This is a genomic window from Bordetella sp. H567, assembly GCF_001704295.1.
Lineage (GTDB): Bacteria > Pseudomonadota > Gammaproteobacteria > Burkholderiales > Burkholderiaceae_B > Bordetella_C.
Genome location: NZ_CP012334.1, coordinates 112,416 through 341,763 on the forward strand (window position 1 = coordinate 112,416; position 229,348 = coordinate 341,763).

General features: G+C 67.4%; 200 protein-coding genes, 1 tRNA gene, 4 pseudogenes and 1 riboswitch (2 of these 206 only partly in view). Of the genes and pseudogenes, 119 read left to right on the forward strand and 86 right to left on the reverse strand.

What is annotated here, in order from left to right; genetic code table 11:
• From mlaE to AKI39_RS00630, 22 genes are all read left to right on the forward strand, one after another.
• Positions 1-186, forward strand: partial view of a lipid asymmetry maintenance ABC transporter permease subunit MlaE gene (gene mlaE, locus AKI39_RS00525; RefSeq protein ID WP_066631437.1) — the 3' end only. It extends 615 nt beyond the left edge of the window; 186 of the gene's 801 nt are visible here — the last part of the coding sequence; its start codon lies off the left edge, out of view; it ends in the stop codon at positions 184-186.
• Between the two features lie 234 nt (positions 187-420).
• On the forward strand, positions 421-939 hold the full coding sequence (gene mlaD / locus AKI39_RS00530; RefSeq protein ID WP_066631439.1) for an outer membrane lipid asymmetry maintenance protein MlaD: 519 nt from the start codon (positions 421-423) through the stop codon (positions 937-939).
• A gap of 114 nt (positions 940-1,053) precedes the next feature.
• Entirely contained in the window at positions 1,054-1,917 is an 864-nt protein-coding gene (locus AKI39_RS00535; RefSeq protein ID WP_083228551.1) for an MlaA family lipoprotein, read from the forward strand.
• An 81-nt stretch (positions 1,918-1,998) separates the two neighbouring features.
• Positions 1,999-2,622: an MlaC/ttg2D family ABC transporter substrate-binding protein gene (locus AKI39_RS00540; RefSeq protein WP_066631441.1), complete on the forward strand. Its 624-nt coding sequence runs from the start codon at positions 1,999-2,001 to the stop codon at positions 2,620-2,622.
• A gap of 113 nt (positions 2,623-2,735) precedes the next feature.
• Positions 2,736-3,533 carry an ABC transporter ATP-binding protein gene (locus AKI39_RS00545; protein WP_066631443.1) on the forward strand — a complete coding sequence of 266 codons (798 nt, stop codon included), beginning with the start codon at positions 2,736-2,738 and terminating at the stop codon, positions 3,531-3,533.
• 59 nt (positions 3,534-3,592) lie between these two features.
• Positions 3,593-4,381 carry an ABC transporter permease gene (locus tag AKI39_RS00550; protein WP_066631445.1) on the forward strand — a complete coding sequence of 263 codons (789 nt, stop codon included), beginning with the start codon at positions 3,593-3,595 and terminating at the stop codon, positions 4,379-4,381.
• A 239-nt stretch (positions 4,382-4,620) separates the two neighbouring features.
• On the forward strand, positions 4,621-4,863 hold the full coding sequence (locus AKI39_RS00555) for a BolA family protein (protein WP_066631448.1): 243 nt from the start codon (positions 4,621-4,623) through the stop codon (positions 4,861-4,863).
• Positions 4,863-6,116 carry a UDP-N-acetylglucosamine 1-carboxyvinyltransferase gene (murA, locus tag AKI39_RS00560; RefSeq protein WP_066631451.1) on the forward strand — a complete coding sequence of 418 codons (1,254 nt, stop codon included), beginning with the start codon at positions 4,863-4,865 and terminating at the stop codon, positions 6,114-6,116. Before AKI39_RS00555 ends, murA begins: the two co-directional genes overlap by 1 nt.
• A gap of 202 nt (positions 6,117-6,318) precedes the next feature.
• A complete protein-coding gene (hisG, locus tag AKI39_RS00565; protein WP_066631453.1) occupies positions 6,319-7,014 on the forward strand; it encodes an ATP phosphoribosyltransferase in 696 nt (231 codons plus the stop codon).
• Positions 7,015-7,104: 90 nt separating this feature from the next.
• Positions 7,105-8,409 (forward strand): histidinol dehydrogenase, encoded by a 1,305-nt coding sequence (gene hisD, locus AKI39_RS00570; protein ID WP_066631454.1) that lies wholly within the window; start codon positions 7,105-7,107, stop codon positions 8,407-8,409.
• Entirely contained in the window at positions 8,406-9,539 is a 1,134-nt protein-coding gene (gene hisC, locus AKI39_RS00575; protein WP_066631456.1) for a histidinol-phosphate transaminase, read from the forward strand. The genes hisD and hisC overlap by 4 nt, the downstream gene beginning before the upstream one ends.
• A gap of 84 nt (positions 9,540-9,623) precedes the next feature.
• Complete coding sequence (gene hisB, locus AKI39_RS00580) at positions 9,624-10,211, forward strand: imidazoleglycerol-phosphate dehydratase HisB (RefSeq protein ID WP_066631458.1); 588 nt, start codon at positions 9,624-9,626, stop codon at positions 10,209-10,211.
• A gap of 34 nt (positions 10,212-10,245) precedes the next feature.
• Positions 10,246-10,920, forward strand: a complete 675-nt coding sequence (gene hisH / locus AKI39_RS00585; protein ID WP_066631460.1) for an imidazole glycerol phosphate synthase subunit HisH — start codon at positions 10,246-10,248, stop codon at positions 10,918-10,920.
• An 84-nt stretch (positions 10,921-11,004) separates the two neighbouring features.
• A complete protein-coding gene (hisA, locus tag AKI39_RS00590; protein WP_066631470.1) occupies positions 11,005-11,748 on the forward strand; it encodes a 1-(5-phosphoribosyl)-5-[(5-phosphoribosylamino)methylideneamino]imidazole-4-carboxamide isomerase in 744 nt (247 codons plus the stop codon).
• Entirely contained in the window at positions 11,745-12,557 is an 813-nt protein-coding gene (hisF, locus tag AKI39_RS00595; RefSeq protein WP_066631472.1) for an imidazole glycerol phosphate synthase subunit HisF, read from the forward strand. Before hisA ends, hisF begins: the two co-directional genes overlap by 4 nt.
• A 491-nt stretch (positions 12,558-13,048) precedes the next feature.
• On the forward strand, positions 13,049-13,453 hold the full coding sequence (gene hisI / locus AKI39_RS00600) for a phosphoribosyl-AMP cyclohydrolase (protein ID WP_066631474.1): 405 nt from the start codon (positions 13,049-13,051) through the stop codon (positions 13,451-13,453).
• On the forward strand, positions 13,450-13,800 hold the full coding sequence (locus AKI39_RS00605; RefSeq protein WP_066631476.1) for a phosphoribosyl-ATP diphosphatase: 351 nt from the start codon (positions 13,450-13,452) through the stop codon (positions 13,798-13,800). Before hisI ends, AKI39_RS00605 begins: the two co-directional genes overlap by 4 nt.
• A 32-nt stretch (positions 13,801-13,832) precedes the next feature.
• Positions 13,833-14,201 (forward strand): histidine triad nucleotide-binding protein, encoded by a 369-nt coding sequence (locus AKI39_RS00610; RefSeq protein WP_066631478.1) that lies wholly within the window; start codon positions 13,833-13,835, stop codon positions 14,199-14,201.
• 15 nt (positions 14,202-14,216) lie between these two features.
• Positions 14,217-14,441, forward strand: a complete 225-nt coding sequence (tatA, locus tag AKI39_RS00615) for a Sec-independent protein translocase subunit TatA (RefSeq protein ID WP_066631480.1) — start codon at positions 14,217-14,219, stop codon at positions 14,439-14,441.
• Between the two features lie 119 nt (positions 14,442-14,560).
• Complete coding sequence (gene tatB / locus AKI39_RS26245) at positions 14,561-15,301, forward strand: Sec-independent protein translocase protein TatB (RefSeq protein WP_066631482.1); 741 nt, start codon at positions 14,561-14,563, stop codon at positions 15,299-15,301.
• A gap of 44 nt (positions 15,302-15,345) precedes the next feature.
• Entirely contained in the window at positions 15,346-16,089 is a 744-nt protein-coding gene (tatC, locus tag AKI39_RS00625) for a twin-arginine translocase subunit TatC (RefSeq protein ID WP_443103689.1), read from the forward strand.
• A 66-nt stretch (positions 16,090-16,155) separates the two neighbouring features.
• On the forward strand, positions 16,156-16,575 hold the full coding sequence (locus AKI39_RS00630; protein ID WP_338012414.1) for a helix-turn-helix domain-containing protein: 420 nt from the start codon (positions 16,156-16,158) through the stop codon (positions 16,573-16,575).
• On the opposite strand, the gene AKI39_RS00635 is transcribed toward AKI39_RS00630, so the two are convergent.
• Positions 16,535-17,701: a S1C family serine protease gene (locus AKI39_RS00635; protein ID WP_066631490.1), complete on the reverse strand. Its 1,167-nt coding sequence runs from the start codon at positions 17,699-17,701 to the stop codon at positions 16,535-16,537. The two genes, AKI39_RS00630 and AKI39_RS00635, sit on opposite strands and share 41 nt — an antisense overlap.
• 18 nt (positions 17,702-17,719) lie before the next feature.
• Here AKI39_RS00635 and AKI39_RS00640 point away from each other — a divergent pair, with 18 nt between their 5' ends.
• Positions 17,720-18,496 (forward strand): Nif3-like dinuclear metal center hexameric protein, encoded by a 777-nt coding sequence (locus AKI39_RS00640; RefSeq protein WP_066631492.1) that lies wholly within the window; start codon positions 17,720-17,722, stop codon positions 18,494-18,496.
• 143 nt (positions 18,497-18,639) lie between these two features.
• Here the strand turns inward: AKI39_RS00640 and mscL are convergent, their stop codons facing one another.
• Positions 18,640-19,089 (reverse strand): large conductance mechanosensitive channel protein MscL, encoded by a 450-nt coding sequence (mscL, locus tag AKI39_RS00645; protein WP_066631494.1) that lies wholly within the window; start codon positions 19,087-19,089, stop codon positions 18,640-18,642.
• A gap of 235 nt (positions 19,090-19,324) precedes the next feature.
• Here mscL and petA point away from each other — a divergent pair, with 235 nt between their 5' ends.
• The 6 genes from petA to AKI39_RS00675 all read left to right on the forward strand — a co-directional run bounded on the left by petA (position 19,325) and on the right by AKI39_RS00675 (position 23,672).
• Positions 19,325-19,945: a ubiquinol-cytochrome c reductase iron-sulfur subunit gene (gene petA / locus AKI39_RS00650; protein WP_066631496.1), complete on the forward strand. Its 621-nt coding sequence runs from the start codon at positions 19,325-19,327 to the stop codon at positions 19,943-19,945.
• Between the two features lie 61 nt (positions 19,946-20,006).
• Complete coding sequence (locus AKI39_RS00655) at positions 20,007-21,395, forward strand: cytochrome b (protein WP_066631498.1); 1,389 nt, start codon at positions 20,007-20,009, stop codon at positions 21,393-21,395.
• Positions 21,396-21,414: 19 nt separating this feature from the next.
• On the forward strand, positions 21,415-22,269 hold the full coding sequence (locus tag AKI39_RS00660) for a cytochrome c1 (RefSeq protein WP_201258537.1): 855 nt from the start codon (positions 21,415-21,417) through the stop codon (positions 22,267-22,269).
• A gap of 125 nt (positions 22,270-22,394) precedes the next feature.
• Positions 22,395-23,006: a glutathione S-transferase N-terminal domain-containing protein gene (locus AKI39_RS00665; RefSeq protein ID WP_066342981.1), complete on the forward strand. Its 612-nt coding sequence runs from the start codon at positions 22,395-22,397 to the stop codon at positions 23,004-23,006.
• Positions 23,007-23,016: 10 nt separating this feature from the next.
• Positions 23,017-23,481, forward strand: coding sequence for a ClpXP protease specificity-enhancing factor (locus tag AKI39_RS00670; RefSeq protein ID WP_066641901.1), 465 nt, complete (start codon positions 23,017-23,019; stop codon positions 23,479-23,481).
• 115 nt (positions 23,482-23,596) lie between these two features.
• Positions 23,597-23,672: transfer RNA gene (locus AKI39_RS00675), tRNA-Thr, on the forward strand.
• Between the two features lie 36 nt (positions 23,673-23,708).
• Here AKI39_RS00675 and AKI39_RS00680 read toward each other — a convergent pair.
• Together AKI39_RS00680 and AKI39_RS00685 are read right to left on the reverse strand one after the other, a co-directional pair.
• Entirely contained in the window at positions 23,709-24,950 is a 1,242-nt protein-coding gene (locus tag AKI39_RS00680) for a hypothetical protein (protein WP_066631502.1), read from the reverse strand.
• 191 nt (positions 24,951-25,141) lie between these two features.
• A complete protein-coding gene (locus AKI39_RS00685) occupies positions 25,142-25,456 on the reverse strand; it encodes a hypothetical protein (RefSeq protein WP_235610718.1) in 315 nt (104 codons plus the stop codon).
• Between the two features lie 704 nt (positions 25,457-26,160).
• On the opposite strand from AKI39_RS00685, the gene AKI39_RS00690 reads away from it, so the two are divergent.
• Genes AKI39_RS00690 through AKI39_RS00700 form a run of 3 tightly spaced genes read left to right on the forward strand, consistent with a single transcriptional unit; the run spans position 26,161 to position 29,417 of the window.
• On the forward strand, positions 26,161-26,538 hold the full coding sequence (locus AKI39_RS00690; RefSeq protein WP_066631514.1) for a YkvA family protein: 378 nt from the start codon (positions 26,161-26,163) through the stop codon (positions 26,536-26,538).
• A 1-nt stretch (position 26,539) separates the two neighbouring features.
• Entirely contained in the window at positions 26,540-28,063 is a 1,524-nt protein-coding gene (locus AKI39_RS00695; protein ID WP_066631516.1) for a DUF2868 domain-containing protein, read from the forward strand.
• A complete protein-coding gene (locus AKI39_RS00700) occupies positions 28,056-29,417 on the forward strand; it encodes a GTPase/DUF3482 domain-containing protein (RefSeq protein ID WP_066631518.1) in 1,362 nt (453 codons plus the stop codon). Before AKI39_RS00695 ends, AKI39_RS00700 begins: the two co-directional genes overlap by 8 nt.
• Positions 29,418-29,459: 42 nt before the next feature.
• Here the strand turns inward: AKI39_RS00700 and AKI39_RS00705 are convergent, their stop codons facing one another.
• A complete protein-coding gene (locus AKI39_RS00705) occupies positions 29,460-31,058 on the reverse strand; it encodes a YdgA family protein (protein WP_083228552.1) in 1,599 nt (532 codons plus the stop codon).
• A 294-nt stretch (positions 31,059-31,352) separates the two neighbouring features.
• Between AKI39_RS00705 and AKI39_RS00710 the strand changes: the two genes are divergently transcribed.
• From AKI39_RS00710 to AKI39_RS00725, 4 genes are all read left to right on the forward strand, one after another.
• The gene (locus AKI39_RS00710; protein WP_076879748.1) at positions 31,353-32,972 is read left to right on the forward strand and encodes a DEAD/DEAH box helicase; all 1,620 of its coding nucleotides are present in this window, start codon (positions 31,353-31,355) and stop codon (positions 32,970-32,972) included.
• A gap of 180 nt (positions 32,973-33,152) precedes the next feature.
• The gene (locus tag AKI39_RS00715; protein WP_066631522.1) at positions 33,153-33,782 is read left to right on the forward strand and encodes a LysE family transporter; all 630 of its coding nucleotides are present in this window, start codon (positions 33,153-33,155) and stop codon (positions 33,780-33,782) included.
• Between the two features lie 38 nt (positions 33,783-33,820).
• On the forward strand, positions 33,821-35,434 hold the full coding sequence (locus AKI39_RS00720; RefSeq protein ID WP_066631524.1) for a peptide chain release factor 3: 1,614 nt from the start codon (positions 33,821-33,823) through the stop codon (positions 35,432-35,434).
• Positions 35,435-35,445: 11 nt separating this feature from the next.
• Entirely contained in the window at positions 35,446-36,135 is a 690-nt protein-coding gene (locus AKI39_RS00725; RefSeq protein WP_066631526.1) for a hypothetical protein, read from the forward strand.
• Between the two features lie 4 nt (positions 36,136-36,139).
• Here AKI39_RS00725 and bfr read toward each other — a convergent pair whose 3' ends face one another.
• On the reverse strand, positions 36,140-36,616 hold the full coding sequence (gene bfr, locus AKI39_RS00730; RefSeq protein ID WP_066631528.1) for a bacterioferritin: 477 nt from the start codon (positions 36,614-36,616) through the stop codon (positions 36,140-36,142).
• A 168-nt stretch (positions 36,617-36,784) separates the two neighbouring features.
• On the reverse strand, positions 36,785-37,702 hold the full coding sequence (locus AKI39_RS00735) for a DMT family transporter (protein ID WP_066631530.1): 918 nt from the start codon (positions 37,700-37,702) through the stop codon (positions 36,785-36,787).
• A 124-nt stretch (positions 37,703-37,826) separates the two neighbouring features.
• Here AKI39_RS00735 and AKI39_RS00740 point away from each other — a divergent pair, with 124 nt between their 5' ends.
• Positions 37,827-38,738 (forward strand): LysR family transcriptional regulator, encoded by a 912-nt coding sequence (locus AKI39_RS00740; protein WP_066631532.1) that lies wholly within the window; start codon positions 37,827-37,829, stop codon positions 38,736-38,738.
• On the opposite strand, the gene AKI39_RS24785 is transcribed toward AKI39_RS00740, so the two are convergent.
• Positions 38,684-38,956, reverse strand: coding sequence for a (2Fe-2S)-binding protein (locus AKI39_RS24785; RefSeq protein ID WP_076879645.1), 273 nt, complete (start codon positions 38,954-38,956; stop codon positions 38,684-38,686). The two genes, AKI39_RS00740 and AKI39_RS24785, sit on opposite strands and share 55 nt — an antisense overlap.
• Positions 38,957-39,040: 84 nt before the next feature.
• Entirely contained in the window at positions 39,041-40,462 is a 1,422-nt protein-coding gene (rpoN, locus tag AKI39_RS00745) for an RNA polymerase factor sigma-54 (protein ID WP_443103691.1), read from the reverse strand.
• 16 nt (positions 40,463-40,478) lie between these two features.
• Here rpoN and AKI39_RS00750 point away from each other — a divergent pair, with 16 nt between their 5' ends.
• The 3 genes from AKI39_RS00750 to leuA all read left to right on the forward strand — a co-directional run bounded on the left by AKI39_RS00750 (position 40,479) and on the right by leuA (position 43,407).
• Positions 40,479-41,183, forward strand: a complete 705-nt coding sequence (locus tag AKI39_RS00750) for a hypothetical protein (protein WP_066631536.1) — start codon at positions 40,479-40,481, stop codon at positions 41,181-41,183.
• An 87-nt stretch (positions 41,184-41,270) separates the two neighbouring features.
• Complete coding sequence (locus AKI39_RS00755; RefSeq protein ID WP_145925163.1) at positions 41,271-41,489, forward strand: hypothetical protein; 219 nt, start codon at positions 41,271-41,273, stop codon at positions 41,487-41,489.
• A 202-nt stretch (positions 41,490-41,691) separates the two neighbouring features.
• The gene (gene leuA, locus AKI39_RS00760; RefSeq protein ID WP_066631540.1) at positions 41,692-43,407 is read left to right on the forward strand and encodes a 2-isopropylmalate synthase; all 1,716 of its coding nucleotides are present in this window, start codon (positions 41,692-41,694) and stop codon (positions 43,405-43,407) included.
• 98 nt (positions 43,408-43,505) lie between these two features.
• Here the strand turns inward: leuA and AKI39_RS00765 are convergent, their stop codons facing one another.
• The 5 genes from AKI39_RS00765 to AKI39_RS00785 form a co-directional block, all read right to left on the reverse strand.
• Positions 43,506-44,306, reverse strand: coding sequence for a carbohydrate ABC transporter permease (locus AKI39_RS00765; RefSeq protein ID WP_145925378.1), 801 nt, complete (start codon positions 44,304-44,306; stop codon positions 43,506-43,508).
• 86 nt (positions 44,307-44,392) lie between these two features.
• Positions 44,393-45,256 carry a carbohydrate ABC transporter permease gene (locus AKI39_RS00770; protein ID WP_066631542.1) on the reverse strand — a complete coding sequence of 288 codons (864 nt, stop codon included), beginning with the start codon at positions 45,254-45,256 and terminating at the stop codon, positions 44,393-44,395.
• A gap of 20 nt (positions 45,257-45,276) precedes the next feature.
• Complete coding sequence (locus AKI39_RS00775; protein WP_066631544.1) at positions 45,277-46,569, reverse strand: ABC transporter substrate-binding protein; 1,293 nt, start codon at positions 46,567-46,569, stop codon at positions 45,277-45,279.
• A 58-nt stretch (positions 46,570-46,627) separates the two neighbouring features.
• Positions 46,628-47,677, reverse strand: coding sequence for an ABC transporter ATP-binding protein (locus tag AKI39_RS00780; protein ID WP_066631545.1), 1,050 nt, complete (start codon positions 47,675-47,677; stop codon positions 46,628-46,630).
• Positions 47,678-47,790: 113 nt separating this feature from the next.
• On the reverse strand, positions 47,791-48,810 hold the full coding sequence (locus AKI39_RS00785; protein WP_066631547.1) for a LacI family DNA-binding transcriptional regulator: 1,020 nt from the start codon (positions 48,808-48,810) through the stop codon (positions 47,791-47,793).
• A 232-nt stretch (positions 48,811-49,042) separates the two neighbouring features.
• Here AKI39_RS00785 and AKI39_RS00790 point away from each other — a divergent pair, with 232 nt between their 5' ends.
• Positions 49,043-50,326, forward strand: a complete 1,284-nt coding sequence (locus AKI39_RS00790; protein ID WP_145925379.1) for an amidase — start codon at positions 49,043-49,045, stop codon at positions 50,324-50,326.
• 45 nt (positions 50,327-50,371) lie between these two features.
• Here the strand turns inward: AKI39_RS00790 and AKI39_RS00795 are convergent, their stop codons facing one another.
• Together AKI39_RS00795 and AKI39_RS00800 are read right to left on the reverse strand one after the other, a co-directional pair.
• The gene (locus AKI39_RS00795; protein ID WP_066631551.1) at positions 50,372-50,689 is read right to left on the reverse strand and encodes a hypothetical protein; all 318 of its coding nucleotides are present in this window, start codon (positions 50,687-50,689) and stop codon (positions 50,372-50,374) included.
• A 101-nt stretch (positions 50,690-50,790) separates the two neighbouring features.
• Positions 50,791-51,135, reverse strand: coding sequence for a DUF1840 domain-containing protein (locus tag AKI39_RS00800; protein WP_066631553.1), 345 nt, complete (start codon positions 51,133-51,135; stop codon positions 50,791-50,793).
• 138 nt (positions 51,136-51,273) lie between these two features.
• Between AKI39_RS00800 and AKI39_RS00805 the strand changes: the two genes are divergently transcribed.
• The 4 genes from AKI39_RS00805 (at position 51,274) to AKI39_RS00820 (ending at position 58,783) form a co-directional block, all read left to right on the forward strand.
• Positions 51,274-55,422 (forward strand): DUF6531 domain-containing protein, encoded by a 4,149-nt coding sequence (locus tag AKI39_RS00805; protein ID WP_158515138.1) that lies wholly within the window; start codon positions 51,274-51,276, stop codon positions 55,420-55,422.
• 217 nt (positions 55,423-55,639) lie between these two features.
• Positions 55,640-57,325 (forward strand): arginine--tRNA ligase, encoded by a 1,686-nt coding sequence (gene argS, locus AKI39_RS00810; protein ID WP_066631557.1) that lies wholly within the window; start codon positions 55,640-55,642, stop codon positions 57,323-57,325.
• 6 nt (positions 57,326-57,331) lie between these two features.
• Positions 57,332-58,060 carry an SPOR domain-containing protein gene (locus AKI39_RS00815; protein ID WP_066631559.1) on the forward strand — a complete coding sequence of 243 codons (729 nt, stop codon included), beginning with the start codon at positions 57,332-57,334 and terminating at the stop codon, positions 58,058-58,060.
• A gap of 78 nt (positions 58,061-58,138) precedes the next feature.
• On the forward strand, positions 58,139-58,783 hold the full coding sequence (locus AKI39_RS00820) for a thiol:disulfide interchange protein DsbA/DsbL (protein ID WP_066631561.1): 645 nt from the start codon (positions 58,139-58,141) through the stop codon (positions 58,781-58,783).
• A gap of 75 nt (positions 58,784-58,858) precedes the next feature.
• Here the strand turns inward: AKI39_RS00820 and metC are convergent, their stop codons facing one another.
• Positions 58,859-60,052, reverse strand: a complete 1,194-nt coding sequence (metC, locus tag AKI39_RS00825; protein ID WP_066631562.1) for a cystathionine beta-lyase — start codon at positions 60,050-60,052, stop codon at positions 58,859-58,861.
• Positions 60,053-60,127: 75 nt separating this feature from the next.
• Here metC and AKI39_RS00830 point away from each other — a divergent pair, with 75 nt between their 5' ends.
• Positions 60,128-60,754 carry a LysE family translocator gene (locus AKI39_RS00830; protein ID WP_066631564.1) on the forward strand — a complete coding sequence of 209 codons (627 nt, stop codon included), beginning with the start codon at positions 60,128-60,130 and terminating at the stop codon, positions 60,752-60,754.
• Positions 60,755-60,779: 25 nt separating this feature from the next.
• Here AKI39_RS00830 and AKI39_RS00835 read toward each other — a convergent pair whose 3' ends face one another.
• The gene (locus tag AKI39_RS00835) at positions 60,780-61,850 is read right to left on the reverse strand and encodes an MBL fold metallo-hydrolase (RefSeq protein WP_066641905.1); all 1,071 of its coding nucleotides are present in this window, start codon (positions 61,848-61,850) and stop codon (positions 60,780-60,782) included.
• A 70-nt stretch (positions 61,851-61,920) separates the two neighbouring features.
• Here AKI39_RS00835 and AKI39_RS00840 point away from each other — a divergent pair, with 70 nt between their 5' ends.
• From AKI39_RS00840 to AKI39_RS00860, 5 genes are all read left to right on the forward strand, one after another.
• Positions 61,921-62,304: a MerR family transcriptional regulator gene (locus tag AKI39_RS00840; protein WP_066631565.1), complete on the forward strand. Its 384-nt coding sequence runs from the start codon at positions 61,921-61,923 to the stop codon at positions 62,302-62,304.
• 240 nt (positions 62,305-62,544) lie between these two features.
• Positions 62,545-63,723 (forward strand): isovaleryl-CoA dehydrogenase, encoded by a 1,179-nt coding sequence (locus AKI39_RS00845; protein ID WP_066631566.1) that lies wholly within the window; start codon positions 62,545-62,547, stop codon positions 63,721-63,723.
• Between the two features lie 14 nt (positions 63,724-63,737).
• The gene (locus AKI39_RS00850) at positions 63,738-64,919 is read left to right on the forward strand and encodes an acetyl-CoA C-acyltransferase (protein WP_066641906.1); all 1,182 of its coding nucleotides are present in this window, start codon (positions 63,738-63,740) and stop codon (positions 64,917-64,919) included.
• A 14-nt stretch (positions 64,920-64,933) separates the two neighbouring features.
• On the forward strand, positions 64,934-66,541 hold the full coding sequence (locus tag AKI39_RS00855) for a carboxyl transferase domain-containing protein (protein WP_066631567.1): 1,608 nt from the start codon (positions 64,934-64,936) through the stop codon (positions 66,539-66,541).
• Between the two features lie 129 nt (positions 66,542-66,670).
• Positions 66,671-68,797: an acetyl/propionyl/methylcrotonyl-CoA carboxylase subunit alpha gene (locus AKI39_RS00860; protein WP_076879646.1), complete on the forward strand. Its 2,127-nt coding sequence runs from the start codon at positions 66,671-66,673 to the stop codon at positions 68,795-68,797.
• A gap of 184 nt (positions 68,798-68,981) precedes the next feature.
• Here the strand turns inward: AKI39_RS00860 and AKI39_RS00870 are convergent, their stop codons facing one another.
• Positions 68,982-70,172: an acetylornithine transaminase gene (locus AKI39_RS00870; RefSeq protein WP_066631570.1), complete on the reverse strand. Its 1,191-nt coding sequence runs from the start codon at positions 70,170-70,172 to the stop codon at positions 68,982-68,984.
• 205 nt (positions 70,173-70,377) lie between these two features.
• A complete protein-coding gene (locus AKI39_RS00875) occupies positions 70,378-71,391 on the reverse strand; it encodes a DSD1 family PLP-dependent enzyme (protein WP_338012434.1) in 1,014 nt (337 codons plus the stop codon).
• 368 nt (positions 71,392-71,759) lie between these two features.
• Here AKI39_RS00875 and AKI39_RS00880 point away from each other — a divergent pair, with 368 nt between their 5' ends.
• On the forward strand, positions 71,760-72,221 hold the full coding sequence (locus AKI39_RS00880; RefSeq protein ID WP_066631572.1) for a DUF494 family protein: 462 nt from the start codon (positions 71,760-71,762) through the stop codon (positions 72,219-72,221).
• Between the two features lie 121 nt (positions 72,222-72,342).
• A complete protein-coding gene (gene gluQRS / locus AKI39_RS00885; RefSeq protein ID WP_066631574.1) occupies positions 72,343-73,236 on the forward strand; it encodes a tRNA glutamyl-Q(34) synthetase GluQRS in 894 nt (297 codons plus the stop codon).
• Here gluQRS and AKI39_RS00890 read toward each other — a convergent pair.
• On the reverse strand, positions 73,224-75,926 hold the full coding sequence (locus AKI39_RS00890) for a GDYXXLXY domain-containing protein (RefSeq protein WP_066631576.1): 2,703 nt from the start codon (positions 75,924-75,926) through the stop codon (positions 73,224-73,226). The genes gluQRS and AKI39_RS00890 overlap by 13 nt on opposite strands.
• A gap of 61 nt (positions 75,927-75,987) precedes the next feature.
• On the opposite strand from AKI39_RS00890, the gene AKI39_RS00895 reads away from it, so the two are divergent.
• Together AKI39_RS00895 and AKI39_RS00900 are read left to right on the forward strand one after the other, a co-directional pair.
• Positions 75,988-78,699 (forward strand): DNA topoisomerase III, encoded by a 2,712-nt coding sequence (locus AKI39_RS00895; protein ID WP_066631578.1) that lies wholly within the window; start codon positions 75,988-75,990, stop codon positions 78,697-78,699.
• A gap of 36 nt (positions 78,700-78,735) precedes the next feature.
• Positions 78,736-80,169 (forward strand): aldehyde dehydrogenase family protein, encoded by a 1,434-nt coding sequence (locus AKI39_RS00900; protein WP_066631580.1) that lies wholly within the window; start codon positions 78,736-78,738, stop codon positions 80,167-80,169.
• 89 nt (positions 80,170-80,258) lie between these two features.
• On the opposite strand, the gene ilvB is transcribed toward AKI39_RS00900, so the two are convergent.
• Positions 80,259-82,082 (reverse strand): biosynthetic-type acetolactate synthase large subunit, encoded by a 1,824-nt coding sequence (gene ilvB, locus AKI39_RS00905; RefSeq protein ID WP_145925165.1) that lies wholly within the window; start codon positions 82,080-82,082, stop codon positions 80,259-80,261.
• 94 nt (positions 82,083-82,176) lie between these two features.
• Between ilvB and AKI39_RS00910 the strand changes: the two genes are divergently transcribed.
• The 3 genes from AKI39_RS00910 (at position 82,177) to ribB (ending at position 84,428) form a co-directional block, all read left to right on the forward strand.
• On the forward strand, positions 82,177-82,650 hold the full coding sequence (locus AKI39_RS00910) for an Lrp/AsnC family transcriptional regulator (RefSeq protein ID WP_066631583.1): 474 nt from the start codon (positions 82,177-82,179) through the stop codon (positions 82,648-82,650).
• A gap of 111 nt (positions 82,651-82,761) precedes the next feature.
• The gene (locus tag AKI39_RS00915) at positions 82,762-83,253 is read left to right on the forward strand and encodes an SET domain-containing protein (RefSeq protein WP_066641909.1); all 492 of its coding nucleotides are present in this window, start codon (positions 82,762-82,764) and stop codon (positions 83,251-83,253) included.
• 193 nt (positions 83,254-83,446) lie between these two features.
• Positions 83,447-83,602, forward strand: a riboswitch (FMN riboswitch).
• Between the two features lie 106 nt (positions 83,603-83,708).
• Positions 83,709-84,428, forward strand: coding sequence for a 3,4-dihydroxy-2-butanone-4-phosphate synthase (gene ribB / locus AKI39_RS00920; protein ID WP_066631585.1), 720 nt, complete (start codon positions 83,709-83,711; stop codon positions 84,426-84,428).
• An 8-nt stretch (positions 84,429-84,436) separates the two neighbouring features.
• Here the strand turns inward: ribB and AKI39_RS00925 are convergent, their stop codons facing one another.
• From AKI39_RS00925 to AKI39_RS00950, 6 genes are all read right to left on the reverse strand, one after another.
• Positions 84,437-84,976 (reverse strand): nucleoside 2-deoxyribosyltransferase, encoded by a 540-nt coding sequence (locus tag AKI39_RS00925; RefSeq protein ID WP_066631587.1) that lies wholly within the window; start codon positions 84,974-84,976, stop codon positions 84,437-84,439.
• 24 nt (positions 84,977-85,000) lie between these two features.
• Positions 85,001-85,450, reverse strand: a complete 450-nt coding sequence (locus AKI39_RS00930) for a nuclear transport factor 2 family protein (protein WP_066631588.1) — start codon at positions 85,448-85,450, stop codon at positions 85,001-85,003.
• 74 nt (positions 85,451-85,524) lie between these two features.
• The gene (gene panE, locus AKI39_RS00935; RefSeq protein WP_066631590.1) at positions 85,525-86,457 is read right to left on the reverse strand and encodes a 2-dehydropantoate 2-reductase; all 933 of its coding nucleotides are present in this window, start codon (positions 86,455-86,457) and stop codon (positions 85,525-85,527) included.
• Between the two features lie 252 nt (positions 86,458-86,709).
• A complete protein-coding gene (locus tag AKI39_RS00940) occupies positions 86,710-87,039 on the reverse strand; it encodes a TFIIB-type zinc ribbon-containing protein (RefSeq protein ID WP_066631592.1) in 330 nt (109 codons plus the stop codon).
• Between the two features lie 91 nt (positions 87,040-87,130).
• Positions 87,131-88,033 carry a phytanoyl-CoA dioxygenase family protein gene (locus tag AKI39_RS00945; RefSeq protein WP_066631594.1) on the reverse strand — a complete coding sequence of 301 codons (903 nt, stop codon included), beginning with the start codon at positions 88,031-88,033 and terminating at the stop codon, positions 87,131-87,133.
• Positions 88,034-88,223: 190 nt separating this feature from the next.
• Complete coding sequence (locus tag AKI39_RS00950; protein WP_066631595.1) at positions 88,224-89,093, reverse strand: alpha/beta hydrolase; 870 nt, start codon at positions 89,091-89,093, stop codon at positions 88,224-88,226.
• Positions 89,094-89,284: 191 nt separating this feature from the next.
• On the opposite strand from AKI39_RS00950, the gene AKI39_RS00955 reads away from it, so the two are divergent.
• Positions 89,285-89,569, forward strand: coding sequence for an acylphosphatase (locus AKI39_RS00955; protein ID WP_066631597.1), 285 nt, complete (start codon positions 89,285-89,287; stop codon positions 89,567-89,569).
• A 27-nt stretch (positions 89,570-89,596) separates the two neighbouring features.
• On the opposite strand, the gene AKI39_RS00960 is transcribed toward AKI39_RS00955, so the two are convergent.
• A complete protein-coding gene (locus AKI39_RS00960) occupies positions 89,597-90,517 on the reverse strand; it encodes a LysR family transcriptional regulator (protein ID WP_066631599.1) in 921 nt (306 codons plus the stop codon).
• A 227-nt stretch (positions 90,518-90,744) separates the two neighbouring features.
• On the opposite strand from AKI39_RS00960, the gene AKI39_RS00965 reads away from it, so the two are divergent.
• Genes AKI39_RS00965 through AKI39_RS00995 form a run of 7 tightly spaced genes read left to right on the forward strand, consistent with a single transcriptional unit; the run spans position 90,745 to position 98,714 of the window.
• On the forward strand, positions 90,745-91,866 hold the full coding sequence (locus AKI39_RS00965; protein ID WP_066631601.1) for a mandelate racemase/muconate lactonizing enzyme family protein: 1,122 nt from the start codon (positions 90,745-90,747) through the stop codon (positions 91,864-91,866).
• The gene (locus AKI39_RS00970) at positions 91,863-92,954 is read left to right on the forward strand and encodes a mandelate racemase/muconate lactonizing enzyme family protein (RefSeq protein ID WP_066631603.1); all 1,092 of its coding nucleotides are present in this window, start codon (positions 91,863-91,865) and stop codon (positions 92,952-92,954) included. Before AKI39_RS00965 ends, AKI39_RS00970 begins: the two co-directional genes overlap by 4 nt.
• A gap of 51 nt (positions 92,955-93,005) precedes the next feature.
• The gene (locus AKI39_RS00975) at positions 93,006-94,196 is read left to right on the forward strand and encodes an ABC transporter substrate-binding protein (RefSeq protein WP_201258538.1); all 1,191 of its coding nucleotides are present in this window, start codon (positions 93,006-93,008) and stop codon (positions 94,194-94,196) included.
• Positions 94,197-94,213: 17 nt separating this feature from the next.
• Positions 94,214-95,071 carry a branched-chain amino acid ABC transporter permease gene (locus AKI39_RS00980; RefSeq protein ID WP_066631605.1) on the forward strand — a complete coding sequence of 286 codons (858 nt, stop codon included), beginning with the start codon at positions 94,214-94,216 and terminating at the stop codon, positions 95,069-95,071.
• Positions 95,071-96,960: a branched-chain amino acid ABC transporter ATP-binding protein/permease gene (locus AKI39_RS00985; protein WP_083228553.1), complete on the forward strand. Its 1,890-nt coding sequence runs from the start codon at positions 95,071-95,073 to the stop codon at positions 96,958-96,960. Before AKI39_RS00980 ends, AKI39_RS00985 begins: the two co-directional genes overlap by 1 nt.
• Positions 96,941-97,783, forward strand: a complete 843-nt coding sequence (locus AKI39_RS00990) for an ABC transporter ATP-binding protein (protein WP_235610719.1) — start codon at positions 96,941-96,943, stop codon at positions 97,781-97,783. Before AKI39_RS00985 ends, AKI39_RS00990 begins: the two co-directional genes overlap by 20 nt.
• Entirely contained in the window at positions 97,761-98,714 is a 954-nt protein-coding gene (locus tag AKI39_RS00995; RefSeq protein WP_066631607.1) for an SMP-30/gluconolactonase/LRE family protein, read from the forward strand. Before AKI39_RS00990 ends, AKI39_RS00995 begins: the two co-directional genes overlap by 23 nt.
• A 691-nt stretch (positions 98,715-99,405) precedes the next feature.
• Here the strand turns inward: AKI39_RS00995 and AKI39_RS01000 are convergent.
• A pseudogene (locus AKI39_RS01000) lies at positions 99,406-99,936 on the reverse strand (IS256 family transposase); the annotation flags it as partial.
• A gap of 54 nt (positions 99,937-99,990) precedes the next feature.
• Here AKI39_RS01000 and AKI39_RS01005 point away from each other — a divergent pair.
• Complete coding sequence (locus tag AKI39_RS01005) at positions 99,991-101,241, forward strand: IS256 family transposase (protein ID WP_066631610.1); 1,251 nt, start codon at positions 99,991-99,993, stop codon at positions 101,239-101,241.
• A 70-nt stretch (positions 101,242-101,311) separates the two neighbouring features.
• Here AKI39_RS01005 and AKI39_RS01010 read toward each other — a convergent pair.
• A pseudogene (locus AKI39_RS01010) lies at positions 101,312-102,046 on the reverse strand (IS256 family transposase); the annotation flags it as partial.
• A 751-nt stretch (positions 102,047-102,797) separates the two neighbouring features.
• Here AKI39_RS01010 and AKI39_RS01015 point away from each other — a divergent pair.
• The gene (locus tag AKI39_RS01015; RefSeq protein WP_083228554.1) at positions 102,798-103,868 is read left to right on the forward strand and encodes a Bug family tripartite tricarboxylate transporter substrate binding protein; all 1,071 of its coding nucleotides are present in this window, start codon (positions 102,798-102,800) and stop codon (positions 103,866-103,868) included.
• 56 nt (positions 103,869-103,924) lie between these two features.
• Here AKI39_RS01015 and AKI39_RS01020 read toward each other — a convergent pair whose 3' ends face one another.
• Positions 103,925-104,815, reverse strand: coding sequence for a polysaccharide deacetylase family protein (locus AKI39_RS01020; RefSeq protein WP_066631612.1), 891 nt, complete (start codon positions 104,813-104,815; stop codon positions 103,925-103,927).
• A 200-nt stretch (positions 104,816-105,015) separates the two neighbouring features.
• Between AKI39_RS01020 and AKI39_RS01025 the strand changes: the two genes are divergently transcribed.
• From AKI39_RS01025 to AKI39_RS01055, 7 genes are all read left to right on the forward strand, one after another.
• On the forward strand, positions 105,016-105,888 hold the full coding sequence (locus tag AKI39_RS01025; protein WP_066631616.1) for an FAD binding domain-containing protein: 873 nt from the start codon (positions 105,016-105,018) through the stop codon (positions 105,886-105,888).
• A 16-nt stretch (positions 105,889-105,904) separates the two neighbouring features.
• Complete coding sequence (locus AKI39_RS01030; protein WP_066631622.1) at positions 105,905-106,480, forward strand: (2Fe-2S)-binding protein; 576 nt, start codon at positions 105,905-105,907, stop codon at positions 106,478-106,480.
• Positions 106,477-108,906: a xanthine dehydrogenase family protein molybdopterin-binding subunit gene (locus AKI39_RS01035; RefSeq protein WP_066631624.1), complete on the forward strand. Its 2,430-nt coding sequence runs from the start codon at positions 106,477-106,479 to the stop codon at positions 108,904-108,906. The genes AKI39_RS01030 and AKI39_RS01035 overlap by 4 nt, the downstream gene beginning before the upstream one ends.
• A 149-nt stretch (positions 108,907-109,055) precedes the next feature.
• Positions 109,056-109,712 (forward strand): SRPBCC family protein, encoded by a 657-nt coding sequence (locus tag AKI39_RS01040; RefSeq protein WP_066631626.1) that lies wholly within the window; start codon positions 109,056-109,058, stop codon positions 109,710-109,712.
• A gap of 177 nt (positions 109,713-109,889) precedes the next feature.
• Positions 109,890-111,587, forward strand: coding sequence for a class I adenylate-forming enzyme family protein (locus AKI39_RS01045; protein WP_235610721.1), 1,698 nt, complete (start codon positions 109,890-109,892; stop codon positions 111,585-111,587).
• Positions 111,584-112,072, forward strand: a complete 489-nt coding sequence (locus tag AKI39_RS01050) for a PaaI family thioesterase (RefSeq protein ID WP_083228555.1) — start codon at positions 111,584-111,586, stop codon at positions 112,070-112,072. Before AKI39_RS01045 ends, AKI39_RS01050 begins: the two co-directional genes overlap by 4 nt.
• Positions 112,073-112,105: 33 nt before the next feature.
• Complete coding sequence (locus AKI39_RS01055) at positions 112,106-113,107, forward strand: NADPH:quinone oxidoreductase family protein (protein WP_066631630.1); 1,002 nt, start codon at positions 112,106-112,108, stop codon at positions 113,105-113,107.
• An 84-nt stretch (positions 113,108-113,191) separates the two neighbouring features.
• On the opposite strand, the gene AKI39_RS01060 is transcribed toward AKI39_RS01055, so the two are convergent.
• From AKI39_RS01060 to AKI39_RS01075, 4 genes are all read right to left on the reverse strand, one after another.
• Positions 113,192-115,639: a xanthine dehydrogenase family protein molybdopterin-binding subunit gene (locus AKI39_RS01060; RefSeq protein WP_083228556.1), complete on the reverse strand. Its 2,448-nt coding sequence runs from the start codon at positions 115,637-115,639 to the stop codon at positions 113,192-113,194.
• The gene (locus AKI39_RS01065) at positions 115,636-116,142 is read right to left on the reverse strand and encodes a (2Fe-2S)-binding protein (RefSeq protein WP_066631632.1); all 507 of its coding nucleotides are present in this window, start codon (positions 116,140-116,142) and stop codon (positions 115,636-115,638) included. Before AKI39_RS01065 ends, AKI39_RS01060 begins: the two co-directional genes overlap by 4 nt.
• Before the next feature lie 67 nt (positions 116,143-116,209).
• Complete coding sequence (locus tag AKI39_RS01070; protein WP_066631634.1) at positions 116,210-117,100, reverse strand: FAD binding domain-containing protein; 891 nt, start codon at positions 117,098-117,100, stop codon at positions 116,210-116,212.
• A gap of 163 nt (positions 117,101-117,263) precedes the next feature.
• Positions 117,264-118,265 (reverse strand): tripartite tricarboxylate transporter substrate binding protein, encoded by a 1,002-nt coding sequence (locus AKI39_RS01075; protein ID WP_066631636.1) that lies wholly within the window; start codon positions 118,263-118,265, stop codon positions 117,264-117,266.
• Positions 118,266-118,445: 180 nt separating this feature from the next.
• On the opposite strand from AKI39_RS01075, the gene AKI39_RS01080 reads away from it, so the two are divergent.
• Positions 118,446-119,129, forward strand: coding sequence for a UdgX family uracil-DNA binding protein (locus tag AKI39_RS01080; RefSeq protein WP_066631638.1), 684 nt, complete (start codon positions 118,446-118,448; stop codon positions 119,127-119,129).
• 188 nt (positions 119,130-119,317) lie between these two features.
• Here AKI39_RS01080 and AKI39_RS01085 read toward each other — a convergent pair whose 3' ends face one another.
• From AKI39_RS01085 to AKI39_RS01095, 3 genes are all read right to left on the reverse strand, one after another.
• The gene (locus AKI39_RS01085; RefSeq protein WP_083228558.1) at positions 119,318-119,647 is read right to left on the reverse strand and encodes a DUF4148 domain-containing protein; all 330 of its coding nucleotides are present in this window, start codon (positions 119,645-119,647) and stop codon (positions 119,318-119,320) included.
• Between the two features lie 205 nt (positions 119,648-119,852).
• Positions 119,853-121,331 carry a heavy metal sensor histidine kinase gene (locus tag AKI39_RS01090; protein WP_066631640.1) on the reverse strand — a complete coding sequence of 493 codons (1,479 nt, stop codon included), beginning with the start codon at positions 121,329-121,331 and terminating at the stop codon, positions 119,853-119,855.
• Positions 121,304-121,999 (reverse strand): heavy metal response regulator transcription factor, encoded by a 696-nt coding sequence (locus tag AKI39_RS01095; protein WP_066631642.1) that lies wholly within the window; start codon positions 121,997-121,999, stop codon positions 121,304-121,306. Before AKI39_RS01095 ends, AKI39_RS01090 begins: the two co-directional genes overlap by 28 nt.
• A 179-nt stretch (positions 122,000-122,178) precedes the next feature.
• Here AKI39_RS01095 and AKI39_RS01100 point away from each other — a divergent pair, with 179 nt between their 5' ends.
• From AKI39_RS01100 to AKI39_RS01130, 7 genes are all read left to right on the forward strand, one after another.
• Positions 122,179-122,826 (forward strand): hypothetical protein, encoded by a 648-nt coding sequence (locus tag AKI39_RS01100; protein ID WP_066631644.1) that lies wholly within the window; start codon positions 122,179-122,181, stop codon positions 122,824-122,826.
• Positions 122,827-122,978: 152 nt separating this feature from the next.
• Entirely contained in the window at positions 122,979-123,524 is a 546-nt protein-coding gene (locus AKI39_RS01105; protein WP_083229048.1) for a cytochrome b/b6 domain-containing protein, read from the forward strand.
• Positions 123,517-124,278: a molybdopterin-dependent oxidoreductase gene (locus AKI39_RS01110; protein ID WP_066631646.1), complete on the forward strand. Its 762-nt coding sequence runs from the start codon at positions 123,517-123,519 to the stop codon at positions 124,276-124,278. The genes AKI39_RS01105 and AKI39_RS01110 overlap by 8 nt, the downstream gene beginning before the upstream one ends.
• Positions 124,279-124,740: 462 nt before the next feature.
• The gene (locus tag AKI39_RS01115; protein ID WP_066631244.1) at positions 124,741-125,046 is read left to right on the forward strand and encodes a DUF4148 domain-containing protein; all 306 of its coding nucleotides are present in this window, start codon (positions 124,741-124,743) and stop codon (positions 125,044-125,046) included.
• A gap of 424 nt (positions 125,047-125,470) precedes the next feature.
• Entirely contained in the window at positions 125,471-125,776 is a 306-nt protein-coding gene (locus tag AKI39_RS01120; protein WP_066631325.1) for a DUF4148 domain-containing protein, read from the forward strand.
• Positions 125,777-126,189: 413 nt separating this feature from the next.
• On the forward strand, positions 126,190-126,495 hold the full coding sequence (locus tag AKI39_RS01125; protein ID WP_066631322.1) for a DUF4148 domain-containing protein: 306 nt from the start codon (positions 126,190-126,192) through the stop codon (positions 126,493-126,495).
• A gap of 573 nt (positions 126,496-127,068) precedes the next feature.
• Positions 127,069-127,374, forward strand: a complete 306-nt coding sequence (locus AKI39_RS01130; protein WP_066631647.1) for a DUF4148 domain-containing protein — start codon at positions 127,069-127,071, stop codon at positions 127,372-127,374.
• Positions 127,375-127,900: 526 nt separating this feature from the next.
• Here AKI39_RS01130 and AKI39_RS01135 read toward each other — a convergent pair.
• On the reverse strand, positions 127,901-129,082 hold the full coding sequence (locus tag AKI39_RS01135; protein WP_066631659.1) for a GGDEF domain-containing protein: 1,182 nt from the start codon (positions 129,080-129,082) through the stop codon (positions 127,901-127,903).
• A 460-nt stretch (positions 129,083-129,542) separates the two neighbouring features.
• Between AKI39_RS01135 and AKI39_RS01140 the strand changes: the two genes are divergently transcribed.
• Positions 129,543-130,553: a DUF2242 domain-containing protein gene (locus AKI39_RS01140; RefSeq protein WP_235610722.1), complete on the forward strand. Its 1,011-nt coding sequence runs from the start codon at positions 129,543-129,545 to the stop codon at positions 130,551-130,553.
• Between the two features lie 105 nt (positions 130,554-130,658).
• Here the strand turns inward: AKI39_RS01140 and AKI39_RS01145 are convergent, their stop codons facing one another.
• Positions 130,659-131,879: a hypothetical protein gene (locus tag AKI39_RS01145; RefSeq protein WP_145925166.1), complete on the reverse strand. Its 1,221-nt coding sequence runs from the start codon at positions 131,877-131,879 to the stop codon at positions 130,659-130,661.
• Positions 131,880-132,412: 533 nt separating this feature from the next.
• Between AKI39_RS01145 and AKI39_RS01150 the strand changes: the two genes are divergently transcribed.
• Positions 132,413-132,814, forward strand: a complete 402-nt coding sequence (locus AKI39_RS01150; RefSeq protein WP_066631661.1) for a VOC family protein — start codon at positions 132,413-132,415, stop codon at positions 132,812-132,814.
• Positions 132,815-132,816: 2 nt separating this feature from the next.
• On the opposite strand, the gene AKI39_RS01155 is transcribed toward AKI39_RS01150, so the two are convergent.
• On the reverse strand, positions 132,817-134,193 hold the full coding sequence (locus AKI39_RS01155) for an MFS transporter (RefSeq protein WP_066631665.1): 1,377 nt from the start codon (positions 134,191-134,193) through the stop codon (positions 132,817-132,819).
• A 347-nt stretch (positions 134,194-134,540) separates the two neighbouring features.
• Here AKI39_RS01155 and AKI39_RS01160 point away from each other — a divergent pair, with 347 nt between their 5' ends.
• On the forward strand, positions 134,541-134,912 hold the full coding sequence (locus tag AKI39_RS01160) for a DUF427 domain-containing protein (RefSeq protein ID WP_066631667.1): 372 nt from the start codon (positions 134,541-134,543) through the stop codon (positions 134,910-134,912).
• Positions 134,913-134,924: 12 nt separating this feature from the next.
• Here the strand turns inward: AKI39_RS01160 and AKI39_RS01165 are convergent, their stop codons facing one another.
• The 6 genes from AKI39_RS01165 to AKI39_RS01190 form a co-directional block, all read right to left on the reverse strand.
• Positions 134,925-135,788 (reverse strand): isocitrate lyase/PEP mutase family protein, encoded by an 864-nt coding sequence (locus AKI39_RS01165; RefSeq protein WP_066631669.1) that lies wholly within the window; start codon positions 135,786-135,788, stop codon positions 134,925-134,927.
• Complete coding sequence (locus AKI39_RS01170; protein WP_066631671.1) at positions 135,785-136,297, reverse strand: LeuD/DmdB family oxidoreductase small subunit; 513 nt, start codon at positions 136,295-136,297, stop codon at positions 135,785-135,787. Before AKI39_RS01170 ends, AKI39_RS01165 begins: the two co-directional genes overlap by 4 nt.
• Positions 136,294-137,559 (reverse strand): 3-isopropylmalate dehydratase large subunit, encoded by a 1,266-nt coding sequence (locus tag AKI39_RS01175; protein WP_066631673.1) that lies wholly within the window; start codon positions 137,557-137,559, stop codon positions 136,294-136,296. The genes AKI39_RS01170 and AKI39_RS01175 overlap by 4 nt, the downstream gene beginning before the upstream one ends.
• A gap of 78 nt (positions 137,560-137,637) precedes the next feature.
• Entirely contained in the window at positions 137,638-138,411 is a 774-nt protein-coding gene (locus tag AKI39_RS01180) for a GntR family transcriptional regulator (protein ID WP_066631675.1), read from the reverse strand.
• Positions 138,412-138,453: 42 nt separating this feature from the next.
• Complete coding sequence (locus AKI39_RS01185; RefSeq protein WP_066631677.1) at positions 138,454-139,422, reverse strand: tripartite tricarboxylate transporter substrate binding protein; 969 nt, start codon at positions 139,420-139,422, stop codon at positions 138,454-138,456.
• A gap of 206 nt (positions 139,423-139,628) precedes the next feature.
• A complete protein-coding gene (locus AKI39_RS01190) occupies positions 139,629-140,351 on the reverse strand; it encodes an ArsR/SmtB family transcription factor (RefSeq protein ID WP_066631679.1) in 723 nt (240 codons plus the stop codon).
• A gap of 191 nt (positions 140,352-140,542) precedes the next feature.
• Between AKI39_RS01190 and AKI39_RS01195 the strand changes: the two genes are divergently transcribed.
• The 3 genes from AKI39_RS01195 (at position 140,543) to AKI39_RS01205 (ending at position 144,298) form a co-directional block, all read left to right on the forward strand.
• Complete coding sequence (locus AKI39_RS01195) at positions 140,543-141,772, forward strand: MFS transporter (protein WP_066631681.1); 1,230 nt, start codon at positions 140,543-140,545, stop codon at positions 141,770-141,772.
• 121 nt (positions 141,773-141,893) lie between these two features.
• A complete protein-coding gene (locus AKI39_RS01200; RefSeq protein WP_066631689.1) occupies positions 141,894-142,934 on the forward strand; it encodes a GlxA family transcriptional regulator in 1,041 nt (346 codons plus the stop codon).
• 212 nt (positions 142,935-143,146) lie between these two features.
• Positions 143,147-144,298, forward strand: a complete 1,152-nt coding sequence (locus AKI39_RS01205) for an HPP family protein (RefSeq protein WP_145925167.1) — start codon at positions 143,147-143,149, stop codon at positions 144,296-144,298.
• 130 nt (positions 144,299-144,428) lie between these two features.
• Here the strand turns inward: AKI39_RS01205 and AKI39_RS01210 are convergent, their stop codons facing one another.
• The gene (locus AKI39_RS01210; RefSeq protein ID WP_066631696.1) at positions 144,429-144,860 is read right to left on the reverse strand and encodes a VOC family protein; all 432 of its coding nucleotides are present in this window, start codon (positions 144,858-144,860) and stop codon (positions 144,429-144,431) included.
• 184 nt (positions 144,861-145,044) lie between these two features.
• On the opposite strand from AKI39_RS01210, the gene AKI39_RS01215 reads away from it, so the two are divergent.
• Positions 145,045-145,785: a GntR family transcriptional regulator gene (locus AKI39_RS01215; RefSeq protein ID WP_066631698.1), complete on the forward strand. Its 741-nt coding sequence runs from the start codon at positions 145,045-145,047 to the stop codon at positions 145,783-145,785.
• A 110-nt stretch (positions 145,786-145,895) separates the two neighbouring features.
• Here AKI39_RS01215 and AKI39_RS01220 read toward each other — a convergent pair whose 3' ends face one another.
• Both AKI39_RS01220 and AKI39_RS01225 read right to left on the reverse strand, forming a co-directional pair.
• Entirely contained in the window at positions 145,896-146,630 is a 735-nt protein-coding gene (locus tag AKI39_RS01220) for a ribonuclease activity regulator RraA (RefSeq protein ID WP_066631700.1), read from the reverse strand.
• Positions 146,631-146,918: 288 nt separating this feature from the next.
• Positions 146,919-147,239 (reverse strand): PsiF family protein, encoded by a 321-nt coding sequence (locus AKI39_RS01225; RefSeq protein WP_066641923.1) that lies wholly within the window; start codon positions 147,237-147,239, stop codon positions 146,919-146,921.
• 217 nt (positions 147,240-147,456) lie between these two features.
• Between AKI39_RS01225 and AKI39_RS01230 the strand changes: the two genes are divergently transcribed.
• The 12 genes from AKI39_RS01230 to AKI39_RS01285 all read left to right on the forward strand — a co-directional run bounded on the left by AKI39_RS01230 (position 147,457) and on the right by AKI39_RS01285 (position 160,222).
• Positions 147,457-148,176: a helix-turn-helix domain-containing protein gene (locus tag AKI39_RS01230; RefSeq protein ID WP_066631702.1), complete on the forward strand. Its 720-nt coding sequence runs from the start codon at positions 147,457-147,459 to the stop codon at positions 148,174-148,176.
• Between the two features lie 68 nt (positions 148,177-148,244).
• Positions 148,245-149,009, forward strand: a complete 765-nt coding sequence (locus AKI39_RS01235) for an ABC transporter substrate-binding protein (protein WP_066631704.1) — start codon at positions 148,245-148,247, stop codon at positions 149,007-149,009.
• Between the two features lie 34 nt (positions 149,010-149,043).
• A complete protein-coding gene (locus AKI39_RS01240) occupies positions 149,044-149,697 on the forward strand; it encodes an amino acid ABC transporter permease (protein WP_066631706.1) in 654 nt (217 codons plus the stop codon).
• On the forward strand, positions 149,694-150,425 hold the full coding sequence (locus AKI39_RS01245; protein WP_066631708.1) for an amino acid ABC transporter ATP-binding protein: 732 nt from the start codon (positions 149,694-149,696) through the stop codon (positions 150,423-150,425). Before AKI39_RS01240 ends, AKI39_RS01245 begins: the two co-directional genes overlap by 4 nt.
• A gap of 10 nt (positions 150,426-150,435) precedes the next feature.
• Positions 150,436-151,770, forward strand: a complete 1,335-nt coding sequence (locus tag AKI39_RS01250; RefSeq protein WP_066631710.1) for an NAD(P)/FAD-dependent oxidoreductase — start codon at positions 150,436-150,438, stop codon at positions 151,768-151,770.
• A 684-nt stretch (positions 151,771-152,454) separates the two neighbouring features.
• Positions 152,455-153,213 (forward strand): ABC transporter permease, encoded by a 759-nt coding sequence (locus AKI39_RS01255; RefSeq protein ID WP_145925381.1) that lies wholly within the window; start codon positions 152,455-152,457, stop codon positions 153,211-153,213.
• Between the two features lie 4 nt (positions 153,214-153,217).
• Entirely contained in the window at positions 153,218-154,294 is a 1,077-nt protein-coding gene (locus AKI39_RS01260) for an ABC transporter ATP-binding protein (RefSeq protein ID WP_066631714.1), read from the forward strand.
• Positions 154,295-154,304: 10 nt separating this feature from the next.
• On the forward strand, positions 154,305-155,207 hold the full coding sequence (locus AKI39_RS01265; protein WP_083228563.1) for an ABC transporter permease: 903 nt from the start codon (positions 154,305-154,307) through the stop codon (positions 155,205-155,207).
• A 30-nt stretch (positions 155,208-155,237) separates the two neighbouring features.
• A complete protein-coding gene (locus tag AKI39_RS01270) occupies positions 155,238-156,485 on the forward strand; it encodes a metal-dependent hydrolase family protein (protein ID WP_066631716.1) in 1,248 nt (415 codons plus the stop codon).
• A gap of 3 nt (positions 156,486-156,488) precedes the next feature.
• Positions 156,489-158,102 (forward strand): amidohydrolase family protein, encoded by a 1,614-nt coding sequence (locus tag AKI39_RS01275; RefSeq protein ID WP_083228564.1) that lies wholly within the window; start codon positions 156,489-156,491, stop codon positions 158,100-158,102.
• Positions 158,080-159,102, forward strand: coding sequence for a CobW family GTP-binding protein (locus AKI39_RS01280; protein WP_066631720.1), 1,023 nt, complete (start codon positions 158,080-158,082; stop codon positions 159,100-159,102). Before AKI39_RS01275 ends, AKI39_RS01280 begins: the two co-directional genes overlap by 23 nt.
• A gap of 55 nt (positions 159,103-159,157) precedes the next feature.
• Complete coding sequence (locus AKI39_RS01285; RefSeq protein ID WP_066631724.1) at positions 159,158-160,222, forward strand: extracellular solute-binding protein; 1,065 nt, start codon at positions 159,158-159,160, stop codon at positions 160,220-160,222.
• 96 nt (positions 160,223-160,318) lie between these two features.
• On the opposite strand, the gene AKI39_RS01290 is transcribed toward AKI39_RS01285, so the two are convergent.
• Positions 160,319-163,297: an autotransporter outer membrane beta-barrel domain-containing protein gene (locus tag AKI39_RS01290; RefSeq protein ID WP_083228565.1), complete on the reverse strand. Its 2,979-nt coding sequence runs from the start codon at positions 163,295-163,297 to the stop codon at positions 160,319-160,321.
• 141 nt (positions 163,298-163,438) lie between these two features.
• On the reverse strand, positions 163,439-165,667 hold the full coding sequence (locus AKI39_RS01295; RefSeq protein ID WP_066631728.1) for an NADP-dependent isocitrate dehydrogenase: 2,229 nt from the start codon (positions 165,665-165,667) through the stop codon (positions 163,439-163,441).
• Positions 165,668-166,000: 333 nt separating this feature from the next.
• Here AKI39_RS01295 and AKI39_RS01300 point away from each other — a divergent pair, with 333 nt between their 5' ends.
• Positions 166,001-167,203 carry a cytochrome P450 gene (locus AKI39_RS01300; protein WP_066631730.1) on the forward strand — a complete coding sequence of 401 codons (1,203 nt, stop codon included), beginning with the start codon at positions 166,001-166,003 and terminating at the stop codon, positions 167,201-167,203.
• 653 nt (positions 167,204-167,856) lie between these two features.
• Here the strand turns inward: AKI39_RS01300 and AKI39_RS01305 are convergent.
• Complete coding sequence (locus AKI39_RS01305; RefSeq protein WP_066631731.1) at positions 167,857-169,923, reverse strand: TRAP transporter permease; 2,067 nt, start codon at positions 169,921-169,923, stop codon at positions 167,857-167,859.
• A 173-nt stretch (positions 169,924-170,096) separates the two neighbouring features.
• Positions 170,097-171,068 carry a TAXI family TRAP transporter solute-binding subunit gene (locus AKI39_RS01310; protein ID WP_066631732.1) on the reverse strand — a complete coding sequence of 324 codons (972 nt, stop codon included), beginning with the start codon at positions 171,066-171,068 and terminating at the stop codon, positions 170,097-170,099.
• 391 nt (positions 171,069-171,459) lie between these two features.
• On the opposite strand from AKI39_RS01310, the gene AKI39_RS01315 reads away from it, so the two are divergent.
• Positions 171,460-172,206 (forward strand): hypothetical protein, encoded by a 747-nt coding sequence (locus AKI39_RS01315; RefSeq protein WP_066631733.1) that lies wholly within the window; start codon positions 171,460-171,462, stop codon positions 172,204-172,206.
• A 123-nt stretch (positions 172,207-172,329) separates the two neighbouring features.
• On the opposite strand, the gene AKI39_RS01320 is transcribed toward AKI39_RS01315, so the two are convergent.
• Genes AKI39_RS01320 through AKI39_RS01330 form a run of 3 tightly spaced genes read right to left on the reverse strand, consistent with a single transcriptional unit; the run spans position 172,330 to position 176,010 of the window.
• Entirely contained in the window at positions 172,330-173,175 is an 846-nt protein-coding gene (locus tag AKI39_RS01320) for a copper resistance protein B (RefSeq protein ID WP_066631735.1), read from the reverse strand.
• A complete protein-coding gene (locus tag AKI39_RS01325; RefSeq protein ID WP_066631737.1) occupies positions 173,172-175,034 on the reverse strand; it encodes a copper resistance system multicopper oxidase in 1,863 nt (620 codons plus the stop codon). The genes AKI39_RS01320 and AKI39_RS01325 overlap by 4 nt, the downstream gene beginning before the upstream one ends.
• A gap of 52 nt (positions 175,035-175,086) precedes the next feature.
• Complete coding sequence (locus tag AKI39_RS01330; RefSeq protein ID WP_066631739.1) at positions 175,087-176,010, reverse strand: LysR family transcriptional regulator; 924 nt, start codon at positions 176,008-176,010, stop codon at positions 175,087-175,089.
• Between the two features lie 114 nt (positions 176,011-176,124).
• On the opposite strand from AKI39_RS01330, the gene recC reads away from it, so the two are divergent.
• The 3 genes from recC to recD are packed head-to-tail and all read left to right on the forward strand — an operon-like array spanning position 176,125 to position 186,123.
• Complete coding sequence (recC, locus tag AKI39_RS01335) at positions 176,125-179,847, forward strand: exodeoxyribonuclease V subunit gamma (protein WP_066631744.1); 3,723 nt, start codon at positions 176,125-176,127, stop codon at positions 179,845-179,847.
• Positions 179,840-183,853, forward strand: a complete 4,014-nt coding sequence (recB, locus tag AKI39_RS01340; RefSeq protein ID WP_083228566.1) for an exodeoxyribonuclease V subunit beta — start codon at positions 179,840-179,842, stop codon at positions 183,851-183,853. The genes recC and recB overlap by 8 nt, the downstream gene beginning before the upstream one ends.
• On the forward strand, positions 183,853-186,123 hold the full coding sequence (gene recD / locus AKI39_RS01345) for an exodeoxyribonuclease V subunit alpha (protein WP_083228567.1): 2,271 nt from the start codon (positions 183,853-183,855) through the stop codon (positions 186,121-186,123). Before recB ends, recD begins: the two co-directional genes overlap by 1 nt.
• Before the next feature lie 3 nt (positions 186,124-186,126).
• Here recD and AKI39_RS01350 read toward each other — a convergent pair whose 3' ends face one another.
• Positions 186,127-188,118: a hybrid sensor histidine kinase/response regulator gene (locus AKI39_RS01350; RefSeq protein WP_083229050.1), complete on the reverse strand. Its 1,992-nt coding sequence runs from the start codon at positions 188,116-188,118 to the stop codon at positions 186,127-186,129.
• A gap of 199 nt (positions 188,119-188,317) precedes the next feature.
• Complete coding sequence (locus AKI39_RS01355; protein ID WP_201258540.1) at positions 188,318-189,220, reverse strand: LysR family transcriptional regulator; 903 nt, start codon at positions 189,218-189,220, stop codon at positions 188,318-188,320.
• Between the two features lie 208 nt (positions 189,221-189,428).
• Between AKI39_RS01355 and AKI39_RS01360 the strand changes: the two genes are divergently transcribed.
• The 4 genes from AKI39_RS01360 (at position 189,429) to AKI39_RS01375 (ending at position 195,229) form a co-directional block, all read left to right on the forward strand.
• Positions 189,429-190,415: a Bug family tripartite tricarboxylate transporter substrate binding protein gene (locus AKI39_RS01360; protein WP_066631746.1), complete on the forward strand. Its 987-nt coding sequence runs from the start codon at positions 189,429-189,431 to the stop codon at positions 190,413-190,415.
• Positions 190,416-190,526: 111 nt separating this feature from the next.
• Complete coding sequence (locus AKI39_RS01365) at positions 190,527-192,584, forward strand: hydantoinase/oxoprolinase family protein (RefSeq protein ID WP_066631748.1); 2,058 nt, start codon at positions 190,527-190,529, stop codon at positions 192,582-192,584.
• Positions 192,577-194,298 (forward strand): hydantoinase B/oxoprolinase family protein, encoded by a 1,722-nt coding sequence (locus tag AKI39_RS01370; protein WP_066631750.1) that lies wholly within the window; start codon positions 192,577-192,579, stop codon positions 194,296-194,298. The genes AKI39_RS01365 and AKI39_RS01370 overlap by 8 nt, the downstream gene beginning before the upstream one ends.
• Positions 194,299-194,377: 79 nt before the next feature.
• The gene (locus tag AKI39_RS01375; protein ID WP_066631752.1) at positions 194,378-195,229 is read left to right on the forward strand and encodes an oxidoreductase; all 852 of its coding nucleotides are present in this window, start codon (positions 194,378-194,380) and stop codon (positions 195,227-195,229) included.
• 73 nt (positions 195,230-195,302) lie between these two features.
• Here AKI39_RS01375 and AKI39_RS01380 read toward each other — a convergent pair whose 3' ends face one another.
• The 6 genes from AKI39_RS01380 to AKI39_RS01405 form a co-directional block, all read right to left on the reverse strand.
• Positions 195,303-195,632, reverse strand: coding sequence for a DHCW motif cupin fold protein (locus AKI39_RS01380; RefSeq protein WP_066631754.1), 330 nt, complete (start codon positions 195,630-195,632; stop codon positions 195,303-195,305).
• A gap of 53 nt (positions 195,633-195,685) precedes the next feature.
• On the reverse strand, positions 195,686-198,571 hold the full coding sequence (locus AKI39_RS01385; RefSeq protein WP_066631756.1) for a hypothetical protein: 2,886 nt from the start codon (positions 198,569-198,571) through the stop codon (positions 195,686-195,688).
• Between the two features lie 200 nt (positions 198,572-198,771).
• Complete coding sequence (locus tag AKI39_RS01390; protein ID WP_066641937.1) at positions 198,772-200,307, reverse strand: DHA2 family efflux MFS transporter permease subunit; 1,536 nt, start codon at positions 200,305-200,307, stop codon at positions 198,772-198,774.
• Positions 200,308-200,426: 119 nt separating this feature from the next.
• Positions 200,427-201,530, reverse strand: a complete 1,104-nt coding sequence (locus tag AKI39_RS01395) for an HlyD family secretion protein (RefSeq protein WP_066631758.1) — start codon at positions 201,528-201,530, stop codon at positions 200,427-200,429.
• A gap of 48 nt (positions 201,531-201,578) precedes the next feature.
• Positions 201,579-202,148 (reverse strand): winged helix-turn-helix transcriptional regulator, encoded by a 570-nt coding sequence (locus AKI39_RS01400; RefSeq protein ID WP_066631760.1) that lies wholly within the window; start codon positions 202,146-202,148, stop codon positions 201,579-201,581.
• 234 nt (positions 202,149-202,382) lie between these two features.
• Positions 202,383-202,865: a YajQ family cyclic di-GMP-binding protein gene (locus AKI39_RS01405; RefSeq protein ID WP_066631762.1), complete on the reverse strand. Its 483-nt coding sequence runs from the start codon at positions 202,863-202,865 to the stop codon at positions 202,383-202,385.
• Between the two features lie 72 nt (positions 202,866-202,937).
• Here AKI39_RS01405 and AKI39_RS01410 point away from each other — a divergent pair, with 72 nt between their 5' ends.
• Complete coding sequence (locus AKI39_RS01410; protein ID WP_235610724.1) at positions 202,938-203,531, forward strand: DUF2127 domain-containing protein; 594 nt, start codon at positions 202,938-202,940, stop codon at positions 203,529-203,531.
• Between the two features lie 5 nt (positions 203,532-203,536).
• Here the strand turns inward: AKI39_RS01410 and cysW are convergent, their stop codons facing one another.
• The 8 genes from cysW to AKI39_RS01450 form a co-directional block, all read right to left on the reverse strand.
• On the reverse strand, positions 203,537-204,367 hold the full coding sequence (cysW, locus tag AKI39_RS01415) for a sulfate ABC transporter permease subunit CysW (protein ID WP_066631763.1): 831 nt from the start codon (positions 204,365-204,367) through the stop codon (positions 203,537-203,539).
• Between the two features lie 52 nt (positions 204,368-204,419).
• Complete coding sequence (cysT, locus tag AKI39_RS01420) at positions 204,420-205,259, reverse strand: sulfate ABC transporter permease subunit CysT (protein WP_066631765.1); 840 nt, start codon at positions 205,257-205,259, stop codon at positions 204,420-204,422.
• 139 nt (positions 205,260-205,398) lie between these two features.
• Positions 205,399-206,406 (reverse strand): thiosulfate ABC transporter substrate-binding protein CysP, encoded by a 1,008-nt coding sequence (cysP, locus tag AKI39_RS01425; RefSeq protein ID WP_066631766.1) that lies wholly within the window; start codon positions 206,404-206,406, stop codon positions 205,399-205,401.
• A 104-nt stretch (positions 206,407-206,510) separates the two neighbouring features.
• Positions 206,511-207,347 carry an NAD(+) diphosphatase gene (gene nudC / locus AKI39_RS01430; protein ID WP_066631767.1) on the reverse strand — a complete coding sequence of 279 codons (837 nt, stop codon included), beginning with the start codon at positions 207,345-207,347 and terminating at the stop codon, positions 206,511-206,513.
• A gap of 59 nt (positions 207,348-207,406) precedes the next feature.
• On the reverse strand, positions 207,407-207,901 hold the full coding sequence (locus AKI39_RS01435; protein WP_066641942.1) for a peroxiredoxin family protein: 495 nt from the start codon (positions 207,899-207,901) through the stop codon (positions 207,407-207,409).
• Positions 207,902-208,072: 171 nt separating this feature from the next.
• The gene (locus AKI39_RS01440) at positions 208,073-208,822 is read right to left on the reverse strand and encodes a BON domain-containing protein (RefSeq protein WP_066631769.1); all 750 of its coding nucleotides are present in this window, start codon (positions 208,820-208,822) and stop codon (positions 208,073-208,075) included.
• Positions 208,819-209,412, reverse strand: a complete 594-nt coding sequence (locus tag AKI39_RS01445) for a phosphoheptose isomerase (RefSeq protein ID WP_066641943.1) — start codon at positions 209,410-209,412, stop codon at positions 208,819-208,821. The genes AKI39_RS01440 and AKI39_RS01445 overlap by 4 nt, the downstream gene beginning before the upstream one ends.
• Before the next feature lie 11 nt (positions 209,413-209,423).
• Complete coding sequence (locus AKI39_RS01450) at positions 209,424-209,912, reverse strand: YraN family protein (RefSeq protein WP_066631771.1); 489 nt, start codon at positions 209,910-209,912, stop codon at positions 209,424-209,426.
• 137 nt (positions 209,913-210,049) lie between these two features.
• Here AKI39_RS01450 and rsmI point away from each other — a divergent pair, with 137 nt between their 5' ends.
• Entirely contained in the window at positions 210,050-210,982 is a 933-nt protein-coding gene (rsmI, locus tag AKI39_RS01455; RefSeq protein ID WP_066631773.1) for a 16S rRNA (cytidine(1402)-2'-O)-methyltransferase, read from the forward strand.
• Positions 210,983-211,049: 67 nt separating this feature from the next.
• Positions 211,050-211,607, forward strand: a complete 558-nt coding sequence (locus AKI39_RS01460; RefSeq protein WP_066631775.1) for a methylated-DNA--[protein]-cysteine S-methyltransferase — start codon at positions 211,050-211,052, stop codon at positions 211,605-211,607.
• 192 nt (positions 211,608-211,799) lie between these two features.
• On the opposite strand, the gene AKI39_RS01465 is transcribed toward AKI39_RS01460, so the two are convergent.
• Entirely contained in the window at positions 211,800-212,900 is a 1,101-nt protein-coding gene (locus tag AKI39_RS01465; protein WP_066631777.1) for a septal ring lytic transglycosylase RlpA family protein, read from the reverse strand.
• The gene (gene rapZ / locus AKI39_RS01470; protein WP_066641945.1) at positions 212,897-213,769 is read right to left on the reverse strand and encodes an RNase adapter RapZ; all 873 of its coding nucleotides are present in this window, start codon (positions 213,767-213,769) and stop codon (positions 212,897-212,899) included. The genes AKI39_RS01465 and rapZ overlap by 4 nt, the downstream gene beginning before the upstream one ends.
• 241 nt (positions 213,770-214,010) lie before the next feature.
• Here rapZ and AKI39_RS01475 point away from each other — a divergent pair, with 241 nt between their 5' ends.
• Together AKI39_RS01475 and AKI39_RS01480 are read left to right on the forward strand one after the other, a co-directional pair.
• A complete protein-coding gene (locus tag AKI39_RS01475) occupies positions 214,011-214,754 on the forward strand; it encodes a c-type cytochrome (RefSeq protein WP_066631779.1) in 744 nt (247 codons plus the stop codon).
• A 37-nt stretch (positions 214,755-214,791) separates the two neighbouring features.
• Positions 214,792-216,087, forward strand: a complete 1,296-nt coding sequence (locus AKI39_RS01480) for a c-type cytochrome (RefSeq protein ID WP_066641946.1) — start codon at positions 214,792-214,794, stop codon at positions 216,085-216,087.
• 80 nt (positions 216,088-216,167) lie between these two features.
• Here AKI39_RS01480 and hprK read toward each other — a convergent pair whose 3' ends face one another.
• The 8 genes and pseudogenes from hprK to AKI39_RS01520 form a co-directional block, all read right to left on the reverse strand.
• On the reverse strand, positions 216,168-217,094 hold the full coding sequence (gene hprK / locus AKI39_RS01485; protein ID WP_066631781.1) for an HPr(Ser) kinase/phosphatase: 927 nt from the start codon (positions 217,092-217,094) through the stop codon (positions 216,168-216,170).
• A 13-nt stretch (positions 217,095-217,107) separates the two neighbouring features.
• Entirely contained in the window at positions 217,108-217,563 is a 456-nt protein-coding gene (locus AKI39_RS01490) for a PTS sugar transporter subunit IIA (RefSeq protein ID WP_066631783.1), read from the reverse strand.
• Positions 217,564-218,036: 473 nt separating this feature from the next.
• Positions 218,037-218,360, reverse strand: a complete 324-nt coding sequence (gene hpf, locus AKI39_RS01495; protein WP_066631785.1) for a ribosome hibernation-promoting factor, HPF/YfiA family — start codon at positions 218,358-218,360, stop codon at positions 218,037-218,039.
• A 243-nt stretch (positions 218,361-218,603) separates the two neighbouring features.
• Positions 218,604-219,392: an LPS export ABC transporter ATP-binding protein gene (gene lptB, locus AKI39_RS01500; RefSeq protein ID WP_066631787.1), complete on the reverse strand. Its 789-nt coding sequence runs from the start codon at positions 219,390-219,392 to the stop codon at positions 218,604-218,606.
• A gap of 270 nt (positions 219,393-219,662) precedes the next feature.
• Positions 219,663-220,373 (reverse strand): annotated as a pseudogene (lptA, locus tag AKI39_RS25060) (lipopolysaccharide transport periplasmic protein LptA); the annotation flags it as partial.
• 107 nt (positions 220,374-220,480) lie between these two features.
• A pseudogene (gene lptC / locus AKI39_RS01510) lies at positions 220,481-221,119 on the reverse strand (LPS export ABC transporter periplasmic protein LptC); the annotation flags it as partial.
• Positions 221,120-221,186: 67 nt separating this feature from the next.
• Positions 221,187-221,792, reverse strand: a complete 606-nt coding sequence (locus AKI39_RS01515; protein WP_443103563.1) for a KdsC family phosphatase — start codon at positions 221,790-221,792, stop codon at positions 221,187-221,189.
• Positions 221,793-221,794: 2 nt separating this feature from the next.
• On the reverse strand, positions 221,795-222,784 hold the full coding sequence (locus tag AKI39_RS01520; RefSeq protein WP_066631791.1) for a KpsF/GutQ family sugar-phosphate isomerase: 990 nt from the start codon (positions 222,782-222,784) through the stop codon (positions 221,795-221,797).
• Between the two features lie 204 nt (positions 222,785-222,988).
• Here AKI39_RS01520 and purT point away from each other — a divergent pair, with 204 nt between their 5' ends.
• Entirely contained in the window at positions 222,989-224,215 is a 1,227-nt protein-coding gene (gene purT, locus AKI39_RS01525; protein WP_066631793.1) for a formate-dependent phosphoribosylglycinamide formyltransferase, read from the forward strand.
• Positions 224,216-224,263: 48 nt separating this feature from the next.
• On the opposite strand, the gene AKI39_RS01530 is transcribed toward purT, so the two are convergent.
• Positions 224,264-225,889, reverse strand: a complete 1,626-nt coding sequence (locus tag AKI39_RS01530; protein WP_066631795.1) for an ABC transporter substrate-binding protein — start codon at positions 225,887-225,889, stop codon at positions 224,264-224,266.
• A gap of 1,144 nt (positions 225,890-227,033) precedes the next feature.
• Entirely contained in the window at positions 227,034-227,267 is a 234-nt protein-coding gene (locus AKI39_RS01535; protein WP_066631796.1) for a hypothetical protein, read from the reverse strand.
• 239 nt (positions 227,268-227,506) lie between these two features.
• Between AKI39_RS01535 and AKI39_RS01540 the strand changes: the two genes are divergently transcribed.
• Together AKI39_RS01540 and AKI39_RS01545 are read left to right on the forward strand one after the other, a co-directional pair.
• The gene (locus AKI39_RS01540; protein ID WP_066631798.1) at positions 227,507-228,736 is read left to right on the forward strand and encodes a CaiB/BaiF CoA transferase family protein; all 1,230 of its coding nucleotides are present in this window, start codon (positions 227,507-227,509) and stop codon (positions 228,734-228,736) included.
• 221 nt (positions 228,737-228,957) lie between these two features.
• A protein-coding gene (locus AKI39_RS01545) for a 3-hydroxyacyl-CoA dehydrogenase (RefSeq protein WP_066641947.1) crosses the window boundary here: on the forward strand, positions 228,958-229,348 show its start. 1,082 nt of this gene lie beyond the right edge of the window; only the first 391 of its 1,473 coding nucleotides appear in the window; it begins with the start codon at positions 228,958-228,960; the stop codon falls past the right edge of the window.

The window sequence follows — 229,348 nt, forward strand, 5'->3', positions numbered from 1 at the left end:
GCCAACGGGGTGCTAAAAAGCATCGTGTTCGGCGTCGGCGTCACGCTGGTTGCCCTGTACGAAGGCTGGCAGGCCCGCGCCACGCCGGAGGGCGTCGCCCGCGCGACGACGCGCACCGTGGTCGTCGGCTCGCTGGCCGTGCTGGCCCTGGACTTCCTGCTCACCGCACTGATGTTTGGCAACTAGATGGACCCACCCCCGAAGCGCTGTGCGCTTCCCCCTCAAGGGGGCGACGCTGGCGGACCGGAAGGAAGGCCCACCCCGGGGCGCTGCGCGCCTCCCCCTCAAAGGGGGCGACGCCGGCGGACCGGCGGAGCCGGATCCGCGGCGTCCCGGATCTGCTGGGTCCCGGGTCCGCGGCTTCCGCGATCGCGCGATACGTTTATGCACGGCACAATGGATAACTGATACGGATTCTTCATGTCACGTCAAAAAACCGATTTCTGGGTAGGCCTGTTCGTGCTTCTCGGCGCCGCCGCCCTGGTATTCCTGGCCTTGCGTGCCGGCAACCTCAGCGCCTTCTCGTTCGCGCCCACCTATGACCTGACCGCGCAATTCGACAACATCGGCGGTCTGAAGGAGCGCGCGGCCGTCAAGAGCGCCGGCGTGGTGGTCGGCCGCGTCAGCCGCATTCGCTTCGACGACAAGAACTTCCAGGCCGTCGTCACGCTCAGCATCGATGCCGACTTCAAGTTTCCGAAGGATTCCTCGGCCGCCATCCTGACCGCGGGCCTGCTGGGCGAGCAGTACGTCGGCCTGACGGCGGGCGGGGACGATGGCGATTTTGCGGACGGCGACAAAATCCGTTATACCCAGAGCGCCGTCGTTCTGGAAAACCTGATCAGCCAGTTCCTGTACGGAACGGCGGAAAAGCAGGGCTCGGCGCCGGCCGGCAACGCGCCCGCACCGGCGCCCGCGCCGGCACCGCAAACGCATTAATCGGGATTATTCTTACTCCGACGCAATCGCATGGCATGCGCCCTGGGGAAGAGGAAGGCGCGATTCAGGCGGCAGCGATCGGCCTACAGGCTGTCACTCCAAGAACATGACCAGATGAACAAGAACACCCTGACTCGCATTTTCGCCATGGCGGCAGCCGGCGCCGGGCTGGCCGGCTGCGCCACCGTACAGAACCCCGATCCGCGCGATCCATGGGAAGGCTTCAACCGTGGCGTCTACACGTTCAACGACAAGGTGGACCGCGCCGTGCTCAGGCCCATCGCCGTGGGCTATACCAAGATCACGCCGCAGCCGGTGCAGAGCTGCATCCACAATATGTTCAACAACGTCGCCGATATCTGGGCGGCGGCCAACAGCATGCTGCAGGGCCGCGGGATCGACGCCATCAACACCTTCGGCCGCTTCCTGTTCAATACCACCATGGGCGTGGGCGGCTGCTTCGACGTCGCCACCGCCAACGGCGCCAACCGCATCCCGAACGACTTCGGCACCACGCTGGGGGTATGGGGCGCGGGCCAGGGTCCGTACGTGGTGCTGCCGTTCTGGGGCTCCAGCACGGTACGGGACACCGCCGGCCTGGCGGGAGACTTCGTCGGCAACCAGTGGACCAGCGTGGGCGCCATCGACAACGTGCCCGTGCGCAACTCCCTGTACGGATTGTGGGTGGTCGATCGCCGGGCCAGCCTGCTGGACGCCACCGATACCGTGGACCGCGTGGCGTTGGATCCCTACAGCTTCGTCCGTGACGCCTACCTGCAGCGGCGCGCGGCGATGGTCCTCGGCCGCAAGGCGGGCGATGCCAACAACCTGCCCAACTATGACGAGGACAGCGAGGGCACCGGCGACGGCGGCAAGCCGGCCGGCACGGGCGCCGGCAGCGGCGCGCCGGTACCGGCGGCGCCGGGCATAGGCGGTGCGGGCGCGGGCAGTACGACCCCGGCGCCCAAGCACCAATAAACGAAGGCGGCGGACTTTTTGCCAGGCGGGCCCGCGGGGTCCGCCACAGCCTTCCTTTCCTGGAATCTAGAAGGAGCAAGCATGCGGTTTCATCCCCTTTCCCTATTGCAACGCCTGGGCATCGCCGGCCTGCTGGGCCTGGCCTTGGCCGGGTCCGTCCACGCCGCGCCCAGCGCCAAAGACGCTGAAACCCTGGTGCAGAATACCGCCGACAAGGCTTTGCAGGTCCTGAAGACCGACGGCGGCGTGCGCAGCGGCGAACTGCGCCGTGTCAACGAAGTGGTCAACCAGTACATCCTGCCCGCCGTGGACTTCGAAAAGACGACCCGTCTGGCGGCCGGCCGCTATTGGCGCCAGGCCACGCCCGAGCAGCGCACCCAGCTGGCCGAAGCCTTCAAGGGCACGCTGGTGCGTACCTACAGCGGCGCGCTGAGCCGGGTGGACAACGGCACCAACATCAAGGTGACCGGATCCGCCATCGACGGCAACGACGCTGTCGTGCGCAGCACGGTCAATCAGTCGAACGGGCAGTCGGTGGGCGTGGACTACCGGCTGGAGCAAACCCCCGCCGGCTGGAAGATCTACGACCTGAACGTCGAAGGCATCTGGCTGATCCAGAACTACCGCAACCAGTTCGCCAACGAGATCAACCAGAACGGCATCGACGGCCTGATCAAGGCCCTGAACCAGCGCAACGCGCAGTAAGCGCCCGCCCGGCCGCGCGGGGCAACCCTGCGCGGCCCGGGGCCATGCCCGGGAAAACCCGGGCAGCGCTTTATAATCGCGGATTGGCTCTTTTCCGGGCTGTTCCCCGCATCATGTCCGCCGTCCGTCTCGAGAACGTCTCCAAAATTTACGCCGCTCGCCAGCCTGCCTGGAAGAAGTGGCTGGGCCGACCCTCCGCGCCGGGATTCCAGGCGCTGCGGAACGTCAACCTGGACATCCAGCCGGGCGAATTCTTCGGCCTGCTGGGCCCGAACGGCGCGGGCAAGACCACGCTGATTTCCGTGCTGGCCGGCCTGGCCAGGCCCAATTCGGGCAGCGCCAGCGTTTGCGGCCACGACGTGCAGGCGGATTTCCGCCAGGCCCGGCGCGCGCTAGGCGTGGTGCCGCAGGAACTGGTCTACGACCCCTTCTTCACGGTACGCGAAACCCTGCGCATCCAGTCCGGCTATTTCGGCCTGCGCAAGAACGACGACTGGATCGACGAAATCCTGTTCAACCTGGGACTGTCCGACAAGGCGGACGCCAACATGCGCGCGCTTTCCGGCGGCATGAAGCGCCGCGTCCTGGTGGCGCAGGCGCTGGTGCATCGGCCACCGGTCATCGTGCTAGACGAGCCGACGGCGGGCGTGGACGTGGATCTGCGCCGCACCCTGTGGGAATTCATTTCCCGCCTGAACAAGGCCGGCCATACCATCATGCTGACCACCCACTACCTGGAAGAAGCCGAAGCCCTGTGCGGCCGCATCGCCATGCTCAAGGCCGGCCGCATCGTGGCGCTGGACACCACGCCGGCACTGCTCGCGGGAGTGGGCGGGGTCGACCTGGAAGACGCCTTCGTGCGTATCATGCGCCGCGAGGACGACACGCAACTTACCGAGGTGGTGTCGTGAGCGCGCCCTCCCTTGGTGAGGCAGTCGCGCAGCGACAGGAGGGCACACCAGTGAGCGCCATGCAACCCATGCTGGACGCCGCCGGCGAGGCCGGTTCCGGCTTTCCCACGCTGCTGCGCAAGGAGCTGATGCGCTTCTGGAAAGTCAGCTTCCAGACCATCGCGGCGCCGGTCATCACCGCCTTGCTCTACCTGCTGGTCTTCGCCCAGGTACTGCAGGACCGCGTCCACGTCTACGGCACCGTGCCCTACACATCGTTCCTGATCCCGGGGCTGATGATGATGAGCATGCTGCAGAACGCTTTCGCCAACCCCTCGTCCTCGCTGATCCAGAGCCGCATCACGGGCAACCTGGTTTTCATCCTGCTGCCGCCTCTGTCGCACCGGGATATCTACTTCGCCTACGTGATCGCGGCGATCGCGCGCGGCATCGCGGTGGGCCTGTGCGTGTGGATCGTGGCGCTGTTCTTCATCCCGCTGGCGCCAGCGCATCCGCTGTGGGTCTTCGCGTTCGCCGTCCTGGCCTGCGGCATCATGGGCAGCCTGGGTGTCATCGCCGGCCTGTTCTCGGAAAAATTCGACCAGCTGGCCGCCTTCCAGAACTTCCTGATCATGCCCGCCACCTTCCTGTCGGGCGTGTTCTATTCCATCCACACGCTGCCGCCGTTCTGGCAGGGCGTGTCCCACTGGAATCCCATCTTCTACACCATCGACGGCTTCCGCTACGGCTTCTTTTCGGTTTCCGATGTGTCGCCCTGGCGCAGCCTGGCGGTGGTCAGCTGTGTTTTCCTGGCGCTGGGCACCTATGCCGCGCGGCTGCTGGCCACCGGCTACAAACTGAGGAACTGAATGATGAAGCCCACCCCCGAAGCGCTGCGCGCTTCCCCCTCAAGGGGGCGACGCCTGCGGACCGGCGGAGCCGGATCCGCGGCGTCCCTGGTCCGGAGCGGCGGCTTCGTGCGGGGATGGCATGCGGGACGGTGGACCACTACGATGAAATTCAACCTCGACGCGCTTCGCGCTTCGTCGATCGCGCCATATCCGCTTCATATGCGGCTGGTGGCGCATAGCGCAAGGGACTATTGAACATGTTGCCGACGCCCGAACAGGTCCGCCAATACATCGCCGACGGACTGCCCTGTGAACATATCGACGTGCAGGGCGACGGATCGCATTTCGATGCGGTCATTGTCAGCGCGGCCTTCGAAGGCAAGCGCCCGATCGCCCGCCACCAGCTGGTCTATGCCGCCCTCGGCGACCGCATGAAGGCCGAGATCCACGCCCTGTCCATGCGCACGCTGACGCCCGCCGAATACAAGGCGGGACGCTGATGGACAAGCTGCGCATCACGGGCGGCACGCGTTTGCGCGGCGAGATCGCCGTCTCCGGCGCCAAGAACGCGGCGCTGCCCATCCTCTGCGCGGGGCTGCTCACCGCGGATACCCTGTCGCTGGACAACGTTCCGCAGCTGAACGACATCGCCACCATGCTGCGCCTGCTGGACCATGTGGGCGCGCGGGCCGAACGCCAGGCCGACGGCGGCGTGGCCATCCGCGCCGACCAGGTCGACAAGCTGGAAGCGCCGTACGAACTGGTCAAGACCATGCGTGCGTCCATCCTGGTGCTCGGGCCGCTGGTCGCGCGCTTCGGCGAAGCGCGCGTCAGCCTGCCGGGCGGCTGCTCCATCGGGCAGCGCCCCGTCGACCAGCACATCAAGGGCCTGGCCGCGCTGGGCGCAGACATCAAGCTGGAACACGGCTTCGTGGTCGCGCGGGCCAAGCGGCTGAAGGGCGCGTCCATCCGCACCGACATGGTCACGGTGACCGGCACGGAGAACCTGATGATGGCCGCCACGCTGGCCGAGGGCCGCACGGTGCTGGAAAACGCCGCGCGCGAACCGGAAGTCGTGGACCTGGCCGAACTGCTGATCAAGATGGGCGCGCGCATCCAGGGCCACGGTACCGACCGCATCGTCATCGACGGCGTGCAGCGCCTGCACGGCGCCACCCACCGCGTCATTCCCGACCGCATCGAAGCCGGCACCTTCCTGTGCGCCGTGGCCGCCGCCGGCGGCGAAATCACGCTGCGCAATACCGAGGCGGCCCATATGGGCGCCACGCTGGACAAGCTGACCGAAGCCGGCGTTGCGCTGGAGACCGGCGCGGACTGGATCCGCGCCTCGATGCGCGCGCGGCCCCGGGCCGTCAGCGTGCGCACCCACGAATACCCGGGCTTCGCCACCGACATGCAGGCCCAGTTCATGGCGCTGGACGCCGTTGCCGAAGGCACCGGCGTCATCGTCGAAAACATTTTCGAAAACCGCTACATGCACGTGCAGGAATTGATCCGCATGGGCGCGGACATCGATATCGACGGCCACACCGCCGTGGTGCGCGGCGTGGGGGGCCTGTCCGGCGCCACCGTCATGGCCACGGACCTGCGCGCCTCCGCCAGCCTGGTCATCGGCGGCCTGGTGGCGGATGGCGAAACCCTGGTCGACCGCATCTACCACCTGGACCGCGGCTACGAGCAGATGGAAGGCAAGCTGCGCGAATTGGGCGCTCGCATCGAAAGAGAAAGATGACCCACCCCCGAAGCGCTGCGCGCTTCCCCCTCAAGGGGGCGACGCCGGCGGACCGGAAGAACGGATCCACCCCCGAAGCGCTGCGCGCTCCCCCCTCAAGGGGGCGACGCCGGCGGACCGGCGGAGCCGGATCCGCGGCGTCCCCGATCGGCTACACCTGTTTTACGCGCGCGGATAGTGCGCGGCTTCATGGACTACTGATATGAAGAACCAGCCAAATACCCCTGCCGCCGATCCGGCGCCGCTCACGCTGGCGCTGTCCAAGGGCCGCATTTTCGAGGAAACCCTGCCGCTGCTGGCCGAGGCCGGCATCGAGGTCGCGGAAAACCCCGAGCGCTCCCGCAAGCTGATCATCCCGACCAGCGACCCCGGCCTGCGCCTGATCATCGTGCGCGCCTCCGACGTGCCCACTTATGTGCAGTACGGCGCGGCGGACCTGGGCATCGCCGGCAAGGACGTGCTGATCGAACACGCCGCGGCGCACCCGGGCGGGCTGTACCAGCCCATCGACCTGAACATCGCCAAATGCCGGCTGTGCGTCGCCGTGCCCGCGGGCTTCGATTACCAGAACGCCGTGCGCCAGGGCGCTCGCCTGCGGGTCGCCACCAAATATGTCCAGGCGGCCCGCGAGCACTTCGCCGCCAAGGGCGTCTACGTGGACCTGATCAAGCTTTACGGCTCGATGGAGCTCGCGCCGCTGGTGGGCCTGGCCGACGCCATCGTGGACCTGGTGTCCTCCGGCGGCACGCTGCGCGCCAACAATCTCGTCGCCGTGGAGGACATCATGCCGATTTCCTCGCGGCTGGTCGTCAACCAGGCGGCGTTGAAAACCCGCGGCGCGCGCCTGCAACCGCTGCTGGACGCCTTCGAGCGAGCCAGCGCCGCGCCTGTGGCATGATAGGCGCTTGAATCCGCGCTCCGGCGCCTGTCCGTTTCGCTGCCTCCGCCGCCCGATCCGCGGCCTTATACGCCCCGAAGGGGGTATTTCATGACCACCATCAATCGCCTCGATTCCCGCGATCCCGGTTTCGCGTCCGCCCTGTCCTCCCTGCTGGCCTTCGAGGCCTCGCAGGATGAATCCATCGACCGCGCCGCGGCCGACATCCTGGCGGACGTGCGACATCGGGGCGATGCCGCGCTGCTGGAATACACCCGGCGTTTCGATCGCGTCGAGGTCGACGGCGTGCAGGGCCTGGAAATCCCGCGCGACAGCTGGCACGCCGCCTTGGAATCGCTGCCTGCCGCGCAGCGCCAGGGCCTGGAAGCCGCCGCGCAGCGCGTGCGTGCCTACCACGAAAGGCAGCGCGGCCAGACCTGGACGTATACCGAAGCCGACGGCACGATGCTAGGCCAGAAGATCACGCCGCTGGACCGCGTCGGGCTGTACGTGCCGGGCGGGAAGGCCGCCTACCCGTCATCGGTGCTGATGAACGCCATTCCGGCGAAGGTGGCCGGCGTGCCGGAACTGATCATGGTCACGCCCACGCCGGACGGCATGCGCAACCCCATGGTGCTGGCCGCGGCCGCCATCGCCGGCGTGGACCGCGCCTTCGCCATCGGCGGCGCGCAGGCGGTCGGGGCGCTGGCCTACGGCACCGCCACCATCCCGGCCGTGGACAAGATCGTCGGTCCCGGCAACGCCTATGTCGCGGCCGCGAAGCGGCGCGTGTTCGGCACCGTCGGCATCGACATGATCGCCGGTCCCAGCGAAATCCTGGTCATCTGCGACGGGCAGACGCCGGCCGACTGGATCGCCATGGACCTGTTCTCGCAGGCCGAACACGACGAATTGGCGCAAGCCATCCTGCTGTGCCCGGACGCCGCCTACCTGGACGCCGTCGCCGCCTCCATCGAACGCCAGCTGCCGGGCATGCCCCGCGCCGCCATCCTGCGCGAAAGCCTGGGCAAGCGCGGCGCGCTCATCCAGGTGCGCAGCCTGGAGGAAGCCTGCGACATCGCCAACGACATCGCGCCCGAACACCTGGAAATCTCCACCGACAACCCTGAAAAATGGGTGGAGCGCATCCGCCACGCCGGCGCCATCTTCATGGGCCGCTATGCCTCCGAATCGCTGGGCGATTACTGCGCCGGTCCCAACCACGTGCTGCCGACCTCGCGTACCGCGCGCTTTTCCTCGCCGCTGGGCGTCTACGACTTCCAGAAGCGCTCCAGCCTGATCCAGGTTTCGCGGCAGGGCGCCCAGACGCTGGGGCGCATCGCGGCGGACCTGGCCTATGGCGAAGGCCTGCAGGCGCACGCCGCCAGCGCCGAATACCGGCTCGACAAGGCATGACTGCCGCCGCGCCCGGGCGCGGGCCGGCCGACGGTGGGCCGCCTGCCTCGGCGGCCGAACGCGCCGCCGCCACCATCCGCCCCGATATCCAGGCCCTGTCCGCCTATGCCGTCGGCCATGCGGACGACGGCATCAAGCTGGACGCGATGGAAAACCCCTACGGGTTACCGGACGAGGTGCGCGACGCCATCGCGGCCGCCGCCCGCGCCACGGCACTGAACCGCTATCCGGCCGCCCACCACGACGCCCTGCAAGCCGCCGTGCGGGCCGCCTTCGGCGTACCGGACGCGGCCGCGCTGCTGTTCGGCAACGGCTCGGACGAGCTGATCAGCCTGATCGTGCAGGCCTGCTGCGATGCCGGTGACACCGTGCTGTCGCCCGTGCCGTCCTTCGTCATGTTCGAGATGTCGGCGCGCTTTCACCACGCGCGCTTCGTCGGCGTGCCCCTGACGCCGAACTTCGAGCTGGACCTGCCGGCCATGCTGGCCGCCATCCGCGCGCACCGGCCCAAGGTGGTCTTCCTGGCCGTGCCCAACAACCCCACGGGCGGACGCTGGACCGACGCCGCCATCGACGCCATCCTGGCGGCCGCGCCCGGCCTGGTGGTAATTGACGAGGCCTACCAGCCCTTCGCCGACGGCACCTGGATGCCGCGCGCGGCCACGCTGCCCAATGCCGTGGTGCTGCGCACGGTCTCCAAGATCGGGCTGGCGGGCCTGCGCTTCGGCTACCTGGCCGGCCCCGCGCCGTGGATCACAGAAATCGACAAGCTGCGGCCGCCCTACAATGTGGACGTGCTGACCGAAGCCGTCATGCTGGCCGTGCTGCGCCACAAGGCGGTGCTGGATGAGCAGGCCGCCCGGCTGCGCGATTCGCGCGACGGCCTGGCCCGCGCGCTGGCTGCCTTGCCGGGCGTCATCGTGTATCCCTCGTCCGCCAACTTTCTTCTGGCGCGCTTTTCCGGCAAGATGAGCGGCAACGCCGTGCATCAGGCCCTGAAAACGCGCAAAATACGGGTTCGCAATTTCCCCGGCGGCGAGCCGGCGCTGGCTGACTGCCTGCGCATTTCCCTGGGGACGCCGGACGAACATGCCGCGCTGCTGACCGCGCTGCATGACATCCTGGCCTGACGCCCATCCTTTTCCCAGCTACACACAACCGCGCCGGCCCTACCGCCTTTCCCGCACGCCAGCCGACGCCACAGACCGACCACCATGCGCACCGCAGACATTACCCGCAACACCAATGAAACCCGCATCCGCGTGGCGGTGAACCTGGACGGCACCGGACGCCAGTCCATCGATACCGGCGTGCCGTTCCTGGACCACATGCTGGACCAGATCGCGCGCCACGGGCTGATCGACCTGGACATCAAGGCCGAAGGCGACCTGCACATCGATGCCCACCACACGGTGGAAGACGTCGGCATCACGCTGGGGCAGGCCATCGCCGCCGCCATCGGCGACAAAAAAGGCATCCTGCGCTACGGCCACGCCTACGTGCCGCTGGACGAAGCGCTGTCGCGGGTCGTGGTGGATTTCTCCGGCCGTCCGGGGCTGGAATTCAATGTGCCGTTCACGCGCGCCCGCATCGGCGAGTTCGACGTCGACCTCACGCGCGAGTTTTTCCAGGGCCTGGTGAATCACGCCCTCATCACCATGCATATCGACAATCTGCGCGGCCGGAACGCCCATCACCAGTGCGAAACCGTGTTCAAGGCCTGTGGCCGCGCGCTGCGCATGGCCATGGAGCGCGATCCGCGCAGCCAGGGCGTCGTTCCTTCCACCAAGGGCGTGCTGTAATCGACGATTCCACGAATACGCAGGCAGACATCTCGTGACTTCCATCGCTATCGTCGACTACGGCATGGGCAACTTCCACTCCGTGGCGCGCGCGCTGGCCGCCGCCGCCCCGGACGCCGACATCCGGATCTCCAACACCGCGGCCGATATCGACGCGGCCGACCGCGTCGTCTTCCCGGGCCAGGGCGCCATGGCGGATTGCATGCGCACGCTGAACGAATCCGGCCTGCGCGAAGCAGTGGTGCGCGCGGCGCGCAGCAAGCCGCTGCTGGGCGTCTGCGTGGGCGAGCAAATGCTGTTCGACACCAGCGAGGAAGGCCCCACCATCTGCCTGGGCATCTTCCCCGGGGTGGTGCATCGGTTCAGCGGCGCGCAGTATGCGCCGCCCATCGGCGCCTATGAAGACCCGGCGACCACGGCGGCCGCCGGCGAACGCCTGAAAGTTCCGCACATGGGCTGGAACAAAGTCCGTCAAACGCACTCTCATCCCATTTGGGCAGGCATTCCGGACGGCACCCATTTCTACTTCGTTCATAGTTACTACGCCGTGCCGGCAGACCCCGCCCTGACCGTTGGGGAAAGCGATTACGGCGGTTCCTTTACCTGCGCGGTGGCGGCGGCTAACATTTTCGCGGTGCAGTTCCACCCCGAAAAAAGCGCCGAGCACGGCCTGCGCCTGTACAGGAATTTTGTCGATTGGCGCCCCTGATTCCCGCCGCCCGGTGTGACCACGACGATCGCGCCGGTTAGCCACACCCGTTCAACAACCGACTTACCAACGCGCGTAATCACTATGCTGCTGATCCCCGCCATCGACCTTAAAGACGGGCGTTGCGTCCGCCTGCGCCAGGGTGACCTGGACGATGCCACGGTGTTCTCCGAAGACCCGGCCGCCATGGCCACGCACTGGCTCGAACAAGGCGCGCGCCGCCTGCACCTGGTGGACCTGAACGGTGCCGTCGCCGGCAAGCCGCGCAACGAAGCCAGCATCAAGGCCATCGTGGACGCCGTGGGCGACGAGATCCCGGTCCAGATCGGCGGAGGCATCCGCGACCTGGACACCATCGAACGCTACCTCGACAACGGCATTTCCTATGTCATCATCGGCACCGCCGCGGTCAAGAACCCGGGGTTCCTGCATGATGCCTGCGGCGCCTTCCCCGGCAGCATCATCGTCGGCCTGGACGCCCGCGACGGCAAGGTGGCCACCGACGGCTGGAGCAAGCTCACCCGCCACGACGTACTGGACCTGGCCAGCAAGTTCGAGGACTACGGCTGCGAAGCCATCATCTACACGGACATCGGCCGCGACGGCATGCTGTCCGGCGTGAACGTCGATGCCACGGTGCGCCTGGCGCAGCACGTGCGCATCCCGATCTTCGCGTCCGGCGGCATCGCCGGCATCCAGGACATCGAAGCCCTGTGCGCCGTGGAAGAGGAAGGCGTCGAAGGCGCCATCCTGGGGCGCAGCATCTACGAAGGCGCGCTGGATTTCCAGGCCGCGCAAACCCGCGCGGACGAATTGGCGAAGCCATGAACGGTATCACCCCCTCCGGCGCCGGCGCCGGGGCCAACACGCTGACGCGACGCATCATTCCCTGCCTGGACGTCACGGCCGGACGCGTCGTCAAAGGCGTGAACTTCGTCAACTTGGTCGATGCCGGCGACCCCGTCGAAATCGCCCGCCGCTACAACGAACAAGGCGCGGACGAGCTGACCTTCCTGGACATCACGGCCACCAGCGACGGCCGCGACCTGATCCTGCCCATCATCGAGCAGGTGGCCTCCCAGGTGTTCATTCCCCTGACGGTAGGCGGCGGCGTGCGGCAGGTTTCGGACATCCAGCGCCTGCTGAACGCGGGCGCGGACAAGGTCAGCATCAACAGCGCGGCGGTGGCCAACCCCGAACTGGTGCGGGCCGCGGCGGACTATCACGGCTCGCAATGCATCGTGGTCGCCATCGACGCCCGCCGCGCCAAGACGGAAGACGGCGGCGAACGCTGGGAAGTCTTCACGCACGGGGGCCGCAAGGCCACGGGGCTGGACGCCATCGAATGGGCGCGCCGCATGGCCGAATACGGCGCCGGCGAAATCCTGCTGACCAGCATGGACAAGGACGGCACCAAATCAGGCTTCGACCTGGCGCTCACCCGCGCGGTGTCCGATGCCGTGCCGGTGCCGGTCATCGCCTCCGGCGGCGTCGGCTCGCTGCAGCACCTGGCCGACGGCGTGACGGTGGGACGCGCCAACGCCGTGCTCGCCGCCAGCATCTTCCACTACGGCCAGCACACCGTCCAGGAATGCAAGCGCTTCATGTCCGATCTGGGCATTGAAGTAAGGGTATGACCCACCCCGGGGTAAGGCCCACCCCCGAACGCTGCGCGCTTCCCCCTCAAGGGGGCGACGCCGGCGGACCGGAAGGAAGACCCACCCCCGAAGCGCTGCGCGCTTCCCCCTCAAAGGGGGCAACGCCGGCGGACCGGCGAAGCCGGATCCGCGGCGTTCCGGATCGGGCCAGACCTGTTTCTTGCGGCGTGTGTTGGGATGGAAGTCGCTCGCGAAGCGCCGTGCACTTCCTCCTCGAGAGCGCGGGGTTGGCGAGGCGGAGGGAAGGTCCACCGCCGAAGCGTTGCGCGCTTCTCCTACAGGGGGCGATGCCGGCGGACCGGCGGAGCTGGCGCGGCGTCCCGGATCGGGCCAGACTTGTTTCATGCGTGTAGACTCGCTTACGAAGCGCTGCGCGCCTCCCCGTCAAGGAGCCGGATCCACGGCGTCCCTGGTCGGGGCCTCGCCCAATTCATCGATATCGGGCGCGCGCGGCGCCATGGATGACTGATATGAGCAACGATCCCGCCTGGCTGGGCGACGTCGTCTTCGACGCGCAGGGCCTGATACCCGCCATCGCCCAGGATGCCCAGACCGGGCAGATCCTGATGGTGGCCTGGATGAATCGCGAATCCCTGGCCGAAACGGCGGCCACGGGCCGCGCGGTGTACTGGTCGCGTTCGCGCCAGCGCCTGTGGCGCAAGGGCGAGGAATCCGGGCATGCGCAGCAGGTGAAGGAACTGCGCCTGGACTGCGACGGCGACGTGGTGCTGCTGAAGGTCGACCAGCAGGGCGGCATCGCCTGCCACACCGGCCGCGCCAGCTGCTTCTTCCGCCGGCTGGACGGCCAGGATGGCGAACGCCATTGGGAAACCACCGACCCGGTCCTCAAAGACCCGGAGCTGATCTACAAATGAGCAACATCGACCCGCGCGGCGAGGCCGTCCTGGCGCGCATCGCCGATACCCTGGAGACCCGCCGCCCCGATCGTGGCGGCGACCCCGCCAGCTCCTACGCGGCCCGCCTGCTGGCCAAGGCGCCCGACGCCTTCCTGAAGAAAATCGGCGAGGAAGCGACCGAACTGGTCATGGCGGCCAAGGATGGCCTGCCCGAGCGCATCGTCAGCGAAACGGCCGATCTCTGGTTTCATTGCCTTGTCGCACTGACTCATTACAATCTGCGGCCGGAGGATGTCCTGGCGGAACTCGCACGACGCGAAGGCCTGTCGGGACTGGCCGAAAAAGCCGCGCGGCCAGCCGACTGACCGCAAGGCCATGGATACACGGAGCGAGATACATGAGCGACAACTGCATCTTCTGCAAGATCAGCCGGGGGGAAATCCCCGCGAAGAAAGTGTACGAAGACGATGAATTCGTCGCCTTTCACGACATCAATCCCGCCGCGCCGGTCCACCTGCTGCTCATCACTCGCCGCCATATCGCGTCCTTGCAGGACGTGACAGCGGACGACGGGGGCTGGTTGGGTAGAATGGTGACATTGGCCCCGCGTCTGGCGCTGGAAAACGGCTGCAACCCCGGGGAACAAGGCGGCTTCCGTCTCCTCGCCAATTCCGGCGCGGAAGGCGGACAGGAAGTTCCGCACCTGCATTTCCACATCATTGGCGGTTCGCGTCCTTGGAAAGGCCGCGTAGCCCCGAACGCATGAACACGGAGAACCGTCATGGGCAGTTTTAGCATCTGGCATTGGCTGATCGTTCTGGTCATCGTGGCACTGATCTTCGGCACCAAGAAGCTGCGCAACTTCGGCAGCGACCTCGGCGGCGCGGTCAAGGGCTTCAAGGAAGGCATGCGGGACGCCAACGGCGACCCGGTCGACCCGGCGCAGCAGCAACGCGTTTCCGGCGACACCATCGACGTGCAGGCCAAGGAAAAAACGCATTCCTGATCCCGGCCCGCGGCGTGGCGGCGGCTTAGGCGGCCGCACCGCCAGCGCCCGACGCCCGCCTTCCGCCGCCGGGCCATCCCGCGGCGAAAGAGGCATCCCCTCTACTTCATGGCCGTCGTATGTTTGATGTCAGTTTCACAGAGCTGATGGTGATCGGCGTCATCGCGCTGATCGTCATCGGACCGGAACGCCTTCCCAAGGTCGCACGCACGGTAGGACATCTGCTGGGCCGCGCGCAGCGCTACGTCAACGACGTAAAAAGCGATATCCGGCGCGAAATCGAGCTGGACGAACTGCGCAAGTTCAAGACCGACATGGAAACCGCCGCGCAGTCGGTGCAGACCTCGCTGCGCGACGCCGAAACCTCGTTGCGCGAGCCCGCGCAGGCCTTGCGGCAAGAGCTGGACGAAGCCGCCAAGGCGGCCACCAGCGCCGTCTCCATGCAGTCGCCCGCGACGGCCGCACTGAGCGAATCGCCCGCGGCCGACGCGGCGCACACCTTGCCGCAAGTTGCCGCGACGCCGGCATCCGCCGGCGCGAGCGTGGCCACTGCGGCCGAGGCGGTGCCGGCCGCCACGCCGGCCGGTTCGGCGCCCGCCGTGCCGGAACCGGCCGTATCGACACCGGCCCCGCCGGCACAGGCACCGGCATCAGCACAGGCGTCGCCAACGCCGACGCCATCGCCAACGCCAACGCCAACGCCATCATCGGCCCCAACCGCGACGGCGACGGCGACGTCACCGTCATCCCCGCCAGCGGTAAGCGCATCGGCGCCAGCGCCCACACCCGCCACGCCCGCGGCTTCCGCTGCCGTCGACGCAGCGCCCACATCCCCAACGCCTACCGGTAGCGCAACGTGAGCCAGGAACTGCCACAAGAAGAAGAGCTGCAGGAAGACAGCTTCATGTCCCACCTGGTGGAGCTGCGCACGCGCCTGCTGCGCGCGGTGGCCGTCATCGGTGTCTTTTTCGTCATCCTGTTCTTTTACCCGGGCGCCGCCAAGATCTACGATCTGCTGGCGCGTCCCATGCTGGCCTCGCTGCCGGAAGGCACCCGCATGATCGCCACGGGGGTCATCACGCCCTTCATGGTGCCCGTCAAAGTCACACTGATGGCGGCCTTCGTCCTGTCCCTGCCCGTGGTGCTGTGGCAGGCCTGGGCCTTCGTCGCGCCGGGCCTGTACCGCCACGAAAAACGTCTGGCGCTGCCGCTCATCGTGTCCAGCACCTTCCTGTTCCTGGCCGGCATGGCATTCTGCTATTTCGTGGTGTTCAGGACGGTCTTTCACTTCATCGCGACCTTCGCGCCGCAGTCCATTACGCCGGCGCCGGACATCGAAGCCTATCTCAGCTTCGTGATGACCATGTTCCTGGCCTTCGGCATCACCTTCGAGGTTCCCGTCGCCGTGGTCCTGTTGGTCAAGGCCGGGATCGTCGACGTCAAGAAACTCAGCAGCGCGCGCGGCTACGTCGTCGTCGGTGCCTTCATCATTGCCGCCGTCGTCACGCCGCCCGACGTGGTCAGCCAGTTCATGCTGGCCGTGCCCCTGTGCCTGCTGTTCGAAGTGGGCCTTATCTGCGCGCGCATGGTGTCCAAGAACAGTCCCAAGGACCAAGAGAGCGAAAACGCGCTCACCGAGCGGCAGTAAGCCGACGAAACGAGACTGATTCACCTTGAGTCATCAGACCTGCAATCGTACATTGCAGGGATGACCATGGCGGACCGCTTGCGAACCCTCATGCGTTGGCGCGGCATCCGCAGCCAGCGGCAATTGGCACGCTTGTCCGGCGTGCCGCAAACCTCCATCCATCGCATCCTCACGCGCGATCCCGGCTACATGCCGGCGCTGGGCACGCTCACGCGCCTGGCGCGCACGCTGGACACCACCGTCCTCTGGTTAAGCGAAGGCGATGCCGCGCTGCGACCGGCGGCGCACGCCGCCGCGCCGCCGCAAGTGCGCGAACCCGACGCGGCGCATCACTACCATCCGGAATGCGGCGGCGATGCCGCGGAACTGCATATGCTGATGGCCAGGCTATCCGATGCCGAACGGCGCCACGTGGTGGCCCTGGTCCGCATGCTGGCGGACAGGCCTACCTGGGCCGCTGGGGACGCACGCCGATCTTCACCTTGAGTTCCATCGGGCGTCCGCCCCGCAGCACGGACAACGCGACTTCCTGGCCCGGCGGCAACAGGGCGATCATGGCCAGCATCGAGGACGTGTTGCGCACATCGTTGCCATCGATACTCAGCACGATATCGCCCACGCGCAGGCCGCCGCGCCCGGCCGGGCCATCACGCATCACGCCGGCGATGATCACGCCGCGCTGGTTGCCCAGCTTGAACGCCCGGGCCAGGTCCGGCGTCAGGTCCTGCGGCTCCACGCCCAGCCAGCCGCGCCGCACGTAGCCGGTGCGTATGATCTCGTCCATCACCGACCGCGCGGTATCGATGGGGACGGCGAAACCGATGCCCAGCGAGCCGCCGGACTGCGAATAGATGGCGGTGTTGATGCCGACGACATTGCCACGCTGGTCGATCAGCGCGCCGCCGGAGTTACCCGGGTTGATGGCCGCGTCGGTCTGGATGAAGTTTTCGTAGGTGTTCAAGCCCAGGCTGCTGCGCCCCAGGGCGGACACGATGCCCTGCGTCGTCGTCTGGCCGACGCCGAACGGGTTGCCGATCGCGAGCACGATATCGCCTACCTTCAGCGCACCGTCGCTGCCCAGAGTGGCCACCGGCACGGCGCCGATGTGTTCCGGCAGTTTCAGGACGGCCAGGTCCGTTTCGGGATCGGCGCCCACCACCTCGGCACGGGTTTCGCGGCCGTCCGCCAGCGCGACCTCGATGGCATCGGCCGCCTCGACCACGTGGTAGTTGGTCAGGACGTAGCGATCCTGGACGATCACGCCGGAGCCCAGGCTGGTCGACTCATGGCGGCGGCTGACGCTGGGCAATTGCCCCAGCAGTTCGCGTATGACGGGATCGTCCGGCAACGGGATCAAGGGCACGTCCACGTGCTTGGCGGTGTACACGTTCACCACGGCGGGCGCGGCGCGCGCGACCGCGGGGGCAAAGCTTAAACCGCCGCCGCGCGCAGCGGCCGGAAGGGCGGCCGCGTCGGGCCGGGACGGCGCGGGCGCAGGGGGCGCCGCCGGCCCCCCTAGGCGCAGCCAGTCCGGGCGCAAGGTGCTGACCACGAATAGAATGGCAAGACTGACCGTGACGGCCTGGGCGAATATCAGCCAGAGTCGACGCATGATTTCTTAGGTAAGGCGATGAATAGTATCGATACGCGCGAACTGGCCGCCTGGCTGGACCAGACCCTGCAGCCGGGCCGGTTCCGCGACTACGCCCCGAATGGGCTGCAAGTGGAAGGCAAGGCGTCGATCGGCCATATTATCGCCGGGGTGACGGCATCCGAGGCCCTGCTGCGCACGGCCATCGACCGCGGCGCGGACGCCGTGCTGGTACACCACGGCTGGTTCTGGAAGAACGAAGACCCTCGCGTGCGCGGCCCGCGGCGCACCCGGCTGGCACTGGCGCTGGGACACGACTTGAACCTGTTCGCCTACCATCTGCCGCTGGACGCGCACCCCCAATTGGGCAACAACGCGCAGCTTGCGCGCGTCCTGGGGCTGGTGCCGGACCTGGACGCGGCGGGCCAGCCGCGTACCTGCGGGCCGGACAGCCTGGTGTGGCTGGGTAGCGCGCCGGGCATCGACGACTTCGGCCAGCTGGCCGCCCGCGCGGCGCAACGCCTGGGACGTCAGCCGCAAGCCATCGGCGACCCGCAACGTCCCATCCGCCGCGTCGCCTGGTGCACGGGCGGCGCCCAGGGCATGCTGGCCGACGCCGTGGACGCGGGCGTGGATGCCTACATCACCGGCGAGATCTCCGAACCGACCGTCCATCTGTCGCGTGAAACCGGCGTGGCCTTCCTGGCCGCCGGGCACCATGCCACCGAGCGCTATGGCGTGCAGGCCCTGGGCCAAGCCATCGCCGATCGCTTCGGTATCCGCGTGGATTTCGTCGACATCGACAATCCGGTCTGACCTCGGCCGCGGGCAAGCGCACCCGCCGATCCGTACGGGCTGCCACTGATGGCGAGGCCCGGCCTGGACAAGGCACCGCGCGCCACGCGCTGGCCCGGCGGGCCGCCGTGCGGGCGGCGGGTGCCGGCGCAAGCGGCGGCCGTTCAGGCGACCGGACCGCGAGCCTGCTGCTGTTTGAGCAGGTCGCGGATTTCTTGCAGCAGCTGCACATCCGCCGGCGTGGCGGCGGGCGAGGCATCCAGGTGGGTGCGGGCGCGAGCGACGGCCTTCACCATCCAGAAAATAATGAAAGCCAGCAGAACGAAGTTGATCACGATCGTGATGAAGTTGCCCCAGGCGAACACGTTCGCGCCCGCCTTGGTCAAGTCCGCGTAGGTCATGGGGCCGCTATAGTTGGGCGGCATCGAGAGCACGATGAATTTATTCGAGAAATCCACCGCCCCGCCGAGGATGAGATTGAGGAGCGGCATGACGATGTCTTTCACGAGAGAATCCACGATTCTCCCGAACGCCGCGCCGATGATCACGCCCACGGCGAGGTCCACGGCGTTGCCCTTGACGGCGAAGTTGCGGAAATCCTTCAGAAAACTCATAGCTGCTCCTCTATGATGCGCCCGTCATTGGGCTAAGGCTATAATACGCGGTTGCGAAGACGTTACGTATCATCAAGCATTTACCGCCCCGGCATGCCGGGGAGTAAGACACCTCCGGCATGCCGGGGGGCAAAAAGGCCAGGTACAGGGCCCGGTGCTTAATCCACATCCCCTGGAGGGGGGACGCTACACGGCCCAGGCATGACCCGCAGTAGCCGCATAACAAGGATGGATGATGAGTCAGACTACGATGTATCACGATGACGAAGGCGCAGCACCTGTTGACCTGCCTCCTGACCCATCGCGACGTTTCTGGGTAACAACCGCCTGTGCCCTTGGGGGCGTGGCCGGTGTAGCAACCGCCGTACCGTTCGTCGGCACGTTCGCGCCTTCCGCGAAGGCACGCGCCGCTGGCGCTCCGGTGGAAGCGGACATCAGCCAGCTGCAGCCTGGCCAGATGATGACGGTGGAATGGCGCGGCAAGCCCGTATGGATCCTGCGCCGCACGCCGGAGCAGCTCGAAGAGCTGAAGAAAGACACCTCCCTGCTCGCCGATCCCGATTCCAAGCGCACGGGCTTCACGCCCGAATACGCCGAGAACGGCTATCGGTCGCGCAAGCCCGACCTGTTTGTCTGCGTCGGCATCTGCACCCATCTGGGTTGCTCACCGAATCGCCAGGATGAAGTCGGCCCCGGCGTCGATGGCTTTCTGTGCCCCTGCCATGGTTCGCGCTTCGACTTGGCCGGCCGCGTGTTCAAGAACGTACCCGCGCCCGACAACCTTGAAGTGCCGCCATACCAATACGCGTCGGACACCCGCATCATCGTCGGGGTCGACGAAAAGAACAAGGCCTGACAGGGCGTCGCCACGCGCACGCATTAGACAGATCCGCCACGACTAGCAAAGGAGCTGCTTCATGGATGGCGACAAGACCGTCGAATCGACTGGTTTCATGGGATGGCTGGACAAGCGCTTTCCAGCCACCTCGACATGGAAAACCCATGTCTCCGAGTATTACGCGCCCAAGAATTTCAACTTCTGGTACTTCTTCGGATCCCTGGCCCTGCTGGTGCTGGTCCTGCAGATCGTCACCGGAATCTTCCTGGTGATGCACTACAAGCCGGACGCCGAACGCGCGTTCCAGTCGGTGGAATACATCATGCGGGAAGTGCCCGGCGGCTGGCTGATCCGCTACATGCACTCCACCGGCGCCTCGATGTTCTTCGTCGTGGTGTACTTGCACATGCTGCGCGGGCTGCTCTATGGCTCCTACCGCAAGCCGCGCGAACTGGTGTGGGTGTTCGGTGTCGCGATCTTCCTCTGTCTGATGGGCGAAGCCTTCTTCGGCTACCTGCTGCCCTGGGGCCAGATGTCGTACTGGGGCGCCCAGGTCATCGTGAACCTGTTCTCGGCCATCCCGTTCATCGGGCCGGACCTGGCGATCTGGATCCGCGGCGACTACGTGGTGTCCGACGCCACGCTGAACCGCTTCTTCTCCTTCCATGTGATCGCCATCCCCCTGGTCCTGATCGGCCTGGTGGCGGCGCACCTGGTCGCGCTGCATGAAGTCGGCTCCAACAACCCGGATGGCGTGGAAATCAAGCAAGGTCCCAAGGACCGCTACGGCCGTCCGCTGGACGGCGTGCCCTTCCACCCCTACTACACCGTGCACGACATCGTGGGCGTGGCGGGCTTCCTGATCGTCTTCGCGGCCATCGTCTTCTTCGGCCCGGAAATGGGCGGGTTCTTCCTGGAATACAACAACTTCATCCCGGCCGATTCCCTGAAGACGCCGCCGCACATCGCGCCGGTCTGGTACTTCACCCCGTTCTACTCCATGCTGCGCGCGACCACCGACGACTTCACCTGGGTGCTGTCCGGCGCCGCCGTGCTGGGCGCGCTGGCGCTGTTCTTCAAGGGCCGGGGCCAGGGCATCGCCCGCATCGTCCTGCCGGTCATCCTGCTGGTGGTTGCCGTGTTGCTGCGCGTGCTGGACGCCAAGTTCTGGGGCGTGGTCGCGATGGGCGGCACCGTGGTGATCCTGTTCTTCCTGCCGTGGCTGGACCAGTCGCCGGTCAAGTCGATCCGCTACCGTCCGGGCTGGCACAAGGCCGTCTACGGGCTCTTCATCATCAACTTCCTGGTGCTGGGCTATATCGGCACGCAGCCGCCCAACCCGGCGTTGAATCTGACCTCGCAGATCGGAACCCTGTACTACCTGGCGTTCTTCTTCCTGATGCCCGTGTGGAGCCGGCTGGGCAGCTTCAAGCCCGTGCCCGAACGTGTCGTCTATCACGCCCACTGAGCCCTGCACACATAACGGAATGACCATGATCAAGAAGCTGATGGGTGCCGTGACGTTGATGCTCACGTGCGCCGCCGCCTTGGCCTCTGAAGGCGGATACCCCCTGGAAGCCGCGCCGAACCGGGTCAACGACGTGGCGGCGCTGCAAAACGGCGCCAAATTGTTCGTCAATTACTGCCTGAACTGCCACGCCGCCGGGTCGATGCGCTACAACAAGCTGACCGAAATCGGCCTGACGGATGAGCAGATCAGGAAGAACCTGCTGTTCACCGGCCAGAAAGTGGGCGACCTGATGACGGTCGCGATGCCGCCCAAGGACGCCAAGAAATGGTTCGGCGTGACGCCGCCTGACCTTTCCGTGATCGCCCGGGCCAAGTCCCAAACTGCAGGCGCTCCCGGAATCGACTACATTTACACCTACCTGCGTTCGTTCTACCGCGACACCAGCCGGCCCACGGGCTGGAACAACCTGGTATTTCCCAATGTGGGCATGCCCCATGTGCTGTGGGAACGCCAGGGTCCGCGCGAGCTGACCACCGTCGCCATGCATCATGCCGAAGGCAAGGGCGAAGAGGGCGGCTGGGAACGCGTCACCACCGTGTACGACCCCCAGGGCTACGCGACGGTCAAGAAGGATGACGTGGCCGATTTTCACGGCAACGAAAGTTTCACGGCGACCTTCAAGGCCGCGAACACGGCGCAATCGGCCCAGTTCGACAATGACGTCGCCGACCTCACCGCCTTCCTGGGCTGGATGTCGGAACCGGTGGCCCAGTTCCGCAAGGAGCTCGGCGTCTGGGTACTGCTCTTCCTGGGCTTGTTCCTGGTCGTCGCGCTGCGGTTGAACGCTTCCTACTGGAAACACGTGAGGTAATCGGCATAACCCAACAGGGGCCGGGGTGCATGCCCTCGGCATAACCGCCCCCCCTGGCAATTGGGGCCAGCGCCTGCTAGATTGGCGGCGCTGGCCTTTCGCTTTTCATACAAGGACTTACCGCCATGATGGTGCTTTATTCCGGAACCACGTGCCCGTTTTCGCAGCGCTGCCGTTTTGTATTGTTCGAAAAGGGCATGGACTTTGAAATCCGGGACATCGACCTGTACAACAAGCCGGAAGATATTTCCGTCATGAACCCGTACGGCCAGGTGCCTATCCTGGTCGAACGCGACCTGGTGCTGTACGAGTCCAACATCATCAACGAGTACATCGACGAGCGCTTCCCGCATCCGCAGCTGATGCCGGCGGACCCCGTCATGCGCGCGCGCACCCGCCTGTTCCTGTACAACTTCGAAAAGGAACTGTTCGTGCACGTGTCGGTCCTGGAAGACCGCAACGCCAAGCCCGACGAAAAGCGCCTGGACCGCGCACGCCAGAACATCCGCGACCGCTTGGCCCAGCTGGCGCCCATGCTGTTGAAGAACAAATACATGCTGGGCGACGAATTCTCCATGCTGGACGTGGCGGTGGCCCCCTTGCTGTGGCGCCTGGATCATTACGGCATCGAACTGCCGAAGAACGCCGCGCCCCTGCAGAAATACGCCGAGCGCATTTTTTCGCGTCCGGCCTATATCGAAGCACTCACGCCTTCTGAAAAGGTGATGCGTCGCTAGGATGGCATCCATGGGTGAATCATCGACCAAACCGTATCTGATCCGTGCGCTGCACGAGTGGTGCACGGATAACGGCTACACCCCGTACGTCGTGGTGCAGGTCAACGACCGCACCATGGTGCCGCCCGCGCACGTGCGCGACGGCCAGATCACGCTCAATATCGGCAACCTGGCGACGAACAAGCTGTTGCTCGGCAACGAGTACATCGAGTTCCAGGCCCGCTTCAACGGCGTGATCGAGATGGTCTCCGTGCCGGTCGGCGCGGTCAGCGCCATCTACGCGCGCGAAACAGGCGCGGGCATGGGCTTCGAGGTGCAGGACGAAGAAGACGCCACGACACCCCGGCATGGGCGCGAAGGTATCGCGGCGGCCGCCGACGACGCATCCGCCCAAGGCCCCCAGAACGACAAGCCCAATGGCGGCAAGGACGACGATCCACCGCCGCCACGACCACACCTGACCATCGTGAAATAGCACGCGGCCGTCGGCGTCTCGGCCGGCCCGCGGCTTTCTGACGCGGCGCAATGCCGCGTATACAATGCACGTCTTCGCGACATCCACGCGCCCTGCGGCGGTGGCATGACGCCTTGCCGGCTTAGCTCAGTTGGTAGAGCAGCGCACTTGTAATGCGAAGGTCGGGGGTTCGATTCCTCTAGCCGGCACCAGCTACCGTCCACGCCCATGCGGGACAGCGTTTTTTATCAATCGGCACCGCCCAGAGGGGCATCCGCCGACGAAGCGCGCGGCCGAAGGCCGACCTTCGCTTCGACGATGCGCAGCAATTCCTGCATGAAGGTCTGGTACGCGCCGCCACACGCCAAGCCGGCGGACAGTACCCCGTGCAAGCGCACCAGCGTGCGATAGGGCAGCCGGGCGACCGCGCAGTCCCTGGGCTGCATGCCCTCCGCGGCGGCTTCGCGCGCGAACAAAGGTTCCAGGATCTGGTCGATGGCCTCGCAGATGGCGTCTTGCGCGACGTCGGCGGCGGCCAGGCAGCGCAATGCGTCGCCGTACAGGGCGATACCGGCGACCATGCGGGACTCCACGACCAGCAGGACGGCGTCGGCACGATGGAATTCGTCGGCGCCGACCACGTCGTACAGCAATTCTTCGCGATGAAACGCCAGTATCCTGTCCCTGACCTGGCGCCGCGCGCTCGCCGTGCGGTCTGCCGCTTCCAGCAGCACACGCGCGCTTTCATCGCTGATACCGGAAACCACGCCCGCGCGACGGTCCAGGCGCCGCACCTGCCGGCGCAAATCCACGAAATGCCGCAGCAGCGGCTCATCGGACTGGATGGCGTTCAGGAATACATACGCCGAGCCCATGACCTTTTCGCGCATGTACGCCATGCGTAGCGCCTTGCGGTGTTCGCCCGGAGCGGCCAGGTAGCGAAGCCGATAGGCCACGGCCGACAGCATGCGTCGCGGCCAGGAGGGCGCACGGGGGCCCGGCCACGGCGCATCACGCGCCGGCGCGGTGTGTATGGCGTTGCCGGCAGACGGAGCATGGGACAGGACCACGGGCGGGAGCGCCAGGTCGTTCATCAGCGGGAGGAAACGCGGAGGCACCGGCATCCTGTCCGTGGCACAGCCAGCGCCGCCGGACGTTCCGGCACCGCGAAGCAGCCCACTGCCGGATAGCGCCTGCGAGGTGCCGCCGCCGCTGCCCGAGCGACGAACCGTGGACTCTGCCGTACGGTGCCCGCGCAGACTCCAGCCGAAACGAAACAGGCCGAAGGTGCCCCGGCGCGCCTGCGTGGCACGGCGCGCATGGGACAACTCGGCGTATATGTCCACTGGGATGGCGGGCTGCGGCTTGAAGGCGTATCCGCTGGGCGTAACACCGACACTGGGGGTACCACCGAAGGCGGAGGCCGTGGAAGGGGCCGCGGGAACGAGATAGGGGGTGTCGTCGGTTCGGTCGGTATTGCCGGCGAACATAGTCGCGTCTCCTGGTCTGGATGGGACCCGCGTCATGGTGCGATGGCGGTCCCGGGCGTGACGCCACGAAGAATCGGGCGATCCAGAGCGCCGCGGCTTCCAGGGCCACGTGCGCAAGTCCCTTCGGTCTCGGGTGCTGGAGCCAGGTTCCGGACGAGGGGGGGAGAAACGGACGAACTAACCTGCGCGTATTATCGGGCGGACGCTCGCGCCGATGCGGTCTGCGCGGGAGCGCGCAGGCGGCCGCACACGGGCTCGATGCCGTGCACGTGCTCATGGCGGAACCGGAAACGCAGCTTGTGCATGCGGCCGTTGTCCGCCGGACGGGTGACCAGATCGGTGGTGTACGTGGTGGCGCCGTTCAATGGCGCGTTGTAGATCACGCGCGCCTTGATGACCGGGCCATCCGCCGGACGCAGATGCACGATATCGCCGACATGGATGGGGGTGCCGTCCAGCGCATGATCAGCGCGAGGCACGAGATGAGGTTGGGTAGTAATCGTCATTGTCATTATTTTCCAAAGCAAATAAAGCATGTCCTCTAGGACGGAGCCACGGGCTTGCGGCCTGGGACGGACATGCACTGCACAGCGGGATCGGCCTGGCGCGCGATATTGGCATCGTGGCCTAAAGTGATGACCGAATCATTGCTGCATATGATTCAGGCGCCCATCCGCCAGATGGACGAGGGGGCGCCGGGGCCGTGGCCGGGAGCAAGAAGCGGGCCTGGACCGGACCGGTATTCAGGCCTGGCGCAGGACTGAATTGGGACGCGGATCGGGGCCCCGCCACGGGGACTGTTCGCCAAGCCGCACCGGGTTGTGATTGGATGGGTTTGGGCCGGTGACCGGCGAAGCTGCCCAGGGAACGATCAAGGATCGCGGATCGACCGATTACCGTTTACGGTACGGCGGCCGACAGGGGCCAAGCTTGGCAGGGGACTTGATGCAGAAGAACAGGGAAGAACGACGGATGAAGAACCTGGAGGGTGCTTCGGGCTAGGCTCGAAAGGCCTGCCGCCGGACTTGCTACGGAACTTGCCGCGCGAACAACTCTGAGATTATGCGCGATCTTCAGCCAAAAATCAACATTTTCATCGACTTGCCCATGCAGCCGTCGGGCCCGCCCCCGCGAACGGGAGTCGCGCCGGCTACAATGCAGGGTCTGCCGGCGGCCCGCCAGGGGTGCCGCGGCCTCTCGCAAGGACATCATGGTGGACATGCATTCCGCTTATGAAGCCGCCTACAGCCCGCCTCGGTTCTGGCGCAAGCTGGCACATCACGCCAGAGGCGCCGGACGCCAAGCCGTGGAAAAAGCCCTCTGGCTTTTCTATGCGCTGCAAGCTCCCGGCACGCCCAAATGGGCCAAGCGCGTGATCTATGGCGCGCTGGGCTATTTCGTTTTCCCGCTGGACGTCATCCCCGATCTGGCGCCGCTGGCCGGCTATACGGACGACCTGACGGTCATGGCCGCGGCGCTCGCCACCGTGGCGGTCTACATCACCGATGACGTCAAGCGGCAGGCCGAAGACAAGCTGCGGCTATGGTTCGGCGACCGGGACACGTCGACGGGCGCCCTGCAGGAGTGACATGGCGGCACCCGTCTGCGCCGCGCCTCCAGGAGCCACGGCGACCCATGCGCGCCCCGCGTTCGGTGACCTGTGGCTGGCGGAAACCGTGCGCCTGCGTGAAGAACATTGGGGGCCCCTGGAAGACCAGGACGCGGTGCGCCAGGCGCGCCACGCCGATGGCCCCGTCGAACAGCGCATCCTGCTGCGCGCCCGCCTGATCGCGCGCCGCGAACATCTGGACGAACGCGTCTCGGCATGGCGCCGGGGCGCCGGCCTCGCCGCCATCCTGCTGCTGGTGCTGGCCCTGGCGGCCGGCGCGGGCACGGCATTGAGCGCGCTGGGCGACGGCACGCGGGTGGTCAATATCGTATGGGCGGCCGTGGCCATGCTGGGCCTGCATGCTCTCACCTTTCTATTCTGGCTGTGCAGCTTCGCGGTGCGCGCCGGTCCGGCCGGGGGCGGCCTGGGCGGCGCGTGGCTGTGGCTGACCCGCAAGCTGGCGCGCGGACCGGATGCGGCGCTGCCGCCGCAGGCCCTGATGGCCCTGCTGGCGCGGGCCGGGGCCGCGCGCTGGCTGTTCGGGGCCGTCAGCCACCTGCTCTGGCTGGCGGCGCTGGGGGCCGCGCTGGGCACCGCCTTGGCCGTGCTGGCCACCGCCCGCTACCGCTTCGCCTGGGCCACCACGCTCCTGTCGCCTGACGCCTTCGTCGGCCTGACGCACGCGCTAGGATGGCTGCCTGCCCGCCTGGGTTTCGCATTGCCCGCCGCCGATATCGTGCGCCAGAGCGACGGCACGCAGGTGCTGCCCGCCGCGGCACAGGCGCAATGGGCCTGGTGGCTCGTCGGCCTGCTGGTCGTCTATGGCATCCTGCCCCGCCTGGCCGCCTGGCTAGTCAGCGTGGCGCGGCTGCGCGCCGCGCTGCGCGGACTGCGCATCGATATGGCACTGCCCGGATACGCCGCCTTGCGTTCACGCTTGCAGCCGCCCGCCGAGTCCCTCGGGCAGGAGGGCCCGGCGCCCTTGCCGCATGCGGCGCGTATCGGCGCCACAGCCTTGCCATCCACCGGCGGGCAGGCCGTGCTGGCGGGACTTGAACTGCCCGACGACATCGCATGGCCCCCGCCGGACATGCCCCCGGCGATACGCGCGGCCGGCAACCTGGACAGCCGGGAGCAGCGCCACGCCCTGCTGGACGCCCTGGCGCTGGCACCCGCGCGGCGCCTGCTGCTGGCCTGCGACGCACGCCAGACGCCGGATCGCGGCACCCTGGCGCTGATCGCCGACCTGGCCGGGAAGGCGGCGGAAACCCGCATATGGCTGATGGCCGGCATCCCTGCCAACGACGCGCCCGGTACGCCGCGAGCCAATGAAGCACGGTCCGGCGACCCCGACGCCGCCGGGATGCCTCCCCACGAAACAGGGGCGCCGGCCGACCGGACGGCCGCCTGGCGGGCGCGCTTGCGGGAAGCCGGCATGCCGGCCGAGGCCATCATGCGCGCCGCGGACCAGCCGCTGCGCTGGCTGGGTGGCGAACATGGCTGACCTGCTGCAGATCGCCGTGGTCGGCCACACGAACACGGGCAAGACATCGCTGTTGCGCACCTTGACGCGGGATCCCGGTTTCGGCGACGTCGCCGACAGCGCGGGCACGACGCGGCAGGTCCAGGGCGCGCGCCTGCGGCTGGAAGGGCGGCCGGTCCTGGCCTGGTTCGATACGCCGGGCATGGAGGACAGCATCGCGCTGCTGGAATACATGGAGCACCTGTGCGGGGACCGCCGCCTGGATGGCCCGGACCGCATACGGCTGTTCCTGGATTCGCCCGAGGCGCGTCGCCGCTTCGAACAGGAAGCCCGCGTGCTGGAAAAGTTGCTGGAGTGCGATGCCGCGCTGTACGTCATCGATGCGCGCGATCCGGTGCTGGGCAAGCATCGCGACGAACTCGCGCTGCTGGCGGCGTGTGGCAAGCCGCTGCTGCCGGTGTTGAATTTCGTGCATGCGCCGTCGCATCGGGCGATGCAATGGCGCGATGCGATGGCGCGCCTGGGTCTGCATGCGCTGCTGGAATTCGATACGGTCGCACCACCGCTGGACGGCGAAAAGCAGCTCTACGACCGTCTTTCCATCCTGCTCGATCGCCACGCGGAGGTCCTGGTTCGCCTATCCGACGCGCTGGGGCGCGAGCGCCGGGAACGCCACGAAGCAGCGCTGCGCCTGATCGCCGAATTGCTGGTGGACGTGGCGGCGCTGCGGCTGTCCTGCGATGCCGACGAGGCGGCCTTGCGCGAGGCCACGCAGCGCCTGCGCGAACTGGCGCGGCGGCGCGAACAGGCCTGCGTCGATGCGCTGCTGGCCCTCTACAACTTCCGCCAGGACGACTATGCGCGCGAGCCCCTGCCACTGGAGGGCGAACGCTGGGGCATGGATCTTTTCCATCCGCGCGCGCTCAGGGACGCCGGCGTGGAGGTCGGCATCGGCATGGCGACGGGCGCGATGGCGGGCGCCGCGGTGGATCTGATGCTGGCCGGCATCAGCCTGGGCACGGCGGCCCTGATCGGCGCCGCGGCCGGCGGCATGTGGCAAGGCATCGAACGTTTCGGCAAGCGGCTGGGCGGCAAACTGCGCGGTCGCCGGGAGCTGACGGTGGACGATCCTGTGCTGCGCCTGCTGGCCGTGCGGCAGCGCGCCTTGGTGCAGGCGCTCGAACGGCGCGGCCATGCGGCGCGCGAGCCCGTGCGGCTGGGCAGCGCGGACAAGGACCCTTGGCGCGATGCGGGCCTGCCCGACGAGATCAAGGAAGCGCGCGGGCGGCCGGAGTGGTGCGGAATGACCGAGGGCTACCAGGACAGTGCGCGGCGCAGCGCGGCCGTGGCCGCACTGACGCGCCGTATTGCCTGACGCGCGCCGCCGGCGCGGGCCCCGGACCGGGGCGTGTCAACTTCAGCGCGGCACGGCCGAACCCGGGGCCGGCGCCTGGTCCGGCGCGTCAGGTTCATTTTCGTCCGGCTGGTCCGCGTCGGGCTCGTCCTGGTCCGGTTCATCCGCGCCCGGCTGCGCCATCATGCCCATCACGCCTTGCAGCACCATGCCGGCGAACTGGTCCAGGGGCATCTTGGTGCCGTTCAGGTCCACGGTGCGCTCGGCGTAATGCAGGGTGGACACGATATCGGTGCCTTGCACGGTGGCGTAGCCGGACGATGCCGCGGCCTTGCCCATCATGGCCGCGAGCACCTGCGCCTGGGCGTTCGCCGCCGCGGCGTCCATGCCGTCGCGCTGCATGTTGTCCGCCAGCAGGTCGGCGACCATGGGCTGGGCAAGCGAGAGCTTTGCATCCAGCTTGCGCAGCGTCTGGGCGATGCGTTCGTCGATGGGCAGGTCGGCCTTTTCGGGCTTGGCCAGGTCCAGGTTCAGCGTAAAGCGCGCTTCCCCATGCGGCGTCTTGAACAGGATGGGATCGATATAGATATTGGGATTGGCCGCCAGCAGCGCATCACGCGCCGACAGGGCCAGGGCGCGTTCCTCGGGGCTCAGGTCGGGTTGAGGCGGCACGGCCTGCGCGCCGCCGCTGGCCTGGGCCTGCTCCATCGCGCGCGACCACAGGCGGCCGTACAGGGAGGCCAGCGATTTGACGGCCTCGGGCGCCAGGTTCTTCGCCCCCAGCGCCACCTGCGCCGTACCGATGTCCTTGCCGCCCACGTTCACCATGGCGATGTCGTAGGCCGCGTGCATGCCCAGCAGGCCCTTGTCCTCGGTGACGTCGGTGCGCTGGTTGTAGCCGGTCAGGATCACCGGCGCGGAGCCAGCCACGGACAGCGCGATGCGCTTGACGCCCAGCGTGGTCTTGCCGACCTGCAGGTCGGCGGGGCCGGGACGCATGTCGGAGTTCAGGGTCACGCCGCTGATTTCGACCTGGCCCGGCGCTTCGCCCTTCAGCATCTTGAACGCCAGGCTGTCGATCGCGCCGTGGGCCTGGACGTGCTTGCCGGCATCCTGGCTGTAGTTCATGACCAGGCCGGAAAAATCGAAGGAGGCGTCATCGCGCGCGACCTTGACCGGCTCGGCCCGGACGGTGCCGGAAACGGCCTGGGTATACGAGATCACGGTGTCGCCGGAAACGGGCGGTACGCCATGGGTCAACGTGAACCAGGGATGGACGGTATCGTTGTCCTTCAGGCGGAAGTCGCCGGCCGCCATGACGGGCAGCAACCGCAGGTGCTTGAGCCGTTCCAGCGGGAAGGGACCATGTCCCACATGGGACGCGATGTCGATGACGTCCTCTCGGGCCGGGGGCTGGCCCGTGGCACCCTGCACGCGGACGCGCACCACCAGGTCGGTGGAAAACACGTGCCGGTCCAGGGACTCCAGCGCCAGCGTGACCTTGCCGCCGGGGAACAGCGTCTGCAGGCGCGCGTTGCCGTCGGCGACCTGCTGCCGGGTGATCTCTTCCACGCGCTTGCCGGTGTACCAAGCGCCCGCGGTCCAGGCCACGCCGACCACCACCACGACGCCCACGACCACGCCAGTTGCTCTTCTTTTCATGATGCCGGTTCTTCCCGCTGACAAAGGCGGGATTATAGGGAGGCCCCTTTGGGATCCCCATGACGCGGTCCCCCCTTTCCTCGAAAAAACGTTACAGGACTATACCGACGGGCTTTCCCGAGTGCGCTACAATGCCTTTCGGTGTGCAGTGCCAATCCGCACACCGCGCCATGCGGCATTCGCCGACGTGCTGCGCCCCTGGGACCGTCCCACGGGCCGCTTCCTTTTCCTCCCTATCGTCCGCCTGGATTGGAGTCACTCAACTTGAGCGACAGGCTGCCGCTGGAGTTGTACTTGACTGTCAAAACATCCTTTGCCGACCTCGGGTTGGCCGATTCCCTGTTGCGTGCGATCGCCGAAACCGGCTACACCGCACCCACGCCCATCCAGGCCCAGGCCATTCCGCTCGTGCTGCAAGGCGGAGACCTGCTGGCTGCCGCCCAGACGGGCACCGGCAAGACCGCCGGCTTCACTCTGCCCATCCTGCACCGCCTGATGCACACCAAGCCGGCGCTGCGCAAGCCCGGCCGGCCGCGGTGCCTGATCCTGACGCCCACGCGCGAGCTGACCGCGCAGGTCGAGGAATCCGTACAGACCTACGGCAAGCACGCCTCCCTGACGTCCATGGTGATGTTCGGCGGCGTGAACATCAACCCGCAGATCAGCGCCCTGAAGAAGCCGCTGGACATCCTGGTGGCAACGCCTGGGCGGCTGCTCGATCACGCCGGCCAGCGCACCGTCGACTTGTCCGGCGTCGAAATCCTGGTCCTGGACGAAGCCGACCGCATGCTGGACATGGGCTTCATCCGCGACATCCGCAAGGTGCTGGCGCTCTTGCCGAAACAGCGCCAGAACCTGCTGTTTTCCGCGACGTTCTCCGACGAGATCCGCACGCTGGCGCGCGGCGTCCTGAACGATCCGGGTGAAGTTTCCGTGACGCCGCGCAATACGGCCACCGAGCTGGTAAGCCAGACCATGCACCTGGTCGAACAGCACCATAAGCGCGACCTGATCAGCCATATCATCCGCGAAAGCGGCTGGCACCAGGTTCTGGTGTTCACGCGCACCAAGCACGGCGCGAACCGGCTGGCCGAGAAGCTCGTCAAGGACGGGCTGAGCGCGGCCGCCATCCACGGCAACAAGAGCCAGGCGGCGCGCACGCGGGCGCTGGCGGGCTTCAAATCGGGCAACGTCAGCGTGCTGGTCGCCACCGACATCGCCGCGCGCGGGCTGGATATCGACCAGTTGCCGCAGGTGGTGAACTTCGAATTGCCCAACGTGCCCGAGGACTACGTACACCGCATCGGCCGCACCGGCCGGGCGGGCGCCACGGGCGCCGCGATTTCGCTGGTGGATCCCAGCGAAATCAAACTGTTGAAAGCCATCGAAAAGCTGATCCGCAAGCCCATCGACCGCATCGAGGTGCAAGGCTGGACGCCATCGCCCAATGCCGTGCGCGAACGCGACGATGAAGACGACGAGCGCGAATCGCGCGGGCCTCGCGGCGGCGGCCGTGGCCGTACGCAGGCGCGGTCCGGCAACGGCGGCGATCGCCCCGGCGCGGCCAATGGTGGCGCACGCCGCAATGGCGCGGCGGCCCCGGCCCACGCAGGCGGCAGGGACGGCGGCGATCGTGCCGGCAATGGCGGCAATCGCCACGCGGGGGCCGGCAACGGCGCCGGCGCAGGCGCCCGCAACGGCAATGGCAGCAGCGGCAATGGCGGCCAGCGTGCCGCGAATGGCAGCCGCACGACCGGCGGCGGCTACGGCGCCAACGGCGACCGCCATGCCGCCGGCAACGGCCATCGCGCCGCGCCAGGCGACCGCCCCGCCCGTGCGCAAGGGACGCCCACGGCGTCTCGCGCCGCGGGCAACCAGGGTGCCGCACGCCGTCCGGCCCTGCTGTCGAAGTAAAACGCACGCGGGGCCTCGTCCCGCGCGGCCAGTGAAGTAAAGCCCGCGCCGGATGCGGCCCGGCGCGCCCCTGTCGAAGCACGGTCGCGTCGGGTGCCGTCCGTGCCGCCGTCGAAGTAAAGTTGCGCCAGGGCGCCATCGCGCGCCGCGCCCCCGACAAGGACTACACAAGGAATACCCGTGCTGCTTTCCACCTGGTTGACCTTCATGCTGGCGTCGTGGGCGATCTCGTTTTCGCCGGGGGCAGGTGCGCTTTCGGCCATGACCTCGGGGCTGCGCCATGGCTTCGCGCGAGGGTACTGGAACACCGCCGGCCTGATCCTGGGCATCATGTTTCAGCTGGCCGTGGTGGGCATCGGCCTGGGGACGCTGCTGGCGACCTCCGAAACGGCGTTCACCCTGGTCAAGTACCTGGGCGTGGCCTACCTGATCTACCTGGGCTGGCGCCAGTTCCGCGCGCAGGCCGCCCCGGTCAAGCTGGAAGGCGGCGAGACCTCGCTGGAATCGCGGCGCACCTTGATCCTGCGCGGCTTCCTGATCAACGCCAGTAATCCGAAGGGCACGGTTTTCCTGTTGGCCGTGGTCCCGCAGTTCATCGACGCCGGCCAGCCGCTGGCCCCGCAATACCTCGCGATCGCCGGCACCCTGGCATTGACGGATACGGTGGCCATGGCCTTCTATACGCTGCTGGCCGCGAAGGTGCTGCGGCTGCTGCGCAGCCCTGTTCACATCAAGTGGATGAACCGCGCCTTCGGCTCGCTCTTCATGGCGGCCGGTGTGCTGCTGGCGTGCTTTCGCCGCGCGCAGTAGGAACGCGGCTTGGCGTCCGCCTGTAAAATTTCCCGTCTATGAATATCGCTCAAGAAGTCGCGCGGCGACGTACGTTCGCCATCATCTCGCACCCGGACGCCGGCAAGACCACGCTGACGGAAAAGCTGCTGCTGTTTGCCGGCGCCATCCAGATCGCCGGCAGCGTCAAGGCCCGCAAGGCCAGCCGGCATGCGTCCTCGGACTGGATGGAAATCGAGAAACAGCGCGGCATTTCGGTGGCCTCGTCCGTCATGCAGATGGAGTACCGCGACAGCGTCATCAACCTGCTCGACACCCCCGGACACCAGGACTTCTCCGAAGACACCTACCGCGTGCTGACGGCCGTCGATGCCGCCCTGATGGTGATCGACGCCGCCAACGGCGTGGAACCGCAGACCAAGCGCCTGCTGCAGGTCTGCCGCGCCCGCAACACGCCCATCATCACGTTCATCAACAAGATGGATCGCGAAGTCCGCGAACCCCTGGACCTGCTCGCCGAAATCGAATCGCATCTGGGCATGGACGCGGTGCCGTTCTCCTGGCCCGTGGGCATGGGCAAGAGCTTCGGCGGCGTCTTCGACATCCGCCAGGACCGCATGCGCATCTTCCGCGCGGGGCAGGAACGGCGCGGTGACGACAACGAATTCATCCAGGGCCTGGACAACCCGGAAATCGCCGGACGTTTCGGCAGCGCCTTCGACCAGGCGCATGGGGAAATCGGCCTGATCAACGAGGCGGCCCCCGCCTTCGACGAACAGGCATTCCTGGACGGCAAGCAGACGCCCGTGTTCTTCGGCTCGGCGATCAACAATTTCGGCGTGCAGGAAGTCCTGGATGCGCTGGTGGAACTCGCGCCCCGGCCCGGTCCGCGTCCGGCCCTGCAGCGCGTCGTGCAGCCGGACGAGCCGCGCTTCACCGGCGTGGTCTTCAAGGTGCAGGCCAACATGGACCCGGCGCACCGCGACCGCGTGGCCTTCGTGCGCGTCAGCTCGGGCCGCTTCGAACGCGGCATGCGGCTGAAGGTATGCCGCACCAACAAGGAAATGCGGCCCAACAACGTCGTATCGTTCTTGTCCCAGCGGCGCGAGCTGCTGGACGAAGCCTATGCCGGCGACGTGATCGGCATCCCGAACCACGGTGTGCTGCAGTTGGGCGACGTGCTGACCGAAGGCGAAATCCTGCAATTCACCGGCTTGCCTTTCTTCGCGCCCGAACTGTTCCAGGCCGTTGAGGTCAAGGACCCGCTGCGCACCAAACAGCTGCGTACCGGCCTGGCGCAACTGGGCGAGGAAGGCGCCATCCAGGTCTTCCGCCCGGTGGCCGCGGGCGGTGCCATGCTGCTTGGGGCGATAGGCCAGCTGCAGTTCGAAGTCGTGCAGCACCGTTTAAAAACCGAGTATGGCGCGGACGCCCGGCTGATGCCTTCGCGTTACACCATGGCACGATGGATTACGTCGGAAGACCCCCGCGCTCTGCGAAAGTTCATGGATGCCAATGCCGCCCATATCGCCTATGATGTCGTAGACGCGGCCGCGTTTTTGATCGGCTCGCCCGCGCAGCTACGTGTCGCGGAAGAACTGTATCCGGATGTGAAGTTCCACGCGATGCGCGAACATGGCGGACGGGTGTTCGGCGACAAGGCCCAGGCTTAAGAGGTTCAGGAATGTCTTGGCGAGTATTGTTCGCAACGCTGCTGGTGGTGCTGGCCGCCTCCGCGTGGGGCGGCATCCAGTTTGGAGATTGGCTGGTGGCGCATGCGCCCGCCGCTACGCGCACGCCCAACGAAACCGATGCGAACCAGGAACCGATACTGGATGCGGACGGCCGGCCCTACACGGCCCAGCCCCCGCAACCACGCATCGACGGCACGCTGGGCGTGCCGGACCGCCCTACCGGGACCAACTGGACAGTGGGCACGGTGTCGCTGTTCGACACGGTAAAAGATCCTTCCGTGATTATCTCGCGCGACAGTATCTCGATGGACCAGGCGCGGCAGATCGCCGCCGCCACGCAATCGGCCCTGCCGTCCGGCACCAACGATGTATCGACGCTGGACCTGGCCACCCAGCAGGCGCAGACCGCGCAATCCGCGCAGCAGTATGCGCAGATCCAGGCGTCGCGCAACGTCAGCCAGCAGCCCATCATCCAATCCGTGGACATGCCGCCGCCGCAGCAACAGGCCTCGAACACCGCGGGCCAGAAAGGCTGGCAGGATGCCCTGCGGCGTGAACTCGCACAATGCGCGGACGCCGGTTTCTTCCAGCGTCCCACGTGCGCGTGGAATGCGCGCAATAAATATTGCGCGCCCAATCAGGCATGGGGCACGATCGCCGAGTGCCCGCACCGCCCCTGACGGTTTACTCCGACACTTCCATCTGGCTCTGCAGATAGTTCTGCAAGCCCACCTGGTCCACCAGGCCGATCTGCGTTTCCAGATAGTCGATGTGTTCCTCCGTGTCGTCCAGGATGTCCTGGAACAGATCGCGGGACACATAGTCGCGTACGGATTCGCAATGCGCGATGGCGTCCTTCAATGTGACCTGGGCGGCCTGTTCGAGCTTCAGGTCGCAGGAGAGGATCTCCGGTACATCTTCGCCGATCAGCAGCTTGTGCAGGTCCTGCAAATTCGGCAGACCATCCAGCATGAATATGCGCTCGATGAGGCGATCGGCGTGCTTCATTTCGCCGATGGACTCTTCGTATTCATGTTTGCCCAGCTTGTTCAGCCCCCAGTGGCGCAGCATGCGCGCATGAAGGAAGTACTGGTTGATGGCCGTCAACTCATTGGTCAATTGCTGGTTCAAAAATTGGATGACGGTTTTGTCGCCTTGCATGATGGACTCCTTGCTGAATCCCGGCAGACTACCATCCACGGGCGCGCCAGCATACCCCTGGCACGCATGTGGTAAACCGCGCTGCGAGCGTGATCTGAAAGCGTACCCAGCAACGCAATGAGAATGAGTCGGCGTACCGGCACGTGATCGGAGACCCCGCCAGGCACGTCATCGCGCCGGCCGCGGCGGCCGCGTCGCCATCCAGATACCCACGGCGATGGGTCCGATGCCTACCAGGTCCATGACGGCCACCGGCTCGGCCAATACCAGCCAACCGAACAGCAGGCCCAGCGGCGGCATCATGAAATGCAGCGCGCTGGCCGCGGTGGCGCTGGACCGCGCCAGAATCAAAAACCACAGGCCGAACCCGCCGATGGAAACGGCGACGATCATGTACGCCATGCTCCAGAACAGCGACGCGGTGTAGGCCACCGGCAGGTGCGCTTCGTAGACCCACGCGAAAGGCAGAAGGGCGATCCCGCCGAACAGCGACTGCAGGCCGGTGGCCAGCCAGATATTGCTGGCGGGCGTGTGGCGCTTGTACAAAAGCGTACCCGCCACCAGCGCGACCAGCGCCGCCACGACCAGCAGCGTGCCCTGCAGGTCCTCGTGCCCCGCGGTCAACCGCGAGCGCAGCACCAGCGCCACGCCGACCAGCCCCAGGCACAGGCCGGCGACCTTGCGCCACCCCACGCGTTCGCCCAGCAGCGGACCGGCCAGCGCGCCGATCACCAAGGGATTCGTACTGACGATCACGGCGGCGAAGGCAGACGAGACCGTCATCATGCCGGTCCAGCTCAGGCCCAGGTACACCGCGTTGTTGAGCACGCCCAGCGCGGCCAGCATGCCCCACTGACGCCAGCGCAGCGGGCGCAATCCGCCCGTCATCCAGGCCAGCCCGATCATCAGCGCCGCGGCGATGAAGAAGCGCGCCGTCAACAAGGTGAGCGGCGGACAGTCGCGCAGCGCGATCTTCGCGGCGGCGAACGCGGAGCTCCACAACAGGCAAAACAAGGCGATCGGGGCCCAGGCCACAGGGGCGGGCGAAGCGGCAGGAACGGCGGAGGCCGCTTGGAGGGTTTTCATCATGGATCCGTGGCAATCAGACACCGACTTCGGAACGGTTGGCGCGATTGTGTTGCTCCCCAGACACATTGACAAATTCTTTATTCCCATCGAAAGTATTTGAAAATTCGATGGAACAATTCGCATGCCGGACCTCGACCTGTTGCGCAGCTTCGTATCCGTGGTGGACGCGGGTGGCTTCACACGCGCCGGGGAACGCGTGCACCGCACGCAGTCGACCGTCAGCCAGCAGATCCGCAAACTCGAAGACAAGCTGGGGTGCACGCTGTTTCGCCGGGAGAGCCGCAAGGCGCTGCTGACGGAAGACGGCGAACGCCTGCTGGGCTATGCCCGCCGCATGCTGGCACTGTCCAACGAGCTGCACGACACGGTCGGCAAGGCCGCCCACGTGGAGGTGGTGCGGCTGGGCCTGCCGGACGATTTCGCGGTGCCCGCGCTGACCGAAATCGTCAGTGCCTTCGCACGGTCGCGACCGGATGTCAGGCTATCGGTGTGCTGCGACCTGAGTTGCCGCTTGAGCGTGGCCCTGGCCCAGAGGGACCTGGATGTCGTGCTGCTGAAGCGAGAGCCCGGGGCGGGACCTTGCATCGCGGCCTGGGCGGAACGGCTGCATTGGACGGGCGCCCGCTGCGCCTTGCCGGCCGGCGACGAAACCGTACGGCTGGTGGTTCGACCCCCGGGCTGCCTGTACCGCGAGCGAGCGATACATGCCCTGGAGCGCGCGGGCAGGCGCTGGCGCATCGTCTACGAAAGCCCGAACCTGCCCGGGATACAGGCGGCCCTGCGCGGGGGCTTGGGGATTTCGCTGCTGGACGAACAAGCGTTGGAAGCAACGTCGACGCTATTGGACGACGCCTTGCCGGCGATCGTCCCTACCGAGCTGGCCCTGATCACGCGGCCGGGCGCGCCCGACGGCGCGCGCGAAATGGCCGGCATGCTGCGCCAGTTCTGCGACGGGCAGCGCATGGCGGCGCCGGCGCGTCAGGCCGCGGCGACGATGGGAATGGGAAAGCCGTTGGCGGCCGAACCGCTTTGATCCGCGATCGGTACCGCCGCGGCGTGCGTCATGGAACGCACGTTGCAGACGCTGGAACAGCGTCCGCCGGGCAGATATTCGACCGCGGTCGCGGCACATGTCCCGCAGCAGGTGGCGACACCCAGCTCGAACTGAAGATCGTCCAGCGTGGTGGCGCCCCCGTCCACGGCGGCGCGGACCTGGCGTTCAGTGATGGCGTTGCAGACACAAACGTACATGAGAATAATTATCGAAAATTATTCGCATTCACGCAAATAGAAAAAGCGGGGACGAGGCAAGGACGTCGCGCGCTTTCAACGGCCCTAGCGCAGCGCCGCCTGCGCCTTGCGAACCGAGGCCGGCGCGATGCGCATCGATTCCCGGTATTTGGCCACCGTGCGCCGCGCGATGACGATCCCCTGTTCGGCCAATTTGAGCATGAGCTGGTTATCCGACAAGGGCTTGGCGCGGTTCTCTTCCGACACCAGCCGCTTGATGTGGGCCTGGACCGCGGTCGCCGATGCGGCGTCGCCGCTATCGGTGGCCACGCCGGCGCCGAAGAAATCCTTCAGCTCCATCGTGCCGAACGGAGTGAGCAGGTACTTCTGGGTCGTGGCCCGTGAAATCGTGGACTCGTGCAGGCCCAATTCCCCGGCGATGTCCTTCAGGATCAGGGGCCGCATGGCCGAGGGCCCCTGGCTGAAGAAGGCGGATTGGTGGTTCACGATGGCCTGCGCCACCCGCAGGATGGTATCGAAGCGCTGTTCCACATTGCGGATCATCCAGCGGGCCTGCTGCAGCTGCGCGTGCAAGGCGGAATGGCTGGCCTCGCGCTGGTTGCCCAGCATCTGCGCGTACACCCCGTTGATGCGCAGGCGCGGCATGGCGGCGCTGTTCAGCACAACGCGCCAGCCCTGGCGCGCCTTGCGCACGATGACGTCCGGGATGGCGTAATCGGCCACCGGCACCGTCCAGCGGCGGCCGGGACGGGGGTCCAGCTTCAGGATCAGGGCACGGGCGCCGCGCACCGTGGCGTCGTCGCACTGCAGGGCTTCGCGCAGGCGTGCCGCATTGGCGCCGGCCAATAGCGGCAGATGTTCGGCGCAGACGCGCCGCGCGCAGGCCAGCACCGCGGGGGCGGCCGCTTCCGGCAAGGCGGCGAGATCCGGTTCCCGCAGTTGCAGCACCAGGCATTCCGCCATATCGCGCGCGCCGATGCCGGGCGGATCGAAGGACTGCAACAGCCGCAGCGCGGCCCGCAGCTCGTCGAGATCGGTCTCGATTTCGGCGGGCAGCCAGCCCAGGATTTCCTCCAGCGGCGATCCCAGGTAGCCGTTGTCGTCCAGTTCGTCGATCAGCAGGGCGACCAGGGCCGCATCGCGGTGGCCGGCGCGCGTCAGCGCCAGCTGGCCCAGGAGATGTTCGCGCAGGGTTTCGCCCCGGGCGGCCTCCGGCATGTCGCTGTCGTCGTCCGCATGGACGCCCTTGGCGCCAGGCATCTCGTCCACCGCCGGCTCGCGTTCCGGCGTAGGATCGTCTTCATGCGCCGATTCCTCGCGATTGGAGTCGATGTCTTCCGCGGCGGGGTCCTCGTCACGCTCCAGCAGCGGGTTCTCGTCCAGCGCCTGGGAGATTTCCGCCTCCAGCGCAAGCGTCGAAAGCTGCAGCATCCGGATGGACTGCTGCAGCTGCGGGGTCAGGGCAAGGTGTTGCCCGGGCCGGAGTTCTAAGGCGTGACGCGTCATAGGTACAATATTTTGCATGATGAATCCGACTTCGCCCGAACGCGTGCGCCAGGATAGCCGGCTGATCCGTCAGACCCTGCTGAAACTGTCGTCCCCCCGTCTAGTCGTCCGGGCGATCGTCATCGCCGTGGCCGTGGTGATCTGGCTCTGGGTCGCGCAGCGCATCCTGGCCTTCGGCGCCACCCTGGACTACCAATTCCTGCACCCCCTGGGCGCATCCACGATCGAACTGCTGAACCGCATCAATCCCTACCTGTGGTGGGCGGTGGTGGCCATCTGGTCGCTGATCGTGTTCTTCGCCGTGCGCGGCTGGCTGCGCGGCAATATGGACGCGGCGCGGTTGCGCACGGTACCGGCGGACACCTTTGCCGACCTGGCCGGAGCGCTCAGCGAGGAAGTCATCGCGGTGATGCGCTGGAGCTGGGGCAGCCGCGACGAACCGTTCACCGTGGGCGATCTGCAACGCACCTTGTGGGAAATCCGCCACGGACGCATCGCCAAGATCGCCATGGTACGCGAGCAGGAAGCCTTGCTGGGCATCCCACAGACGGTGCCCGGCCGGCTGGACCGGGGTGATCGCGTTGCCCGCCTGGACCGCGCTGATCGCCCGGAACGCCCTCTGCCCGCGGGGCGGGAGCTGCCCGGCGAGCGCCGCCGCCCGGTACGAACCGGGATGGACAGCGACGGCCCAATCGAACCGCGCATCGGGCCGATCAAATAAAAGCCGTGTCGCGGCGTACCGCGACACATCCGGCCAGTTCAGCACAACACATTTGCATCCTCGGCCGAAATGTGGTTGACTTATGGCTTGCTCATCATCATTCCCATGGCCGCTAACCGCACCTTTCTCGCGATGACCACCGGACGCCACGGCGCGCCGATGGGCGGCCTGCGTTCCGCGCAAGGCGGGTGTGCAGGGGTGTCGACCGCGGCGGCCGCTGGCCTCGCCATCGAGCTTGCCACCATCACCACCAGCGGCGGCTCGCTGGCGCTATCGCTACAACTACCGATCGGTTGCCGGGCCTAGCGTCCAGTGGTAGTTCGGCAGCCGTTGCGCCACAACGTCTTTCCCTTTCAAAACACGAATCCCCGCTGGCCCGGCCAGGCAAGACCCGCCCGTGTTCATCGCCGCCGATAATCGCGGCGCTGCCGGCAGGACAGGTGAATCAGCGGCATCGCCCTACAGGCGCCGCACACCGGGATTCATGCACATGCCTTGAGGTAACCCGATGATGCTCGCCAACCCCGCACAGAAATACCGTCCCTTCGCGCCCTTCGCGCAGGACTATGCAGAACGCACCTGGCCCAGCCGGCGCATTACCCAGCCGCCGATCTGGATGAGCACGGATCTGCGCGACGGCAATCAATCGCTGATCGAGCCCATGAGCATCGAGCGCAAGCTGCGTTTCTTCGAACAGCTGGTGAAGATCGGCTTCAAGGAGATCGAGGTCGGCTTTCCCTCCGCCTCGCAGACCGACTTCGATTTCGTGCGCAAGCTGATCGACGAAAAGCACATCCCGGACGACGTGGTCATCATCGTGCTGACCCAGTCGCGCGAAGACCTGATCGCGCGCACGGTCGAGGCGGCGGCAGGCGCCCGCCGTGCGATCGTGCACCTGTACAACGCCGTCGCCCCGGCTTTCCGCAAGATCGTCTTCAATATGAGCAAGGACGAGATCCGGAAGATCGCGACCACCGGTACGGAATTGGTGAAAGCCGCCGTGGCGCGCCACCCGGAAACCCGATGGGGCTACGAATATTCGCCCGAGGTCTTCAGCACCACCGAACCGGAATTCGCGCTGGAAGTCGTCGACGCGGTATCCGCCGTCTGGCAGCCGACGCCCAGCGACAAGATGATCGTCAACCTGCCGGCCACGATCGAAGCGACCACCCCCAATCTGTACGCCGACCAGATCGAATGGATGCACCGCAACCTGGCGCGCCGCGACAGCATCGTGCTGAGCGTGCACCCGCACAACGACCGCGGCACGGCCGTGGCGGCCGCCGAATTCGCCGTCATGGCGGGCGCGGACCGCATCGAGGGCTGCCTGTTCGGCAGCGGGGAACGCACCGGCAACGTGGACCTGGTGACGCTGGCGCTGAACCTGTACACGCAGGGCGTGCATCCCGGCCTGGATTTTTCGGACATCGACGAAGTGCGCCGCTGCGCGGAATACTGCAACCAGCTGCCCGTGCACCCGCGCCATCCCTATGCGGGCGATCTGGTGTTCACGGCCTTCTCCGGTTCGCACCAGGATGCCATCAAGAAGGGCTTCGCGCGGCAGCAGCCCGACGCCTTGTGGGAAGTGCCCTACCTGCCCATCGATCCCGCCGACCTGGGTCGCAGCTACGACGCCGTGATCCGCGTCAATAGCCAATCCGGCAAGGGCGGCGTGTCGTATCTGCTGGAACAGGAACACGGGCTGGTACTGCCGCGCCGCCTGCAGATCGAATTCAGCCGCGCCATCCAGCGCGTCACCGATGAAACCGGCCGCGAGGTGACCGCGACCGATGTCTACGATATCTTCAAGCAGGAATACCTGGAACAGCAGGCGCCCTGGAAACTCATCCGCCATCGCATCATCGGCGATCCGGCCGCGGCGGAATCCAAGCACTTCCGCGTGGAAGCGGACGTCGAGGTCGACGGCGAACGCCGCACCGTTACGGGCGAGGGCAACGGTGCGATCTCGGCTTTCGTCGCGGCGCTGGGCATGCCGGCGCGCGTCATGGATTACCACGAACACGCCATCGGCGCCGGCTCGGATACGCGGGCAGCCAGCTATATCGAAGTGCGCGTGGGCGATTCCTCGACGGGCTTCGGCGTCGGCGTGGACCGCGATATCGTCACCGCCTCGTTCCAGGCCGTGCTGTGCGCCATCAACCGGCACTTGAAGGCCAATGCCGCGGCGTCGTCCACCGAGCCGGCGGAAGCCGTCACGGCTTGATGCCTGGGCTGGCCGCCGGCCTAGCGGCCGCGGCCAGCCGGCCTTGCCATCCGCGCATCCCATACGAAACCGCCAGCACGACATGCTGGCGGTTTTTTTTATCGGATGCCGGCGCGCAGGAAGGACTGGACGAACTGCCGCTGGAACAACAGGAAGGCAATCAGCAAGGGCGCGGCGGACAGCAGCGTCGCCGCGGTGATGACGGACCAGTCTATGCCCTGGTCGGAAGAAGAAAACACCTGCAGTCCCACCGTCAGCGGACGCGTGTTGACGGAATTCGTGATGATCAACGGCCACAGGAAATTGTTCCAGTGGTAGCTGACCGAGACCAGGCCATAGGCGATGTAGGTGGGCCGGGCCAGCGGCACATAGACCTTCATCAGTATCTGCCAGCCGTTGGCGCCTTCCATGCGGGCGGCTTCCTCCAGCTCGCGCGGGATGGTCTTGAAGGTCTGGCGCAGCAGGAAGATGCCGAAGGCCGACGCGAAATACGGCAGCCCGATGGCAAACACCGTATCGCGTATGCCCAGCCAGCTCATGGTGCGGTAGTTTTCGACGATCAGCACGTCGGGCATGACCATCAGCTGCAGCAGCACGAGCATGAACACCAGGTCGCGCCCACGGAAGTCGACGCGGGCGAAGGCATAGCCCGCCATGGTGGACAGCACCAGCTGTGCGGCCAACACCATGGTGACCAGGAAGAAGGTGTTCAGGAAATAGCGCGGAAACGGCGCAGCGTCCCAGGCGCGCACGAAGTTCTCCAGCGTCAGCGGCGCGAAGAGATCGAAGCGCGTGGCGTACGCGGGCGGATGGATCGCGGCCCAGACCGCATAGAGCAGCGGCAGGATCCACAGGATGCCCAACAGCCACGCGCCGGCCGTATCCAGAAGCGTGTCCAGGCGGGGCTGCATCAGGCCCGGCCGCCGGGTGCCGGCGTGCGCCGCCTCGGCCGGCATCGGCTTGATCGAGGAGGTCGAGGCGAGCTTCATTGATAGTGCGTCCTCTTGTCCAGCCAGCGGAACTTCAGCAGCGCCGCCAGGCCCAGCACGGCCAGCAGCACCACGGTAAGGGTCGCCGCATAGGCGGTATCCCAGAAGCTGAAGCCCACCTGGAAGATGTAGAACAGCAGCAGCGTGCTTGCATTGTCGGGACCGCCGCGCGTCATCACCACCACATGATCGACCAGCCGGAATGCGTTGATCAGCGCGTTGATCAGGACGAACAGCGTGGTCGGCATCAGCAAGGGCCAGAGCACGCGCCGGAAGTACTGCCAGCGCGATGCACCCTCCAGCATGGCGGCCTCGCGCAGCGAAGGCGATACGCCTTGCAGCGCGGCCAGGTAGAAGATCATGAAGAAACCCGCCTCTTTCCATACCGACACCAGCATCAGGGCGGGCAAGGCAGTTTCGCGCGACCCCAGCCAGTTCACGCCCGGCAGGCCGAAGGCCTGCAGGACCTGCGCGATCAGGCCGTACTGCGGGGTATAGAAGAACAGCCAGATATTGGCCACGGCCACCATGGGCAGCACCGTGGGCGTGAAATACGACAGGCGCAGGAAGCCGCGGCCGGCGAGGTTGCGATTGACCCACAGCGCCATCAGCAGCGCCAGCGCCACCGCCGTCGGAATGGTGCCCAGCGCGAACCATAGGTTGTTCCAGAGGGCCCGCCAGAATACCGGGTCGTCGCGCATCGCCTGGTAGTTGTCCAGGCCGACGAACACCGCGGGACGGCGGCCCTTGGGCGTGGAGAAGAAGCTGTGCCACAGCGTCGCGATGGCGGGATAGTGGGTGAAGGCGGCCAGCAGCACCAGGGCAGGCAGCAGAAGCAGCCAGCCGTATACCGCCTTCATCCCGGGCGCGACGCGAGGGCTCATCGGTAGGGTCGCAGGATGCGGTCTGCTTCGCGCTGCGCGTCGGCCAGCGCCTGCTGCGCGGGCTTCGCGCCGGTCAGGATGGCCTGCAGCGCATCGTTAAGCACTTTGGTAACGCGCTGGTTCTCGTGCGTGGAGAACTCGGCCACGCTGACTGCCAGCTGGTCGCGCGCCACCGCGGCGGCGGGCACTTGCTGCGCGTACTGCTTCATCTTGGGTGTCTCCCAGGCCGCCGGGGTCACCGCGACGTAGCCGGTGGCGATGCTCCAGTCCGCGGCGCGTTCGGGCGAGGTCGCCCACTGCGCGAACTTCAGCGCGGCCTTTTGCTGGGCTGGCGTGCCGCTCTTGAAGATGTAGAAGTTGCCCCCGCCGGTGGGGCTGCCTCCCCGGACCTTCTTGGGCATCATTGCCACGCCGAAGGGGAAGGTGGCATTGGCGCGGATGTTGGTCAGGTTGCCCGTCGTGGTCCACACGATGGCGGCTTTCTTTTCCAGGAAGTCCTTGGGCGTGGTGCCCCAGTCGATCGTGCCCGACGGCATCGCGCCATGCTTGGCCGACAAGTCGCGCCAGAACTGCGCGGCCTCGACCACGGCGGGCTTGTCCAACATGACCTGGTTGCCGGCCTCGTTCATCAGGATGGCGTTATTGGGCGTGGTCAGCGCCTGGAACAGCCAATACGCGAAGGCACCGCCCGAAGGGATCTCCAGGCCCCATTGCGTCACGTGGCCGGACGCATCCTTCCTGGTCAGCTTGACGGACGCATCTACCAGTTCCTGCCAGGTCGCGGGCGGATGTTCCGGGTCCAGGCCCGCCGCCTTGAACAGGTCCTTGTTGTAGTACATGACGATGGTGGAGCGCTGGAACGGCACCCCCCATACGTGGCCGCCGGAGCGGCTGTTCTGCATGAAGGCGTCATAGAAGCCGCCCAGCCACGCCTTGCCGGCGGTATCACCGGCGAGCCCGTCGATGGGCACGATGGCGTCCTCGTCGATCAGGGTGAACATATCGGTGGACAGCAGCACCGCCAGCTGCGGCGGCTGGCCGCCCTTCATCGCCGTCAGCACCTTGGCGATGGAGTCCTGGTAGGTGCCGGCATAGATCGGCTTGACGTTGATGTCGGGGTTTTCCTTGTGGAAGTCCGCCACCATGGTGTCGATGATCTTGGTGATGGGGCCGCCCACCGCCACCGGATAGTAGAACTCCACGTCCACCGGCTGCTGGGCGTGGACGGGCAGGGAGAACAGCGCGCCGGCCATGACGGCGGCAAGGCTTTTCAATACGGTGCGTCGCATAGTGGCTTCCTGGATGGAAAGGAAAACGAATAAAAACGGAAAACATGCTGCCGCGCGTTCATGACGGCCATAGGGCCGCCCCCTTCGCGTCGAAGAAATGCTGGTGCTGCGGCGCCCAATCCAGGCGGACGGATTCGCCGGCGACGACCGCGGCATGTCCGGTCAGGCGCACGGCAATGCCGGCGTTGGCGCCGACCGCGCAGGTAACGATGGAATCCGCGCCGAAGTATTCGACACCCTGGACGACGGCGGGACGGCCCTGCGCAGCCAGGCGTATGTGTTCGGGCCGCACGCCCAGGCGGACGGCGGTGGCCGGCGCGCCCGCGACCGCGGGTTCACCGGTGCCGGCCACGACCTGTGCGCCGCCCACGCTGTCCAGCATCAACAGGTTCATCGGCGGCGTGCCGATAAAGCGCGCGGCGAATTCCGTGCCGGGACGCGCGTACAGGCCGTCGGGCGTATCGCGTTGTTCCACCGTGCCGTTGCGCAACAGCACGATCTGGTCGGCCATGCTCATGGCTTCGGTCTGGTCGTGCGTGACGTAGACCATGGTGATGCCCAGCTGGCGCTGCAGAGACCGGATCTCGCGGCGCATATCGTGGCGCAGCTGGGCGTCCAGGTTGGACAAGGGTTCGTCCATCAGGCAGACCGGCGCCTCGGAAATCACCGCGCGGCCCAAGGCGACGCGCTGCTGCTGGCCGCCGGACAGCTGCGCGGGCTTGCGGTCCAGCAGTGCTTCCAGTCCCAGCAATTCGGCCACGCGCGCCAGGCGGCGGTCGTAGTCCGTACGCGGTTCCTTGCGCACCCTCAGGCCGAACAGGATGTTTTCCCGTACGGTCAGGTGCGGGAACAATGCATACGACTGGAAGACCATGGCGATGCGGCGCTGCGCCGGCGGCAGATGCGTCACGTCGCGCCCGCCGATCAGGATGCGGCCGGAGCTGGGCGTATCCAGGCCCGCGATCATGCGCAGCGTGGTCGACTTGCCGCACCCCGACGGCCCGAGCAAGACCGTGAAGCTGCCCGCCGGCACGACGATATCGATCTCGCGGATCGCGGCGGTATCGGCGTACCGCTTCGTCAACTGCTCCAGAACGATGGCTGCCATGTCCCCTCGGTCTCAGGCTGCGGCCGGACTATTGTGACTGCAAATGAAATCCTTTTCATTGTGCAGTGCGAACATGACCGGACGATGGCATGCAAGCGCGCGGACGTCGACGGTCACGGCGAGGGCGCAGCGGCCGCGACGGTGCCGCCCGCCATCAATCGATGCGGCAGGCGCAGCGACACGGCGGATTCGCCGCGCAGGCGGGCCAGCAATTGCGCGCACGCCGTGGCGCCGATATCGCGGCTGGGTTGTTCCACGGTGGTCAGCGGGGGCACCATCAGCGCCGCGAGGTGCATGCCGTCGAAACCGCATACCGACAACGCTTGCGGCACGTGCAGGCCCAGGGCGCGCAGTTGCGCAATGACCGACACCGCCAGCAGGTCGTTGGAACAGAACAAGGCGGTGGGCGCGGGACGCTCCCGCAAGGCCTGGCGCAATATGCCGACATCGGCGGCGGTGTGCGAGGGCATGGGCAGATGCGCGGGCGGCGGCAGGCCGAGTTTCCGGGCGCAGGCGCGCGCGCCTTGCAGGCGGCGGCGCGCGCGATCGGAAGCCGCCAGGGGACCGGTCACGAGGGCAATGCGCGTATGGCCCTGGCCGGCCAACCAACAGAGCATATCGCCGGCCGCCGCCATGTTGTCCACCGACACGCAGGGATGGGACGGCGATTCGTTGTAGACCAGAACATAAGGCAGCCCGTCCTCGGCCAGCTCGCGCAAGGTGGCACTGCGCGCGGCGTTGGCGACGGCCAGCAGCACGCCCTCCACCTGGTGATCGATCAGGCTGTGCACGGCAGCGGCTTCGCGCGTCACGTCGTAGCCCGTCGTCGTCACCATGATGCTGTAGCCATTGTCGTGCGCCCAGGCCTCGGCGCCTTCGAAGCATTCCGCGAACACCGGATTGCGCAGCGTGGGCAGCGCCATGCCGATGGTGCGGGTGCTGCCCGAACGCAGGCCGCTGCCCAGGCGGTTGGGCCGGAAGCGCGATTTGCGCGCCACGCGTTCGATGCGCTGCAAAGTGTCCGGCTTCAGCAGTTGCGGCCGGTTGAAAGCGCGCGACACGGTGGCCGGGGACACACCCGCGTCACGAGCGATGTCCAGAATCGAGGGCCGGTGCAGAGGTTTGCTGGGCACGGGCAGGGGTCTCTGTGGATTGAAATCGTTTTCACCTTAAAAGCCGTGCATGACACCGTTATTGCAGTGCAGCGCGCGGCGCTTTGGGGGAATACACGAATGGTCATGGGCCGGGGGGCTGGCACAATTGCTGCTGGAACACGCCGGCGCCGCGCGCGAGCGGGACGCGGGAAGGTCTCGATGCCGCATGCACGGGCACGGACCGCATGCGCTGGGAAGTTATTGAATGGCTATGGTTTTGAATCAGTTGACGGTGCTGGACGCCGTCCGCATGCTGCAACGGCGCGAACTGTCCGCGGTGCAGCTGATGCGCGCGTGCTTCGCGCGCATCGAGCAGCGCGAGGACAGCGTGCACGCCTGGGCCGCGCTGGACAAGGACGCGGCGCTCGCGCGTGCCCTGTTGCTGGATAAGGGCCCCATCACCGGTCCTCTGCATGGGCTGCCATTCGGCGTCAAGGATGTGTTCGACACGCAGGATCTGCCCACGGCCTACGGCTCGCCCATCTACCAGGACCACCGTCCTGAAGCGGACGCGGCCGCCGTGACGCGTTGCCGCCAGGCCGGCGCGCTGGTGGCCGGCAAGACCGTCACCACGGAATTCGCCACCTTCAAGGCGCCGCTGACGCGCAACCCGCACAACACCGCCTATACACCGGGCGGCTCGTCCAGCGGTTCGGCGGCCGCCGTCGCCGACTTCATGGTGCCGTTCGCACTGGGCACCCAGACCGCCGCGTCGGTGATCCGGCCGGCCGCCTATTGCGGCGTGGTGGGCTTCAAGCCCAGCTTCGGCACGATTCCGCGCGACGGCATCAAGACCCTGGCCTCTTCGCTGGATACCGTGGGCTGTTTCACCCGGACGGTCGACGATGCCGGGCTGATCGCCTCGGTGCTGATGGACCAGCCGGCACTACGCCGGCTGAACTACGACGGCCCGCCGCGCGTGGGCATCTACCGCACCCCGCAATGGCGCCACACGCTGCCGGAAACGCGCGAGGCCTTGGCGCAAGCAGCGGAAACACTGGGGCGCGCCCGCGCGGTGGTCCAGGAAGTCGACCTTCCGCCGGAATACTGCGCCCTCGTGCAATTGCAGTCGGACATCATGGCCCATGAAGCGACGCGTTCGCTCGCCGTGGAACGGGAACGGCATGCCAGCCAGATCAGTCCGGGACTTCAGGCGCTGCTGCAGGGTGGCGACAAGATCGACGCGGCCAAACACCAGGCCAACCTGCAGCGGGCGGCCGAGATGTACGCCCGCGTGGGCGGGTGGTTCGAACGCTTCGACGTCCTGCTCACGCCCAGCGCGCAGGGCGAGGCGCCTTTCGCCGACCAGGGAACGGGCGACCCGCTGTTCGGGCGCGTGTGGACGCTGTTCGGCCTGCCATGCGTGCATCTGCCCTTTGCGACCGGGCCGCACGGGCTGCCGGTGGGCCTGCAGGCCGTGGGACCGAAAGGCGACGACTACCGGCTGCTGTGCATCGCCAAGTGGATGCACGACAAGCTGCGTCCGCAAGGCTGAGCCGGCGCGGGCGATGGCGCGCCGCACGCGCACGATCTCAGGGGTTCAATAGCCCACGGTCAGCGCCGGCAGGTCGACGGTGATCCGCGACCTGGCCAGCGCCAGCGCGGCGTGGTGCGCGAATTCCTGGGCGCGGCGCGTGTCCAGCGCCAGCAGGTCATAGCCCAGCGCATCGGCCACGCCCAGTATCTTGTCCAGCAGCAGCACCTTGCCACTGGGGCGCAAGGGCTCGCATCCGAAGAACTCCCAGTTCCGGTCGAACCATTCCCGCGCCCGCGCCGTGCCTTCGGGCGTCAGTTCCACCTGGGTGACCAGGTGGATGGCCCGTCGGGCATCGTAAAGGATGGAGACGTCTGCGCGCATTGGTCTACCCTCCTGTCGCTGCGCGACTGCCTGCCGCGTCGCGCGGCGGTGGGCCGGGGGTACGAACCTCCGGCATAAGGGTCATGCGCTGCCGTGGCGCGTCACCACGACGAGGCCAATTCCCACGTCACGTTCACGCCCTTGGCGAGCGCTTTCTTCATCAAGTCCAGCAGCGGATAGGCGCGCTGCTGCAGCCCCACGGGCCTTGCCATGGGGTGCACCGCCGGCGCGTCCGGATCGTTTTCGTGGTCCTCGGGATGGTGGGGGGCCAGCGCTACCGCCTTTTCGATACCGGCGATTGCCTGTGGCAATTGCTCGGGCGTGAACACGCCGCGTTCCGGGAATGCATCGGGCACGGTCTTTCCCGCCGCCCGCAGCAAGGGGGCGGCGTGGTGCGAGAGCATCAGGACTTCCGCGCCGGCTTTGGAGCGAAACGAGATCAGCATGGTGTGATTCCAGGGTCTTTCATCAGAGACGAATTCATACACTACCCCAACGCGGCAAGGCTGCCAATCGCACGCTAGGCGCAGGACGTCGACAGGCCGCGCACCGGGCGCCGGCGCGTGCGTCCGGAGGGCATGAAGATGGGGATGGGCGCTGGGCGCATCGGTCGCGTGGGCAAGGTCGTCGCAGCGGCCGCGGTGGCGGCGGTCTGCGCAGGCATGGCGGCGTGGGCATACGGCGCGGCGGCCGCCGGTTCGGCGGGCCGGGCCGCCGCGGCCGCGGCGTATGCACCGCAAGCGTCCGCGGCGCCACACGGCCCGGCCGCGGCGCCGACGCATGAAGGGACCTGCGCGGTGTCCCGCTTGGGACAGCCTTGCCCGGCCGGCGATACGGCCGCGCAGGGCGCGCCGGCGCCGATGCTGAACCTGGGCGCCGGCAATCCCATCCATCTGGTCACGGGCAACAAATACCAGCGCGAGGTCGACCTGCCCGGCCCGGGTGGCGGCGTGGGCCTGGAGCTCGTCCGGCACTACAACGCGATGGACACGCGCGCCGGGCCGCTGGGACGCGGATGGAGGTTCTCCTACGACACGCGCCTGCACTGGCGCATGGCCGATGGCCGCGCGCAGATCGCCCAGGCCGACGGCAGCCGCATGGACTTTCGCTGCCATGCGACGTGCCTGCCGCTGGGCCATGCGGCGGGCCGGCTGGAACGGCGGCAAGGCAGCGACATCCGATGGCGCTGGCAATGGCGCGACGGCCGCACGCTGCATTTCGACGCCGCCGGGCGGTTGGCGCGTATCGACGGCGCGGATGGGCATCATGTCCGCATCCTACGCGATACTACGCCCGGCGCGACGGCGGGCGCGATCGCCGAGGTGGTGGACGAAGCGGGCAAGGCGCTGCGCTTCACCTACGAAGCCGGCCTGGCCGGCGTCCGGCTGGCGCGCATCGACACGCCCCACGGCCGCTACCTCTATCGCCACGATATGCCGTCCAGGCGTATGGACGAGCAGCAGCCCCGCGCCAGGAACGCCACGCCGGGCGGTCCTGCCGTCCCATCCGCAGGCTCGGTGCAGGCAGCTGGACAGCAGGCGCGAGAGGAGGCCGACGGGGATCCCACGGACACGCGTACTCGGGCCGGCAAGGGCCCACGCCGCGCATTCCGGCTGAGCACGGTCGTGCACCCGGCGGGATGGCAGCGCGAATACGCCTACGAACCCGCGCTGCAAAGCGGCAACCCCTATCTACTGACCGGCATCGCGTGGCGCGTCGGCGATGGCGCCGCCCCGCTGCGCACGCATAGCTGGGCCTACGACGGACAGGGCCGTGCCGTGCTGTCGATGCATGGTGCCCTGGACGCCGCGCGCGACCGCGTCGAAATCGGCTACATCGCAACGCCACAGTCCGACGGCACGGCAGGCTTGACGCGCGTGCGCGGCCCGGCGGGCACGACGGATTTCCATACCGTCATCCGCGGCGGACGCCCGCTATTGCTGCGCGTGGACGGCGCGGGATGTCCGGGCTGCGCGGCGCCCGGGCTGCAAGCGGACTACGACGCAGGCGGCCGGCTGACGCGCTTGAACGGCCTGCATCTGGCGCGGCGCGCGGCTTCGCGCGCCGGTAGCGATGCGCGCCCCGACGATGGCGCCTTGCTGGCGCTGCGCGCTACGGATTCCGGATGGCCGGGCCTGGCCATGTCCTTCAATACGTCGGACGCGCGCGGCCGCCTGGCTGGCTGGTCTTCCGATGCTACGGGCGAGGAAACGCGGCGGGAAGACGACGACGCGCGAGTGATGGAACGGCGTTATGCCAACGGCGATGTCTGGCGGCATGCCTACGACGATGCCGGCCGCCCCGTGGAGATCATCATGCGTTCGGCGACACACGCGCTGCGGACCACGATCGCGTGGCGTGGCGGTTCGCCGGCACGCGTGGATCATCCGCACGAACGCGAGACGCGCCGCCACGACAGCGGGGGGCGGCTCGTGGCGCGCACCGTGCATCGTCCCGCGCTGGCGCCCGGCGATACGGCCTATGGCTATCGCGAACGCTACACCTGGGATGAACACGGCCGCCTGCTCCGGCACGAACTGCCGGAAGGCGGCCGGCTGACCTATGCCTACGATGCGGCCGGCCGCGTGGCCCGCATCGCGTGGGAGGACCGCGGCAAAATCCAGGAGCTGCTGCGCGCCTTGCCCCAAGGCGGTTACGTGCATGGCAACGGCCTGCGCACGCAAGGCCTGCTGCGCCACGGCGACCTGGATGCCCTGATGGTGGACGACCCCGCGATGCCGGGCCGCGCGCCCATACTGCTGCAGCGCCTGCGCTATGACGCCGCCGGCCACATCGCGGGAGAGCGCTTGCACGTCGCCGGCTGGCACGGCGCGTACGCCTACGGCCATGACGGCGAGGGCCGCCTGGCCAGCGCCGCTGCCACGCTGGCATGGCATGGCGAAGGCGCGCCGCATCCGCATGTACCGGCTTTCCGCGGCGATGCGCCAGCGGCTTCCCTCACGCATGCCCCGCACGCCGCGGCGCACCCACCCGCCATCGATCGCACCGCGACACGCATCTGGCGCCATGCGTGGCGAGCCGGGGGCGACGCACTGGCCACGCAGGACGGTGCCACGACGCAGATCCATCGGGCGCGGCGCGACGCCAGCGGCCTGCCCATCGCGCATGGCGAGCTGCGGCTGCACTACGGCCCGGACAGAAGGCTGGCCAGCGTGGCGCGGGGACACGTCGAACTGGCGCGCTATACGCACAACGCCTACGGCGAACGCATCCGCCGCCGTTCCCAGGACCGCACGGAGGATTATCTCTATGCATCCAACCGGCTGGCCGCGATCGCACGCCCGCTTCCCGCAGGCGAAATGGGCGTGGTTCAACGCTTCGTGTATGCGGGCTGGGTGCCGGTGGCGATGATCCTCTATCCCCGGCCGCGCCCGTTGGGCCGCGCCGACGGCCCAACGCACCCGCCGGTCTTCCATGCGGTGCATGCGGACGCCATCGGGCTGCCCCACGCCATTACCGATGCCGGCCGCCAGGTGCGCTGGCGCGCATTGTGGTCGCCCACGGGCGCCGCCATCGCGATCGGCGGCGACCTGTCCATGCCGCTGCGCCAGCCCGGCCATGTCCACGACCCCGCAACGGGCCTGCACGACAACTACCTGCGCACCTACGATCCCCGGGCCGGCCATTACCTGGAACCGGATCCCGCCGGCCCCATGCCCGATACACAGGCCTACGGCTACGCGGACCAGCAGCCGCGCCGCCATATCGATCCGCACGGCCTGCTGCTGTTCGCCTTCGACGGTACGAGCCGCGATCGCGGCGCGCGCACCAACGTGGCCCTGATGAGCGGATGGTACGCGGACGGCACCGTGTTCTACCATCGCGGGCCCGGCTTCGCGCGGCCGCGCATGGTGGACGCCGCCACGGGCGCCTCATCGCCCGACATCCTGGAGACGCAATGGAATGCGCTGCTGCGCGAGATCGCGGCCAGGGGCCATGCGGGTACGCTCGCGATCGACCTGCTGGGCTACTCGCGCGGGGCGGCGCTGGCCATGCACTTCGGCAACATGATCGCCGAGCGCCATCGAGCCGGCCGGTTCTGGACGCGCGATCCCGTGCTGGGCACGGTCAGCGCCTGCGCGGACCTGCGCTTTGTCGGGCTGTTCGACGCGGTCGCGCAGTTCGGCGTACTGGGCTCGCGCAACGAGGACTACAACCTGGCGGTATCCGCGGAATGGCGCTGGGTGGCGCACGCCGTGGCGCTGCATGAACGCCGCAGGCTGTTTCCGCTAAGCGTGCCTCCGGAAGCCAGTCCCAACGTGGTCAGCGCGCCGTTCATCGGCGCGCATGGCGACATCGGCGGCGGCTATCTTCCCCAGCCGGCAGACCTCGAAAGCGCACGGCCGGGCGGCGACCTGTCGGACGTCGCGCTCGCATGGATGCTCAAGCAGGCCGCGGACGCCGGTGCGGCCTTCCTGCCCCCGCCCGCGGCGTTTCAACGCATCGACAACCCCGTGCTGCATGACGAACGCGGCCGCCGGGGCCGGCGCGCCGGCGAAGACCGCGCCGTGCTGCAAGGCGGCGGCGACACGCTGGCGGCGACCCAGGGCGAGCACCCGCGATACGGCGACGCGCCGCGCGCCGAGGTCGAGGCCTTCATCCACCGCGTGCGGGGGTGGACCGACACCGACGAATCCGCCGTGGGCACGGTAGACATGGCGGGCTATCGCGACTGGCTGCGGCGGACGCTGGATCTGCAGCTTCCATCGTGAACACCCCCCAATGGGCCCCGCCAGCCGCGGATCGCGCCGTCCCGATCGCTACGCCTGCCGCGGCAAGCGCGGCGTCCCGGGCACCGGTGCCTATCGGCGCCGTATCGCCGTATGCCGGCCCCGGCGGGCAGGGCGGCGGCGGGATAAATCACGGTATCATCCCGTAATTCGCGGCATTGCGTCCCGCCGCCTGTTCTCCCGTCTTTTCCGAGTCCCCATGCTCCCTGAGCAACAGCACCTTCTTGTCTCTCTACTGCAAAACGCCGTCGGCACCCTGATGCCGGAAGCGCGGCCCGTCATCCTGCTGGAACGCCCCAAGGTCGCGGCCCATGGCGACGTGGCCACCAATGTCGCCATGCAGGTGGCCAAGGCCGCCAAGCGCAATCCGCGCGAACTGGCGCAGGCCATCGTCGACGCCTTGAGGGCCGACGTCCGCGCGCGCGACATCGTCGACGCGGCCGAAGTGGCGGGACCCGGCTTCATCAATATCCGCGTTACCGCGGCGGCGCGGCAAGCCGTGCTGGCCGCCATCGCGGCGCAAGGCGACGCCTACGGCCGCGCGGCGCGCCATGGCGAAAAAGTGCTGGTCGAATTCGTCTCGGCCAATCCCACCGGCCCGCTGCACGTGGGCCATGCGCGCCAGGCGGCGCTAGGCGATGCGATCTGCCGCCTTTACGACGCCGTGGGCCATGACGTCACGCGCGAGTTCTATTACAACGACGCGGGCAACCAGATCCAAAACCTGGCCATCAGCGTGCAGGCGCGCGCGAAGGGCCTCGGGCCGGACGCGGCCGGCTGGCCGGAAGACGGCTACAAGGGCGAATACATCGTCGACATCGCCAAGGAATTCATGGCCGGCGCCGCCGTGCGCGCGGCCGATGGCGAGGAAACCGTCGCCACCGGCGATGTCGAAAACCTGGAGGACATCCGGCGCTTCGCCGTGGCCTACCTGCGCTGCGAACAGGACCGCGACCTGCAGGCCTTCGACCTCACCTTCGACAACTTCTTCCTGGAAAGCTCGCTGTACAGCACCGGCCGCGTCGAACAGACCGTCGCGCAGCTGATCGCCAGCGGCCATACCTACGAAGACGAAGGCGCGCTGTGGCTGCGCACCACCGAACTGGGCACCGGCGACGACAAGGACCGCGTGATGCGCAAGCGCGAAGGGGGCTACACCTACTTCGTGCCGGACGTCGCCTACCACGTGAACAAATGGGAACGCGGCTACCGCTGCGCCGTCAACGTCCAGGGCAGCGACCATCACGGCACCGTGGCGCGCGTGCGCGCCGGCCTGCAAGCCTTGGACCTCGGCATTCCCAAGGACTATCCCGCCTACGTGCTACACAAGATGGTCAAGGTGATGCGCGGCGGCGAAGAGGTCAAGATCTCCAAGCGCGCCGGCAGCTACGTCACCATGCGCGACCTGATCGACTGGGTGGGACGCGATGCCGTGCGCTACTTCCTGATCCAGCGCCGCGCCGATACCGAATTCGTGTTCGACGTCGACCTGGCGCTGTCGCAAAGCGATGAAAACCCGGTCTACTACATCCAGTACGCCCACGCGCGGATCTGCTCCATGGTGGGCCAGTCCGGCGAAAGCGAACCGGACATCGCCGCCGCCGACATCACGCGATTGACGGCCCCGTCGGAATTCGCGCTGATGCAGCGCCTGGCCGAATTCCCCGGCGTCATCCAGCTCGCCGCCCAGGAACTGGCACCGCACCACGTGGCCTTCTGGCTGCGCGACTGCGCGGCTGACTTCCACGCCTGGTACAACGCCGAACGCGTGCTGGTCGACGATGTCGCCCTGAAGCGTGCCCGGCTGCGGCTGGCGGCGGCCACCCGGCAGGTGGTGGCCAACGGGCTGGCGCTGCTGGGCGTTTCCGCGCCCCAGCGCATGTAGGTCGCCATGGCCAAACGCAAACCCGCCAAGCGATCGTCCGAACGCGGCAGCACGCTCTACGGCGTGCTGACCGGCCTGCTCATCGGCCTGGTCGTGGCCGCCGCGGTGGCCTTCTACGTCACGCGCGCGCCGGTGCCCTTTGTCGACCGGGCCTCGCGCCACGCCGACCAGTCCCCCCTGCCCGATGTGCACAACGCCCCGGATCCCAACGCAGGCCTGTACGGCCGCGACGGCGCCGCCGGCACCGCGCCGACCGGTCCGACGGCAACCCCGTCCCCGCCCGTGCCGGGCGCCCAACCCGCGCCTTCCGGGCCGGCGCCGGGCTCCTCGGGCCAGGACGACCTGGGCGCGCTGATCGCCACGCTGCCCAGCACCCCGGAGCCCGCGCCCCGCGCCACGGACAAGCCCGCGGACAAACCCGCCGAAAAAGCGGCGCCCAAGCCGCCGGCCCCGGCGGCGACGGCCAGCGCCAGCCCGGCGGCCCGCGACACCGCCAAGGACGGCGGCGGCAAGTACTTCCTGCAGGCCGGCGCCTATCGGGCCGCCGACGATGCCGAAGCCCTCAGGGCTCGCATCCTGCTGCTGGGCCTGCCGGTGGCCGTGCAACGCGCGGAAGTCAACGGCAAGCCGATCAATCGCGTGCGGGTGGGCCCGTTCGCCCGCCTGGACGACATGAATCGCGCCCGCACCCGGCTGGGAGAAAACAAAATCGAAGTGGCGGTGGTCCGCCAGTAGCGCCGCCGGGTGGAACTCGCTCCCGCCGCGCCTGTCTACCGCACACGTCTTAGACTTCAACCTCGGATCCAGACCGACATGTCCACACTGTTTCGCCGCCTGCTGGCGGTTTCCGCCCTTGCCGCCACGGCGTTGTTCGCGCCCCTCAGCCACGCCCAAGCCCCACAGTCCACCGGCCCGGCCTACCAGGTGATCAATCCGACGATCCCCAGCGACCACCAGGGCAAGATCGAGGTCATGGAGTTCTTCGCCTACACCTGCCCCCACTGCGCCGCGATGGAGCCCATGGTGGAAAGCTGGGCCAAGACCGCCCCGGCCGACGTGGTGCTGGTGCAGGTGCCGATCGCATTCAACGCGGCCATGAAGCCCTTGCAGCAGCTGTATTACACCCTGCAGGCCTTGAACCGCCCGGACCTGCACACCAAGGTGTTCGCCGCCATCCATCAGGAACACAAGCAGTTGTTCACCAAGGCCGCGATGGCGGATTGGGCCGCCTCGCAAGGCGTGGACCGCAAGAAGTTCGACGAGACCTTCGATTCGTTTTCCGTCGTCACCCAGGCCGAGCGCGCCACGCAGTGGGCCAAGCAGGCCAATATCGACGGCACGCCGTCCTACCTGGTGGGCGGCAAGTACCTGACGTCGCCGGTCATGGCCGGCAACAGCTACCAGGGCGCGATCGATGAAGTGAACAAGCTGATCCCGATGGCGCGCGACGGCAAGTAACCGACGCAGGCGGACGCGATCCGCCCCAACGGCCCCAAGCGGCTTTCGGCCATCACCGAAAGCCGTTTTTGTTTTTTACCGGCCCGCCATGTCGAGCGCCTGCCGCAGATCATCGATCAGGTCCTGCGGCGATTCCAAGCCGATATGCAGCCGTACCACCGCCTGGGCGTCGCCCTGCCAATAACGGTGGCCCGCCAGCATCTGCAGCGACACCAGCTGCACCAGGCTTTCGAAGCCGCCCCATGAATAACCGATGCTGAACAGCCGCAGGCTGTCGACGAACACCCTCGCCTGCGCCGGCGCGAGCCGCAGCGCCACGGACATCATGCCGTTGGACCCGGTACAGTCGCGCTGCCACAGCGCGTGCCCGGGATCGGACGGCAGGGCGGGATGATAGATGCGCGCCACCTCCGGCCGCGCCGCCAGGAACTCGCAGACCTGCAAGGCATTGCGCGCGTGCTGCGGCATGCGCAGCGGCAGGGTGCGCACGCCACGCAGCGCCAGCCAGGCATCGTCCGCGCTGATCGAGTACCCCATGGCGTACTGCGTTTTGTTGATGCGCCGCGCCAGTTCCTCGTCGTTGGTCACCACCGCGCCCAGCATCAGGTCCGAATGCCCGCCGACGTACTTGGTGCCCGCCACCACGGATACCTGCGCGCCCAGCGCCAGGGGCTGGTAGATATAGCCCGAGCCCCAGGTGTTGTCGCTGGCCAGCACCAGCCCATGCTGCCGCGCCTTTTCCGCCAGGGCCGGGATATCGAGCATTTCGAACAGCAGCGAGCCGGGCGATTCCACGTATATCAGTTTGGTGTTCGGGCGCACCAGCGCATCGATGTCATCGTGATTCGGCGCGAAATACGTGATCTCGATACCCAGCCGGCCCAGTACGGCCTGGTCCAGGGCATGCACGGGACCATAGACGTTGTCCGCCACCAGCGCGTGTTCGCCGGCCGACAGCAGCGACATGAAGGCCAGCGTGATGGCCGACAAACCGGAGGGCGCCAGGTAGCAGTGGGTGCCCTGTTCCAGATGCTTGAAGACATCTTCCAGCGCCACGTGGGTGTCCAGGCCCATGCGGCCATACGCCACCACGCGTTCGCCCGCGGCCTTGCGGCGTTCCGCGTTGTCCAGCGCGTCCAGGTTCTGGAAGCGCACGGTACTGGTGCGCACCGGCGGCAGCCCCACGGGCGCCGCGCCGGTGGCGGGATCGAAGTCGGCGATGCCGGTATGCTGCAGCAACGTATCTAGATGCTTGGATGGAGAGGCCATGAGGACAGGGAAAGGAAGATGGCAAGCGGATTGCCGATTCCCCTATCATGCCACTTTCGATGGCGGCCTTCTTCCATGCCGGATCTCCATACCCTGACCACCTTCTTCGGCATCGCTGTGCTGCTGGCGCTGTCGCCGGGGCCTGACAACCTCTTCGTGCTGATGCAATCGGCGCTGTGGGGCCGGTCCGCGGGCCTGATGGTGGTGCTGGGCCTGTGCACGGGACTGCTGGGCCATACGGCGGCGGTCGCGGTGGGCCTGGCCGCGGTCTTCGCCGCATCCCCCTTGGCCTTCACGGTGCTGAAATGGGCGGGCGCGGCGTACCTGGCCTACCTGGCATGGCAGGCATTCCGCGCACCGGCCGGTGCGGCCGGACGCGCGACGCCGCCGCGCATGAAGCCCGCCGCGCTGTACGCGCGCGGCATCGTCATGAACCTGACGAATCCCAAGGTGCTGCTGTTCTTCCTGGCTTTCCTGCCGCAGTTCGCGACGCCGGCGGCGGGCCCGGTCGGTCCGCAGATCGTGGTCCTGGGCGGGGTCTTCATGCTCGCGACCTTGCTGGTGTTCGGCGCCATCGCGTTCTTCTCTGGCGCGGCGGGCGCACTGCTGCAGCGCTCGGCGCGCGCACGGCGCATCTTGTATACCTGCGCCGGCCTGGTCTTCGCGGGATTGGCGCTGCGATTGGCAACGTCGGTGCGCTAGGGCCCGCTAACGCCAGGCGGACCGCTCAGGCCGCCACGAAGCGCACCACGCCATCGTCGCCGGTACGGCGCGTCAAGCGCCCTTCGAAGTACAAGGCATGCAGATGCGCCAGCGCCTCGCCCATGGCGAAGGTCAGCTGGTGCAGGTCCAGCTTGCGCTTGAACAGCACCGGCACCACATCCGAGGCGCTGCAAGGCTGCGCGCAAGCCTCCATCACTTCGGCCAGACGGTCCGCATGGTGGGCATGCTGCTGCGCGATGCGCTCGTGCAGCCCCTTGAACGGCCGTCCATGCGAAGGCAGCACCAGCGCATCGGCCGGCAGATCGCCATAGGCGTCCAGGGAACGCAGGTACAAGGGCAGCGGGTTGGCTTCGGGTTCGTAATTGAAGACGCTGACGTTGGTGGATATGCGCGGCAACACCATGTCGCCGGAAATCAATACATTCAGCGCGGCACAGTACAGCGACGCGTGTTCGGGCGCATGGCCGTGGCCGACGATGACCCGCCATTCATGCGCGCCCACGCGAATGCGGTCGCCGTCCAGGATGCGCGTGAAGCGCGCGGGCATCGCCGGCACCAGGTTGGGGTAGTAGCCCGCGCGCTCGCGGATCTGCTGCTGCGCTTGCGGGTCCGCCAGGCCATGGCGGGCGAAGTGCGCCACGGCGTCATCGCCGCCGGCACCGGCGCCACCATTGGACGTTGCGCTGCCGCGCGAGAACAGGCAGGCGACGGCATAGTCCGTCATCGTCATCCACAGCGGCGCATCCCAGCGCCGGCATATCCATTCCGCCAGGCCGACGTGGTCCGGATGCATGTGGGTGACCAGCACGCGCAGCACGGGCAAGCCGTCCAGCTGCTCCTCGAAGATGCGCTCCCACAGCGTCCTGACCTCGTCGCGGCTGATGCCGGTATCGACCACCGTCCATCCCTGGCGGCCATCGATTTCATCGCGCAGCAACCACAGGTTGATGTGGTCCAGGGCAAAAGGCAGCGGCATGCGTATCCACCGCACGCCGGGGGCGACCTCGTCGGCGACGCCCGGCTCGGGCTGGCTGTCGCCCCACGGGTACTCCAGCTTGTGCTCATTTGGATTCATGACGGCATCTCCCAGCTTGACGGTGGCGTTCAGGCCATCATAATTGACGTTTACGTAAGGTGCCAATGCCATGACGTCCGCCACCTGGACCATTTCCGAACTCGCCCGTGAATTCGACATCACGCCGCGCACGATCCGGTTCTACGAGGACCAGGGCATCGTCAGCCCGTCGCGCGACGGGCGCAACCGCGTCTACCATGCCCGCGACCGCACCCGTCTGAAGCTGGCACTGCGGGGCAAGCGGCTGGGCCTTCAGCTGTCGGAGATTCGGACGCTGATCGATATGTACGACGGGCCCGGGGACACCGAAGCGCAGCAGCTGCGGGAGTACCTGGCGGTGCTGGAGCGGCACCGCGTGACGCTGGAACGGCAGCGTCAGGACATCGCGGACACCCTGGCGGAGATCGCCGGACAGGAAGCCGAGTGCCGGCGGCTGCTGGACGAGCGCGCATAGCCTTGCCGACCCCGTCCCCCACCCGCATGGCGTATTGATATAACGTTTACGTAAACGTAATATGAGCACCGCAGCATTGCATCCCGCAGCGCGCAAAGCGAAGATGGCCGTGGCGCTGCCCCAGGCGGCGCCGGGCCCCTGTCCCCGCGGCGCCCGGCGTGCGGCCGGGACGTGGCCAAGGCGCGGCCCTGGCCGCCCGGCGGCCCCCCAATGCGAGCGCCCACTCTCTTGGAGACACGCATGGACATTCCCGGCTTGAGTTTCGATCTGGGCGAAGACCTGGACCTGCTGCGCGATAGCGTGCGACGCTTCGCCCGGGCCGAAATCGCCCCCCGCGCGGCGGAGATCGACCGCAGCGACCAGTTCCCCATGGACCTCTGGAAGAAGCTGGGCGAACTCGGCGTGCTGGGTATGACGGCGGACGAGGCCTATGGCGGCGCGCAGATGGGCTATCTGGCGCACATGATCGCCATGGAGGAAATCTCCCGCGCGAGCGCTTCCGTGGGCCTGTCCTATGGCGCCCACTCCAACCTGTGCGTCAACCAGATCCACCGCAACGGCACCGAGGCGCAAAAACAGCGCTACCTGCCCAAACTGATTACCGGCGAACACGTCGGCGCCCTGGCCATGAGCGAACCCGGCGCCGGCTCCGACGTCGTCGGCATGACGCTGCGCGCGGATAAAAAAGGCGACCGCTACGTGTTGAACGGCAGCAAGATGTGGATCACCAACGGCCCGGACGCGGACACCCTGGTGGTCTACGCCAAGACGGATCCGCAGGCGCGGCAGCGCGGCATCACCGCCTTCCTGGTGGAAAAAGGCTTTGCCGGTTTTTCCGTGGCGCAGAAACTGGACAAGCTGGGCATGCGCGGCAGCCATACCGGCGAACTCGTCTTCCAGGACTGCGAAGTGCCGGAGGAAAACGTGCTGGGCCAGGTCAACGGCGGCGTCAACGTCCTGATGAGCGGGCTGGACTACGAGCGCGCGGTACTGGCCGGCGGGCCGCTGGGCATCATGCAGGCCGTCATGGACGTCGTCGTCCCCTATATCCACGACCGCAAGCAGTTCGGCCAGGCCATCGGCGAATTCCAGCTGATCCAGGGCAAGGTCGCCGATATGTATGCAGGCCTGCAGGCCTGCCGTGCCTTTTGCTACGCTGTCGGCCGCAACCTGGACAACCTGGGCGCCGGCCATGTGCGCCAGGTGCGCAAGGATTGCGCCGCGCTGATCCTGTACACCGCCGAAAAAGCCACCTGGATGGCCGGCGAAGGCGTGCAGATACTGGGCGGCAACGGCTATATCAACGAATTCCCCACCGGCCGGCTCTGGCGCGACGCCAAGCTGTACGAAATCGGCGCCGGCACCAGCGAGATCCGCCGTATGCTGATTGGCCGCGAGCTCTTCAACGAAACCGCTTGAACCAGGAGTCCATCATGTCCGATCCCATCGTCATCGTTTCCGTCGCCCGCACTCCCATGGGCGGCATGCTGGGCAGCCTGTCCGGCCTGGCCGCGCACGAACTGGGTTCCACCGTCATCAAGGCCGCGGTCGAACGTGCCGGCCTGAAGCCCGAGCAGGTGGACGAAGTCCTGATGGGCAACGTGCTGCAGGCCGGCCAGGGCCAGGCGCCGGCGCGCCAGGCCGCCTTGGGCGCCGGGCTGCCGCTGGGTGTCTCTTGCACCACCGTGCACAAGGTCTGCGGCTCGGGCCTGAAGGCGGCGATGCTGGGCCATGACATGTTGACGGCCGGTTCGGCGCAGGTGGTGGTGGCCGGCGGGCAGGAAAGCATGAGCAACGCGCCCTATCTGATGCTCAAGGGCCGCCAGGGCTATCGCTACGGCCATTCCACCGTGTACGACCACATGGCGCTGGACGGTCTGGAAGACGCCTACCAGCGCGGGACCGCCATGGGCGTGTTCGCGGAAGACTGCGCGGCGCGCTTCGAATTCACGCGAGAACAGCAGGATGCCTTTTCCACCGAATCGCTGCGCCGCGCCCGCGCCGCCACCGAGGACGGGAGTTTCAAGTGGGAGATCACCCCGGTCACGGTGGCGGGCCGCAAGGGCGACACCGTGATCGACACGGACGAAGCGCCCACCAAGGCCATGCCGGAAAAAATCCCCACCCTGAAGCCCGCCTTCAAGAAGGACGGGACGGTGACCGCGGCGACCTCGGCGTCGATCTCCGATGGCGCCGCGGCCATGGTGCTGATGCGCCAGTCCACCGCGGAAAAACTCGGCGTGCGGCCCCTGGCGCGCATCGTCGGACACGCCCAGCATTCGCAGGAACCGCAGTGGTTCACCACCGCGCCCATCGGCGCGCTGAAGAACCTGTTCCAGAAAACCGGCTGGGGGGTGGAGGACGTGGACCTTTATGAAGTCAACGAAGCCTTTGCCGTGGTCGCGATGGGCGTGATGAAGGAATTCAACATCCCGCACAGCAAGATCAACGTGCATGGCGGCGCCACCGCGCTGGGCCATCCCATCGGCGCCTCCGGCGCGCGGCTGGTGGCGACATTGATCGGCGCGCTGCGCAAGAACGACCGCAAGCGCGGCGTGGCCACCCTGTGCATCGGCGGGGGCGAAGCCGTGGCCATGGCCATCGAGATGCTGTAAGGCGCGCGCCGGCCATGGCCATCATCGAATCGCGCATCAATCCGCGCGCGCAGGACTTCCAGGACAATGCGCGCGCCATGCAGGCCCAGCTGGACGATCTGCGCGCGCAGATGGCCATCGCCGCGCAGGGCGGCGGCGAAACGGCCCGCGCGCGGCATGTGGCGCGCGGCAAGCTGCTGCCGCGCGAGCGCGTCGAACGGCTGCTGGACCCGGGCACGCCGTTCCTGGAACTGTCGCCGCTGGCGGCGCACGGCATGTACGACGGCGACGCGCCGGCGGCCGGCCTGATCACCGGCATCGGCCGCGTGTCGGGTACCGAGTGCGTCATCGTCTGCAACGACGCCACCGTGAAAGGCGGCACCTACTACCCGATGACGGTCAAGAAACACCTGCGCGCACAGGAAATCGCCGCGCAGAACCGCCTGCCGTGCATTTACCTGGTGGACTCCGGCGGCGCCAACCTGCCGCGCCAGGAAGAAGTCTTTCCCGACCGCGACCACTTTGGGCGTATCTTCTACAACCAGGCCGTCATGTCCGCCGACGGCATCGCGCAGATCGCCGTGGTGATGGGCTCCTGCACGGCGGGTGGCGCCTACGTGCCCGCCATGAGCGACGAGTCCATCATCGTGCGCAACCAGGGCACGATCTTCCTGGGCGGCCCGCCGCTGGTGAAGGCCGCCACCGGCGAAGAGGTCAGCGCGGAGGACCTGGGCGGCGGCGACGTGCATACGCGGCTCTCCGGCGTGGCCGATCACCTGGCGGCCGACGATCATCATGCCCTGCGCCTGGCGCGCGGCGCGGTGGCACGGCTGAACCGCGTGAAGCCGCAACCGCTGGCGCTGCAGCCCGCGCGCCCGCCGCGCTACGACCCGCAGGAGCTGAACGGCATCATTCCGGCCGATACGCGCAAGCCCTACGACGTGCGCGAGGTCATTGCCCGCATCGTCGACGATTCCGCCTTCGACGAATTCAAGGCCCGCTATGGGCAGACGCTGGTGACGGGGTTCGCGCACGTGCACGGCATGCCCGTCGGCATCGTGGCCAACAACGGCATCCTGTTTTCCGAATCGGCGCAGAAGGGCGCGCATTTCATCGAACTGTGCGCGCAGCGCCGCATCCCGCTGGTGTTCCTGCAGAACATCACCGGATTCATGGTGGGGCGCAAGTACGAAAACGAAGGCATCGCGCGGCACGGCGCCAAGATGGTCACGGCGGTTGCCACCGCCGCGGTACCGAAGTTCACCATCCTGATCGGCGGCTCCTTCGGCGCGGGCAACTACGGGATGTGCGGACGCGCGTATTCGCCGCGGCTGCTGTTCATGTGGCCCAATGCCCGCATTTCCGTGATGGGCGGCGAACAGGCGGCCAGCGTGCTGGCCACGGTGCGGCGCGATGGCATCCAGGCCAAGGGCGGCACGTGGTCGGCGCAGGAAGAAGAAGCCTTCAAGGCGCCCATCCGCGATCAGTACGAGCGCGAAGGCCATCCCTACCACGCCACCGCACGGCTGTGGGACGACGGCATCATCGCGCCGGCCGACACGCGGCGCGTACTGGCCCTGGGCTTGTCCGCCGCCTTGAACGCGCCCATTCCGGAAACCCGCTTCGGCGTGTTCCGGATGTAGTCGGGCGCTGGTATTACGTACTCGTTGCGCTTGCGGTATCGCCGATGTTGTCAGGGCATGCCGTTTCCTGCATCGACGCAATGCCAGTATTTCGTGTATCCGTTTCGCGTATGCCTTCAGGAGTCCCGCGTGTTTTCTACCCTGCTTATCGCCAATCGCGGTGAAATCGCCTGTCGCGTCGCGGCCACCGCCCGACGTCTGGGCATCCGCACGGTCGCCGTGTACTCGGACGCGGACGCGCGGGCGCCGCACGTTGCCGCCTGCGATACGGCCGTGCGCCTGGGGCCGGCCGAGCCGCGCGCCAGCTACCTGCGCGGCGAGCTGATCCTGGCCGCCGCCCGCGCCACCGGCGCGCAAGCGATTCATCCCGGCTATGGTTTCTTGTCGGAAAACGCCGCCTTCGCGGAAAGCGTGGCGGCAGCCGGCATGGTCTTCGTCGGCCCACCCGCGGCGGCCATCGCCGCCATGGGCAGCAAATCGGCCGCCAAGCAGCTGATGGAAAAGGCCGGCGTGCCCTTGGTGCCGGGCTATCACGGTGACAACCAGGATGCGAACTTCCTGCGCCGCCAGGCCGATGCCATCGGCTACCCCGTGCTGATCAAGGCGAGCGCGGGCGGCGGCGGCAAGGGCATGCGCATCGTGCAGGACGGCGCGGATTTCGCAGATGCGCTGGCATCCTGCCGGCGCGAGGCGGCGTCCAGCTTCGGCGACGACCGCGTGCTGATCGAACGCTATCTGCAAAAGCCTCGGCACATCGAAATCCAGGTCTTCGCCGATACCCACGGACATTGCATCTATCTGTTCGAGCGCGATTGCTCCGTGCAGCGGCGCCACCAGAAAGTCATCGAGGAAGCCCCGGCGCCCGGCATGACGGAAGACCGCCGCCAGGCCATGGGCGAAGCCGCGGTCGCCGCCGCGCGCGCGGTGGGCTACGTGGGCGCGGGGACCGTCGAGTTCATCGCCGAGCCCGACGGCCGCTTTTATTTCATGGAAATGAATACGCGGTTGCAGGTGGAGCACCCGGTGACGGAAATGATCACCGGCGTGGACCTCGTCGAATGGCAGCTGCGCGTGGCGGCCGGGGAAGCGCTGCCGGCGCGGCAACAGGATCTGCGGCTGCGCGGACATGCCATCGAAGCGCGTATCTACGCCGAAAACCCGGACACCGGATTCCTGCCGTCCATCGGAACCCTGCGCTACCTGACGCTGCCGCCGCATACCGCCTTCACCAACGGCGCGGTGCGCGTGGATGGCGGCGTGCGCGCCAGCGATGCCATTACGCCGCACTACGACCCGATGATCGCCAAGCTCATCGTGCACGGTGAGGACCGCGACGCCGCTCGCACGCGCATGGCCCAGGCGCTGGCGCAGGTGCGCGTGGTGGGCCTGCACACCAACACGGCTTTCCTGGGCCGCCTGATGCGCGATGAAGCTTTTGCCGCCGCTGACCTGGACACCGGCCTTATCGAACGCCGGCGCGACACCTTGCTGCCATCGCCCGCCGCCGCATCGCCGTCCATGCTGGCGCTGGCGACCGCCGCCCTGCTGGCGCGCGAAAGCGCGGCGGGCGCACAGCCCGCCCATGGCGAGCCGATGGCGGGTCGCCAGGCCATGGGCAGCGGGGACGCCGGCGCCGCGCCGTCCGCGCCCGCAGCCATATCGCCAGCAGCCCCGGCTACGGCCCCGGCGCCGTTATCAGGGGGACCCTGGGACGCGCGCGACGGCTGGCGCGTGGACGGCCGTTATGAACGGCTCGTGCGCTGGCTGGATCGGGACGTTCGGCGCGACGTCGTGCTGAGGCGCGATGGCCAGGCGTGGACGCTATCGCTGGACGGCGACACCGCGCGGCCCTTGCAATGGGACGCGGCGCCGCAGGGGCAAGCGGGACAGTCCTGGGAAATCCGCGTCGTCATGGGCAACGAAGACATCCGCGGCACGGCGGTGTGGACGGACGAGGGCTTCCACGTCTTCCAGGACGGCGACGCACGCCAGCTGGTGCTGGACGATCCGCTGGCCCATGCGGGCGAGCATCACAGCGAGCACGCCGGCGATATGACGGCGCCCATGCCGGGCAAGATCATTTCCATCGGCGTGCGCGCCGGCGATGCGGTGCGCAAGGGCCAGGCCCTGCTGGTCATGGAAGCCATGAAGATGGAGCACACCATCGCGGCGGCCGACGACGGCGAGGTGGCGGAAGTCTTCTATGCCGTGGGCGACCAAGTGCCCGAGGGCGCGACGCTGATCGCATTGAAATAAAGGAATCCGCCGAGCCCACGGCCATCGCGTCGGCGCGCGCCGCCGGCGGCCGTCGCGGCGGGCATCCGCGCCCATCGCACGCGCAACGCATTCGAATGAAAAAGGGCCCGCACTGGACACACGCACGGCTGGACGCAAGTCCAACGCGCGCGCCGTCCGCGGGCCCCGGTTGGCGCCGGCCGGCTTAACCGCGCATCGCCGCGATCACGCCATCCAGCGTTTTCAGCATCAGGTCGATTTCCTGTTCGGTCACGTTCAGGGCCGGCATGAAGCGCAGCAGGTTGCCGCGCGGCGCGTTCAGCAGCATGCCTTGCGGTTCCAGCTTGCGCGCCGCATCGACGATGGCCGGGCCGTCGTCGCGGTCCATCACCAGCGCGCGCAGCAGGCCCGCGCCGCGTTCGCCGTGCATGCCCCATTTGGCCGAGAGCTTGAACAGGCCTTCGGACAGCTGGCGGCCGCGCGCCTGCACCGAGTCCAGGAAGCCCGGCGCGTTCAGCACGTCGAACACGGCCACGCCGACGGCGGTCATCAAGGGGTTGCCGTTGTAGGTTCCACCCTGTTCCCCGTGCGAGAACACGCTGACGTCCTGGCGCGCCAGCAGGGCCGCCAGCGGCACGCCGCCGCCGATGCCCTTGCCCAGCGTCATGATATCGGGCGTGATGCCGAACTGCTGGTAGGCGAACATGGTGCCGGTACGGCCCATGCCGGTCTGCACTTCATCAACGATGAGCAGGATGCCGTGCTGGTCGGCCAGCTTGCGCAGGCCCTGCATGAACTCCGTGGTGGCGGGGATGACGCCGCCTTCGCCTTGCACGGGCTCCAGCATGACGGCGACGGTCTGCGCATCGATCAGCTTGTGCACCGAATCCAGGTCGTTCAGGTTGGCCTTGGGAAAACCGTCCACCTGCGGCGCGAACATCGTGCCCCAGCCGGGCTTGCCCGACGCCGACATGGTCGCCAGCGTACGGCCATGGAAGCTGTGATCCATGGTGATGATCTTGTACGCGCCATTGCGATTGACCTTGCCCCACTTGCGCGCCAGCTTGATGGCGCCTTCGTTGGCTTCGGCGCCGCTGTTGGCGAAGAAGACGCGATCGAACACCGATCCCTGCGTCAGGCGCTGGGCCAGCTGCAGCGACGGCTCGTTGTAGTAGGCCGGCGACGGATTCATCAGCTTGGCCGCCTGCTCGTTCAGCGCCCGCAGCATTTCAGGCGCGGTGTGGCCCAGGCAGTTCACCGCCCAGCCCTGGATGAAGTCCAGGTATCGCTTGCCCGTGTTGTCCTCCAGCCAGGATCCCTGTCCTCGCACGAACACGAGGTCCGGGCGGGAAGTGATCTCCATGAGGGTGTTGACGTTGTACTGGCTGAATTCCATGGTTGTTCCTGGTTGAAGGAAGGTAAGGTTTGCACCGCCGCGGGTATTGGCGGGCAAGGGAGTAAATTTATCACCCGTTGGCCACCGCATTGCCTGTGGCGGCCATTATTTTCGATGCGCGGGCGCGTGGTGAGGCGAGCAGCCCCACGCCCGCGGCCCCGCGACCCGTTCCACGGGGGGCGCCTGCCACGCCGGCCGGACCCGATCAACGGCTGAGGCCGCGCGCCGCGATGGGCCAGAGGCCTTCGACGACGCCGCCGCGCAACACCACCAGCGTATCGTGCAGATTGAAGGTCGGATCGCAGTGCGAGGGCACCAGCTTGAGCTTCGTCCCCAGTGCCGGCGTCGCGGCGCCGGCCGCCACGCGCACCACGCCATGTTCATCGTTGGCGGCGACATAGGTCAGCCCGGGTTGTTCATGCAACCGCGGCAAACCGCATTCGATCGTGGTGGATTTCAGGCCGGCGTCCAGCACGATGCGGTCGGCGGACGGCGTGCTCATCACGCTGCTCAACACGAACAGGCTATTGCGCAGGCGCAGTTCGCCTGCCCATTCGTTATCGCCGTAATCCCCGTCCATGAAGGCATACGTGCCCGCCTGCAGTTCCGTATAGACGTCACCGGGGCCGTCGAACTCGGCAGTGCCCGTGCCGGAGCCGGTGATGATGGGGCAGGCGTAATCATGCTCGGCCAGGACGCGCGCGCATTCCTTGGCGCGGGCCGCGCTTTCCCGGCAGGCAGCCGCGCGTTCCGCATGGCCGCGCCGGTGCTGCAGCGAGCCGTGATACGCCTGCAGGCCGGCGAAGCGCAGGCCCGGCAGGCTTTCGATGCGCCGCGCCAGTTCCAGCGCGGCGGTGGGCGAGGACACGCCACAGCGGCCCTGCCCCACGTCCAGTTCGATCAGCACGTCGATGCGCGCGCCGTGCCGGGCAGCCGCGCGCGACAGGTCGGCGACGTTGTCCACGTGGTCCACGCACACGCTCACCCTGGCCTGGCGGGCAAGCGCGGCCAGCAGATCCAGCTTCGCCGCGCCGACGACCTCGTTGCTGATATGGATGTCCTGTATGCCGGCCGCGACGAAGGGCAGCGCTTCGCTGACCTTCTGCACGCACACCCCGCGCGCGCCCAGTGCTGCCTGGCGCAACGCGACCTCCGGACACTTGTGCGCCTTGGCATGCGGCCGCAGCGCGACGCCGCAGCGGTCGGCCCAGTCCTGCATGGCGCGCAGGTTGTGCTCGAACGCGTCCAGGTCCAGCACCAGGCACGGCGTGTCCACCTGATCCCAAGCGTCGCCGATACGCGCCGGCGGCGGCAGTTGCGGCAATGGGGCGGCCTCGCCGGTCACGTCCAGTTCGGTGTTGTCCAAGCAGTTCTCCTGATGTGTAGGATGACGTAGCCAGGCGGGCGCCTGACGGGTCACTGAAATTATGCTCAACTACGGCGTTCTGCGCGCTACGCCGTCGCATCCATATAACACCGGCCCCGGGGCGGTTGCCCCGAACCTTGAATAAGCGTAAAGTCAATTCATGTTTGCTGGTTTGCCGATAAGCGGGCCGACTGGGCAGACTGGCACAAACGCTGCGCCCTATGTTCGATATCCTGGTCTATCTTTTTGAAAATTACTACACGCCGCAAGCCTGTCCTGCGGCGGATGTACTGGCGAAACGTCTGGCCGCGGCGGGCTTCGAACACGAAGACATCGACGATGCGCTCGGCTGGCTGTACGGCCTGGCCGAGACCACCGAGCGCTGCGTGGATCTTGCCCAGCAGCCGGCGACCGGCACGCGCATCTACACCGATAGCGAATATCGCCAGCTAGGCAGCGAAGCCATCGGCTTCATCACCTTCCTCGAATCCGCGGGCGTCTTGCCCGCGCCGCTGCGCGAGATCGTCATCGACCGCGCCCTGGCCGCGCCGGAATCGCCTGTCCCCCTGTCCAAGCTAAAGATCACCGCCCTGATGGTGCTCTGGAGCCAGGAAGCGGACATCGATAACCTGGTGCTCGAAGAACTGCTCGACGACGACGGCGACGTCCGCCGCCTGCACTGACACCGCGCCGCTCCCCGATCCAGCCGGCCTTCGGGCCGGTTTTGCTTTGGACCCGGCTTGCGCTCGGGCCTTCGGCTAGTCCCTTCGGTTTTGCATCGGCGCATCGCCTACCCGCTCGTTCATGCCCTACATCGGCCGTTTCGCTCCCAGCCCCAGCGGCCCGCTGCACGCGGGATCGCTGGTCGCCGCCTTGGCGAGCTACCTGGATGCGCGCGCCCACGGCGGCACCTGGCTGCTGCGTATCGAGGACATCGATGCGCCGCGCACGGTGCCGGGTGCCGACCGCGTCATCATGCGGCAATTGCAGACGCTGGGGCTGCGCTGGGACGGCGAGGTGCTGTGGCAGTCGCAGCGCGATGCGGCGTATCGCCAGGCGATGGACGCGCTGGCGGCGCGCGGCCTGGTCTACGGCTGCGCCTGCACGCGGCGCGAAATCGTCGAAAACCACGCGGCGCTCGAAAAGGCCCGCGGCGCGCGGCAAGCCCTCCTGGACGGTGAACGGCCTTATGTCGGCACGTGCCGTAACGGCTTGCCGCCCGGCAGGCAGGCGCGCGCGTGGCGGCTGCGGGTACCGCCGGGCGAAGAGAGCTTCATCGATCGCTGGCTGGGCGCGCAACGCCAGGACGTCGCGCATGCCGTGGGCGATTTCGTGCTGCGGCGCGCGGACGGCTTGTGGGCCTATCAACTGGCGGTGGTCGTGGACGACGCGGCGCAGGGCGTAACGGATGTCGTGCGCGGCGCCGATCTGCTGAGTTCGACGGCGCGCCAGCGGGTGCTGGCGCGCCTGCTCGGGGCGCGGCCGCCACGCGTGATGCACGTCCCGCTGATCCTGGACCCGGCCACGGGCTTGAAGCTGTCCAAGCAGAACCATGCCCCGGCGCTGGACCTGGCGCGGCCGGTGGAACAGCTGGGGCTAGCGTGGCGCGCGCTGGGTTTCGGGCCTATCGCGGCCGACACCCCGGCCCGTTTCCTGGCCGAGGCCATCCCGCAATGGGCGCGTCGCTACAAAGGCTGAAGATCCGCATTCAACAGCCGCACCAGCAAACCGGTGCCGTCGTCGCCGACCCGCAATTCGCCGTAGCGCGCCTGCGCATAGCGCGCGGCTTCGCCTTCGGGGAAGAAGAACGCATTGGTCACCAGGCGCACGCCGTCGGCCCGCAGGCGGTAGCGCAGCACGACTTCACGCGCATCGTGCGGCTCGGGCTTCGGCTGCACGCGCACGGGCTGGGCCACGCCCTGGGCATCGGGCAACAGCACCAGATAGCCGTCGGTGGCGGGGCCGCCCCACAAGCTGGCCAGGGCGGCGGGGCGGCCGTCCTGCAGGCCCGGGATGTCGCGCGCCGCCGCGAACCGTAGCGCCATATAGTCGCCCTGCATGAAGGCGCGCGGGTCGATGGGGGCCAACGCCAGGCGGACGACGTGGCCGTCCGCCAGCACATGTTCGCGCTGCCAGATCCCGGTGTTGACGACCGCGAGCACCGCCACCAGGCCAGCCACGATGACCGCCGCCCATAGCGGCCGCCGCGGCGTCGCGGGCACGGCGAGCGATGCCGGCGCGACCCCTTCCAGCCAGCGCGGCAGGCGCCAGGCGACGACGCGCATGAGCAGCAGCAGAACGCCCGCCCCAACCAGCCATACCGACTTTTGCAGCAAAGGCACGTTCAATTGGTAGTAATACAGAACCAGGTAGATCAGCAGCACCACCTGTCCCCAGCGCAGCAGGCGCGGCCGGCCGAGCCCGAAGCCCAGCAGGATCCACGACAGGGCGAAGGCGATGCCGGGGGCGGGCAGCCAGCACACCGCCAGCAGCAGCAGGCCCAGCGGCACCCCCAGGCGGACGCTGCGCGGCAGCACGGCGCGGCGGCGGCGGACCAGCACCCACGCCACGGCGACGGGCAGCAGGGCGGCCAGGATCAGATACGCCACGGCGGGCGGGTGCAGCGCCCACAGGGCGGGCAGCTCCCACACCGGCACGCCGGTAGCCTGCAGGGCGGCCAACTGGGAGGCCAGCGCGAAGGCCCAGGCCAGGGGCTGCAGCGCGTCGCGGCGCGCCGCGGACATGCGTTCGCGCACCAGGAAGGCGGCCGCGGCAAGCCAGGCCGCGCCCACGCAGGCCGGCAGCCAGACCGCCAGGCCGCGTACCATGTCGGCATCCATCCAGGTCAGGACGTGTTCGTAGAGGTGCTGGGTGCCGGCGGAAAAGGACGTCAATATGAAAAGGGACAGGGCGATCATGACGCCGCTGAGGAAACGCAGGATGGCGTCCGGGGCCAGGACATAGACCGCCGCCGCCAACACCAGGATGAGCAGCGCCGAGCCGGCGGGCGAATTGGAGACGGACAATCCGGCCGTCACCAGGATCTGTCCCGAAAAAGCCAGCGCCGTGGCGCACTGGCGCCAGAACAGCTGCTGGGCGCCACGCGCCACGGCCACCCCGGCCGCGCACAGGACCAGACCCAGCACCAGGGCGGCCGACGTGGTCTGGACGATGCCGGAAACCACCAGGAACAACAGCAGCAGCAGGGTGGCGATCCACGCGCTCAGCCCCAGCAGGCCTTGGACGTACCATGGCGTGGCGGCTCGCCGTACAGCCTGGGGCCCCAGCTGCGCAACGGCCGGCGCGACGGTGTCGGGCTCGACCGCCCCGCCGGCCGATGCCGCCGCTTCGGGGGCGGCCGGCATGGCGGGGGCCCGCGCCGCATCCAGTTCGTGCGCCGCCCGCCCGTCGCCGGCCTGGGCGCCGTCCGGCTGGCCGGCCGCCGCGACCCCTGCCGGCGTGGCGACGGCTTGGCCGGCGGCCAGCCGGCGCAGCCAGCGCGCCGCCACGACGGCCTCACCCATCAGCAGCGCGGCCAGGGGCAGCGCAACCCACACGCCGGGGTCGATCCGCAGCAACCATTCGCCCACCACGCGCAGGGACACGCAGATCACGCCCGCCGCGAGGAGCGCGAGCACGACCAGGTCCAGGCGGACGCGCGTATAGAAGTAGCCCAGCACCAGCGTAACGCCCACCCAGGCCAGGCCGGTATAGGTTCCCAGCCCGTCGACCACGGATTCGCCGAACATAAGCGCGAGCGCCAGGACGCCCACGGCCAGCAGCGCCAGCACCCGCGGGCCCACGCCCGTGCGCGCATGCCCGCGCCAGGCGCAGAATTCCCAGATGGCCAGCATGATCAGGTTGGCGGCGCTCACGATCAGGCTGGGAAAGCCCGGCCCGTCGAAAACCACCCACCAGGACAGCACGCGTTCGCCCAGCAGGAGCGCCAGCGCCATATTGGCCAGTACGATCCAGAACAGCCAGACGCCCTGGCTGCGGGCGGCCCATGCCCAGGGCAGCATCAGGCCGGCCCACAAGGCGAACAGTTCCCAGGTATCGGCGCCCGTCTGGTAGGTCTGGCCCACCAGCGCCAACAGGGCGCCCAGCAGTACCCCAGCCAGTCCGACCACGCAGGCGCGGCCGTGCGCGGCAATGGCGGTGCGCGCCGGGCGCGCGTACAGGAAAGCGGCAAGCAAGGCGCTTGCTGCCAGCAAGCCCTGCGCACCCGCCAGGCGCTGCGTTTTGCTCATCGCGCCCCAGTTGGCCGCGACCCAGCAAACCGCCGCGCTGGCCAGCAGCAAAAGCCCCAGCGCCAGCGTGGCGCGCGCCAGAAACGCGCGCCAAGCGTGCAATTCCGATCCTGCCGGCGTGTGGGTATCGACTTGCATGTGGCGATTCTCCCCTCTTATCATCCGCGCTATTGCGGCGGGCCGCCGCCATTGGAAACACATGAGCAAAACGCTGATTATTGCCGAGAAGCCCTCGGTCGCCCTGGATATATCACGCGCCCTGGGAGGCTTCGCGCGTGAGGGGGAATACTTTGAAAGCGAACGTTACGTCCTGAGTTCCAGCGTCGGCCATCTGCTGAGCCTGGTGGCGCCGAACGATCCCGTGAAGGGCAAGTGGAGCTTCGCCCACCTGCCGGTGATTCCCCCGAAGTTCGAATTGGATCCGACCGACAAGCGGTCCAGCGAGCGCCTGAAACTGCTGGTCCGCCTGGCCAAGCGCAAGGACGTCGACAGCATCATCAACGCCTGTGACGCCGGGCGCGAAGGCGAGCTGATCTTTCGTTACATCATTCAATACGCGGGGGTGAACAAGCCGATCCGCCGCTTGTGGCTGCAATCCATGACGCAGGCCGCCATCCGCGAGGCCTTCGCCAACCTGCGCGACGACACCGTCATGAAACCGCTGGAAGCCGCCGCGCGCTCGCGCGCCGAAGCCGACTGGCTGGTGGGCATCAACGGCACGCGCGCCATGACCGCCTTCAACAGCAAGGACGGCGGTTTTTTCAAGACCCCGGTAGGCCGGGTGCAGACGCCGACCCTGGCCATCGTGAACGAACGCGAGAACCGCATCCGGGCCTTCGTGTCGCGCGACTACTGGGAGGTGCGCGCCACCTTCGTCGCCGCCGCCGGCCTCTACGAAGGCCGCTGGATCGACCCGGACTTCAAACGGGACGAGCGCGATCCTGAAAAACGCGAATCGCGTCTGTGGTCGCAGGCCGCGGCGCAGAGCGTGGTCGCGGCCTGCCGCGAGCAGCCCGGCACCGTCACGGAAGAATCCAAGCCCTCGACGCAACTGTCGCCCGCGCTGTACGACCTGACGTCGCTGCAGCGCGAGGCCAACGGCCGTTTCGGCTTTTCGGCCAAGACGACGCTGGCGCTGGCGCAAACCCTTTATGAACGGCACAAGGCGCTGACCTACCCGCGTACCGATTCGCGCTACCTGCCCGAGGACTACATCAACACCGTGCGCGACACCATGCGCACGCTGGCCGACGCGCAGGGTGGGCCAGCCGCCGCCACGGCGCGCCATGCGGCCCACATCGTGGCGCAGAGCTGGGTCAAGCCCAACCGCCGCATCTTCGACAACAAGAAGGTGTCCGATCACTTCGCGATCATTCCCACCCTGCAAGTGCCGCGCGACCTCAGCGAAGCGGAAGCCAAGCTTTACGACCTGGTGCTCAAGCGCTTCCTGGCGGTGTTCTTCCCGGCGGCGGAATATCGCGTGACGACCCGCATGACCGATGTGCAGGGCCATCGTTTCCGCACCGACGGCAAGGTCCTGGTGGCGCCGGGATGGCTGGCCGTCTACGGCAAGGAAGCGCAAGGCGAGGACGCCAACCTGGTGCCGGTCGCCGATGGCGAAAAGGTGCGCACGGAAGAGGTCGAAGCCGTGGGCATGGCCACCAAGCCGCCTCCCCGCTACAACGAAGCCACGCTGCTGTCCGCCATGGAAGGCGCGGGCAAGCTGGTGGAAGACGAGGAATTGCGCGAAGCCATGTCCGAGCGCGGCCTGGGCACGCCGGCCACGCGGGCGGCCATTATCGAAGGCCTGCTGAACGAAGGCTACCTGCGCCGTGACGGGCGCGACCTGGTGCCCACCGCCAAGGCACGCCAGCTGATGACGCTGCTGTCCGGCCTGGATGTGACCGAACTGACCTCGCCGGAATTGACGGGCGAGTGGGAACACAAGCTCAAGCAGATCGAACAGGGTGGCCTGCAGCGCGACGCCTTCATGCGCGAAATCGCGCAGATGACGCAGATCATCGTCAAGCGCGCGAAGGAATACGAGCGCGACACCGTGCCGGGCGACTACGCCACGCTGCAGACGCCGTGTCCCAAGTGCGGCGGCGTGGTCAAGGAAAACTATCGCCGCTACGCGTGCACCAACTGCGACTTCTCCATCGGCAAGCACCCGGGCGGCCGCACCTTCGAGCTGCCGGAAGTCGAGGAACTCCTGGCCAAGCGCGAGATCGGCCCGCTGCAGGGATTCATCAGCAAAATGGGGCGGCCCTTCGCGGCCATCCTGCGCATCACCGACGAGTACAAGCTGGAATTCGATTTCGGCCAGAGCAACGACGAGGACAGCGAACCGGTCGATTTCTCCGGCCAGACGCCGGTCGGCCCGTGCCCGAAATGCCAGTCGCGCGTTTTCGAGCACGGCATGAGCTATGTCTGCGAGAAGTCGGTCGGTCCTGAAAAGACCTGCACCTTCCGTTCCGGCAAGGTCATCCTGCAGCAGGAAATCTCACGCGCGCAGATGGAAAAACTGTTGACCGAAGGCCGCACGGACTTGCTCGACGGCTTCGTCTCCAGCCGCACGAACCGCAAGTTCAAGGCGTATCTGGTGCGCCAGCCCGACGGCAAGATCGGCTTCGAATTCGAACCGCGCGCCGAAAAGCCGGGCGGCAAGACGGCCGGCAGGGGGGCTCCGGCGAAGACCGGGGCCAAGACCGCCGCCAGAGGCGCGACGAAGACCGCCGCGAGCGGGGCCGAGGCATCCGGCGACGACTCTGCAGGGACCGCCGCCAAAACGGCGCGCGCGCCGGCCGCGAAGAAGGCGGTGAAGAAGGCCGCGCCCCGGAAGACCGCGGCCAAGAAGGCGCCGGCCAAGAAAACCGCGGTAAAGAAAGCCGCGGCCAAAACAGCGGCCTGAGCGGATCGCAGCCCATAACGAGAGGAGACCTCCACCATGCAGCAGCATTTCATCGACAACCGCCCCGTGCCGTCATCGACCGGTGAGTTCATCCCTGTCATCGACCCGTCCACGGGCCAGGAATTCGACGCCATTCCGCGCGGCAATGCCGCGGATATCGACCGCGCCGTGACCGCGGCGCGCAAGGCCTACGAAGGTCCGTGGGGCGCCTTGACGGCGGCCGAACGCGGCCGCCTGCTGCTCAAGCTATCGCTGCTGGTCATGGACCACTTCGATGAACTGGCCGCCATCGAATCGCGCGATTGCGGCAAGCCGACGAAGCAGGCGCGCGCCGACGTCACCGCCATCGCACGCTACTTCGAGTTCTACGGCGGCGCGGCGGACAAACTGCACGGCGAAACCCTGCCCTACCAGAATGGCTATACGGTACTGACCCTGCGCGAACCGCACGGCGTGACCGGGCACATCGTGCCTTGGAACTACCCGCTGCAGATCTTCGGCCGCAGTGTCGGCGGCGCCCTGGCAGCCGGCAATGCCTGCGTCGTCAAGCCGGCGGAAGACGCGTGCCTCTCGGTGTTGCGCATCGCCGAGCTGGCCGCCGAAGCGGGCTTCCCGCCCGGCGCCATCAACGTGGTCACCGGCTATGGCCATGAAGCCGGCGATGCGCTGGCGCGCCATCCCGGCATCGACCATATTTCCTTTACCGGCTCGCCGGCCATCGGCATCCTGGTCACGCAGACCGCGGCGGCCAACCATACGCCGGTCACGACCGAGCTGGGCGGCAAGTCGCCGCAGATCGTTTTCGCCGACGCGGATTTCGACGCCATGCTGCCCGTGGTGATCAACGCCATCGTGCAGAACGCCGGGCAGACCTGCTCCGCGGGCAGCCGCCTGCTGGTGCAGCGCAGTGCCTACGAAGAAGTCCTGGAGAAAGTCGGCGCCGCCTTCGCCGCCCTGCGCACCGGCCCGGCCGGGCAGGACCTGGACTGCGGGCCGCTGATCCGCAAGACCCAGCAGGCGCGCGTGGCCGATTTCCTGGCCCAGGCGCGCGGCGACGGCATCGCCACGGTGGCCCAGGGCAAGCTGAGCGACGGCGCGCCGGCCGGGGGCTATTACCAGGTGCCCACGCTCTTGCGCGACGTGCCGCTGGCCCACCGGCTGGCGCGCGACGAAGTCTTCGGGCCGGTGCTGGCGGCCATTCCCTTCGACGACGAAGCCGACGCCGTACGCATCGCCAATTCCACCGATTACGGGCTGGTGGCCAGCGTGTGGACCCGCGACGGCGGACGCCAGCTGCGCATGGCGCGCAAAGTGCGCGCCGGCCAGGTGTTCATCAACAACTACGGCGCGGGCGGCGGCATCGAGCTGCCCTTCGGCGGCGTCAAGGCCAGCGGCCATGGCCGCGAAAAGGGCTTCGAAGCGCTGTATGGCTTTACCGTGCTGAAGACCATCTCGATCAAGCACGACTGAACGGGCCGGCCTTCATGCGCGGCGAAGGCCGGCCCGCCATTCGCATAGGTTGATGCAGGACGGCAACCGCCTGCAGCGTCGCCTGGCGATCAGGCCTCGTCTTCATACCAGACGCCGCCGGCCAGCATCATGCGATGATGCCCCTGTCCGGCCGGCATCATGGGATAGCAGTTTTCCTGTTCCGCCACGCAGACGTCCAGGAAATACGGCCCGCGGCTGTCCAGGCATTGCGCCAGCGCCGCGTCCAGGCCGGCGGGGTCGGAGACCCGCGCGGCATTCCAGCCGAAGGCCTTGGCCACGGCCACGAAATCCGGCAGCGAGGCGTTATAGCTGTGGCTGTAGCGCCCGCCATGGATCAGCTCCTGCCACTGCCGCACCATGCCCATATAGCCGTTGTTGCACAACACCACCTTCACGGGCGCATCGTGCTGGATCGCCGTTGACAGTTCCTGGATATTCATCAGTACCGATGCATCGCCGCTGACGCACACCACCGTGCGCGCCGGGTGGGCGATCTGCGCGCCGATCGCCGCCGGCAGGCCATAGCCCATCGTGCCGGCGCCGCCCGACGTCAACCAACGGTTCGGTCGATCGAACTTCAGGTACTGCGCCGCCCACATCTGATGCTGGCCGACGTCCGTCGACACGATGGCGTCGCGGCCCGCCAGCGCCGCGTCCAGGCGGCGCATCAGGTGCTGGGGCAGGATGGCATCGTCGCGCGGCGCCACGCGCAGGCAATCCTTGGCGCGCCAGCGTTCGATGCGGTGCCACCATGTCCGCAGCTGCGGGGCCGGCGGCGCGCGCTCCGCCAGCGCCTGGCGCAGGGCATCGACCAGCGGCAGGCAATCGCCCACCATCGCCACGTCCACGCGCACGACCTTGTTGATGGACGCCGGGTCGATATCGATATGGATCTTGCGCGCGTGCGGGCAGAAATCCGCCAGCCGGCCGGTGATGCGGTCATCGAAGCGCGCGCCCACGCAGACGATCAGGTCCGCATGATGCATGGCCAGGTTGGCTTCCACCGTGCCGTGCATGCCGAGCATGCCCAGGAAGCACGGATCGGAAGCGGGAAAGGCGCCCAGGCCCATCAAGGTCAAGGTGCAGGGCGCGCCCACATGGCGCACCAGATCGCTGAAGGCCGCGCATGCCTGGGGGCCGGCATTGATCAAGCCGCCGCCACCGTAGAACACCGGCCGCCTGGCCTGCGCGATCAGGTCGGCGGCACGGCGCGCCGCGCTGTGCGGCACCTTGAACGCGGTCTTGACGGCCTGGCGCCGCGCGCGCAGCGCCGCCACCCCGCGGCGCTCGTCGGCCGGCAGGGTGTCGTCCGGATCGGCCGGCAGGGCCTGCTGCACATCCTTGGGGAAATCCACCAGCACCGGGCCGGGGCGCCCTTGCCGCGTCAGGGCGAGCGCCCGCGAGACGGTATCCGCGACGGCCTCGACCCGCATGATCTGCGTATTCCACTTGGTGACCGGACGCGAGATGCCGATGGCGTCGCACTCCTGGAAGGCGTCGGTGCCGATCGCCGCCGTCGCCACCTGGCCGCTGATGCACAGCACCGGTATCGAGTCGCACATAGCGTCCAGCAGGCCGGAGGTCGTATTGGCCATCCCGGGACCGGAGGTGACCACCACCACGCCCGTGCGCCCCGTCGTCCGCGCATAGCCTTCGGCGGCATGCACGGCCGCCTGCTCGTGTCGCACCAGCACGTGGCGCAATCGAGGCTCCGCGTACAGGGCGTCGTAGAGCGGCAGCACCGCGCCGCCCGGATAGCCGAAGATGGTATCGACGCCGTGCGCGATCAGCGTCTCGAGCAGGATGCGTGCTCCGTTCGCGTGGGGGGGCGCGCCGCCGGCGTCGGCGCCATTCAATGCCTGGGAGGGAAGACGATCGTTCATGGCTGTCATCTTAGGGTGGAATGACCGGAATATTTATCCTGTTTTTCTCCGATTCCCGGGCAGATTAGGTAAATTAGTCCGAGAAAACCCGGAATTGAAGAAAATGCATCTGGACAAATTCGACCTCGCGATCCTGCGCGTGCTGCAGGACAACGCGCGGGCCAGCCTGAACGAGATCGGCGCCGCCGTGGGACTGTCGTCCACGCCTTGCTGGAACCGCATCAAGCGCATGGAAACCGCGGGCGTCATCCGTGGCTATACGGTCAACATCGATCCCGCCGCCCTGGGTTTCATGGACACCGTCATCGTCCACGTGACCCTGGAAAGCCACAGCGAGGAAACGCTGTACGAATTCGGCCGGGCGCTGGCCCAGATCCCCGAAGTGCTGGAAGCCTTCCTGGTTTCCGGCGACTACGACTACTACATCCGCATCGCGGTGCGCGATACGCGGGACTACGAGCGGCTGCTGCGCGAACAGCTCTATCGCATCCCCGGCATCCGGCACAGCAAATCCAGCTTCGTGCTGCGCCGGCTGAAGGAATCCATGCTGCCGCTGGCGGCCCCTGCGCCGATATAATCGCTAGGGCCTGTCAACGGTAGAAGCGTTGACAGGCCGTAGTCACTTCGCCCGATCGCGCGCGATCGGCTACTTACGTTGCCGCGACATGCGCGCGGCTCCTGGCTGGACATGACCGAAGCAACCTCCAAACCCTGGCACGTCGTGCGGCGTTCCAAGCTGCACGGCAACGGCGTTTTCGCCGCCCGCAAAATCCCGGCCGGCACGCGCATCATCGAATACGCCGGCGCACGAATCAGCGCCAAGGAAGCGGACCGGCGCCATCCCACCAACCCGGACGATCCCTTCCATACGTTTTTCTTCTCGCTCTCGTCCGGCAAGGTCATCGACGGCGGCGACAACGGCAACGACGCCCGCTGGATCAACCACAGCTGCGCGCCCAACTGCGAATCGCAGGAAGGCAGTTCCGGCAAGCGCGTGTACATCCATGCGGTGCGCGACATCAAGCGCGGCGAGGAACTGTTCTACGACTATGGCCTGGTGCTGGACGGCAAGATCACCAAGGCGATGAAAGAAGGCTACAAGTGCCTGTGCGGCGCGCCCGAGTGCCGCGGCACCATGCTGGCCTTGCCCGAAAAGAAAAAGAAGAAAAAGAAGGGCTAGGCGGCCGCAGCCCCGGGCCCCGTGCGTGGGAACGGCCGCCGCACGGGTTTGCCCCGGCCCGTTCGGCGGCGCCCCTTCCGCCGGCCATCCCGCCGTACTACGGGCTTTGTCCCTGCCGCGGACGCGGCCTTGGCGGCCGCCCCGGTCACGGCTGGCATACAATGCGTTCCATGCTGCCTAGCGGCGGCATGCAGTACGTCTTCAGGGCGGGGTGCAATTCCCCACCGGCGGTAGGCCACGCAACGTGGCAAGCCCGCGAGCGCCCGCGGTCCGGCAACGGTCGGCGGGGTCAGCAGATCTGGTCAGATGCCAGAGCCGACGGTCATAGTCCGGATGAGAGAAGATGTGCCGGCACACTTCCGTACCCCGCGCGCCTGTCGGCGCGCATGCGGTCTTGCGTTTGGCTGTCCGAGCCCTGGAACGTTTTTCGCCCAACTTTTCGCGAGAGCGTTTCAATGTCCGAACCTACTTCCACCCCCGCCATCGCGCCGGATCCCCGCACGCCGTCGATCTTCGCGCAACCCTTTCCCATGCGCCTGGCGCGCGCCCTGCATCACATGCGCCTGGGCCGCCCCGTCATCCTGCTGGATGACGACGACCGCGAAAACGAGGCCGACCTGATCGTCGCCGCCGACAAAATCACCGTTCCCGTCATGGCGCAGTTGATCCGCGACTGCAGCGGCATCGTCTGCCTGTGCCTGAACGACGAAACCCTGGAGACACTGGCCCTGCCGCCCATGACCGCGCGCAACGAAAGCCGCCATGGCACGGCGTTCACGGTCTCGATCGAGGCCCGCGAAGCCGTGAGCACCGGGGTCTCAGCCAAGGATCGCGTCACCACCATCCGCGCCGCCATCGCGCCGCACGCGCGCGCGGGCGACGTCGTGAGCCCCGGCCACGTCTTTCCGCTGCGCGCTCAAGCGGGCGGCGTCCTGGCGCGGCGCGGGCACACGGAAGGCTCCGTCGACCTGGCCATCCTGGCCGGCCTGCGCCCGGCGGCGGTCCTGTGCGAACTGATGAACGACGACGGCACGATGGCGCGCGGCGAGGCCATCGATCGCTACGCGGCCAAGCACGGCCTGGTCGCGCTCACCATCGCGGAGCTGGCCGACCATCGCCGCGCCCTGACGGCGCAACCGGGTGCCACGATGGAGCGCGAGCCGCAGGCCGCTTGAACCGCGCCTTACGTCCGCGACCCCAGGTCGCGGACGATGCGCGCCAGGCAGGCTTGCACATCCCCGGCCACGATGGTCGCGCTGCAGGCCAGCATCAGGTTCAGGTTCATTCCGAAGTCTTCGACCGTATAGCCTTCGGCATCGAGATGCATGCCGCCATCGGCCGACGTAGCGACCGCCACCTGCTCCACGATGGACGCCGCGACGGACGTATAGGCCCATACCGGTTTACCCAGCGCCACCGCATAGCCGACCTCGAAGGCCGTGCCGGAATCGGGCTCCGCGCCGCGAAAGGGATTCAGGTTGGCGATGACGCCATCCGCCTGCCGGATCAGCGCCACATTGGCGCGATAGATCCACGCCGCCAATTCGGGCCCGTCCAGGCCGGCGGGCCCCGCCTTGTCCAAGGGATACAGGCCCTGCAGCCCATACCGGGCACACAGGCGCTTCAGGTGCTCGCCATGCGCGACCGCATCCGGCCGGAACACGTCGTAGCCCGCCAGATAAAGCGTAAACGGCTTGGGTGCGGGCGAGGATGCAGGGTTCACTTCAACGCGGATGAAGGAAGGCGCCTAGAACATCGTGTTGCGGTTCGCCGGGTTTTCCGGAATATCCTGGCTGACATCCCAGTGTTCCACGATCTTGCCGTCCCGCAGCCGGAAGATATCCACGACGGCCTGCCCCGTATCCTCCGGCGACTCCTTCCACAGGTAGTGCACCACCACGAGATCGTCTTCGGCGATCATGCGCTTGATCTGCGCACTGGCCATGGGATGCTGTTCCAGGTAAGGCTGGTAGAAATCGGCCATGGTCGTCCCGCCATCGCCCAGATACGGATCGTGCTGGACCAGGTTCTTGTCGACGTACGTCTGCATGGCCTTGTCCACGTTCTTGTCCTGGAACAGCATGCGGAAGAATGCCGTCACCACCGCCTTGTTGTCGGCCGGCGCCGATTGCGCGGTGCCGCACAGGCATGCGGCCGCACAGAATAGAACGGTGGCGGCGAGGGGTTTGAGCTTCATGCGGATTCCGGACCCATCAATGGAAAGCAGGACGGCCGCCAGCGGGCGGGCGACGTGCCAGTGTAAACAAAACTTCAGCTCGCCTTCTCGCTCTGGCGGTTCTGGTAAACCTGTAGATGCGAATAGGCGACACGTAAATAGGGGGTGGCGATGCCGGTGGCGGCGCCCCGCGTGATCATATCGCCGACGATGTGGTCCGCCTCCACGCGCAGGCCCTGCCGCAGATCGCGGAACATCGATGCGGTAACCGGCGACTCCGTATCGGCGAACAGCTTGCGCGCCGCCGCGTCGGCCTGCGGCCGTACCCGGTAGCCCGAGGCCGCGGATACCGCCTGGGCTTCCTCCAGCAGTCCCAGCATGACGGCCTGGCCGTCCGCCGTCGATGCGATCTCGCCCACGGTGCCGCGCAACAGGCAGGTTCCCGCTGCCAGCGTGCACAGGAAAACGTATTTTTCCCAGCAGTCCTGGTGGATGGTATCGCTCAGGCGGCAAGAGAAATCGACCTGGGCCAGCGCCCGCTCCAGCGCCACGCAGCGCTCGCTGCGCGGTTCCCCGGCGCGCTCGCCAAACACGAAGCCCGCGTACGAACCCATGTGGACGATTTCGCCTTCCGGCCCCAGCGTCGCGTTGATCTGGCACAGGCCGCCCAGCACCCGATGTGCCCCGAAGCTGTAGTCCAGCACGTCGTAATGCGCCATGCCGTTCATGATGGGCAGCACCACGGATCCCGGCCCCACAGCCGGGGTGATGGCCGTCACGGCGCTGGCCAGGTCGTAGGCCTTGCAGCTGAGGACAATGACGTCGTAGTGCCCGCCCAGGTCGTTGGCAGTCACGATCCGGGGCCGCACGGTGGCGTCGCCGCGCGGGCTGCGCAGGCGCAATCCCTGTTCGCGCAGGGCCGCCGCGCGCGGTCCGCGCACCAGGAAGGTGACGTCGACGCCGGCCTGTGCCGCGCGTCCGCCGAAATAACCACCCGTGCCGCCGGCACCAAGGAACAACATGCGCATCTTTTTCTCCGTCCAGGGGCGCGCGGCGCGGGCCCGACACCGCCAGGGCCGCATTATGCCGAAGATGGCCACCGCGCAGCGGCGGCGTGGCCGCGCCCCCGCGCTTACGATGCATCGGCGTGCTTGACGTACCGCTGAACGCCCGTGCGGGCCAGGCTTGCCGTGACCTTCCCGGCGCGGGGGCCGGCGTGTTGGCCGTCCTGAAGACGGCGCGCGGCATGGCGGCCCGCCGGCCAAGCGCGGGGCCGCCCGTCAGTCGAAAATCTCGTGCCAGAAGGACTTCTTGCGATAGCCTCGGCCATGGCCACCTTCGTAGCGCCGATCGTGGCCCTCGTAGCGTCGGTCGTGGCCCTCGTAGCGTCGATCGTGGCCCTCGTCGCGATAGGGTCGGCCGGGGCCTTGTGGCTGCGGCGCCGGCGGCGCGGCCTGGGGGGTGGCGGACTCCTGGACGCTGCGCTCGATCAGCTTGTCGAGCTCGCCACGGTCCAGCCAGACGCCACGGCATTGGGGGCAATAGTCGATCTCGATGTTCTGGCGTGAGGACATCACCAGATCGGGTTCTCGGCAAGTGGGACATTTCATGGCGGTCTCCTGACGTTTTGCTGAACGAAAGTAGACCGGTGTCCGGCGCGATGGTTCCCGCAACGATGGTGGCGGCCTCAGGAAGCTGGCATCAGCGCGCCCGATGCCAGACCTTGCTCACGGCGCGGATCGCCGCCCAGGCAACCCATCGGCCGCTGGTCAGGCGCGCGCGCGGCAACCGCCGCATCACTTCGATGGCGATCCCGCCGCGCCGGTGCCATTCACGCTTGCGCACCTGGCTGTCCGTGCGGCGGCCTTCCAGCCAATCGAACTTGCGCAGGCCCGGCTTGTACACCGGGGGCACGTTGAAGATGAGGATATACGCCAGGCGCGGGCTGTCGGAGGTATTCGGTCCGGTGTAGTGCAGCGTGCGCATGTCGTGCACGGTGCACCCGCCGGCCGGCAGCGGCACCGGTACCGCGCTCGCCCGAGGGAATTCGTCGCAGCATTCCAGGGGATGCAGGCTCTTGTCGTTGCCCGGCGAACGGTGCTTGAGCACGTCATAGCGGTTCGAACCGGGAATGAACTGCATGCAGCCGTTGATTTCGCCCACGGGCTGCAGCGGCAGCCACACGCTCAGCTCGCGGTACTCGAAATCCGGGGAACGAAAGGCCTCGTCCTGGTGCCATGGCGTTTCGGGACCGACGCGCGCGGGCTTGAGCAGCGCGTGCTCGCCGTACAGCGCGGCGTCCGGTCCCAGCAGCTGGCGTGCGATGGCCAGGGCGCGCCGGTGAAATGCGGTCTTCAGCAGCTCGGGTGCGTAATGCGATGGATCGTGCAGGCTGGGAAAGGTCTGCGGCTTGTTGGGATCGTCGCGGCTGGCGAAGTCGTACTGCGCGCCCTCCTCGTATCCCACTTTGTTCTCGAACATCCGCATCAGGATCTGGCGTATCCGCGCCACCTCGTCTGGTGGACATATCTCCTCCAGGGAGATGTATCCCCGTGCTTTGTATTGGGCCGTCGTTTCTTCCGGAAGAAGGTAGTCCTGTTTCACAATCACGCTCCACGCTGGTCAGACACCCCCGCCAGCCTTGCGGTTAGCGGCTATGTATGGATAAGGTATCTTTTGCAAGGCGGAGCAACTATCGCTCGTGATTCCTAGGACGTACGCCCCTCGGTGCTCATGCATAGTGGGGAGAAGCGCGGCGCCGCCGCGCCGCACTGTGCCGCTTTCGGGCGAGACGCTATAGCGGAGTGGGACGCGCGCCGCCGCCCGGATGGGTGACCAGGAAGCTGAACAGGCGGGCGCGCACCGCCTCGAGTTCGGCGGCGGCTTCCGGCGCCGCAGCGCCGTGCGGCCCCGTCCAGGCGAGCGCGCGATCGCGGGACTCCCGGATGACGGGCACACCCGCCGCGCGCAGGCGGCTGGCATAGGCGCGGCCCTCGTCGCGCAAGGGGTCGTCCGGGCCGCTCAGCAAGAGCAGGGGCGGCAAGCCGGCCAGCCGTGTTCCCGCCAAGGGCGTCGCATAGGGGTGGCTGGCATCGCAGGGACAGGACAGGTAGCCGCGCCAGCCGCCGGCCCATTCCGTGCCCGCCGGGGTTCCTTGCGCGCAGCGCACGGAGGCCGTGCCCATGCTGGCATCCAGCATGGGCGAGAACAGGATCTGGCCGTCCACCGGCGGGCCCAGCCGGTCGCGCGCCATGAGCGCCACCGCCGCCGCGATGCAGCCGCCGGCTTCCTCGCCCGCGACGAACAGGGCCGCGCCCTTGCCGCCCAGCCGTTGGCGATGCTGATGCACCCATCCCAGCGTGGCGTAGGCGGCCTCCACCGCCGATGGAAAGGGATGGTGAGGCGCAAGCGGATAATCCACCGACAGCACCACCGCGCCGGCATCCGCCAGCAGTTGGGGCACCAGGGACGGACTATCGACGGAGCCCGACACGAAGGCCCCGCCGTGGAAATGCACCACGAGCGGAGTGGCCCCGGCCTGCGCGCGCCGTCCGTAGAAACGCACGCGGTGCGGCGGAACAGCCCCGGTGGACGAGGCGGAGGAGGGGGAGGCGCCGCCGTGGCGGGTCGTGCGCCGCGCGGCGATATCGGGATGACAGGACATGACGATCAGCCGGTGCCCCCGGGAAGTCCGGCGGGGCGTATCAAGGATGGTGCAAGCATAAGAAATGCCCGCGTGCGGATAAACCGCCCCGCCATGACTTAATAAGTTACCCGCGACGACTAATGCACGCGCATGGACGCCCGCGTGGTATGGAAAAATAGCGCGTTTCACGTCGACTCGCGTCATGCATCATGCCTGATCCCCACATCGAGACCGTCTTCGTCCAGATCCGCGGCAAAGTCCAGGGCGTAGGCTTTCGCATGGCGACCGTACGCCGCGCGCACATGATCGGCGCCACCGGCTGGGTGCAGAACCTGGGCGACGGCTCGGTCGAAGCCATGGTGCAGGGCACGCCGGACCAGGTCGACCAGATGCTGGAATGGCTGGGCCGCGGCCCGCCGGGCGCCGTGGTCAGGGACGTGACGTCGCGCCGCGAATACACCGAGAAGCGCTACCGCCATTTCCAGCAGCTATAGGCCAGGGCCTGTTAACGCTAGAAGGCGCTAGGGCACGGCGGCGCCGCGTTCGCGCACGATGCGGCGCAGGGCAGACACGAACAGCTGCGCGGAGCGCGACAGCGGCGTATTGTTGGGCAGCAGCATCTGCGCCTTCACTTCGGTGCTGGGCCGATAGCGCAGCGTCACCACGCCGTGGTCGCGCGGCGCCCACAGGTGAAAGGGGTCGATAATGGCCGCGCCGGCGCCGGAGCGCGCCAGCGAACACGCCACCGATGTCAAGGTAACTTCCATGGCGATGCGGCGCACCACCCCTGCGCGCCGGAAACTGTCTTCGATCAGCGCGCCCAGCGGCTGGGTCTTGCCGAAGGAGATCAGCGGATAGGGGGCCAGGTCCGCCGGCGTCACGGACTGACGTTCGGCAAGGGGACTGTCGGGATGCACTACGCAGACCAGCTCCGCGGCGCAGACGTCGCTGATGCGCCCCTTCACCATGCGGCCGTCGCGATGATGCAGTGGAGACAGCCCCAACCCGAAATCCACGCGTTCCTGCACGACGTTTTCGAACACACCCAGGTTGTCCACGGTGAATACCGATATCTGGATATGCGGCCAGGATTTCTGGAATTCCGCGATGGTAGGCGACAGCAGATTGTCCGCCAGCGTGGGCACCGATGCGACTTGCACGGTGCCCACCGTCATCTCGCGCATATCGTCCATCAGCCGGTTGACGCGCTCGATGCTGTCGAAAATGCGGTTCAGCTCGGCCAGGATGACCTGCGTTTCGCGCGTGGCCTGCAGCCGGCCGTGCTTGCGCACGAAGAAGGGGAAGCCCGCCTGCGTGGCGCAGTCGCGCAGCATGAGGCTGATGGCCGGCTGCGAAATGCCGAGGGCGGCTGCGGCCTCGGTCACGGACCCGTGCACGCTGACGGCACGGATGACCTCCAACTGGCGGACGGTAAGCGACATCCTGTCTCCTCCGGCATAAGGCGGGCTTATGTGGAAATTAGTTCGCCCCAATTGATTTTATCTACCCCGCTCCCTATTCTGGTCCGCAAAACCAGGCGCCGGTGAAAAAACTGTCCGGCCGCGGTCCCGGCAAACGTCCCAGCAAGGGCGCATGGCCAGGGACGGCCGGGCCACCGAATGGCGCGCCAAGAGGAGACAAGCATGGCGAACCCCATGAGGTGCGGCGCATGAAGATCGTGTCCGTCGCCTCCGAAGTCGTGTCGCTGCCCTTCGACATGGGCGGGCCGTACCAGCGCTTTGCCGGCGCCTTGTGGGACCGGCTGGACATCCTGCTGGTGCGCGTGGAAACCGAAGACGGCCTGGTCGGATGGGGAGAGGCCTTCGGCCACGCCGCCATCCCCTCCACGCGCGCCGCGCTGGATACCATCGTGGCGCCGCTGGTCATCGGCCGGGACGCCGGCGACATCGCGGGACTGACGCGTTCGGTCCTGCATGCCACCCATCTGCTGGGCCGCAACGGCGCCTACGTCTTCGCCTGGTCGGGCATCGAAATCGCCTTGTGGGATTTGCTGGGCAAGCGCAGCGGCCTGCCCGTGCACCGCCTGCTGAGCGCGGCCCCCTGCGCGGACCTGCCCGCCTATGCCAGCCTGTTGAACTACAGCGACGACGCGCTGGTGGCGCGCAATACCGCGGCGGCGGTGGAGCGGGGCTACCGCCACGTCAAGCTGCACGAGGTCACGCGCAGCGCCGTGCGCGCCGCGCAGGCCGCGGGCGGCAGCGACACCGCGATCATGCTGGACACCAATTGCGCCTGGGACGTCCCCACCGCGCTGGCCATGGCCGACAGCCTGCGCGGCGACAACATGTACTGGCTGGAAGAACCGGTATGGCCGCCGGAGGACACGCATGGCCTGGCCCGCGTGCGGCAACGCGGCATTCCGATCGCGGCCGGCGAAAACGTCGCCGGGCCGCAGGGCTTCCTGCGGCTGCTGGAAGCGGACGCCCTGGACATCGCCCAGCCCAGCGTCATCAAGATCGGCGGTATCGGCGAATGCATGCGCGTGGCCACGCTGTGCCAGATGCATGGCGTGCAGACCGTGCCGCATTCGCCGTACTTCGGCCCGGGCTTCATCGCCACGCTGCATATCGCCGCCGCGCTGCCCAACAAGCCGCTGATCGAAGTCCTGTGGCTGGACATGGAAGCCAATCCCTTCGATCCCTGGGTGCGCCCGCGCGACGGCCGCGTTGCCGTACCGCAGGGGCCGGGCCTGGGCTGCGACCCGGATCCCGAGGTGCTGGCGCGCTACCGCGTCGGCGAACGCCACATCATCCGGGAGAAGCACGCATGAAAATAGAACGCCTGGAAACCCGCGCGCTGTCGCTGCCGCTGGAGCGCCCCATCGAAAGCGCGCTGGGCTCGATACGCGGCTGCGGCGTGGTGCTCGTGTACGCCTATACCGACAGCGGCATCGTGGGCGAGAACATCGTCTTCACGCTGAACGACCGGCGCACCGGCGTGCTGCGCCACATGGTGGACGAACTGGCCGACCTCGTGGTCGGGCGCGACGCCGGGCATATCGCAGGCTTCTGGGCGCGCGCCTGGAAGGACATCAATTTCTTCGGCCACAAGGGCGTGCCCGTGATGGGCATATCCGCCATCGACGGCGCGCTATGGGACATCGCCGGCAAGGCCTCGAACATGCCGCTGTACCGCCTGCTGGGCGGCGCGCGCGACCGCATGCCCGCGTATCACAGCGGCGGCCTGTGGCTGGACCGCGATATCGACGCGCTGGCGCGCGAAGCGCAGGACATGGTGGCCCAGGGCTTCAAGGCCGTGAAGCTGCGGCTGGGCATGCCGGACCCGCGCCAGGACGCCGAGCGCGTGCGTGCGGTGCGCCAGGCCATCGGCCCCGGCATCCGCCTGATGGCCGACGCCAACCAGGGCCTGAACGAGGCGCAGGCGATCCGCCTGGGACGCATGCTGGAGGAATACGACCTGACCTGGTTCGAGGAACCGCTGCCCGCCTGGGACCTGGAAGGCGTGGCGCGCGTGGCGGCGGCGCTGGACACGCCCATCGCCAGCGGCGAAACCGAATACACGCGCTATGGCTTTCGCGGCATGCTGACGCTGCGCAGCGCCGACATCCTGATGCCGGACCTGCAGCGCGTGGGTGGCGTCAGCGAATTCATGCGCGTCGGACACATGGCGGAAAGCCACGACGTACCGGTCTCCAGCCACCTGTTTCCCGAAACCAGCATCCAGGTGCTGGGCGCGCTGGCCAATGCCATCTACCTGGAATACATGCCCTGGTTCTCTTCGCTGTACCGCGAACGGCTGGAATTCGTCGACGGCGAGGCGGTGGTGCCCGAACGGCCGGGCTGGGGCTTCACGCTGGACCCGGCGCGCATCGCCGAACTGGAAAACGCGCGGCGCTGACACGGCGCCTCGCACCCACGCATTTTCTCCTGGCCTCTTCAAGGAAAGACCATGCCTCTATCGCGTCGCAATTTCGTCCTGGGAACCACCGGGATACTGGGTGCGTCGGCCATCGGCGCGCCGCGCTTCGCCAGGGCGGCCAGCGAGCCGCTGCGCATCGGCTGGCTCGCCGCGCTGACCGGCCCCAGTTCGGCGCCGGGGGTGGGCTTTGACCGTGGCGTCAAATTCGCCGCGGATACCCTGAACGCCGCGGGCGGCGTCAAGGGCCGCAAGATCGAGATCGTCACTCGCGATACGCAAGGCGATCCGACCAAGGCGGTGAACGCCACGCAGGAGATGATCAACTCCATCAAGGTGGACGCCATCTGGGGCCCGACCAATTCCGGCGAGTCCCTGGCGGTGACGCCCATCATGGCGCGCGCACGCATGCCGAACATCCATCCCTGCGTGATCGACAGCCTGATCGACCCGAAGAAGTTTCCCAACGCCTTTCGCATCGCGCCCTCCAACGAGCAATGGGACGACGCGACGCGCAACTACTGCCTGAAAGTGCTGAAGGCGAACAAGATCGCGGTGATCGGCGACACCACCGGCTACGGTGTCAGCGCGCTGAAGGCCAGCGTGGCCAACTTCAAGCGCGACGGCGCCGAGGTGGTCTACAGCAACAACATCGACGCCACGCAGCCCGATATGACGCCGGACATGACGCGGGCGCGCAATGCCGGCGCCGAAGTCATCGTCATCTGGAGCGTGTCCACCGGCATGGAAGCGCGACTGTTCAATGCGCGCGGCGAAATGGGCTGGGACGTGATCTTCGCCGGCCACCCTTCCATGGCATCCGGCGAAATCCGCGGCCTGCTGGCCAAGCCGCAGAACTGGGACAAGGTCTACGCCGTGGGCTATCGCAGCTGCAGCTACGACGCGGGCGGCAAGCTGCCCGCGCGCTCGCAGGAATTCGTCGACAAGGTGCAGGGCAAGGTGAACCTGGACGACACGCTGTTCTGGTGGGTCACCGCCGGCTACGACGCCGTGCAGATGGTGGCGAAGGCAGTCCAGGAAAGCGGCGCGTCGTCCAAGGACATCATCGCCTACTGGAACAGCCTGAATCCCTATCCCGGCTACTTCGGCAACTACGCCTACTCGCCCGAGCAGCACAACGGCTATCCGACGCCCGATGTCGTCATGTCGGCCGCCAATTCCGCCAAGCACGGCACCTTCGCGCTGGCACCCGGCTACGCCTGAGCGCGGGAGGACGCACGATGCTCGGCTCCATCATCGCATCCGGCTTGGCGATGGGCGCGGTCTACGCGCTCATCGGCATCACCTACAACACCATGTTCGCCACCTCGCGCGTCATGAGCTTCACCGCGGGACAGCTGGGCATGCTGGGCGGCGTGCTGGGCTCGCTGTTCATCGTGAAGCTGGGCCTGCCCCCTTGGCTGGGCTTCATCGCCACGCTGGCCGGATGCGCCGTGATGGGCGTGGTGACCGAACTGGTGGCGGTGCGGCCCGTGCTCAAGAGCCTGGACCAGCATCTGTACGTGCTCTCCACGCTGGCCCTGGCCCTGATGGTGCAGCAGGTCACGGCGATCGGCTGGGGCACGGAGCCGCAGCCCTTCCCGCGCCTGTTCGGCCTGGGTTCGGGCGTGACGGACGAGAAATTCTGGCTGCCCGTCATCGCCTGCGCGCTGGTCGTGCTGGGCCTGGAATACCTGTACCGGCGCACGCTGGTAGGCATGGCCTTCCTGGCGGTGGCCGAGGACAACTTCGCGGCGCGCGCGCTAGGGCTGCCGGAACGCCGCCTGCGCGTGTGGAGCTATGTGCTGGCGGCGATCATCGGCGGCATCGCGGGTTTCGCCAGCGGGCAACTGATGCTGGCCTTCTTCGCCAACGGCACGCTGCTGAACTTCTACGGCTTCGTGCCGGTGGCACTGGGCGGCCTGGGCAATAACCGCGGTGCGCTGGTGGGCGGGCTGGCGCTGGGCCTGTTCCAGCAGGCGGCGAACTTCACGGTGGGCGGCGTGTTCGCGTCGATCGCGGTCTTCGTGCTGTTCATCGTCGTGCTGCTGGCGGTGCCGCAGGGCCTGTTCGGCAGCTCGACTGCGCGGAGGGTGTGATGGCGGCGGACAGCGAACTGCATGGACAGGGGCACGGCGGCGTCGGGGCGGCAGCCGCGCGCGGCGAGGGCGACAGGCGGCCGGAAAACCGCGGGCCGCGCGTCGCGGTGCCGCGCGCCGACGGCCGATCGGGCGGCACACCGGCCTGGCGCGCCGTCTGGCCTTTCCTGGCGATCTTCGTACTGGCCGCCCTGCTGCCCGCCAGCGGCAACACCTACTGGACAGTGATCGCCACGCGCGCGGCCATCTACTGGATCCTGGTATCGGGCCTGAACCTGGTGGTCGGTTTCGCCGGGCAGCTGGCGATCGGCTATGTCGCGCTGCTGACCCTCGGCGCCTACATCACCAGCGTGCTGGCGGCCGGCAATGTGCTGCCGGCCCTGCCGCCTTTCGCGGCGCTGGCCTGCGCGGGCGTGGGGGGCGGCATCTTCGGCCTGATCGTGGGCTTGCCCGCGCTGCGCCTGCGCACCTTCTATTTCGCCATGGCCACGCTGGGCTTCGCCACCATCGTCACGCAGATCGCGCTGGCCTGGCAGGACGTGACCGGCGGCGGCATCGGCCTGGCCGGCCCGGCACTGCCCGCGCCCTTCGATACCGAAATGGGGCTGTACTACCTGTGCCTGGCCATCGCGGGCGTCTGCACGGTGCTGACGTCGAACGTCGCGCGCAGCCGCTACGGCCGCGGCCTGATCGCGGTGCGCGACGCGGAAGTCGCGGCCGAGGCCAGCGGGATTTCCAAGGTCAGGCTGCTGTCGCTGATCTTCGTGCTGGCCGGCGTACTGGCGGCGGTGGCCGGCGGCCTGTTCGCATCGCTGCAAACCTACATCACGCCGGACGCCTTCACCTTCGACCTGTCGGTGCTGTTCTTCATTTCCATCCTGATCGGCGGGCGCGGCTCCATCCTGGGTCCGCTGCTCGGCACGCTGATCCTGACCGTGCTGCCGGAGATCGCCGCGCCGCTGGCCGCGTGGTCCAACTTCCTGTACGCGCTGATGCTGCTGGTCATCGTGCTGGCCGCCCCGGGCGGCATCGCGGCGCTGCTGGATTTCCGCAACCGCCGTCCGCTGCCGGCCGATCGGGCCATCGTGCCCAACCCCACGCTGCTGGGTCAGCTGGCGACGCCGGTGCCGGCACGCGGCGGTATCGCGCTGCGGGACATCGTGCTCAGCTTCGGCGGCGTGCGTGCCATCGACGGCCTGACGCTCACCATCGCGCCCGGCCGCATACATGGACTGATCGGCCCGAACGGAAGCGGCAAGACCACCACGCTGAACGTCATCTCCGGCTACTGCACGCCGGAGGCCGGCACGCTCACACTGGACGGCGCGCCGCTGGCCCTGGGCCGGCCGCTGCTGCGCGCGCCGCACGGCATCGCGCGCACCTACCAGACGCCGCGCATCATCGGCGAGGCGTCCGTCCTGCAAAACGTGATGATCGGCGGCACGCTGCAAGGCCGCGCATCCTTCATCGAGACGCTGCTGCACCTGCCGCGCCAAGGCCGCGACGAAGCGGCGCTGCACGAGGCGGCGCGCACCGCGCTGCGTATCGTCGGCCTCGGCACCGTGGCCGACGTGCGCGCCGACCGCCTGCAGCACAGCGAGCTGCGCTTCCTGGAGATCGCCCGCGCGCTGATGCTGCGGCCGGCCTTCCTGCTGCTGGACGAACCGGCGGCCGGGCTGGCCGCGGAAGAAATCCGCCGGCTGGGCGAGCTGATCCGCCATATCAGCCGGCAAGGCACGGGCGTATTGCTGGTGGAGCACCACGCCGACCTGATCTTCGATATCTGCGACCACGTCACCGTGCTGAACCTGGGCCGCATCCTGGCCGACGGCACGCCGGCGCAGGTGCGCGAACACAAGGAGGTGGTCAGTGCATACCTCGGAGGATAACGGCCAGGCCCTGCGCGCCACCGGCCCGCTTGCCCCTCCCCGCGGCACGCCGGCGCCGCACGGCGGCGCGGATCGCGCCGCCATGGATGACGCCGCTCCCTTGCTTGCGGTGCGCGGCCTGGACGCGGGCTACGGCAAGATCGGCATCCTGCACGGCATCGACCTGGAGGTGGCCGCCGGCGAGATCGTCGCCATCCTGGGACCGAACGGCGCGGGCAAGAGCACCCTGATGCGCGCCATATCGGGCCTGCTGCCGCTGAACGCCGGCAGCGTGACCTTCGGCGGCGTCGACCTGAGTCGCGCCACGCCGCGCGATGCCGCGCGTGCCGGGCTGGTCCATGTCATCGAGGGGCATCGTGTCTTCACGCAGCAAAGCGTCATCGACAACCTGATGCTGGCGGGCTACGATGCGCCGCGAGCGGAACGCAAGGCGCGCGTGGAGGAAGCCCTGGCTTTCTTTCCGGAGATCGCGGCCAAGCGCCAGGATCGCGCCGGCGCGCTGAGCGGCGGCCAGCAGCAGATGCTGGTGGTCGCGCAAGGCCTGGTGAAGCGGCCCCGCTTGCTTATCCTTGACGAACCGTCCGCCGGCTTGTCGCCCGTGCTGGTCGACCGTGTCCTGACGGTGGCCGCACAACTGCGCGAGCGAGGCACGGCCATCGTGCTCGTGGAACAGCTGGTGGAAAAGGCCCTGGCCCTGGCCGATCGCGTCTATGCCCTGGCGCAAGGCCGCATCGCCATGCAGGCCGGCACCCGCGAACCCGGCCTGGCCGCGCGCCTGGAGCGGGCCTATTTTGGAGACCATGGCCGTGTGGCAGCCCAGTGAACGCTATCCCGATCCGCGCATCGAAGTCATCGATCCGCGTTTTTCCCGTTACGTGCTTTTCGCGGCCGCCGTCGAGAAACTCGGCGATGGCATGCGGTGGGCGGAAGGGCCGGTGTGGTTCGGCGACGGCCGCTATCTGCTGGTCAGCGATATCCCGAACAACCGCATCATGCGCTGGGATGAAGCCACCGGCGCGTTCAGCACCTTCCGCCAGCCGTCGCGCAACGCCAACGGCAATACGCGAGACCTGCAAGGCCGCCTGGTCAGTTGCGAACACGAAGGCCGTCGCGTCACGCGGACGGAGCATGACGGCAGCATTACGGTGCTGGCCGACAGCTACCAGGGAAAGCGGCTGAACTCGCCCAACGACGTGGTGGTGAAATCGGACGGCTCGGTGTGGTTCACGGACCCGCCTTTCGGCATCGCGGGTTGGTACGAGGGGCTGCCAGGCAAGCAGGAACTGCCTGCCCAGGTGTATCGCTGGGATCCGGACAGCGGGGAGCTCGCCGTGGTCATCGAGGGCGCGCATGGCCCCAACGGGCTGTGCTTCTCTCCGGATGAAAGCATCCTGTACCTCGTGCAGTCGCGCGCCACGCCGCATCGCCTGATCACGGCGCATGACGTCAGCGCGGACGGGCGTACGGTGGATAGCGCCGGCCGTGTCGTCATCGACTGCGGACCGGGGACGTCCGACGGCATACGGTGCGACGTGGACGGCAATCTGTGGTGCGGCTGGGGCATGGGATCGGAGGAGCTGGACGGCGTCGCGGTGTTCGCGCCCGATGGCCAGCGGATCGGGCATATCCATCTGCCGGAACGGTGCGCGAATCTTTGCTTCGGTGGGGTGAATCGGAACCGGCTGTTCATGGCGGCGGGGAAGTCGCTGTATGCGCTTTATGTCAATACGCAGGGGGCTACGGTGAGGCGCTGAGGCGTCGGCTTTCCTTTCGGTCGGCGCGTTGGGGCCTTTCGAAATTGGCATGGATAATTGCGGGTTTGGCTTCTTTGTCTGTGTGGGTGCGTTGAAGTTTTTTGGGGGTGCTGGGGGGGTGTAGTGCTCTTGGGCCGTCCGTCGGGGACGATGCCTGCCGAGCTCGGCCCGGAGGAGCCGGTCCGCCGCCTTCGCGGCGGACTTCCGCGTTGTCATCCTCGTCCGGCGGCCGAACGTCGTTTGCGTTCTTGCGGCTTTTTTGCCCGGCCGTCCTCCCTTCGGATTCCCTCGCGCGGCTCCTACGGTCCGAGCTCGGCAGGCATCGCCCCCGACGGACTCCACTGTGCATTAATCACTGGCGGCTGGCACGGTTGGTGTTCTTGCACTTCGTGGCAGACGTGGCCGGCTGATGGAAGATGGTTCGGTGCCCGGTGACGCGCGGCCGCCCAGCGCGGCCACGCATCACCTACGCGGTGGTGTTGTGCGGCGGGTGCTGTGTGCGGCGTCCGATTACGTTGACGATGCGCGCGCGGCTTTAGCGAGAACGGAACCGCCGCTTGTGCATGCAGGGAATCGACTCATCATCCGCCGCCCATGCTGGCGCGCAACCGCGGCATGGGGACTGTCAGGATTTTTGTGTTTGAGGCATTTGAACGTCGTCGTGTTTCTGACTCTCCAGGTTCATGCTACTTCAGTGATATGGGTCGGTGAAGCGTTCTGCATAGATGATGGCAAACTGGTTCATGGCCAACCTCCAGTCGTGCGTGGCGCAGCCCCAGGTGCCCGTGATATTGCGCAGGACTAACCACAATAACTTGGTTGCGGCGTCGTCACTGGGGAAGTGTCCACGGGTCTTTACCGATCGGCGCAATTGCGCATTCAAGCTCTCGATGGCATTGGTGGTGTAGATGATCTTTCGGATCGCCGGGGGAAACGTAAAGAACGGGATCACGCGGTCCCAGGCGCGATGCCAGGTCTGGGCGATGGTCGGATATCTTTGGCCCCAACTGCCTTGCTCGAACACTGCCAGCGCCGCTTGCGCAGCCTCCACGGTCGGTGCGGTGTAGATCGGCCTGAGAGCCGCAGCCACTATCCGGCGCTCCTTCCAGCTCGCATATTCGACGCTACTGCGCATCAGATGCACGATGCACGTTTGCAGTGTGGTGCTTGGAAATACCGCGTTCAGCGCCTGCTCCATTCCCTTTAAGCCGTCGGTGAGGGAGTGTCATAAATTTTGTGTTTGAGGCCTAACATAGCTGCTCCAGAGGAGCACATTATGGCTACCAAGCAAAAGGCACCTCCGAGGGAATTGCCATCGATTCCTGCGAATCTGATGGATGAGTTCGTCAAAGGTCCGATGACGCCGGAGTCGGTGCAGGACCTTTCGATGGCGTTCAAGAAGGCCCTGATCGAACGGGCGCTGGGCGCGGAAATGGGCCAGCACCTGGGCTATGGCGCCGGCACGGACCCGCCCGAAGGCAGCACTAACCATCGCAACGGCACCAGTGGCAAGACGGTGATAACCGACGATGGGCCGCTACGCGTGGACATTCCCCGGGACCGGCAAGGCAGTTTTGCGCCGATCCTGATTCCCAAGCACAAGCGTCGATTTACGGGATTTGATGACAAGATCATCGCCATGTACGCCCGGGGGATGACGGTGCGCGAGATCCAAGGTTTTCTGCTTGAGCAGTACGGCACGGAAGTCTCGCCCGAGTTCATCAGTTCGGTGACCGACGCGGTTATGGAAGAGGTGATCGCCTGGCAGAACCGCCCTTTGGAGACCATGTATCCGGTGGTGTTCTTCGACGCGTTGCGGGTGAAGATCCGCGAAGATGGCGTGGTACGCAACAAGGCGGTGTACCTGGCGCTGGCGATCCTGCCGGACGGCACTCGTGACATCCTGGGCCTGTGGATCGAGCAGACCGAGGGATCGAAGTTCTGGATGAAGGTGTTCAACGAACTCAAGACTCGGGGCACGCTGGATATCCTGATCGCGGTCACCGACGGCTTAAAGGGAATGGAGCAGGCGCTGAACGCGGTATTTCCAAGCACCACACTGCAAACGTGCATCGTGCATCTGATGCGCAGTAGCGTCGAATATGCGAGCTGGAAGGAGCGCCGGATAGTGGCTGCGGCTCTCAGGCCGATCTACACCGCACCGACCGTGGAGGCTGCGCAAGCGGCGCTGGCAGTGTTCGAGCAAGGCAGTTGGGGCCAAAGATATCCGACCATCGCCCAGACCTGGCATCGCGCCTGGGACCGCGTGATCCCGTTCTTTACGTTTCCCCCGGCGATCCGAAAGATCATCTACACCACCAATGCCATCGAGAGCTTGAATGCGCAATTGCGCCGATCGGTAAAGACCCGTGGACACTTCCCCAGTGACGACGCCGCAACCAAGTTATTGTGGTTAGTCCTGCGCAATATCACGGGCACCTGGGGCTGCGCCACGCACGACTGGAGGTTGGCCATGAACCAGTTTGCCATCATCTATGCAGAACGCTTCACCGACCCATATCACTGAAGTAGCATGAACCTGGAGAGTCAGAAACACGACGACGTTCAAATGCCTCAAACACAAAAATCCTGACAGTCCCGTCGGTGACCGCGATCAGGATATCCAGCGTGCCCCGAGTCTTGAGTTCGTTGAACACCTTCATCCAGAACTTCGATCCCTCGGTCTGCTCGATCCACAGGCCCAGGATGTCACGAGTGCCGTCCGGCAGGATCGCCAGCGCCAGGTACACCGCCTTGTTGCGTACCACGCCATCTTCGCGGATCTTCACCCGCAACGCGTCGAAGAACACCACCGGATACATGGTCTCCAAAGGGCGGTTCTGCCAGGCGATCACCTCTTCCATAACCGCGTCGGTCACCGAACTGATGAACTCGGGCGAGACTTCCGTGCCGTACTGCTCAAGCAGAAAACCTTGGATCTCGCGCACCGTCATCCCCCGGGCGTACATGGCGATGATCTTGTCATCAAATCCCGTAAATCGACGCTTGTGCTTGGGAATCAGGATCGGCGCAAAACTGCCTTGCCGGTCCCGGGGAATGTCCACGCGTAGCGGCCCATCGTCGGTTATCACCGTCTTGCCACTGGTGCCGTTGCGATGGTTAGTGCTGCCTTCGGGCGGGTCCGTGCCGGCGCCATAGCCCAGGTGCTGGCCCATTTCCGCGCCCAGCGCCCGTTCGATCAGGGCCTTCTTGAACGCCATCGAAAGGTCCTGCACCGACTCCGGCGTCATCGGACCTTTGACGAACTCATCCATCAGATTCGCAGGAATCGATGGCAATTCCCTCGGAGGTGCCTTTTGCTTGGTAGCCATAATGTGCTCCTCTGGAGCAGCTATGTTAGGCCTCAAACACAAAATTTATGACACTCCCGCGGCATGACGCAACGGCGTAGGCGATTCGAGGCCGCGCTGGGCGGTCTCGAATCGACGGGCATGGCGAAATCTTTCTTCGGCTGAAGACCGAACGCTAGCGATGAGCCACTTTCCGCAGGCGTCGGCTTCCACTTATCAGCCCCGATCCACGCACGCCAACAACCACGGCATAACGCAATGGCGTAGGTCGGTTCAGGGCCGCGCTGGGCGGCCCTGAACCGACGGGCACCACAAGATCTTCGATCGGCAGGTCACATCACCGACGAAGCGCAAGAAACCCACCCGTCCCAGCGACCGTGATTAAGGCACAACGGAGTCCGTCGGGGGTGAGGCCTGTCGGGCCCGGCCCGTAGGAGCCGCGCGAGGGAATCCGAAGGAAGGACGGCCGGGCAAAAAAGCCGCAAGAACCCAAACGACGTTCGGCCGCCGTACGAGGATGACGACGCGGAAGTCCGCCGCGAAGGCGGCGGACCGGCTCCTCCGGGCCGGCCCCGACAGGCCTCACCCCCGACGGACGGCCCGAGAGCACTAACTACCCCCGAGAACACCACACCCCGCAAGCAAAACCCCACGCACCACCCATCGAGGGTATACCCACGTACCACCCCGTACCAAAAACGGTAAAAATCCCAACACTAGAACTAGCCCCCAACCTGAAGTCCCCATCGGCCCTTTCCGATCAGGAACCCTCATGTCCATCCTGCCTCATCGCCACGCCACCGTTGGTCGATCCCCGCTGCAGTCCGGCATCGCGGCCGCACGCCGCGTGGCTGCCCGTGTCGACCTTGCGATGAGACTTTGCGTATTGGCCCTGGCCGCCGCTACCGCCAGCATCATCCCGGCAGGACCCGCCCGCGCCGCCTTCCCCGACCGCCCGATCACCATCGTCGTACCGTATCCCGTCGGCGGTGCCACCGACACGCTGGCGCGCAGCATCGGCCAGCGCATATCCGAAGCCATGAAACAGTCCGTGGTCGTCGAGAACCGTACCGGAGGCAGCGGCCTGATCGGCATGTCGGTCGTCTCGCACGCCGCGCCCGATGGCTACACCGTCCTGTTCGGCTGCACTACCGACTCGGCCATCTTCAAAGCCGCCTCCAGGACGCCGCCCTCCGTCAACCTGCGCGACGACTTCGCCGCCGTCGCGGGCGTGGCGCTGGCACCGCACATCCTCGTCGTGCCGTCCAAGTCCGCCCCGCAGAACGTCCCGCAGCTTATCGACCTGCTCAAGCGCGAGCCCGGCAAGCACAATTTTGCCTCCATCGGTATCGGCACGCTCTCCCACCTGGAGGGTGAACTCCTGATGCTCACCACGGGCGTGCAGATCACCCACGTCCCCTATCGCGGCGGTTCGCAGGCCTTGATGGACTTGATCGCCGGCAATTCCAGCTTGATGTTCCTGAGTGCGCCCGCCGCCGTGCCTCACATGAAGAGCGGCGCGGTGCGGGTGCTTGCCGTGGCCGGCGACCACCGCCTGCCCATGCTGCCGGACGTCCCCACCATCACCGAAGCCGGTGTCAAGAACTTCAGCGCCGAGAACCTCTTCGGATTCTATGCGCCCAAGGGCACGCCTCCGGACATCGTCGACAGCCTGTCCAATGCCATCCAAGCCGCCTTGCAGCGCCCGGATTTGAAGTCCTTGCTGGAATCGCAGGGTCTGGAAGTGCAGTACACCACGCCTGCCGTATTCACCGAGCGCACCGTGAAGAATTTCGCGAACTTCGATGCCATCGTCAAAAAGGCAAACATCACGCTCGATTGAAAAAATGCCGGGCATCGTGCCCGGCATCCTGCGCGGTGCCACGCCCGCATTGGCCGCTACATCGTCCCTTCCGGCAGCTTCGCGCAATGGTCGTAGATCGCGCCGGGCCGAGTGAACCACACCTCGTTGCGGCGCGGATGTTCCGCGATGTACTTCAGCGCGCGCCGCATCGCGCGCAGGCGGTACGGCTGGCCCGTCACCATGGTATGCAGCGCGATACCGAAAACCAGCGGCTGCTTGGCGCTCTGGTCCAGCATTTCCTCGAACTGGTCGATGATCATCTGGCTGAACTGGTCGGGCGTGTGATGCCGCACCAGCATCTGCGGAGAGTCGTTCAATTCCAGGGGATAGGGTACCGACATGATGCGGCCGGCTCGCGTCTTCATCCAGATCGGCTGGTCGTCCGCCGGCCAGTCCATCAGGAACTTGTAGCCGGCTTCCTGCAGCAGGTCCGGCGTATGGCGGCTATGCGACATCCACGGCGCCATCCAGCCGCGCACCTCCTGGCCTGTATGCTCCAGGATGGCGTCGCGCACTTCGGCCAGGAAGCGGGCCTCGTCCGGTTCCCACATCGTGCCGTGGCGCTCGGCGTTGGTGCGGCCGTGGCCGATGAACTCGTCGCCGCGGGCCTTGATCGGCGCGATCAGTTCCGGGCAGTACTTGAAGATCTCGGTATTGCACAGGTGGGAGGCGGGCAGGCCCAGTTCGTCCAGCATGTCCAGGATGCGCCAGACACCGATGCGGTTGCCGTAGTCGGTCCACGCGAAGGCGCGCTGATCCGGCGCCGGCAGCGGCACGGTCAGGTTGTGGCTCAGGCCCGTGCCGAAAGCGAAGATCTCGATATTCAAGCCGATGTGCATCGCGATGCGCTTGCCTTCGGGCCAGCTGTAGTCTTTGCGCGCGCCGATGGCGCGATAGGGATAGCGGTCGTGGGTGGGCAGCAGCATGGCGGTTCTCTCCGGGTCTACTCGAGCGGCCGAAGCCTGGGTTGGGACGGGGCGCCCGCGGGGCGGGGCGCCGCGTCATGGAACGCATGGCGGGACGGGCGGCGGTACGTCCGTTGTGACCGTACCAAAAATAGTTATAATTCCATAAATATAACACCGCGCTTTCGGCTGTCCGGCCTGCGGCCAGGGGGTATCCGGCGATGAAACCGAGCAGATTCGTGCACTACGAACCCACCTCCGTGGACCAGGCGGTGATGATTCTTGCCGACGTCTGCGAGCAGGACGGACGCGTGCTCGCCGGCGGCCAGACCCTGGTTCCCGCGATGGCGCTGCGCCTGGCACGGCCCGCCTATCTGGTCGACATCAACCGTATCGACGAACTGCGCCGGCTCGAGCTGCGCGACGGCAGGCTGCACATCGGCGCCTGCGTGCGCCACGCCGATTTCCACGCGCCCGCCGCGCCGGGCCCGCTGGGCACGCTCTTGTCCACGGTCGTGCGCCATATCGCGCACCTGCCCATCCGTACGCGCGGCACTTTCTGCGGCAGCATCGCCAACGCCGATCCGGCCTCCGAATGGTGCCTGGTCGCGGCCACGCTGGACGCGGTCTTCGAAGCGCGCAGCCTGCGCGGCACGCGGCATATCGACGCGCGCGGGTTCTTCCACGGCTATATGGCCACCGACCTGGCCGCCGACGAATTGCTGGTCAGCGCCAGCCTGCCGGTGCTGCCCGCGGGCACGCGCCACGGCTTTCACGAATACAGCCGGCGCGCCGGCGATTTCGCGCAGGCCATGGCGCTGGCCACGTACGAGCTGCGTGACGGCGTGATGCGCGATGTCCGGATCGGCGTGGGCGGCGTGGAAGACCGCCCGCGCCGCATGCCCGCGGCGCAGGCCTGCCTGGAGGGCGAGACGCCCGGGGCGCACGCCTACGCGCGCGCGGCCGAGGCCGCGGCGATGGAAGCCGAACCGACCGATAGCGGCGAGGACGAACGGGCCTACCGGCGCGACCTGGTGCGCGCCGTCGTGGAGCGCGCGCTGGCCCAGGCCCATGACGACGTGCCGGCACGGTAGCGAGCAGGAGATATCGATGAACGAGCGTGACGACACAGCGGGCGCGGACCACGACATCGTGCTGAGGATCAACGGCGTGCAATACCCGCTCCGGGTGGAGGCACGCAAGACGCTGGTCGACGCCATCCGCGACGACTGCGGCCAGACCGGCACGCACATCGGTTGCGAACACGGCGTCTGCGGCGCCTGCACCGTGCTGATGGACGGCGAACCGGTGCGGTCCTGCCTGATGTTCGCGGTACAGGCCGAAGGCAGCTGCATCCGCACCGTGGAAGGACTGGCCAACGGCCCGCACTTTCATCCGATGCAGCAAGCCTTCATGGACCACCATGCCTTGCAGTGCGGCTTCTGTACACCGGGCTTCCTGATGCTGGCGACCGGCGCGCTGGAGCGCAACCCGGACATCAGCGATGAGGAACTCCTGGACGTTCTGTCGTCGAATCTGTGCCGTTGTACCGGATACCAGAACATCCTGGCCGCGGTGCGCGCCGCGCGCTCCGCCATGGCCGCCGGCACCCTCGCGCGGCCGCCTGAAGGCGGCGCTCCCTCCCATGGGGAGGATGTCGCGCAGCGACAGGAGGGTACACAATGAATGCTCACGTAGTCGACGAACCGCGCGTGGACGCGCCCGTGACGGACGAACGCATCGTCGGACGCTCGGTATCGCGCCTGGAAGATCCTCCGCTGGTACGCGGCGAAGCCTGCTTCGCCGGCGACGTCAATTTTCCGCGGCAACTGCATATGCGCGTGGTGCGGGCGCAGACGGCCCATGGACGCATCGTCGCCATCGATACCGCGCGGGCGCTGGCCCTGCGCGGCGTGGTCGCGGCCTGGACGGGTGCGGACGTGGCCGATATCCCGCCCATCCCGTTCCGCGCCACCAAGGTTACCGGCCTGGAACCCTACTGCCAGCCCATCCTGGCGCGGGAGCGCGTGCGCTACGTCGGCGAACCCGTTGCGGTGGTGTTCGCGGACACCCCCTATATCGCGGAGGACGCCGCGGATCTCGTCGACGTCCAGATCGATCCCTTGCCGCCCATCCTGTCCGCCACCGACGCGCCCGGCGAGTTCCTGCCCGGCCTGAACACGGAACCGACGGTGATCCGCAAGGGCTACGGCGACGTGGCGGCCGCCTTCGCGGCGGCGCACGCCGTGATCGCGCTGGAGCTTTCCATAGGCCGGCATTCCGGCGTGCCGCTGGAATGCCGCGGCGCGGTGGCCCGCTACGACGCCGCGCGCGATGTCCTGGAAATGTACGGGGCGGCGAAGAAGTCGCACTGGAACCGCGACGAGATGGCGAAAATGCTGGGCCGCAGTCCCAGCAGCTTTCACCTGTACGAAGGCCACGTGGGGGGTGGTTTCGGCGTGCGCGGCGAAATCTATCCCGAGGACGTGCTGGTGTGCCTGGCCGCGCTGCGCCTGCGCCGGCCCGTCAAGTGGATCGAGGACCGCCGCGAGAATCTCATGGCGACCAACCATTCGCGCGAACAGCAACACCGGATAGAAGCCGCTGTCGACGCGCAAGGCCACATCCTGGGCATACGAAATACCTTCTTTCACGCGCAGGGCGCCTACACGCGCACGCACGGCGCGCGCGTGGCCGATATGTCGGCGGGCCTGTTGCTGGGGCCCTATCGCGTGCCGGCCTACGAAGTGGCGGGCCACTATCGTCTGGTGAACAAGACGCCGGCGGCGACCTACCGCTCGCCAGGACGCTATGAAACCACCTTCGTGCGCGAGCGCCTGATGGACGCCATCGCGCAGCGGATCGGCATCGACGCCATCGAGGCGCGACGCCGCAATCTGGTCAAGGCGCACGAGATGCCCTACGCCCGTCCGCTCGATGCCCTGGGTACCGACGTGGTGCTGGATTCGGGCGACTACGACGGGCTCATCGACAAGACGCTGGCGCGGCTGGACTGGCCGCGCCTGCAGGCGGACCTGGCGCGCCGCCGCGCGGCCGGGGAATGCGTGGGCCTGGGCCTGGCGATGTTCGTCGAGAAATCCGGCCTGGGGCCATCGGACATGGTTCGCTTGACCGTCGACGCCAGCGGCGCGATCGAACTCGTCACGGGGGCCGGCTCCGTCGGACAGGGCATGGAAACAGCGCTGGCGCAGATCTGCGCGCAGGAGCTGGGAGTGGATTACCGCCGCGTGCGCGTCATCCACGGACGCACAGACCTTATCGAATTCGGCAACGGCGCGCATGCGTCGCGGGTCACCGTGATGTCGGGATCGGCGACGCAAATTGCCGCGCGCAAGGTGCGCGCGAAGGCGCTGGATGTGGCCGCGAAGCTGCTGGACGCCACGCCCGCCGACCTGACGATAGGCGGCGGCCGCATTCGGCGCACCGCCGAGCCGGACGGCCGCACTGTCGGGCTGGAGGAAGTGGCCCGCTACCTGCATCCCGGCTCGCGCACCAGCGACGGGCATGAACCCGGCTTGTCCGCCGAGGGATGGTTCTACAGCGACCACATGAACTACCCCTATGGCGTGCACGCGGCGCAGGTGTGCATCGACGCCGACACCGGGCAGGTGCGCATCGAAAAATACCTGGTGGCCTACGACGTGGGCCGCGCGGTCAATCCCATGCTGATCGAAGGCCAGATCGTCGGCGGCCTGGCCCAGGGCATCGGGGGCGCGCTGTTCGAGGAATTCACCTATGACGCCGAAGGCCAGCCCTTGTCGACGACCTTCGCCGACTACGTCATGGTCACCGCGCATGAGATGCCGCCGGTGGACGTGCTGATCACGGAAGACGCGCCCAGCCCCCTGAACCCCATGGGCCTGAAGGGCGCCGGGGAGGGCGGCACGAATGCCGCCGGCGCGGCGATCGCCGCGGCCGTGGACGATGCGCTGGGCGCGCCCGGCTTCGTGACGCGGCTGCCGATCAAGCCGCTGGACGTGCGGCGCCACATCGCCGCGCGGGAGGCACGGGAACGCCCGGCGGCGAAGATCCCCCGCCCTGAGCTCCGCGCACGGACGGAGTGGTGTACTGTTTTTGGTACGAGTATTTAATTTGGCATAGAGCTGCTACACTGCCACATGCTCCCGGATCTTGCGCCGGCGCGCGCCGCGCGGCATGCGCCCATCGCCGCGCGCCGGGACCTGGATAGAAGACATTTACGCCAGCGCCACCGCCTGGCGCACCGGGGAGGACCACCGTCATGCAATTCACCAACGACTTCGAAGTATCGCTGCCGCCGGACCAGGCATGGCCCGTCCTGATGGACATCGAACGCATCGTGCCTTGCATGCCCGGCGCCGAACTGGTGGAAATCGTCGACGAGAAAACCTTCAAGGGCAAGGTCGCCGTCAAGCTGGGGCCCGTCGCCCTGTCCTTCCTGTGCAACGCGGCCTTCGAGGAAATCGACAACGCCGCGCATACCGCGCGCATCAAGGCCAGCGGGGCGGACGCCAAGGGGCGCGGCAACGCCAACACCACGATCCGGTTCGGCCTGCAGCCCAGCGCGAAAGGGTCCAAGGTCATCATCGATACCGACCTGACGCTGTCCGGCGCGGTGGCGCAGTACGGCCGCGGCGTCGGCATGATCCAGACCGTCGCCAACCAGATCATCTCGCAGTTCTCCAGGAACCTGGAAGCGCAGATTTCCCAAGGCCGGCAGGCCGAAGTGCCCGCGGCGCCGGGCGTGTCGCAAGGCACTGCGGGCGCCGCGGCCGCCGGCATGGACGGGGCGCCCGCCGCGCCGCGCCAGGCAGCGCGGCCGCCGGTCCAGCCGGCCAAGCCCATCAGCGGCTTTTCGCTGATCCTGTCCTCGCTGTGGGCCATGATCCGCGGCTGGTTCGGCGGTTCGTCGCGCTGACGGCGGCGGCCAGGCGCCGGCGCGGCCGCCGCGCCCCGGGGCCTGCCCGCCACCGCGCCCTGCACGCGTGACCGCCCGCTTCGCACGCCCTCGCAGTACAAAAAAAGACACTTTTCCCGATTTTTACCAAGCACATGTCCAGGCCAAGACGGCCGCATGGGCCGCACGGAGCGATCCTTGACCAAGCCTTCCATCAACACCGTACTGACCCTGCTGAGCGCCGAGCGGATGGCGGCGTTCTATGAGGCGGGCTTCTGGCGGGACGAAACCATATACATGGCGGCGCGGCGCCACGCGCAGGCCGCGCCGCGGGCGTATGCGGTGCGCGACCGGGGACTGCGCCTGACCTATGCCGAACTGATCGCCGCGGCGGACCGGCTGGCCGCGACGCTGCAGGCGGCCGGCGTACGGGCCGGGCAACGCGTCGGTGTCTGGATGTCCAGCCGCGTGGAGACCGCGATCGCGCTGCTGGCCTGCTCGCGCAACGCCTATGCGTGCTGCCCCTCGCTGCATCGCGACCACACCGCGCCGGATGTGCTGGCGCTGATGGAAAGCGCGGGCGCGGCCGCCTTCATCGGCGAAACGGATTACGGCGCCGACGCCGAGCGCAACGATATCTTCGCCATGCTGGCGCGCGTGCCCACGCTGCGCCATCTGATCGCCTTGCCGCCCGTGGCCCGGCGCCCGTCCGGCACGCCGCTGTTCGATGCACCGGCGCCCGCCGCCGGCGATACCTGGTCCACCGAGCCGAACCGGCTGGTCTATCTGGCCTTCACCTCCGGCACGACGGGCGCGCCCAAGGGCGTGATGCACAGCGACAACACGCTGCTGGCGAACGCGCGCGAGATCGCCAAGGACTGGTCTTTCGGCCCGTCCTCCGTTATCTACACCATGAGCCCGCTCAGCCACAACCTGGGCCTGGGCGCGCTGGTCAGCGCCCTGGCCACCGGCGGCGAACTTGTCGTGCACGACCTGCCGCGCGGCGCCAGCGTGCTGGACCGGCTGCTGGATACCGGCGCGACCTTCCTCTTCGGCGTGCCCACGCATGCGGTCGACCTGCTGGCGGAACTGAAGGCGCGCGGCCTGTCGCGCGTCGGCGCGCTGCAGGGTTTCCGCATCTCCGGCGCGGCCGCGCCGCGCGACGTGGTGGCGGAGCTGCTGTGCTACGGCGTCATGCCGCAAAGCGGCTACGGCATGACCGAAGCGTGCTCGCATCACTACACGCTGCCTGGCGACGACCCACGCCGCATCATCGAGACATCGGGCCGCGCCTGCGCCAGCTACGAGGTCAAGATCTGGTCCACGGACGATCCCGACACGGAAGTGCCGGTGGGCGAAACCGGCCAGATCGGCGGACGCGGCGCCAGCCTGATGCTGGGCTACTTCGACAACCAGAAGGCCACGGAAAGCGCCTTCAATTCGCACGGCTGGTTCATGACGGGCGACGTCGGCCGCCTGGACGCCGACGGCTACCTGGTGATCACCGGCCGCAAGAAAGACCTGATCATCCGCGGCGGGCACAACATCTATCCGGCGCGCATCGAAAACCTGGCAATGCAGCACGCGGCCGTGGCGCGCGCCGCCGTGCTGCCGGTGCCCGACGCGCGCCTGGGGGAAAAAGTCTGCCTGGCGGTCATGCTCAAGCCCGGCGCCAGCCTGGCCGCCGAAGACATGCTGGCACACCTGGACGCTTCCGGCCTGTCGCGCTACGACATGCCGGAGTACTACCTCGAGTTGCCGGAAATCCCGCTGACCGCCAGCGGCAAGATCTTCAAGCGCGACCTGGTCGAGGACGTCAGGACCGGCCGCCTCGCGCCGCTGGCCGTGCGCTGGCAACCCACGGCCACCGCCGCGACGGCGAAGCAAACGCCATGAGCAGCGCGCCACAGGAGGGCACACCCGTGATCGCCGCGACGCATGCCGCCGGCGATGCCGATGCAATGCTGCGGCGCTTGCGGCATGAGCTGGCGCATCCGCCCTTCCATGCCCTGCTCAACCCCGTCGCGGTCTCCGCCGACGCCGTCACCGGCATCGTGGTCATCCGGCTGCCCTACAGCCCCGCGCTGCGCCGCGCGGCGGATTCGGAGAACATCCATGGCGGCGTCATCGCGGCGCTCATCGACATGGCGGCGCACGCGGCCGTGGCCGTGCAAACCGGGCGCATGGCCCCCACGGTGGACCTGCGCATCGATTACCTGAAGCCCGCCCCGGGCGCCGATCTCTATGCCACCGCGAAGGTGCTGCGGCTGGGGCGCGCCATCGCGCGCGCGGACGTCGAAGTCGCGCACGCGGCGGGCGCGGCGCCTTGCGCCGTGGGCCGTGGCACCTTCAGTACCCTGGACCTGGGCCGTGCCCCGTAGCGCGCCCACGCACGCATTCATAGGACCCGCACCATGCAGGCAGCTATTCTGAGGGAGTTCGGCGCGATCGAACAATTGCGCATGGAAACCGTGGCCGATCCGGTGGCCGGCCCGGGCCAGGTCGTCGTCGATATCCAGGCCATCGCGGCCAACTTCGTCGATACCCTGATCGTCGCCGGAAAATACCAGTTCCTGCCGGAACGGCCGTTTTCACCGGGCAAGCTTCCCACCGGCATCGTCAGCGCCATCGGGGCCGGCGTCACGGACGTGAAGCCGGGCGACCGCGTGCTGACACTGGCCGAACACGGCGGCTATGCCGAGAAAATCGCGGTCCCGGCCGCCAGCTGCTTTCGCTTGCCCGACACGCTGTCCTTCATCGATGCCGCGGCCATGTCGCTGGGTTTCGACACCGCCTGGTTCGCGCTGTGCGAACGCGGCCGGGCCAAGGCGGGCGATACGGTGCTGGTGCTGGGCGCCACCGGCGCGGTAGGCCTGGCGGCCGTGCAGTTGGCCAAGGCCTATGGCCTGCGCGTCCTGGCCGCGGTCGGCAGTGCGGCCAAGGCGGACCCGGTGCGGCGCGCCGGGGCCGACGCCATCGTCGACCTGTCCACGCCCGACCTGCGCGAGAGCCTGCGCGCGCAAGTCCACGCCGCGACCAGCGGCGCCGGCGCGGACATCGTGCTGGACCCATTGGGCGGCGACATCTTCGACGCGGCGATACGTGCGGTGGCCTGGCGCGGCCGCTATGTGGTGATCGGCTTCGCGGCTGGCCGCATTCCGACGCTGAAGGTCAACTACGTCATGCTGAAAAACATGGAAGTCAGCGGCGTGCAGGTCAGCGACTACCGGAAGAAAGCGCCCGACGAAATGCGCCATTGCATCCAGGAGATCTTCCGGCTTTACCAGGCCGGCCAGCTTGCCGCGCCGCCCGCGACGGTGATGCCGCTGGACCAGGTGCGCGAGGCGCTGCATCAACTGGAGGCACGCACGGCGCGGGGCCGGCTGGTACTGGTGCCCGCCACCGCCGCGGATTGAGGCAGCCCATGGAATAGGCTCGGCCGCCGCACAGGCCGGGCCTTAACTGCCCCGACCACGCGCCGGCCAGCGACTCATTCGGCGTTACCGGGCTTCCAGGGCCTGCAGCACATCCACCGGCGAAATCGGCACACGGGTGATATGCACGCCCGTACCTTCCAGCGCGTGATCGACCGCCGACGCCACGGCGGCGGTGATCGGCAGCACGCCGGCTTCGCCCACGCCCTTGACGCCCAGCGCATTCAGCGGCGTGGGCGATTCAAGATGGGTCAGCGCAATCCGCGGCATCTCGGTGGCGGTGACGAGCAGGTATTCCGCCAGATTCGTGGTCACCGGCTGCGCATTCTCGTCATAGCCCATGTGCTCGAACAGCGCATTGCCCACGCCATGCGCGATGCCGCCCAACAATTGTCCTTCGACGATCTTGGGATGGATGACCCGTCCGCAATCATGCGCGAAGACGATCTGGCGCAAGGTGACCGCACCCGTCTCGATATCGACTTCGACTTCCGCCACCGCGGTGGCGTTGCCGTAGGCCATGTCGTTGATGACGACGTGCTCCGTGGCTTCCAGGCCCGGCGTCGCGCCCGGCATCATGAATCCCGGCAGGCCCGCGGCCGCCCGGGCCAACTCGCCCAGGCTGGCCCGGGCGTCGGAACCTCGCGCGACCACGTGCCGTCCTTCGATATCCAGTGTCTCCACGGGTAGCCGCATCACGGCGGCGCCGACCTCCAGTACCTGGCGGCGCACCGCTTGCGCGGCCTTGTGCGCGGAGCTGCCGGCCATCACCGCCTGCCGGCTGTTGAAGCCGCCGAAGCCCTGCACGGAAGACTGGCTGTCGCCGGTCGTCACATGCACGTTGTCCATGTCGCCGCCCAGCTGTTCCGCCACCACCTGCGTCAGCATCGTGCGCGTGCTCTGCCCCATGGCGGCGGCGGCGGAATGCACCTGCACGATGCCTTGCGTCGTAATGCGCACGCGGATCTGTTCATAGGGGCCCCGGCCGGTCCCCTCGACCGAGTTCGCCAGGCCGATGCCCAGGCGCTTGCCTTGCCCGCGCGCGATCGCCTGCCGCGCCGGAAAGCCGTCCCAACCCGCTTGTTCCAAAGCCATCGCCTGGCAGCGCGGGAAATCTCCGCTATCCAGCACCACCTGCATGCCGCCGCGCGTTTTCATCGGGGTGGCGTAGGGCATGGCATCGGCCGGCACCAGGTTGCGGCGGCGGACCTCCGCGCGGTCCAGGTTCAGCTCGCGCGCGACGCGATCCAGCAGGCGCTCCATGGCGAACACACCTTGCGGCTGTCCCGCGCCGCGTACCGGCGTAACGGGCACCCGGTTGGTGGCCACGCATTTGATGTCCAGGCGGTACGCGGGCACCCGATACGCCAGCGTCATCGCCGCGCCCGCGCCGTAAGGCACATTCGTGCCGCGCACGTTGTAGGCGCCGTGATCGTGCAGCAAGGTGCCGCGCACGCCCAGGATGCGCGCGTCGCCGTCGACCGCGATCTCCACATCCCAGATCTGGTCGCGTTCCTGCGTGGTCGATATGAAATGCTCGCGCCGGTCCTCGATCCACTTCACGGGGCGGTGCAGCATCAGCGCCGCCACCGCCACAACGGCTTCTTCCGGATAGAAGACCAGCTTGGGGCCGAAGCCGCCGCCCACGTCCGGCGTGATCACGCGGACTTGGTCGGGCCCGCGTCCCAGCAGGTCGCAGAGGATCTGCCGGGCCGGCAGCGGCGTCTGCGTGGAACTCCATACCGTCAGGAGGTCGTCCAGCGGGTCGTAGCGGGCCACCACGCCGCGGCATTCGATGGAATGGCTGCCGCCGCGATGCTGCACCAGCGATTCGCCGTACACGTGCGGCGCCGATGCGAACACGGCGTCGACATCGCCGTAGGCCAGGTCGAACTCGGCCACCAGGTTGTGCGGCGCGCTGCGGTGAACCGTCGGCGCGCCTTCCCGCAGCGCCGTGCGGCAATCGGCCACGGCGGGCAGCGGATCGTAATCCACCTCCACCAGCGCCGCCGCGTCCTCGGCCAGGTAGCGGTCTTGCGCGATCACCACGGCGATCGCTTCGCCCACATAGGCGGCTTCGGTCGACGCCAATACCGGACGATGCAGGTTCAGGCGAAAGCTGGGGCTGGGCAGTGCCGTCACCAGTTCCGCGCTGGTCAGGTACGGCATCAGGTCCGTCAGCGTCAGCACCGCATGCACGCCGGGGGCGGCCGCGGCCGCGGTGGTGTTGATGGCGCGTATCGCCGCATGCGCGTTGTCGCTGCGCACGAAGGCCGCGTGCAGCATCCCCGGCGCGTCGATGTCGTCGACGAAGCGCGCAGTGCCCGTCAGCAGCGCGTGGTCTTCCACGCGCGGCACATTGACGCCGATGGTCCTGCCGCCTTGCGGCTTGCCGTGTTCCCGTTCGCGCTGTTCGCCGGGCGTCTGGCCCGGCGCCTGGGCCGGTTTCTCCGCCGGGCGTTCGGCGGGCCGGACCTCCGGAAGATCCACGGCGGGGCTGTCCAGCGGGCTCATGGCCGCGCTCCGTTGCCGCGCAGCTGTTCCGCGGCGGCCAAGGTAGCCTTGACGATGCCGTCGTAGCCGGTGCAGCGGCACAGGTTGCCCGAGATCGCCACGCGGATCTCCGCCTCGGTCGGATGCGGATTGCTGTTCAGCAATTCGGCCAGCGTGGTCAGCATGCCCGGCGTACAGAAGCCGCATTGCAGGCCGTGTTCGTCCTTGAAGGCCTGCTGGATCGGATGCAGCCGGCCCTCACAAGCCAGGCCCTCGATGGTGGTGATGTCGTGGCCGTCCGCCTGCACCGCCAGGGTCAGGCAGGAGCGGACCGACAGGCCGTCCATCAATACGGTGCACGCGCCGCACACGCCGTGCTCGCAGCCGACGTGCGTGCCGGTCAGCCGCAATTCATGGCGCAGGAAGTCGGCCAGCGTCAGGCGGACGCGTACGTCGGACGCGTACTCCTTGCCGTTGACGCGGACGGCGATCTGGCGGGTCTGTTCGTTGACGGCAGTAGTCATGGCGATACCTTGGTACGTCGATGGAGTGCGGCGCGCCCGTGTCGAGCCGCCGTCCCCAGTCCGGTGTTCATGCAGGGATTCCGGCTTCGGCGATGGGCGCGCCGGCCCGCGCACAGGCGGTGGCCAAGGCGCGGCGCGCCATCACCACCGCCAGGCTCTGGCGGTAGCTGCCCGGCACCAGCGCGTCGTCCAGCGCCTCCACGCCACGGCATTGCTCCGAGGCCTGGCGCACGAGTTCGGCCGACGGCGTATTGCCGGCCAGCACGGTTTCCACGTCCGCCATGCGCAGCGGCACGGCGCCCACGCCGCCCAGCACCAGCGCGCTGCGCGCGATGCGCCGGCGGTCGTCCAACGCGATCAGCGCCGCGGCCGACACGATGGCGAAATCGCCATGGCGGCGCGAGAATTCGAAGAACGCAGCGCCGTGCCCGCGCGGCCACAGCGGGAAGCGCGCGCCGACGACCAGCTCATCGGCCTGCACCGACGGCATCATGAAGCCGAGCGGGAAGGCATCGAAGGGAATGTCGCGGCGGCCGTTCGGGCCCGCCACTTCGACCACCGCGTCGCAGGCGGCGGCCACGGCGACCAGTTCGGCCGCGGGATCCAGGTGGCAAAGCGAACCGCCCAGCGTGCCGCGGTTGCGCGTCTGGCGATGGCCCACGTGCAGCAGCGCTTCGCTCATCAGCGGGATGCGCGCCCCGATCAGCGCCGAGAACTCCAGGTCGCGCTGGCGCGTCATGGCGCCGATGCGGATCTCGTCGGGGGATTCATGTATGCCCGCCAGTTCCGCCACCTTGTTCAGGTCCACCAGGTGGTCCGGCTGCACGAAGCGCATGTTGATCATCGCCATCAGCGATTGGCCGCCCGCCAGCGGCCGCGCGTTCTCCAGGCGTCCGAGCAGACCGACGGCGTCGTCGATGGTCCGCGGATCGTGATAGTTGAAAACCGAGGGCTTCATACCGCCAGAACGTGGAGGGCGCTGGCGCCGAGCCACGATGGCGCGGCGCCGCAATGTATTTTTATTGGAATGCTATACAAATTTTGGTACGTCGGCAATGCAAGCGCGGCGGCGCCGCATTACCGCGGGGACCCACGCCCAGGCGCGCGCCGCCGCCGCGATATCAGTCGACCTTGATATTGGCGTCCTTCACCACGGTCGCCCACATCCGGCTTTCCGAGTGCACGAAGTCCTGGCTCTGCGCCGAGCTCATGGGCGGCGCCGCGGTTTCGCCGATTTTCTTCAGCGCTTCCTGGGCCTCCTCGCTTTGCCAGACCTTGGCGACCGCCGCGTTCAATTTCTGCACGACATCGGGCGGTGTCTGGGACGGCACGAACAGGCCGGTCCAGAAGAGCACCTTGAATCCCGGCACGGTTTCGGCCACCGTCGGCAGCTGGGGCCAGTCGGGGCTGCGCTTGTCGCCGGTGGTGGCCAGCGCGCGGATCTTGCCCGTGGTGACGAAGGGCGATGCCGCGGCGATGGTGGAGAAGGAAAACTGCACCTGACCGGAAATAAGGTCGGTCATCGCGGGACCGGAGCCCTTGTACGGCACGTGGATGAAGTTGCCCTGGGTCTTCAGCTTGAACAATTCGCCGGCCATGTGCGGCGTGGTGCCGATGCCGGCCGACGCGAAGCTCAGCCCCTGGCCGCCCGTCTTGGCCATGCCCTGCAGCTCGGCCACGCTCTTGGCCGGCAGGCCGTTGGTGACGGAGAGCATCAGCGGCGAAAGGGTCAGCATGGACACCGCCGTGAAGTCGCGCAGGGGGTCGTAGGGCAGGTTGGCCATCAGGCTGGGATTGATGATCAGGGCGGGGTCCACCACCATCATCGTGTAGCCGTCCGCCGCCGCGCGCTTGACATAGCCGGCACCGACCGTGGCGCCCGCGCCGGGGCGGTTTTCCACGACCACCGACTGATTCAGCTCCTTGGCCAGGCCCCGGCTGAGTATCCGCCCCACGGAGTCCACCCCGCCACCTGGAGCGTAGGGCACGACCAGGGTGATCTGGTGATCCGGATACGCGGCAGATGCGGCGCTGGCGGCGAGCACCATGGCGCCGGCGCACAAGGCGAAGGCAATGGCTGGGAAGGCACGCCGGCCGGTGCGGGCATGGTGTCGCTGCGTCATCGTGTAAACCCCTTGGTCCCCGGATTCCCGGTTATCGGCGCAAGATACCATTTTTGGTCTGTGTACCATATTTGGTACTTACCCTAGAACGGGTGCGGTTTTTGCTCGACACCGGGGCGCGCGGACCGCGGCCGGTAGGCCGGAGAACGGTCGCCGCGCCAACCTTTCCCAGCCCGCGCCATGACGACACGCCCGGTAAAGAAGACCGCGTCCGCCGAGCCGACGCAGCCCAAGGATGCCCTCGTCCAGCCGGGGCAGCAGCCCCGTACGCTGGAGGAATGCCGCCGCTGCGCCCTATGGCACGACGCGACGCAGCCCGTACCCGGGCGCGGCCCGCGCCGGGCGTCCATCCTGATGGTGGGCGAGCAGCCAGGCGATCAGGAAGACCGGGCGGGCGAGCCCTTCGTCGGCCCAGCCGGCGGCCTGCTGGACCGCGCCCTGGCCGATGCCCAGGTGCGCCGCGACGACGTCTTCGTGACCAATGCGGTCAAGCACTTCAAGTGGTATCCCCGCGGCAAGCGCCGCATGCACAAGACCCCGGCGCAGCGCGAAGTCATGGCCTGCCATTACTGGCTGGAAAAGGAACTGGCGTCGGTGCGGCCACGGGTCGCGGTGGCGCTGGGCGCGACGGCCTTCCGCGCGCTGATGCAGCGCGCCGATGTGCGCCTGACCGCCATGCTGGGCCAGGCCGTCCGGGTCGGCGATCTTATCGTGGTGCCGACCTACCATCCGTCCGCCGTGCTGCGGGCGCCGGACGAGCGCGGGCGGGCGATAGCCTATGCCGCCCTGGTGGACGCATTGCGGCGGGCGGGCCGCATCGCCAGCGGCGAGGAGGATGCGCCGCCCGCGGCGCCCGGCAACTGATACCGGCCGACAGGCGCGTGCACCCGCCATCGAAAAAGACATCGGCCCCGTGAGGGCGGGGCCGATGGGTACTGCACGAGAGGAGCACCGGAAGACGCCCCGCCTCTCTTCGGGGCTGCTGCCTGCCTTATGGGCGGGCGGCCGGTCTGGTCGGCCGGCGTGTCCGCCGGCGCCTCGCCGTTCCGGGCTTAAACGCCTTGGAACGGCTGGTTGTCGATGTCGCCGAACGCGACGTCGCCGTGTGCGCTACCCGTGGAAGCCGCCGCAGGCACGGAGGGCGCCGCGGTCTGCGCGGTGAACGGCGCGTTGTCCACGTCGTCGTTGCCGGTCAGGCCGGCCGCGCGCGCTTGCTGCAGTTGGGCCACGACCTGGTCGCGGCTGGTGGCCTGGCTGTCTACCTGGCCGTACACGCCTTGGAAAGGCGTGTTGTCGACGTCGCCGCGCGGGGTGCCCGCTTGGGCGCCGGCCACCAGGGCCAAGGACAGGGCGACGGATGAAACGATGGTTTGGATCTTCATGGCACTTCTCCAGTAGTCGATTGAGGAAACAGGGGGCAGTTGCGCTGCGCTTGTTTCCGACGCATGGATATTGTGCGCGTCAGAATGGTAGGGATAAACCCTTGGTCCGCGAATACACTTTTCCAAATAGCGGACCAATAGAAAAAGGTTGCGATGTAAAAAAGTATAAATCGATAGTGTCGACCTATGTAGCCGAGGCAGCGATTTATCGATTGAACGCTACCTTTTCGCGTCCCGGCTCCGTGGCCGCCGCCAAGGCGCGCGCCGTGTCCACCGGCCTGGCGGCCGTGGCCGCCGGGTAGCGCAGCGTGAAGCGGATATGGCCGTCCGGGGACGATTCCACCCGCGCGCTCCCACCGTGCAGCGCCATGATGGCCCGCACGATGGCCAGTCCCAGGCCGCTGGCGTCGGACCCGGCGCTGCGCGACACGTCGGCGCGATAAAACCGGTCGAACAGCTTTCCCAGCCGTTCGCGCGGGATGGGCGCGCCGTGGTTGTCCACGTGCACCAGGACGGCATCGGCGGTGGTTTCGGCCGATAGCGTGACCGTGCTGTCCGCGTCGGCATAACGCACGGCATTGGCCACCAGGTTGCCCAGGGCCCGGCGGAACAGGATGGCGTCCGCATGGACGTGGCCCGCCGCCTCGCAGCGCAGCTGGATGCCGCGTTCCTCCGCCAAGCCCTCGAAATAGTCCGCCACGCGGGCCAGCTCCGTCGCCAGGTCCAGCTGCGCGTGGTCCAGCGCCGATTGGGCATTGTCGGCGCGGGCCAGGAACAGGATGTTTTCCACCAGGCGCGACATGCGTTCCAATTCTTCCAGGCCGGACGCGAGCACGCTTTCATAGTCCTCCGGCGTGCGGCGCTGATACAGGGCCACCTGGCAATTCCCTATCAGCGCGCCGATGGGCGTGCGGATTTCGTGCGCAAGGTCGGCGGAGAACTGCGTCAGGCGCTGATAGCCGTCGGCCAGGCGGTCCAGCATGGCATTGAACGAGGCGGCGACCTCGCGCAATTCTTGTGGTGTATCGGCCAGGTTCAGGCGCTGGTCCAGGTTGGCCGGGGTGATGCGGGCGGCCTGCGCCGCCATGGCGCGCAGCGGCCGCAGGCCGCGCCGCAGGGCCAGGTAGCCCAGCATCGCGATGGACAGGAAGGCCGCCGCCGTCGCCAGGGCGATCCGCCGGCGGTAATCGCGCAGCATGCGCGTTTCGTTCACCAGCAGATGCGCGGCCTGCACTTCCACGGCCCTCCCGTCCACGGTACGCGTCATCGCGGCCACCACGCGCATGGCGCCGCCCTGGGCGGTCAGGGCGGGATGCACGTCGCCCGTCGCGAGCGGTTGGTCCTGCGCCACCGGCACGATGGCCGGCAGTGTCTGCCCGCCCGGGTTGATGTCCATTACCGGTCCCGTGCGGGGCATGCGGAAGATCAGGATGTCCTGTTCATTGCCCAGCATGTTTTCGAACAGGGCGGGCCGCGCGCGGATTTCATCCAGCGTGAGCGTATCGCGCAGCAGCATGCGAAAGCGTTCGACCCGGCCGACCAGCCCGACGTCGCCACGGAAAATCATGCTCGCTTCCATGGACTTGTACAGGTAGACGCCCGCCATGCTGACGACCAGCGCCGCCAGCAACGCGAACATCAAGGCGGTGCGCAGGGTCAGGGAGCGTCGGCGTTGTCCGCGCATTCGCGCACCTCGCAGACGTAGCCGATGCCGCGTACGGTATGAATCAGCTTGGATTCGAAAGGACGGTCCACCTTGGCGCGCAGCCGCTTGATCGCGACGTCGACCACATTGGTATCGCTGTCGAAGTTCATGTCCCAGACTTCCGACGCGATGATGGCCCGCGAGAGGACTTCGCCTTCGCGGCGCACCAGCAGATGCAGCAGCGTGAACTCCTTGGTGGTCAGCGCGATGGCGGTATTCATGCGGGTGACGCGGCGCCGCAGCACGTCGATGTGCAGGTCCGCCAGGCTGAGGTGGTCCGCCTCGCGCACCACGCCGCGCCGCAGCAGCGTGCGCACGCGCAGCACCAGCTCGGTAAAGGAAAACGGTTTGACCAGGTAGTCGTCCGCGCCCAGTTCCAGGCCGCGTATGCGATCCTGCAGGTGGTCGCGCGCGGTCAGGAACAGCACGGGCACGTCCTTGTGCCTGCGCAGCGTTTCCATGATCTGCCAGCCGTTGATGCCTGGCAACATGACGTCCAGCACGATCAGGTCATAGCGCTGTTCCAGCGCCAGGTGCAGGCCATCCGCGCCGTGGCGCGCCAGATCCACCGCGTAGCCCGATTCGCTCAGCCCTTTCTTCAGGTACTCGCCGGTTTTGAGGTCGTCTTCGACCACCAGTATGCGCACACCGCACCTCTATTGCCTGCCGACGATTCTATCGGTTTGCATCCACCGCTTCATGACATTATTGTCATCCACGCGTCATCTTGCCGTCCCCCTGCGGGCGGCAGGATAGATTTGTCGTCCCTGCGGGGACTTTCCCGCCGGCCGCTCCCGCGGCCCGGCATTGCCTGACGGAGAAGCGTATGAACAAGCGTTATCGGATCGGCGCCTTGTGCGCCGGCGTACTGCTGGCGGGGGGCATGACGGGCGGTATGGCCGTAGCCCAGGCCCAGCAAGCCCAGCAGGCGCCGGCGAACCGCCTGGCGGTGCGTGGCAAGATCGAGCAGATTACGGACACCACGCTGCTGGTCAAGGCACGCAACGGCAAGGACGTCAGCATGGCGATTCCGCCCAATGTCGCGGTGCGCGCCGTGTCGCTGGCGAAGCTCGGCGATATCAAGCCCGATAGCTTCATCGGCACGGCCGCAACGCCGCAGCCGGACGGCACGCTGAAGGCCCTGGAAGTCCATGTCTTCGCGGCCTCGCTGCGCGGCTCGGGCGAGGGCAACCGGCCGTGGGAAGGCGCGGACGGCAAGACCGGTCAGATGACCAACGGTACGGTAGGCAGCCTGGTCGGCACCAATGGCACCACCATGAAGGTCAAGTACAAGGACGGAGAAAAAACCGTGGTCGTGCCGCCCGACGTGCCCATCGTCTACATGGAACCCGGCGACCGCGCCTTGCTCAAGACCGGTGCGCCGGTGCTCGTGTTCCCGACCAAGAACGCCGACGGCAGCCTGACGGCCAGCACGATCGTCGCGGGCAAGGACGGCACGATACCGCCGATGTAAGGCCGGGGAGATCACTTTTGTCCGTACGTCCACTTGGCAACGCGGAGTCGCCTGGACCGGGTGCGCGCCCGCGTGCCCATGGGCCGCGATTCCGCCGCCCAAGCGCCCACCCGCTTTATGTGCGCATCACGCACTGGCTGAACGTCTATGCCATGGCCTGCATGTTCATGAGCGGGTGGGGCATCTACAACGCCTCGCCGATCTTCGGCTTCAGCTTCCCGCAATGGGCCACGCTGGGCGGCTGGCTGGGCGCCGCGACCATCTGGCATTTCGCGGTGATGTGGCTGCTGGTCGGAAACGGATTGGTGTACCTCGTCGCCGGCATCGCGTCCGGCCATTTGCGCCGCGACCTGATGGACGTGACACCCAGGGCCGTCGCGCACGATGCAGTGGCGGCGCTGAAGCTGCGCCTGCCGCATACGCCGGGCCGCTACAACGCCGTGCAGAAAGTGTTGTACCTGGCCGTCCTGGTGCTGGGCGTGCTGATCGTGCTGTCCGGCCTGGCCATCTGGAAGCCCGTGCAGCTGAGCGAGCTGACGGATCTGTTCGGCGGCTTCGCGGCCGCGCGCATCGTCCATTTCTGCGCCATGGCCGGCATCGGCCTGTTCGTGGCGGTGCACCTGTTGTTGGTGATCCTCGTGCCCCGCACCCTGCCGCCGATGATCACCGGCCGCGCCCACGGAGCCCCCGATGCCTGAACGCAAACGTCCGCGCCTGATCCTGGAGCCTGCCCAGCGCAGCCAGCTGCATCGCGCGCAGCGCCGCCTGCTGCTGCGCGGCGGCCTGTCGCTGGGCGCGCTGGCCATGATGAGCGGATGCAATATGCAGGACGGCGATACCTTCGACAAGGTGTTGTGGGCCATGTCGCGCTGGAACGACCGTGTGCAGGCCTGGCTGTTCAACCAGAACAAGCTCGCCCCCACCTACGCGGCCAGCCAGGTCACCGATCCGTTCCCCTTCAATGCCTACTATCCGGAATACAGCGTGCCGGATGTCGACGTGTCCGCCTGGCGCCTGGAGGTCTCGGGCATGGTGGCCGACAAGCACGCGTGGACCTTGCAGGAATTGCGGCAACTGCCGCAGGCCAGCCAGATCACGCGACTGATCTGCATCGAAGGCTGGAGCGCCATCGGCCAGTGGAGCGGCATTCCGCTGAAGGCCTTCCTGCAACACATCGGCGCCGATCTCACCGCGCGCTATGTCGGCTTCAAGTGCGCCGACCGCTATTACGGCAGCATCGACATGCCGACGGCCCTGCATCCGCAAACCATCCTGGCGCTGGACTTCGGCGGCTCCGAACTGCCGGCCGATTACGGCCAGCCGCTGCGCCTGCGCGTACCCACCAAGCTGGGCTTCAAGAACCCCAAGCACATCGTAGCGATGTTCGTCACGAACACCTATCCCGGCGGGTATTGGGAAGACCAGGGTTATAACTGGTTCAGCGGGATCTAGTTCCAGGCACCAGCCCCCGCGGGCCGTAGCGGGGCCTGTGGGCTGACAGCTGCGCCCCCTGCATCGATGGCACGGCGCTTCAGACTCCGCGTTCGACGTCCCGAGCCCGATTGTCCAGAGCGGGGTGGCGCGCGGGGCCGGCGAGGCCTGCAGCAGCCGTGACCATCCGCGCTTCGTCGCGGGCGCGCTGCAGCCCGGCACCGCTCCCTATACCAAGAAATCAACCGGTCTTGCCGACCTTCAATAGTCGCGCCTTATGAACGCAATAGTCGGATTCTTGGAATAGTTCTGGATTAGTTCTGAAAATGGAAAGATGATTTTCGAATATCCGGGTTTATCCCTAGGTCTTGGCGGCGCAGAATGCGTTTCATCGGGAACAGCAACGGACATCGCGAACTTCCCAACGTTAACGAAATCGCGATGCACGGCCCGAACCACTCAACCAGGACTAGGAGTACTGCCATGAAAGCCAAGACCATCGTTTCCGCTCTGATTCTTTCTTTCGCCGCCATCGGCGCCGCGCAAGCCGCCAATAGCGAACCGAACAACGTGCCCTTCCAAGGCGTCTACGGCCAAGCGGCCAACAGCGTGAGCCGCACCCAAGTGCTGGCCGAGCTGCAGCAAGCGCGCACCGCCGGCCTGACGGGCAACGCCGATATCGACAACGCGCCCTTTACCGCCCAGGTGGACAGCGGCGTGAGCCGCGCGCAGATCGCGCTGGGCTCGGATTTCGGTGACTCGAACAACCAGCCGTTCCAAGGTGCCTAAGCACCCACGGCGATTCCAGCCACGGGTGGCGTGATCGGCGATCGAGTTATCGGGCGCAAAGATCGGGTCCGGCCGCATCGCGGGCCACGCCACCAGGAAGTCCGGCCGTTCATGCCTGTAAGGGTGAACGGTTTCCCCGGCGAGAGGCGGGGATGCTGTAAGTGGCAGTCCTCTCGGTGCAGTACGTCGGCCCTCCTTGCGAGGGCCGATTTCTTTACGGCCGCCGAAACGGGTTTTCTCCTGGAATAGGCAGTGGATTGACTAAAAAAACGGAAAGATGATTTTCGGCTACGCCGGTTTATCCCCCCGTCTCGGCGGCGCAGAATGTGTTCCATCGGGAACAGCAACGGACATCGCGAAACTTCCCAACCAACCAATCGCGATGTACGGCCCGAATCACTCAACCAGGACTAGGAGTACTGCCATGAAAGCCAAGACCATTGTTTCCGCTCTGATTCTTTCCTTTGCCGCCATCGGCGCCGCGCAAGCCGCCAACAGCGAACCGAACAACGTGCCCTTCCAAGGCGTCTACGGTCAAGCCAGCAACAGCGTGAGCCGCACCCAAGTGCTGGGCGAGCTGCAACAAGCGCGCACCGCCGGCCTGACGGGCAACGCCGATATCGACAACACGCCCTTTACCGCCCAAGCCGATAGCGGCGTGAACCATGCTCAGATCGCCCGGGGCTCGGATTTCGGCGATTCGAACAACCAGCCGTTCCAAGGTGCCTAAGCACCTGCGGCGATTACAACCACGGGTGGCGTTATCAAGCGATCGGGTGATCGAGAAAGGTATCGGGTCCGACAGTATCGCGATCCCGCCACCAGGAAGTCCTGCCGTTCATGCCTGTACGGATGAACGGTTTCCCCGGCGAGAGGCGGGGATGCTGTAAGTGGCAGTCCTCTCGGCGCAGTACATCGGCCCTCCTTGCGGGGGCCGATTTTTTTGCCACCGTCGATTTGGGATAGGCAGTCGATTGACCAAAAAAACGGAAAGATGATTTGCGGCTACGGCGGTTTATCGCCCGGTCTCGGCGGCGCAGAATGCGTTTCATCGGGAACAGCAACGGACATCGCGAACTTCCCAACGTTAACGAAATCGCGATGCACGGCCCGAATCACTCAACCAGGACTAGGAGTACTGCCATGAAAGCCAAGACCATCGTTTCCGCGCTGATTCTTTCCTTTGCCGCCATCGGCGCCGCGCAAGCCGCCAACAGCGAACCGAACAACGTGCCCTTCCAAGGCGTCTACGGTCAAGCCAGCAACAGCGTGAGCCGCACCCAAGTGCTGGGCGAGCTGCAACAAGCGCGCACCGCCGGCCTGACGGGCAACGCCGATATCGACAACACGCCCTTTACCGCCCAAGCCGACAGCGGCGTGCGCCACGCGCAGATCGCCCGCGGCTCGGATTTCGGCGATTCGAACAACCAGCCGTTCCAAGGTGCGTAAGCACCGACGGCGATTCCAGCCACGGGTGGCGCGATCAAGCGATCGACTGATCGGATGATCGGCAAAGAGATTGAGTTCGACCGCATCGCGGACCACGCCACCAGGAAGTCCTGCCGTTCATGCCTGTACGGATGAACGGTTTCCCCGGCGAGAGGCGGGGATGCTGTAAGTGGCAGTCCTCTCGGCGCAGTACCTCGGCCCTCCTTGCGGGGGCCGGTTTTTTTGCGCGAACGGAAAAAGCGGTTTTTTCTCCCTGATGCCGATGAGCCTTTCAGCGCCACTACCCCGTGTTGACCTTCAAGTTAGAAGTCCGGGTCTTCCGAACACTCACGCAAGAAGCCACGGGCTTACGAACGCATCCTGCGACTTGCAAACCCATGACCGGTATCCCGGAGTAGGTGGGGGGATTGACTAAAAAAACGGAAAGATGATTTGCGGCTACACCGGTTTATCCCCCGGTCTCGGCGGCGCAGAATGTGTTTCATCGGGAACAGCAACGGACATCGCGAACTTCCCAACCGACCAATCGCGATGCACGGCCCGAACCACTCAACCAGGACTAGGAGTACTGCCATGAAAGCCAAGACCATCGTTTCCGCTCTGATTCTTTCCTTTGCCGCCATCGGCGCCGCGCAAGCCGCCAATAGCGAACCGAACAACGTGCCCTTCCAAGGCGTCTACGGCCAAGCGGCCGACAGCGTGAGCCGCACCCAAGTGCTGGCCGAGCTGCAGCAAGCGCGCACCGCCGGCCTGACGGGCAACGCCGATATCGACAATGCGCCCTTTACCGCCCAGGCGGACAGCGGCGTGAGCCGCGCGCAGATCGCGCTGGGCTCGGATTTCGGTGACTCGAACAACCAGCCGTTCCAAGGTGCATAAGCACCCACGGCGATTCCAGCCACGGGTGGCGTGATCGCGCGATCGGATGATCGGCAAAGATACCGGATCCGACCGCATCGCGATCCCGCCACCAGGAAGTCCGGCCGTTCATGCCTGTACAGATGAACGGTTTCCCCGGCGAGAGGCGGGGATGCTGTAAGTGGCAGTCCTCTCGGTGCAGTACGTCGGCCCTCCTTGCGAGGGCCGATTTCTTTTGCACGAACGGAAAGCGGTTTCTTGCTCCCCTGATGCCGATGAGTGGAGAGCGGGAGGGTTCATCGCCTGTGCAGCGGATATTGCACCTGGCTTCTTGCCAGCCTTGGAAAAAAGTACGGCTGTGAAGCAATACAAGCGCTTCTTCATCGTCGTAATGGGCGCTCAAGGCAGATCGCGTAGCGAAAAACTGCGTGGGTTTACCGCGTTCACCTCGTTCGCGTGGCATCCATCGTACGCACGCGTTAATCAGTGCAGGCTGCCCACCGCTAGCGGGCCTTGCGTCAGGCATCAGCGGTCGTCCCCACGCAATCTACTCGTTGACCACTCCCATCGGACTCTCCGTTGGCACCGCCGACACCACCCGATTCCTTCCCATCGCCTTGGCCGAGTAGAGCGCGGCATCGGCGCGCGCCATCAGGTTCGCCAGCGTGTCGTCCGGACGGTACTCGTCCACGCCAGCACTGAAGGTGAACGATATTTCGCCGCAGTGAGCGGCCAGCGCGGATTCGTCGACGCGCATACGCAGCCGGTCGACCAGCGCTTTCGCTTCTTCCCGGCGGGTGTCGGGAAACAGGATGCCGAATTCCTCTCCGCCCAGGCGGCCGAAGAGGTCGCCCGTGCGTACGTTGTGCGCAACGATGGATGAAAAATAGGCGAGCGCCAGGTCGCCCGCCGCATGCCCATGCGCGTCGTTGATGGCCTTGAAGTGATCGATGTCCAAAATGGCGACCGAAAACGCGGATTGGCTGCGCCGCGCGCGCTCCAGCCGAGATTCCGCCTGCGCCATGAATTCGCGCCGCGTCAGCGCGCCGGTCAATTCATCGATGGTCGCCAGGCGCTCCATCTGCTCGGCCATGCGGTCGTAGGCCAGCATGACGGCGCCGATGGCCAGGCATGGCAGGGTGACGATGCCCGTCGCGATAAAGCCGATATTCAGCGGGCTGGGGTCCATGAACTGCGTGTGGCTCTCCAGCCCGACAACGACGGCCAGCGCGCGCGCCAGATGCACCAGGCCGCCCAATGCGGCGATGGCCGAGACGAAGAAATAGCTGTACGCCGGACGGTGGCGCGGGCGATGAACGTAGGCCGTCCAGCTTACCGCCATGCGCACGTATCCCAGGAAAGTCGAGGTGAGCACGATGCGCGCATCCAGGCTGGGCGCGATGTAGGTGAAGTACAGCACGCCCGCCACCGCGATCGCGTAGGCCGTGATCTCGTCCAGCCGCATCGCGCGCAGTCCGAAAAAAAGCCGGTATCCGTGCAGTACCAGGAATCCGGCCGTGATAAACAGCACACCGGCGACAGCGATCGTCAGTGGGGGCGGGGAATTGCTGTTCAAGGCCAGCGCCAACATCGCCGCGATGATCAACGCGTGCGCGGCGATCCAACGTAGCAGGCCGGGGATCCTGGAATGCAGCAGCGAGCCCAGCACCGCGGCGCTGACCGCGCCGGACATGATGCCGATGACATACAGGGTGACTGGGCTGAACATGAACGCTGGGTCGGATTGAACGTATGGGCGGGATGGGCGGTCGGACGGAAGGCAATATCGGTGGATGCGTGGGCGGCGGCCAGGGGCGGGAGCGGCGGCGGGGGCGTACTTCCCCCCTATTCCCCAGCCCGTGCCGGTCGCCATGGCCATTATTACTCGTAAACAGATGTAAATAATTGCGGGGGCGCAAATTTTTAATGACGTCTCCGCGCCGGAGCCCGGGCGGCCCAGCGGGCGCGAATGCCGGCTGGCTTCATTGGTAGCGCAATCCTGTACCGGTGCCCGCACCTCCTTGGTCGGGACCCTATCCCGCATTACGGCGGGAAACATGTGAAACGCCCCGCGGGCGAGTCCGGCGCCCTATCGACGTTACGCTGGCCGCATCGTCTTGCGCCGGCCCGTGCGTCGATCCAATGCAGGGCTCCGCGGGCGAACCTATTCATGGAAGGGCGAAACACCGATGGCACAGACGCAGTTTCCCTATCCCGGCATGCACCCCATGGCGCCGGCACCCGGCACGTCTTCAGGGACCGGCGGGGCGTCGCGGCGCATGGAGCGAGGCATCCCGGCGCCGTACCTCCTTGCCGTCGCGGCGGGCTGCATGGCGTTGGCCGGATGTTCCAGCCCACCCAAGCAGGCCTATCCCGAAACGTTCAAGGACACGAATACCTATTCGCGGTCCTATCAGGCGAGCGACGCGGCGACCTGCGAAGCCGCGCGGCGCGCGCTCTTGAGCCAGGGCTACACGATAGGGAAGGCGCAGACCGACGGCGTGGAGGGCCAGAAGAACTTCCAGGTGCAGGACGATGACAAGCAGCACCAGGTGATTTCCTTCCACGTGGTGTGCACCTCCGACCACCAGGCATCGCCGAATACCACCGTGTTCGTGAACGCGGTGCAGGACCGGTACATCATCAAGAAGACCAGCAGTTCGGCGGGCGTGGGCCTGAGCGTGCTGGGCTCGGTATCCATGCCGTTCAGCTCCAACGACGATTCGCTCGCCAAAGTCAGCAGCGAGACGATTTCGGCGTCGTCGTTCTATGACGGGTTCTTCGACTTGCTGCAACGGTATCTACCGCAAAAGGAATCGAAGGACGGCGCCGCGCAAAACAGTAAGGATGGGGCAGGCGGTAAGGATGGGGCAGCGCAAAAGACCCCGGCGGCCGCGAAAACTCCCGCGGCGCAGCCGTCTTCCGCGACGCCTGCTTCCGCCGCGTCTGCCCCGGCGGCCGCGAATCCCGCTCCCGCCGCGCCTGCGGCGCCGCCGGCAAGTTCGCCGCCGCCTGAGCCGGCGCCCGCAAGTTCCACGTCGCCGCCGCCGGCAACTTCCACGTCGTCCCCGCCTGAGCCGGCGCCGGCAACTTCCACCCCGTCCGCGCCTGGCCCAGGACCGGCAAGTTCGACTTCCGCCCCTGAACCCGGGCACGCCACGCCAAGCGATTCCGGCACGGGCACGACCACCGTCCCATAGCCGTTTTGTATGCGCCTGATCATGCAGGCGTACGCCTTGCCGCGCCCGCCACGGGCCGGGCAGTTTGCCTACGCGCTTTCAGGGGCCCGACGCGCCGGCTTGCAGCTAAGCGGCCGTTTCGGACCGGTTGGGGACGCCGTCGCGTATGCGCGCCACAATGGCGGTGGCGATGCGTTTGGCCGCGGATTCCAGCCGCTTCGCCTGTGCGCCCTTGCCGGGAAGAAAACGTCCGTCGCCCTGCAGGACGGCGATTCCGCTATCCGCGGCGATCGCCTGGGCCGTACGCCGGTGGCTGTCGTCCATCGACGCGGTTTCGTTGACCACCATGGTGCCGGGCAGCAGCGAGGCCACCTCGCTGATCATCGAAACCGAGTCGCCTGCGACGTGGATGCGTCCCGTGTGGCCGGGTGCCTGCTGGTAAGCATGCAGCAGGGGGCGATACGCGCTGGTTTCGCCATATTGGAAGTCGTAGACGTCCACCTGCGCATTGGGATAGCCGCGCAAGGTTTCCTCGAAGGCCCGGGTGACATCGTCGCGGGTGCCGGTCCGGTGCGGGTTGGGTGTCGCCTCCGTACCGTCCGGCGCGAACTTGCCGGTGCGCGGGCTGCTGACGATGACGAAGCGGCAGCGATCGCGACCGGCCAGTTCCAGTTCGGCGATGTGGCGCGCCTGTTTGCGGGCATCGTCGGCTGACAGGCGGCGGACGGTTTGCGTGTGGGTGGCCTCGTCCGAGTCGACGACATCGCCACCCAGCAGTATCGTCACGGTGTCGCCGTCGATCCCGGGCAGGGGCTTGCCGCCCTTTTTCTGGTAGTCGCGCGCGGCCTGCGCAATCGACGCCTCGGTCACGTCGTGCGCGACACCGGGTACCAGGACCAGCGTGGTACGGGATGCCAAGGCGGCGCGTTCTTGGTCCGTCACCGCCGATGCGGGCAATGCCGTGATCGCCGGCAGGTGGCGTGCAGTCTTGAGGTCAGCGGTGAGCTTATGCCCGGCAAATGCGGTGATGACCACGCTGTCGGTGGGCACGTTGCCCAGGACGGGTACCAACCCATGGTCGGAGCCGGCCAGGATGAATATGTGCCGCTCGCCGGTACCTTCATCCACGCGCTCCAACCATCTTTCCAGCGTGACCATGAGCGCATGCTCCATGCCCGCACTGTCGCGGCCGGCGATCGTGATGGTGTCGCAGGAAATTTCGCCGGGCTGGTAGAGGCCTTCCCGATAGAGCGCGCGTACCGTTTCCGCGGCGACGGCTTGCGCCTGCGTGCGGTCGCCGGCGTGGCCCTGCGGCACGGCGGCGATAAGCTTGGCGCGTATTGCCACGGAGGCATTCGGGGTGTGTGGGGCGGGCACGCATGCCTGCGCCGCGCGGCCCGGCGTGGCACCGTCGCGGCCGCCATTCAAACGGTGTGTGGTTGACGCGCCGGCACGCGTGGTCGGTACGCCGGTATCGGTAGGGGGGGCCGTTCCTGGCGAGGCGGATATATGCATGCGAGCGTCCTGTCGTGCAAGCCGGTGCAGCGCGCGCGGGCTTGGCGGATGGGCGCAGACGATAAGGCCGGCACGCCGCGGCCGAAGCAGGCGCAGGCAGGGATTCAGACGCATCCTGCGGTGGGACGACCGCGCCGCCTGCGCCATGCGCCGCGAGGGCCATCCGCGCCAAGCAGGCCGCGCGCTTGGCGGCCGCGCAGATCCTGTGCGACGTGCCGCGCGCGCGGCACGTTCCGGGCAGCGGTGTTCCCCGCTTACATCTTGCCCAGTACAAATCCGTGGCGGTGTTTTAACGTAGACCTGGCAGTCCCATTGTGTGAACCCGTTCCCTATCCACTCCGGCGGATACCTAGAAAGGAGGCTCCATGGTCACCACCGTCACGCCGTTTCTGATGTTCCAGGGCGATGCCAACGCCGCGATGGCGTTCTACACGGCGCTGTTCCCGCATAGCGAGGTCGTGCACGTGCAGCGCTACAAGGCCGGCGAGGCCGGCCCCGAGGGCTCCATCATGCGCGCCACGATGCGCATCGTGGGCCAGACGCTGATGTGCATCGACAGCCCCGTCAAGCATGAATTCACCTTCACGCCCGCGTTCTCGCTGTTCGTGGAGTGCGAGGCGGAAGACGAGTTCGAGCGGCTGGTGACGGCGCTGTCCGAGGACGGCATGATGCTGATGGAGCCGGATAACTATGGGTTCAGCCGCCGCTTCGCCTGGATGAACGACCGCTTTGGCGTGTCCTGGCAACTGAACCTGCCGGAGTCCTAGCCTTATTCGCCTGCAGCCTGCGCGTCCAGCCTGCGCACCTCCCGCACCGAGGCCCGGGTACCCGGGATTTCGGAGCCGCGCAGGGAATGGCCCGCGGTTTCGACCACGTGGCGCAGTGCCCACGCCCCCACCACGCAGGCGGCCATCATGTAGTACGCGGGCACCATGTTGCTGCCGGTCCGGGCGATCAGCCAGTCGTTGACCGCCGGCGCCGTGCCGCCGAACAGCGAGGTCGATACGTTGTACGCGATGGCGAAGCCGGCGAAGCGCACGTGCGTGGGGAACATGGCCGGGAACGTCGCCGATATGGTCGCCAGCTGCGGCGCATACAGCAGGCCCAGTATCGCGTAGCCGGCGATGGCGCCCGCCAGGCCGGTGGCCATCAAGTGGAACATCGGGATCGCCAGCACGAACAAGCCGATGAGCGATGCCCACCATACGGGTTTGCGTCCGACCTTGTCGGAAAGCCGGCCGATGAAGGGCAGGAACACCATCATGAACAGCATGCCGATGATGGGGACGATCAGCGCTTCTTGCGTGCTCAAGCCGAGCTGGTTGGCGAAATACGTGGGCGAGAAACTCAGCAGCGTGTAGTTGACGACGTTAAGCGCCACCACCAGCCCGGCCAGCGCCAGCACCTGGCCCTTGTAGCCGGTGCATACGTCCTTGACGCTGCCTTTCTGCTCCGGCTCGGCCCGTTCGTTCAGCACGTCTTCCGCTTCGCGAAAGACCGGCGTTTCCTTCAGGCGCGAGCGCAGGTACATGCCTACCATCCCCATGGGCAGCGCCAGGAAGAATGGAACGCGCCAGCCCCATGCGTGCATGGCCGCATCGTCCAGCGCCATGGAAAAGCCCAGCATCAGCAAGGCGCCCAGCGAGAAGCCGCCCAGGGTGCCCAGCTCCAGGAAGCTGCCGCAGTAGCCGCGCTGCTTGTCCGGTGCGTATTCCGCCATGAAGGTGGCCGCCCCGCCATATTCCCCGCCGGTGGAAAAGCCCTGCACCATGCGCAGCAGGATCAGCAGCGCGGGCGCCCACCAGCCTATGGCTTCATGCGTCGGAATCAGGCCGATGCAGACGGTGGCGCCGGCCATCAGCAGGATGGTCAGGGCAAGTATGGTCTTGCGGCCCAGGCGATCGCCCAGCGGGCCCCAGAACAATCCGCCGAACGGACGCACCAGGAAGGAGATCGCGAAGGTGGCCAGCGCGAACAGCGTGGCCTGCTTCATATCGCCGGGGAAAAAGGCCGCGGAAATGTATGACACGCCGTAGGCGTAGATGCCGTAATCGAACCATTCCGTGGCGTTGCCGATCGCCGACGCGGCGATGGCGCGGTTCAAAACGTGTTTGGGGGGATGATGAGTGGCTGTGGATATCGCCATCGATTCTCCTGTCGTTATCGTGGAATTGCCGCAGGATGGCCGTGTCAGGCCGTACGATGGATGAGCCCGGAAACCGGGCCGCCCTGCTCGCGCCTAGCAGGGTATCGAGGTGCTACCGCGCTCACAAGCGCGCGCGCCCGCAGATGAAAAAGTATGTTTCGCAGCGAACGGCGCAATGCAAGGGCCGTCCCCCAGGGCTGCATGGCCGCTTGGGGGTGCATCGCATTACAAGAACTTTTACGCTTGCGGGGCCGGTTTCGTGTCGTACCCGCCCATGCGGGGGCCCACCGTGCGGACCCGACGGCCCCCGTCAACGTTTATGCGCATTGCGCGAAGGAAGGAAACCCATGAAGCCCGTCAAGATACCCGGACCGGATCATCCGATCAGCATCGAGCACAACCCCCGGCGCGTCGTCGTGTCGCTGGGCGGCCGCGTGATCGCCGATACGCGCCAGGCGCTGACCCTGCGCGAAGCCCACTATCCGCCCGTGCAGTACATCCCGCGCAAGGACGTCGACATGGCGCTGCTGCAGCGGACCGATCACGCGACGTATTGCCCGTACAAGGGCGATTGCGCCTACTACAGCATTCCGGCGGGCGGCGCGCGCGCGGCCAACGCGGTGTGGACCTACGAGAACCCGCATCCCGACGTGGCGCGGATCGCGGGCCATCTGGCCTTTTATCCCGACCGCGTCGACGCCATCGAGGAGCAGCCCTGACCCGCCGCGGCCTTACTCGTACCGCTTGCCCTGGGCCAGCAGCTCCGGCGTGCCGATCAGCGCGTTGAGTTCGTCGAAGTCCAGCATGGAATCGCGCCAGGGCGCGGTCGTGCCGTGTTCGCGCAGGCTGCCGTAGTAGCGTTGCAGCAGGTGCGATACGGCGCGCGCCGTGCCGCCGGGGAAAATCACGATCGAAAAGCCGCGCGCGGCCAGCTCGGCGGCGCTTTTCACGGGCGTCATGCCGCCTTCGACCATGTTGGCCAACAGCGGCACGCGCTTGCCGAAGCGCTTGCAGGCCGCGTCCATTTGTTCGTCGGTGCGCAGCGCTTCGACGAAGATCGCGTCCACGCCGCATTCCAGGTATTGTTCGGCGCGATCCAGGGCCGCGTCCAGGCCTTCAACGGCGACGGCGTCGGTGCGTGCCAGGATCAGGGTATCGGTGCTGTGCCGCGCGTCCAGCGCGGCGCGCAGCTTGCCGCACATCTCCGCCGCGGGGACCACGCTTTTGCCGTTCAGGTGGCCGCAGCGCTTCGGAAAACCCTGGTCTTCCAGCTGGATCATCGCCGCGCCCGCGCGTTCGAAGCCGCGTACCGTACGTTGGACGTTCAGCGCGTTGCCGAAGCCGGTGTCGCCGTCGACGATGACGGGGCAGCTGACGCGCTCGGTGATGCGGGCCAGGGTCTGTTCGACCTCGGTATAGGTCGTCAGGCCTACGTCGGACCGCCCCAGCCGCGTGTAGGCGATCGAAGCGCCCGACAGGTACAGCGCGTCGAAGCCGGCCTGCTCGGCGATCAGGGCCGACAGCGCGTCGTAGATACCGGGGGCCAGGACGGCCTGGCCGGCGGCGAGTTTCTGTTTCAGGGTATTCGGCATCATGCCCTCATGGGGTTGGGTTTGAGGCTGCCATCGGCCAGCCTGCGCTTCAGCAAGTTGAGCAGGCCGCCGGCGCGCACCATGTCATGCAGGAAATCCGGGATGGGGTCGCAGGCCAGTGCGGTGCCGTCGGCGCGCACGATGCGACTGGCCTCCAGGTCGATGGCGATGGATTCGCCTTCCTGGATGGCTTCGGCATCGGGGCAGGTCAACAGCAGCAGCCCGACGTTGAACGCGTTGCGGAAGTACAGGCCGCTGAAGCTGGGCGCGATGACGGCGCGCAGCCCCAGCGCCACCAGGGCGGAGGCAGCCTGTTCGCGCGAGGAGCCGATACCGAAGTTGGGGCCCGCCACGATGGCGTCCCGCGGCTTGACGCCCGCGGCGAATTCCGGACGCACGCGCTCCAGGCAGTGGCGGGCGATTTCGTCGATGCCGAACTTCATGTAGGCGCCCGGCGCGAGCTGGTCGGTGTCGATGTCGGCGCCCAGGCGCCATACGCGGTGGGTATTCATTGCAACATCTCCCGGGGATCGACGAGGCGTCCGGCCACGGCGGCCGCGGCCACGGTATAGGGCGAGGCCAGGTAGACCTGGGCCGTGCGCGCGCCCATGCGGCCCTGGAAGTTGCGCGCGGTGCTGGCGATGACGTTGGCGCCTTCGGGGATGGAGCCGCCATAGCCGGAACAGGCGCCGCAGGAATTCGGCAGCACCGTGGCGCCGGCCTCGACCAGCGTCGTCATGACGCCTTCGCTTTCCGCCTGGCGCTGGTCGCGCGCGCTGGCCGGCGCGACCATCAGCGAGACGCCGGGCGCGATGCGGCGGTGCTTGAGCACGCTGGCGGCGGCGCGCAGGTCCTCCAGCTTGGCGCCGGTACAGGCGCCGATGTAGGCGACCTGCATGGGCGTTGCCTCGTATTCGGTGATGGGCCGCGAGTTGGCCGGGCTGTGCGGGGCGGCGACGTGCGGCGCCAGCGTGGCTGCATCGAAGCGGTAGCGTTCGGCCTCCGCGCCGGGATCGGATTGCCAATGCTCGATGTCCACGTGCTGCGCCACGCCCGCCTGCTTCAGGTAGGCGAGGGTTTTCTCGTCCGGCGCGACCAGCCCCACCTGCGAGCCGATTTCGGCCGACATGTTCGACAGCGTCATGCGTTCCTGCATGGACAGCGCGCGCACGGCCTCGCCGCAGAACTCGACGGCCTGGTAGCGGCCGCCGTTCATGCCGAAGCGGCCGATCATGTGCAGCATCATGTCCTTGGCGGTGACGCCGGGCGACAGCACGCCGTCCCACTGCATCATCAGCGTGCGGGGCACCTGGATCCAGATTTCGCCGCTGGCCACCACGCCCAGCATTTCCGTGCTGCCGACGCCGAACATATAGGCGCCGAAAGCCCCGCCGGTGGGCGAATGCGAATCGCCGCCCACGCAGAGCATGCCGGGGCGGATATGGCCGTGTTCGGGCACGACCACATGGCAGATGCCGACCGAGTCGTACACGTGGGGCAAGGCCTGTTCCGCGGCCCAGTCGCGCGCGATGCGCACGATCTTGCGCGATTCGTCGTCGGCCTCGGGCACGTAGTGATCCATGACCAGCACCACCTTGTCGCGGTCCCAGATGCCGGTGCCCAGGGCTTCCAGCATGGGCTTGAGGCGGCGCGGGCCGCTGGAATCGTGGAACATCGCCAGGTCGACGCGGCAGGTGACGATATCGCCGGGCGCGACGGTGTCGCGCCCGCTGGCGGCGGCCAGGAGTTTTTGGGCCAGGGTCTGGGCAGGCATGGGGGCCTCTTCGGGTTCAGGGCGATGTGGCACTAGCGTGGTGGCAGGAGACATGAGGGCAGCGTGGCCGTCGGCCCGTCATGATGCGCCGGGGCCGGCGGGCAGCCACACCGGCGCGCCGGCGGTTTCGTGCGCGGCCATGTCCAGGCGGTATTCGAACCGGTCCGGCCGGTAGCGGGCATCCAGGTATTCGACCGGCTGGCCCGCGGCATCGCGCACCAGCCGGCGGATATTCAGCAGCGCGGACGCCACCGGCACGTCCAGCGCTTCGGCGGCCGCCGGGTCGGCCAGGACGGCGTTGATGCTTTGTTCGGCGCCCGATACGCGGATGCCCAGTTCGCCGAAGATCTGCAGCAGCGGCTTGCTACCCAGGGCCTTGCGCGAAATGCGGCGTCCGACGGCGTCCGGCACGTAGGTTTGCAGATACGAGAACGGCTCGCCCTGGTGGCTGCGCACGCGCAGCGAGCGGTGCACGGGCGAGCCCGCGGCCACTTCCAGGCGGGCGGCCACAGCAGGCGTCGCGGGTTCGACCGCCAGGTCCAGCAGCTTGACCTGCGTGCGCATGCCCATGCCGGCCAGGTGCGCCATCAGCGCATCCACGGTGGCGCCTTGCTGCGGCGCCGACAGCTGCGACGGCGACTGCGCGAAGGTGCCGCGGCCCTGGCGCCGCGATACCAGGCCTTCCGTGGCCAGCGCATCCAAGGCCCGCCGCACGGTCAACCGCGACACGCCGTATTCCTGGGCGAGCGCGTTTTCGCCGGGCAGCGGTTCTTCCGTGCCGTACACGCCTTCCAGCAGGCGTTGGCGCAGCAGCAGGTAGACCTGGTGGTAGAGGGGGAGCGGGCTGTTCATACCGGTGGCCAGTGTGTCGATCCGCGCGCGAGACCCCGGGCCTTATTCCACCGTGGCGCCGGTGAACTTCACGACTTCGGCGTAGCGGTCGATGTCCTCGCTGACGAATTTCTTCAGTTCTTCCGGCGTGCTGCTGACGGCCGAGGCGGATTCACGTTCCAGCAGGCGGCGGAAATCCGGCGCGGCGACAGCCTTCTGCGCGGCGGCGTTCAGCTTGGCCAGCGTGTCGGCCGGCAGCTTGGCCGGCCCGAACAGGGCGAACCACGCGTTGGACTCGAAGCCCTTGATGGTGTCGCCGATGGGCGGCACGCCGGGCAGCGACTCCAGCGGCTTGTTGCTGCTGACCCCCATGGCCTTCAGCGCGCCGGCCTTGATGTGCGGGATGACGTTCAGCGTGCTGCCGAACATCATGTCCACCTGGCCGCCCAGCAGGTCCGTCATCGCCGGCGTCGTGCCCTTGTAGGGAACGTTCACGATGTCGAGCCCCGCCATCATCTTCATGCGTTCGCCGGCCATGTGCAGGGACGAGCCGATGCCGCCCAGCGCCATCGTGTACTTGCCGGGACTGGCCTTGACCAGCTTGATCAGCTCGGCCATGTCATTGGCGGGGAAGTTCTTGCGCGTGACCAGGACGCTGGGCACGCTGGCCAGCATGCTGATGGGCGTGAAGTCCTTGCGCGGATCGAAGGGCAGGTTCTTGTACAGGCTGGCGTTGATGGAGAAGCTGCTGAAGCTGACCAGCAGCGTGTTGCCGTCGGCCGCGCTCTTGGCCACGTAATCGGCGGCGATATTGCCGCCGGCGCCGGGCCGGTTTTCGACGATGACGGTGCGTCCGAGCTCCTTGCCCATGGTGGTGCCGATGCTGCGCGCGACCGTATCGGTGGTGCCCCCGGGCGGCGCGCCGACCACCAGCTTGATGGGGGGCGTCTGCTGCGCGAAGGCGGGAAAGGCGTAGGCGCCGGCGGCAAGGGCCGCGGCGGCGAAGGCGATGGCACGACGGGAAGACGGCATGTTGTCTCCTGTATGGTTGTATTGATAAGAATACAAGTAGGATACCGCCGGACCGCCGCGCTTGTCGAGTCCGCATCCAGGCCGTCATGCGGGCCGGACCTTGCTGAGCCGGCATCCGCGCCGGCCATGCCGATCTGTCGGAAGGCCCGCGTTGGGAAGGCCATCCTTGTCAGATGGACCCCGTGCGGGATCGGCCGGCGTTCCGGTCAGTCCAGGCCGAACGCCTCGCGCAGCGCCTGTTGCCCGGGGGGCGTCACGGTGACCGCGCGGCTGCCCGGCGCGCGGCGCATCCAGCCTTGCGTGAAGCAGCAGTGGCACAGCGCCGCGCCCAGCGCGCCGCCGATGTGCGGGCGCCTTTCGCTCCAGTCCAGGCAGGGGCGGCAGAATACCCGCCCGGCGGTCTTGCGGCCCGCGCGGGCCGCGGCCGCGTCCAGGTCCACGCCCAGACTGCGCAGGAACGAGGCGCCGTCGGGCGTCAGCACGCCGCCGTCCGGGGAGAGCTCCACGTGGCCGCGCGCGACCAGCCGGTCGGCCATCGCCACGGCGATCTCGCCGGCCAGGTGGTCGTAGCAGGTACGGGCATAGCGCAGGGCCGCGTCGCGCGGGCCGACGCGCAGGGGCGACGGCCGCGCCGCCGCGGCGCGGTCGTCCAGCTCGGTGGCCACGGCCATCATGCCTTCCACCATACGCGCCACGGCCGGCGAGGCCAGGCGGTGATAGCGATGGCGGCCCTGGCGCTCCACCACGATCAGCCCGGCGTCGGCCAGCCGCGCGAGGTGGCCGCTTGCCGTCTGCGGTGTAATGCCGGCCACGCGCGCCAGTTCGGTCGCCGTGAGCGCGCGGCCATCCATCAGGGCGGTAAGCATGCCGGCGCGCGCCAGGTCGCCGATCAGCGCGGCGGTGCGCGCCAGCATGGAATGGTTGGACATCGAGGGCTCCCAGGCATGGAAACCATGCTAGCACCGCGCTGGCGGCCGCGTTTCGGCGCGCACCGAAACGTGGCCGGCCGCCGAATTGGCAGGAATTGAAGGTTTGTTGTCTCCCGCACGGTGGCGCGCGCCGATAGTCTTGCCGGTGGGCGGCGCCGTGCCGGCGCCGGCATGAACGGAACGACGCCACGATGTCCACGACGGCCCCCCAGGGCGGGCGCAATGCCCGGATCCTGGCCCTGTGCCAGGGCCTGTATACCTGCGCGATATCCATCGACCTGACGCTGACGGGGCTGACCGGCTACCAGCTGGCGCCCGACAAGGCGTTGGCCACCCTGCCGTTCGCGCTAATCACGGTGGCCGGCGCGGTCACCACCTGGTTTGCCTCGTTCCTGCTGCAGCGATGGGGCCGTCGCGCGGGCTTCGTGCTGGGGGCGCTGACGGGCGCCGCGGGCGGGCTGGTGTCGGTCTGGGCGGTGTTCCATGCGAATTTCTGGGCGTTCTGCGCCGGTACGGCGGCGGTCGGCGTGTTCCAGGCCTTCGCGCAGTATTACCGGCTGGCGGCCGCCGACGCGGTCGGCGATGCGGCCAAGAGCCGCGCCATCTCCATGGTGTTGGCAGGCGGCGTGGTGGCGGCGGTACTGGGCCCGGCGCTGGCCGCCTGGGCCAAGGACCTGTTTCCCGCGGCGCTGTTCGCGGGCGCCTACCTGATGGTGGCGCTGCTGGGCGGGGCGACGGCGGCGATCCTGCTGCTGGGATATCGGGAAGGGGCGGTGGCCGCCGCCAGCCATGCACCCACCGCGGCGGACGGGGCGGCCTTGCCCGCCCGGCCGCTCGCGCAGATCGTCCGGCAGCCGGTGTTCGTGGCGGCCGTTGCCAACAACGTGGTGGGCTCCGTCTCCATGATGGCCGTCATGACGGCGGCGCCGCTGGCGGCCGTGGCCTGCTCGCACACGATGGACCAGGGTGCAAGCATCATCCAGTGGCACCTGGTGGGCATGTACGCGCCATCGTTCTTCGCGGGCGCGTTGATCGCGCGCGCCGGATTGGCGCCGGTGCTCTACGCCGGCATGGCGCTGAATGCGGCCAGCGCGCTGGCGGCCATGGCGTCCACCAGCCTCGCGGCTTTCCATGTTTCCCTGTTCGCGCTGGGCGTGGGCTGGAATTTCATGTTCGTCGGTGGCACCACGCTGCTGGCGCGCTGTTATCGTCCCAATGAGCGCGCCGCCACCCAGGGTTGCGCGGAGCTGCTGCGCTATATCGCAACGGCCTTGGCCACGCTGGCGGCGGGCCCAGCCCTGGAGCACGTCGGGTGGTTCGCCCTGAACGCGGCGATGCTGCCGGTGGTGGCGCTGGCCGCGGCCATGACCCTATGGTGGCATCTGGCGACGCGGCGCCGCGTGGTCGGCGCGCCGGCGTGATGGCGGACACCGCCTCGGCAAGGCGGCAGGACAGCGCGGCGGCGCGGCTGCACGCAGCCACGGCGGCACGATGAGGGATGGCAGGCTCGCCTGTCATGGCTATATGAATGGCGGGGACCGAATGACAGGTGACAGGCAGGACGCAACTGACCAGGCATGGCCGGCGCATCGCCGCCTTGTGGTGATGCTCAGCTACCGCGGCGCGAACCTTCTCGACGTCACCGGCCCGGTGCAAGCGTTCGAAACGGCCAACCGGCAAGCGTTGGCGTCCGGCGAATGGGCCGCCGCGCCCTACGAAACCATCGTCGCCTCGGAAGCAGGCGGGCCGGTCCTGACCGGTGCCGGCGTGGCGATCGCCACCGTGCCGTTGGCCGCGCTGGACGGACGCCCCATCGATACGCTGATCGCGCCGGGCGGCAGCCCCGACGGCCAGATCGTGGCGGAGCCCGCGCTAAGCCACTGGATCGCCCGGCAGGCCGGGCAGGCGCGGCGGGTTTGCTCGGTCTGCACCGGTACCTTCCTGCTGGCCGAAGCCGGGCTGCTGGAGGGCCTGCGCGTGACCACGCACTGGCGCTGGGCGCAGCGTCTGCAGGCCATGTATCCCGGCGTGCGGGTGGATGCCGAGCCCATATTCATCCAAGAGGGTGCTATCTGGACCTCCGCGGGCGTGACGGCGGGCATCGACTTGGCGCTGGCGCTGGCCGAGGCCGACCTGGGCCATCGCATCGCCCTGGCGGCCGCGCGCGATATGGTCATGTTCATCAAGCGCCCGGGCGGGCAATCGCAGTTCAGCGTGCCCTTGCTGGCGCAACAGGGTTCGGGACTGGCCCAGTTCGCCGAACTGCACGCGTGGATGGCCGCCCATCTGCACGAGGACCTGCGGGTGGAGCGCCTGGCCGAACAGGCCGGCATGACGCCACGCACGTTCGCGCGCGCGTATGCGGCGGCGGTAGGGCGCACGCCGGCCAAGACGGTGGAATGCATGCGTTTCGAGGCGGCCTGCCGGGCGCTGGAAGCCAGCCCCGCCCCGCTGAAACGCATCGCCGCCGATACGGGACATGGGACGGAACAGAACCTGCGCCGCCTTTTCCTGCGGCGGCTGCGCGTCACGCCGCAGCAGTACCGCGCGCGCTTCGCCCCGAATCATCCGATGCACGCCTGAACGCAGGTTGCCCGCCTGAAGCCGAGCTGTCTGCCTGAGCCCACGCTGCCCGCCCGAACGCCTGCCGCACGCATGACACGCCCGGGCGTCTTCCTTCCGCGCGCCGCATAAGCGTATGCCGCCCAGGCATAAGCGCCGTGCTAAATTTGCCGGCCGCCCGCGCCCTACCCCCGAACTATCCCGCATGCATGGCGCCGGCTTGGAGAAGCAGCGTGTTGAGCAGGTTCAAGCATGTATTGAGCGCGTTCGCGCCGGCGCCCGTCGGCGCCAGCGCGCGCGACAAATTCCTTGGCGCCCTGGGGGCGCTGCTGGGCCTGCTGTGCACGGAGTGGATATCCCGCCATGCGCTGGGCGAGGCGAACCCCTGGTTCATCGCGCCCATGGGGGCTTCCGCCGTGCTGGCCTTTGCCGCGCCGGCCAGCCCCTTGGCGCAGCCCTGGTCGCTGGTGGCCGGCAACATCAGCGCCGCGCTGGTAGGTGTCTTCTTCGCGCAATGGATACCCGAGCCGGGGCTGGCCGCAGCCTGCGCCGCGGCCGCCGCGATCGCGGTGATGTTTTCGCTGCGTTGCCTGCATCCCCCCAGTGGCGCCGTCGCGCTGACCGCCGTGCTGGGCGGCCCATCCATCGCCAAGCTGGGCTACGGCTATGCCTTGTACCCCGTGGCACTCAATTCGGCGATGCTGCTGTGCGTGGCCATCGTGTTCAACGGCGTGCTCAAGCGCAATTATCCTCACCGCCACGTCGGCACCGCGCCGGCTGTGTTGAACCATGCGGCGGCCACCCGCCTGGGCTTTACCAGCGCCGACCTGGACGAGGCGCTGCGCAACCACGATCAGTTGCTGGACATCAGCAAGGAAGACCTGGCCGATATCGTCCTGGAGGCGGAACGCCGCGCCAGCCTGCGTCGGTTCGGCGGCCTGGACTGCGCGCAAGTGATGGCGCGCGATGTGGTGACTGTCCGCGATGACGAAGCGCTGGACCAGGCGGTGCGTTTGCTGGACCGCCATCGCCTGGCCGCCCTGCCCGTGGTGGACGAGCAGGGGCGCCTTCTGGGCCTGCTCTCGCACGGTGATGCCGTCGCCCGCAAGCTGCGGCTGGAACTGGCGCCACCGCTGGGCGTTGCGGCGCCGGCCTTGGCGGTGCGCGACTGCATGCGTTCCGAGGTGGCCTTCGCCACGCCGTCCATGCCCGCGATCGAGCTGGCCAAGGCCATGGCCTCCGGCATCGCCTGCGTGCCGGTGGTGGATGCCACGCGCACGCTGGTAGGGGCCATCTATCCCTCGCAACTGATCGACGCCCTGTACCAGCTGGCGCTGGCGTCGCCGGAGCCGGCCGCGGTCGCCGCGCTGGGCGCCGCGGCCTGATGCCCCACCCCCGATGTCCCGCGCCGGGCGCCTGGCGCCCGCTGCACGCAACGGGTGCCGCGCTCCCGGCAGGCATTCCGCGGCACGGCAGGCCCGGCGCGACGGCGCCCGCCGCCTGGAACGGCCGACGCTAGCGCAGCACTTCGCCGTGCACGCCCGCGGCCAGCGTCTCGCTTTCCCAGCGCTTGCGCGGCACGACTTCGGCCACCGGGCCGCCCGGTGAGCGGAACTTCACAGGCAGGTGGCCGGGCTCGGTCAGGATTTCCCCACCGTTCTCGGCGATCGCCTTGATGAAGGCATCCAGGTCGTCCACTTCCATGCCGATGTGGTGAATACACGGTGACGGGCCGGCGAAATCGGCCTCGTCCGCGTCGGCCGACTCGTAATGAATCAGCGTCAGGTCCATGTAGCCGTCGGTCAGGTGGCGCGAGATATGGTCGCCGTGCTTGCCCTTGCGCCGCACGGTATTGACGTGCGTATAGCCGAATACGTTCTCGTAGAACGCGCTTTCCGTGTCCAGGTCTTCCACCCGGAAGGCGATGTGCTTGATGGGGTTTGGCATTTTTCAGTCTCCTTGCGGCGCATGCCGACCGGCATGGCCTGGGGGCGAGTGTAGGCGCGACGCCCCGGCTTCGTCAAACGAATCATTCGAATGATTCGAATTGATACAATGGCGCGACGGGCTCCACCGGACCCCTTGGCCGCGATGGTGCGTCCAGGCCACCCCACCGCCTATTTCTCACGCCATGCCTGCCAGCGCGTCCTCGTTCGACCAGCCTCTTTATGAAATCGTCCGTGCCGGCATCGTCGAGCGCCTGCGCACCGGCGTCTGGGCCGCCGGCGATCGCCTGCCGCCCGAGCCGGAACTGGCCAGGCTTTTCGGCGTGGGCATCGGCACGATCCGGCGCGCGGTGGAACAGCTGGTCGCCGAACGCGTGCTGACGCGGCGCGCCGGCCGCGGCACGGAAGTGGCGCGCTTTACCGACGAACACGCCTTCGATCTCTATTTCAGCTATGTCGATCCGGCCGGGGCCGCGGTGAAGGTCACCGCGGAATTGCTGTCCTTCGCCAAGGAGCGCGCGACGGCACGCTTCGCGGCGCTGTTCGGCATCGAACGCGGCGGCTCGATGGCGCGCGTGGAGAACCTGCGCAGGATGGACGGCGTGCCCATGATGCTGGACCGCCTGTGGATCCCGATGAACGTCTTCGCCAATCTATCGGCGCAGGATTTCGCCGCGCGGCGCGGATCCATCTATGGCTTCTACCAGGAACGCTACGGCGTGTCCGTGGTCCGCGTGTCGGAAGACATCACGGCCGCGGAGGCCGACGATGTCGTGGCCCGCGCCTTCGGCCTGAAGCCGGGCGCGGCCGTCCTGCAGGTGGAGCGCACGGCCTACACCTATCAGGACCGGCCGGTGGAATTCCGCCGCCGCTACGTCGATACGCGGCGCTGCGCGTACCGCAACGTGCGCGGCTTGCAGGACTGAGCCGCGCCCCGACTGCCCATGGGGGCAAGGGCCGCGCGCCCACAGGGCTTTCCGGGAAGATGGAAGCCGGAAGAGGCAAGGGACAGGGCAGCGTCGAGGACCGCCGGGTGTCAGGACTTCTTGCCTTCGCGTTGCGCGCGCCAGGCCTGGTAGCGTGCCTGGTTTTCGGCATTGGGCGGATACAGGCCCGGCAACTGCGCGCCGCTTTCCACCTGTTCCATGATCCAGGTTTCCTGCTGCTCCTGTTCGACGGCGGCCTGCACCACTTCGTCCAGCAGCGCGTCGGGAATCAATACCGCCCCGTCGGCATCCAGCACGATGACGTCGTTGGGAAAGACCGCGACGCCGCCGCAGCTGATGGGTTCCTGCCAGCCGACGAAGGTCAGGCCGGCCACGGAAGGCGGCGCGGCGGCGCCGCGGCACCACACGGGCAGCTCCGTGCCGAGGACGCCGGCAACGTCGCGCACCACGCCATCGGTGACCAGCGCCGCCACGCCGCGCTTGCGCATGCGGGCGCACAGGATGTCGCCGAAAATCCCGGCGTCCGTCACGCCCAGGGCGTCCACGACGGCGATGCAATCAGCCGGCATGGCCTCGATGGCGGCACGCGTCGAAATAGGCGAGGCCCAGGAAGCCGGCGTGGCAAGGTCTTCCCGCGCCGGCACGAAGCGCAGGGTAAATGCGCGGCCCACGATGCGCGGGCTGTCGCCGCGCAGCGGCGCGGCCCCGCGGATCCAGACATTGCGCAGGCCTTTCTTCAACAGGACCGTCGTCAGCGTGGCCGTGGTCACGTGCGACAGCGCCTGGACGATACGGGAATCGAGCGGAGCGGGCTGAGTGGTCATGTGGGAATTCCTTGAAGGGATCTCTTGGCGGGGGCGGCGCCGAAAGGGCAGGCGTGCCTGCTTCGGCCATCAAGCTGCCGTGTCCCGCTGTCATGGGCGTGCCCGCTAATGTTACGTATAGCAGACGCTAACCGTCGTGATGCGCATGATGTTCGATATATGGAACATTATGCGGCGGGGCGGCCAGGCCTGTCGCCGGCCGACCTGGCGCACGCCGCAACACCTGCGTCAGCGGGCGGGCTTGTCCGCGCCGGGCCGGCGCGGTGGATCATGACGAGGCCGCGGGCGCTAGCCCTTCAGGCAGTTGCTCATGAAGGCCTTGCGCTGGTCGCCCTTGAGCGATTGCTTGCCGGCTTCGGCGTTGCAGTCCTTCATCTTCTGCTGTTGCGGCGTTACCTTGGCGGCGGGTTGTTCGCCTTTCAGGCAGGCGCTCATCGCGGATTTATAGGTATCCCCGGTCTTGCCCTTGTTGGCGGCGCTGCATTCCGCCATGCGTTTCTGCTGCGGGGTGGCTTCCTTGGCGGGGGCGGTGGTCTGCGCCAAGGCCGCGGACGCGCTGAGTGCCAGGGCAGACGCGGCGATGATCAACGTGCGATGTCGAAAAAACATGATGTCCTCCGATAGGAGGGCCGGCTGCGTGCCGCCTTGCATGCTCGCGCGACCGCCTTGCCGCCCCTGCACACGCCGGCGCGTTCCGCCGGTGCCGCGATGATGTGCCAAAGCCGTGGCCGCCGCAAGAGGGCAAGCGCGGGATGTCCCTAGGTTGTGGCTGGCGGCGGCGCCCCACTAGCATTGAAAATTACAGAAAAATGAAAATTTCATTTCGATGCCCCTGTCGATCGCCGCGCGCAAGCTACGCTCTTCGCCGGACGCGCGTGCCGCTGCCCGGCCGCGCGCCGTGCGCCAGGCCCATTCGCTGGTGGACCTGTGGCTGGGCGAGCAGCTGCGGCAGCTGCGCAAGGACCAGGGCCGTTCGCTGGCCGACGTGGCGCAGGCCTGCGGCATGTCGCTGGGGCGCCTGAGCCAGATCGAGCGTGGCCTGAGTTCGATTTCCGTCAAGACGCTGCACGCCCTGGCGCACGAGCTGGACGCCTCGCCGGACACGCTGTTGCGCAACGCCGAATGCGACGAGACGGCATCCGGCGACAACGTGGAGCGTGCCGGCTCGCACCGCATGCTGCGCATCGACGAAAAAGGCATCGCCAAGGAAGTCGTGACGCCGCCGGCGGCGCGCACCATGGACTTGTGCCGCATCTCCATCGCCCCCGGCGGCTCCACCGGCGAGGACCTGTTCGTCACCGACAAGGGCGAGCAGGTGGGCGTGGTGCTGAGCGGCCTGCTGGAGCTGCGCATCGAAGACCGCGTGATGTTGCTGCGCGCGGGCGACAGCTTCTGCTATGCCAGCCGCACGCCGCGGCGCTGGCGCAATCCGGGCGATACGCGCACGGAAGTGATCTGGGCCATCAGCAATATCGCGGCTGATGCCGGCGGCGACGACGATGCATCGCCGCCGCGCCCGCGGGAAGGGCGGCGCGGGCGCGGCTAGCCCGCCGCCGCCGCGGTATCCACCTCATGCGATTCCAACCCCCTGCATACACCGATAAAGGACGACCCATGAAGCTCAGATCCCTCGCTCTATCCGCGTTTGCCGCGCTGTCCCTGGCCACGTCGGCGGCCGCCGGCGCACAGACCGTCGTCAAGGTCGGCTCCACGCCCACCGGCAGTCCCTTCACTTTCCTGGACACCAAGACCAACACCATCGAGGGCGTGATGGTGGACATCATGAAGGCGGTGGGCCAGGAAGCGGGCTTCCAGGTGCAGATCGAGCCCATGGCCTTTTCCGCGCTGATCGGCTCCCTGCAGTCCAAGCGCATCGACGTCATTTCCGCGGCGATGTTCATCACCCCCGAACGCCAGAAGGTGGTGGCTTTCTCCGATGCGGTCTACACCTACGGCGAAGGCCTGATGGTGCCCAAGAGCGACACCAAGGAATACACCGGGTTCGCCGATATGAAGGGCATGACGGTGGGCGTGCAGGTCGGCACCGCCTTCGTCAAGCCGATCCAGGACAGCGGCATGTTCAAGGAGGTCAAGCTTTATGACAATCCGCCGGATATGATGCGCGACGCCAATGCCGGCCGCATCCAGGGCGGCTTCATGGATTACCCCATCGCCGCCTACACGATCAACCAGAACGCCAGCGGCGCGTTCAACAACCTGCGCATGGTCAAGAGCTACAAGCCCGCCGTGACCGGCAGCGTGGGCATCGCCACCCGCAAGGACGATACGGAACTGATGAACAAGATCAACACGGCCCTTCGGAAGCTGAAGGCCGACGGCAAGATAGACGCCATCCTGAAGAAGTGGGGCCTGGCCTGAGGCCCGGCCGTGAAGGCAGCGAGGGGATAGCACGATGATGGAATTCTTCCAGGATGCGAGGGAATACCTTCCCATCCTGCTCCAGGGGGCCAAGCTGACCGTCCTGGTCACGGTGGGATCGCTGGCCTTGTCCACGGTGCTGGGCCTGGTGTGGGCCCTGATGCGGGTGTCCGGCATCAAGCCCCTGGCCAAGTTCAGCGCCGGCCTGATCAACGTGCTGCGCGGCATCCCCATCATCGTGCTGCTGTTCTATATCTACTTCGTCATGCCGGATGCCGGCATTTCCTTGACGGCGGTGCAGGCGGCCATCATCGGCCTGGGCATCGCCTATTCGGCCTACCAGTCCGAAAACTTCCGCGCGGGCATCGAGGCCATCGACCGCGGGCAGGTGGAAGCGGCCATGGCGATGGGCATGAGCTGGAGCCTGACGATGCGGCGCGTGGTGCTGCCGCAGGCGGTGCGCATCGTGCTGCCCCCCTACGGCAACATCATGATCATGATGCTGAAGGATTCCTCGCAGGCCTCCACCATCACGGTCGCCGAACTCGCGCTGCAGGGCAAGCTGATCGCGGTATCGACGTTCAAGAACGCGACGGTATTCACCCTGGTCGCGCTGATGTACCTGGTCATGTGCGTCCCGCTCATCCTGCTGGTCCGCCACCTTGAAAAGAGGAACGCCGCAAAATGATCTCCATGCGAGGCGTGCACAAGCGTTTCGGCGCGCTGGAAGTGCTGAAGGGCATCGACGCCGACATCAGCAAGGGAGAGGTGGTGTGCGTGATCGGGCCTTCCGGCTCCGGCAAGTCGACCATCCTGCGCTGCATCAACGGCCTGGAACGCTATGACCAGGGCGAGATCACCGTCGACGGTCAGCGCGTGAACTGCGATGCGGCGTCCATCGTGTCGATTCGCACGCAGGTATCGATGGTCTTCCAGCGCTTCAATCTCTTCCCGCACCGCACGGCGCTGGAAAACGTGATCGAAGGGCCCATCTACGTCAAGGGGGAACCGCGCAAGCAGGCCATCGAGCGCGGACGCGAATTGCTGGCCAGCGTCGGGCTGGCCGACAAGGAGAACGCGCATCCGCCGCAGTTGTCCGGCGGCCAGCAGCAGCGCGTTGCCATCGCGCGCGCCCTGGCCATGCAACCCAAGGCGATCCTGTTCGACGAACCGACGTCGGCGCTCGACCCGGAACTGGTGGGCGACGTGCTGGGCGTCATGCGCAAGCTGGCCGACGACGGCATGACCATGGTCGTCGTTACGCACGAAATCAGCTTCGCCCGCGAAGTGGCCGATCGCGTCCTGTTCTTCGATGCCGGCGTGGTGGTGGAACAGGGCGTCGCGCGCGAAGTGCTGAATCATCCCACCCATCCGCGCACGCAGGACTTCCTGCGCCGCGTGCTGCATCCCATGTAAGGATCGCCCCATGTCGCACGACGCCTCCCTGGATGCCCGCGCCGCGTTGTATCGCAATGGCAAGGAACCCTTCCCCCTGTCGCCGTCGCTGTGGACGGCGACGGCCGCGGCCGCGCCTCCGACCGATGCCCTGGCCGGCGCGGCGCAGGCCGACGTCGTCGTGATCGGCGGCGGCTACGCGGGGCTGAGCACCGCGCTGCATCTGGCGGAGCGGGGAATCAAGGCCGTGGTGCTGGAGGGTCGCGAAATCGGCTTCGGCGGCTCCGGCCACAACGGCGGCCAGGTCATTCCCGGCCTGAAGTACGACCCGGACGAACTGCTGGCCCGTTATGGCCCGGAACGCGGGGAACAGGTCATCGATTTCGCGGGGCGTACCGCCGACTTCGTATTCGATCTGATAGAGCGCCACGGCATGGACGTCCCGCGCAGGCGCGCGGGATGGATCCAGGGCGCGCATACGCCGCAGGCCCTGGCGCTGGCGCACCGGCGCGCGGCCCAATGGGCCCGGCGCGGTGTGGATGCGCGGCCCCTGGACCGCGAGCAGGTCGGCGCCTTGCTCGGCACCGACAAATACCTGGGCGGCTGGATCGACGGCCGGGCCGGCAGCATACAACCCCTGAGCTATGTCCGCGGACTGGCGCGCGCGGCGATGAACGCCGGCGCGCGCGTGCACACGGCCAGCCCGGTGGTGAGCTTGAAGCGCGACGGCGGCAAATGGACCGCCACGACCGCGTCCGGTTCGACGGTGACCGCCGACCGCGTGGTGATGTGCACCAACGCCTACGGCGCCGGGCTGTGGCCCGGCCTGAAGCCCACCATCATCGACGCCAATACGTTCCAGGTGGCCACGCGCCCGCTGCCCGACCACGTGCGCGCCAGCATCCTGCCGCAGGGGCAGGTGTGCTCGGATACCCGCAATCTGCTGCTGTATTTCCGCCTGGACCACCAGGGCCGGCTTTTGATGGGCGGCCGCGGCCCGTTTCGCGAACCGCGCGGCGACGGGGACTGGCGGCACCTGGAGCGCGTGATGGTGAAGATGTTCCCGCGCGTGGCAGGCGTGCCTTTTGAATTTCGCTGGTGCGGCCGCGTCGCGATCACCCGGGATTACCTGCCCCACCTGCACGAGCCGGAACCGGGGCTGTTGATCGACATCGGCTGCCAGGGTCGCGGGGTCGGCCTGCAGACCGCGATGGGCAAGGCCATGGCCGACTATGTCGCCACCGGCAACCCGGCGGCGCTGCCCGTGCCGCTGTCCGGCATCAAGCCTTTTCCCCTCTACGGCCTGCGGCGCCTGTACGTCAATGCCGTGGTGACCTGGTATCGCCTGACCGACGGGGGCGTATGACTTCGTAGCCCCTTGTAGCGAGGTGGTACGTAACCCGCCGGGGCGAGGTGTTTGCCCACCGCGCCGCGCGCGGTTCGAGGATTTCCGGATGGCGCAGTCTCTCGCTCTCAACGGTGCATTGGAAAACCTCAGCCTCCTTTCCGGCTCGCCCTTCGCGGTGCAGCTGCCGGGGGGGCCTCAGACACGCCATCGGAAGCGGCGGTCCCGCCTTCACGCTGACCTTTTACACGCGTGCCGCGGCCGTTGAACACCGCGGAAAACCGCCTGCACGACCTGCGCCATTGCGACCGTGACCCTGCGCGCGCCAGGGCCAATGCCCGCTTCCATTACGGATTGGGCACGCCGTTCTACAAGCCGTAGCTGGACCGGCCCTGATGACGTACAGGTGCGGCTATTGGGACGAACATCGCGCGGCCGGTGACACCGGCCGCCCGCGCCGGGTGCTGATCGGCGGCCTATTGAGGTTAACCATTATTCCAACCGACAGCCGCGCTTCCTAAGATGCGGGTTCCACCATCGCCGCGATTCTCGCGGAAGCTTTTTCCGCGAGCGGCGCGAGATGCACTGAGGAAACGCTTTTTGGCTACGACAGCAACTTCGGCCGTGGATGCGGAGCGCGCCGTGGTCAGGCGGCGCGCCCGCTTTCCTTGGGCGCGTCTTCTGCACCGGGCGTTTGTCGCACTGATGTACTTCTTCATGCTGTGCCCGCTGATCGTGGTGGTATGGCTCAGTTTCTTCAAGGACGCCATCCTCTATTTCCCGCCGTCGGGCTACACGCTGCAGTGGTATATCAAGGCCTGGGCCAACGAAGCGTTCGCCAACGGCTTCGTCTTCAGCCTGCAGGTGGCGCTGCTGGCGGCGGTATGCGGGGTCGTGCTGGGCGTGATGGCGGCGCTGGGCGTCATGCGCTACCGCTTCGCCGGCGCGGCCTCGGTCAACACCATGCTGCTGTCGCCGCTGCTGGTGCCCGGCATCGTGGCGGGCATCGCCATCTACCTGTTCTATCTGCGCGCCGAGAACCTGCTGGATCGGGACCTCGTGGGCACCTACGGGGGCCTGGTGATCGCCCATGTTTGCCTGACCATTCCATGGACCGTGCGGCTGGTCACGGCCAGCATGGCGGGCCTGGACCCGTCCATCGAGGAAGCCGCGCGCAACCTGGGCGCGAGTGCGCCGGTGGCCTTCGTACGCATTACGCTGCCCATGCTGCGCCCCGCCATTGTCGCCGCGGGCCTGTTCAGTTTCATCGTGTCGTTCGAGAACCTGGAACTGTCGCTCTCGCTGGTGGGGCCCGGTCATACGACCTTGCCGATCGCCATCATGCAGTACCTGGAATTCAATCTGGACCCGACCATCGCCGCGGTTTCGTCCGTGCAGATCCTCCTGCTGGGGCTGATCATGCTGGTGACCGACCGCTTCGTCAAACTCAGCCAGGTAGTGTGAGCACATGGCCAAGGTGTCTTTGGAAAACCTTCATAAGCAATTCGGCGCCTCGGTGGCGGTAGCGGACTTTTCGCTGGAAATCGCCGATGGCGAACTGGTCGCCTTCCTGGGCCCCAGCGGATGCGGCAAGACCACGACCTTGCGCATGATCGCCGGCTTCCTGGCGCCGTCGGCAGGCACCATCCGCATCGGCGGCAAGGACGTGACGGACCTGCCCGTGCACAAGCGCGATACGGGCATGGTGTTCCAGCGCTATGCCTTGTTCCCCCACATGACGGTGGCGCAGAACGTCGCCTTCGGCCTGGAGATGCACAAGGTGCCTGCCGCGGAGCGCGACAGCCGCATCCGCGAGGTGCTGGACATGGTGCGCATGGCCTCGCTGCGCGACCGCTATCCGCGCCAGCTCTCGGGCGGACAGCAGCAGCGGGTGGCGATCGCGCGCGCGCTGGCCATCCAGCCCAAGGTGTTCCTGCTGGACGAACCGCTGTCCAACCTGGACGCCAAGCTGCGGCTGGAGGTGCGCGAGGAAATCCGCGCGCTGCAGCAGCGCCTGGGCCTGACCACGGTATTCGTGACGCACGACCAGGAAGAGGCCCTGGCGGTGGCCGATCGCATGGCCATCATGCATGACGGCAAGGTGCAGCAGGTGGGCACGCCGGACGCGCTGTACGAGCGGCCCGCCAACCTCTTCGTGGCGGACTTCCTGGGCAAGATGAATTTTTTCCAGGGCCGCCTGGCGGAAGACGGCGTGTTCGGCACTGAAAAAGGCACCCGCATCCGTGTCGAGGGCGGGCCACCCGCCGCGCGCCACATGGGCGTGCGGCCGGAGCGCGTGCGGCTGGCGTCGCAGCCCGGCGACGGCAATGCGCTGCCGGGCGTGGTGGAATCCACCGTGTACCTGGGCGCGCAGCTGGAAGTGCGCGTCAAGCTGGAAAGCGGCGAGGCCATCCTGAGCCAGCTGGCCAACGGATCGGGCCGCGCATCGCATCCCGGCGCGGGGACGCACGGCCTGCCGGCACAGGCGGGGGGGCGCGTGTATGCCTGCTTCGAACCGGCCGATTGCGTGATGTTCGCGGACTGAGGCGGCGTTCATGAACCCATCGGCCTCCGCATCGACGCCCGCCTCCACCGCCGCCGCGCGGCCCGTGCGCCTGGGCGCCGGCCTCGCTTTTCCGGCCTCGCTGGTGGTGCTGCTGATCATCATGGTGCCGCTGCTGCAGCTGGTGCGCTACAGCTTCAATCATTTCGATCCGGCCGAGATGATGCAGCAGGCCTTCACGCTGGAGAACTATGCGAAGTTCTTCGGCGATGCCTACTACCGCAATGTCTTCCTGACCACCATCGGGGTGGCGGCCCTGTGCACGGTGCTTGCCCTGGTGCTGGGATTCCCGGTGGCCTATTTCCTGGCCCGGACGGACAGCCGCCACAAAAGCCTGCTGGTGATCCTGCTGGTGTTCCCGCTGATGGTGGGCAGCGTGGTCCGGGCGGCCGGTTGGATGGTGATCCTTGGCAATGCGGGAATCGTCAATGCGACGCTGAAGGCGCTGGGGCTGGTCGGGCATTCCGTGCAGCTGATGTACACGCCCACCGCCGTGGTCGTCGGCACCACCGCCGTGGTCATGCCGTATCTGATCCTGACGCTGCAAAGCGTGCTGGAAGGCATGGATTTTTCGGTGGAGGAAGCGGCGCGCAACCTCGGCGCGGATTTCCTGACCACCTTCCGCCGCATCGTGCTGCCGATCGCCGCGCCCGGCGTCGCCGCCGGCACCATGCTGGTGTTCATCCTCTGCATGAACGCCTATGCCACGCCGGTGCTGCTGGGTGGGACCGGGCTGACCATGATGGCGCCCGCCCTGTACGACCAGATCACGCGGGCGTCCAATTGGCCCTTCGGTTCGGCCATGGCGCTGATCCTGGTCTGCGCAACCCTGTTGATGGCCTTGCTCTCGAACTGGCTTATCCATCGCCGCTATGTGAAAACCATGGCGTCCTGAACCTATCCCATCCGCCGCACGGAGCCCCGTATGACTGCTTTCCTGTTCAAGAACGCCAACCTGCTGGATCCGGATTTTCCCGAGCTGCGCGAAGGCATGCACGTGCTGGTGGAAGACGGCGCGATCAAGGAGGTGTCCGACCGACCCATCGCCGCGCAGTCCGCGCGCCCGATCGATGTGCGCGGGCGCACGCTGATGCCCGGCCTGATCGACCTGCACGCGCACGTGATGGCGACACAGCTGAACCTGAGTACCCAGGGTATGCTGCCGGATGCGCTGGTCATGATGCGGTCCGTGCCCATCATGGCCGCGATGCTGCGGCGCGGCTTCACGACGGTGCGCGACGCCGGCGGCGCGGGTTGGGGCCTGAAGTGCGCGGTGGAGGAAGGCACGGTCGTCGGGCCGCGGCTGTTCATCTCCGGCCGCGCCATCAGCCAGACCGGCGGCCATGGCGACCCCCGTCCCCGGTCGGATCACCTGCGCCCGATGAGCTTCTGCGGCTGCTGCTTCCGCGCGGGCGACATAGGCCGGGTAGCCGACGGTGTCGACGAAGTGCGCAAGGCCGTGCGCCAGGAATTGCAGATGGGGGCCGACCAGATCAAGATCATGGCCTCCGGTGGCGTGGCGTCGCCGACGGACCCGATCGCGTCCTTCGGCTACTCCGAAGACGAGATCCGCGCCATCGTCGCCGAAGCCCGAGGCCGCCAGACCTATGTGCTGGCGCATGCCTACACGGCGGAAGCGATCAGCCGAGCCGTCAAGTGCGGCGTGCGCACCATCGAACACGGCAACCTCATCGACGAAGACACGGCCGCCGTCATGGCCTCGCATGGGGCCTATGTGGTGCCGACCCTGATCACCTACGAAGCCCTGGCCAACGAGGGCGCGGATTATGGCCTGCCGCCCGACAGCGTCGCCAAGATCGCCACCGTGCGCACCGCGGGCCTGCATTCGCTGGAGATCTACAAGCGGGCCGGCGTCAAGATGGGGTTCGGTTCGGACCTGCTCGGCCCGTCGCAGCGCCTGCAGAGCGACGAATTCCGCCTGCGCGCGCAGGTACTGACGCCGCACGAGGTCATACAGAGCGCGACCAGCGTCGCCGCCGAGGTCCTGCGCATGGACAACCGCCTGGGGCGCATCGTGCCGGGCGCGATCGCCGACGTGCTGGTGGTGGACGGCAACCCGTACAAGGACGTGTCCTGCCTGCTGGGCCAGGGTGACCATATTCCCCTGGTCATGAAGGACGGCAAGATATTCCACGACATGATGGAGGCCTGAGCGATGGCGATCGAGAACCCCTATGCCAATGTGGACGTCGGCGAGGAATCACGCGCCATGAACGCGGCCAAGGGCTGGCATCCGCCGGCGGCGGCCACCGCGCGCGACCGCGGCGACGGCCCGTTCAAGCGCCTGGTGCTGCGCGGCGCGACCATCATCGACGGCACCGGCGCGCCGCCCTGGGGGCCGGTGGACATCGTGGTGGAGAACGATCGCATCGCCGCGCTGGTCCTGGTGGGAACGCCGCACAAGCCCATCCAGCCCGGCCGCCGCCCACCGCCCGGCGACCACGAAGTGGATTGCCACGGCAAGTTCGTCACGCCCGGGTTCGTCGATTCGCATGCGCACATCGGCACGCCCTACCACACCATGAGCGGCGTCGCGCCGCCGGCCGACTACATCTACAAGCTGTGGCTGGCGCACGGCGTGACGACCGTGCGCGAAATGGGGTCGATGAACGGCCTGGGCTGGAACCTGGACCAGAAGGACAAGTCGGAACGCAACGACATCGCCGCGCCGCGCATCCTGGCCCACGTCGTGTTCCCGGCCGTGAACGACCGCGTCAAGACCATCCATACGCCCGAACAGGGCCGCGAATGGGTGCGCAAGATCAAGGCGCGCGGCGCCGACGGGATCAAGTTCTTCGGTGCGCCGCCCGCCATCATGCAGGCCGCGCTGGACGAGGCGGCCAAGGTCGGCTTGCGCTCGGGCTGCCACCACGCGCAGATGGCGGTGACGCGCGTGAACGCCCTGAAGTCGGCGCAATGGGGCTTGACCAGTTCGGAGCACTACTACGGCCTGCCCGAAGCGCTGTTCGAAAACCGCGTGGTCCAGGACTTTCCGACCGACTACAACTACGGCGACGAATACTTTCGTTTCGCGCTGGCCGGGCAGACCTTCATGCAGGCGGCACAGCCCGGCAGCGCGAAATGGCGCGAAGTCATGGATCGTTTCCTCGAACTGGACCATACCTTCGTTCCCACCTTCAATATCTACGACGCCAACCGCGACCTGATGCGGGCGCGCCGCGCCGACTGGCACGACGACTACACCTGGAATGCCATCTGGAAATACTTCCAGCCGCAGCGCGGCGGGCACGGGGCCTATTGGTATCGCTGGAGCACCACCAACGAGATCGAATGGAAGCAGAACTACCGCCTGTGGATGCAGTTCATCAACGAGTACAAGAACCTGGGTGGCCGCGTGTGCGCCGGCAGCGATTCCGGATTCATCTTCCAGATATACGGTTTCGGTTTCGTGCGCGAGCTCGAACTCTTGCAGGAGGCGGGCTTCCACCCGCTGGAGGTGTTGCGCGCGGCCACCTCGCTGGGGGCGGACCTGCTGGGTATCGGCGACGATACGGGCTCGGTGGACGTGGGCAAGCGCGCGGACCTGCTGGTGCATGACCAGAACCCGCTGGAAGACTTCAAGCTGCTGTACGGCACCGGCGCCATGCGCCTGAACGACGACACCGGCAAGGTGGAATGGAAACGCTCGCTGCGCTACACCGTCAAGGCCGGCGTGGTGTACGACACCGAACAGTTGCTGGCCGATGTGCGCACGCTGGTCAAGGACAGCTGGGAAGGAGATCCCGATGGACCGCCCCACGCCCGTTGACCTCATCGTGCTGTCCGGCTTCCTGGGCAGCGGCAAGACCACGCTGCTGGTGGACTTCCTGCGCGGGCCCGACGCCGGCGATACCGGCGTGATCGTCAACGAAGTCGGCGAAATCGGCGTGGACGGTGCCATTGTGGCGGATGGCGGCGGCGGCGTGCCCATGACCTTGCTGGCCAATGGCTGCGTGTGCTGCTCGCTGCGCAGCGGGCTCGTGGATACGGTGAACGCGCTGTTGAACGCGCCGCGTCCCGGCGGCAGGCCGCTGGCCCGCATCATCCTGGAGACCAGCGGGCTATCCCGGCCGGGCCCCATCATCGCGTCGCTGGCCGATCCGGAACTGGCCGCGCATGGCCTGCGCCTGTCCGTGGTGACCACCTACGACTGCGCACGCGGCGCGCTGGGCGACGAACAGTTCGAGGAAGCGGCCGCGCAGTTCGCGGCGGCCCAGCGCATCGTGTTGACCAAGACAGACCTGGCGTGCGCGGACGAAACGGCGGGTTTCGCCCTGGCCACGCATGTGTCGCGTGCGCGCGCGCTGAATCCGCTGGCACAGATCGTCGCGGAAAGCGACCGCCCCCGCGCCGTCGCGCAGGCTTTCGCCCCGTTGCCCGGCACATCGGCCACCGATATGGCGCTAAGCGCCTTGTCCGCGGCGGGCGCCGCGGGTATCGGCGGCACGGCGTTACGGCATCCGCGCATCCACGTGTGGCGGGGCAAGGTGCGGCAGCCCATGGCCTGGTCCGCGTTCTCGACATGGCTGGACGATCTGGCGGGCCTGTGCGGCGACCGGCTCCTGCGCCTGAAGGCGCTGCTGCGGGTCACCGATTGCGCGGAACCCGTGCTGATCCAGAGCGTGGGAACAACCTTCGGCATGCCGCGCCGCATGGCTACGCTGTCGCCGGACCAGGACGTGTTGATCGTCATTACCCGCGACCTGGACGCCGACGCGCTGCGGGAATTGCCGCCCGGGTCGCCCGTCGTCCTGGAGGCCTTCGCATGAGCTTTTGTTTTGGTTATCCGTCTCGTCAACCTACTTAACGGACAGGGGGTCGTCCATGAACCATGAAAACCCGCGGCGCCGCCGCTTTCTGAAGACCGCCGGCGGACTGGCGTTGGCACCCGCCTTGCCGCTGCTGCCGGCACTGGCCCGCGCGGCCGGCAAGGAGGTGATCGTCGGAACCTGGGGCGGGGACTACCAGAACCTGCTGCAGCAATACATCTCGCCCCTGGTCGCCAAGCAGGACATCGGCGTGGTATTCGATACGGGCAACGCGGTGCCGCGCCTGACCAAGCTGCGCTCCGAACGCAATTCGCGCCGGGGCAGCATGGACGTTGCGCTGCTGGGCGAGGTGGACATGTACGATGCGTCTCGCTCGGGGGCGCTGGCGTCGATCCAGGAACACCAGGCAGCCATGCCCAACCTGGCCAATGTGTACGACCAGTTCAAGACGCCGTATTCCATCCCGCACATTTTCAGCGCGATGACGCTGGTCTACAACACGCAGCAGTTTTCGTCGCCGCCCGATTCGGTGCAGATCATGCTGGATCCGAAGTACCAGGGCCGCGTCGGGTTTTCCGACATTCTTTACCTGTATAACGGCCTGTTCGTCGGCGCCGGACAGAGCGGCGGCCGCTTCTCCAGCTTCGAGCCGGGCAAGAAATTCCTGGAGCAACTGGTCAAGAACAAGCCGCGGGTCTATCCGTCGAACGAGGCGGTGGCGACGGCGTTCAAGTCCGGGGAAATCTGGCTGGCCTGCATGTGGAAGGCGCGCGCGCTGCAATGGCGCGATGCCGGCCTGCCCTTGGGGTTCGCGATTCCCAAGGAAGGCACCATACCGGTGACGTTCGAAGGCGCGGTGCCGAAGAACGCGCGTAATCCGGATGCGGCGTGGGCGTATCTGAATGCGCTGCTGGAGCCGGAGGGGCAGGTCCATTTCGCGCGTGCGATGGGCTACGCGCCCACCGTCCATAACGCACCCGTGCCGCCGGATCTGCAGCAGCGTGTCGGCTTCACCGACGAGGAATTGAAGCGCATCTATCCCTACGACCTGGAGAAGCTGGTCACCACCAAGGCGGAGTTCCTGGATTACTGGACGAAGTCATTCAAGGGGGCGCTGTAGGGGCAGCTGCGTTTGGCGGGAATGGATCGCCGTGGCGGATACGGCGGTCCATTTCGCGTATCGGGCGGCGATATCCACTACGACCGCCGCCTTCGGTCAGAACCGAACTTTCACATTGGCCGCGACACCATTCTGCCGGACGCCGTCGCCGAGCTGGCCCTGGTACGACAGATCCACGCGGACATTCCTGGCGACCTGGACGTTCAGCCCTGCCTCCAGAATGGCCGCGTCCACGGCGACCGGCACGCCGGACACGGTGAAGGGCGATCCGGCGGGCAAGGATTGCGTGGCGGTCGGTGTCGTGCTTCCGAAGGCGTGGCGCCAGCCGACCATGCCGTGCAGGATGGCAGTGGTGCCGCCTGCTTCCAGGCGCTGTGAAGCGCGCAGGCCCAATGTGGTGTACGTCACGCCGGTGTTATCGCTGCGGCCCGACAGCCCGGTGTCGCCGTCCTCATCGAAACGCTGCGTGTGCAGATTGGCGTACGCGATACCGGCGTAGGGCTCGAAGGTCGCCGTACCGTATTGCAGCGCGTAGCCCGCTTCGCCGAAGACCTGCGCGGTGTCACCGTCATACGTGGCCTTGTCCCTCGCGCCCGTGAACCCCGCGAAGGCCACATCGCGTTGGGTGTCGATGCGATGCCAGGTATTGGCGGCGCCCAGGCGCAGCGCCAGGCCGCCGACCTGCGTGCCCGCGTACGCTGCCAAGGTGTAGCTGTCGATGTCCGCGCTGCTGGCGCGGCCGTCCACGTTCAGGTCGGTGCGGTCGTAGCCCGCCGCCACGCCGGCGCGCCAATTCGAGGCCACCGGGAAGTCGGCGCCGAACATGAAGCCGCCGATGCTGCGGTCCAGCTTGGCGGCATTGCCGTTGCCGTCGATGTCGCCCCAGGCGCCATAGGCCTGGCCCCACACCGCCGACCGGCTGGGCGCCGGCAGCGGCGTGGCGTCGCCCGCGCCGGCAAGGCGGGCTGGTGCCGCCGCGCCATCGGCGAAGGCCGCGCGCAGGCGGTTGTTGATGGCGTCGCGCGCGAAGTGGCTGTCCTCCAGCAGGGAGGTTTCCAGGCTGGCATGGATTTCTCCGGACAGGCTGTCGAAGGCAGCACGCGCGTCCTGCGGATCGTTCATCAGCGCGATGGTGTCGTGCACGAACTGGCCATACGGCTGGCTGTCCGCCCCGTTGGCCACGGCGCGCTGGTTGCCGGTCCTTGCGATGTCGGCGTAGCGTGTGGCATTGCGGTCGAAGGCCACGTAGACGTGGTTGGGGTCATAGGACAGCGCGGGTTGCAGGAACAGCATCTGCGTCGCGCTGGAGATCGATCCGTAGCTGCCGCTCACGCCCTGCCCGGCCGACAGGATGGTGTAGCGCAGGCCGGGGGTGATCTGCGTGCCCGGCATGGGCGTCACCGTCACGTTGCCGGCCAGCGATGCGGTGCCCGCGACCTCGATGAGGTCGGACTGCCCGGCGTTGGCGACTTCGACCTGGTAGGTGGAGCCGGCCAGCTGGGCATAGTCGCCGGTGAGCGTCAGCGTACCGATCGAATGACCCGGCGCGATGGTCCCTGCGACCTGGACGCTGCCCAGCGTGCCGTTGCCGTTCAGCAGCGCGCCTTGCGCGATGGTCAGGGTGCCGCCCAGCGCGCCTTGCACGTCCAGGCTGCCGCCCTGGGCGACGGTGACGCCATGGGCGTACTGCTGATTGCCCGTCAGCACCCAGCTGCCGCCGCTGACGGTCAGGTTTTCGAAGTTGACCGCGCCCGCGAAGGTGCCGCTGCCGATCAGGTTGACCGTGTCGTTGCCGGCGCCGCCGTCGACCAGGCCGACGATGCGCGAGCCGGTCCGCAGGTTCAAGGTGTCGTCGCCGCCGCCCAGGTCCAGCGCCAGGCCGTTGCCGCCTTCGATCAGTCCGGAGTTGGTGACGTTATCGGCCTGGGTGCCGACGATCTTGATGGCAAAACCCGTCACGCCGCGTATCGTTCCTTCGTTGACCAGCGTGGTCGCGTGAGGCGCCGCGCCTTCCGCGCTGTCGTCGATCAGGATGCCGTTGGCCTGGCCGCTGATGATGGACTGGGCCGTCAGGTTGCGGATGGTACCGCCACCCGCGGCAACGCCTTCGCTATTGTTGGGCGAGCCGTCCTTCTGGCCCTTGGCCCCGACGCCCTGGATGGTGCCGTAGTTCGTGATGTCGGCCTTGCCGTCGATGTCCACGCCGTCGCCGTCGCCGTTCACGGACGTGGTGTCGATGGCGCCGGTGATGGTGCCGCGGTTCACTACCCTGCCGTCGCCGTCCGAGCCCACCCCCGAGCCGTTGCGGCCGATGATGGTGCCGCCCGCTTCGTTGATCACGTCGACGTTGACATCGCTGGTGATGCCGTGGCGCGCGCCGGAGATCAGGCCTCCCGCGTAGTTGTGCACCGATGCGGCATGGCCCTGCAGGTCGACGCCGTCATTGGATGGATCGTTGTCCGGGTCGCCGGAGGTGTTGGCCGGCGCATTGGCAACGATGCTGCCCCAGTTGTTGACCATCCCGCCTTCGCCGGGGCGTATGGCATCGGCGTCCTGAGCCTGGATCAGGCCGCCGGCGCGGTTGTTGATGACCACGTTGCCGGCGGTATTGATCTTGTCGAAGTCGATGGCTTGCCCGCTGGCCGAGGTGATGGTGCCGGCGTTCTCGATGACGATGCGCCCCACGGCGATATCGCCGTTGATGCGCACGCTGTCGTCGCTGGTGGTGATGAGCCCGCCCGCGCCATTGGTCAGCGTGAAATTGAAAGGCGAACCGGCGGTGCTGCCGTTCGTGTCGATGCCGCGGTTGCCGGACTTCAGCGTACCGGCGTTGACGATGCTGATGCCAGGCGCCGGGACGGACGTATCCATCGTGAGCGACGTGCCGGAGGTGTTGATGGTGCCGCCGGCCTGGATGGTCACGCTGTCGGTGCCGGATATCGTGCGGCGGGTGGTATCGGTCTTGCCCGCGCCGATGACCACCGGCGATGCCCCATGCGCGGCAAACGTGGCCATCACGAACGCCAGGGCGGCCATCAGCGCCGCGGGCGCCATGGGTTTATGCAACTTCGACATGCGTACGAGCCCCTCTTCGTGGGTGAGATCAAAGGGCCGTAACGCTACGTGACGATTATGACTTCGGTGTTAAAGGCGCAATCGCGAAAAAAAAGCCGGCCCGAAGGCCGGCTTATACGCGCAGCGTGAGCCGCGATTCGCTTATGCACCCAGTCGCTTCAGCGCCTCGTTCAGCGTCGCGCTGGGCCGCATGGCCTTGCTGGTCTTTTCCGTGTTCGGACGGTAGTAGCCACCGATGTCCTGCGCCTTGCCTTGCGCCGCGCCGAGTTCCTGCACGATCTTGGCTTCGTTGTCGGTCAGCGTCTTGGCGATGCCGGCGAACTTGGCCTGCAGGGCCTTGTCCTCGGTTTGCGCGGCCAGCGCCTGGGCCCAGTACAGCGCCAGGTAGAAGTGGCTGCCGCGGTTGTCCAGGCCACCGACCTTGCGCGCGGGCGACTTGTCGTTGTCCAGGAACTTGCCGGTGGCTTCGTCCAGCGTCTTGGCCAGCACGCGTGCGCCGGCGTTGCCGTGGACGTCGGCCAGGTGTTCCAGCGACGCGGCCAGGGCCAGGAACTCACCTAGCGAATCCCAGCGCAGGAAGCCTTCTTCCACGAACTGCTGCACGTGCTTGGGCGCCGAGCCGCCCGCGCCGGTTTCGAACAGGCCGCCGCCCGCCATCAGCGGGACGATGGACAGCATCTTGGCGCTGGTGCCCAGCTCCATGATGGGGAACAGGTCGGTCAGGTAGTCGCGCAGCACGTTGCCGGTCACCGAGATGGTGTCCTTGCCCGCGCGGATGCGTTCCAGCGAGAAGCGGCAGGCCTCCATGGGCGCCATGATGCGCAGGTCCAGGCCATTGGTGTCGTGGTCTTTCAGGTAGCGCTCGACCTTGGCGATGATCTGGGCATCGTGCGCACGGTTCTTGTCCAGCCAGAAGATGGCCGGCGTGCCGGTCGCGCGGGCGCGGTTGACCGCCAGCTTGACCCAGTCCTGCACCGGCGCGTCCTTGGTCTGGCACATGCGCCAGATGTCGCCGGCTTCCACGGGCTGCTCCAGCAGTACCTTGCCGGCTTCGTCGACGACGCGCACCGTGCCGTTGGCGGGAATCTCGAAGGTCTTGTCGTGCGAACCGTATTCTTCCGCGGCCTGCGCCATCAACCCGACGTTGGGCACGCTGCCCATGGTGACGGGATCGAAGGGGCCGTTCTTCTTGCAGTCGTCGATGACGGCCTGGTAGATGCCGGCGTAGCAGCGGTCCGGAATGACGGCCTTGGCGTCGTACGCCTTGCCGTCCGGCCCCCACATCTTGCCGCCTTCGCGGATCATGGCCGGCATGGAGGCGTCGACGATGACGTCGCTGGGCACGTGCAGGTTGGTGATGCCCTTGTCGGAATTCACCATGGCCAGGCGCGGACGCTGTGCGTATTCCGCCTTCAGGTCCGCTTCGATGGCGGCGCGCTTGTCGGCAGGCAGGGCAGCCATCTTGGCGTACAGGTCGCCGATGCCGTTGTTGGCGTCGAAGCCGATCTGCTTGAGCGTGTCGGCGTGCTTGGCCAGGACGTCCTTGTAGTAGACGGACACGACGTGGCCGAAGATGATGGGGTCGGAGACCTTCATCATCGTGGCCTTGACGTGGACGGAGAACAGCACGTCCTGCTTCTTGGCGTCGTCGATCTGCGCTTGCAGGAAGCTGCGCAGCTTGTTCTTGCTGAGCACCGCGGCGTCGAGGATTTCACCGGCCTTGACGCTGGTCTTTTCCTTCAGCACCTTGGTGGCGCCACCGGCGGCCAGTTCGATGCGGACCGTGCCGGCGTTGGCGATCAGCGCGGACTTTTCGCTGCCGTAGAAATCGCCGTCATCCATGTGGGCGACGTGGGTCTTGGAATCGCCGGACCAGGCGCCCATCTTGTGCGGGTGCTTGCGCGCATAATTCTTGACCGACAGCGGCGCGCGGCGATCGGAATTGCCTTCGCGCAGGACAGGGTTGACGGCGCTGCCCTTGATCTTGTCATAGCGGGCCTTGACGTCTTTTTCCTTGTCGTTCGCCGGCTCGTCCGGATAGTCGGGAAGCTTGTAGCCCTGCTGCTGCAGTTCCTTGATGGCGGCCTTCAGCTGCGGGATGGACGCGCTGATGTTGGGCAGCTTGATGATGTTGGCTTCCGGCGTGGTCGCCAGGCGGCCGAGCTCTGTCAGGTCGTCGGAGATCTTCTGGGCGTCGGTCAGGAAGTCGGGGAAGGCGGCGATGATGCGGCCGGACAGCGAGATATCGCGGGTTTCGACGGCGACGCCCGACGAGCGGGTATAGGCCTGGACGATGGGCAGCAGCGAATACGTGGCCAGGGCCGGGGCTTCGTCGGTCAGCGTGTAGATGATCTTCGACGTGGTAGACATTTGCTCGTGAACCTCACTCAACGGTGGAATAGCGGAAAGTCTGGGTGTCCGGTCCCTGCGACATGTCCGGCGGCGGCGCGCGGCAATGCCTGCGGCGCGCCGGGGCTGCGGCGAATGCGCCGGGGTCGCGTACGGGCGGGGGTCGTTACAGAGTTTAGCACCGGCGCCCTGGGCGCCGCCCGGCATCGCACCGGTTTCCGGTTACCCCTTGTTATGCCTTTCAGCTTCGCGCCGCAGCCGTCGACGGAATAAATGCCGCGGCCGCCGTGTTATCTCTCATGCTTGGCGCGCGGCCCCACGGCCGGCGTACCGTGATTTGATGTTGGAGCTGTCATGAATCTGCAGGACCTGTCTTCCCCCGAGTTCTACCGCGATCCCTACCCGCTGTACGAGAAAATCCGCGCGCGCGGCAAGCTGTTCAATGTCGCGCCCCATATCCTGATGACCGGTCATTACGACATGATCGACGCCATCCTGGTGGACCGCCGCATGGGCAAGGGCTATATGGAAAGCATCCGCGCCCGCTATGGGGAAGAGGGGGCCAGCCAGCCGATTTTCCAGGGCCTGGCGCGCATGTTCCTGATGATGAACCCGCCCACCCATACGCGGCTGCGCGCCCTGCTGATGAAGGCCTTCGACGCCCGCCGGGTGGACAACCTGCGGCAGGTTTGCCAGGAAGTCGCCGATGAGCTGATCGACGCCTTCCCCACGTCCCAGGCTTTCGATCTGGTGCCCGCCTATAGCCAGCCCCTGCCGGTGCGCATCATCTGCCGTCTGCTGGATATCCCCGTGGAAGACGCCGATATGCTGGAGCGCGACGTGAGCCAGCTGGTGCAGGCGCTGGAGGCCGCGCCCCTGGCGGCGCCGGCCCTGGAGAAGGTCAACGCGGCGATGCGCAACGTCGAGGATTACTTCCGGCGGGTGGTGGACGCGCGGCGCGGGGAGCCCGGGGACGATTTGATTTCCGTGCTGCTGTCCGTGGAAGAGGACGGCCAGGGGCTGACGCAAGACGAAATCATATCGAACGTGATCCTGCTGTTCGTGGCGGGGCACGAGACGACGGCCAACATGATCGGGAATGCGCTGATCGCGCTGCATCAGCATCCGGACCAGTTGCGGCTGCTCGAACAGCAGCCGGCGCTGCTGCCCAGGGCCATCAACGAGTGCATGCGCTATGACAGCTCGGTGCAGTTCATCACGCGGATGGCGCTGGAGGACACCGAGGCCGGCGGGATCGCGCTGCCCAAGGGCTCGATCGTGTTCATGAGCCTGGGCGCGGCCAATCGCGATCCAGGTCAATTCGCCGATCCGGATCGATTGCTCATCGAACGGGCGGAAAGCGGTAATCGCTTGATTGCCTTTGGCGGTGGGATCCATTACTGCCTGGGGGCGCGGCTGGCGGCGATGGAATTGCAGATCGGCTTGGGGACCTTGCTGGCGCGCCTGCCCGGGATGAGGCTGGTGGACCTGGATGCCTTGCAATGGCGCAAGCGCAATACCGTGCGCGGGGTGGAGGCGCTGGTCGTCACGGCCTGAACGGCAGTGCTCGTGGGTGCGGTTGACGCTGGATCGATGGATCCGCATCACTCGCATGCACTGGAACGGGGCCCTGGAAGCATCGCGCTGGCGGAACGGGCCCCTACCCTGTGACACAGACGGCTTCTTATTCCGAGGAGCCGAGACCATGTTCCCCACCGTCGGTCCTGTCGACAACGGTACGTTTACCGCCCCACATTCCGCGGCCCGCAACTTTGGCGCTCTGGATGTTTCCCGTATCGACCGTGTCACGGCGCGGATGGGCGATGAAATCTTGTCCTACCTGGGTGAAAAACTATCGTCCCAGGACATCGCATTCCTCCATGCGCGAGGAAGCCGAGGCAAGCCCCACCTGGCCGAGTACTGCTTCGATAGCTTGGTCGAATGTCTTTATGAAGGGCCTCCCGGACAGAGCCCGGCAAAGGCGGCGGCTTATTACATTGCCAGGCTGGGGCTGGAGACAGAAATAAGCGCTCTCGCTGGCATGCTTGCGAACGAAGCCTTGGCCAAGGAAGCAAGGGACGGGCTGGAGAACGCGCTCAGGCGCTGCGAAACCATCGCTGACCGGCCCCGTTCGCCGATATCGCTCCATCCCCGGCGGACGGCACCCGCATGGCACCCCCGCCGGAAAACCCCCTCGATGCCCCCCACAGCTACCCGGCCGCCGCCCCATCCCGCTTGTGCCCCGGCCCGCCCGCATGACCGTCCCGGCGCAACCCCCGCCACTGCATGCCCAGTGCAATCACGACGAGCGCGAAGCCCAGGCCGTTGGATACCGGCCCCGGATACACCAGCGCGAATCCCGCCACGATGAACATGGCGCGTTGCAGGGCCGAAGTCTTGACGAGGAGCCAGCCCTGGAAGCCCGCCGCCAACGCGAAGATCCCCGCCGCGGCGGTGAAGGTAACTTCGGCGATTTCCCAGAAGCTCTCGGACGCCAAGGCCTTCGCCGATCCCATCAGCAGCAGGCTTTGCCCACTGGGCGCCAGCACGAAGATGAAGGGCACCAGGAAGGCCGGTACGGTGTATTTCCAGCATTGCATCGTCGTGCGGTAGGGGTCGGCCCCCGTGATGGCCGCCGCCGCGAAGGGCGATAGCGCGGTGGGCGGCGAGACCTCCGACAGCACCGCGTAATAGAAGATGAACATATGCGCCGCATAGTCCGGCACACCCAGCTTGATCAGCGCGGGCGCGGCGATGACGGCGCAGATGATGTACGACGCGGTCACCGGCACGGCCAGCCCGATGATCCACACCACCAGCGAGGTGTAGACGGCGGTGAGCAGCAGCGAGCCGGCAGCGTAGTCGATCACGATGCCGCTGAACTTCAGGCCCAGCCCCGTCAGGGTGACCACGCCGACGATGATGCCCGCGCCCGCGCAGGTGGCGCCCACGCCCAGCATGCCGATCGATCCCGTGCGCAGCGCTTCCACCAGGGGCGAGCGCAGCAGCAGCGGAGCCGCCGGGCCGCGACCGCGGAACAGGTCGTAGGAGATCATCGCCGTGTCGGCGCGCAGGAAGCTGGCCACGAAGGCGACGATGATGGCCCAGAATACCGATAGCACCGGCGAAAACCCGATCAGCATGAACACCACGATGGATATCAGCGACAGGAAGTGGAACCAGTAGTGGCGCGTCAGGTTCCACACCGTATCGACCTTGGCGAACACGGTGCGGCTCATGCCGTACTTGCGTACGTCGATCTCCACCATCAGGAACAGCGCCAGGTAGAACAGCAACGTCGGGATGACCGCCATCAACAGCACGTCCAGGTACGAGATCTTCAGGAACTCGGCGATGATGAAGGCCGCCGCCCCCATGACGGGCGGCGAGATGATGGCGCCCAGTCCGCCGGCCGCCAGCAGGCCGCCGGCGGCGTCGCGCGCATAGCCGACCTTGGCCAGCATGGGCCAGGCCACCGTTCCCAGCGTGACCGTGGTCGCCACGCCCGAGCCGGACGGCCCGCCCAGCAGGAAGGACGCCAGCACCACGGTGCGCCCCGCGCCCGCCGGCTTGCCGCCCATGGCCGAGAACGAAAAGTCGATATAGAAGCGTCCCGCGCCCGACAGCTGCAGGAAGGCGCCGAAGATCGTGAACAGGATGATCAGCGATGACGCGACATCCACCGCCACGCCGAAGATGCCTTCCAGTGTCATGTACATAAAACCGACCAGCCTGGCGATGCTGTAGCCGCGATGCGTCCAGGGGTGCGGCAAGTAGGGGCCCAGGAAGGCATACAGTAGAAAGCAGATGCAGATCACGGGAAGAATCCAGCCTATGGTGCGGCGCATGGCTTCCATGACCAGCAGGATCAACGTGGCGCCGAAGAAGACGTCCAAGGGCTGCGGGCGTGTGTTGCGGTCGGTGAAGTCGTCGCCCCCCATGATCAGGTACACGACGATGGCGATGGCCAGCAGCGCCAGCGCCCAGTCCCATGCCATCACGCGATGCCGGAAGCGCGGCGACACGGGAAACACCACGAAGCACAGGAACAGCACGAAGGCGACGTGCACGGGGCGCAGTATCTGCGTCGGCACGATCGCGTAGGCGGCATACAAGTGGAAGAGCGACATGGCCACTGCCACGACGGCCACGAAGGCACCGAGCGGCCCGGTCAAGCGGTTGGCGGCCCCTTCTTCCTGCTCGATGTATTCCTCGGCCTTGCGCAGCGCCTCGTCATCGACGACGACGGGCGCCTCCGGATGTGCTGCAGTGGTCATTGATGCATCCTCCTGTCGCTGCGCGAGATTCTCCCCGTGGGAGGGCGCGCGCCCTTCGGGCGGCCATGCGCTCGCGGTCATTGGTATACCCCCCTGTCGCCGCGCGACATCCTCCTCATGGGAGGGCGCGCGCCCGTCGGGCGGCCGTGCGGTGATGGATGGCCGCCGGCGGTTCAGTCGACGCCGAAGCCGCGTTCCTTGTAGTACTTGACCGCGCCCGGATGGAAAGGCACCGGCGTGGCGGCGGACTTCTGGTTCTCCAGCTTGAAGTCGGCCGTGTCCTTGTGGACGGCGATCAGCTCGTCGCGGCTTTCGAAGATGGTCTTGACGATGTTGTACGCGGTCTGGTCGGGCATTTTTTCGTTGGCGACCAGGATGTTCATGACGGTGGCCTGTTTATTGTCCTTGTCCATGCCGCGGTACGTGCTCTTGGGAATGGTGTCCTCGACGTACAGATTGCCGTACTTCTTGTTCATCGCCGGAACCAGGTCGGCGTTGTCGATCATCTTCAGCGTCGTGCCCGGCGTATTGGCCAGGTCGGTGACCGCGGCGGTGGGCAGGCCGCCGACCCAGAAGAAGGCGTCGATCTTGTTGTCCTTGATGGCGTTGACCGATTCGGCCACGCTCAGGCGTTCGCGCTTCACGTCCTTGTCCTTGTCCAGGCCGGCCGCCTCCAGCAGCCGGAAGGCCATGACTTCGGTGGCGCTGCCCGGCGCGCCGGTGGACACGCGCTTGCCCTTCAGGTCCGCCATGGTCTCGATGCCCTTGCCCTGCACCGTCACCACGTGCATGCGGTTGGGATACATGATCATCAGCGTGCGCAGCGGCACCTTGCCGCCTTTGAATTTGTCCTGGCCGCGATACGCATCCTGCGCGGCGTCGGACATGCTCATGCCGATATAGGAGGGATCGCCGTCGATCAGCTTCAGGTTGTCGACGGAGCCGCCGGTAACTTCAGCGGTGGCTTCCATGCCGGGAACTTTCTTGGACAACAGGGCGGCGATGCCTCCGCCGATGGGGTAGTACACCCCGCCCGTGCCGCCGGTGGCGATGGAGATGTTCTGCGCATGAGCGGGCGTGAAGGCCAGCGAACCGACGACGACTAGGCACAGCAGCAAGGCAAACCGCACGAACGGGGTTTTCATTGTCTGTCTCCTGGGTAGGCATGAGGGTCCCGTTGGCGCGGGGATGCCTTTTGTATTTCCGGCGCGGGCGGTCGTGTGCGGATGGCCGCACCCTTTGGCGGGCGCTCCGATGACGATCGCGTGGCGTGGCTGTTTGTCGATCCGGCCGATGCGAGCGACACCGGACCGCCCAGGTTTACCCGCCGGGGTGGCGCGCGTCAATCGGGTTTTGCGCGGGCCTGGGTCGGTTTTGGGGGGGCGGGCCGTACCGCCGCGTCGGTGACGGCCTGGTCGTCACGGCCTGAATAGGCGCGCTGTCGGTGTGCTTCAGGGTATTCCCGCTGGAATCCGCCTTTGGACTCCGGCACATAGTCCTTCCATGCCAGATTGGCGCTCATACGAGGGATAGACCATGCATATCGGCTCCAGCTTCCTACCGCACGTCCCCGCGTGGCCTCTCATCCCGGACCCGGCGCGGGCAACCCTTTCCGACGATGGGTCGGTCGCCACGCTGATGGCGTCTGTCGGCGCGCGTGTCGCCAACCCCGAGCCTGGCCAGAAAGCCGCATTGCCACAGCACCTGTGGGTGGAAAATGCGCCCACGGCCAGCGAAGCGGCGTATCGCTGGCTCGAAGGCATGGTGGACGTGCTGAAGGAGCATGGCGCGTACAACATCGCCATCGATAACTATCGGGCGATCTATCCGCAGGCCAGTCACAGGGACGCGGAGAAAATGTTCGCCATCGATCTGGTCCGCGCGATGGTCGATCCCGTCCCTGCGCGTTTCTTGTCGTCGGCGCATGGAAGCGATCACGCGCCCGCCAGGTCCCGCGCGGCCGACGACTATCGCTGGAGGCGCGTCATGAACGTCCTGAAGGACAGCGGCGCCTATGCCGCGGGCCTCGCGCATTACCAGGTATATCGGGTTCAGCGTCTGGCGCAGGCATGCAAGTCTTGGACCGTCTTCTTCAAAAGCCGTGGGATGGACGATGCGAGTATCGAGAAGTTCCTGCCCGAACGCCCGCGGCTGATGAGCTGGGAGAAGGCCAATTCCACTTTCACCGGCCAGCTGATGCGGGTCGGAGACCCCCGGCACCTGTCGGGGCATCTGAACAAGATCCAGCATCCCGCGCCCCGGCTGGGATATCGTTACGCCTGACCGGCCCTGGCCGGTTCCGTCCCCGCGCGATTCTTATCGCCGGGGCGGCTCGTCGGCACAGATGGCCGTCTTCCGACGCATACATCACCAACAACCCGGAGGACGGCCCACGCCCTGGCGTATTCAGAAGCGGATGCGGACGCCCGCCAGGATCGCGCGGTCCGACCGGCTGTCGCCTTCGGCCTGTGCGTAGCGGGCCGTGTCGCCAAACTTGCGGCCGAAGGAAACGCCGACGTAAGGAGCGACTTCCCGGGTGACCTCGTAGCGCAGGCGCAGCGAGAACGTGGCGTCGGACAGGCCGCTGCCGATGTTGCGCCGTGCGTCGTCCTTGCCGTAGGCGTTGGCTTCGACTTCCGGCGCCAGGATCAGCCGCTGGGTGAGCAGCAGATCGTATGTCGCCTTCAGCGCGAGCGCGGTGCGGCCCTCGGTTCCGGCATAGACTGTCAACTCGGTTTCGATGCCGTAGGGCGCGGTACCCTGCAGGCCCAGGCCCATCCATGTGCGTGCCGGCCCGGCGCCGAAGTCGCGGCGGGCGCCCAGCTGCGCGTCCCAGAATGGCGATATGGCGTGGCTCCAGTAGGCTTGCGCCCGGCCGGCCGTATCGCCGCGCGCGTGGTCCCCTTCGCTCTTGAGCCACAGCTTGTCGCGGTCCGTGCCAGCCCAGAATTCGGCGTCCCACCGAAGGCCGTCGCGGTCGTCGCGGTCACGCATGAACTCCAGCTTTTCGATGTCCAGATGCGTGATGATCGCGTCGTCCATCATATGCGGCATGATGCCGTAGGAAGCGTAGGGCTGTGACGTGGTGCCATCGCTGGTGGGCAGCGTGCCGGCGGGCGGCGCGGGCGCCGCGGCCGGTTGCGCCCGTGCCGTGGCCGCGGGCTGCAGGGTGGCCGATACGATGGCCAGCACGGCCGCCGCCCGGCACAGCGATCGCGGCGCGCGGCGGGGTAGGTACCTTGCCCGCGTCATGCGACCACCACCGCGCGGAACATGCCGGCTTCCATGTGATAAAGCAGATGGCAGTGATACGCCCAGTTGCCCCGCGTGTCGGCGCTGACGCGGTAGCTGATGCGCTGCGCGGGGTTCAGGCTGATGGTGTGCTTGCGAACCTGGAAGGCGCCATCCGGCGATTCCATGTCGCTCCAGAGACCGTGCAGGTGAATGGGATGGATCATCATGGTGTCGTTGACCAGCACGAAGCGCACGCGTTCGCCGTGCCGCAGCACGATGGGCCTGGCATCGGTGAAGGCGACACCATTAAATGACCACATATAGCGGTCCATGTTGCCGGTCAGGTGCAGTTCGATTTCGCGCGTGGGATCCACATCGCCGCCCGGTGCGGCAATCGAATGCAGGTCGGCGTAGGTCAGCACCACGCGGCCGTTGTCGCGCAGGCCAGGCCCGGGGTCGTCCAGCCGCGTCGACACGACCTCCGGCAGCATGGCGTTGGACACGCCGCGTTCCGACGCGTAGGGGTGACGGGCTTCGATCATGCCACCGCCCCCATGGCCTTCCTCCGGTGTGCCGTGGTCCATTTTTTCCATGCCCCGGTCCATCTGCATGCCCGGATCCATTTGTGTACTGTCGTCCATCTGCATACCGTGGTCCATTTGCTCGCCGGCGTCCGCCTTCGCCGCCTGGTCCGGCTGCGTGTCATGGCCGCCATGCCCGTCGCCGGACATGTCCATGCCGGCCATGTCGTGGCGCATGCCCATGTCCATCATGGTCAGGGGCTGCACCGGATCCATCGGCGGCACCTCGGCCTGCATGCCGGCGCGCGGCGCCAGCGTGGCGCGCGCGTAGCCCGACCGGTCCATGGATTGGGCGAACAGGGTGTAGGCGCGGTCCTCGCGGGGTTCGACGATGATGTCGTAGGTTTCCGCCACGCCGATACGGAATTCATCCACTTCGACCGGCCGCACCGGCTGGCCGTCGGCGCTGACGACGGTCAGCTTCAGGCCGGGGATGCGGACGTCGAAGTAGGTCATCGCGGATCCATTGATGACGCGCAGCCGTACTCGCTCCCTTGGCCGGAACAAGGCCGTCCAGTTGCCGGCCGGTGTCGCGCCGTTCACCAGATAGGTATACGTGGCGCCTGAGACGTCAGCCAGGTCCGTGGGCCGCATGCGCATGCGTTGCCACATTAGCCGGTCGCGCAGCGCCGGCGTCCAGCCCTCCCGTTCCGCTCGCCGTGCCAGGGACTGCAGCGAGGGCGGGTTCTGGTTGTAGTAGTCCGGCATGGCCTTCAGTTTGTGGAAGACGCGCATCGGATCTTCATCCGTCCAGTCGGACAGCAGCACGGTGTAGTCGCGGTCGGCGCGGATGGGGTCGGTGCCGGCCGGGTCGATGATGAGCGCGCCGTACAGGCCGGTCTGCTCCTGGAAGCCGGAATGACTGTGGTACCAATAGGTTCCGGTCTGGCGCACCGGAAAGCGGTAGGTGAACATGGCACCAGGCGGGATGCCGGCGAAGCTCAGGCCAGGTACGCCGTCCATGGCGGACGGCAACAGGATGCCGTGCCAGTGGATCGAGGTATCGACGCGCAGCCGGTTGCGCACGCGCAGCGTGACGGTGTCGCCTTCGCGCCAGCGCAGGACGGGGCCGGGCAGCAGGCCGTTGACCGTGGTTGCCAGCCGCGGCGTACCCGTGTAGTTCACGGGCGTTTCGGCGATATCCAGCGCGAATTCCGTACCGGACAGCACGGCTTGGCCTGAAAACTGCCCCGCGGCCATGGCGGCTCCTGCCCAGCCCGATGTCCCGGCAACGAGCCCGCCCGTGGCCAGGCCCGTGACGAAGCGGCGCCGGGATCGCGATACAGCGTCGGTCATGTCTATCCTTTGATGCGTACGCCGTATCCTGGAACCTTCCCGCATTGGAAGGTCAAGGCGCTGCGGTAAGCGGCATGCCGTCGACCAGCGGTTCGCACACCGCCAGCAGCCCTGCGTGCAGCAGGCGAACGGCGGACGAGAACTGCTTGCGATGCGGGCAGATCAGGTTGAAGGGCGCGTGTTCTCCGGGCACCTGCGGCAGGATCACTTCCAGCCGGCCCGCGCGCACGTCCGCCGCGACGTCCAGCCAGGACTTGTAGGCGATGCCCTGGCCGGCCACCGCCCAGCGATGAACCGCATCGCCGTCATCGCACAGCAAGGGACCGGATACCGCCACCGTGCACCGGCCGTCGCCATCGCCGAAGCGCCATTTGTCGTACGGGCGGCCATGGAGCATGTAGACCAGGCAGGCATGCGCGGCCAGGTCCTCCACGCTTTGCGGGCGGCCATGGCGGGCCAGGTAGTCCGGGGCGGCCACCAGGACGCGGCGATTGTGCGGGGCCAGCGGCAGGGCGACGAAGCTGGCATCGCCGACGCGGCCGTAGCGCAGCGCCACGTCCACCGGATCGCGAAAGACATCCGCGACCTGGTCGGACAGGTACAGCCGCAGCACCAGGGCGGGGTGCTGCTGGCGAAAGCCTGTCAGCCAGGGCAGGATCACGTTGCGCCCGATGTCCGAGGGCGCGGCGATCAGCAGCGTGCCACGCAGCGCGGTATCGCAGGGCTGCAGGCGCTCGCCGCCTTCGCGCAGCGTGTCCAGCGCGCCGATCGCGTAGGGCAGGTATTGCTCGCCTTCCGCCGTCAGGCGCAGGCTGCGCGTGGAGCGCGCGAACAGGCGTATGCCCAGTTCCGCTTCCAGCCGCTTGATGGCCGCGCTGACCTGGCCGGGCAGCAGGTCGACTTCGCGTGCCGCGTGCGAAAAACTGCCCAGCGCCGCGGCGCGTACGAAGAGGGTCAGGTCGTCCAGGCGGATCATGTTTCCATGCATGTGCAAGCGTAGTCGCATTGTGCCGCGTTTCGGCGGGGACCGCTCCACCGCGGGCTGATCCGAGTTATCGTCTCGAGTTGTACCGTCCGAGCGAAATCCCCGGTGTCCCCAGCGTCCCCGCCATCCCTTCCCCCCGGCCTGATCGTCATCCACAGCAACCTGTCGGAGTCGCTGCGCGACGTGCTGGTGGGCTGGATGCGCGCCCACCCGCTGGGCCCGCTGGAGCGCGAAGTGGTGCTGGTGCAAAGCAGCGGCATCGCGCAATGGCTGAAGCTGGCGCTGGCCGCCGATGCCCGGGACGGGGCCGCGGGCGGCGGAGCGGGCATCGCCGCCGCCTTCGAGTTCCTGCTGCCGTCGCGCTTCCTGTGGCGTGCCTACCGTGCGGTGCTGGGCGCCGCGGCCGTGCCGGAAGTGTCGCCCTTCGACAAGCCGCGCTTGATGTGGCGCCTGCTGCGCCTGCTGCCGGAAGTGATGGACCAGCCGGTGTACGCGCCCTTGCGGCGCTTCCTGCGCGACGACGCGGATTGCCGCAAGCGCTATCAGCTGGCCGAGCGGCTGGCGGACGTGTTCGACCAGTACCAGGTGTACCGCGCCGACTGGCTGGCCGCATGGGCCGCCGGCCACGATACCTTGCCGCGCGACGGCGGCGCGGACCTTCCTCTGCCGCCCTCGCAGCGCTGGCAGGCGGCGCTGTGGCGCGCCGTCCTGGATGACGTCAAGGCGATGGCCGCGCCGATCGGCGCGGCGCCGTCCTCGGACGGCCGGGCCGCCGTGCACGATGCCTTCCTGCGCCGCGCCGCGGATTTGCCGGACGATGTGCCGGTGCCTGGCCTGCCGCGCCGGCTGATCGTGTTCGGCATCTCGACGCTGCCGCGCCAGTCGCTGGAGGTGCTGGCGGTGCTGTCGCGCTGGACCCAGGTGCTGATGTGCGTGAACAACCCCTGCGAGCACTACTGGGCCGACATCATCGAGGGCAAGGACTTGCTGCGCGCCGCGCATGCGCGGCAGCAGCGCCGCCGGGGCAGCCCGGCGCGCATCGCCGATGACGAATTGCACCTGCACGCGCATCCGCTGCTGGCGGCCTGGGGCAAGCAGGGCCGGGATTTCATCGGCCTGCTGGACGAGCATGACAACGCCGACGCGCGCGAACGGCTGGCCGCGGCCCTGGGCGGGCAGGCGCGCCGCCTGGACCTGTTCGAGCCGGCGGGCGACGATACGCTGCTGCGCCAGCTGCAGGACGACATCCGCGACCTGCGGCCGCTGCGCGAGACCCGCGCGCGCTGGTCCGCCGTGGATACCGGCCGCGATGCGTCCATCCGCTTTCATGTCGCGCACAGCCGCCAGCGCGAGGTTGAAGTCCTGCACGACCAGCTTCTGGCGGCCTTCGACCAGGACGCCACGCTGCGGCCGCGCGATGTCATCGTGATGGTGCCGGACATCGAGGCCTACGCCCCGCACATCCAGGCGGTATTCGGCCTGCATGACGGCGACGATCCGCGCGCCATTCCGTACACCATCGCCGACCGCGTCAAGCGCCACGCCGATCCCCTGCTGCACGCGCTGGAACAGCTGCTGCAGCTGTCGCGGGCGCGTTTCTCGGTCAGCGAATTCATGGACCTGCTGGAAGTGCCGGCGGTGCGCGATCGCTTCGGCATCGCCGAAGACCAGCTGCCGCTGCTGCACGCCTGGATACGCGGCGCCAATATCCGTTGGGGGCTGCACGATGCGCAGCGGCAGGCGCTGGGCCTGCCGTCCAGCGGCACGCCGGCCGCGCAGAACAGCTGGCTGTTTGGGCTGCGCCGCATGCTGCTGGGCTACGCGGTGGGCGGGCGCGCGACGAACTGGCAGGGCATCGAACCCTATGACGATATCGGCGGCCTGGACGCGGCGCTGCTGGGGCCCCTGGTCGCCATGGTGGAAAGCCTGGAACGCACCTGGCTGGAGATGTCGTCGCCGGCCGCGCCGGCGGTGTGGGGCGAACGGCTGGCGGCGCTGCTGGAGCGCTTTTTCCTGCCCGGCGAAAGCACCGATGCCTATACGGTCCAGCAGTTGAATACGGCGCTGCGCGAATGGCTGGACGTATGCGCCGAAGCCGGGCTGGTCGAAGCGCTGCCGCTGTCCGTGGTCGCGGAGCATTGGTTGGCGCGCCTGGACGAGGGCGGCTTGTCGCAGCGTTTTTTCGGCGGAGCGGTGACGTTCGCCACGCTGATGCCGATGCGGGCCATCCCGTTTCGCATCGTGTGCCTGCTGGGCATGAACGACGGCGAGTATCCGCGCATCCGCACGCCCATGGATTTCGATTTGATGGCCTACGACTACCGGCCGGGCGACCGCTCGCGGCGCGAGGACGACCGCTATCTGTTCCTGGAAGCCTTGCTGTCGGCGCGCGACCGCCTGCTGGTTTCCTGGGTGGGGCGCAGCGTGCGCGACAACACGCCGCGGCCACCCTCGGTGCTGGTCGGGCAACTGCGCGATCATCTGGCGGCCGGCTGGCGGCTGGCACGCGAAGGGGCGGCCGATGCCGGCGCACCCTCTCCGGATGCCGATGCCGCGTCGACGGTTGCCGGCGCGTCCGGCCACGCGGCGGCGATGCCGCGGCCCGACGAGGCGCTGCTGGCCGCCTTGACGACCGAACATCGGCTGCAACCGTTCAGCCCCGCGTATTTTTCCGATCCGTCCTCCGGCCTGTTCACCTACGCCCGCGAATGGCGCGGCGGCGCAGGCCGCGTGGGCGCCATGCAGCCGCTGCCGCCGCTGGTCCGCGAAGAGCCCTTGACGCTGCGCGAGCTGGCGGACTTCGTGCGGGCGCCCGTGGACGCCTTTTTCAAGCAGCGATTGCAGGTCAGCTTCGTATTGGAGGATGCCGCCACCGAGGACGTCGAGCCTTTCGTGCCCGATGCGCTGGAACAATGGCAGTTGCAGGATGCCTTGATCCGCGCGCAGTCGCGGGCGCTGGAAACCGGCGCCGACTTCCAGGCCAGCCGTGAGGCCGAGGTGGCGCGGATCGGCCGCGCCGGCATGCTGCCCGATGGCGCGTTCGGCGCGCTGACCGCGGAAGACCTGATCGCGCCGCTGGACGATATGGCCGAACGCTACGGCAAGGCCCTGGCACGCTGGCCGCACGCGATCACGCAGGAATTTCCCGTGCTGGTCCCCGCCGCCGGCGGCGCGCCCGCCCTGGAAGACAGCCTGGCCGCCTTCCGCCGCGATGACGATGGGCAGCGCTGCCGCCTGCTGGTCGACAGCAGCAGCCTGATCCCCAAGGGAAAGTACCGGGCCGCGCGCGTGGTGCCGCACTGGGTGGCGCACGTGGCCGCCCAGCTGGCGGGCGAGCCGGTCACCACGGTGGTGGTCAGCAAGGCCGGCGACGTGGTGTTTCCGCCGCTGAAGCGGCGCGAGGCGATGCGCTGCATGCGCGTCTGGATGGATGGCTGGCAGGCCGGGATGTCGCGTCCCTTACCGCTGGCGCCCGCCGCGGCCTTCGAATGGCTGACGCGCCATCCGGCGCCGCCGCCCGACGATCTGGCGGATGATGACGTCGCGCCCGCCTGGGATGGCCCCGGCGAAGGCGGCATTCCCGCGCTGCTGGAGGCGCCTGCCGGACAGGCCGCGCGCAAGGTATACGAAGGCGCGGCGGAACAGCGCGGCGAAGTCGACGGCAGCCCTTACCTGCAAGCGGTGTATCCCGACTTCGCGTCCTTGACCCACAGCGGCGAGTTCTTCGCGCTGGCGCAGGGCTGGCTGCGCGTCATGCGCGCTTCCTTGTACGCCGACCGCAATAAGGGCAAGCCCACGCCGGACGGCCAGGAGACCGACCATGCCTGAATCCGGCCGCATCGCACCGCCGCCACCCGCCAGGCAGGACCCGTCCGCCACGCCGCTGGACGTGCTGCGCTTCCCACTGCATGGCAGCCGGCTGATCGAGGCCAGCGCCGGGACGGGCAAGACCTTCACCATCGCGACCTTGTACGTGCGGCTGGTGCTGGGGCATGGCGCGGACGCCGGCTTCGAGCGCCCCCTGATGCCGCCGCAGATCCTGGTCGTCACCTTCACCGAGGCGGCCACGCAGGAGCTGCGCGATCGCATCCGTGCCAGGCTGGCGGAGGCCGCCGCCTACTTCCTGGACGATCCGGCCGCCGTGGCCGAACGACCGCCAGGCCAGGATACGCTGCACGACCTGCGCGCCGACTATCCCCCCGAAAGCTGGGCGGCCTGCGCGCGCAAGCTGCAGCTGGCGGTGGAATGGATGGACGAAGCCGCGGTGTCCACCATCCACGGCTGGTGCAATCGCATGCTGCGCGAGCATGCCTTCGACAGCAACAGCCTGTTCCAGCAGACCCTGGAACAGAACACCGCGCCGCTGATGGCGGAAGTGGTGCGCGATTACTGGCGCGCGCACATCGCCCCCCTGGACGCGATATCCGCCGCGGAGGTCCGCGCCTGGTGGCCGGGTCCGGATGAACTGCAAGCGCAACTGATGCCCGTGCTGCGCTTCGCCCCGGAATTGAAGGCGCCCGGCAGGGCTGGCATGGCCGATGGACTGGACGATGCCGACATCGTCGGCGATGCGGCCCGCATAGAGACCACGCGCAACGCCGTCACGGCGCCGGACGCCACGGGCGCCGCGCCTGCCGCCGGCTCCCCCTGCGACCTGCTGCGTGCCACCCGCGAGCATCGCCTGGGCGTGCTGGGCGAACTCAAGAGACCTTGGCAGGACTGGCTGCCTGAATTGCGCCAGCTCTTCGACGACGGCGTGGCCGGCAAGCGCGTCAATGGCCGGCAGATCCAGGCGCGCTATTACCTGGCCTGGCTGGAGAACCTGCGCGCCTGGTGCGAGGACCCGGATGCCCGCGTCCCGCAGCTGACGGACACCGCCTGGCTGCGCCTGGGCCCGGGCCTGAACGAAGCGTGGAAGGGGGATCCGCCCGATCACCCCGCGTTCGCCGCGTTGGCCGAATTGCGCCAGCAGACGCAAGCCTTGCCGGAGGCCCGGCACGATGTGCTGCGCCATGCCGCCGACTGGGTCAGCCGCCGCTTCGCCGGCGAGCAGGCACAGCGCGCGCAAATGAGCTTCGATGCCCTGCTGGACCAGCTGGACGCCGCACTGGCCGGCCCCAGCGGCGCCACGCTGGCCGACACGCTGCGCAAGCAGTTTCCCGTGGCGCTGATCGACGAGTTCCAGGACACCGATCCCGTCCAGTACCGGATCTTCGATGCCGTGTACCGCGTGGCGGACAACGCTGGCGACAGCGCCCTGATCCTGATCGGCGATCCCAAGCAGGCGATCTACGGTTTCCGCGGCGCGGATATCTACACCTATCTGCGCGCGCGCGCCGCGGTGGACGGCCGCCTGTACGTACTGGGCAGGAACTTCCGTTCCACCCGCCCGATGGTGGACGCGGTGAACCATTGCTTTCTGGCGGCCGAGCGCCGGCAGGAAGGAGAGGGCGCTTTCCTGTTCCGCCGCGCCGGCGGCAACCCCGTGCCATTCATTCCCGTCCAGGCCAACGACCGCCCGGACCGCCTCGTGGTGGCGGATGCCGCTGCTCCCGCCCTGACGCTGTGGTGGCTGCCGCGGCCGGAGGACGGCAAGTCCATGGGCGCGGGCGCCTATGTCGAGACCATGGCCGACGCATGTGCCGGCGAGATCGCGCGGCTGTTGACGCTAAGCCAGCAAGGCCGTGCCGGCTTCGTGCCGCGCGACGCCGCGGCGGTGCCGGCGGCCGCGGCCACCATGCCGGTACCGCCGCGTCCCGCGCCGTCCGGGGCGGCCGGGCCCTCGCTGGGCAGGGTGCCGTTGCATCCGGCGGATATCGCCGTCCTGGTCGATACCGGCCGGCAGGCCCGCGCCGTTCGCCGCGCCTTGTCGCGGCGCGGCGTGCGCAGCGTGTATCTGTCGGAGCGGCAATCCGTCTTCGCCAGCGCGCAGGCCGGTGAAATCGAATTCTGGCTGCGTGCCTGCGCGGAGCCGGACGATCCGCGCGCCTTGCGCGCGGCCCTGGCCACGCCCACGCTGGGCGTGCCGTGGCAGGACCTGGACCGCGTCGGCCACGACGAACTGGAATGGGAGGCGCGCGTCCAGCAGTTTCGCGGCTATGCCCGCCTATGGCGCGAAAAAGGCGTGCTGCCCATGCTGCGGCGGCTGCTGGACGACTTCGGCGTGCCCGCCCGCCAGTTGGCCGGCGCGGAGGACGCCAGCCAGGCGGGCAGCGACGGCGAACGCGTGATGACCGACATCCTGCACATCGCGGAACTGCTGCAGCAGGCCAGCGCGCAACTGGACGGCGAACACGCGCTGCTGCGCCATCTGGCGGAGATGCGGCACGCGGCCGGCCAGGGCGATGAAAACGACGCCCTGACCATCCGCCTGGAAAGCGATGCCGACCTGGTGCGCGTGATCACGGTCCACAAATCCAAGGGCCTGGAATACCCCCTGGTATTCCTGCCCTATGCCGCGGCCTTTCGTCCGGTCAGGCAGGATGCCGTGCCGCTGTCCTGGCACGACGAGCAGGGCCAGTTGAAGGTCTCGCTGGTGCCCGATGCCGCCGGCCATGTCCGCGCGGACCGCGAACGCCTGGGCGAGGACCTGCGCAAGCTGTACGTCGCGCTGACGCGGGCCCGCTATGCCGCCTGGGTTGGCGTGGCGCCGGTCGCGAATCTGGAGGCCAGCGCCCTGGGCTACCTGATCGGGCAGGGGTTGACGCCGGGCGAGCCGTCGCTGCCCGATGTCCTGGAGACCTTTCGCGCCGGCCATGCCGATATCGCGCTGGGAGAAGCACCGGCACCGTTCGACATCCGCTATCGCGCCGATACCGCGGCCGTGCCCGCCGGCCGCGCCCGTACGATGCGCCGCGCGGTGCGCGACCCGTGGTGGATCGCCAGCTATTCCTCGCTGCGTACCGCGCGGCCCGGCAGCGCGATCGAAGCGGAACCCGAAACGGCGCGCGAAGATGTCTTCCTGGAAGCCGCCGGCTCCGATGCCGCGTCCGAGGCCGGCGGTGATGCGGGCGAGGCGCTCGCGCGGCCGCTCGCCCGCGCGCCGACCCTGGCGGGCGGGCTGGAGGGCGGTGGCCTGCTGCATGCCTTCCCCGCGGGCGCCCAGGCCGGGACGTTTTTTCATGAACTGCTGGAATGGGCGGCCGCCCAGGGTTTCGCCGCCATCGCCGGCCAGCCGGAGGTCGTGCGCGACGCGGTCGCGCGCCGCTGCCAGGTGCGCAACTGGTCGGCCTGGACGGACGGCCTGACAGCCTGGCTGATGGATGCGGTGACGCGGTCCATGTCGCTGCCCGACATGCCCGGGGGCCCGGTCGCCCCCGTGGCGCTGGCTGGCGTGGGCGACTACATCGCCGAAATGGAATTCTGGCTGGGTGCCGACAACGTGGACGTGGCACTGCTGGACCGCATCGTGCGCGCCCATACCCTGGACCGCGCCGAGCGGCCCGTCCTGGAGCCCGCGCGCATCAACGGCATGCTCAAGGGCTTCATCGACCTGGTGTTCGAACACCAGGGCCGCTATTACGTGCTGGATTACAAATCCAATCGCCTGGGCAACGACGATACGGCCTACACGCAAGCAGCGATGCGCGACGCCATCCTGGGCCACCGCTACGAACTGCAATACGCGCTGTACCTGTTCGCCCTGCATCGCCTGCTGCGCGCGCGGCTGCCCGATTACGACTACGACCGGCACGTCGGCGGCGCCGCCTATGTGTTCCTGCGCGGCACGCACTCCGCGCAGGGTGGCGTATTCGCCGAACGCCCGCCGGTCGAAATGATGCATGCGCTGGATCGCCTGTTCGCCACCGCGCACGCGCGCAAGGAGGCCGCCTGATGTTCCTGTCCGAGACCGACGATACGCGGGGCGGCACCGGCGGCGAGCGGGGCGCGCAAGCCGCGCGGGATGCCGCCGGCATCCACGGCGGCCGCATCGATGCCCACGCCGCGGCGGCGCGACGCGAGCTGCTGGACCTGATGGACGCGTGGGCGGCGCATGCCTGGATACGGCCGCTGGACGTCGTCTTCGCCCGCTTCCTGTGGGACGAGGTGCCCGAGGCGCCGCCGCTGGCCATCCTGGGCGCGCTGCTGGCCAGCCATCAACTGGCGCACGGCCATGCCTGCCTGGACCTGGGCGCGGCCCTGGAAGACCCGGAGATGACGCTGGCGCTGCCCCCCGAAGGCGCGGACCTGCCGGCATCCGGGGTGCCGCTGCGCTCGCCGGCAGCCCTGCTGGCCCACGTGTCGCTGGCGCGCTGGCAGGCGGCGCTGGACGTTCCCGAGCTGGTGGGGCGCGGGGCGGGCGGCACACCCTTGGTGCTGGTGGAGCGCCGCCTGTACCTGCGGCGGTGCTGGCAATACGAGCAGGACATCAACGCGGGAATCTCCGCGCGGCTGGCCCGCAATCCCGATCTGCAGGCAGCCCTGCCGCCGGCCCGCCTGCGCGGCATGCTGGACGCCTTGTTTCCCGCCGGCGCGGGCGCAGGCGGCGTCGCGGCGGACATCGATTGGCAGAAGATCGCCTGCGCCACGGCCGCGCGCAGCGCATTCACCATCATCACGGGCGGCCCGGGTACCGGCAAGACCACCACGGTGGTCAAGGTGCTGGCCGTTCTGCAGGCGTTGGCGCTGCAAGGCATCGGGGCGGCCGACGCCCATGCCGCCGTGCCGGGCGTGGACGGCCGCACGCCGGCCCCGGACCGGCGGCCCCTGCGCATCCGGCTGGCCGCGCCCACCGGCAAGGCGGCGGCGCGCCTGAGCGAGTCCATCGCCGGTGCCGTATCGCGGCTGCCGGTCACCGATCTGCCGGCCAGTGAAGCCGTGCGCCAGGCCATCCCCACCAGCGTGTCCACCTTGCACCGTCTGCTGGGCAGCCGGCCCGGATCGCGCAAGTTCCGCCACGATGCCGAGCATCCGCTGGCGCTGGATGTGCTGGTGGTCGACGAGGCATCGATGATCGACCTGGAGACCATGGCGGCCCTGCTGCAGGCCCTGCCGCCGCGCGGGCGGCTCATCCTGCTGGGAGACAAGGACCAGCTGGCGTCGGTGGAGGCCGGCGCCGTGCTGTCGGACCTGTGCCGCGACGCGCGGGCCGGGCGCTATACGCCGGCCACCCGCGACTGGCTGGCGCAGGTCAGCGGCGAGCGCATCGGCGAAGACCTGCTGGATAGCGAAGGCACGGCGCTGGACCAGGCCATCGTCATGCTGCGCCACAGCCACCGTTTTGCCGCCGACAGCGGCATCGGCCGCCTGGCCGCCGCCATCAATGCGGGCAACCGGCAGGCGGTGGCGCGATTCTGGCGCCAGCCCCATGCCGGCGTGACGCGTCTGGCGGGACGCGAGTGCGAACGCGACTTCGCCGCGCTGGTCCTGGACGGCCAGGCGCGCACGGAGCTGGAGCTGGCCATGATGGGCGGCATGCCGGATGCCCCCGCCGTCGATGCGCCCGGCGATGCCGCGCACGATCGCGGCCCGCACGGCTATGCCCGGTATCTGCGCCTGATGCACGCGCGCCGGCCCGCGCCCGGCGCCGTCCAGGAAGACCTGGACGAATGGGCGCGCCAGGTCCTGCGGGCGCACGGCGCCTTCCAGCTGTTGACGACGCTGCGCCACGGCCTGTGGGGCGTGGACGGCCTGAACCGCCGCGTGGCGCGCCTGTTGCGCGAGCATGGGATGATCGACGCCACGGAGGGCTGGTATGCCGGCCGCCCCGTGCTGGTGACGCGCAACGACTACGCGCTGGGGCTGATGAACGGCGACATCGGCATCACCCTGGCGCTGCCCGCGCGCGACGGCGTGGCCGCCGTGCTGCGCGTGGCCTTCCCCATGACGGACGGCAGCGGCCGCATCAAGTGGGTACTGCCCAGCCGCCTGCAGGCCGTCGAAACCGTGTTCGCCCTGACCGTGCACAAATCGCAGGGGTCGGAATTCGACCACGCCGCCGTGGTCCTGCCCGAGCGGCTCAGTCCCATCCTGACCCGCGAGCTGCTCTATACGGGCATCACGCGCGCCCGTGCCTTCCTGACGCTGCTCAGTCCAGGCGGCGACCAGGTGCTGGAACAAGGGATCGCGCGCCAGGTGCGGCGCGCCAGCGGCCTGCTGGCATAGGCCCTAGGAACGCGCGGAGCCTGCCGCGTGGCTGTCCGCGTGGTCTTCCAGGCCCAGCATCTTGACGAGCGATTCCGCGGAATACGGCTTCGCCATGAACTCGAAGCCATGGGTGCCCTGTTCGGCCAGGACGTGGCTATAGCCGCTGGTCAGCACGACGCGCAGGTCCGGCCAGCGCTTGCGCACCACGGAGGCGAGTTCGATGCCGTTCATGCCCGGCATGACGACATCGGAAAACATCAGGTCGAAGCGGCCGTTGCGCGCGTTCAGCAGGGATAGCGCGGACTGCCCGTCGGTCGCCCAGTGCGCGGTCAGCCCAAGTTCGTGCAGCAGTCCGAGCGCGAAGCGGCCCACCGTTTCATTGTCTTCGACCAGCAGGACCGACAGCGGCTTGGCGCTGGCCTCGATGGCAACGAGACCCTCTGCATCCTGGGTGATCGCGACGTCGGCTCTCGCACAGGGCAGAAACAGCGTGAAGGTGGAACCGGCGCCCATGAGGGTCTGGACGCCGATCTCGCCGCCCGACTGCTTGGCGAAGCCGTAGGCCTGGCTCAGCCCCAGGCCGGTGCCCTTGTTCACCGCCTTGGTGGTGAAGAAGGGCTCGAATATCCGCCGCAGCGTGGCGGGCTCGATACCCGTGCCGGTGTCCTTCACCGAGATGGCGATGAAGTCGCCGCTGGCGCCGGCATGGCTGCGCAGCGGTGGAATGTGATCGACCTGGCGCGCCGAGATGGTGATCTGCCCGCCGCGCGGCATCGCGTCGCGGGCGTTGATCACCATATTGAGGATGGCGGTCTCGAACTGGTTGGGGTCGGCCTCGACGGCGCGGATGACTTCCGGCAGCTCGAAACGCAGCTTTACCGGCGAACCGATCGACGTCCGGATGATCTGCTCCATGCCGCGCAGCCGGCCCGTCACCTGGAAGACTTCCGGCATCAGCGGCTGCTTGCGCGCGAAGGCCAGCAGTTGGCGCGTCAGCTGTGCGGCCTTGGCGGCGGTATCCGAGATGGCATTGATATAGCGGTTGCGCTTCTCGTCGGACAATCCGGGCCGACGCAGGAGCTCCGCGGAAGACCGGATGATGGTGAGCAGGTTGTTGAAATCGTGCGCCACGCCGCCGGTAATGCGGCCGATGGCCTCCATCTTCTGCGCCTGGTTCAAGGCGTCGCGGCTGCGGTCCAGCGCAAGCTGCGCCTCGCGCCGCTCCGTCATGTCGCGGGTGATCTTCGCGAACCCGATGAAGTTGCCGCGCTCGTCGCGGATGGGATCGATGACCACGCTGGCCCAGAAGCGCGTGCCGTCCTTGCGCAAGCGCCAGCCTTCGCCCAGGAAGCGGCCGTCGCGCATGGCGGTGGCTATCGCACGCTGCGGCTCGCCCCGTTCGCGGTCTTCCGGCGTATAGAAACGCGAAAAGTGCTCGCCGATGATTTCGTGCGCAAGATAGCCCTTGATCGCCTGCGCGCCCGCATTCCAGTTCGTGATCCGGCCGTCCGGGTCCAGCATGAAGATGGCATAGTCGCGCACGCCCTGTACCAGCAGGCGGAAGCGCTGTTCGGCCGCGAACAGTTCTTCCTGCGCGCGTTTCTTGTCGCCGATGTCGCGGGTGACCTTGGCGTAGCCGATCAGCGTGCCGTGGTCGTCGTACACCGGGTCGATCACCACGCTGGTCCAGAAGCGCGTGCCGTCCTTGCGCACGCGCCAGCCTTCGGCTTCATAGAGGCCGGTCTCGGCCGCGGTGCGCAGCGCGCGCTGCGGCAATCCATCGCGGCGGTCTTCTTCCGTGTAGAACCGGGAAAAATGCTGTCCGATGATCTCCGCCGCGGTGTAGCCCTTGAAGCGCTGGGCGCCGGTATTCCAGCTGACGATGTAGCCGTCCTTGTCCAGCAGGAAGATGGCGTAGTCCTTGATCGCGCGCAGCATCAATTCGAAGCGGCGGTCGGCGGCAAGCGCCTGCAAGGCGGAAGTCGGAGGGGTGGGATGGGTCGGGTCGTTCATGGCGCTGTCGGTGGCCTCGCTGGCACGGCGTCCGCGCTGCCGCATTTGGTGTGGTGATCCACGCGCCGCGGTGGCACGGCCGACGCAGTAAGGGTACAGGTGGCAAGTCTATCCCCAAAGCCGGAAAAAATCTGGCGCTGCGGCAGAGCAGCGCGGCGACCAACGATGAGCGGGCGGCGGCGGGCGTCCGGCCGTCCCCTCATGGCCGTGTCACCCGCTCGGCGATGTACTGCCGCAGCCAGCCATGCCCGGGGTCCTCCTGGTGACGTTCGTGCCAGTACAGCGACACGGACAGCGTGGGCAGCTTCAGCGGGACGTCCAGCAGGGCCAGGCGCGTGCAGCGCGCCGCGGCCTTGGCCACGCTCATGGGCACCGTGCATATCAGGTCCGACGCCGCCACGACATGGGGCCCGACCATATAGCTGGACAGCGTGGCCGCCACGGTGCGCTGGCGGCCCATGGCCTGCAGCATGCGGTCGATGGCGCTGCTGAAGTAGCCGGTATGCGCGGACAGGTCGACGTGCGGGTAGCGCAGGTAGGCGTCCAGGTTCCAGCGCCGGCGCAGGCAGGGATGCTGCTCGCGCACGATGCAGACCGCCGGTTCGTCGTATAGGAAGCGGGCACGCAGGTTCTGCGACGGATCCGGGAAGTAGCCGGCCAGCAGCTCCACGTGGTTGGTGTCCAGCATGCTCAGCCCATGCTGCAGGCGGGCCGGCATCACGCGCAGGTGCAGGTGGGGCGCGTCGCGCGCCAGCTCGGGCAGCACGCGCGGCATCAGGGTGAACTGCATATAGTCGGTCGCGTACAGGGAAAACGTACGCGCGGTCACCCGCGGGTCGAAGCTTTCGCGTGGCCCGGTCGCGCGCTGCCAGCGCGCCAGCAGGGGCTGGAACTCCAGGTGCAGGGCCAGGGCCTGCGGCGTCGGCTGCCAGTGGTTGCCTTCGCGCAGGAGCAAGGGGTCGTTGAACAGCTTGCGCAGCCGGCTCAGGGCCGCGCTCATGGCCGGCTGGCTGACGCCGACCTGTTCGGCCGCCCGCGAAATCGCCCGGCAGGTCATCAGCGCGTCGAAATGGATGAGCAGGTTCAGGTCGGGGAATTTCATGGTGGCGCGCCAGGGAAAGGCTGGCGTCGCCCGCCACGGGCGCGGGGCAAGGTCGACGCATGCATCAATGCCATTGATATGACTATAAATGGAAATGACTGCCGTCTCCGCCCCGGCCGTCCTAGGATTTCCCCTGCAATGCACATCGCCCGGATTCCCGCGGACCACGATCCGCCCCCGGGCATCCATGGACAAGGGGAATACACACATGAAAGCACGCATGCTAAGCAGATGCTGCGGGGTCCTGGCCGGCATGGCGCTGGCGCTGTCCGGCGCGACGGCGATGGCGGCCTGGCCCGGCGACAAGATCATCCGCATGGTGGTGCCTTTCGCGGCGGGCGGATCCACCGACCTGATCGCCCGCAAGCTGGCCGAGGGCCTGGGCAAGAACCTGGGCGCCAACGTCATCGTCGAGAACCGCCCGGGCGCGGGCGGCACCGTCGGCACCGACTACGTCGCGCGCCAGCCGGCGGACGGCTACACCATCCTGATGGGCTCGGTCAGCACCCATGGCAGCGCGCCGTGCATCTATTCCAACCTGCCCTATAACGCGGTCAAGGACTTCACGCCGCTGGCGGTCGTGGCGACGATTCCCAACGTCATCGTCATCAACAACAACAAGGTTCCGGCGCAGGACCTGCAGTCCTTCGTGGCGCTGGCCAAGAAGGACCCGGGCCGCTACACCTACGCCTCCAACGGCCCGGGCACCTCGAACCACCTGGCATCGGCCTTCTTCACCAATGCCGCGGGCGTCTCCATGACGCACGTGCCCTACCGCGGATCCGGCCCGGCCCTGATCGACCTGCTGGGCGGCCAGGTCGACATGATGATGGACGTCGTCATGACCTCGTATCCCTACATCAAGGAAGGCAAGCTGCGCGCGCTGGCCGTGACCTCCTCGCAGCGCAGCCCCATGCTGCCGAACGTGCCCACCGTCGCCGAATCGGGCTATCCCGGTTTCGAGGCCATCGTGTGGTTCGGCATGTTCGCGCCAGCCCATTTGCCCGCTGACATCGCCGGCCGGCTGAGCAAGGCCATCGTCGCCGTGCAGAACGGGCCGGACATGAAGCAATACCTGGAAAGCACGGGTTCGCAGGTCTCCTCGGTGACCGGCGAGGCCTTTGCCGCCATGATCAAGGAAGACAACGCCAAGTGGTGCAAGGTCGTCCAGCAGGCCAAGATCAAGCTCGACTAGGGCCTGTCAACGCGAGAAGGCGCCTTCCCGGGTTGGCAGGACCACGCATGCCCCGGATGCGCGGCGCGCAACGCGCCGCGCCAGATTGACTCTTTTCAGGAAGACAACGATATGTACCGTATCGGCATAGACGTCGGCGGGACGTTTACCGACTTCACCATGATCGACGAGACCGCCGGTGTGGTGCATTTCCACAAGGTACCGTCCACGCCGGACGATCCGTCGCGCGCCATCGCCACCGGCATCGCCGGCCTGCTGGAGATGCACGGCGTCGAGCCGTCCCAGGTATCGCACGTGGGCCACGGCACGACGGTGGCGACCAACCTGATCATCGAGCGCAAGGGCGCGCCGGTCGGCCTGATCACCACGCGCGGTTTTCGCGACGTGCTGGAAATCGGCCGCCAGACCCGTCCGCACCTGTACGACTACGGCGTCGGCAAGCCGCCCGTGGCCGTGCCCCGCCAGTTCCGCATCGAGGTCGCCGAACGCGTGCAGGCCACGGGCGAAGTGCGCGAGCCGCTGGACGAACAGGCCGTGCGCGAGGCCGCGCGCTATTTCAAGCAGCATGGCATCGGCGCCATCACCATCTGCTTCCTCCACTCCTATCGCAATCCGGTGCATGAACTGCGCGCCCGCGAGATCGTCGCCGAGGAAATCCCGGACGCCTACATCAGCCTGTCCAGCGAAGTCTTGCCGGAGTTCCGCGAATACGAACGCCTGTCCACCACCGTGCTGAACGCCGCGGTCGGGCCGCGCATGGCCAGCTATCTGGAGCGCTTCCTGCTGCGTGTGCGCGAACTGGGCATCGCCCATGAGCCTCACACCGTGCACTCCAACGGTGGGCTGATGTCCATCGCCAGCGTGCGCCAGTTTCCCGTGCGCACCTGCCTGTCCGGCCCGGCGGCCGGCGTGGTGGGCGCCGCCGCGGTGGGCCGTGTGATCGGCAGCCCCAACCTGGTCACCTTCGACGTCGGCGGCACCAGCACCGACGTATCGCTGATCGTCGAAGGCAAGCCGCTGTTCACCTCGCATCGCCACGTTGCCGGCTATCCCGTCAAGACGCCCATGGTCGATATCCACGTCATCGGCGCGGGCGGCGGCAGCATTGCGTGGATGGACGACGCCGGCGCGCTGAAGGTCGGTCCGCACAGCGCGGGCGCCGTGCCGGGCCCCGTGGGCTACGGCCGCGGCGGCGAGGAACCCACCATCACCGACGCCGAAATCGTGTTGCAGCGCCTGAACCCCGTCTCGCTGCTGAACGGCCGCATGCCGGTCCATGCCGAGGCGGCGCGCCAGGTCATCCAGGACAAGGTCGCGCGCCCGCTGGGCCTGGGCATCGAGGATGCCGCCGAAGGCATCCTGCGCATCGCCACCGCCAACATGAGCCGCGCCATCCGCGCCGTCTCCACCGAGCGCGGCTACGACCTGTCGCGCTTCGCCCTGTTCGCCTTCGGCGGCGCGGGGCCGCTGCATGCCGTGGAAGTCGCGCAGGAATGCGGCATCCCGCGCGTCATCGTGCCGCAGGAGCCGGGCACCATGTGCGCGCGCGGCATCCTGCTCAGCGACATTTCCTTCGACTTCGTGCGCAGCGAAATTTCGCTGGCCACGGCGGACAACTGGACCCGCGTCGCGGCGATCTTCGATGCGCTGCGCCGGCAGGCCGACGATTGGCTGGCGGCCGAAGGCGTGGCTGCGCAACTGCGCGCCGCCCACTGCGCCATCGACGCGCGCTATGAAGGGCAGAACTTCGAGGTGCAGGTGCCGCTGGACGACACCGCCGCCAGCGGCTTCCAGGAATTCCTGTCGCGCTTCGCCCAGGCGCATATGCGCGAGTACGGCTACGACGTGGACGACCGCGCCATCCAGATCATCAACTGCCGCGTGCAGGCCACCGGCCAGGTGATCAAGGCACCGCTGTCGCCGCGCACGGTGCGCGGCACCGTGGCGGAGGCCCGCGTCGGCGCGCGCGACGCCTATTTCGGCGCGGCGCACGGCTGGCTGGAAGCGCCCGTGTACGACCGCGGCCGCCTGCCCACCGGCGTGCCCTTTCACGGCCCCGCGCTGGTCGAGGAGATGAGCTCCACCACCGTGGTCGGCGTCGGCAACCATGCCGTGGTGGACGATTACGGCAACCTGATCATTACCCTGCAAGGCAACGCAAATGGCTGAACCTACCCGCACGGATGACGCCCTGGCCGATCCCATCGGCATGGAGGTCTTCTGCAACCGGCTGCTGTCGATTACGGAAGACATGAACAACACGCTGGTGCGTGCATCGTTCTCCACCAACATCAAGGAACGCAAGGACTGCTCGGTGGCGCTGTTCGACGCCGCCGGCCGCCTGGTCGCGCAGGGCACGCAGATACCCCTGCACCTGGGTTCGCTGGACGGCGCCATGCAGGCCATCCTGCAACGCCATCCGATCGACACCATCGAAGACGGCGACATCTTCATCTGCAACGATCCCTACCTGGCCAACGGCAGCCACCTGCCCGATATCAACATCGTCACGCCGGTGTTCTGGGAAGGGCGCTTGTGCTTCTTCGCGGCCAACATCGCGCATCACGCCGACGTGGGCGGCCCGGTGCCGGGCTCCATCGCGGGCGGCCTGAATTCCATCTTCGCCGAAGGCATCCGCATCCCCGTCACCCGCCTGGCGCGCGCCGGTAAGGTGGACGAGGACCTGCTGAACCTGATCTGCGCCAACACGCGCGATCCGGAGGAGCGCCTGCTGGACCTGCGCGTGCAGATGGCCACCAACCGGCGCGGCGCGGCGGCCATGCAAGGCCTGATCCGCCAGATGGGCCTGGACGCGGTGCTGCAATCGGTGGACGACGTCATCCGCTATACCCGCCGCCGCCTGCTGAACCGCATCGCGGAGCTGAAGCAGGGCAGCTACACCTTCCATTCCGACCTGGACGACGACGGGCTGGGCGGCGATCCGGTGCGCATCCAGGTCACCTTGACCGTGCATCCGGAGCGCCTGCACTTCGACTTCACCGGTTCGGGCCGCCAGGCGCGCGGCGCCATGAACCTGCCGGTGAACGCGCTGCGTGCTTCGGTCTTCTACGCGGTCAAGGCGCTGCTGGATCCGGATATCGCGCCCAATGCTGGGTTGTTCGAGCCTATCGATATCCACGCGCCCCTGGGCACCATCACGAATCCGGAGCATCCCGCCGCCGTGGGCGCGCGTTCGATCACCGCGCAGAAAGTGGCCGGGGCGATTTTCGGGGCGTTCCGGGGGCTGCTGCCGCCGGAAAAAATCATGGCGTCGGGCAACGACTGCTGCCCGGCCATCGTGTTCTCCGGCAAGTGGGCCACGCGTCCGGGCCAGTTCGTGTACCTGGAAACGCTGGGCGGTGGCGCGGGGGCGCGGTATGACAGCGACGGCATGGACGCGATCCACGTCCATATGACGAATACGTCGAACCTGCCCGTGGAAGCGCTGGAAAACGAATATCCGCTGCTGATGGACGAGTACGCGATGATCCCGGATTCGGGCGGCGCGGGCCGCACGCGCGGCGGGCTGGCCATCGCCAAGCAGATCCGCGCGCTGGTGCCGGGCATCGTCTTCTCCGCACGTTCGGATAGTCATACGGTGGGTGTCGCCACCGGCGTGGACGGCGGGCTGGACGGACGCCGCGCGCGCCTGGTGCGCAATCACGGCACGCCGCGGGAGGAAGAGCTGTTCTCGAAGACGGCGAACATCGTGCTGGATGCGGACGAAAGCGTACGCATTGAAACGCCTGGGGGCGGTGGGTATGGCGCTCCTGCGCAGCGCGCGCCGGAGCGTTTGCGGCGCGACCTGCTGGACGGCAAGACCAGCGAAGCGGCAGCGCGCGAGGTGTATGGCGCCGCCGTGGACGCGGTGCGGTCTTCGTGACGGTTTGCTGACAGGGGTGGGCGTGCGCTAGCCTTGATGGGTTCGCCGCCGCCGCGCGGCCCCGTCAGGAGATCCCGCCATGCCGACCGCCCCGCAGTCCTCTCCCGTCTGGTTCATCACCGGTTGTTCCACTGGCTTCGGCCGCGCACTGGCGCTGGCGGTGATCGCTCGCGGCTGGCCCGTCGTGGCCACCGCGCGCGACCAGGCCCGCATCGCGGACCTCGCGGAACGGTCACCGGACCGCGTACTGGCGTTGTCGCTGGACGTCACGGACACGGCCGCCATCACCGCGGCCGTGCGCGCGGCGCAGGAACGTTTCGGCCGCATCGATGTGCTGGTCAATAACGCGGGATACGGCTACCAGTCCACGGTGGAAGAGGGCGTCGAAGCGGAGATCCGCGCGCAGTTCGATGCCAATGTGTTTGGCCTGTTCGCCATGACACGGGCAGTGCTGCCCGGCATGCGGGAGCGGCGGCGTGGGCATATCATCAACATTACGTCCGTGGCCGGCCTGGTGGGCTTCCAGGGATCCGCCTATTACGCGGCCTCCAAGCATGCCGTCGAGGGTTTCTCCGATGCTTTGGCGGCGGAAGTGACTTCGTTGGGCATCCAGGTCACCTGCGTCGAGCCGGGGCCATTCCGCACCGATTGGGCCGGTCGTTCGCTACGGCAAACGCCTACCCGGATCGCCGACTACGCCGAGAGCTCCGCCAAGCGCATGCAGGCCACGCGCGAGAACAGCGGCAAGCAGATCGGGGATCCGGATCGTGCCGCACAGGCCATGATTCATATCACCGAAGTGGATACAGCGCCTCGCCATCTGGTGCTGGGCGGTTTTGGTGTCAAGGCGGTGACGGACAAGTTGCGGGAACGGCTCGATCAAATCGAGGCTTGGCGCGGTGTGGGGCTGGCGGCGGACTTTCCCGAATAGCGTGCGGGAGTCGTGACACTGGCGCCACGACTCCCGCACGCAGCGATCAAAACCCCCAACCCGCATCGCGCCGTCAGTCGACGATGAACAACACCGCCCCCGCGGCGGTGGATGACCGATGCGCCTCAGCCCCATCGGCGACTTGATAGCTCATCCCCGGACGCAGGGTAAACCGCCGCCCATCCTCCAGTTCGGTATCCAACGACCCCGACAGGCACAGCAGGATATGCCCCTTGCTGCACCAATGGTCCGCCAGATACCCTGGGGTGTATTCGACCATGCGCACGCGTATGTCCCCGAACTGGCGGGTACGCCAAAGCGCCTTGCCTGTCGTGCCGGCATGTTCGGTAGCCTCGATGGCCGACCAGTCGGTCGTGCCAAATGGAATGTCGGAGAGTTTCATCGTGGGACGTCCAGGGAGCAGGCCAGCGTGGGCGAGGGAAAATTCGATGATCGTTATTGTAGGGGCGTCAGCGTATAGCGGATGTCGACCGCTCTTCGCAACCCGAGTACAACGCCCTGCGCGTCCGCGCGCAGTTCGAAGGCCGCCTGGATGCGGCTGCGCGACGGATCCAGTGCGATCGTGCCGTATGGCATCGCTGAAGCCGCCGTGATCAAGGGCAGGTTTCTGATCTCGCTCCATGTCAACAAGGTGGCGATGCTGTATTCCCCGTCGGGCTCCCGCCGCACCCGGAATTCGGTGGCATTCGGCGCCGACGTCGGGCCTTTCGCCCGCGAGCCGTCCGGCAACCGCAGCGCATAGCTGTCCGGCGATGCCGCGAGCGCGGCGACGAAGCCCTCCGGTATGCCCCGATGCATCCATCGCGTCAAGGTCGTCATCGCCGCGCCCGCCAGGTCGCGCAGGGCGTGCATGGCCGTACCCATGGCGGCAAGCCGGGCGTCCTTGTCCAAGGCCGCCGAAAAGCCGCCGCTGTATACCGCGTTTCCGCGTGGCCCGATGCCTTCCACGCTCAGCGCCATGCCAGGCTGGTCCAGCATGCCGCGCGCGAATTTCTCGCTGACGACGAACCAGGAAGGCTGGCCGTCGGAGGCATGCAGATTGATGGGCCGCGAGCGCAGAACATCCTCGGTGGGCGGGGCGGCCAGATACCGTTCCAAGGTGCAATGCAGGGCGTACGTGATGCAGGGCATCGCCACATGGTTCGCCGCGTCCCAGTCCACGCCGAATTGGCCCGCGATGGCCGCACGCAAAGCCTCGGTATGGACGTCTTCGGGGGCGGGCGTCGTGGCGCCGTCGCGGCCAAGACCGGCATCCCCGTCCGCACGGTGGGCCACCGCGATGGCGGCGTGCAGATGGCGTTCCACATACCACGCCAGCATCAGCGTGGACGTGCATGCATCCAGGCGCGCGCATTCCTCTTGCCGTTGCGCGGTGGACCAGTCAGCCCATGCCTCGACGAGCTCGCTCAAGCGCGGGTGCGTTCCGCCGATCCGCGCCGGCGCCGGACCCATGCGATTGTCCGTTGCGGCGTCGTCCTGGCGCGCAAGGCCTTCGATCGTGGGCCAAACCACATCCTGGGCGAGCGCGGAGTTGGTGTCCGCCGAGACGTCCTCGCCCATGGCTGCCAGGCGCCGGCTGACCTGGAACAGGATGTCCGCCACGTCGCGCAAGCGCGCGAAGACCGTCGCGATATCGGCGTCGGCGCGCATCAGCGTCTGGACCAATTGGCGCATGCTCTCGCGTGCCCGGGGCGGTATCCCGCGGCGCGCGTCGATTGCCGCCGTCAATGCCGGTTTGTCCACCAGCGTTCCAAGGGACGATAGAGGCGGGATGGCGGTACGCAGCCTGCCCAGTTCGGCGTCGGACATGCCGCGCAGCATGCGTGCATCGGAATCATCGCCGTCGCCTTGCAACAGGGCGCGCATGCCGCTTACGGCATGCCGCAGGGACGCTTCCAATTCATCGGGCATGGGGGTGTTGAACGCATCCTGCGTCCTGCGCAGTTCCCATAGTGCATGGGCCAGCGCTGACAGATGGGTCAAGGCGACTGTCCGGTCTTTCAGGGCGATCGCCTCGTGCAGGCGGGCAAGCGACTCCTCCACGGCCCGGCGGTCTGCCCCCAGCATATCGGCCTGTACGGCCTCCACCGCCGCGGTGACCGAGGCGTCGGCCAGCGCCGGCATATCGGGACGCGCATCCAGCGATGTTTTGATGGAGGACAGCTCGCGCGGCTGTAGCGTACGCAATACGGCGGATCGCCAGTCCTCCGGCAAGCGGTTCATGGCGAAGGCCAGGGCTTCGGTCCGTATGCGCGCGCGCAACACGCTGGAGTGGGGCAACACGCCGGTCAAGGTGAACGCGGCGTTGTCCAGCCGCCGGTATAGCGTGTGCATGGCGTCGGCCACGCGTTGACTGCCGACGGGCCACTCGATCGTGCGCGCGGCTTGCGCGACGGCCACGCGCTTGCGGCCGTCCAGCTGCAGGTGCACGGCGTCGCGCCACGTCGTCAGCGCTTCGCCGCTGCATGCGGCGCTGAAGGCCAGGGCCGCTTCCTCTTCCGCCGGATAGGCGCCGTAGAACTCGTCGCGCACGGACAGTTCCGGCCAGGCCTGGGCGGCCAGTTTGCCCAATTCCGCGTTTGTCAGGATGTCCAGCATGCGGCTGAGCACCTGCGCGGCGGAACGCGTGGGCGACGATAGCCATAGGCCGATGCCGTGCAGCTGTTCCAGCGTATCGCGGACCTGGCGTGCCGCCTCCGGCGTGTAGGCCGTCGTCCTGAGCAGCCGTCCGAACAGCGGCGTGCCGATGCGCGCCGCGAGTGTCTCCGCCAAGGCCGCTTCCAGCGTCTCCAGCACGCGGTGCGCAACGGGGCGCAGCTTGTCGTTCTGAAGGTCGGCAATGGCGCGCGTACATGGCGCGCTGGCGGTCAGATCGTTGTACAGCTGTGAAAGCCGCTCCGGGTCCTTGATGTCATCCAGGCAACGATGCAGGATCGCGATCATCGCGGGCTGTTCCAGTTCGAAGCCGCCGGACATCGCGTCCTTGCAGACCGCCTTCAGCAGCTTCGCGCCATCGTGCTCGGAAAGCTCGTCGATCTCGCGCCGGCTCCACCGCGCGAGGAAGCGATCCATGGAGTCGGCCAGGCGTGTTTCGACCCTTTCCATGCGCATGGCGGCGCGCCGCTGCGTGCCGGCCACCATATAGCGTATCGAATAGCCCAGGCTGCCCGTCGTGGCCGGCCTGTGGCCCGTGTCAGACGCGCGGCGGGCGCCGCCCGGCCGGGCCGTGGCCGGCTGGGTGGCGGCGTCACGGTCACGGCCCGGGGGTGCGTTGGCGAAAAGGACAGCGGGCAGCGTGTTGCTGTAGCCATTGATGGGCATGGGTGCCTGCTCCGGAGGGAGCCGGCGCCTGGGCGGGGCCGGCAGGAGGAAGAGAAAAGCACTGCGTACCGCGAGACAACGGGGGTAGGTGCCGGGGGCCTATGCGGTGTTCCGGCAGCGGGATAGGCGTAACAAAACGTCGCGCCGCCGGCGTCTCGCGATACCACCGATCCGCCACGCCCTGCCCGCAGAAACGGGCTTCAGTGCGCGTCCGCCGAGGGGGCCTTGGGCGGACGCACCTTGCGCATCAGCGGCACCAGCATGGTCGCGGCGACGAAGCAGGCCATGACCGCCAGAAAGGCATCCGAATAGGCCAGCGTCTGCGCTTCGCGATAGGCCAGCGACCATAATCGCGTGAGCCCCGCCGTGACGGGATCGCTGGACCAATCGGTCGCCTGCGCCGTCATGCGCGCCAGCGCATCGTTCATCGCCTCGTTACGCGTGTTCAGGCGTTCGGCCATCCGCTGGAAATGCAGGTTGGTGCGGTCGTTCAGCAGCGTGGCGCACACCGCGATGCCGATGGCGCCGCCCAGGTTGCGCATCAGGTTGAACAGGCCGGAGGCCAGCTTCAGCCGGGCGGGGGACAGGCTGCCCAGCGTCAGCGTGACGGTGGGCGCGACGGCGAACTGCTGCGCCATGCCGCGCAAGGCCTGCGGCAGCAGCAATTCCCCCGCCCCCCAGTCGTGCGTGATGGGCACGAAACTCCACATGGAAAAGGCGAAGCAGGCCAGCCCGGCCATCAGCAGCCAGCGCAGGTCGACGCGATTGGCCAGCATCGTGTACAGGGGGATGGACAGGATCTGGAAGGCGCCGGTGGAGAAGATGGCGGTGCCGATCTGCAGGGCGCTGTAGCCGCGCACGTGCCCGAGGAACAGCGGGGTCAGGTAGATCGTGGCGAAGATGCCCACGCCGCTGACGAAGGAGAACAGGCAGCCCAGCGCGAAATTGCGGTCCTTCAGCGCGCGCAGGTCGACGATGGGATGGGCGAAGGTGAGGGTGCGCCAGACGAAGCCCACGCCGGCCAGGCCCGATATCCAGGCCGTGGCCAGGATGGTGGGATCGTTCAGCCAATCCCAGCGCGGCCCTTCCTCCAGCGTGTATTCCAGGCAGCCCAGGAAGATCGCGAGCAGGGCGATGCCCGGGTAATCCGCGCCGCGCAGCAGCGACGGATCGGGCCGGTCGACGCGCACGAACAGCGGCACCATGATGGTCACGAACAGCCCGGGCACCAGGTTGACGAAGAACAGCCAGTGCCAGGAATAGTGATCGGTGATCCAGCCGCCCACCGTGGGGCCCAAGGTGGGGGCGAGCGACGCCAGCCCGCCGACGGTGGCGGCGGCCAGTACGCGCTGCGGCCCGGCGAAGAAGGCGAAGGCGGTGGTGAAGACCAGCGGGATCATCGATCCACCGAGGAAGCCTTGCAGCGCGCGGAAGGCGATCATGCTCTCGATGTTCCAGGCCCAGCCGCACAGCAGGCTGGCCGCCGTGAACCCGGCCGCCGACGCGGCGAACAGCCAGCGCGTGGACATGACGCGCGCCAGCCATCCGGACAGCGGGATCACGATGATCTCGGCGATCAGGTAGGCGGTCTGGACCCAGACAGTTTCATCCACGCCGGCGGACAGGCCGCCGCCGATATCCTTCAGCGAGGCCGAGACGATCTGGATGTCCAGCAGCGCGATGAACATGCCCGCGCACATCGTCGAGAAGGCGAAGATCTTTTCGCCGGTCGACATATCGGCTGGAGAACGTGGCTCCGCGTTTTTGCGGCCCGGGCGCGCATGCTCGCTTGCATACGCGTCGGTATCCGCATCGGCCCCGGCATCCGCCCAGTCGCGCGCCGCGGCGGACTCGCTCATGGATGCGTCCGCGCGTCGACTTCCGCCCGCACCGACAAGCCCGGGCGCAGCAGCCGCAACGCATCCTCGTCGTCCAGCACGATGCGCACCGGTACGCGCTGCACGATCTTGGTGAAATTGCCGGTGGCGTTTTCCGGCGGCAGCACGCTGAACTGCGCGCCCGTGGCGGGCGCCAGGCTGGCGACCCGGCCGTGGAAGACGCGATCCGGCATCACATCGGCGACGATGACGGCGCGCTGCCCGGGGGCCATGCGCGCCAGCTGGCTTTCCTTGAAATTGGCATCGACCCACAGTCCCTTGGCGGGCACCAGGGACAACATCTGCGTGCCGGCCGGCACATAGGCGCCCTGGCGCGCGCGGCGATTGCCCACCGTGCCATCCATGGGGGCACGCACTTCGGTATAGGAAAGGTTCAGGCGGGCCTGTTCGCGGTCGGCCGTGGCCTGCGCCAGCGCGGCGCTCGCCTGGCCTTTCCGCGTATCAATGACGTCCAGCTCGCGCTGCGCCGCCACCAGGGCCGCCTCGGCCTTCTGCTGGTTGGCCGCCGCCTGCTTGTAATCGGAATCGGCCTTTTGCCAGCTCTGCACCGACACCGCCGCGTTGGCCGACAGCGATTTGTAGCGGGCCTGGTCCTGCCGGGTGCGCACCGTTTCGGCTTCGGCCGCCGCCACGCCGGCGCGCGCCTGCAGGATCATCGCTTCCTGCAGGCGCCGGTTGGCGTCCAGGTTGGCCAGCAGCGCCCGCTGCGCGGCGACGGTGCCGTCGGCTTTTTCCAGCGCGGCGCGATAGTCGCGGTCGTCCAGCCTGACCAGCAGGTCGCCGGCGTGCACGGCCTGGTTGTCGCCCGCCGCGACTTGCGCGATATAGCCGGGCACCTTGGTGCCCAGCACGGTGATGTCGCCGCCGACGTAGGCATCATCCGTATCCTCGATGAAGCGTCCTTCGCGCCACCAGTGATAGCCGTACCCGGCGGCGCCCGCGAGCGCGAGCACCGCGGCGGCCAGGTAGGCAAGCCGGCGGCGATTCGGGCGGACAGCGGGGGCGGTGGCGGAGCCCGGGACTAGCGTGGGCGCGGCCGCGCCGGCGGTGGGGGAAGACATGGCGACGTTCTCTTGGGGGCAGCCGTTTGTGAAAGGCGGGCGGACGCTTCAGCCGCCGGTAGAGGCGGGGGACGCCGAGTCGTCGTCGTACCCGTCCGGATCGAAGCGCTCATCCGCGCCCAGGCCCTGCCGCTTGCGTGCGGCGAACTCCATGCGATAGCGGGCGCGCGGGGTGGCGGCCGGGCCCGCAACCACGGCGTATTCGCCGGAATCCAGGATGCGGCCCGTCGAGGTATCCACCCAGCGCTGTTCGACCGGCGCGCCGGTGTCGCGCGCCACCAGCATCATGGCCGGGCCTTCCGGAGAGAAGTAGCGGTTGCCCCAAGCCATCATGGCCAGCATCACGGGACGGAAATCGTGCGCCATCTGGGTGGGGATGTATTCGTGGCGCGTGGGTCGGCGCGTGTAGACGCGCTTTTCCAGCAGCCCCAGCCGCACGAGTTCGGCCAGCCGGCGCGTCAGGATATTGGGGGCGATATCCAGGCTTTTGCGGAATTCATCGAAGCGGGTCATGCCCTGGAATGCATCGCGCAGGATGAGCATGGTCCAGCGTTCGCCCACGCGGGCGAGGCTGCGCGCGATGGGGCAAGGCATGTGGGCGAAATCGGTCGGCTGCATGGCAGAAGGTCACTTTCAAGTTGCAAGTGATTCTACCCATACTAACTTTCAATTTGCAAGTGACAAGCCGGTTTTTTCCATGCCCCTTTTTTGGGCGGGGACATCGCGTCCTGCTGGCCTTCGCACAGGGCGCTCAGAAAACAAGGGGCGGCATCCAGGAGACCAAGCGCCGGCATCAAAAACAGACGGCCCGCATCAAAGCGGGCCGTCTGGGCATCGCGAGCCGCGCGTGGCCTAATCGCGGAAATTCTGGAACTGCAAGGGCAGGTCCACGTCGGTCTTGCGCAGCAGGGCGATGACCGTCTGCAAATCGTCGCGCTTCTTGCCCGTGACGCGCAGCTTGTCGCCGTTGATCTGCGTTTCCACCTTGAGCTTGGCGTCCTTGATGGCGGCCACCAGCTTCTTGGCGACGGGTTGTTCGATGCCCTGCTTGATCGTTACCTTCTGGCGGGCGCCCCCCAGGTTCACCACCGGGTCCGCCGGATCCATGCTGCGCGGATCGATGCCCCGGGCGGTCAGGCGCCCGCGCAGGATATCCAGCATCTGCTTGAGCTGGAAGGCCGACGGCGCGACCTGCGTCACGACGTACTCTTCCAGCTCGAATTTGGCATCGGTGCCCTTGAAGTCGAAACGCGTCGCCAGTTCCCGGTTGGCCTGATCGACGGCGTTGCTCAACTCATGCTTGTCCACTTCGGAAACCACGTCGAAAGAAGGCATGGTGCGGTCCTCTCTAGCTCTTTGATATATGCGCCGATTTTCCCACGGCCGACGGCCGGCCGGAAAGCCGCTATGCTACCGGACGGCCCGCCTTCGGGCATCGCCGCCAGACGGCTGATACTGAACATCGCCATGAAGAACCGCGATCCCGCAATCCCCGATCCCGTCCTGCCTGGCGCGCCGGCCGATCACCTGTCCGCACGCCAGCGCGCGCAGCGCTTCATCGCCCTGGTCGAGGCCGCCAAGGGCGTGGGTGCGCTGGCCGCCAGCATCGGGCTGCTGGGCCTGCTCCACCGCGATCTGAGCCATATCGTGTCGGTGCTGATCGGCCATTTCGGCCTGGATCCCGGCGGGCATTATCCGGAGGTGCTGCTCCAGTACGCCACGATGCTGCAGGACACCAGCCTGCGCACGCTGGTCGCATTGGCCGGCGGGTACGTCATCGTGCGGCTGGCCGAAGCCTATGGCTTGTGGCGCGATCGCGCCTGGGGAGAATGGCTGGGCGCGCTGTCCGGCGGCATCTACGTACCCTTCGAGCTGCGTCACCTGGTGCATCGGCCCAGCGTCCTGGCCGTGGCGGTGGTGCTGTTCAACGTGGGCATCGTGGCTTTCCTGGTCTGGCAGCTGTGGCGCCGCGGCAAGCTCGTCCCGCATATGAGGCGCTGACCCGGTCAATGCGCCGGCCCGCGCACGGTCACGCGCTGGCCCCACTCCATGGCCGTCTTCACCACCATCGTCAGCAGCGCCAGGCAGGCCAGCAGCGCCGCAGCCGTGAAGGCCGCCACCGTCTTGTAGTCGTCGTTCAGCTGCTCGATCAGCAAGGGCAGGGTGACGGTCTTGCCCCGGATCGCGCCGGACACCACCGACACCGCGCCGAATTCACCGACCGCGCGGGCATTGGTGATGATGGTCCCGTACAGCAGGGCCCATTTGATGTTCGGCAGCGTGATGCGGCGAAAGATCTGCCAGCCGCTGGCGCCCAGCGTCAGCGCCGCGTATTCTTCGTCCGATCCCTGGGCCTGCATCAGCGGGATCAGGATGCGGGCGACGAAGGGCGAAGTCACGAACACCGTCACCATCACGATGCCCGGCCAGGCGAACATCAACTGGATGTCGTGCTGCCCCAGCCAGCCGCCCACCACGCTTTCCATGCCGTACACCACCAGGTAGCACAGCCCCGCCACCACCGGTGATGTGGCATACGGGATATCGACCAGCGTGGTCAGGATCTGCTTGCCATGGAAATCGTAGCGGGTGACGCACCACGCCAGCAGGATGCCGAAGACGACATTGATCGGCACGGTCAGCACCGCGGCCAGCAGCGTCAGCGAGATCGCGTGCCGCATCTCTTCGTCTTGCAGATTGTCCACCAGCGCATGCCAGCCGGCGGATAGCGCCTGCTGGAAGATCAGCGCCAGCGGCAGCACCAGCAGCAGGAAGGCCCCGATGATGCCGATGGCGATCAGCGCCCACTGGCGCCAGTTCTTGGGTCGTTTGCGCATATGGAGTCCGTCAACACTGGAAGATTGCCCCTTACGTCACGGTTCGTGGGCCTTAGCGCCCCGGCCGCTGCCACGGCAGCAGGCGGCCCTGGAGCACGTGCAGGCCGAACAACAGCAGCAGCGAAGCGGCCAGCACCACGGTGGCGATGGCGGAAGCCGCCGGATAGTCGAATTCGGATACGCGCACGAAGATCATCAGCGAGGTGATCTCGGTCTTGAACGGAATGTTGCCGGCGATCATCACCACCGCCCCGAATTCGCCCAGGCTGCGGATGAAGGCCTGCGACCCGCCGGTGAACAGCGCCGGGGTCAAGGCGGGCAGCAGCACGCGCCACAGGGTCTGCCTGTCGTTGGCGCCCAGCGTGTGCGCGGCCTCTTCGTATTCCGGTCCGATCTCCTCCAGCACCGGCTGCACGGAACGCACCACGAAGGGCAGGCTGGTGAATATCATGGCCGACACCAGGCCCGGAAAGGCGTACGAGATCTTGATTCCGGCCAGGTCGAACCACTGGCCGACCCAGCCGTTGGGCCCCAGCAGTACCGACAGCGTCAGCCCGGCCACCGCCGTGGGCAGGGCGAACGGCAGATCGACGAGGGAATCCAGGAACAGGCGGCCCGGAAAGCGATAGCGCACCAGGATCCAGGCCAGCAACAATCCGAACAGGACCACCACGATGGTCGATAGCAGGGCGCCCAGCAGCGTGACGCGATAGCTCGCCAGCACGCGCGGGTCCGTAATGGCCTGCCAGTATTGCGAGGCGCTCATCTCGCTGGTGTAGGCCAGCAGCGCCGCGATCGGGAACAGGATCACCAGCGAGATGAATAAGCTGCTGACGCCAAAACTCAATCCGAACCCAGGCAGGGTCGGGTGTTGTTTGAAGAATCTCGCCATACCTGTCTATGGAAAACCGGCCGGTCGCGCGGGGCGGCCGGCCGGCGCCGGGGGCCTTGCCTGGCGGCGGCTCGCGCGCCGCCGCGATCGGCGCCCGCCGCCGTGCGGAAAGGCGCCAGTCTACGCCAAGTAGGCGCGATCAGGATTTGCCGGCGAGCAGCTGGTCCAGGATGCCGCCGCTCTTGAAATGCGTGTCCTGGATCTGGTCCCAGGTGCCCAGCTTTTGCGGATCCAGCAATTCCACCTTGGGAAAGCGGCTGGCATTGGCCTTGACCACGTCCGGATCGCGCACGCGGTAGTTGAAGCTGGCCAGCAGCGTCTGGATCTCTGGCGAATACTGGTATTGCAGATAGGCCTCGGCCAGCTTGCGCGTCCCCTTGGCATCCACCACCTTGTCCACCACGGCCACCGGGAATTCGGCCAGCACGCTGACGGGGGGCACGACCACTTCCAGGCCCAGCGGCTTGAATTCATCGCTGGCGGCGATATTGCGCACTTCGGATTCGAAGGTCAGCACGGCATCGCCCTGGTTGTTCTGCGCGAAGGCCACGGTGGCGCCGCGGCCGCCGGTGGGGAAGCTCTCCACGTTATGCAGCAGCTTGCCCACGAAGGCGCGCGTCTTGGCCTCGTCGCCGTTGAACTTCTGCTGCGCGTACAGCCAGGCGGCCAGATAGGTATAGCGCGCGTTGCCGGACGTCTTGGGGTTGGGAAAGACCACCTTGACGTCGTCGCGCACCAGGTCGTCCCAGGTCTGGATGTGCTTGGGATTGCCCTTGCGGACCAGGAAGGCGATGGTGCTGTAGTAGGGCGAACTGTTGCCTGGGAATTTCTTCTGCCAGTCCTTGGCGAGCAGGCCGCGCTTGGCCAGGATGTCGACGTCGGGCACCTGGTTGAACGTCACCGTGTCCGCCTTCAGGCCCTGCAGGATGGCCTGGGCCTGGCGCGAGGTACCGCCGAAGGACTGTTCCACCGTGACGGTTTCGCCGGTCTTTTCCTTCCAGTATGCGACGAACTTGGGATTGATGGCCGTGAAGAGCTCACGCGCGACGTCATACGAGGAATTCAGCAGGGTTTGCTGGGCCGATGCGGCGCCCGAACCCAACAGCAGGGTGGCGGCGATCGAGGTGGCGAGCAGGCGCTTGATCAAGGGAACGGCTCCACGGTGGACAATGGCCGTTCGACACGAACGGCCGAGGCATCATGCCGGGGCCGCTTAGTTACTCAAACGAATAAATTTTGTTTTATATATTTCTAGCGCTTATATGGAATCGCGCCTGGCGGCAGATGGGCGCGGATCAGCGAGCCCGCGATGGAATCCGTGGGCGGGATGTCGGGGAGCTGGTCGCCGGGGCCGTACCACTGCGCGTCGACGATTTCCTGGCCGTCCACCCGGATGTCGCCGCCGTCGTACTCCGCGGTGAAGGCCAGCATCAGGGAATGCGGGAAGGGCCAGGACTGGCTCTTGAAGTACTTCAGCTCGCGCACGCGCAGGCCGACTTCTTCCTCGACCTCGCGGTGTACCGTGGCTTCCAGGGATTCGCCGGCTTCCACGAAGCCCGCCAGGGCGCTGTATCGGCCGGCGACGAAATTGGCGTTGCGCGCCAGCAGGATGCTGTCGCCCTTGCGGATCAGCACCATCATGGCGGGAGAGATGCGTGGATACGCCGACAGGCCGCAGTTCGGGCATTTCATGCAGAACTCGTGGGACACCCGGACGGTGGGGGTGCCGCAGTGGCCGCAATAGCGATGCGTGCGCGCCCATTCGGCGATCTGGAAGGCTCGGCCGGCCACCGCGGAGGCTTCCTCGCCCAGCCGGGGAAACATCTCGCGCAGGCGCTTGAAGGTGTAGCCGGCCGGCGGCGCCGCGTCGCGCGCCAGCGCGGCGCTGATACAGGGTTGCCCCAGATGGTGGCCCACGGCCTGCCATTCGATGTCGATGGCCCATTCATGGCCGCGCACGTCCTCGCCCGGCAGTCCAAGGTCTTCGGTGCGCACCAGCAGTTCGCTGCCGCGGAAAATGAAAATCCGCCCGGACGGCGTGACGCCGGCCTCGGCGTTGGGGAAGGAGGATGCGGTGGGATGTGCCATGAGGGCGCGGCGGTTGGATATGCCCCGCACGGACGGCGGGGCGGCGGGTCTGGCCGGGCTTACCCGGCGGCCAGGGCTTTTTCGACCTGGGCGTGGAATTCCTTGGGGTCGTACTCGCCCAGGTAGCGCTTGATGATCCTGCCCTGCTTATCGATGAGGAAGGCGGTGGGCGTCAGCCGCACGTCGCCGAAGGCCTGGGCGGCCTTGCCCTGCGTGTCCAGCGCCACCGTGAACGGCAGCTTGCGGCTCTGGGTGAAATTCAGCACGTAGTTGGGCGGGTCGTACTGCATGGCCACCGCCACCGTCTGGAAGCCCTGGGGGGCGTAGCGGTTGTAGTCGGCAATGGTCTCCGGCATCTGCTTGATACAGGTCACGCAGTCGGTTGCCCAGAATTTGACCAGCACCACCTTGCCGCGCAGGTCCTGCAGCGAGATCTTCCTGCCGTCGATGGAGGCGAAGGTGACGTCCGGTGCGGCCTGCACCGGACGCCAGACGAACCACCCGGCGATCCCGGCGACGACCGCCACCATGACCGCGACAACGAGCTTCTTCATTCCCGCACCGTTCCCTTTGCGCTCCGCCATGGAACGCATCACGCATTATCCGGCCGCGTCATGCTTGCCGCGCGCCGCCCATTGCCCGGCCGCATCCGCATCCCGCGCGTCGCCCATCACCCGCGTGCATCGCGCATTCGGCGCGCCGCGCTTGCCCGTGCCGTGGCCGGCCTACTTGATGGGCATCGCCTGGGCGCCACCGCCGCCGCCGGCCGGGGCCGCGGTTTCCGCCGCGCCGCCGCCCGTCTCGATGGGCGCGTGCTGCGAGCCCGTAGTCGCCGGCGCGGCATTCGTGCCCGGGGTGCTGCCCGACAACCGGACCGCTTCCTCGCGGCTGATGATGTCGAACAGTTTAACCACCTTGGCCACGCCGGTGATGCCGGCCGTGGCGTTCGCCGCATATTCTCCTTCGGCCTGGGTTACTTTCCCCTGAAGGTAGACCACGCTCTTGTCCGTGGTGACGGAAATGGAGCCGGATGGCACGAACTTGGTATTCAGCAGTTCGCTACGGACCTTGGAGCTCAGCCAGGTGTCGTTGGACCGCACGTTGAAGCTGGATGCCGGCCCGATGGTCAGCTGGTTGGCCACTTTCCTGACCTTTTCCACCCCCTGCGCCAGGGAGCCGGCCTGCGCCTTGGCGGCATCGTTGGGCACTTCGCCGGTCAGCAGCACCATGCCTTCATAGGTATTGGCGCTGACGTGGGCGGCATCGCCCAGCTTCTGCGAAATCACGTGTTCGACCTTGAAGCTGATGTTCTGGTCGTCCAGCTGGGTACCCGAGCTGCGGCGGTCCGTCGCCACCACTGCCGCGCCGGCGGCGGCGCCGCCGACCACCACCGGGGCGCAGGCCGACAGCATCAGGACGGACGCGGTCAGCGCAGCGGCCAGGGGGATGGCGTGAAATCGGGTCTTCAGTGTCATTCGGTGTCTCCCAGCAGTAAGGCATCGATACCATCGCACAAGGCATGCAGCAGCACGATGTGCGCTTCCTGGATACGCATGGTGCGGTCGTTCGGCACGCACAGATGGACGTCGTGCGCGGTCATGAGTTCCCCTATTACGCCGCCGCCCTTGCCGGTCAGCGCGATGACGTGCATTTCGCGTTGCTGCGCGGCCTGCACGGCGCGGACCACGTTGGGCGAATTGCCGCTGGTCGAAATCGCCAACAGCACGTCGCCGGGCTGGCCCAGGGCATTGACCTGGCGTTCGAAGACTTCGTCGAAGCCGTAATCGTTGCCCACCGCCGTCAGGATGGAGGTATCGGTGTTCAAGGTAAGCGCCGCCAGCGGCAGCCGTTCGCGCTCGAAGCGGCCGACCAGTTCGGCGACGAAGTGCTGGGCGTCCGCGGCCGAGCCGCCATTGCCGCAGGCCAGGATCTTGGCGTTGTTGGCCAGCGCGCCAAAAAGCACGTCCACGGCCACGCTAAGCGTATCGGCCAGCACGTCTCGGCTGGCCTGGAGGGTGGCGATCGCATTATTGAAGTGCGACACCATGCGAGTCGTCATATCAATCATGCCGCGGATTATCTCATGGGCACATCGAAGGCGTGGCGCAGCCACAGCGGCGTGTCGTCCTCGAACGCGACCACGTCGAAACGCACCCTGGGCGGGCGTGCGGGCCAGTGGCGCGCCACCAGGCCGGGCAGCAGGCAGCGGGCGGCCCGGATCAGCCGCGCCTGCTTGGCCCAGCCCACGCTGGCGGCGGCCCCGCCGTAGCGGACATCGCCGCGTGCGCGCACTTCCACGAGGACCAGCGTATCGCCGTCGCGCAGGGCGAGGTCGATTTCGCCCGCCCGGCAGCGCAGGTTGCGGGCCAGCGGCCGCAGGCCGGCCCGCGCCAGCAGGGCCAGCGCGCGTTCTTCGTAGTCGCTGCCCACCTGCTGGCGGGGCGACAGGCGCGGCGGGCGGTCCGCGGGTGTGGGGGGCCGGGGCGCGCGTTGGCGGCGCCGCAGCCGGGCAGCCTGGGCGCGCCGGGCGGATTCGAACAATCGGGCGCTGGTGTCGTCGGTCATGCGGCGTCATGGGCGGGTGCCGGCCCCCGGCCGGGTGGGGGGCGTCGGGGGACGAACCGGGGCCATGGACGGGCCCAGGCCGGCGTTGGACGGATAAGCCACTACACTCGCACGATGTGCCTTCCATTTTTCCCGTAATGAACCAAAACGTCGCACCGCCGGCTGGCGGCGAGGCCTGGCGCCGGATCGCCGAACGCGTCGCCGCGCAGCAATGGCCGCCTTCCACCCTGTACGTCGTGGCCACGCCCATCGGCAATCTGGGGGACCTCAGCCTGCGGGCCTGGGAAGCCCTGGTCCGCGCGGACATCATCGCCGCGGAGGACACGCGCGAAAGCCGCACGCTGATGGACGCCTGGGGTATCGGTACCCCGTTGATGGCGGCGCACCGCCACAACGAGGCCGCCGCCGCCCAGGCCATCTGCGAGCGCCTGGCCCAGGGCCAGCGCGTGGCGCTGGTATCCGATGCGGGCGCCCCGGCCGTGAGCGATCCCGGCGCGCGCATCGTGCGGGCCGTGCGCCAGGCCGGCCATGCCGTCGTGCCCGTGCCCGGGCCGAGCGCCGTCATCGCCGCCCTGATGGCCAGCGGGGTGACCTCGGACGAGAATCCCGCCTACGTCTTCGCCGGTTTTCCTCCGGCCAAGTCGGCGGCGCGCCAACGCTGGCTGGCGCAATGGTGTGGCCTGCCGGCGCCGGTGGTGATGTTCGAATCGCCGCATCGCGTGGCGGCCACGCTCGCCGATATGCGGGATACGCTGGGCCCGCATCGCGAAGTCACGGTGGCGCGCGAACTGACCAAGCGTTTCGAGGAAGTCGCCACCCTGGCGCTGGACCAGGCCGGGGACTGGCTGCAGGCCCAGCCGCACCGCGGCCAGGGTGAATTCGTGTTGATCGCGCATGCGGCCCCGGCCGTGGACACCGAAGCGGCCGGCGTGGACGCCGCCACCGATGCCCTGCTCGACGCCTTGCTGGAGTCCGTGTCCGTGCGTGACGCCGCCCGCGTCGCGGCGCGCGTCAGCGGCTTGCCGCGCGATGTCCTTTATGCCCGCGCGCTGGCGCGCAAGCCATCATGATCGCCAGCCACGCCGCCGCCCGAGACGTCGTGGTCTCTTTCGCGATCCCATTGCTGGCCGGCCCATCATGACCGCCTCCGCCACGCCGCTGCGCCTGCGCGTCGTCGATACGCCGCTCGGGCCGATGCGCCTCCAGGCAGAAGGCGGCGCGCTGACGGGTGCGTGGTTCCTGGACCAGGCCGACTGTCCGCCCATGCCGCCGGACACAGTCGCATCGGCGGATCCCTTGCTGGATCGGGCCGCGCTTGAACTGGCGGAATATTTCGCGGCGCGCAGGCGGGAATTCTCTCTGCCCATGGCGCCGCGCGGTACGCCTTTCCAGCGGCGCGTCTGGGATGCGCTGCGGGATATCCCCTTCGGGAACCTGGAAAGCTACGGCGCCTTGTCCACCCGTTGCGCGCAGCCGGCCGCCGTGCGGGCGGTGGCACAAGCCGTCGGCCGTAATCCCATTTCCATCTTCATCCCCTGCCATCGCATCATCGGGAGCAACAGCGCCCTGACGGGCTTCGGCGGTGGCTTGCACCGCAAGCAGGCTTTGCTGGCGCTGGAAGGACACACCTACGTCACGGCGTCACCGGACGCCAAACGGGTGAAACAGGATTCCGGTCAGGGCACGCTCTGGTGAGCGGCACACTCAGGTAAGCAGCACATTGCGGCTAGCGGCACACTTAGATAAGCAGCACACCTCGCGTTAGCCGCACATCCCCGATTACCAGCACCCGCGTGAGCGAACCCGGCAAGGCAGACACGCGGATAAGCGTGTCGGGCAGGCCATCTCGTGTGCACCCGGACGCCACCGCGCGGTGGCGTCGCCCGATCAGCGCGTCGCGATCGTGGGCAGGATACCCGTGCTGGTCGCGACGGTCTGCACGGCCGACATCGCCGCGTTGCGGTCGGCGTAGGGGCCGACACGCACGCGATACAACTGCCCGGCCTGCTCCACCGTCGCGGGCGGCAAGCCCGCGGCCGTCAAGGGGCCGTTTACCCGGGCGGCCAGCGATTGCGCATTGGTCGACTGGCTGAACGCGCCCAATTGCAGATAGACCGAGCCCGAAGCGGCCGGCGCCTGGGCAGTGGCAGGAGAGGCGATGACCGGTGCTGCCGCCACGCTCGGCGGCGGCAAGGGCGTCGGCTCGGTCGCTGCGCCATCGCGCGTGGCCGGCAGGGTGTTCAACGCAGCGCCCCCGGAGGTCGCCGTGGATGCCGGCGCCAGGGGCATCGCGCTGGGCGCTTCCCCGGCCGACAGCACCACGGGCACGGGCGTGGAAACGCTGGACGCCGTGGCACCCTCCGCCGCCGCCGCGCCGCCTGCCGTCGCGACCGCGGCCGGGCCGCCTCTTTCGCGTTCCGCCACCATGCGGCGCACCTCGTCGGGCAGGATGCGCTGCACCGTTACTTCGCCGCTGCCCGGGCCGATGATGCCCAGCTTGTAGGCCGCTACATAGGAAAGATCCATGATGCGGTTGTCATGGAATGGTCCACGGTCGTTGACCCGCACGATGACGGTCCTGCCGTTGATGGCGCTGGTGACGCGCGCATAGCTGGGAATTGGCAGCGTCGGGTGCGCCGCCGTCATCGCGTACATGTCGTAGGGTTCGCCGATCGACGTCGAGTTGCCGTGGAACTTCTTGCCGTACCAGGACGCGACGCCGCGCTGCGTGTACGGCTGGTCGCTCGTCATGGGCACATAGCGTTTGCCGAACACGACATAGGGACGGTTGGAAGCGTTGGCCAGCGGCTCGATGCGAGGCTGGGCGTCCGGTACCGCGTCCAGGTTGCCGGGCGGATGGGCGTCGGGGCCATCGTCCTGGTAGTAGCCGCCGCGCTTGCGGCCCCCGGTACTGGAACAACCCGCCACCACCGCGGCCAGCAAGGCGATGACGAGTAGATTGCGCAGGTGCCGGAAACTCAAAGTCATGCGTGTTCTTCGGGCAGTTGGGTTCGGTGTCGGACCAGCAAGGGTTTGTGATCGGCGAAGCGCTGCGCCAGCTGTTCGACGATATAGACCGAACGGTGCTGCCCGCCGGTGCAGCCGATGGCCACCGTCAGATAGCTGCGCGTGTCTTCCATATAGCGTGGCAGCCATTTGCGGATGAACGCCGAGATGTCGTCAATCAGCTGGCGCACGGCCTCGAAACTGTCCAGGTAGGCGGCCACAGGGGCATCCCGCCCGGTGAGCGGGCGCAATACCGGATCGTAGTAGGGGTTGGGCAGGCAGCGCGCGTCGAACACTAGATCGGCATCGCGCGGCACGCCCCGCTTGAAGGCGAACGATTCGAACGTCAGCACGACTGCCTGGCGGTCGGCCTGCACCAGGTCGCGGATCCAGGCGCGCAACTGGCCGGGCGTCAGCTCCGACGTGTCGATCACATGCTCCTGGTCGCGCAGCGGCGCCAGCAGCTCGCGCTCCACCCGGATGCAGTCCAGCAGCGAAGCCGGTTTACCGCTGCGCTGCAGCCGGTCCGTCAGCGGATGGCGGCGGCGCGATTCGGAATAGCGCTGCACCAGCGTGTTGGTGTCGGCGTCCAGGAATACCACCCGTATGCGCGTGCCTACGGCGCGCAGCGTCGCGATGGCGGCGGGCAGCTCGGCGAGCTCGCCTGGCGATCGCACGTCGATGGCGACCGCCACGCGCGCCATGGCGTCATCGCGGGCGCTGGCGATGAAGTCGGCCAGGAAGCGCACCGGCAGGTTATCGACACAGGTATAGCCGGAGTCCTCCAGCAGCCGCAGGGCGACTGATTTGCCGGAGCCGGAGATGCCGGTGATGAGGACGACGCTGAACATGGGCATGATTGTGGCATGAATCGTGTTGCCGGGCTCCTCGCGGCCACCCGTTCCGGCTTGCGGTCCAGCATGCAGCAGCCCTCGCGTATTCCCGTGCGGCGGCCCCGGCGCCCGGTGACGATGTCGCCGCGGCGTGGGGCGCGCGCTGTAACTGATATGCCCGTAAACTGCGCGACTGCCTCTTTCCTATTTCGGCAAAAGCCGGCCTAATCCGCTTATATATACCTACAAGGCGCGATCGATGGGAGTCTTCATATTCTGCCGTGCCGCCTGCGTGGCGATGCTCTTGGCCGCGGCGTCCGCGGCGCAGGCCCAGGTCGCGGGCCCCGCGGCGGCGCAGGCGTCCGGCGCGGCCGCGCTGGAGCCCGGCACCATGCGTGCCCGCGTGGCGGCCTGTACGGCCTGCCATGGCGAACAGGGGCGTGCCGGCCCGGACGGTTACTACCCCCGGCTGGCGGGCAAGCCACGGGATTACCTCTACCACCAACTGCTGAATTTCCGCGATGGCCGGCGGCAGTATCCCCCCATGGCGCACCTGCTGCACAACCTGCCGGACACTTATCTGCGCGAGATCGCCGCCTACTTCTCGGAGCAGCATGTGGACTATCCGCCCCCGGCGCGCGCCGATGTCAGTCCTGCCATGCTGGAGCGCGGTCGTCTGTTGACCACGGCCGGTGACCCTGGCCGCGGCGTGCCGGCCTGCGCGGCTTGCCACACCGCCAGCCTGGGCGGCCTGGCGCCCGCCATTCCCGGATTGCTGGGCCTGCCGCGCGACTATCTGCTGGCACAGGTCGGCAGCTGGCGCAGCGGCACGCGCCGGGCGGCCGATCCGGACTGCATGGCCCACGTGGCGCGCCAGCTGGCGCCCGACGACATCGCCGCCGTGGCGGCGTGGCTGTCCTCCCAGCCCGTTCCGCCCGCGTACCAGCCCGCCGCCGCATCGATCACGCTGCCCACCGCCTGCGGCAGCCAAACGCAGGAATAGCATCTTGGCCATCCCTTCTACCGATCCAACCGATTCCATGCGCGGCGCCAGCGCCGGCCGCGCGCGCCGGATGGCCGCGCGCATCGTTGTCGCGCTGCTGCTCCTTCTTGCCGCCGGCCTGGCCCTGCTGGCCTGGCGGGGGATTCGCGACGATGCTTCCACCGGCCCTACCCAGGCCAGCGCGGATCCGGCGCAACGCATCGCCTATGGCGCCTACCTGGCCAAGGTCGGCGATTGCCTGGCCTGCCACACCGTGCCCGGCGGCCAACCGTATGCCGGTGGCGCCGCCATCCCCACGGCCTTTGGCACGTTCTACGGCCCCAACATCACGCCGGACCGGGCGACCGGGATAGGCGCCTGGTCCGCCGACGACTTCTGGCATGCCCTGCACCAGGGCAAATCGCCGTCCGGTACCTTGCTCTATCCCGCCTTTCCCTACACGGAATACACCCGTATCAGCCGGGCGGATGCCGATGCGCTCTATGCCTACCTGCGCACCGTGGCGCCCGTCGCGCAGCCCAGCAAGCCGCACCAGCTGGACTTCCCCTACGGCTGGCGGCCGCTGCTGGCCCTGTGGCGGGGCCTGTACTTCCGGCCGGGCGTGCACGCCGATGCCGGCGTGGATGGCGACCTGGCGCGCGGCCGCTATCTGGTCGACGGACTGGGGCATTGCATCGCCTGCCATGCGCCGCGCAATGCGCTGGGGGCTACGCCCAGCGGATCCGGTTTCGTGGGCGGCACCATCGAAGGCCTGGGCTGGTACGCGCCCGCGCTGGACGGCGATCCGCGCGATGGCCTGGGGCGGTGGTCGCAGGACGACATCGTCGCCTTGTTGAAAACCGGTGTCAGCGCCCATGGCGCCGCGGCCGGTCCCATGGGCGAAGTCGTCGTGGGCAGCACGCAATTCCTGACCGGCGGCGATGCCCGCGCGATCGCGGGCTACCTGAAATCCGTGCCGGCCGGTCCGGCGCCAGCCGCCAACAGGGTGCGCGAAACCGGCGGCATGCGACGCGGCGGCGCCTTGTACGAACAACACTGCGCACAGTGCCATGCCGCGGATGGACAGGGCAAGGGCAAGGACTGGCCGGCCCTGGCCGGCAATATCAGCGTTACCGCTCCCTATCCCGGCAATGTCATCCACATGGTCCTGGAAGGCGGTTTTGCGCCAGCCACCGCCGGCAACCCGCAACCGCATGGCATGCCGCCGTTCGGGCAATTGCTCAGCGACGATGACGTCGCGGCCGTGGTGACCTATGTGCGTAACAGCTGGGGCAATGCCGCCGGCGGCGTGACCTCGTTGCAGGTCAAGCAGGCCCGTGCTGCGGGCGGATAGTCGCCCTCACGGCGCGGCGCCGGAGGGCGGCAGGCGGATGATCCGTCGTTGGGTCGGCAGGGCCCCTGCCGCGCGGGCCCTTATTTGCTGTTTTGCAGGATCGCCATGGCCTGGCGTTCCATGAATTCGCCCAGCGTATCGATGCCGCGCAGCTTCAGGATGGTGTTGCGCACGGCGGCTTCAACCAGCACCGCCAGGTTGCGGCCCGCGGCCACCTGCAGCATCACCTTGCGAATCGGCAGGCCGAGCATGTCCTGCGTGATGTCCTGCAGCGGCAGGCGTTCGAATTTGTCCTGCGCGGTGGCCCGCACCAGATGCACGATCAGCTTCAGGCGCATCTTGCGGCGCACGGAAGTCTCGCCGAAGATGGTGCGGATATCCAGCAGCCCCAGGCCGCGCACTTCCAGCAGGTTCTGCAGCAGCGAAGGGCAATGACCCTCGATCATGTTCGGCGCGGTGCGCGATAGTTCCACCGCGTCGTCGGCGACCAGGCCGTGCCCGCGTGAAATCAGCTCCAGCGCCAGCTCGCTCTTGCCCAGCCCCGATTCCCCGGTGATCAGCACGCCCAGGCCCAGCACGTCCAGAAACACGCCATGCACGGTGGTGGTGGGCGCCAGCTTCTTGCCGAGGTAGATGCGTAGCAGATCGATCAGCTGCGCGGCGGCAACGGGCGTGCTGAGCAGCGGCACTTGGTGCTGATCGCACTGATCGATCAGGTCCTGTGGCGCCGTCAATCCGTCGGCCAGCAGGATGGCCGGCACCCCGCCGATCAGCAGTTCGTCCATGTGGTGCATGCGGCGGCGCAGATCGAAACGGGTGTAGTAGGCCAGTTCCTCCTGCCCGAACACCTGGATACGCGAAGGGTGGATCAGATTCAGGTGGCCGACCAGATCGGCGGCGGCCATGCCGTCGTCCGGAACCAACCGGTCTGCCGCGCCTTGTCCCGCGATCCAATTGAAGGGGATTTTGTCGGCGTTATCGTCGACCAGTTCCTGGACGGTAAGCATGGCGATGGAAAGATTAAAGTGTGCCGGTCGTCAGCATGCGATGCACGGCCAGCGGATCGGTTTCCGTGGCCAGGGCTTCACGCAGGGGCTTATTGGACATCAATTGCGCAAGCTCGGCGAGTATATCCAGGTGCTGCTGCGTGGCGTTCTCCGGCACCAGCAGGAACAGCAGCATGCTGACCGGTTGGTCGTCCGGGGAATCGAAGGGCACGGGGCGCGACAGGCGGAAGAATGCCGCCACCGCTTCATCCAGCGACTTGACACGGCCATGCGGGACGGCCACGCCTTGGCCCAATCCGGTTGAACCCAGCCGCTCCCGGGCGAAGAGGCTGTCGAACACGGTGGAGCGCGCCAGGCCGTGGTGGTTTTCGAAAAGCAGGCCGGCCTGTTCGAATGCCCGCTTCTTGCTGGTGGCCAGCAGGTCAAGCACGACATTCCCGGCAGGCAGGATGCGGGGCAAGTGATTCATGATTGGATTATATGTTCATATGCCGCAACGCAAAAAAACGGATAGGGCAGCGAATGTGGGCTTTATTTTTCCACGCCCGGACAGGGCGGCAAGCTGTGGACCGAGCCTGGAGCCAGGGGCCGGCGGCAATGGTCGCGGGAGCAGCGGGGAGGTCAAGCGGGGAGGTCAAGCGGGAAGATCAAGCGGGAAGATCAAGCGGGAAGATCAGGCGGGAAGATCGGGCGGGAAGATCGGGCGGGCGGCGAGCAGGCGGGCAAGCGGCCAGGCAAACGAACGGACAACTGGTGGGAAGATGGGGGAGAGCTGGGGAGACGAAGCTGGGGAGGACCGAGGCCAGAAACGGCGGGGGAAATTCAGCTTGACCGATGCCCCGGAATCGGGATCTGCGGGACATCGGCGCTTGGGGACTCAAGTTGCGCGCAGGGCGCTGTTTTATCGCTCGTCAACGAGCATTCGTGAGGCGCGGTGCGGCATCAGGCCGCGGCGGGTAGTCGCTTCACGGACTCGGTGGCGTGGCTTTGGACCTTGTCCTTGTGCTTGATAACCTGACGGTCGATCTTGTCGGCAAGCAAGTCGATGGCGGCGTAGAGGTTTTCATCCTGCGCTTCGCAATGGATGTCCTTGCCTCGCAATCTCATGGTGACTTCGGCGGTGTGTCGTAGTGGTTCCACCGAGAGCATGACCTGCACATCGATGATGTGATCAAAGTGCCGCAGTACTCGCGCCAACTTGTTCACTACATACTCCCGGATGGCCGGGGTGACGTCGAGATGACGACCGCAGATGCTTAGATTCATAGTGCAATCTCCTTCTGCCAAGAAAAGGTTCGTTTGCGCGTAGCGCGAAAATCAGTGGGGTATTTATCTCCTTTTGTAAGAAGTGAAGGATTCGGTTCCTGCGGGGCCCGTGGTGCTGCCACCGTGATGGGCGGCGAATGCCTCGGAAGCGCGACCCTGTAATCCTAGTGTAAAGACTCCATCGGCCAATTCAATCCGTCCCCGAAAGAAGTCCGCACGGTTCCCGTTGAAATGCGACGGTGGTTACATCTTGAAGTGTTCGCCGAGGTACACGCGCCGTACGGCGGGGTCGCCGACGATGTCCTCGGGGTGGCCGTCTGTCAGCACCTTGCCCTCGCTGATGATGTATGCCCGGTCGCAGATGCCCAGCGTTTCGCGCACGTTATGGTCGGTGATCAGCACGCCGATACCGCGGCTTTTCAGGAAGCGGACGATCCGCTGGATCTCGATCACGGCGATCGGATCCACGCCGGCGAAGGGCTCGTCCAGCAGGATGAAGCGCGGACTGGTGGCCAGGGCGCGGGCGATTTCCACGCGCCGGCGCTCGCCGCCGGACAGCGATATCGCCGTGTTGCCGCGGATATGGCCGATCTGCAGTTCATCCAGCAGCAGTTCCAGGTTCTGGTTGATGGCGGACGTGGATATCTGTCTGCCGCGGTCGTCCAGCTGCAGTTCCAGCACCGCGCGGATATTCTGCTCGACGGTCAGGCGGCGGAACACGGAGGCGTCCTGGGGCAGGTAGGACAGGCCCAGGCGCGCACGCTTGTGGATGGGCAAGCCGGTGATGTTCTGCTCGTCGATCTCGATACGGCCGGCTTCGGCGGGCACCAGGCCCACGATCATGTAGAAGCTGGTTGTCTTGCCCGCGCCGTTCGGTCCCAGCAGGCCCACGACCTCGCCGCTATCCACGGAAAGCGACACGTCCTGTACGACGGTACGGCCATGATAGGTCTTGCGCAGGCCGATGGCGCGCAGGCTGCTGGGACGGGAGGTGGCCGGCGTCTGGTTTTCGGGAGTCGCTTGCGTGATCATTGAGCGTGGCAGGAATCGGGTAACGGGGTGCTGGGAATTCCGGAGGGGCCGGTGCGTGCGCGCGCCGCGCCAGGCGCGGCGGCCACCCGACCGGGAGCGTCAGGGCTTGACCGCGGATGTGCCGGAGGACGTTTTGCCGCTGGCGTCGCCGGCCTGATCGTTGCGATCCGCGGGCTGGCCGCCGGCGGCCGGCGCGGACGATGCCGGCCGCTTGCCGTTGGTGCCGTTGGAGGACGAGGTGGGGCTCTTGCCGGCAGCCGGCTTGCCCCCTTGCTGCGCGCGGCATGCGGCGACGGCGGCATCGGCGCGCGCGCGGGGCTCCATGACCGACCGTACCCGGCCTGCGGGCGCTGCGGATTCAGGACCGCCCACGGCTTCGTAGGTGCCCGCCTTGTCGTTGTAGCGCACGCGCTGGCCGCGGATGGTATCGAAGGGTTTGCCGCAGATGAAGCGCGTGACGACGGCCTGGCCGATCAGGTCGAAGGTGCTTTGGGTCCCGTCATATTCGGCGCGTCGTCCCACACCTTCGATGACCTCGAAGTTTTCGGGGCGCTCCTGCTGCACGGTAACCATCTTGCCCGGGCTGGCCAGGGCCGTGCCGTACTGGTTGCCCTGGGCGTCTTCGCGCATCTGAAGTTCATCGGAATGCAGCGTCATCAGGCCGCGCGTCATGATCACATTGCCGGTGAATACGCTGGTCTTCTTGACGTCGTCGTAGTGCAGCTTTTCCGACAGGATCACCGTATTGGGTTCTTCCTCCGGGGTCTGCGCGCCCTTGCCGGACGGCTTGGTCCCATTGCTGCCATTGGCGCCCTGGCTTTTCCTGGCCGGCGCCTGTTCCGGCGCCGGCGGCGTCGATGCGGCGGGCGAGGGGGCGGGCGACGTGGCGGGGGCGCCTTGCGCATGCGCGCCGGCGGCGGCCACGGCCAGGATGACGCCGGTCAGCCAGACAGACGACAGGCGTTTGCGGATTTCGGTCATGATTGTTTTTTTACGGATGCGTGGGCAGGTTCCTGCTTCGGCGCGGCGGCCGCTCCGGCAGGCGGTGGTGAATCGGGGCGCGGCGCGGGCGAGCCATCCGCGGGTTTGGGGTGGTCCGAGGACTGGGCGTTCGGCCGGTCCTTGGATTGTTCCTTGGTGCCGGCGCGCTGGGTATCCGTCGGCGCGATTTCCACGTTGGTGGACGAGAATACTTCCAACTGGCGCGTTTTGTTGTTGTACTTCATTCCGGTGCCGTTCATGCGCGACTGGCCGCGCGTGACCAGCGCGGGGAGCGTGGTGCTGATGGTGTCATCGTCGGGCAGTATCACCAGTTGTTCGCTGCGCACGTCCAGCGGCGGCGTGTCGGCATCCGATTGGCGGTGCATATGCGCGTTCTTGTCCATGACGATGCGCTTGCCGCCTTGGTACATGGTGGCCGTCTCGGACGTCGCCACGGTGATGGGCGTGTTGGGCCGCAGTCCGACGGCCCGCGGGTCCGTCACCACGTAGGAATCGTCGTCCGGGTAATGTTCGCCGTAATCGCCTTCCATGCGATGGATCGGCTTGCCGTCCTCGCCGGTGCGCACCATGACGAAATTGCGCGACCAGGCATCCATTTCATGCGTCAGGCGGCGCGGTGGATCGGTGGGTACGGCGCGTTGCGTATAGTCGGCCGCCCACCATGTTCCCAGCACCAGGGCCAGGAGCAGAAACAGGGCGATCAACGAGGGGAAGCGTTCTTTCATGCGATAGGGTAGGTCATTCGATGCGGTGCGGCGCGGGGACCGGGCGGGGCGAACATTCCGGCGTGGCTTATTGAATCGCCCCGGGGCCCAGCAGGCCGGGGGACGCCAGCAGCGCGCCCAGCCGACCCTGGCAGGCCAGGAGCAGATCGCAGCATTCGCGCACCGCCCCGCCGCCCCCGGGCTGGCTGGCCACCCAATGCGCGCCCTGCGCCACATAGGCGGGCGCGTTGGGCACGGAGGCGGCGAAGCCGGCACGCTGCATGGCTGGCAGGTCGATGATGTCATCGCCCATGTAGCCGGTCTGGTCCAGCGTCACGCCGCTGCGCTGGGCCAGTGCCGTCAGGGCGCCGCCCTTGTCGCGCACGCCCTGCATGACTTCCGCGATGCCCAGTTCCGCCGCGCGACGGTCCACGATGGGGCCGGAGCGCCCGGTGATCAGCGCGACCGCGATGCCACCTTCGGCCAGCAGCCGCAGGCCATGGCCGTCCAGGGCGTTGAACCGCTTGAACAGTTCCCCGTGTTCGCCGTAATACAGGCTGCCGTCGGTCAGCACCCCGTCCACGTCGAACACCATCAGGCGTACGGCCGCTGCCCGTTCCTTCACGGCGGGCTGGAGCCGCGCCAGGATCAGGGCTTCCGCGGGATGGATCGTGGAGTGCGAGGTTGCAATCATGTTCATACCACCTTCGCCGCCATCAGGTCATGCATGTGCAGGGCGCCGATCAGTGCGCCTTCGTCGTCCAGGACGAGCATCTGGCTGACGCGCAGTTCGTCCATCTGCTGGGCCGCCACCACCGCCAGCGCATCGGCAGGGACGGTATGCGGCGACAAGGTCATTCCCTCCGTGATCTTCAGACCGCGGATGTCGCCATGGCGTTCAATCAGACGGCGCAAGTCGCCATCGGTGAAGATGCCCAGCGGATGCCGCCGCGCATCCACGATCACCGTCATGCCCATGCGCTTGCCGGACATCTCTTCCAGGGCGCGCGACACCGATGCGTCCGAGGGCACCATGGGCACGGCATCGCCCTGCCGCATCACATCGCGCACGTGGGTCAGCAGGCGCCGGCCCAGCGTGCCGCCCGGATGCGAGCGCGCGAAATCCTCCGGCCCGAAACCGCGGGCTTCCAGGCAGGACACCGCGAGCGCATCCCCCAATGCCAGCGCGGCCGTCGTGCTGGCGGTCGGTGCGAGGTTCATGGGGCATGCTTCCTGGGCGACGCTGACGTCCAGATGGATATCGGCCTGGCGCGCCAGTTCGGACGAGGGGTTGCCCGTCATCGCCACCACGCGCGTACCCAGGCGGCGCGCCGCCGGCAGGATGGTGAGCAACTCGCTGCCCGAGCCGGAATAGGAAATGGCGATCAAGACGTCGTCCGCGGTAAGCATGCCCAGGTCGCCATGCACGGCTTCGGCGGCGTGCAGGAAAAACGCGGGCGTGCCGGTCGACGCCAGCGTGGCGGCGACCTTGCGGGCGATGTGGCCCGTTTTTCCGATCCCGCTGACGACCACGCGGCCGCGACAGTTCAGCAGCATGGTCACGGCGTGGACGAAGTTGTCGTCCAGGCGGGCTTCCAATTCGTGCAGGGCTTGCGCTTCGATGCGCAACGTGCGCCGGGCCGAGGCCAGCGCCGCGTCCGGAGAAGTAGCGGGAAGGGCATTCATGGAGGGATTTTAATCGCAGAGTGGCGACTTGCCCGTGCAGGGTCGCGGATAGTTTGATCACACCCGAGGCTGCCTGGGCGACGGCGGCGGTATTTCCCCGCGCGACACCGGCCGCGCCCCGGGTTGCCCCTGTCCGGACGCTATGGCATGCTGGCGGGCTCCCCATGACGCGGGCCCGTCCCGTTCTTTTCACGCAGGCTTTCCATGTCCACGATCCCCGCCCCCCGATTCGGCACGCCGCTGTCTTCCGCCGCCACCCGCGTCATGCTGCTGGGCGCCGGCGAGCTGGGCAAGGAAGTCGTCATCGCACTTCAACGCCTGGGCGTGGAAGTCATCGCCGTGGACCGCTACGCGGACGCCCCCGGGCAGCAGGTGGCCCATCGGGCGCACGTGGTGTCCATGACGGATCGCGACGCGCTGCGCGCGGTGATCGAACGCGAGCAGCCGCATGTGATCGTCCCGGAAATCGAGGCCATCGCCACGGACCTGCTGGTCGAACTCGAGGCCGCCGGTACGGTCCGCGTCACGCCGACGGCGCGCGCCGCGCAGCTCACCATGAACCGCGAAGGCATCCGCCGCCTGGCCGCGGAAACCCTGGGCCTGCCGACCTCCCCCTACAAGTTCGTCGATACCGAAGCCCAGCTGCGCGAGGCCATCGCCGGCGGTATCGGCTATCCCTGCGTCATCAAGCCCGTGATGTCCTCGTCGGGCAAGGGCCAGTCGGTCGTCAAGGGGCCCGACGACGTGGCGGCCGCCTGGCGCTATGCCCAGGAAGGCGGCCGCACCGGCGCGGGACGCGCCATCGTGGAAGGCTTCATCCGCTTCGACTACGAGATCACCCTGTTGACCGTCCGTGCCCGTGGCGCGTCCGGCGAAATCGAGACCGGCTTCTGCGCGCCCATCGGCCACAAGCAGGTGGATGGCGACTATGTCGAAAGCTGGCAGCCGCACCCGATGTCGGCGCTCGCCCTGGAACGTGCACAGGCCATTGCCCTGGCGGTGACCGGCAACCTGGGCGGGATGGGCGTGTTCGGCGTGGAGTTGTTCGTGGCCGGCGACCAGGTCTGGTTCTCGGAGGTCAGCCCGCGCCCCCATGACACCGGCATGGTGACGATGATCACGCAGGTACAGAACGAGTTCGAACTGCATGCCCGCGCCTTGCTGGGCCTGCCGGTGGATGTCTCGCTGCGCCAGGCGGGCGCCAGCAGCGTTATTTATGGTGGGGTACAGGCGCTGGCCGTGACCTTCGACGGCGTCGCCCAGGCCCTGGCCGAGCCCGGCACCGATATCCGCCTGTTCGGCAAGCCCGAGTCCTTCGCCAAGCGCCGCATGGGCGTGGCCCTGGCGACGGCCGACACGGTGGAGGCCGCCCGCGAAAAGGCGCTGCGGGTTTCGGGGGCCGTCACGGTGCGGGCGGTACCGGCCGCCTGATCCGGGCAAAAAAACGCCCGGTCGTCCCGGGCGTTGACCACTGCGGTCTTATTTGCCTGCCGGTTTTGCCGACATGGCCAGCGTGTACTGATCACGCCTGCCTTCATAGGTGACGCCCGTGCGGTAGGCCCACAGGGTGCTTTCGAAGTGCAGGGGAATCAGCGGCACATCGGCCAGGGCGATTTTCGTCGATTCCTCCAGCAGCTTGCGGCGCTTGTCTGCGTCCACGGTAACCGCCGCTTCGCGATAGACCTTGTCGAACTGCGGGTTGGAATAGCCGCCGTAGTTGCTGGTGCCCAGCGACTTCGCCGCGTCCAGCGAGGTCACCCACAGCTGGAACAAGGCGGACGCTTCGCCCACTTCCGACGGCCACCCGCCCATCGAGAAGCTGAATTCCCGCTTCGCGCGCTTGGGGAAGTAGATCGATGCGGTCATGGCATCCACGTTTGTCTTGATGCCGATGCGCGAGAGAAACTGCGCGACCGCCTGCGCGACCTGGCCGTCGTTGATATAGCGGTCGTTGGTCGAGGAGAGCGTCATTTCGAAGCCGTCGGGATAGCCGGCCTCGGCCAGCAGCTTCTTCGCCCCGGCGGGGTCGTATTTGATCTCCGGCGCATGGGCCAGGCCGCCGAACATGCCGTCCGGCATGTACTGGTAGGCAGGCGTCGCCATGCCGTCCATGATCCGCTGCGTGATCGCCTTGCGGTCGATCGCCATACTGATGGCCTGGCGTACCCGCACGTCCTGCAGAGGGTTCTTGCCGTTGGGCGACTTGATCTGCGGGCTGGGGTTGCGGCCCACGTCAGGCTGGAAGAACACCAGGCGTGTCGAGGGAGTGGCCACGTAGCCGAACTTGGGATTTTCCTTCAGGCGCTGGATGTCGCGCGCGGCCGGGTTTTCGATCAGGTCGAAATCGCCGGACAGCAGGCCCGTCATGCGGGGGCCGGCGTTGGGCACCGGCACCATCTTCACTTCCTTCCAGTATGGCTTGGGGCCCCAATAGTGCTCGTTGCGCACCAGCTCGATGCCGGTACCCTTCACATAGGACTTCAGGATGTAGGGGCCGGTGCCGATGGTGTCCTTGCCGCTGTTGAAGTCCACCACTGTGGGCCATGGGCCGGTTACGCCGCAGCCTTGCTTGGGGGTGAAGGTCAGCTTGCCATGGGGCACGATGCCGTTCCAGATGATGGGCAGCGAACGGGCAAGTTCGGCCGGCATCACGGGCAGCGGTTCGCGGGTCTTGATGATGACCGTATAGTCGTCCGGCGTCTGCACGTCGGTGAACATCTGGGTCAAGGTTGCATACGAGCTCGAAATGTTCGTCTCGTTGTTGAGCGTGCGGCAAATCGTGAACAGCACGTCCTGCGAAGTGAAAGGCTTGCCGTTGGAGAACGTCACATCGCGGCGTAGTTTGAACTCCCAGGTGAGGTCGTCCAGGTTCTTCCACGAGGTCGCGAGCGAGGGCACCAGGTTCATGTCGGCGTCGCGCGCGATCAGCGAGCTGTAGACATGAGCCGAAAAGGCGTCGTTCGCCGTCATCTTGTGATAGTGCGGGTCGGCGGATGTCGGCTCGGCCGAAAGCGCCACCTTCAGGGTCTGGGCCTGGGCCGGGATGGCCGCGGCTATACCGGCGCTGGCGCACAGCAGTGCCAGGGCATGGCGGGTAAACAACATGGATCAACTCCGGGGAAGAGGCGCGCGATAACGGCGGGCGCTCCGGAAGCGGGCCGTGCCGCGCTCCAGCCGCGATCCGCCGGGCGGGACGGCCAGGATGCAACCGTAACCAACTCGTTATCAGACGTATCGCCGAAGCGGGCGATTATGGTGACGCGGCGGAAACCCTGTCAATGCACGTTAGCGCGAACAGAACGGATTTTCGGGGGGAGGGGCGCGGAAAGACCGCGGTCGCCGCGGCGGCTGCCGGCGGACAGGCGGAATTGGCCGAGAAGGCCGGGGGCCGTTGGGGGAAAGATATGCCCGCTTGGGGGTCCCCCGCGAAGGGAGCCGGGGAACCCCGCAAGCCCGGTAACAGCCGGCGTCGCGTGTACGGCGGACTACTGAAATACGCGATGTCCGGCCATTACCGTAAGGCTGGGCGATGATGCTACTGCTACTGCTGCTACTAGTTACGTACTGCGTTGCTGCGTTGCTGCGTACTGCTCTGCTAAGTACTGCTGTGCTGCCTGCTGCTCTGCTACGTACTGCCGTACTGCTTAATGCTTACTGCTTACTGCGGACGCCGACTACGCGACCGCGTACTGCTTTACTGCCGGATGCTGCTTTACTGCTGTACCGCTCGGAACACCTCTACAACGTACTTCCCGGTGCCCGCACTTCTACGATCTGCTGCTTGCTGCTCGGCACTTCTGGCGCTGCTATGACGTACTGCTTGGCACTGCTACAACGTACTGCTCAACAACGTACTGCTCTGCACGGATAGCCCGAAGACGGCGCCGTGCAGCACGGGCCAAGCTACGACCGCATCCGCTACGCCAGTACGGCGCCGCTGCTGCGGAGTTACAAGGCCCCGCTACCGCGGCGTACAAGGCCACTGCGACTGCAATCACGGCACTGCCACTTGGCTACAACGCACTGCCGCTGCTTCGCGCTTCACAACACTACGGGTACTGCAAACTTCCATGCTGGGCGGGGCCTCGGGCGCTGGCCGCTGCATCGACGAGCCGGAACTGCGCGCTATTGCGCGGCGATCCGGTAATCGGACGCGGGCGTTGCCAGCGGCGAGGCGCGTTTCCCGGACGTGCGGCGAGCAGGACAACGGCCGCTCAGCCACCCCGTGCGGGTTCGCCGGCAGCGTTTCTTACCAGTGCGTGCCGGTGATGCGGCCCGATTGCTGCTGGGCGCGGCTCATCGTGTCCTGCACTTCCTCGATGAAGTTGAAGAAGGCGCCAACGCCATGGGCAACGGCGCGAGCGGCGCGCTTGACAGCATTGAGGGGGTGGGCGGCGGGTTGCGTGTTCAAGGTGTTCTCCAGGATGTCGCGTTCAAGGGCGTCGGTAAGACGAAGATTCTGGTTTAGGGCGATGTGGCTCATGTCGGTCTCCTTGCGTATCGGGGTACTGCCTGCTTGGTGAAAACCATTATAGGGAAAACCCCTAGTGCAGCGCAACAAAAACCTAGGGGAAACCCTAGGTTTGTTGTAATAAGACACGACACAAGTCCAACCCGTCAAAAAGAACGAGAAGAATCAAAGACTTAGGGCCAGGGCGGGATGTCAGGCACAATACTCAATTCCCCCTCGACGGCCGTTCCACTTCCACCGCATTCGCGTCCATGTCCACTCGTCCCGCTCCCCTTACCGGCATCCGCGTCCTTGACCTGACCCGGGTACTGGCCGGTCCCTGGTGCACCCAGAACCTTGCCGATCTAGGCGCGGAGGTCATCAAGATCGAGCGGCCCGGCAGCGGCGACGACACGCGGGGCTGGGGCCCGCCCTATGTGAAGGATGCCGACGGCAACGAGACCACCGAGGCGGCCTACTATCTGTCCGCCAACCGCAACAAGCTTTCCGTCGCGCTGGATATCGCCACCCCGCGCGGTGCCAGCCTGGTGCGCGAGCTCGCCATGCAAAGCGACATCCTGGTCGAAAACTTCAAGGTGGGCGGCCTGCGCAAGTACGGGCTGGACTACGACAGCCTCAGCCAGGCAAACCCCCGGCTGATCTATTGCTCCATCACCGGCTTCGGCCAGACGGGCCCCTATGCCAGCCGTGCTGGCTACGACTTCATGATCCAGGGCATGGGCGGCCTGATGAGCATTACGGGCGAACGCGATGACGCACCCGGCGGCGGCCCGCAGAAGGCCGGCGTCGCGGTGGCGGACTTGATGACCGGGATGTATTCGGCCACCGGCATCCTGGCCGCGCTGTTCGAACGCGAACGCAGCGGCTTGGGCCAGCATCTCGATATGGCGCTGCTGGACTGCCAGGTCGCCATGCTCGCCAACCAGAACCTGAACTACATGACCTCGGGCACGGCGCCGCGCCGCGCCGGCAACGCGCACCAGAACCTGGTGCCGTATCAGGTGTTCGCGGTCAGCGACGGGCACATGATCGTCGCGGTGGGCAACGACAGCCAGTTCCGTGCGTACTGCGGCGTGCTGGGCTTGCCCGAACTGGCCGACGACCCCCGCTTCGCCACCAATCCCAAGCGCGTCGTGAATCGCGAGGTCCTGGTCCCGATCCTGGCCGAGCGCATGGCGCAGGGCGAGCGCGACCAATGGCTGGCCGAGCTCGAACGGGTAGGGGTGCCGGCCGGGCCGATCAATACGCTGGATCAGGTTTATGAAGATCCGCAGGTACGCTTCCGCCAGATGTGGCGCGAACTGCCGCATCCCGTGGCGGGCACGGTTCCGATGGGCGCGAGCCCGTTGCGGTTCTCCGGCAGCCCGGTGGAATATCGCCGGCCGCCACCCATGCTGGGCGAACACACGGAACAAGTGCTGCGCGAAAGGCTGGGCCTGTCGGACAGCGACATCCAGGCCTTGGCGGCCGGCACCCCTTAGGCCGATGCCGCGGCTGTCCATCAAGCGGCCGGCATGGATAGACCCCTATCGGGGAAGCGGCATGTAATGCAGGCCGGCAAGCAATAGACAATAGATATCGGGCGGTCCGCGCCTGTGCGGACCGGCGTCCGTGACAGCGCGGCGCCCCGAAGCGATCGCGAGCAGGAGACCAAATCGTGGCAAACACCATCAATACCATAGGCATCGTCGGTGCCGGGGCCATGGGGCGTGGCATCGCCCAGATCGCGGCCCAGGCGGGGCTGACCGTTCGCTTGTACGACACCAGCACCGACGCGGTGAGCGCCGCGCGCGCCAACCTCCAGCAGACCTGGGGCAAGCTCGCTGAAAAAGGCAAGCTGACGCCCGACGCCGCCGAACAGGCGCTGGCGCGTGTCGCGCCCTGCGCGGGATTGGCCGACCTTGCCGATTGCCAACTGGTCGTCGAAGCCATCGTCGAACGCCTGGACGTCAAACGCGATGTCTTCAAGCAGCTGGAAGGCGTGGTCGCGGACGAGTGCATCCTCGCCTCCAATACGTCTTCGCTATCGATCACCGCGATTGCCGCCGCCTGCCGACTGCCGGCGCGCGTGGTGGGATATCACTTCTTCAATC

Coding starts and splice junctions, on each gene's coding strand:
- mlaD (WP_066631439.1), top strand. CDS start 421: ATGTCACGTCAAAAAACCGATTTCTGGGTAGGCCTGTTCGTGCTTCTC.
- AKI39_RS00535 (WP_083228551.1), top strand. CDS start 1,054: ATGAACAAGAACACCCTGACTCGCATTTTCGCCATGGCGGCAGCCGGC.
- AKI39_RS00540 (WP_066631441.1), top strand. CDS start 1,999: ATGCGGTTTCATCCCCTTTCCCTATTGCAACGCCTGGGCATCGCCGGC.
- AKI39_RS00545 (WP_066631443.1), top strand. CDS start 2,736: ATGTCCGCCGTCCGTCTCGAGAACGTCTCCAAAATTTACGCCGCTCGC.
- AKI39_RS00550 (WP_066631445.1), top strand. CDS start 3,593: ATGCAACCCATGCTGGACGCCGCCGGCGAGGCCGGTTCCGGCTTTCCC.
- AKI39_RS00555 (WP_066631448.1), top strand. CDS start 4,621: ATGTTGCCGACGCCCGAACAGGTCCGCCAATACATCGCCGACGGACTG.
- murA (WP_066631451.1), top strand. CDS start 4,863: ATGGACAAGCTGCGCATCACGGGCGGCACGCGTTTGCGCGGCGAGATC.
- hisG (WP_066631453.1), top strand. CDS start 6,319: ATGAAGAACCAGCCAAATACCCCTGCCGCCGATCCGGCGCCGCTCACG.
- hisD (WP_066631454.1), top strand. CDS start 7,105: ATGACCACCATCAATCGCCTCGATTCCCGCGATCCCGGTTTCGCGTCC.
- hisC (WP_066631456.1), top strand. CDS start 8,406: ATGACTGCCGCCGCGCCCGGGCGCGGGCCGGCCGACGGTGGGCCGCCT.
- hisB (WP_066631458.1), top strand. CDS start 9,624: ATGCGCACCGCAGACATTACCCGCAACACCAATGAAACCCGCATCCGC.
- hisA (WP_066631470.1), top strand. CDS start 11,005: ATGCTGCTGATCCCCGCCATCGACCTTAAAGACGGGCGTTGCGTCCGC.
- hisF (WP_066631472.1), top strand. CDS start 11,745: ATGAACGGTATCACCCCCTCCGGCGCCGGCGCCGGGGCCAACACGCTG.
- hisI (WP_066631474.1), top strand. CDS start 13,049: ATGAGCAACGATCCCGCCTGGCTGGGCGACGTCGTCTTCGACGCGCAG.
- AKI39_RS00605 (WP_066631476.1), top strand. CDS start 13,450: ATGAGCAACATCGACCCGCGCGGCGAGGCCGTCCTGGCGCGCATCGCC.
- AKI39_RS00610 (WP_066631478.1), top strand. CDS start 13,833: ATGAGCGACAACTGCATCTTCTGCAAGATCAGCCGGGGGGAAATCCCC.
- tatA (WP_066631480.1), top strand. CDS start 14,217: ATGGGCAGTTTTAGCATCTGGCATTGGCTGATCGTTCTGGTCATCGTG.
- tatB (WP_066631482.1), top strand. CDS start 14,561: ATGTTTGATGTCAGTTTCACAGAGCTGATGGTGATCGGCGTCATCGCG.
- tatC (WP_443103689.1), top strand. CDS start 15,346: ATGTCCCACCTGGTGGAGCTGCGCACGCGCCTGCTGCGCGCGGTGGCC.
- AKI39_RS00630 (WP_338012414.1), top strand. CDS start 16,156: ATGGCGGACCGCTTGCGAACCCTCATGCGTTGGCGCGGCATCCGCAGC.
- AKI39_RS00635 (WP_066631490.1), bottom strand. CDS start 17,701: ATGCGTCGACTCTGGCTGATATTCGCCCAGGCCGTCACGGTCAGTCTT.
- AKI39_RS00640 (WP_066631492.1), top strand. CDS start 17,720: ATGAATAGTATCGATACGCGCGAACTGGCCGCCTGGCTGGACCAGACC.
- mscL (WP_066631494.1), bottom strand. CDS start 19,089: ATGAGTTTTCTGAAGGATTTCCGCAACTTCGCCGTCAAGGGCAACGCC.
- petA (WP_066631496.1), top strand. CDS start 19,325: ATGAGTCAGACTACGATGTATCACGATGACGAAGGCGCAGCACCTGTT.
- AKI39_RS00655 (WP_066631498.1), top strand. CDS start 20,007: ATGGATGGCGACAAGACCGTCGAATCGACTGGTTTCATGGGATGGCTG.
- AKI39_RS00660 (WP_201258537.1), top strand. CDS start 21,415: ATGACCATGATCAAGAAGCTGATGGGTGCCGTGACGTTGATGCTCACG.
- AKI39_RS00665 (WP_066342981.1), top strand. CDS start 22,395: ATGATGGTGCTTTATTCCGGAACCACGTGCCCGTTTTCGCAGCGCTGC.
- AKI39_RS00670 (WP_066641901.1), top strand. CDS start 23,017: ATGGGTGAATCATCGACCAAACCGTATCTGATCCGTGCGCTGCACGAG.
- AKI39_RS00680 (WP_066631502.1), bottom strand. CDS start 24,950: ATGTTCGCCGGCAATACCGACCGAACCGACGACACCCCCTATCTCGTT.
- AKI39_RS00685 (WP_235610718.1), bottom strand. CDS start 25,456: ATGACGATTACTACCCAACCTCATCTCGTGCCTCGCGCTGATCATGCG.
- AKI39_RS00690 (WP_066631514.1), top strand. CDS start 26,161: ATGGTGGACATGCATTCCGCTTATGAAGCCGCCTACAGCCCGCCTCGG.
- AKI39_RS00695 (WP_066631516.1), top strand. CDS start 26,540: ATGGCGGCACCCGTCTGCGCCGCGCCTCCAGGAGCCACGGCGACCCAT.
- AKI39_RS00700 (WP_066631518.1), top strand. CDS start 28,056: ATGGCTGACCTGCTGCAGATCGCCGTGGTCGGCCACACGAACACGGGC.
- AKI39_RS00705 (WP_083228552.1), bottom strand. CDS start 31,058: ATGAAAAGAAGAGCAACTGGCGTGGTCGTGGGCGTCGTGGTGGTGGTC.
- AKI39_RS00720 (WP_066631524.1), top strand. CDS start 33,821: ATGAATATCGCTCAAGAAGTCGCGCGGCGACGTACGTTCGCCATCATC.
- AKI39_RS00725 (WP_066631526.1), top strand. CDS start 35,446: ATGTCTTGGCGAGTATTGTTCGCAACGCTGCTGGTGGTGCTGGCCGCC.
- bfr (WP_066631528.1), bottom strand. CDS start 36,616: ATGCAAGGCGACAAAACCGTCATCCAATTTTTGAACCAGCAATTGACC.
- AKI39_RS00735 (WP_066631530.1), bottom strand. CDS start 37,702: ATGAAAACCCTCCAAGCGGCCTCCGCCGTTCCTGCCGCTTCGCCCGCC.
- AKI39_RS00740 (WP_066631532.1), top strand. CDS start 37,827: ATGCCGGACCTCGACCTGTTGCGCAGCTTCGTATCCGTGGTGGACGCG.
- AKI39_RS24785 (WP_076879645.1), bottom strand. CDS start 38,956: ATGTACGTTTGTGTCTGCAACGCCATCACTGAACGCCAGGTCCGCGCC.
- rpoN (WP_443103691.1), bottom strand. CDS start 40,462: ATGACGCGTCACGCCTTAGAACTCCGGCCCGGGCAACACCTTGCCCTG.
- AKI39_RS00750 (WP_066631536.1), top strand. CDS start 40,479: ATGATGAATCCGACTTCGCCCGAACGCGTGCGCCAGGATAGCCGGCTG.
- leuA (WP_066631540.1), top strand. CDS start 41,692: ATGATGCTCGCCAACCCCGCACAGAAATACCGTCCCTTCGCGCCCTTC.
- AKI39_RS00770 (WP_066631542.1), bottom strand. CDS start 45,256: ATGAAGGCGGTATACGGCTGGCTGCTTCTGCTGCCTGCCCTGGTGCTG.
- AKI39_RS00775 (WP_066631544.1), bottom strand. CDS start 46,569: ATGCGACGCACCGTATTGAAAAGCCTTGCCGCCGTCATGGCCGGCGCG.
- AKI39_RS00780 (WP_066631545.1), bottom strand. CDS start 47,677: ATGGCAGCCATCGTTCTGGAGCAGTTGACGAAGCGGTACGCCGATACC.
- AKI39_RS00790 (WP_145925379.1), top strand. CDS start 49,043: ATGGTTTTGAATCAGTTGACGGTGCTGGACGCCGTCCGCATGCTGCAA.
- AKI39_RS00795 (WP_066631551.1), bottom strand. CDS start 50,689: ATGCGCGCAGACGTCTCCATCCTTTACGATGCCCGACGGGCCATCCAC.
- AKI39_RS00800 (WP_066631553.1), bottom strand. CDS start 51,135: ATGCTGATCTCGTTTCGCTCCAAAGCCGGCGCGGAAGTCCTGATGCTC.
- AKI39_RS00805 (WP_158515138.1), top strand. CDS start 51,274: ATGGGGATGGGCGCTGGGCGCATCGGTCGCGTGGGCAAGGTCGTCGCA.
- argS (WP_066631557.1), top strand. CDS start 55,640: ATGCTCCCTGAGCAACAGCACCTTCTTGTCTCTCTACTGCAAAACGCC.
- AKI39_RS00815 (WP_066631559.1), top strand. CDS start 57,332: ATGGCCAAACGCAAACCCGCCAAGCGATCGTCCGAACGCGGCAGCACG.
- AKI39_RS00820 (WP_066631561.1), top strand. CDS start 58,139: ATGTCCACACTGTTTCGCCGCCTGCTGGCGGTTTCCGCCCTTGCCGCC.
- metC (WP_066631562.1), bottom strand. CDS start 60,052: ATGGCCTCTCCATCCAAGCATCTAGATACGTTGCTGCAGCATACCGGC.
- AKI39_RS00830 (WP_066631564.1), top strand. CDS start 60,128: ATGCCGGATCTCCATACCCTGACCACCTTCTTCGGCATCGCTGTGCTG.
- AKI39_RS00835 (WP_066641905.1), bottom strand. CDS start 61,850: ATGAATCCAAATGAGCACAAGCTGGAGTACCCGTGGGGCGACAGCCAG.
- AKI39_RS00840 (WP_066631565.1), top strand. CDS start 61,921: ATGACGTCCGCCACCTGGACCATTTCCGAACTCGCCCGTGAATTCGAC.
- AKI39_RS00845 (WP_066631566.1), top strand. CDS start 62,545: ATGGACATTCCCGGCTTGAGTTTCGATCTGGGCGAAGACCTGGACCTG.
- AKI39_RS00850 (WP_066641906.1), top strand. CDS start 63,738: ATGTCCGATCCCATCGTCATCGTTTCCGTCGCCCGCACTCCCATGGGC.
- AKI39_RS00855 (WP_066631567.1), top strand. CDS start 64,934: ATGGCCATCATCGAATCGCGCATCAATCCGCGCGCGCAGGACTTCCAG.
- AKI39_RS00870 (WP_066631570.1), bottom strand. CDS start 70,172: ATGGAATTCAGCCAGTACAACGTCAACACCCTCATGGAGATCACTTCC.
- AKI39_RS00875 (WP_338012434.1), bottom strand. CDS start 71,391: ATGCAGGACTGGGCCGACCGCTGCGGCGTCGCGCTGCGGCCGCATGCC.
- AKI39_RS00880 (WP_066631572.1), top strand. CDS start 71,760: ATGTTCGATATCCTGGTCTATCTTTTTGAAAATTACTACACGCCGCAA.
- gluQRS (WP_066631574.1), top strand. CDS start 72,343: ATGCCCTACATCGGCCGTTTCGCTCCCAGCCCCAGCGGCCCGCTGCAC.
- AKI39_RS00890 (WP_066631576.1), bottom strand. CDS start 75,926: ATGCAAGTCGATACCCACACGCCGGCAGGATCGGAATTGCACGCTTGG.
- AKI39_RS00895 (WP_066631578.1), top strand. CDS start 75,988: ATGAGCAAAACGCTGATTATTGCCGAGAAGCCCTCGGTCGCCCTGGAT.
- AKI39_RS00900 (WP_066631580.1), top strand. CDS start 78,736: ATGCAGCAGCATTTCATCGACAACCGCCCCGTGCCGTCATCGACCGGT.
- ilvB (WP_145925165.1), bottom strand. CDS start 82,082: ATGACAGCCATGAACGATCGTCTTCCCTCCCAGGCATTGAATGGCGCC.
- AKI39_RS00910 (WP_066631583.1), top strand. CDS start 82,177: ATGCATCTGGACAAATTCGACCTCGCGATCCTGCGCGTGCTGCAGGAC.
- AKI39_RS00915 (WP_066641909.1), top strand. CDS start 82,762: ATGACCGAAGCAACCTCCAAACCCTGGCACGTCGTGCGGCGTTCCAAG.
- ribB (WP_066631585.1), top strand. CDS start 83,709: ATGTCCGAACCTACTTCCACCCCCGCCATCGCGCCGGATCCCCGCACG.
- AKI39_RS00930 (WP_066631588.1), bottom strand. CDS start 85,450: ATGAAGCTCAAACCCCTCGCCGCCACCGTTCTATTCTGTGCGGCCGCA.
- panE (WP_066631590.1), bottom strand. CDS start 86,457: ATGCGCATGTTGTTCCTTGGTGCCGGCGGCACGGGTGGTTATTTCGGC.
- AKI39_RS00940 (WP_066631592.1), bottom strand. CDS start 87,039: ATGAAATGTCCCACTTGCCGAGAACCCGATCTGGTGATGTCCTCACGC.
- AKI39_RS00950 (WP_066631595.1), bottom strand. CDS start 89,093: ATGTCCTGTCATCCCGATATCGCCGCGCGGCGCACGACCCGCCACGGC.
- AKI39_RS00955 (WP_066631597.1), top strand. CDS start 89,285: ATGCCTGATCCCCACATCGAGACCGTCTTCGTCCAGATCCGCGGCAAA.
- AKI39_RS00960 (WP_066631599.1), bottom strand. CDS start 90,517: ATGTCGCTTACCGTCCGCCAGTTGGAGGTCATCCGTGCCGTCAGCGTG.
- AKI39_RS00965 (WP_066631601.1), top strand. CDS start 90,745: ATGAAGATCGTGTCCGTCGCCTCCGAAGTCGTGTCGCTGCCCTTCGAC.
- AKI39_RS00970 (WP_066631603.1), top strand. CDS start 91,863: ATGAAAATAGAACGCCTGGAAACCCGCGCGCTGTCGCTGCCGCTGGAG.
- AKI39_RS00975 (WP_201258538.1), top strand. CDS start 93,006: ATGCCTCTATCGCGTCGCAATTTCGTCCTGGGAACCACCGGGATACTG.
- AKI39_RS00980 (WP_066631605.1), top strand. CDS start 94,214: ATGCTCGGCTCCATCATCGCATCCGGCTTGGCGATGGGCGCGGTCTAC.
- AKI39_RS00985 (WP_083228553.1), top strand. CDS start 95,071: ATGGCGGCGGACAGCGAACTGCATGGACAGGGGCACGGCGGCGTCGGG.
- AKI39_RS00995 (WP_066631607.1), top strand. CDS start 97,761: ATGGCCGTGTGGCAGCCCAGTGAACGCTATCCCGATCCGCGCATCGAA.
- AKI39_RS01005 (WP_066631610.1), top strand. CDS start 99,991: ATGGCTACCAAGCAAAAGGCACCTCCGAGGGAATTGCCATCGATTCCT.
- AKI39_RS01015 (WP_083228554.1), top strand. CDS start 102,798: ATGTCCATCCTGCCTCATCGCCACGCCACCGTTGGTCGATCCCCGCTG.
- AKI39_RS01020 (WP_066631612.1), bottom strand. CDS start 104,815: ATGCTGCTGCCCACCCACGACCGCTATCCCTATCGCGCCATCGGCGCG.
- AKI39_RS01025 (WP_066631616.1), top strand. CDS start 105,016: ATGAAACCGAGCAGATTCGTGCACTACGAACCCACCTCCGTGGACCAG.
- AKI39_RS01030 (WP_066631622.1), top strand. CDS start 105,905: ATGAACGAGCGTGACGACACAGCGGGCGCGGACCACGACATCGTGCTG.
- AKI39_RS01035 (WP_066631624.1), top strand. CDS start 106,477: ATGAATGCTCACGTAGTCGACGAACCGCGCGTGGACGCGCCCGTGACG.
- AKI39_RS01040 (WP_066631626.1), top strand. CDS start 109,056: ATGCAATTCACCAACGACTTCGAAGTATCGCTGCCGCCGGACCAGGCA.
- AKI39_RS01050 (WP_083228555.1), top strand. CDS start 111,584: ATGAGCAGCGCGCCACAGGAGGGCACACCCGTGATCGCCGCGACGCAT.
- AKI39_RS01055 (WP_066631630.1), top strand. CDS start 112,106: ATGCAGGCAGCTATTCTGAGGGAGTTCGGCGCGATCGAACAATTGCGC.
- AKI39_RS01060 (WP_083228556.1), bottom strand. CDS start 115,639: ATGAGCCCGCTGGACAGCCCCGCCGTGGATCTTCCGGAGGTCCGGCCC.
- AKI39_RS01065 (WP_066631632.1), bottom strand. CDS start 116,142: ATGACTACTGCCGTCAACGAACAGACCCGCCAGATCGCCGTCCGCGTC.
- AKI39_RS01070 (WP_066631634.1), bottom strand. CDS start 117,100: ATGAAGCCCTCGGTTTTCAACTATCACGATCCGCGGACCATCGACGAC.
- AKI39_RS01075 (WP_066631636.1), bottom strand. CDS start 118,265: ATGACGCAGCGACACCATGCCCGCACCGGCCGGCGTGCCTTCCCAGCC.
- AKI39_RS01080 (WP_066631638.1), top strand. CDS start 118,446: ATGACGACACGCCCGGTAAAGAAGACCGCGTCCGCCGAGCCGACGCAG.
- AKI39_RS01085 (WP_083228558.1), bottom strand. CDS start 119,647: ATGAAGATCCAAACCATCGTTTCATCCGTCGCCCTGTCCTTGGCCCTG.
- AKI39_RS01090 (WP_066631640.1), bottom strand. CDS start 121,331: ATGCGCGGACAACGCCGACGCTCCCTGACCCTGCGCACCGCCTTGATG.
- AKI39_RS01100 (WP_066631644.1), top strand. CDS start 122,179: ATGAACAAGCGTTATCGGATCGGCGCCTTGTGCGCCGGCGTACTGCTG.
- AKI39_RS01105 (WP_083229048.1), top strand. CDS start 122,979: ATGGCCTGCATGTTCATGAGCGGGTGGGGCATCTACAACGCCTCGCCG.
- AKI39_RS01110 (WP_066631646.1), top strand. CDS start 123,517: ATGCCTGAACGCAAACGTCCGCGCCTGATCCTGGAGCCTGCCCAGCGC.
- AKI39_RS01115 (WP_066631244.1), top strand. CDS start 124,741: ATGAAAGCCAAGACCATCGTTTCCGCTCTGATTCTTTCTTTCGCCGCC.
- AKI39_RS01120 (WP_066631325.1), top strand. CDS start 125,471: ATGAAAGCCAAGACCATTGTTTCCGCTCTGATTCTTTCCTTTGCCGCC.
- AKI39_RS01125 (WP_066631322.1), top strand. CDS start 126,190: ATGAAAGCCAAGACCATCGTTTCCGCGCTGATTCTTTCCTTTGCCGCC.
- AKI39_RS01130 (WP_066631647.1), top strand. CDS start 127,069: ATGAAAGCCAAGACCATCGTTTCCGCTCTGATTCTTTCCTTTGCCGCC.
- AKI39_RS01135 (WP_066631659.1), bottom strand. CDS start 129,082: ATGTTCAGCCCAGTCACCCTGTATGTCATCGGCATCATGTCCGGCGCG.
- AKI39_RS01140 (WP_235610722.1), top strand. CDS start 129,543: ATGGCACAGACGCAGTTTCCCTATCCCGGCATGCACCCCATGGCGCCG.
- AKI39_RS01150 (WP_066631661.1), top strand. CDS start 132,413: ATGGTCACCACCGTCACGCCGTTTCTGATGTTCCAGGGCGATGCCAAC.
- AKI39_RS01155 (WP_066631665.1), bottom strand. CDS start 134,193: ATGGCGATATCCACAGCCACTCATCATCCCCCCAAACACGTTTTGAAC.
- AKI39_RS01160 (WP_066631667.1), top strand. CDS start 134,541: ATGAAGCCCGTCAAGATACCCGGACCGGATCATCCGATCAGCATCGAG.
- AKI39_RS01165 (WP_066631669.1), bottom strand. CDS start 135,788: ATGATGCCGAATACCCTGAAACAGAAACTCGCCGCCGGCCAGGCCGTC.
- AKI39_RS01170 (WP_066631671.1), bottom strand. CDS start 136,297: ATGAATACCCACCGCGTATGGCGCCTGGGCGCCGACATCGACACCGAC.
- AKI39_RS01175 (WP_066631673.1), bottom strand. CDS start 137,559: ATGCCTGCCCAGACCCTGGCCCAAAAACTCCTGGCCGCCGCCAGCGGG.
- AKI39_RS01180 (WP_066631675.1), bottom strand. CDS start 138,411: ATGAACAGCCCGCTCCCCCTCTACCACCAGGTCTACCTGCTGCTGCGC.
- AKI39_RS01185 (WP_066631677.1), bottom strand. CDS start 139,422: ATGCCGTCTTCCCGTCGTGCCATCGCCTTCGCCGCCGCGGCCCTTGCC.
- AKI39_RS01190 (WP_066631679.1), bottom strand. CDS start 140,351: ATGTCCAACCATTCCATGCTGGCGCGCACCGCCGCGCTGATCGGCGAC.
- AKI39_RS01195 (WP_066631681.1), top strand. CDS start 140,543: ATGTCCACGACGGCCCCCCAGGGCGGGCGCAATGCCCGGATCCTGGCC.
- AKI39_RS01200 (WP_066631689.1), top strand. CDS start 141,894: ATGACAGGTGACAGGCAGGACGCAACTGACCAGGCATGGCCGGCGCAT.
- AKI39_RS01210 (WP_066631696.1), bottom strand. CDS start 144,860: ATGCCAAACCCCATCAAGCACATCGCCTTCCGGGTGGAAGACCTGGAC.
- AKI39_RS01215 (WP_066631698.1), top strand. CDS start 145,045: ATGCCTGCCAGCGCGTCCTCGTTCGACCAGCCTCTTTATGAAATCGTC.
- AKI39_RS01220 (WP_066631700.1), bottom strand. CDS start 146,630: ATGACCACTCAGCCCGCTCCGCTCGATTCCCGTATCGTCCAGGCGCTG.
- AKI39_RS01225 (WP_066641923.1), bottom strand. CDS start 147,239: ATGTTTTTTCGACATCGCACGTTGATCATCGCCGCGTCTGCCCTGGCA.
- AKI39_RS01230 (WP_066631702.1), top strand. CDS start 147,457: ATGCCCCTGTCGATCGCCGCGCGCAAGCTACGCTCTTCGCCGGACGCG.
- AKI39_RS01235 (WP_066631704.1), top strand. CDS start 148,245: ATGAAGCTCAGATCCCTCGCTCTATCCGCGTTTGCCGCGCTGTCCCTG.
- AKI39_RS01240 (WP_066631706.1), top strand. CDS start 149,044: ATGATGGAATTCTTCCAGGATGCGAGGGAATACCTTCCCATCCTGCTC.
- AKI39_RS01245 (WP_066631708.1), top strand. CDS start 149,694: ATGATCTCCATGCGAGGCGTGCACAAGCGTTTCGGCGCGCTGGAAGTG.
- AKI39_RS01250 (WP_066631710.1), top strand. CDS start 150,436: ATGTCGCACGACGCCTCCCTGGATGCCCGCGCCGCGTTGTATCGCAAT.
- AKI39_RS01255 (WP_145925381.1), top strand. CDS start 152,455: ATGTACTTCTTCATGCTGTGCCCGCTGATCGTGGTGGTATGGCTCAGT.
- AKI39_RS01260 (WP_066631714.1), top strand. CDS start 153,218: ATGGCCAAGGTGTCTTTGGAAAACCTTCATAAGCAATTCGGCGCCTCG.
- AKI39_RS01265 (WP_083228563.1), top strand. CDS start 154,305: ATGAACCCATCGGCCTCCGCATCGACGCCCGCCTCCACCGCCGCCGCG.
- AKI39_RS01270 (WP_066631716.1), top strand. CDS start 155,238: ATGACTGCTTTCCTGTTCAAGAACGCCAACCTGCTGGATCCGGATTTT.
- AKI39_RS01275 (WP_083228564.1), top strand. CDS start 156,489: ATGGCGATCGAGAACCCCTATGCCAATGTGGACGTCGGCGAGGAATCA.
- AKI39_RS01280 (WP_066631720.1), top strand. CDS start 158,080: ATGGACCGCCCCACGCCCGTTGACCTCATCGTGCTGTCCGGCTTCCTG.
- AKI39_RS01285 (WP_066631724.1), top strand. CDS start 159,158: ATGAACCATGAAAACCCGCGGCGCCGCCGCTTTCTGAAGACCGCCGGC.
- AKI39_RS01290 (WP_083228565.1), bottom strand. CDS start 163,297: ATGTCGAAGTTGCATAAACCCATGGCGCCCGCGGCGCTGATGGCCGCC.
- AKI39_RS01295 (WP_066631728.1), bottom strand. CDS start 165,667: ATGTCTACCACGTCGAAGATCATCTACACGCTGACCGACGAAGCCCCG.
- AKI39_RS01300 (WP_066631730.1), top strand. CDS start 166,001: ATGAATCTGCAGGACCTGTCTTCCCCCGAGTTCTACCGCGATCCCTAC.
- AKI39_RS01305 (WP_066631731.1), bottom strand. CDS start 169,923: ATGACCACTGCAGCACATCCGGAGGCGCCCGTCGTCGTCGATGACGAG.
- AKI39_RS01310 (WP_066631732.1), bottom strand. CDS start 171,068: ATGAAAACCCCGTTCGTGCGGTTTGCCTTGCTGCTGTGCCTAGTCGTC.
- AKI39_RS01315 (WP_066631733.1), top strand. CDS start 171,460: ATGCATATCGGCTCCAGCTTCCTACCGCACGTCCCCGCGTGGCCTCTC.
- AKI39_RS01320 (WP_066631735.1), bottom strand. CDS start 173,175: ATGACGCGGGCAAGGTACCTACCCCGCCGCGCGCCGCGATCGCTGTGC.
- AKI39_RS01325 (WP_066631737.1), bottom strand. CDS start 175,034: ATGACCGACGCTGTATCGCGATCCCGGCGCCGCTTCGTCACGGGCCTG.
- AKI39_RS01330 (WP_066631739.1), bottom strand. CDS start 176,010: ATGATCCGCCTGGACGACCTGACCCTCTTCGTACGCGCCGCGGCGCTG.
- recB (WP_083228566.1), top strand. CDS start 179,840: ATGCCTGAATCCGGCCGCATCGCACCGCCGCCACCCGCCAGGCAGGAC.
- recD (WP_083228567.1), top strand. CDS start 183,853: ATGTTCCTGTCCGAGACCGACGATACGCGGGGCGGCACCGGCGGCGAG.
- AKI39_RS01350 (WP_083229050.1), bottom strand. CDS start 188,118: ATGAACGACCCGACCCATCCCACCCCTCCGACTTCCGCCTTGCAGGCG.
- AKI39_RS01355 (WP_201258540.1), bottom strand. CDS start 189,220: ATGAAATTCCCCGACCTGAACCTGCTCATCCATTTCGACGCGCTGATG.
- AKI39_RS01360 (WP_066631746.1), top strand. CDS start 189,429: ATGAAAGCACGCATGCTAAGCAGATGCTGCGGGGTCCTGGCCGGCATG.
- AKI39_RS01365 (WP_066631748.1), top strand. CDS start 190,527: ATGTACCGTATCGGCATAGACGTCGGCGGGACGTTTACCGACTTCACC.
- AKI39_RS01370 (WP_066631750.1), top strand. CDS start 192,577: ATGGCTGAACCTACCCGCACGGATGACGCCCTGGCCGATCCCATCGGC.
- AKI39_RS01375 (WP_066631752.1), top strand. CDS start 194,378: ATGCCGACCGCCCCGCAGTCCTCTCCCGTCTGGTTCATCACCGGTTGT.
- AKI39_RS01380 (WP_066631754.1), bottom strand. CDS start 195,632: ATGAAACTCTCCGACATTCCATTTGGCACGACCGACTGGTCGGCCATC.
- AKI39_RS01385 (WP_066631756.1), bottom strand. CDS start 198,571: ATGCCCATCAATGGCTACAGCAACACGCTGCCCGCTGTCCTTTTCGCC.
- AKI39_RS01390 (WP_066641937.1), bottom strand. CDS start 200,307: ATGTCGACCGGCGAAAAGATCTTCGCCTTCTCGACGATGTGCGCGGGC.
- AKI39_RS01395 (WP_066631758.1), bottom strand. CDS start 201,530: ATGTCTTCCCCCACCGCCGGCGCGGCCGCGCCCACGCTAGTCCCGGGC.
- AKI39_RS01400 (WP_066631760.1), bottom strand. CDS start 202,148: ATGCAGCCGACCGATTTCGCCCACATGCCTTGCCCCATCGCGCGCAGC.
- AKI39_RS01405 (WP_066631762.1), bottom strand. CDS start 202,865: ATGCCTTCTTTCGACGTGGTTTCCGAAGTGGACAAGCATGAGTTGAGC.
- AKI39_RS01410 (WP_235610724.1), top strand. CDS start 202,938: ATGCTACCGGACGGCCCGCCTTCGGGCATCGCCGCCAGACGGCTGATA.
- cysW (WP_066631763.1), bottom strand. CDS start 204,367: ATGCGCAAACGACCCAAGAACTGGCGCCAGTGGGCGCTGATCGCCATC.
- cysT (WP_066631765.1), bottom strand. CDS start 205,259: ATGGCGAGATTCTTCAAACAACACCCGACCCTGCCTGGGTTCGGATTG.
- nudC (WP_066631767.1), bottom strand. CDS start 207,347: ATGGCACATCCCACCGCATCCTCCTTCCCCAACGCCGAGGCCGGCGTC.
- AKI39_RS01435 (WP_066641942.1), bottom strand. CDS start 207,901: ATGAAGAAGCTCGTTGTCGCGGTCATGGTGGCGGTCGTCGCCGGGATC.
- AKI39_RS01440 (WP_066631769.1), bottom strand. CDS start 208,822: ATGACACTGAAGACCCGATTTCACGCCATCCCCCTGGCCGCTGCGCTG.
- AKI39_RS01450 (WP_066631771.1), bottom strand. CDS start 209,912: ATGACCGACGACACCAGCGCCCGATTGTTCGAATCCGCCCGGCGCGCC.
- rsmI (WP_066631773.1), top strand. CDS start 210,050: ATGAACCAAAACGTCGCACCGCCGGCTGGCGGCGAGGCCTGGCGCCGG.
- AKI39_RS01460 (WP_066631775.1), top strand. CDS start 211,050: ATGACCGCCTCCGCCACGCCGCTGCGCCTGCGCGTCGTCGATACGCCG.
- AKI39_RS01465 (WP_066631777.1), bottom strand. CDS start 212,900: ATGACTTTGAGTTTCCGGCACCTGCGCAATCTACTCGTCATCGCCTTG.
- rapZ (WP_066641945.1), bottom strand. CDS start 213,769: ATGTTCAGCGTCGTCCTCATCACCGGCATCTCCGGCTCCGGCAAATCA.
- AKI39_RS01475 (WP_066631779.1), top strand. CDS start 214,011: ATGGGAGTCTTCATATTCTGCCGTGCCGCCTGCGTGGCGATGCTCTTG.
- AKI39_RS01480 (WP_066641946.1), top strand. CDS start 214,792: ATGCGCGGCGCCAGCGCCGGCCGCGCGCGCCGGATGGCCGCGCGCATC.
- hprK (WP_066631781.1), bottom strand. CDS start 217,094: ATGCTTACCGTCCAGGAACTGGTCGACGATAACGCCGACAAAATCCCC.
- AKI39_RS01490 (WP_066631783.1), bottom strand. CDS start 217,563: ATGAATCACTTGCCCCGCATCCTGCCTGCCGGGAATGTCGTGCTTGAC.
- hpf (WP_066631785.1), bottom strand. CDS start 218,360: ATGAATCTAAGCATCTGCGGTCGTCATCTCGACGTCACCCCGGCCATC.
- lptB (WP_066631787.1), bottom strand. CDS start 219,392: ATGATCACGCAAGCGACTCCCGAAAACCAGACGCCGGCCACCTCCCGT.
- AKI39_RS01515 (WP_443103563.1), bottom strand. CDS start 221,792: ATGATTGCAACCTCGCACTCCACGATCCATCCCGCGGAAGCCCTGATC.
- AKI39_RS01520 (WP_066631791.1), bottom strand. CDS start 222,784: ATGAATGCCCTTCCCGCTACTTCTCCGGACGCGGCGCTGGCCTCGGCC.
- purT (WP_066631793.1), top strand. CDS start 222,989: ATGTCCACGATCCCCGCCCCCCGATTCGGCACGCCGCTGTCTTCCGCC.
- AKI39_RS01530 (WP_066631795.1), bottom strand. CDS start 225,889: ATGTTGTTTACCCGCCATGCCCTGGCACTGCTGTGCGCCAGCGCCGGT.
- AKI39_RS01535 (WP_066631796.1), bottom strand. CDS start 227,267: ATGAGCCACATCGCCCTAAACCAGAATCTTCGTCTTACCGACGCCCTT.
- AKI39_RS01540 (WP_066631798.1), top strand. CDS start 227,507: ATGTCCACTCGTCCCGCTCCCCTTACCGGCATCCGCGTCCTTGACCTG.